This is a genomic window from Arthrobacter sp. P4_F11 (genome assembly GCF_056401395.1).
In genome coordinates this window covers 393,132-621,241 of record NZ_JBFUJK010000001.1, presented here as the reverse complement: position 1 = coordinate 621,241, position 228,110 = coordinate 393,132, and the positions used below count along the sequence as shown (strand labels likewise).

The window sequence follows — 228,110 nt, the reverse complement described above, 5'->3', positions numbered from 1 at the left end:
GTGTAGCGGGCCTCCAACACGGCGGGTTCCGGGCTGCTGCTCATTGTGCCTCCATCAGATCGGGGACGGTTTCAAGGAATTTGGAGTGGTGGGTGACGGCCGCAAATTCGGGCCGGCTCAGCAGCTTCTTGTGCACCGGGATGGTGGTCTTGACCCCTTCGATGCGGGTCTCATCCAGGGCCGTCAGCATCGCCTCAATGGCCAATTCGCGGGTGTCGGCATGCACAATCAGCTTGGCCATCAGGGAGTCGTAGTACGGAGTGACCGTGGAACCGGCCTCCACCCCTGTGTCCACCCTGATGCCTGCGCCCGCGGGCCAGTCCATGGCCGTGATGAGGCCAGGGCTGGGGAAGAAGTGGTGGTCCGGGTCCTCCGCATTGACACGGCATTCGATGGAGTGGCCATTGAATGCGATGTCGTCCTGGCGGAGGGACATCGCCCCGGTGAACGCGATCTGCAGCTGTTCGCGGATCAGATCGACGCCCGTGATTTGCTCGGTGATCGGGTGCTCAACCTGGATACGGGTGTTCATTTCGATGAACGCCGCTTCATGGTTGACCGGGTCATAGAGGAATTCGACCGTTCCGGCGCCGCTGTAGCCGCACTCGCGGGCCAGTTCCACGGAGGATTCCCGGATCCTCTGGCGGACGTGGTCCGGGAGGTCCGGCGCCGGTGCTTCTTCAATGACCTTCTGGGAGCGCCGCTGCATGGAGCAGTCGCGGTCGCCAAGGTGAATGAAGTTTGTTCCGTCGCCGAGGACCTGTACCTCCACGTGACGGGCATGCTGCACAAAGCGTTCCAGGTAAACGGTGGGATCGCCGAAGACGGCCGCCGCTTCGCCACGCGTCTGCTCGATGGATTCCAGAAGCATGCCCTCGCTGTGCACAAAACGGATGCCCCGGCCGCCGCCGCCGGCGGAGGCCTTGATCACGAGCGGGTAGCCGATGCCGCGGGCGATTTCTACGGCGTCGGCCGCCGGATCGAGGGGGCCGTCCGAGCCGCGGAGCACCGGGACGCCAGCTTTGCGGGCCGATTCCCTCGCCAAGGACTTGTTGCCCATCATCGCGATGGCGTCTGCACGCGGCCCCACCCAGATCAGGCCCGCATCAGCGACCTTTCGGGCGAAGTCCGCATTCTCGGAGAGGAACCCGTAGCCCGGGTGGACGGCATCGCAGCCGTTGTCCACGGCCGCGGCGACGATGGCGTCCTGGTTCAGGTAGCTGGCGGTGGCAGGCGCCGGGCCCACCACGACGACGTGGTCAGCGGACCGGGCAGCCAAGGATTCGACGTCGGCTTCGCTGGCCACCACGAATGTCTCGATGCCCATCTCGCGGGCGGTCCGGGCGATGCGAACGGCGATCTCGCCGCGGTTGGCGATGAGCAGTTTCTTCATGGCTATCCTTCCCGGACGACGACGATTGCGTCGCCTGGGTTGACCATGTCGCCCTCGTTGACCTCAAACGATTCCAGGGTGCCGGCCACATCGGACTGGATTTCGGTGAACTGCTTCATGATTTCGATAATGCCGAGGGTCTGTCCGACCTCGATGGCGTCGCCTTCATTGGCGAAAGGCGGTTTGCCAGGGCCGGGCTTGCGGTAGAAGACGCCGGGGAGCGGGGAAACGATGGTTGCCACGGGATGCTCTCTTTCAGATGGTTTGGATAGATCGGTTCAGCCAAGGACCGCACGCACTGCGGTGGCCACTGCGACAGAATTGGGTGCGTCGGAGTGGACGCAGATGCTTTGGAACCGGATGTCCAGTTCGGTGCCGTCAACGGCGAGGACGGGCTTGCCGGCCAGCGCCCTGCTGACACGCTCGGCGGCGGCGTCGGGGTCGGTGGGCGCCGGGCGGCGCTGGATCAGCAGCTCACCGGCCGGGCCGTAGTTGAGGTCGACATAGAGTTCGGGCACGAAGTCCACCCCCATGGCCCGGCACACGCGTTCGTGGGCGGTCCCCGCGAGCCCGAAAAAGGGAACGCCGAACTGCAAGGCTGTGCCGGCGGCGGCCTGCATTAGTTCCTCGTCGCCGGCCAGCATGCCGTAGAGGGCGCCGTGCGGCTTGATGTGGTTCAGTTCCAGCCCGTGCTTTGCGAGGAACGCCGTCAGGCCCCCGGTCTGGTACAGGATGATCGACTCCACCTCCGCCGGGGTGAGCACCATCCGGCGGCGTCCGAACCCCACAATGTCCGGCAGGCCGGGGTGCGCTCCGACTGCCACGCCGTGCTCTGCAGCCATCGCCACGGTCCGTTCCATGACGTCGGGATCGCCGGCGTGATACCCACAGGCCACGTTGGCGATGTCGATGATGCGCATGAGTTCTTCGTCATTGCCGAACTCGTGAAGGCCGAGGCCTTCGCCCATATCGGAGTTCAAGAGCACCCGCCCTGAAGTGTGGGGAGAGGCCTCGGGAGAGGTGTCGGGGGTCACATTGTTTTGCATGGATGCAACGCTACTCAGCAATTCACGCGCCCGATATTGTGCAGGTCGCTGAATCTGCAGGCATGAATTATGGTTATTGCACTGCGTGGCGGGGAGTTCCGCCATAGTTGGAGGGTTCCGTGCGCATTTCAGACTTAGCCGACGACGCCGATCTCAACATCCGACTCCGTGTTGCCGGCGGCGAGGGCCGCCTGGACCGGCCCATCACCTGGTGCGCCCCCACCGAACACATGGACCCCACGCCCTTCCTCAGCGTGAACGCCTTGGTGCTGACCAACGGCATGGGCCTGAACGTCAAGGACTTCCGGATCTGGGACGCCTATGTGGAACGGCTGGTTTCCGTCCCCGTCTCCGGACTGGCGTTCGGCTTGGGCGCGGCGCACAGCGAGCTGCCGGCCGGCCTGCTCTGTGCCTGCGAGGTGCACGGCCTGCCATTGCTGGAGCTCCCGCCGCAGGTGCCCTTTGTGCTGGTCATGCGGCACGTGGAGCGGGTTATTGCCGCCGAACGTTATGAGGAACTGCGGAAGGGCTGGGAACTGGCGGACCAATGCACCCGGTTGGCGGCCGACGGACATTCCTTGGCGGAGGTGCTGGCGAGGGTTGCGGACGCCATTAATGCGAGGGTGGCCGTGATCGACCAGAATGCCTTCGAACTCGTCTCGGCGGGCGCGGCTCACGGCGGGACCGCGCGGACCGCGCTGCGCCTGCCCAGCGGCGAATCCGAGCAGTTCAGGCTTGCCATCGAGGGGATCGGGAGCAACATTGTGCTGCAGCCCATTCTGGGCCCCGTGGCCGCCGTCATCGCTATGCAGCTTAGCTACACCCTCGGGTCCCATTCGCCCCTGCATTCCCGGGAAGCCGCACGCTTTATGGAAGCCCTCTATGAGGACCGCGGCGAGCCGTCCGTGCCGCTGCGCCGCTACGCCCTCGAATCCGGGTTCGATCCTGACACCGACTGGGGTGCGGTGCTCATCGGCACCTCAGAAGAGGTGGCCCCCGCAAAGTTGCGCGCCATCGCATGGCGCGCCCGGGTGGGGCTGCAGGCCGGGTTCGGCACGGTGAGGTTCATGGAAGAAGCAGGGCTCACGACTCTATTGCTGCAGCAGGGGCACGCGCAGGCCGACCTGCTGGATGCCGCCCGGGCGTTCTTTACGGACGTCCCGGAACTATCCGTTATCGTCTCGGAATCCGCGGGCCTCAGTGAACTGCCGCTCGCGCTTCAGCTCGCCCGCCGTCACTTGGGACAGCCCGGCGTGCACCAGGCGCCAACGGCCGATCTCGCCGGCATTGTGCAGGGATTGCCCAGCCCGGGGCTGGTGGCAATGTGCCAGCGGCTGCTGGCTCCCTTGGCCTCCGACGGCGGCAGTGCGCTGCGGGAGACCTTCGACGCGTACCTGCGCCACAGCGGGAACTCCGCGAAGATCTGCGACGAGCTCTTTATTCATCGGAATACGCTCAGCTACCGGCTGCGGAAAATCGAGGAGCTGCTGAAACTGGACCTGTCCGATGGCGAAGTCCGCGCCACATGCATGCTCGCCCTCGGGATTGTTGCGTCCGCCCGCTAAGGCGAATGTGCAGCTTGCACGAAAAGCAGTCTCAATCTTGGGAGAAATGCCAATGTGACACTGTGAGGCGGATCACTAATCTCAACTCATGGGCTCCTCAACTCGGGGGGGTCCCCACGGTTGGGCTATGGATTGACGGACGGTGCGGGCCGGCCCGTATGGCCTCCCGATTCCACCCACTGAGTCGACTGACTGGAGGACTCTCTTGCAGTGTCACACCGTGGTCCTGAAGGCGCTGCTTTCCCGCACGCACAGTACCGGCTTCAGTCTGACGGATTCGACCTCCCGGCCGTCCAGGACGCCCTTGAGGAGCTGTACCGCAGACCGCCCGATATCCAGCATGGGCGAGCGGACTGAAGAAAGCGGGATGGGCAGTTCCGCGGCGAGCGAGGTGTCATTGAAGCCAACCACCGCCACGTCGCGGCCGACCCCGAGGCCGTGGGACCGCAGGGCTCCCATGGCGCCAATGGCCGCGAAGTCGTTGACGGCGAACAGTGCAGTCGGGTGGGAGTTGCCGTGAGCCAGGATGGCCTCGGCCGCTTCCCGTCCTCCGCCGGTATCGAATCGGGACCACACAACAGCGTTAGGGGGGATCTTCCCGCCCAGCGCACGCCAGCGGTCCACGAAACCGGCCGTCCGGTCGACGGCCGTGCTGGCATAGGGCTCGCCGGCGATCACGGCGACGTCCCGGTGCCCCATGCCCCACAGGTGGTCGGCCACAAGCTCGCCGCCAAGGACGTCGTCGCAGGTGGCCGACGGGAAGCCCGGGACGCGGCGGTTCATGAGAACGAACGGCACCTTCCGGGCGGCCAGCTCCCGCAACAGGCCGCTGTCCAGATGTGCGTCGCCGATGATCAGCCCGTCCACGCGTCGGGCCAGCATGGAGTCCGTCTTGCGGCGCTGTTCCTCAGGGTCGTCGCGCGAGTTCATGACAAACGTGGAATAGCCGAGCTCCGCCGCGGCCTCGTCGATGCCCTCGTACATAATCGCCAGGACGAGGTCCGAAAGCCGGGGAACTATCACGCCCATGAGATGCGTACGCCGTGTCCGCAGGCCGGCGGCCTGCGGGTCGGGGGAGTAGCCGCGCTTCCGCGCCAGCTCGCGCACGCGTTCGGCGGTAGCTACGGAAGCTGCCCCCCGTGCCACCTCGGAGCCCGAGTGCAGGATCCTGGACACGGTCGAGGGGTGGATGCCGAGCTCGCTCGCGAGATCCTTCAGCGTGACTGTGCGGCCACCGGCCGTGCTCTCTTCCATTCATTCCCCTGCCTCAGCTCAAAAGGTCGTCATCACCAAGGGTGCCTGATGATGCGCGGATCTCTCGTCCAGGCTCCCTTGACGTGTCGCACCTCACATTCTATAGTCAATCGCATGGCCTACCCAATCGATTGGGTAGACGGAATCCCGGGAGCCGGCGGCGAAGTATTTTCCCCCCTGAAACTTCCGGGAGCATCTGCAGGAAACATGGCAGGGATAACTTTTAGCCAGCAACCCAATCGATTGGGTACGCATCAGGAAACAGATGCAGAACAGACGGAGTGGAAATGACAGTCACAGATTTGGTCGGCCCCCACGTGGTGCTGCTGGCCACGGGAGGAACCATTTCCTCCCGTGCGGCCGGGGACGGGGGAGCCGCCGTGGCGTCCGACACGGGGGAGCAGGTGTTCGCCAGCATGGGCGTGCCGGCGGCCCATCCGGTCCGCGTGGTCGACGTTTTCCGGAAAGGTTCGTACCTGCTGACGGTCGAGGACATGATCGCCATCTCTGCGACGATCCGGGAAGCCCTGGCCGACCCACAGGTGCTGGGCGTCGTGGTCACCCACGGGACGGACACGATGGAGGAAACCGCCTATCTCGTTGACCTCACCCACGATGATCCCCGCCCGGTCGTGTTCACCGGAGCGCAGCAGGCGGCCGACGCCGACTCTCCGGACGGACCCGGCAATCTGTCCCGCGCGATCGCCGTCGCCGGTTCGCCGCGGGCGCGGGGAACAGGCGTGGTGCTGGCTTTTGCCGGGACCATCTTCCCTGCGGCCGGCGTCCGCAAGCGCCACACAACCAGCCTCGATGCCTTCGCCAACCCGGACTTTGGAACCGTGGGATCGGTGTCCGACTCCGGCGAGGTCGAAATCCAGGCGGTACGGCCCGGCCTTTCCCCGTTGCCGCTGCCGGGCGCGGGCGCCGGTTCGCCGCGCGTGGACCTCGTTGCTGCCTACCCCGGAGCAGACGCCACCCTCCTGCGGGCCGCGCTCCAGGCTGGGGCGGCCGGGATCGTGCTTCAGGGGACGGGAACGGGCAACGCCAACCGTGTGCTGTGCCAGGAAGTCGCCGACGCCACCGCGGCCGGCGTCGTGGTGGTGACGAGCACCCGCGTGGAAGCCGGTGCCGTAGTGCCCCGGTACGGCGACGGCGGCGGCGAGGATCTGCGCGCTGCCGGGGCCATCCCCGCCGGGCTGCTCAGGCCATCCCAGTCGCTGGTCCTGCTGAGCCTTCTGCTCAGGCTCGGCACTCCCGCCGCCGGGATCGCGGAGACCTTCGCCCTGCGGGGCACGCTTCCTGACTAGTTCATCCCGCCCAAAGCCAGGCCTCACCAACAAACCACAGCCCAAAGACAAACCTCAACAAGAAGCCAAACCTCAACAAAAGCGCAGTGAAAGGTTGATCTCATGACTAAGGACATCCAAGTCGCGTTCGGCGTGGACGTGGACGCAGTTGCCGGAATGCTCGGCTCCTACGGGGGCGAGGACTCGCCCTGCGATATCTCCCGCGGCTTGTTCAGCGGCGAGGTCGGCGGCCCGCGCCTCATCCGGCTTTTCGAGAAGTACAGCCTGCCCGCCACCTGGTTCGTGCCGGGCCACTCGATCGAGACCTTCCCGGACCTGACGCGGATGATCGTCGACGCCGGGCACGAAATCGGCGTGCACGGGTACTCCCATGAAAACCCCATCGCCATGACCCGCGAGCAGGAGACGGCCATCCTGGACCGGTCAATCGAACTCATCGAGAAAGTCTCCGGCCGACGGCCCACGGGCTACGTTGCTCCCTGGTGGGAATTTTCCCCGGTCACCAACGAGATCCTGCTCGAACGCGGGATCAAATACGACCACTCCCTGATGCACAAGGACTTCGAGCCCTACTACGTCCGGGTCGGCGACAGCTGGAAGAAGATCGACTACACCAAGGCTGCCGAAACCTGGATGGAGCCGCTGGTCAGGGGCACGGAAACCGACCTCGTCGAGATCCCGGCCAACTGGTACCTGGACGACCTACCTCCCATGATGTTCATCAAGGCGGCCCCGAACTCCCACGGATTCGTCAGTCCCCGGGATATCGAACAAATGTGGCGCGACCAGTTCGACTGGGTGTACCGGGAAATGGATCAGGCCGTCTTCACTATGACCATCCATCCGGATGTCTCGGGCCGCCCCCAAGTGCTGCTCATGCTTGAGCGCCTCATCGAACACATCAATTCCCACGAAGGCGTCAGCTGGCTGAAGTTCGACCAGATAGCGGACTCCTTCCTCGCACGCAGTCCCCGAAAGGAAAACCAGTAATGACCATCCAGCAGCCCGCCGTCGATCTGACGCAACCCGGACCGGACGAAAAACGCCGCTTCCCGGTTTTCTCCAAGCACCACACAACCGTCGCCACCGTCTTGGCGCTCTGTGCCTGGACGGTCGCCGTATTCGACTTCGGACTTTTCGGCACCCTCCTGCCGGCCATGCAGCAGGAGTTCGGCTGGACCGCCACTGAAGCGTACGCAATCAACACCTGGATCGCCGTCGGCACCGCGATCGTCTGCTTCGGAATCGGCCCGGTCATTGACCGGCTCGGCCGCCGCAAGGGCATGATGACCACGATCGGCGGGACCGCCATTGTCTCGGGCCTGACGGCCCTGATTCCGACCGGGATCCCGTTCCTCAGCAACGGCCTGCTGGTGCTGGTCCGTTCCTTCGGCGGGCTCGGGTTCTCGGAGCAGGCCGTCAACGCCACCTACATGAACGAGGTCTACCAGGTCACCGAAGTCGCGGATAAGCGCAAGCGCCCCGGCTTCCACTACTCCTTCATCCAGGGTGGCTGGCCGCTGGGCTTCCTGCTTGCCAGCGCCCTCGCCCTCGTCTTCCTCCCGTCCCTCGGCTGGCGTGCCCTATACCTGATGGCGACCGTTCCGGCCGCGATCATCGTGTGGGTCATCGCCAAGAAACTGAAGGAGACGCCGCAGTTCGAACTGCACCACAAACTGACCCAACTCGAGAAGAGCGGCAAGACCGAGGAAGCCCATTCCCTGGCCCACGCCTTTGGCGTCGAGCACTCCTCCGCAGCCCCGCTCAAGCGCATCTGGGAGCCGCACCTGCGCCGGAATACGATCGTCCTGTCGCTGGCCTGGATCTTCAACTTCTTCGGCATCCTTATTTTCAGCATTCTCGGCAGTTCTGTTCTGAAGAACGCCAAGGGTGTGGAACTTTCTGACGCCTTCTGGATGCTGATCGTCATCAACGGGCTGGCGTACTTCGGCTATGTCTTCCATGGGTGGCTCGGTGACAAGATCGGCCGCAAGCGGACCATCATCGGAGGCTGGATTATCTCCGGCATCTCCTTCGCCATCATGCTCAGCCCCCTTGCCACGGACCCCTTCATGATCATCGTCACCTACGGCGCCGGACTGTTCTTCCTGGTCGGACCGTACGCCGCGATCCAGTACTTCATGGCGGAGTGCTACCCCGTCAGCTGCCGTGCCACCGGCACAGCCTTTATCGGCGCAATGAGCCAGCCCGGCACGATTCTCGGTGGTTTCCTGTTCACGCTAGCGGCCGCCAGCGTAGGAACCGGTGCTGCAGCCTTGTGGGTCGGCGCGGCCGGAACCCTTTTCTCCGGCCTGCTGATGATCGCCGCGAAGCCGCCGGTCGAAGCCCTGCTCGAGGACCACCCCCATGACGCCTGAGAACAGGGTCGCCGCGATCACCGGAGCGGCCAGCGGCATTGGACGGGCCCTCGCGGTCCACTACGCCCACCGCGGCGTGCATTCTGTCATCGGAACCTTTCCCGGCGACCCGCACGACCCGGAGGAAACCCTTCGCCTGGTGAAGGACGCCGGCGGCCAGGGGGTCATCCACGAAGTGGACGTCCGCAGTACCCCGTCAGTCGATGCCTTCGCCGACCGCGCCGTCGAGGAATACGGCCGCCTGGACTACGCGGTGGCCAACGCCGGAATCCTGCGCAACTCACCGCTGGAGGAAATGACCGATCAGCGCTGGCACGACATGCTCGACGTCGACCTCACCGGCGTGATGCGGACCCTGCGCGCCGGTTCCGCGAAGATGACCGACGGCGGAGCGCTGGTTGCCGTGTCCTCCATTGCCGGCGCAGTCTACGGGTGGGAGGAACATGCCCACTACGCAGCCGCCAAGGCCGGCGTGCTCGGGCTGATCCGCAGTGTGGCCGCTGAGTTGGGACCGCGCGGCATCCGCGCCAACGCCGTTATCCCCGGACTGATCGAAACCCCGCAGTCCCTGGATCCGGTGAACTCCCTCGGGCCCGCGGGCCTGCAGCGCGCCGGTCTGGAAATCCCCTGGGGCCGCGTCGGACGGCCCGAAGAGGTGGCCAGCGTGATCGGCTTCCTGACCTCCGATGACGCTGTCTACGTCACGGGCCAGTCCGTAATTGTCGACGGCGGCCTCACCATCAAGATGCGCGCCTGAAAAGCCCCGGAAGGACAAGCATGAACAACCCTGACGCCTCCCGCACTACGGAGGGCCGCGCTGTAGTGATCACGGGCGGAGCCAGCGGCATCGGCAAGGCCATCGCCGAGGCCTTCACCGCCAACGGCGACAGAGTCGCCGTTCTGGACCGGTCGGGCGCGGCGGGAAGCATCGCCGTCGACGTCTCAGACGAAGCGAGCGTGAAGGCGGCCTTTGCCGCCGCACGCTCCCAGCTCGGAAGCATCGACATTCTCGTGAACAGCGCCGGCCTGCTGACGGAATCGCCGCTGGAGGACATGACGCTTGCCATGTGGAACGAGACGATTGCCGTGGACCTGACCGGTGTCTTCCTCTGCTGCCGGGAGGTGGTGGGGGAGATGCGGCGGCGGAAGTGGGGCCGCATCATCAACATCGCCTCCCAGCTGGCCATCAAGGGCGGCACCGGGCTCAGCCACTACAGCGCCGCCAAAGCCGGAGTCGTGGGGCTGACCAAGGCCCTGGCCCTGGAAACCGCCGCCGACAACGTGCTGGTCAACAGCATCGCGCCGGGACCCATCGAAACGCCCCTGGTTGACGGCATCTCGGAGGAGTGGAAAGCCGCGAAGCGTGCCGGGCTGCCGCTGCTGCGCTTCGGACTGGCGGCCGAAGTGGCGCCGACGGCGCTGCTTCTGGCCAGCGATCCGGGCGGCAACCTGTATGTCGGGCAGACACTCGGGCCCAATTCCGGCGACGTCATGCCCTAGGAGGGACGCTCACATGTGCGGTGCCTGCGGACGAAGTGTGGTGAGCGATCCCGTCCTGGGCCCGACCAGGACGCTGCGGCAGCACCTGATCGTCGCACAAACGATCAACGAGGCCTGCCAATCCTGGCCGGGAGCCCCGAAAGTGGCCGCGACCAGCAGCGGCTGGCTGGTCGCGGGACCGAAGGGAGCCATACAAGCCGTGTCGACGGTGGAAGCGCTGTGGTCGACTGTCCTATGGGGCAGGCCGGGGCTGCAGCGGCAGGACCTGCGTGCCGCCGGGGACCTGGGAGCGGGTGAACCGGGCACGGGTGAACTGGGCACGGGGGCGCTGGGCGCCGGGGAACCGGACCCGGGGGAGTTGGCGCGCCGGGTGATGAACCTCGGCCACGAGATGGCACAGGATTCAGCTACGGAAACGGACACGTGACACGCCACAGGTCAGGCGCTAGGGGTATCCCCGTAGCGCCTGACCTTTTCCGCGGCGCCGGCCCGAATTCGTAGCGAAAACCTACAGAAACGGCCGGGCATTGAGAGTGTGTTCCGGCGGTCCCCGGCCGGCCCGGGCCCAGGTGGCTGGGTCAGCCTTCAACCATCAGGATGCAGGCGTAGCCGGGGGCCCGGCCGGGGAGTCGGAGTGCGGGCAGCGGATCTGCTCGCGGCCCTGTCGTGCGTTCTCGACGTCCGCGGCGCTTTCCAGGTCACCGCGGGCCCGCAGCCCGGCCACCACACCGTCAACATCGGCACCGGGCCGGTTCTGGCTGAGTTTGTGCTTCGCCTCAATCCTCGTGATGAGAAGCTCGACGCCGACGATCGCGCGCAGCTGGCCGGCAATGTAGCGCTCCGGGGCATCCTCGACAGTCCAGGGCTGCTCGGAGCCGGCCTCGTTGTGGTTGCTCAGCCGCCTCACATGGCTGGCGAGCCAGGCGGGATCGTCGTGGATGACCAGGGTGCCGTACACGTGGGCCGTGGAGTAGTTCCACGTGGGAACCACGCGTCCGTGCTCCGCCTTGGACGCGTACCACCGCGGCGAGATGTAGGCGTCCGCGCCCTGGATAATGGCGAGCGATTCGCCGAGGGCGGGTTCAGACCATTGGGGGTTGTTGCGGGCCAGATGCGCGTGCAGGGCACCGTGCTCACCGGCCGCGGGGTCGAAGACGAAGGGCAGCAGCGTGGCAAGCATGCCCTTCGCGGTGGCGGTGACCAGGTTGGCCGCGGACGGGCGCGTCAGCAGATGCCGGACTGCATCGGGGCCGGCGGCGAAATGTGCGGGGATGTACACGGAACTTCCATTCGGATTGCGGGTCGGTCTGGGGCTGGGCGGTTTCGGGGGCGGGGCAGGTGATCAGATCAGCCGGATTGTTTCACTGTCACGGTGTCCTTCGCGTTGTTCCTCGGGCTGTCCTGGGGGCTGGGGCTGTCCAGCACGTCCGCATTGCTTCCCGCCGCCCTCGCCGCACGTGGCCGGGAGCGGACGGCCAGGCCGGCGCAGAGGATGACCGCCGTGCCGCCGATGATGGTCGCCCAGGTCAAGTCTTCGCCCAGTATGAGCCCGGCCCAGCAGATGCTCAAGACCGGCTGGACGAGTTGGATCTGGCTGACCTGCGCCATGGGTCCGATGGCCAGGCCGCGGTACCAGGCGAAGAAGCCGAAAAACATGCTCACGACGCCCAGGTATGCGAAGGCCGCCCACTGCACGGGAGTAGCGGAGGGAGGCTGGCTGGCCATAGAAAAGGCCGCGATGCCGGCCATGAGCGGCGAGGACAGAACGAGGGCCCAGGAGACGGTCTGCCACGAGCCGAGTTCGCGGGCCAGCAGGCCGCCTTCGGCGTAGCCGATTGCCGCCGACAGGACGGCGCCGAACAGCAGCAGGTCGGCCAACTGCAGTTGCCCGATGCCGCCGGACTGCGCAGAGGCGAAACCAATCGCCGCCACTGCGCCCGCGCCGGTGATCATCCAGAAAGACCTGGGCGGCCGTTCGTGGCCGCGGATCACCGCCATCGTTGCGGTCGCCGCGGGGAGTAGCGCAATAACAACCGCGCCGTGGCTGGCGGGAACCGAGGTGAGGGCGAAGGAGGTCAGCAGCGGGAATCCGACCACCACGCCGCCGGCGACCACCGCAATACGCGCCCACTGGGCGCCCCGGGGCAGGCGCTGCCGGGTCAAAGTGAGGGCGAACGCGGCGAGAACGGTCGCAACAACAGCCCGGCCCGATCCGATGAACAACGGAGACAACCCCGCAACCGCCACCCGTGTGAACGGCAGTGTGAAGGAAAATGCGGCGACGCCGACGAACCCCCACCACAGTCCGGCTGCCGGCCGGGACGATAACGGTTGTTTGATTCCCTGAGTAGCGCTACTATTGTCTTTCATGTCTTACGATAGCACCACGCGGATGGCGGCGCGGCTCCGGGAATGGATTGCGGCCGCCGCGCCGGGCGCCCGGCTGCCTTCCACGCGTTCCCTGGTCGCCGAGTACCAGGCCAGCCCCGTGACCGTGCAAAAGGTGCTGCGGACCCTCTCCGCGCAGGGCCTGATCGAGAGCCGCCCCGGCGTCGGGACGTTCGTGCGGGCCGTTCGAACAGCGCGGCCGGCGGACTACGGCTGGCAGACGACGGCGCTGGGATCGCCCCGGGCGCCGCTCCGCCCTGTCTCCACTGCGATGCGCAGCGCCCCAAACGACGTTATCGCCTTCCATTCAGGCTATCCGGACCGGGAACTGCTGCCCGAGCGGCTGGTCAGGGCAGCCCTGACCCGGGCTGCCCGGGGTGAGGCTGCCCTGTCACGTCCGCCTGCCGCGGGCCTGCCCGACCTGCAATCCTGGTTCGCGCACGAGCTCCGGGGTGCTACCGGGGCCGGCGTTGCCCCGCCAACGCCGCGCGACGTGATCGTACTCCCGGGGAGCCAGGGCGGGCTCAGTTCCGTGTTCCGGGCGCTGGTCGGCCGTGGGCAGCCGCTGCTGGTGGAATCCCCGACATACTGGGGGGCGCTCCAGGCCGCGGCGCAGTCCGGTGTCCGGGTTGTTCCGGTACCCAGCGGTCCCGAAGGGCCGGACCCCGAGGACCTGGCCCGCGCCTTTGACGAGACCGGCGCGCGGCTGTTCTACGCGCAGCCGAACTATGCGAATCCCACCGGGGCGCAATGGCCCGCCCGCCTGCGCGAGCAGGTGCTCGACGTGGTGCGCGAACACGGTGCATTCCTGGTGGAGGATGACTGGGCCCATGACTTCGGCATCACCACGGATTCGGCGCCCGTCGCCAGCCTCGACGATTCCGGCCATGTCGTTTATCTCCGTTCGCTGACCAAGAGCGTGTCCCCGGCCATACGCATTGCCGCGGTGATTGCGCGCGGCCCGGCACGTGATCGCATCCTGGCCGACCGGGGCGCCGAGTCCATGTATGTCAGCGGCGTTCTCCAGGCGGCCGCCCTCGACGTCGTAACGCAGCCGGGATGGCAGACGCACCTGCGCGGACTGCGGCTGCAGCTCCAGTCCCGCCGTGATCTCATGCTCAGCAGCCTGCGGGAACTGGCCCCGCTGGCCCATGTGGAGCACGTGCCCACGGGCGGGCTCAACCTCTGGGCCCGCCTTCCCGACGGGACCGACGTCGACCAGTTCGTGGGGGACTGCGAGGCCGCGGGGGTCATCATCGCGGCCGGTACCGAGTGGTTCCCGGCCGAACCGGCCGGACCGTTCATCCGGCTGAACTTCGCCGGACCCAATCCGGGCGCTTTCCGGGAAGGCGCGCGGATCCTCGGCCAGGTGCTCGAGCGCACCGCCGGGCGGTAGTCGGCCGCCGCCGCGCTACGCCGGCGTGAGCAGCGCCTCAGGTGCCGCGAGCGTCACGAGGCCCTGCACGGAGCGGGCGAGCCCGGCGTTGAGCGTCACAAAGGCGTCTGCCTGAAGCCGGGCCAGGGCCACGTATTCGGCGTCGAGGGTGTCATCCCAGCCAAGTTCCTCGGCGAGGCTCCACGCAGTGCGTTGCAGGACGCGGTCGCCGAGGAGCCGGATGCGAAGGCCCCGGATGTAGTCGAGCTGACGATTGGCATCGGCCCGCGTCACGTCGCCGCGCCGGACTGACTGGTACAGGAGCGAGAGCACCTGCGAGCGGAGGAGCGTCGGCGCCACCAGCTGGTGACCGTCTGAAACCGCCGGCCTTTCGAGGGCAAGATGAAGGGCAACGTCCGGGCCAATCACGAATCGGGTCATGGTTACTGGATCCTTCCTGGATACAGCGGCGGTCATCCGGCCTCGCGGGGCGCGAACATGATGACGGCGACCCCGAACAGGCAGATCACCGAACCCAGGACGTCCCACCGGTCGGGCTGGAAGCCGTCGAAGATCATGCCCCAGGCCAGTGAGCCGGCCACGAACACGCCGCCGTACGCGGCGAGGATACGCCCGAAGTGTGCGTCCGGCTGCAATGTCGCGGCAAAGCCGTAGATGCCCAGCGCCACGACACCCAGCCCGGCCCACCACCAGGCCCGGCCCTCACGGACGGACTGCCAGACGAGCCAGGCCCCACCTATTTCGGCAACGGCGGCGAGGACGAACAACAGGATGGTTTTCGGGATAGTCACGCCCTCATGATGGCACCGGCTGGTTGCCTATCCGGGCCGGTGCGCGCCGACGCGCCCGCCCGGCCGTCATGCGGGGTCATCGCTTGCATCACCGGCCACCCGGGCCTATAACTTTAAGGTTCAAGTAAACTTGGCCGGAAAGGCTGTGCCGCTCGAAGCCGACTGGCTTGACGGCTCCGCCCCCGCCGACGTCAGTACCTGTTGCCCCATACCTGAGGACCCGAGATGACCCTTGCGCCAGAAACCCCTGCAACGCCGAAGGCCGCAGCACCTTCGGCCGCCGTGCGCAGCCGGGTCTTCGTGCCGCTGCGCTTCCCCGACGGGTTCGAAGCCGTTGCCGAAGTGCTGAGCTTCAGCGGGCTCACCGACGGCAAGGAGCACCTGCTGCTGGCCCTCGGCGAGTGGGAGGCTGCACTGCAGGGCGCGGCGCAAGGCGGTGCCGGACCGCTGGTGCGGCTGCACAGCGAGTGCCTTACCGGGGACGTATTCGGGAGCCAGAGGTGCGATTGTGGCCCGCAGCTGCGGGAGGCCGTGGAGCGGATTGCCGCCGAGGGAGGCTTCCTGCTCTACCTCCGCCAGGAAGGCCGTGGCATCGGCCTGTATTCGAAGCTTGACGCCTACGCACTGCAGGATGGCGGCCTGGACACCTACGCCGCGAATCTGGCCCTGGGCCACGGCGAAGACGAGCGGGATTACACGGCGGCGGCCCAGATGCTGGAGGCAATGGGTGCCGGCACGCTGCGGCTGCTCAGCAACAACCCGGACAAGGCAGCCCAGCTGACCGGCCTCGGCCTCGAAGTGTCCGGGCAGGTCGCCACCGGCGTCCATGCCTCGGCGGCCAATCTTCGGTACCTGGCCGCAAAACGCGACCATACCGGCCACACGCTCGTGCTCCCGTCCGACGCCGGACCCGTCGCCGGTGCGCCCGGCGCTGCCCCTGGCGGTGCCCCCGGCGGTGCCCCTGGCGACGTCGGGGCTGCGTCCCGGGCCGGGGCCCGGGCGGCGGCGGCCGTCCCGACCCATGACGACATGCTCGCCCGGGTCCAGGGGCTCGTGCCCGGCCTGCGCGAGCGGGCCGCGGAAACCGAGGAGCTCCGGCGCATTCCGGACGCCACCATGGAGGAGCTGCACGCGGCCGAAGTCTTCCACTTGCTCTCGCCGAAGGGGGTGGGCGGATTCGGCATGGGGCTGGAAACCTATGGGGAGGTGGTGCGCCGGCTTGCCCGGGGGTGCGCCTCCACGGCGTGGAGCGCCGGCCATCTGATCGAACATGTCTGGATGCTCGCGCGGTGGCCGCGGGAGGCGCAGGACGAGGTCTTCGCGAACGGGCCGGCTCCCTTGGCGGCCGCTACCGGGGCGCCGGCAGGAGTGGCCAGGAAAGTGCCCGGAGGCTACTGCATCTCGGGCCGGTGGACCTTTGCCTCCGGGGTCATGCATGCCCGGTGGGCGCTGCTCGCCGCGCAGCACGGCGACGTGCGCCTGCAGTGCCTGGTGCCGCTGGCCGACGTCGAGCTCCTCGACGTGTGGCAGACGGCCGGCCTGCGGGGTACCGGGAGCAACGACATTCGGGCGGGGGACGTGTTCGTCCCGGAGCATCGGAGTCTGGACTGGGAACTCCTGGGCGCGGAAACCAATCCGGGGAGCCTGCTCCACGCGGATCCGCTGATCCACACCCCCATGGGCGCGCTGCTGAACATGGTGGCCCCGGCCGCTGCCCTGGGGTCTGCCGAATACGCGCTCGACCTGTTCCGCGAGCTGATCATGGTCCGGAAGGTCAAGCACACCGTGGAGAACCGCCAGGCGGACTCCCCGCTCGCGCAAGTCCGGTATGCGCACGCCTTCGGGCTGGTGGCCACCGCGCGGCTGCACTGGCAGGAGGCGGTCCGGGTGGTCTCTGCCGCCCATGCGCGCGGGCCTTCGACCATGACGGAGCCGGACCGCGGGCAGTACCGGCTGTCCCTCGCCCTGAGCGGCGAGGCGTCGGCCGAGGCGGTTCGGGTGATCATGCTGGGATCCGGCGGGAGTGTGCACCGGCTGTCGCATCCGCTCCAGCGGATCCAGCGCGACGTCAATGTCCTGATGAACCATGCGGCGCTGACGAGGGATCCGGTTCTCGAGCAGGCGGGCCGGGGCCTCCTGGGTCTTGGGTTCAGTGTGCCCTCGTTCTAGCTGAAAGCTTGAAGCTTCAATCAAAATGGATTAGGATGATCCCATGACTCAGACCACTGACCGCCCCCCGGTTCTCTTCCTCAGCCATGGCGCACCGCCGCTGGCCGACGACTCCACGTGGACCCGCGAACTCCACGACTGGTCCGGCACCTTCGGCAAGCCCCGGGACATCCTCATGGTCTCCGCCCACTGGGAAAACGCCCCCGTGACGCTCAGTGCAACCGGGCGGGATCCGGGCCTGGTCTACGACTTCGGCGGCTTCCCGCAGAAGTACTACGAGGTGGCCTATGACGCCCCGCAGGCACCCGAGTTGGCTGCCGAAGTCGAGAAGCTCGTCGCCGGCCACGGCCACCACGTGGAGCGCGATGAAAGCCGCGGGCTGGACCACGGCGCCTACGTTCCGCTGAAGGAGATGTACCCCGACGCCGACGTGCCGGTCGTGCAGATGTCCATGCCGACGCTTGATCCGCAGGGGTTGTTCGACCTCGGAATGTCGCTGGGGCCCTTGCGGGAGCGGGGCACGCTGATTGTCGGATCGGGATTCACGACGCACAACCTGCGCTGGTTCAATCCCGCCGGGGGACCGGACTCCGCCCCTCCCGCGGCCTCCAGTGAATTCGACCACTGGGCGGAGGAGGCCATGGCCCGCGGCGATGTCGACTCCATCCTCGACTTCCTGAACAAGGCGCCCGCCGCCCGGGAAGCGCACCCCCGCAGTGAGCACTGGGCTCCGCTCTATGTTGCCCTCGGGGCTGCGTACGGCTCGGGAGACATCCAGGCCAGGACAGCAATCGACGGGTTCTGGTTCGGGTTGTCCAAACGGTCGTGGACCCTGACGTAGCAGTCGCACAACGTAACACGGGGAATGAACCGGACCAGGGTCCGGTTATGCCCGCCAGCGCCGGATCGCCGGCGAACCAGAACGTGACGTGGCTTGACCACTGATGAGGAGCGCAACATGACGATTGCAGTAACGGGTGCGACAGGACAGCTGGGCAGGCTCGTCCTCGATGAACTGCTCACCAGCCAGGAACCGGATTCGCTGGTGGCCATCGTGCGCGACGCCGCGAAAGCCGCGGAGCTGGTTGCACGTGGCGTCCAGGTGCGCGTCGCTGACTACTCCGATCCCGCGGCTCTCGAGGCTGCGCTCACGGGCGTTGACAGGCTCCTGCTGGTCTCCGGAAGCGAGGTGGGTTCCCGGGTGGCGCAGCACGGCAACGTCATCGACGCGGCCAGGGCCGCCGGCGTCGGGTTCATCGCCTACACATCCGTCCTGGCCGCGGACACCACCGAACTGATCCTGGCGCCCGAGCACAAGGCAACAGAGGAGCTCATCCGCGCGTCGGGACTCGACAACACCATCCTGCGCAACGGCTGGTACACCGAAAACTACGCCCAGACCGTGGCAACGGCCAAGCAGGCGGGCGCCGTCGTGGCCGCTGCCGGTGACGGCCGGGTGGCCAGCGCGACGCGGGCTGACTACGCCGCGGCGGCCGCGGCGGTGCTCAGCTCCACCGGGCACGAGGGCCGCACGTACGAACTCTCCGGCGACTACGCCTGGGACTTCAAGGAACTGGCGACGGCGATCACCCGGATCACGGGCCGGGAAGTTGTCTACCAGCCCGTCTCCGCCCCGGAACTGGTTGAGGTCCTGACCGCGGCCGGCCTCGACGCGGGCACCGCGGGATTCCTCGCCGCCCTGGACGCGGACACCGAGGCGGGCCTGCTGGCCACCGTCACTGGCGAGCTGTCCCGGCTGATCGGTCGGCCGACGACGCCGCTGTTGCAGGCTCTGACGTCGGCGGCCGCGAGCTAATCCGCACTGCCCAAGGAGGCAGCGAGACCGGGAGGCCGGGAGTGGGCATAATGAAGGCGTGGATTCCCGCTGCGCCCGCAGGGCATAGACACCCTGCGGGTGCGCGCCTCGACTGACAGGACCCATGGAAACTCCCGGTGATTTTCAGCAGGCCGGGGCCGGTGAATGGTCGGACGGCCCGCTGGTTCTCGGTGTGCCGTGGGAATTCGACGAGCGCCTGGTACGGGCCGCCGCCGGGCTCGCCGCGATCATGGGAGTGCACCTGATTTGCGCGTTCGTGGACCCGGCGAGCTACCTCACCGAGTGGGAGCCCGCCGGAGTCCTGGATGGCACCTCACTTGATCCTGCCCCGAATGTCGAAGCCGAATACCCGGCCTCACAGCTGCTCAGCTGCCTTGAGGGCATTCTCGGTCCTCCCGGCGGGGCATGGTCCTTCCGGGTGCTGAACGGCGAAGTTGCCCACGCCCTGGACCGGCTGGCGCAGAGCGCGGACGCGGCTGCGCTGATTGTCGGCGGGCAGCGGCCTGGGCGGATTGCCCAGATGGGCCGGCTCCTGGAGGGCTCGGTCAGCGTTTCCCTGACCCGTCTGCAGGGCAGGCCAGTACTGGTCATTCCGCACGCGGGTCAGTGACGCACGCGCCGGCCGTGCGTTCCGTCCACCGACGGCGGCCCAACAGCGGGCCAGCAGCGCGCCAACAAACCTGAGGCCGGCGGGGCGGGTTCATCCGTTCCGGGTGACGGCCCCGGGCCGCCGCGGCCATAGCGTTGGAGTACCGCCGGTGTGCGAGCGCCCGGGATGCGAAAGATTGCTGGAGCACAAGGGGCTGACGCTGACGGCGGAACTGCACGAGCCGTCAACGCCAGCGAATCGAAGTGAGTGATGGTAGACCCGAACAAGCCAGCAGCCGTCACGTCAGAGGCGCGGGCGCTCTTCGTCGGCAGCGCCGCCTTCCTCGTGCTGGGCGGCATCGCTTTTCTGCTGATCGGGCGGGAACCGGTCCCGTTGTCCGGACGGGGTTCAGTCGGTGACATTGCCTCGATCGGCACGGCAGTGCTTGGCGCCGGGGCGGTGGTGGCCGGTTGCCTGCAACGTCGTCCGGCTGTGGCACCGGAGGCCCGCGGGGGAGGCCGGATCCGCACGTCCATCGATATCGCCGCACTCGCGCTGGCGCACGCCTGCATCTTCCTGCTCGGCTGGCTGGCGCTCTTTTCGCTGTTCCAGCAGGCGTTCATCGGTGCGGTCGTCTACCCGTTCGCGGCCGCTGTCCTGGTCGGGACCACGGGAGCCATCAGCGCCTATATCGCCTACCTGTCCGCGCTTAGCATGACCGCCTACCGGCTCGCGGCCCTCCTCGCCGGCTTCCTGGTCACCGGCCTGCTCACGAGCATGCTCACCGCACAGGATCCACTGTGGTGGCAGGAGAACCTCAGTGCCCTCGGCATGAGCTCCGACGTCTCCGGAGTGGCGTTCAACTTCACCCTGATCGTCGCCGGCGTGGTCATCTCCACGCTGGCGGGATATGCGACGGCGACCCTCGCGGCGACCGCGAAGTCCCCGTCCGCGCTGCATCGGGTGAGGCTGCTCGAAGGCGGGATCGCCCTGATCGGCGTCTTCCTCGCCTGCGTGGGATTGTTCCCCGTCGATGAGCGCTTCGGGCTCCACACCCTGGTCGCGTCCGGCATGGTGGTGGTCTTCGCGTCCCTTATTGTCCGCATCCGCACGCTGGTTCCGTCCGTCTCGGCCACCTTCGCTGCGCTTGGGTGGCTATTCCTGGCGGTCATCGTCGTCGCCGCGGTGCTGTGGTTCCCGGTGGGCTACTACAACCTGACCGCGGTGGAGCTGATCGCCGCGTCGCTGATCTTCGCCTGGCTCATCATCCTGATCCGTAACCTCGCAGCCGTCAATGCCGACCAGCTTGAGGCGAACCTGCCTGCCCGGCCGCCGCCATCGCCGGCTGAGCCTGCGAACCGGCCAGTTTCCGCAACAGACAGCGCGGTGCCCGACCAGTAATTGCCGCAGGGGCCTGCCGACGACGGAAGTGCCGACGCCGGGGGTGCCGTCGGGAAGGGCCGCTCCTAGGCTCGCCTAGGAGTGCGTCGGTTCTTCGACCAGCGCGGTGGCGATGCTGTCGGCGTCCTCGAGCGCGGACAGGAAGCGTTCGGCGTCCAGGGCCGCGGCGCAGCCGGTGCCGGCGGCGGTGATGGCCTGGCGGTAGCGGTGGTCCACGGCGTCGCCGCAGGCGAAGACGCCAGTCAGGTTGGTGACCGTCGTAGGGGACTCGACCTGGATGTAGCCGTCGGCATCGAGGTCTATCTGGCCGGCCAAAAGCTCGGTCCGGGGCACGTGCCCGATCGCGACGAAGATGCCCGTGGCGGCCTGCTGCCGGGTGTCGCCGGTGCGGGTGTCGGTCAGGGTCACTCCGGTGACCTTGCCGTTGCCGTGGATCGCGGTGACGGCGGAGTTCCAGGCGAACCTGATCTTGGGGTTGTCCTTGGCCCGCTGGGCCATGATCCGGGAGGCGCGCAGTTCGCCCTTGCGGACCACCACGGTCACCGATTTGCCGAAGCGGGTCAGGAACGTGGCCTCCTCCATCGCCGAGTCGCCGCCGCCGACCACGATGATGTCCTGGTCGCGGAAGAAGAATCCGTCGCAAGTGGCGCACCAGGACAGTCCGTGGCCGCTGAACTTCTTCTCCTCCGGCAGGCCCAGTTCCTTATACGCCGAGCCCGTGGCGAGGATGACGGCGGGCGCTTCATGTCTCGCCCCGGCGGCGGTGACCACACGCTTCAGGTGCCCGGCGAGCCGCACCTCGGTGACGTCGTCGAACACCACCTGCGCGCCAAACTTTTCGGCCTGCTGCTGCAGCCCGTCCATCAGTTCGGGGCCCTGGATGCCGCCCGGGAAACCGGGGAAGTTTTCCACCTCGGTGGTGTTCATCAGAGCGCCCCCGGCAGTGACCGCACCGGCGATGACGAGCGGCTTGAGCCCGGCCCGGGCGGCGTAGATCGCCGCGGTGTACCCCGCGGGACCGGACCCGATGATGATCAGCTTCTCGGTTGTCGTGATTGCGGCGCTCACGGTCGGGCTCCTTCGGTGACGGTTGCCGGCATGTGCTGATCATCCCGCCCGGGGGGGCGCTTATCAACGCCCCCGGGGTTGATCCGGAGTTCAGACACCCGGGAACGCTGCGCGGGAGCTGCCCGGGCAGCTAGGCGGAGGCCAGCGTCTGAGTCAGGATGGTGCCGCCAACCCCGACCAGGACCGCGCCTGAACCCCCGACAACGATCCGGCCGGTCCGGGGCCGGGCGAGGACTCCGGTCACTTTCTTGAGCGCGCTGAGCAGCAGCACGTACCAGGCCAACGCGATCAGCAGGAAGATGCCCGCCATCAATGCGTGCTGGGCGAGGGGCGGCAACGGGGCGACAGTGAACTGCGGGAACAGCGACAAGTAGAAGACGGCGACTTTCGGGTTGAGCAAGTTGCTCACCATTCCTTGCACGAAAGGCGAGCTCCCGCCGCGTTGGCGTTCTGCTGCCGGTGCCGGGGGTTGGCTGGGTTTGGGTGTTCTGGCGAACGCCTCAGCGAAGGCGCGCAGGCCCAGGTAGAGCAGGTAGGCGGCCCCGGCAATTCTGATCCCGGTCCCGACGACTTCCGAGGCCCCCAGCAGCGCCGTGACACCGAGCACCGCCAGCACGGCAAGGATCGTGTTGCCAACCATGATGCCGGCGGCGGCTGTGGTTGCCGCCCGTGTGCCGCGGGGCGCATTCCTGAGGACAAGTGCAAAGTCAGGTCCGGGCACCACCACTACGACCAGGCAGGTCAGCACGAAGGCTGCCAGTTGTTCCAGCATCGGGGATTTCCTCCGGGCGTCAGTCTGTGGCGGTGGGTGGTGAATTTCTGTCCGGGAACGAAACCCGGGCAGCCTTCTACGTTAGGCCAATACGGGCACACTGGAGCGCAGCCCCGCTCGTCGCCGGCGGAAGGGGGCAGCAACCTCACCCGCTGGGCATGATTCGGTCTCGAGGCCGGACAGCTAGCTTTGCATCAGCATCGCATTGCGGTGGGCGCTGATGGGATGTGCCTGCAGGACCATGCTCATGCGTGAACTGCCCGGTCTGCTCCAGAGGAGGCAACATGTCCGGTTGTGTGGTGGACCCGAGCGAGCCAACGAGTGTGGGAGGCGGACCGCGATGAACCCTCCGAAGGACGCCGGGACCCCGCCGGTGGAGTTCAACCAAAGGCTGGCGCTGCTGCTGGCCATGGCGATGTTCGTGCTGGTTGTCGACACGTCGATCATGAACGTCTCGATCTCCGCCGTGGTGGACGACATAGGCGCGACCGTCAGCGGCCTCCAGTCGACAATCGCCCTCGAGGCGCTGGTATCCGCGGCCTTTATCCTGATCGGCGGCAAGATCGGCGACCTGATCGGGCGCAAGCGCGCCTACGTCATTGGGCTTTCCTGCTACGCCGTCGGCGCCGTGGCGATGACGCTCGCCCAGACTCTCCTCCCGGTGATCATCTGCTGGGCCCTGATCGGCGGCCTTGGCGCCTCGCTGCTCCTTCCCGCCATGCAGTCGCTCATCCACGGAAATTTCGAGGGAGATGCCCAGCACCGGGTCTACGCCCTGGTCGGCGCGTCGGCCGCGATCGCCGCCGCCGTCGGGCCTCTGCTCGGGGGCTTCCTCACCACGTTCCTGTCCTGGCGCGTCGCCTTCCTGCTCGAGGCCCTCATCATCGCGGTCGTCCTGTCCGGAATCAAGCTCGTCAAAGACGTGCCGTACACCGGGCCCCGGGAACTGGATATCTTCGGATCACTTCTGTCCATCGTCGGCATGGGCGGCGTCGTGCTCGGAATCCTGGTCTGGCAGGAAGGCGGCGAGGCAGTGGGCGCACTCCTGGCCGTGGGTGCCGTCGGACTGGGCGGCCTGGTCTACTGGCTCCTTCAGCGCAAACGCCGCAACAAGCCGACGCTGCTGGACCCGGACCTGTTCCAAGCAAAAGCCTTCCGCTTTGGTGCCACGGGACAAATGCTCCAGCAGATCGCACTGGGCGGCACCATGATCGTGCTGCCCATCTACCTTCAGATGGTGCTCGGATACAACGCGATGCAGTCAGGTCTGTCCATCGCCCCGCTCTCGCTGACCATGTTCGCTGTCGCCATGATCGTCGGGAAGAGGTCCGGGAGGCGGCGCCCGGCCAGCCTCATACGTTGGGGCTTTCTGTTTCTGATCGCGGGTTTGCTGGTGCTGGTCCCAATCGTGCCGCGAGCTGACTCCGGCTGGTGGCTGCTGATCCCGCTGATCATTTCAGGCTTTGGCCTGGGCCTGCTGGTATCCCAGCTCAACAACTACACCTTGTCCCCGATTTCGGACGAGCGGGTCAGCGAGGCCGCCAGCGTGAACTCGGCCGCGGGATCGTTCGGCTTGTCCTTCGGACTTGCGTTCGCCGGCGGCATCATGCTGGCATCGCTCTCGACCATCTTCATCGGCTTGTCCGATGCCAGCACGGTCCTCCCGCCCGACGACAAGCAGCAGGTCGCGACGGTACTGGAAGACGACGCCCAGGTGATGAGCGACGCGCAACTCCAGGAACAGATCGCCGGCCAGCCGGAGGACATCCAGAACGAAATCATCCGCATCAACACGGAGGCACGGCCCTTGGCCCTCCAGATTGCACTGTTCGTCCCGATCCTTGCCGGCCTTGCCGGGCTGGGTACTTCGTTCCGCATGATTCGGATCCCTGACCCCAAGCCCGCCGGCACCGGCGAGGGGAGCGTCCTGGGCTGAAGTCCACAGCGGCGAGCGTCCAGGTGCACCCCTGACAGCGAAGTTCCCCGGGATCCGTGAGGCGCGTGGTTTCGGGGTAGTCCGATCAGAGCTGGAGAAGGCTGTAGCCCACGAGGAAGATCCCAATCGTCAGCGTCGCGATCGCTGCGATCCTGCGGCCATTGCGCTGCAGCCAGTTGAACAGGGCGGTCAAAGGCACTTGGGCCCGTTCGGGGGAGCGCAGCCACACAGCGACCGGAATGATGACGGCTGACTGGACCACGGCGGCGTAGGCGAGGACAAGCAGGCTGCTTGGCAGCGGCGGCAGTTCCTGGACACCGATCACGGCACCGGCGGTGACGGCCAGCAGGAGTGCCTTCGGGCGAAGGTTAAAGCCCAGGCCCAGGACGACGAATTCCCAGGGCCGGGCCGAGCGGAACCGCGACTTCATCTTGCCAAGCATGGCGTTGTCCCGGCCGCCCTTGCTCACGAGGAGGTACACGGCGTACGCAACCAGAAGCGCACCGATCACAATGGCAAACTGTGCCACCCATTCGTCCTTACGCAGGCGCGGCGGCTTGACGGGCAGGAATTGCAGGCCGACCGCCGCCAGGCCCACGACCACGATCGAACCCGCGAGGCTGCCGATCAGGAAGGGAAGGGCGCCGCGGCGCGGACTTGGCGAGAGCAGAATCATGATCGTCACGCTGACAGGCACTGTGCTGAGAGCCCCGGCCAGGGCGAAGAGAGCCAGGCTGCTGAGAGTGCTCAGCATGCTCCCCTCACCTTCCCCCGGCAGCACCCCGACGGCATGTCATGCCTTCGGCCCGCTTCCGGTGTCCGGGCGGCCCGTCTTCAGTCGTCCGCGGCGTGCCCGGATCGCCTTGTCTTCTTCCTTGATGAGCAGTTCGAGGTCCTTATTGTCGCCCGTTAACGGCCGCCACCATGAAAGTGTCGGGTCGGAATCGAGCAGGATGGTTCGGAACAAGAGCGTCAGGGGGACGGCGAGGACGGCGCCGACAGGACCCAGGACCACTGCCCAGAAGAGGACGGAGAAGAAGGTCAACGTCTCACTCAGCGACACCGCGTTGCCCACATATTTCGGCTGGATGATCGACTGGATGATGCTGTTGATTCCGCCATAGATGATGATGACTGCCACGACGGTCGGCCAGCCCCCGGTGAGGTAGCCGAAGAACAACGGCGGGATGATGGCGATGAAATACCCGATGTTGGGGATGAAGCTGCAGATGAAAGACAGCAGCCCCCAGAGCAGGGCGCCGGGGATCTGCAGGATGACCAGAACCAGCCAGTTGAACAACCCCTGCGCGATTCCGAGGACCGTGGTGGCGACCATGTAGCGGCGCACACCGGTTCCGAAGCCGTTGAGCGCTGAAACCAGTGCCGGCCGGTGATAGTTCAGATGAATCAAGAGCGCCGGCACGCGCGAGCCGTCAATCGCCATAAGAATGAGCATCGTCAGGATTATCACGAGGCTGGTCACCAGGCTTGCGACGTTTCCCAGGAGGCCGCCGAGGAACCCGACGATGCGGCCCGGCGTAAACCCGTTCAGGACTGCCTGGGTTTGCTCCGGGCCAAATCCTACAGATTCCAGCATCGCGGAGATCCTTGCGCCGAACTCGGCCATTTGGGGGGCGTATTGCGGCAGCAGCGCGGAGAACTGGGCGAGTGAGGCAATCAGGACTGCGGCGAAGGCGGTCAGCAATCCGAAGACAGCCGCGATGGTGGTCCCGGTGGCGATGCCCCGGGAAATTCCCCGTGCCTGCATCCAGCGGCGCAGCGGGTGGACACAAAGCGTCAGCACGAAGGCAAAAAAGACGGGGGTGACTATTCCCTGGATCGCGCCGAGGCCGAACGCTGCAATCGTCGCGCTGGCCAGGGCGAGCAGGATTATTACGGTGCGGGGGAGGGCCGAACGTGGATTGGATTCCGATGGTTCCGGCTCCATGAGCCCTCCTTGGTTCAGCCTAGCCATATCTTAGAAGCCTCACGGCCTCATGAATAGCGAGTTGGCCAGGCCTGCTCCTCGCGCCTCAACCCGGAGTCAGACGACGATCTTGCTCTTGATCTGGGCAAACTCCTCTGCACTGATGGTTCCCGCGTCCATGAGTGCTTTGGCTTTGGCGATCTCCTCGGTGGGGCTGGCCGTGGCGACACTGCGGATGTAGGCATCGGTTTCCTGCTGGGATTTGCGGGCCCGCGCCATTGACCGCTCCGCCATGCCCTTGCCCCGGGCAATCATGTATGCCAGCACGGTCAGGAACGGTATGAAGACCAGAAGGACGATCCAGACGGCTTTCCACCAGCCACTGAGTTCGTCGTCGCGGAAGAGGTCGCCGATCACCATGAACACTGCATACAGGAAGGCGATAATCGCATAGAAGATGAACAACCACCAGAGAATATCCCAAAAGTTCTCGAAGAAATTCATTTTGGCTTCCCTACTTTCGCTTGGTGCGGCGTCGCCTACGAACGCAGCCTTGGATGGGAATGGGTTTCACCGCGGATATCCCGGAAGATTCGGGCTAGCACTTGGCGTCATTCGAGAGATCGCTGATGGCGGCCTGCACGTTCGCGGCTTCGTCCTTGAGCGAGTTGGCCGCCTGCGTCAGGGTGGCGTCGTCGGGAACGGAGTTCACAGCGGAGGTGAACTTCTGTTGGGCAGCTTTAACGGCATCAACCCGATCTTTGGCCGCGTCGCTGGCAGCGTTGACCAGATCGTCGTAGCTCTTCCGAACCTGATCCCGGGCCGCCTGGATCTGGCCGATCGTGGCCCCTGGCTTGAGGGAGTCCTTGAAATTCGTCAGGGCTGTTGAAAAGCCAGTGGCCGCAGCGCAAACCGGTGAAACGCTCGGCGTCGGGCTCGCGCTGGGGCTGCTGCTGGGTCCCGAGGTGGCGCAGCCGGCGAGCAGCGCAACCGCCGCCCCGAGCGCAGACATTCGCGCGAGGACTGGTCTTGGTGTCGACATTGGACTCACCTCTCCATGGGCTTTCGCCTGGCAGCCCAATCACTGGCAGGTACCACCAGTGTTGGGTGAGGGGCCCGCTTGCGCGTCACCCGCCGCGGGTGATCCTTTCACGCCGCTCCCCATGCCAGGCACGCCGCTGACCAGCGGGGACGCGACGCCGGAACTATCGAACACGGGTGGGACCCCATTACCTCCCACCCCGCGGCCCGAATCACCCCGGGGTGATGATGTGCCCGCTCCGTCGCCGTGATGGACTGCAGTCCACAACTGAGGGAGGATGCCATGTGTCGTTGGCTAGCGTATTCGGGTTCGCCGGTGCAACTGGAGGAGCTGTTGTACAAACCGACCAACTCGCTCGTGATGCAGAGCAAGCACGCTCGAATGGGCGTTGAAACCACCAACGGGGACGGCTTCGGCGTGGGCTGGTACGGATCCGCGCCGTATCCCGGGTTGTTCCACAGCACGGAGCCCGCGTGGAATGACCGCAACCTCCGCGAGTTGTCGGCCCAGGCGTCGGCCGGCCGGGTCTTCGCGCACATTCGGGCCTCGACCGGATCGGCGGTCCAACAGACCAACTGCCATCCATTCCGCCACGGCAGCTGGCTGTGGATGCACAACGGACTCATCCGGGAGTTCCCGACGGTGAAGCGCGACTTGGCCATGGCCGTTGAGCCATCGCTCTTTCCGCTGATCGAGGGAGCCACGGACTCAGAGCTCTTCTTCTTCCTCGCCCTGACCTTCGGGCTGGAGCAGGACCCGAGGGCGGCCGTAGCTGCCGCGGTTGGACTGATTGAAGACGTCGGCCGGCGCCACGGGATCGAGCAGCCAATCCAGATGACAGTGGCCACGACCGACGGCGACACCACCTGGGCGTTCCGCTACTCGAGTGAACGGCAGTCCCGGTCGCTGTTCCACAGCACCGACGTCGCGACCCTTCGCGTCCAGTACCCGGAGAACCCGTTGCTTCATGACCTGGCGGACAACGCGCGCCTGGTCGTCTCCGAACCGCTGGGGGATCTCCGCGGGGCGTGGCGGGAAGTACCCGAAGCCACCTGCGTGGTGGTGCACGGCGCCGGCGAGGACCTGTTCCCGTTCACGCCGACCGCCCCCTAGTGCCGGCGGCTGCGGCCCCCTCAGGGTCTGCGGCGGGTGCCGCTGCCGCGCAGCACCGGCTGGCGCGGCGCTAACTGGTGGTCCGGTCCCGCCGGTCCTTCACGCGCCGGTTCCTCCGGCGTCGGGCGCCCGGGGGATGGGAGTCGTGGGATACGTGTCATCGGGAGGGCCGCCCGCCGTGACCGGCTCACCGGCTGGCTCGCCGCCGGACTCACCGCCGGGCTCGACGCCCGGCTCGACTCCGGGCTCGGCGCCCGGCACGCCGGCTACGGCCGGCCGGCACAGCAGTTCGACCACGAGAATGACCAGCACGGCCAGGACGGCCGTCCAGATGGCGACGGCCGCCGTCGGGTCCTGCCAAAAGATCAGCACCAGCACAGCGATGCCGACGACGGTGGCTTCGATGATCCGCCGGTAGCGGGCCAACCAGAGCTGCCATGGCTTGGCCTGGCCACCGCCGATCTTGCCGGTGATGTAGTCGCCCGTCGTCGCCAGGCCGTGCCGGACATACTCCGCGGGACGCGAGTGGCCGCCCAGAAAAGCTGCCAGGGCGATCAGAAGTCCTACGACGAAGACAAGGCGCAGGCTGGTGCGCAGCGGTACCAAGAGTGCCTCGACCAGGCTTTCGGCCGCCGCAGGGGAGACAGCACTCGTCGGAATCGAGTTCAGGACGTAGCTTCGCCCGATCACAAGGGACAGCGCCAGCACCGCCATCGACACCGCCACGGCCAACCCCACGCCGCTCGTCGTGCTCCGTCTCCGGCCCCGGGGGGCAACGGCAATGGCGCCCACGGCGCTGAGCACCGTCAACCACGCCAGTATTGGGCCGAGCCGGTCCAGGGTCCGGATGGTTTCCGTGGCACGGACCAGTTCAGGCGACTGGAACAGGGCGATCTGCGCGTCAACTTCCGGGATCCTCGAGGCGATATCCACCCCTTGCTGGACAAGGAGAGTCTTGACCCGGGCGATGATCTCTTTCGTGGAAATCGACACCGTGCCGTTCTCATCAATACTGACCGTGCCTCCCGTACTTCCCGTGGCAAGGTTGACCAGCCCCTGGTGCGCGACCCGGTTCACCTGGATCCAAAGGTCCTGGAACTGCGGTGTCGCCACGAATCTGGCAACGGCGGTATGGATGAGCGTTTTAGTCTGCTCCGCAAGCATCGGGGCCAGCCCGGTGAGCACTGCCGCCACGCGGGGCGCCGTTTTAGCGAGCTCGTTCAGGGCATCGCGCGTGATGGTTTGGAAATCCACTGCGTCGGTGATCTGTTGGGTGACTTTGTCGGCGATTTCGGCCTGGATCGCAGGGTCCGAGGCCAACGGTGCGACGGTGGCGACGTAGCGATCGGTGTCGATGACTTCGCTGCGCAGGTAAAGGGCCGGAACTGTCGCGAAGGCCAACAGGCCAGTGATAACCACCAGCACGATTGCCACAATGCGCCGGGCCAGCCCCGTATGCCGCACGGCCGGCCTGGGCGGGGCCTTGCGGGCAGTGTCCCGTTCCTGCTGGAGACGGGCGACTTCGGCCCGTAACCGCAGAATTTCTTCCTGTTCCGGGCTAGCGGGGCCAGCGGGCTGATCGTTCAGCGACATGAGGGGATCCGCCTTAGCTTGTGTTCCGCGGCTGGGCATTTCACGGCTATTTTCATTGTTCACTCGGCGTGCCGGTCCAGCCCCACCCACACAGGGTGATCTGTCACGCCGGGGAAGGGCCCGCCACGGCCGTCCCTACGGGCTGGACGCCGCGCGTCGGACGTGCAGAGTGGCGCACCGAATCCCGGCACTGCCCGCGAAATTTCAGCCAGCCGGCCCGCTGTCATCCGTTTTGGGTGATGACGGCGGCGGATTCAGGATTCGCCGCCCAGACGCCGCCCGGCCGCGAAGAACGCAACTTTTGCGATCAATAGGAGTGCACCTAAATCGGCAATCATTTGGACGGACACGACACCCCTCGCCAGCTGGCTTACCGGCGTGATATCCCCGAACCCGACGGTGGCAAACGTGGAAGTGGTGAAGTAAAGGGCATCGGTTCGGCTCAGGGGCTCGCTAAACGCCGCCGCAGATGTGATCGACATTGATGTGTAAAGGAGCGCGAAGAGACACAAAAACATCAACAGGGTTTCGGCGACAGCCGCGGCCGCCCGAACCCTCGGAATATGCGCCACGAGTATCAGCCGCAATTGAATTGCCAAGACTGCGAAAAAGACCAGCACGACACCCGCCAGACGGATCCAGGCGGCCGCGGGATCGGCGTCATTGAATCCCCCGACGGGAATAAAGAAATACAGGGCGAGGACCACAACCGAAAATGCGATGAGACGTGCAATCGCGAAAATAATGACCCGCCTGCGGTCGGCCTTGTCGAGGTCATGAAGGAAAATCGGGTCTGTCGGGCTGCCGTGCTTCATAGGCATGACTGATGATACAGCCGGGCACCCAATTTGTGCCGTGCCGCAATCGGGTCGTCCAAATCGCCGTATTGTCGCGCTATGGAGCGGCGCACAAGGGGTCTTTGCGCCCTGTTGGTGCCCTTTTGCCCCCACCTAGCATGTGGAATGTGAGAGATAGGCTAGAAGCCGAATGGGTACCGGGCCCACAGTTCAAGATCCGCCCGCCTGTGCGCGGTCTCGGAGCGCTGGAGCGTCCACGTCTGGAAAGCGCCCTGTCCGCGGCCGCAGATTCGCACCGCCTGACCCTCGTTGCGGCCCCGGCCGGCTACGGCAAGTCCACGTTCCTGGGTGATTGGGTCCGCAAGTGCGCTCTGCCGTGCGCATGGCTGTCCCTTGACCGGTTCGACACGCAGCCCGCGCGGCTGTTTCACGGTGTCGTTGGGGCGATCCAGTCCGCGGCGAGCAAACTGCCGTTGCCCGGAACCGACGCCCTCCTGGCTCTTGACCCGAGCCTTGCCCATGACCGGGCGGCTTCCTACGACCTTCTCCTCGGAGCACTCGAGCACCTCACCGAACCGATTGTCCTGGTGATCGATGACGTCCATTTGGCCGGACCTGGGCTGGCGAACGGAATCGTCGGGGTGCTCGCAGCATCGGCACCCCCCTCACTGCGGCTGGTCCTCTCGGGACGCGGCCATACGTCCATCCAGCTCGAAAGATTCCGGTACGGCGAGGGACTGGGTGAACTTCGCGCCGCCGAACTGGCCTTCACGCGGGAGGAAGTTGCCCAGTTCGCCAGTGCGCTGGGACAGGATCAAACGTTCGACGCCGGGTCGCTCTGGAAGATGACTGCCGGCTGGCCTGTGGCAGTCCACGCCAGCCTGGTCACGTTGGCGCAGGCGCGCAACGTGCCGCTTGCAACGCCAGGCTCCGCGCCGACGCACGTCCCGCTCGCCGACTACGTCGCAGAAGAGATCCTCGACCAGATCGAACCGTCGCTGGCCGAATTCATTCTCAGGGCCACTACCAGTGACTGGCTCGGCCGCCGGCTCGCCGTCGAACTCGAAGGCCGTCCCCGCGGCGGCGTGCTGCTTGAGGAATGCCTCCGTAACGGGCTCTTCATCGAGGAGCACGAATACCGTGCGGGCGAATCGATGTTCCGGTGGCATTCCCTCTTCGCGGCGCAGTGCCGGCGCATCCTGCAGCGGCGCGACCCTCTGCTCGCCGAGCGTCTGCACCGCGTGGCGGCGAGGTACTACCAGGACGTCGACGTCGTCGAAGGCGTCGCCCAGGCGCTGCAAGGAAGCGCACCCCGGCAAGCCGTGATTTCCCTCGGCGCCCATTGGCTCGAATTCCTGCTCGGAAACGACGTGCAGACCCTTGAACGGCTGTGCCTGGATCTCCCCGCACCGTGGGGCGAGGATCCGGAGATCCTGATGATCCGTTCGGTCTGCCGTGCCCTTTCCGGCGACGGCACCGCCGCAGCCGAGCTCACCGACCGGGCGCTGTCGCGGACCTTCGCGCTGGACGCAATTCGACGCCGGAGACTGGAGAGTTACCGGGCGCTCTACGAGCCGCTGCCTGCCGACGGCCGCCTGGACCCGCACACCGAGACGGACGACGGCCAGTCGACGACGGACATTTCAGGAGACGGCCGCTCCAGCTCCTTCTCGACAGGACTCTTCCTGCTGGCCCAGGCAGAGTTCCGGCTGCACCGCACCGGCGAACTTGCGACGGCGCTGCTCCAGGCAACGGCGGCCACCGGCAACCCGGAACAGCTGGAAGCCGTGGAAATCTGCGCCCAGGCCGAGCTCGCATTGGCTCACGCCATCGCCGGTAACCTCGTGAGCGCCGACGAACTTGGCACGGCGGCGTTGGAACGGGGAGAGGCCCTGGGTTGGAATTCGCGGCAACGGATGGCTCCGGCCTGGCTGGCCCGGGGCATCGCGTGCTACTGGAATGATGATCTGAAGGCTGCGCGGACCTGCCTTACCAAAGCACAGCGATTGGGCAGCGAGCTGTTACCGACGGGTCCGCTCAGCGCCATCTATCGGGTCCTGGTTGATTGCGCCGCCGGCGACCTGCCCCGCCTGGCCGACTCCGGTGCGGCGCTGGAATCCTTTCACGGGCGGGGACGGTACGCCGTGTCATGGAATGCCCTGGAGACCATCGCGGTGGCGAAAATTGCCGAAGCCAGGGGCGACCGGGACGGAGCTTTGCGGACCGTCCAACCACTGGGTGCCGGGGGGCACGGCGCATTGGCGGATACGCTGCTGGCGGAGTTGCTGCGCCGCGAAGGTGACACCGCCGCTTCGCAACGCTGTGCCGAGTCACTGGCCGAACGCCGCGGCAGCTCATATATTGACACCTGCCTGAGCCTGACCGAGGCGATCATGGCCCATGGAGCCGGCGATGCCGCGGCGGCACACGAGCGGATTGAACATGCTGTCCTCCGTGCCGGGCCTGAAACCGTCCTGCGTCCTTTCGCCGAACGGAGAGAGGAATTGGCGGATCTGCTCGTGGAGCACGCTGTGTGGGGCACAGCGCACGAGTCGTTCATCGCAGCGCTGATGGCACGCGAGGCACAGGGTGAGACCCGCCTTCGGGCGCAGTCCTACTGGAACCTGACCGAGCGCGAACGCGAAGTCCTTTCCTACATGCGCTCCATCATGACCGCTGCTGAAATTGCCGAGGCGTTGTACATTTCCGTGAACACGGTCAAGACCCACGAACGGTCCATTTACCGCAAACTCGGGGCGGTAAGCAGGCGCGACGCGCTCAAGACGGCCGCCAAGCGTGGCATCGTCTGAACCCCGCGGCAGCCTTGATGGTCTTCGCGGTGAGGCACCGGTCCCGGATGGGGTCAGAGGCCCCTAGCCGCCTCAAACCGGCAGTGAAAGTCTGGAACCATGAAAAAAGTTGATCCCTTTGTGATCGTGATCGGATTTGACGGCTCGAAGCAATCACATGAGGCCCTGGCGTGGGGTGTTGAAGAGGCCCGGTACCGCAATGCGGAGCTCCGGGTCCTGACCGTCTGGAACAAGGCGCCAATGGCGTGGTATCCGGCGATGCTGGAAACGGCGGCAGGCGAAATCGTGGCGGAGGACTCACCGGAGCAGCAGGCTGAAGCGCTGGGCGCCGAGGCGGCGAAATCCGCAGTGGGTGTCAATGTCGTGACGCGGTCCATCAAAAACGACTCAGCGGCCTCGGCAATACTTGAGGCCGCACGGGAAGCCGACCTGGTGATCGTCGGCTCCCGCGGCCACGGCGGTTTCGCCGGGCTGCACATCGGGTCGGTCTCCGCCCAGGTGGCCAGCCACTCTCCGTGCCCTGTCCTGGTGATCCGGCCGAAGGCTTCCTGAGCGTCCGGGCCGCTGGCACGGACATCCGGCGGCAGTGCCGCGTGCCTGCTCGGTGGTGAGCACCCGATGCCAGCGAGCCGGGAGGGCTACCGTCGGCGTATGACCGTCCTGGACTGGCTGATGGATTCAGATCCTTCACTTCGGTGGCAGGTGTTGCAGGATCTCAGCAACGCCGCGCCCGAGGCCGTTACCGCAGAGCGCGCGCGGTAGCGACCGAAGGCTGGGGTGCCCGCCTGTTGGCATTGCGGGACGAGGACGGCTGTGTGGGTTACGTGCTGCTAGGGCAGAACCTTGTAAAGGTCGATCACCGTCTCTTCGGGCGGAGCGGCGAAGCCGCCCTCAATACCCGCCTGCATCCGGGGCAGGAGGATCGTGTCCCGGAATTTTTCCCAGCTTTCTTTCGATTCGTGGACTGCCATGACCGTCCAGCCACCCTCGGATGCCCCGCCGGCGTGGAAGATCTGACCCTCGGGCAGGAGCCCCGCGCCCGGATGGACGGCTGCAAGCGACGCCTCTTATTGTTCCTTGGTGCCTCCCGGGAAGAAGTGCACGATTCCGTAGGGCGTGGTGGCCATAACAACTCCTAGGCTGGTGGATTGGACGGGACAAGGCCAGTCCTAGACGCCGCCACCGGGTGTGTCAAGGGCTCGCGGAAGCAGGCGGGGGTCCGGGGACCCGCGTGCCCCGCAGGCTCAACATGATGAGCCTTGATCCCAACGCCGCGGCGGCCTTTCCGCTGGTTGGCAGGGCCGGCGGTTGGCAGGTCCGCGGTCAGCCGTCCGACAGGGTCCGGACGTCCTCGGCCAGGGCAGCCCGGTAGCCAAGGCTTCGTGAGACTGCCCTCGCGGTGGCCATCACCGCCGGAGCCAGGACGTTGGGCGGGGTGGTCCCGTCCGGTACCACGATCGACAGTGCGGCCACCACCGTGCCCTGGGCATCAAAGACGGGCGCCGCCACGGAAACAGTCAGGGACGGCGCGGACCGGCGGATCATGGCAATCCCCGTCCGGTGGACGTCGGACAGGGTGCGCCGCAGCTGGCCCTCCGGCATGGGAGCCACGCCCGGTTCAGTTTCCGCGGGTTCCCTGAGGATCTTTTCCTGGAATGCCGCGTCCGAGCCGGCCATCAGGACCAGGCCGACGGCCGTGGAGCGCAGGGGGAGCCGGCCGCCCACCCGGTAGGCGACTTCCGTGGCCTGCTTGGAGGAAAGCCGTTCGATCAGGACGGCCTGGTCTTTATCCCGCACGGCCAACAACACGTGATGGCGCGTCACCTCGAAGAGATCCTCAAGGTAGGGCAACGCGATTTCGCGGATCCCGTGGCCCCTCGGGGAGAGGGACGCTATTTCCCACAGCCGGACGCCCACAACGTAGCGTCCGTCGTCGAGCCGTTCCAGAGCGCCCCAGGCGACCAGCCGGGCAATGAGGCGCAACGCCGTCGGGGCGGGCATTTGCGCAAAACGGGCCATCTCTGACAGGGTCAGCGCCCGGCGGCGGTCCGTGAAGACGGCGAGCAGGCTCAGGGCCCGGTCTATCACCGGTTCGCCCTGTTTGGGCCGCTTGCCGCGCGCGGGAGCGGGGGTTCCGGGCCCGGCGCTGTCCGGATCCCTTTCCTGGGCTGCTGTCATTTCAAACCGTTCCTAGTTCGTCGCCAGTGACCCCCACCACAGTAGTGTTTCGCCCAATGAAACTCCTAGCCGGTACTCCATGGCTGCGGCACTGTTGGGGTGGGGCGTCGACTGCGCCGGCGCTGGTTCAAACGGACGCAGTCACCCTCGTCCCGGCAAGGCTGCCGAGGAACTTGGCACTCTCCTTCGGGGTCCGTTCCTGCGTGGCCCGGTCCACCGCGATGAGTCCAAACTTCGGACCGTAGCCAAAGATCCACTCGAAGTTGTCGAAGGCTGTCCAGGCGATGTAGCCGCGGACATCGATGCCGTCGGCCAGGCAGGACGCCACGCCGGCGACCGCCGTGCGGAGGTAGGCCAGTCGCTGAGAGTCGTCGTCGGTCGCCAGGCCGTTCTCCGTGACGATGACAGGGATGCCGGCGACGCTGGCTGCCTCCCGAATGGTCGCTTCGAGGGCCTCGGGGTAAATTTCCTCGCCCATCTGGTTCGTCGCGGCTCCCTCGGGGGCCAGCATCACCCCGTCCGGACCGAAGACCGTCCGGCCGTACGTCTGGATCCCCACGAAGTCGTCGTCGCGGGACGCCACGAGGAAGCGTTCGTTGACCTCTCGACGGATCCTGTCCGCCCGGTCCTGGCCGCCTTCGGCTGCCTGGATGTCGGTGTTGGCCAGGGTCCACCCGACCGGGAGCTCCGGCCGGATCGCCTTGATGGCAGCCCGGCCCTGCCGGTGTGCAGCAAGCTTGATGTCGAAGCCAGCCTCGGAGACCGTGAACTGGAAGGGTGCCACGCGGCTTGCGTCGATCCCGAGCCGGTCTGCCGCGGCCGCCCATAGCGGCACCTCTGCCCTGCGTTCGGGGGCCTCGCCGCCCAGGCCAAGTTCCTTGAGGAGCCACGGGAGGTTGGGCTCGTTGAGGGTGCAGGCGACGCCGATGAGATCGCCGAGGTGCCTCATGGCCCGGTCGCAGTAGCGGGCGAACCGTTCGGGGGTCTGCGGGTCCTCCCAGCCGCCGGCCGCCAGGAGCCACCTGGGTGACGTGAAGTGATGGAAGGTGACTACCGGGATGAGCCCGTGCTCATGGCAGGCCTCCAGCACGCGGCGGTAATGGTTGAGTTCCGCCACCGAGAAGTAGCCTTCCTCGGGCTCGATGCGGGCCCACTCCAAGGAGAAGCGGTAACTCGTGAACCCCAGGCCGGCGATCAGGGCAATGTCCTCGCGGTACCGGTGGTAGTGGTCGACGGCGTCCCCGGACGGTTCGGCGAAGATCGTTCCGGGGAGCCTCTCCAGGAACCAGCAGTCACTGTTGACATTGTTTCCCTCGACCTGGTGGGCTGCCGTGGCGAGGCCCCACAGGAAATCGTGCGGGAAGGCAAAAGAGTCGGTCATCTGGTTCCTTTCGATCTGAGCGCCAAGCGACTGTGCATGGGCTGACTGTCCATCCTCCGCGGTCAATGCCAGGGGAGGGCGGCCGTTTTCATTGGTTGAAAGACTCATCGCTGGTCCCGCGGACATTGCGCGTCCATTCGAGACCCGTCCGGAGTGACCCTCACCACAATACTTTTCCAATCAATGACATTCTCGTGTTTCCGTTTGAGGCGTCGCCGTGATCCTTGAGTGAGCCGGTCGCCGAGACCCATCTGACGAGAGGGGCACCGGCGCAACGGCCCGGAAGCTGGTCACGGACGATCGGTATACAGGCCGCCAGGCTCCCCACGGATGTTGACCCCCGTTTGCTGAGAAAGAATGCGAAGGCGCACTACATGAAACTTCTGAACTCCACCGCACGACGGAGCGCGGCCGTTCTGGCCGGGGCGCTTCTCATGAGTTCGCTCACCGCCTGTGGCGGCGGGACCCAGGCGGCAACCGCCGTCAACAAAGACACATTGACCATCGCCGTCGACAGCGACAGCGCTTCCTTCGGCTTCGATCCGCTGCGTGTCGCCGACGCGCAGCGGCAGTTTTTTGAAGGCCTCTACGAAAACCTCATGACCCTGCAACCGGACGGTTCCGTTGGACCGGGCTTGGCCAAGGAGTTCAGCTACAGCGCGGACAACACGGTCCTTACGCTGACCCTCAAGGAAGGCGTCATCTTCACGGACGGCGCTACCCTGGATGCGGCTCTGGTGAAGGCAAACCTGGACCGCCGCAGCGACCCCGCACTCAGTGCCTACTCCGCAATCGCCAAGGGCGGAGCCCAGGAAATCACTTCGGTGAGTGTTGTCAGTCCCACGCAGGTGGCCATCAAGTTCGCTAAGCCGCAGCCAGGGTTCGAAAAGAACCTCGCCTCCACCATGGGCATGGTTGTCGGCAAGAGCGGTGTTGCCGATACGGCCAGCCTCGGCAAAACCCCGGACGGCTCCGGTCCCTACACGCTCGACCCCTCCACGGTTAAGGGCAACAAGTACGTCATGGTGAAGAACGACAAGAACGCCGACGCCGCAGACTACGCCTACAAGAAGATCACCTTCAGCGTCATCCAAGATCCTCAGGCGCGCGCCAACGCTCTCGTCTCCGGCCAGGCCGACGTCGCCATGCTCACTTCCCCCACAGTGGACTTCGCAAAGTCCAAGGGCCTCGGCGTGTCCCAGATCGGTGGAACGCTGCACACCATGGTTTCCTTCGACAAGACCGGAAAGACCGCTCCCGCCTTTGCCAGCGAGAAAGTCCGTCAGGCGTTCCAGTTCGCCATCAACCGCCAGTCACTGGTGGACGCACTGCACAAGGGTGACATCGCGGCCTGGAATGCACTTCCCAAGGATTCCGCGGGCTTCACCCATGAGCTGAACACCAAGTTCGCCTACGACCCGGCGAAGGCCAAGAGCCTGCTGGCCGAGGCCGGCTACGGCAACGGCTTCGAGTTCACCATTGTTGGCAGCGCTGAAACCCAGACGGACCTGCAGGCCGTCCAGAAGGATCTGGCCGCCGTCGGAATCAAGATGAACATTAAGATGGCGTCCTCCACCGATGAAGCCTTCGCGGCAGTCGCGACCACGCCCCTCGGCTACGCCGCACTCGGCTGGGACAACCCGGTGGGGCTGATGTACGGGGTGGTCCTGAACGGTTTCACCAATGTGCAGAAGGCCTCCGATGAGCAGCTGACTGCGGCTACGGGCGAAGCCGCGGCCGCGAAGGACGACGCCGCCAAGAAGACCGCCCTCACCAAGCTCAACACCCGCCTGGTGGAATCCGGCTGGATGATCCCGCTCTATGAGTCACTCACCAACCAGGGTTACAACACCAAGAAGGTTCAGCAGGTGAAGTTCGCAGGTTCGAACGCCTACCCGCTTCTCTCGTCCTACGCACCGGCTAGCTGATCACCGAACCTGCCGGACGGCCACCCCGACTCTGGAACGGGCAGCCGTCCGGCAGGTCCTGACCGATGGAGGTCACCATGGCACTATTCATCACCAAGCGTCTGCTGATGGCGCTGGCCACCGTGCTTGTGGTCGCGGTACTGGCATTCCTGCTGGTGCACGCGATGCCCGGCAGCCCCGGCGCTGTGTCGCTCGGCGCCGGTGCCTCCCAAGAAGCGATTGACGAGGTCAACGGGCGGCTCGGCTGGAACGATCCTCTCCTCGCCCAGTTCTTCCGCTGGCTCGGCGACGCCGTCCAGGGCAACCTCGGCACGTCCCTGATCGATGGCCGCTCGGTTAGCCCGGACCTGGGCAACAGGCTTCCGGTGACGGCATCACTCGCGGCTGGCGCCACCGTCCTGAGCGCGATCCTCGGGATCGGCCTGGGCGTGAGCGCGGCGGTCCGCGGTGGCCTGGTGGACCGGATCGTGGGCGGGATCTGCGGCCTGGCCGTGGCCCTGCCTGCCTTCTGGATCGGCATCATCTTTGTGTACCTGTTCGCCGTGCAGTCCTCGGTCTTTCCCGCCACCGGCTACGTGCCGTTCGAGGTCTCACCGCAGGACTGGGGCATGTCCCTGGCCCTTCCTGTCATCACGCTTGCCGTAGGCGGCGCGGCCTTCATCGCCCGCCAGACCAGGGCCTCGATGCTTGAGGCGTTGCAGCAGGAGCACATCCGGACGCTGCGTGCCACGGCCACACCGACCTGGAAAATCCTCTACATCCACGCCCTGCGCTACGCCAGCCTCCCCATCGTGGCCGGCATCGCGCTGCAGTTCATCGGCCTGTTCGGCGGCTCCGTCATCGCGGAGCAGCTCTTCGCCATGCCCGGCCTGGGCCAGGCCGTCCAGACCTCCGTCAGCACCCACGACGCTCCCGCCGTCCAGGGCGTGGTGGTCATCGCCACCGTCGTGGTGGTGGCCGTGAATCTCGTGCTGGAACTCGCCACCAAGTTCCTCGACCCGAAGTTGCGTGCCTCATGATCCCCAACGTCGCCCCCGCTCCTGCCGACAGTGCGCCAGCCACGGCTGCCGCAGCTGTGCAGCCCAAGTCCGGCCAGCGGGCCGCCTTCAGCAAAATTTCCGCAAGCCGGCTCTTCGCCTCGCCCGGCGGCGTGGCCGGCGTCGTATGGCTGGCAGCCCTGGTGGTTGCCTCGCTGACTGCCCAGTGGTGGCTACCCTACAAAACGGAGGACCAGGACTTCACCGCTGTCCTGTCCGGTCCCACCGCCGCGCACTGGCTCGGCACCGACGAACTCGGCCGGGACCTCCTCAGCCGCATCTTCGCTGCCGCCGCAGGCACCCTGGGAACCTCACTGATCACGGTGATTGTCGGCGTCGTGCTCGGAACCGCCCTGGCCATGGTGGCCGCCGGCAGAGGCCAGACGGAAGGAGGGATCAGCCGCGTCACCGAGGTCATGATGTCGCTGCCCGGCACCGTCATCATCCTGGCAGTTATCGGTGCCGTGGGAACCAACATCCCGCTGATCATGGCCATCTTGGGCGTCCTCATTTCCGCCGGCATCTACCGCGTCATGCTGGGCCAGGCCAAGTCGCTCCAGTCCCAGCTGTACGTGGACGCGGCCAAGGTGGACGGCGTCAGCACCCTGGGGATCAGCCTCCGCCACGTTTTGCCCGGACTGACCAACACCATCGTGGTCCAGTCCGCCCTCATCTTCGCTGTCGGCATGCTGATCCAGGCCGGCCTGGCGTTCATCGGCTTCGGCCCGCCCATCCCGCAACCCAGCTGGGGCGGCATGATCCAGGGCGCTTCCCAGCACGTCTACGATGCCCCGTGGCTGATGGTTCCCACCGGTGCGGTCCTTGCCCTGACCGTCCTGGCCGCCAACGCGATCGGCAACGCCCTGGGGAAGGCGCCGAACACTGGCGTCTCGCACCTGCCGTCGGCAGCGGCGCGCCGCCAGCGTTCTGTTGCAGCGGGCGCCGCGGCCTCGGTGGCCGAGGCGGGAGCCATCCCGGCCAAAGGCCACCTGAGCGTCCGCGGACTCTCTGCAGGGGTCGACGGCGGGACTCCGCTGGTCACGGACGTCTCGTTCGACGTCGGGCCGGGAACCGTGTTGGGCCTGGTGGGGGAATCCGGCTGCGGCAAGACCATGACCGCGCTGTCGCTGCTGGGCCTGCTGCCCGCCGGGGTCTCCGCCACCGGCGGCCAGATCCTGTGGAATGGCAAGAACCTGGCCGCCGCCACGGAGCGCGAGATGGAAGGCATCCGCGGCCGGGACATCGCCCTGATCTCGCAGGAACCCATGCGGGCCCTGGATCCCATGTTCACCGTGGGCTACCAGCTCACCGCGGCCATCCGCCGGCTGCGGAAGGTGGGCAAGGCCGAGGCACATGCCGAAGCCCTCAGCTTGCTCGAAAAGGTGGGCATTGTGGACGCCAAACGCATCCTCAAGACCTACCCGCACCAGATCAGCGGCGGCATGGCCCAGCGCGTCGCCATCGCCCTGGCACTGTCCGGCCGGCCCAGGCTGCTGGTGGCCGACGAACCCACCACAGCGCTGGACGTCACCGTGCAAGCCGAAATCCTCTCGCTGCTGCGCTCCCTGGTGAAGGACACCGGGATGTCCGTGGTGATGGTCACCCACGACCTCGGCGTCGTGGCGGACATCTGCGACAACGTCGCCGTGATGTACGCCGGCCAGGTGGTGGAAAGCGGCCGGACCGCCAATATTCTCGACAACCCCCGCCACCCTTACACCTTGGCGCTTCTGGCCGCCGACCCGCACGCCAACACCGCGGCGGACATGCCTGAACGGCTGGCCACCATCAGCGGCCAGGTTCCGCAGCCAAAGGACTGGCCCACGGGCTGCCGCTTCATGGCGCGCTGCCAGTTCGCCGGCTCCGCGTGCGCCGCCCCGGTGCCGCTGCTGCCTTCCGGCTCCGAAGACGGACTGGTCCGCTGCGTCAAGGCGGACGAACTGGCGGTGGAGGGCCTGGAATGGCTTGCCACCGAAGTGCCCACTCACCGAGTACTGAAAATCGTCGAAAAGGACCTGGCATGAGCATCGAGACGGCAGAACGGCAGGACACGGCGCCAGTTGCGCCGGAGCAGCCCATGCTGGAGGTCAAGGACCTGCTGGTCCGGTACGGCCGCGGCCGGAAAGCTGCAGCAGCCCCGGCAGCGGTGGACGGCGTCAGCTTCTCCATCCGTCCCGGCGAGACCGTAGGCCTGGTGGGGGAATCCGGCTCCGGAAAATCCACCATCGGCAAGGCGATCCTTGGCCTCCAGAAGAGCGCCGGCGGCACCATCAGCTACCAGGGCAAGGACATCACCCATGCCGGTGCTGCAGAGCGCCGCGCCCTCGGCGGTGAACTGCGGGCGGTCTTCCAGGACCCCAACTCCTCGCTGAACCCGCGCCAGAGCATCGGTGCTTCGCTGGCGGAGCCGCTGCGGATCCGCGGGGTTACGGCCGCAGTGGCGCGCGAAAAAGCCGAAGCCATGCTCGAACGCGTGGGGCTGCCCCGTGAGGCCGTGGACCGCTACCCCAGCCAGTTCTCCGGCGGCCAGCGCCAGCGGATCGCCGTCGCCCGTGCCCTGATCTGCGAACCGAAGCTCGTGGTGTGCGATGAGGCGGTCAGTGCCCTGGATCTCTCCACCCAGGCCCAGGTGCTCAACCTCCTGGCCGACCTCCGCGACGAGCTTGGCCTGAGCTACCTGTTCATCGCCCACGACATCTCGGTGGTCCAGTTCCTGGCGCAGCGCGTTGTCGTCCTCTACCGCGGCCAGGTGATGGAAAGCGGGCCGGCGGCAGCCGTCACGGAGTCGCCCAAGCATCCGTTCACCCAGGCCCTCGTGGCTGCTTCGCCCGTGCCGAGGCCCGCGGAACAGGCCGAGCGGAGGATGCTGCGCGAATCCCTTGGCGTCCGCACGGCCGCTGCAGTGGCGGGGTCGCCGGGAGGCTGTCCCTTCAGCCAGCGGTGCCCGCTCGCCACCGAACTCTGCACCGCCGAGCGTCCGGCCCTTCGGCGGGTGGGCGCCGCCGACGTCGCCTGCCACTACGCCTGACCCCGCGCAGCCCAGCGTCAGGTCCGCCTCAAACAAGTTGAGCCCAACTTCAGGGAGCTTCCCCGCATGAACCACCCCACGCACCTTCGGACGGACCACCTCAGCGAATCCTTCGGGATCACCAATACGCTGCCTGGATTCAGCTGGACGCCGCCGCAGGGCACGGTCCGGCAGGTTGCCTACCAGCTGGCAGCCAGCAATGGCTGGGACACCGGCCGGGTGGACGGCGGCACGCACGGCTTCGTGCCGTACGGCGGCCCCGTCCTCGGCTCGCGGGACCGCTTCGACTGGACGGTCCGGACCTGGAACGTGGCCTCTGACGGCACCGAAGTTCTGTCCGCCTGGTCCGAGCCGATGGCCGTGGAACTGGGCCTGCTGCACCCGGAGGATTGGACCGCGCAGTGGATCGGCCCCGACGAACCGGCGGTTCCGGAACCGGGGGAGCGCCCCGGACATGCTCTGTCAAAAACCTTCACGCTGGACGAAGCGCCCGCAAAGGCGCGCGCCTATGCCACAGCCCACGGCATCTACGAGCTCTTCATCAATGGCGTGCGGGTGGGGGACCAACAGCTCACTCCGGGCTCGACGAGTTACCACAGCACGCTCCAGGTCCAGGCCTTTGATATCGCCCGCATGCTCCGGCCCGGTACCAACACCGTCCGGGCCGTCCTCACCGACGGCTGGTACCGCGGCACGTTCGGGTACACGCGCGACGCCGACATGTACGGACCGCAGACGGCCTTCCTGGCTCAGCTGGAGCTGGAGTCCGGCGGACAACGAACAGTCGTCGGCACCGACGGCTCGTGGGACGTTTCCGCGACGGAGATCGTCAGCGCCGATCTCATGGCCGGCCAGCGAGTAGATTTCCGCCGCGGCCATGGGGCAACCGGGCACGCAGTCCTCCGCGACGGCAGCTTCACCACCCTCTCCGGCCCCGTGGCGCCCCCCACGCGCATCGTGGAAAAACTCAGCCCGGTATCCATCACGCGACTGGCCAACGGTAACCAGATCGTGGACCTGGGCCAGAACATCAACGGCTGGATCCGCCTGAGCCGGCTTGGCGCCCCAGGGAAGACTGTCACGCTGGTGTACGGCGAAGCCCTGGGCGCTGACGGCGACGTCACCCAGGAACACCTCCGTCCCCATGATTTCCGAAATCCGGGGCAGTTCCTCGGCGCCGGACAGGTGGATTCCGTGGTGGCATCTGGCGCCCCGGGCGAGGTCTTCGAGCCGCGCCACACCACCCACGGCTTCCAGTACGTCGCCGTGCAGGGCCTGGACGCAGACCTGGAACCGGCGGACATCGTGGGCTGCATGGTCCAGACCCAGCTGGAACGCCTGGGGACTTTCAACTGCAGCGACGACCGGCTCAACAAGCTGCACGACATTGTGGAGTGGAGCTTCCGCGGCAACGCCTGTGAAGTTCCCACCGACTGCCCGCAGCGGGAAAAGGCAGGCTGGACCGGCGACTGGCAGCTGTTTGTACCCACCGCCGCCTACCTCTTCGACGTGGCAGGTTTTACGGCGAAGTGGCTCAGGGACGTGCGGACCGATCAGTGGGACAACGGCGTGGTGGTCAACATCTCTCCCTCGCCGGGACCGGAGGTAACCAGTGCCGAATTCATGGCCTTCACGAATGGGTCCTCAGGGTGGGGGGATGCGGTGGTCATGGTGCCTTGGGAGATCCATCTCGCCACCGGTGACACCGGCATCCTGGAACAGAACTGGGAGGCGATGGAATGCTGGCTCGGCTTCATCCGCAGCGCCGCGGAGGGCAACCGGCACCCGGCCAGGGCAGAGGCCCACGCCACGCCGGCCCCGCATGAGCAGTATCTCTGGGACACCGGCTTCCATTTCGGGGAATGGATGGAACCGGGTGGCCCTGCGCCGGACCTATTCGCCTCCCGGTCCGCCGACAACGGCATCGTGGCCACCGCCTACTACCGGCACTCCTCCGCCATCATGGCCGGGATTGCCGCCGTCCTGGGCAAGGGGGACAAAGCCCGGGAACTCGGGGAGCTCTCCGGTAACGTCCGCCGCGCGTGGCAGCGGGAATACCTGCGGGCCGACGGAACAGTGGACGGTGGCACGCAGGCCAACTGCGTGCGCGCGCTGGCCTTTGACCTGGTTCCGGACGGCGGCCGGCCGGCGGTGGTCAAGCAGTTGGTCACGCTCGTCCGCGACGCCGGCACGCACCTGGGCACCGGGTTCCTGGCCACCCCTTACCTGCTGCCTGTGCTCGCCGATAACGGACAGCCGGACCTCGCCTATGAACTGCTCATGCAGGACTCCGAACCCTCCTGGCTGGTGATGGTGGACCGCGGTGCCACCACCATGTGGGAAGCCTGGGACGGAAGAGGCGCGGACGGAACAACGCGCCAGTCGCTGAACCACTACAGCAAGGGCGCCGTGATCTCGTTCCTGCACCGCTACACCGCCGGCCTGCGCCAGGCACCCGGGAACGCGGCCTACAAACGGATCATCATCGAGCCCCGCCCCGGTGCCGGGATCACCTCCGCGGCCACGTCGCACCGGGGCCCGCAGGGCTCCATCGAGGTCAGCTGGGCAATTGACGACGGCGAGATCACCCTCATTGCGACCGTCCCGCCCGGCACCACAGCGGAAGTCCGCCTCACCGGCCGGCCGAACGCCGTCGTCGGGCCCGGAACCCATACCTTCACCGCCCCTGCCGGCGGCAATGACCACCAGCCCCAACTTGCAAGGAGTGCATCATGACCCCGGACGCCGCCACAGCCACGGAAACCACCCCCATCGAAACAGGTCAGGCGGCACCGGCCGGGCTGCCGGCCCCGGCCTTCCCGGCGTTCCTGCCCCCGGGCGCGGCCGAAGTCGTGTCGGAAAACTCTGCCGTCCACCGCGAAGTCAGCTACGCGATCGCTATCGGCTTCCGCCGGCTCGCCATGGATATCTGGCTGCCCCGCGACGCTGCCGGGACGCCGGTGCCGCTGGTTGTCTGGATCCATGGCGGCGCGTTCCAGCTGGGAGACCGCCGCGAGCTGCCGCCTACCTTCGCCCCGGACTCAGTGTTCCGCCTGCTGAACGAAGCCGGCATCGCGTGCGCCACCGTGGACTACCGCCATGCCCTGGAGGCGCCGTTCCCGGCGCAGCTGCACGACCTCAAGGCCGCCGTCCGGTACCTCCGCGAACACGCAGACATGTTGGGGATCGACGCCGGACGGATCGGCGCGTGGGGCGAGTCGGCCGGCGGGCATCTTGCCGCCCTGCTGGGACTGACCGGCGCCAGGAAGGACCTCGAGGGTGGCCTCGGAGTCCAAGGGCACTCCAGCGCCGTGAGCGCCGTAGTCGACTTCTACGGGGTGTCTTCGCTGCCGGACATGCCGGCCATGAACATTCCCCAGGGCATGATGACCGGGCCGTTGAGCGCGGCGGTGCCGGACGGCATGACCCTCGAGCCCGGCTCCATGCTGGTGGGCGGCACCGCCGACGCCGCCCTGCTGGCCTCAGCGAGTCCGCTGGGATACGTCACCGCGGACGCGCCGTCGTTCCTGCTGGTCCACGGCGACAGCGACGGCCTGGTTCCGCTCTCCCAAAGCGAACTGCTCGCCGCCGCGCTCGTTGACGCGAACGTCCGCAACGAACTCATCACCATCCGGGGCGGTGACCACTGCTTTTTCGGCGCCGAAGGCCAGCTGGACCGGATCCTCGGCTCAGCGGTGGCATATTTCGCCCACGAGCTTTAGCGACAAGCTCAATTTCCGGCGGTAGCATTCCGCTATGGCTATCGCACGCTTCCCAGGTCTCGTCATTGATTGCCCCGATGCCGGGGCCCTCGCGGGCTTTTACGGCGCCCTGCTGGGCTGGCAGGTGAAGGTCGACGGTGACTGGGCCGAAATCCGCCCTGACGACGGCAGCAACTGCATTTCGTTCCAGCAGGTGGACGGCTACTGTGCCCCGGAATGGCCTGGCCAGGAAGTGCCACAGCAAATGCACCTGGACCTGATGGTGCAGGACCTGGATGAGGGCGAGAAGGTGGCCGTCGAGCTAGGGGCCACCAAGGCCGACTCGCAGCCGGGCACGAGCTTCCGGGTATTCCTCGACCCGGCCAGCCACCCCTTTTGCCTCTGCGTGGACTAAACAACTCGCCACGCCCGGCGGCGGCGGCAGCCGGGCAGCCCAACAAGCCGCTCCATGCACAGGGTTTCCAGTCAATGAAACTTCGCTAGCGGGCGCATTGCCGTTCCCGGGACGCTGGGGAGAGCCCTAGAGCTTCCTCCAACTGATGAATCGAGCCGACGTTGACTCCCAACATCCTGCGTTTCCCGTCCCAGGACCACGCCCGCGCGGGGACCGCCGTTCCCTCCGCCGTCCGATTCGAACACCACGAGGAGCCCTTCGGTATCGGCGAAGACCGGCCCAGGCTCTCCTGGCAGGTCACCACCGACCGGACCGGCTGGGTCCAGGCCGCCTACGAACTCCAGCTCGGCCCCGATGAGGCCAGCCTGACAAGCTACGGCCGCACCGAGACCAGGGAGCAGCTCCTGCAGCCCTGGCCCGCACCGCCGCTGGAGAGCCGCCAGCGCGTCGCCGTCCGCGTCCGTGTCTGGGGCAACGGCGGCGGCGCGCCCTCCGAATGGAGCCCCGTTGCCTACGTAGAGGCGGGATTATTGAACGCGTCCGATTGGCAGGCAGCCATGATCCGCCCGGCCTGGGACGAGGCAAGCGACGCCAACGAGCCGGCTGCGCGCCTGAGCCGGACGTTCGAAGTGGCCGGGCCCGTGGCGTCCGCCCGGCTCTACGCCAGCGCCCACGGCGTCTACGTGGCGCACATCAACGGCCGCCGCGTGGGCCGGGACATCCTGACCCCGGGCTGGACCAGCTACCACCACCGCCTGCGCTACCAGAGCTACGACGTCACTGAGTATCTCCGGCCAGGCACTAACGTGATCGGCCTTGAGTTCGCGGATGGCTGGTGGCGCGGCAATCTGGGCTTCCAGGGGAAGCGCAACACGTACGGCAACCGCACCGCCGTGATCGCCCAGCTGGAAATGACCGACGCCGGCGGGGCAGTTTGCGTGATTGGCTCGGATGCGTCGTGGCTGGCGGGGCGGGGGCCGGTGCTGTCGGCAGACCTGTACGATGGCGAAATTTTTGATGCGCGGCTCCGGAGCCGTGGCTGGGCTGAGATCGGAGCGGAAACCGGTGCGGGTACCGACTCGCTGCAGCCCGCCGTCGTAGTTGGCGGCTTCGATCCTGCAGTCCTGGTCGCACCCGACGGCCCGCCCGTCCGGGCCACCGACGAGCTGCCGGTCAAAGCTGTGCTGGGAACGCCGTCCGGAAAGACCATTCTGGACTTTGGCCAGAATCTGGTGGGCCGGGTGCGTTTCAATGTGAGCGGTGCGGCCGGCACCGAGGTGGTGCTGCGGCACGCCGAGGTTCTGGAGCACGGCGAACTCGGCGTCAGGCCGCTGCGCGTCGCCAAGCAGACCGACAGCTACATCCTGCGCGGCGGCGGGGACGAGCAGTGGGAGCCGGAGTTCACCATCCACGGATTCCGCTACGTGGAGGTGAGCGGCTGGCCAGGTGTTGTGGATCCGGACGCGTTCACCGCCGTCGTGATCCACTCGGACCTGCGGCGAACGGGCACGTTCGAATGCTCCGATCCGATGCTGAACCAGCTCCACTCGAACGTGGTGTGGGGGATGCGGGGGAACTTTGTCGACGTGCCCACGGACTGCCCGCAGCGCAACGAGCGCCTCGGCTGGACCGGCGACTTCCAGATCTTCGCCGCCACCGCGTCCTTCCTGTACCGGATCCCCGGCTTCACCACGTCCTGGCTCAAGGACCTCGCCGCAGAGCAGGGGACTGACGGGCCGCCGCCGCTGGTGGTCCCGGAAGTGGTGGCCGAAAAGCCGCCATTCCCGGACCGCCCGGTGATGGCCGCGTGGGGTGATGCAGCCGTGCTTGTTCCCTGGGTGCTGTACCAGTGGACGGGGGACCTCGAGTACCTCCGCCGGCAGCTGCCGGGAATGATCGCCTGGCTGGAAGCCGTGGCCCAGGCCGCCGGCCCGGAGCTGCGCTTTGAGCACGGCTTCCAGTTCGGCGACTGGCTGGACCCGGCCGCACCGCCGGACTCGCCCGGCGACGCCCGCACCCCCTGGCAGCTCGTGGCGCAGGCCTACCTGGCATACTCGGGGTCGGTGGCGGGCGAGGCTGCCGGACTGCTGGGCCACGACACGGAATCGGAACGGTTGCGCGAGCTGTCCGCCCGGTCCCGGGCGGTGTTCCGGGAACGCTACCTTGATGACGACGGCCGGCTCCGGCCATCCACGCAGACGGCCTACGCGGTGGCACTGCGCTTCGGACTCCTCGAACCGGCCGAACACCCTGCCGCGGCCGCCCGGTTGGCCGACATCGTGGAAGCCGACGGCTACCGCATCGCCACCGGGTTCGTGGGAACTCCGCTGGTCTGCGACGCGCTCAGCGATGAAGGCCACACGACGGCGGCATACCGCCTGCTCCTCCAGACCGAGTGCCCGTCCTGGCTCTACCCCGTGACAATGGGCGCCACCACCATTTGGGAACGCTGGGACTCCATGCTCCCTGACGGCAGCATCAATGAGGGCGAAATGACTTCTTTCAACCATTACGCCCTGGGTGCCGTGGCCGATTGGATGCACCGCACTGTGGCCGGCCTGGCACCAGCTGAACCCGGGTACCGGAAACTCGCCATCCGGCCTAGGCCCGGCGGGGGGCTGGCGTGGGCCGCTGCCCGGCACGAGACCCCTTACGGCGAGGCTGTGGTCCGGTGGGAGCTGGACGGCGACGTGTTCTTGCTGTCCGTGTCGGTCCCGGCCGGCTGCACCGCCGCGGTGTACCTGCCCGACGGCGGGACCACCGGCGTCGAGGTCGGTTCCGGGACGCATTCGTTCAGCTGTGCAGTTCCTGAAGCCGCAACCGAGGGCGCCCGCGAGCCGGTGTTTCAGCCATGAGCCTGGATGTGGAGCTGGCCGGCCTCATGCACCACGTGGCTGAAGCCGGCTCCTTCGCCGATCTCCTCGCCGATCCTGCCGGGATGCAGCGGCTGGCGGCGTTCAGCGGCGCGGATCTGCCCTACACGGCCCCTGCCGTACCGATCCGCTCGGTGGAGGCGCCGGGGCCCAACGGACCCGTGCCCGTCCGGATCTACGGCCCCGGCATCCTTCGGCTGGACGGTGACCGGGGTTCCGCGGCGGGGAATGCGTCCGGGGCCGCCCTGCCCGGCCTGGTGTGGCTGCATGGCGGCGGGTTCGCCGGAGGGACGCTGGACATGCGGGAGTCCGACCAGGTCGCCCGGGAACTAGCTGACCGGACCGGCGGCCTGGTGTTCTCCGTCGACTACCGGCTGGCCGGCGACGGCGTCCACTTCCCGGTCCCGCACGAAGACGCGCTCGCGGCGTGGATCTGGGCGGCAGCCCACGCCGAGGGCCTTGGCGTGGCCCCGGGAAACCTGTGCCTTGGCGGGGCCAGCGCCGGCGGGAACCTCGCCGTCGGCGCCGCCATGTATCTCAAGGACGCCGGACTCGCACTGCCCGCCAAGCTGCTGCTGGCGTACCCGTTCCTGCACGCCGCGCTTCCCCCTCTGAAGCCGGCCGCGGTGTCCGACGGCAGGGTGCTTTCCAGCCTGCCGCGGATCCTGCGCTTCACCGAGGACGACTGCCAGGCAATGGTGGAGAACTACATCGGCGGCCCCGCCGGGATGGCGTCCTCGTATGCCCTGCCCGGCCGTGCCGATCCTTCGGGGCTCCCCCCGGTGGCGGTCATCGCCTGCGAATACGATGACCTGCGTCCGTCGGCTGAGCTCTTCCGGGAATCGCTCCGCGCGGCCGGCGTCGAGGTGTCCTTCCGGCTGGAAGCGGGGGCGACGCACGGGTACCTCAACCACTCGGCGGCGCTGGGGATCGTGCAGCAGGGGCTGGCATTCCTTGCGGCGGAACTGGCCTCGGCAAAGCCCTTTCAATGATTGAAATCCGCGGTTTGCGCCGGTCCGGTGATCCGACAGTCTTAGGGGAGACGCCGGGCATCACGGAACCGGTGCACAAGCCAAGCGGCGCAGGAAAACGGATGGAGTCGACGATGACGGAAGGTCGCGTGCTGAGCGGCATCGAATTCGCCCGCGCGGGTGACGACGGTTCCCGCCCGCTGCTGCTGGACCTCTACCTTCCCGGTCCTGAGGGCGGGGCGGCTCCCCGGCCGGCGGTGGTCCATTTCCACGGGGGCGGCTGGCGCATGGGGGAGCGGTCTTCCCTGGGCCCGGTCCTGGACGGATTCGGCAACAGCGCCTTCCAAACGTTCACTGACACAGGATTCGTGGTGGCATCGGCGGACTACCGGCTTAGCCAAGAGGCGCATTTCCCGGCCCAGCTGCACGACGCGAAAGCCGCCGTCCGCTGGCTGCGGAACCATGCCGCCGACTACAACGTGGACCCGGAGCGGATCTACGCGTGGGGCGACTCCGCGGGCGGCCATCTCGCCAGCCTGGTGGGTCTCACCACCAATGCCGACGGCGTCAATGCCGGCGATGCCGTCGCCGCGGTGGCAGCCTGGTACCCGCCCACGGACCTGGGCGGGATGGCCGAACAGAGCCTGCCGGGCGCCGTTGCCAGGGCCGACGATCCCGGATCCAGGGAGGAACTCCTTGTCGGTGCCGTGCTGGCCGACGAGCCGGCGAAGGCGTCTGCGGCGAGCCCCATCAGCTACGCCAGCCGGACGGCACCGCCGTTCTTCCTGGCCCACGGAACCGCCGACCGCTTCGTTCCGCCCGCCCAGTCAGCCTCGCTGGCTGCCGCGCTGGAAGGTGCCGGCGCCGCCGTCGAACTTCTCCTGATTGAGGAAGCGGACCACATGTGGATCCTCCCGGACCACAGCCAGGCCGCGGCCGAAAAGGCGATGGCAGCAACCGTCTCCTTCTTCCTACGGCAATCCCGGCCCCCGGACGCCCAGGCCACCTGACCGGCCACTTCACAACCGCACTCCAGTAGTCGGCCCCCAACACATCTACGCAGGTTCTCCAACTGCGGGGCCTCTAACTGCCGCGCCCACCTACCAAACCCCGCTCTCCGGGCGGCACCAGAAAGGCCCCACTAAATGCAGTACATAGGAATCAATCACGACGGCGGCGCATGGGCGGCGGCCCTTCTCGGCTCAAGGGTGGTTTCGCTGGCCCCCGTTGCGGATTTCTGGGCCGATGCCGCCGGTTGGCAGGAGAAAGCGCACTCCCTTTTAGCCGACTCTCGCAACGTTGACGCGGTGGACCGCGGCGACGTCACCGAGGTGCCGCTCGTGCCCGCGTCGGCGCGGGTGATCTGCGTCGGCCTGAACTACAAGGCCCACGCCGCGGAAGGCAGCTACAAGGACCAGGATCTGCCTCCCCACCCCACGCTGTTCGGCCGGTGGACCGCGTCCCTGTCGGTCGGCAACGTCCCCGCGCCGGTGCCCGCCGGCGAGGCCGGACTGGACTGGGAAGGCGAAGTCGCCGCCTACGTGGGCCGGCGGGTCGAATCCGCGGACGAGGCCACCGCCGCGGAAGCCGTCTTCGGCTACTCCACCTTCAACGACCTCACCGCGCGGCGGGCCCAAAAGCTCACCGCCCAGTGGACCCTGGGCAAGAACGGCGACTTCAGCGGCCCCCTCGGCCCGCTGGTCAGCCGCGACGAGGCCGGGGACCTTCGCGAGGGATTGCAGGTCCGGACCCGGGTCAACGGCACCGAGGTCCAGAACGGCAACACCCGGGACATGATCTTCTCTGTCCCGGCCATCATCGCCCTGATCAGCCAGACGATGACCCTGCATCCCGGTGACGTCATCGCCACGGGAACCCCGGAAGGGGTCGGCTACGTCCGGACCCCGCCGTGGCTCCTGCAGCCCGGCGACACGGTGGAAGTGGAAATCGACACCCTGGGAACGCTCACCACGCCCGTCGGCGGGCCGTCACTGCGGGCCCGGGCCTGATGACCGCCGTCAACAACGCGGCCCTCGGCGACCTCCCGGACCGGGTGCCGGTGCTGATCGCCGGCGGAGGACCCAGCGGGCTCTTCCTGGCCCTGGACCTCGCGCACCGCGGCATCCGCAGCCTCGTCATCGAGCCGAGGACCACCATCGACCCGGACCGGCCGCGCGCCAAGACCACGAACGCCCGCACCATGACGCACCTGCGCCGCCTCGGGCTTGCCGACAAACTCCGCGACGCCGCGCCGCTGCCGGTCGCCTACGCCCAGGACGTCATCTTCTGCTCCGCCCTCACCGGCCACGAAGTCACCCGGTTCCGCCAGGCCTTCCAGCTCGTCCCGGGCCGGTATGGCCCCCAGCCGGAATGCGGGCAGCAGGTCCCGCAGCCCGTCATGGAGGCCGTGCTCCGGGAGGCCGCCGCCGAATCCCCGCTCATCACGCTGCTGACCGGCCTGAGCGTGGAAGACCTGGACATCAACCAGGGCGGCGGCACGCCGGGCCCGGGCCGGCCGCGCTTCGGCTCGCGGGTGGCGGTGTCCGACGCAACCGGGCGGCGCAAGGCCGTGGACTGCAACTTCGTAGCCGCGGCCGACGGCGGGTCCTCCACCGTGCGCCGCCGGCTGAACATCCGCCTCGCCGGGGGCTCCGCCGAGCTCTCCAACATCAGTGTCCTGTTCCGTTCCGACATCCTCGCCGCCGCGATCACCCTGGACCCGGCCGTCCAGTACTGGGTCCTGGGACCCGAGGTTTCGGGCATGGTGGGGCGGCTGGACCTCGGCAGCACCTGGTGGGCCATCATCCAGGGCGTGGACGGCAGCGGATCACCCGACGCCGGACGCCTGGTCCGTTCGCTTGTCGGGGCCGACGTCGACGTCGAGGTCATCGCCACCGACCCCTGGACGGCGCGCATGCTGCTCGCCCCGGGCTACGGGCACGACGGCGTGTTCCTGATCGGGGACGCGGCGCACCTCAATCCGCCCTGGGGCGGGCACGGCTTCAACACGTGCATCGGCGACGCCGCCAACCTGGCCTGGAAGATCGCCGCCGCCCTGGAGGGCTGGGCCGGCCCGGCCCTGCCCGGCAGCTATGAGCTGGAGCGTCGGCCCGTCGCGGCCCGGACCATCCGCGACGCCGCCGCCAACGGCAAGTCGCTGGCCTACCACTTCGCGGACCCGGCCCTGGGCCGGGCGGATGCGGACGGCGAGGCAGCCCGGCGGGCCGCCAGGGATGCGCTGGCCGTCAAACAAAGCGAGTTCGACTCGCTGGGACTGGTGCTGGGCTACACGTACGGCTCCTCGCCTCTGGTGGTCCCGGACGGCCTGCCCGTCCCCGCCGAGGACCCCGTCAGCTACGTCCCCTCCGCCAGCCCGGGATCGCTGCTGCCACACGCCTGGCTCGACGCGACAACGTCGCTCTATGACCTGCTGGGCAGCGGCTTCACCCTCCTGGTGGACCGCGACAGCCTGGGCGGCGCGGCCGCCGGGCAGGCCTACGCGGCGGTCGTGGCCGCCGCCGCGATCCACAAAATCCCGCTGTCCGTCGTCGACGTCGGACCCGACCAGGACGGAACCCCGATGACCACGCACTGGCAGGCCGCCGCGGTGCTGGTCCGCCCGGACCAGCACGTCGCCTGGCGGGGGACCGACCCCGCGGGGGCCGCCGCGGCCATTGGCGTGGCCGCCGGCTGGCCGCTGGCAACACCATCCGAAGACCCCGACAGGAGAACACGTGTCCGTGCCGTCCTTCCGTGACTATCTCTACCCGCCCGACCACCCGCGGGTGGCGCAGATCCGTGGCCTGGATGCCCGCGGCTATGCCGAGGCGGCAAAGACCGATCCCTTCGCGGGTCCCATGATCCAAGGCTGGGCCGCCCAATACCCCGAGCCCTTCACCGGGGTGACCAGCGACGGGGTCCGCCGGGACGGGCTGTACCCCCTCGAGCCGGCGCCGGCGGGGGAGGAGGCGCCGGCGGCCGCCATGACGGCCGCCGCCCGGGACCTGCTGGCACGACTCACGCCGACCCAGGCCGAACAGCTCCGCTACGGTGTGGACGCGCACGAATGGCAGAGCTGGGCCAACCCGGAATTCCTGCAACATGACACGGGCCTGCGCCTGGACGAGCTGGACCCGGAGGTGCGCGAACAGATCCTGGCCGTCCTGGCGGCGAGCCTGAGTCCGGCCGGCTACGGGCTGGTCCGGAACCTGATGCGGATCAATGGATTCCTGGGCGACCTGGTGGAGCTGCCGGAGCTGATGAACGAGTTCAGCTACAACTTCGCCCTCTACGGTGACCCGTCGGAGACGTCCCCGTGGGGCTGGCAACTCTTCGGCCACCACGTGGCGCTCAACGTCCTGGTGGCCGGGACCCGGCTGGTGGTCTCGCCGGTGTTCCTCGGCGCCGAACCGGACGTCATCGACGCCGGCCCGCACCAGGGCGTGGCCGTTTTCAAGGAGCGGATCGCCTTGGCGCGGCGCCTCATGCAAGCCCTGCCCGGGCCGCTGCGGGACGAGACCACGCTTTTCGAGGACATGCAGGACCCGGCCATGCCGGAGGGCAGGCTGCACCCCGGGGACGAACGTCACCTGGCCGGCTGCTTCCAGGACAACCGCGTGATTCCCTACGAGGGAATCCCGGTCAGCGCGATGCCCGCCGCGGCACGCGCGATCCTGGACCAGCTCGTGGCAGACTTCATCGCGTTCCTCCCCGACGGGCCGCGGACCGTCCGCCGACGGGAAATCGCGGCCCACTGGGACGAAACCTGGTTTTGCTGGATCGGCGGATGGGAGGCGCAGGACGCCTTCTACTTCCGATTGCAAAGCCCCGTGCTGGTCATGGAACTGGACCACCACACAGGCGTCTTCCTCAGCAATGACACCCCGGCCCCGTTCCACATGCACACGGTGCTGCGCACCCCGAACGGCAACGACTACGGGCGCGAGCTGGTGCGCCAGGCTCTGCACGGACACGCGTCATGAACCGCTGACAAGCCGTCCACCGACGCGAATGGCCCGGAACCCTCCGCGGGGTTCCGGGCCATTCGTGTGGGACCTGCAGCCGGACCGGAAAACCGGGCCAGATGCCCAGATCCGCCTAGATGTCCAGCGCAGCCCTGCGCTGCGGCGGGGGACCCACCACGGTCAGGTCCATCTCGGCCTGGGCCCGGCCGAAGCCCTCCATGTCCATGTAGGGCTCGCCGCCCTCGGTGTACATGTAATCCTCCGTGGGCTTGTTGAAGTACTCGAAGAAGCCGTTGAAGACCGACGGCGTCAGGAACCCGACCATCTGGGTGTTGTGGGAATCGAAGGCGAAGGAGTGGATGGTCCCGGCCGGGGCGTGGAGGAAGTCGCCCTTGGTCAGCAGCACTTCGCGGCCGTTGGCGTAGATCCACATCCGGCCCTCGGTGCAGAGGAAGTTTTCCGTGTGCTGCTCGTGGAAGTGCAGCGGAATGTAGGGGGACTTGGCGCCCTTGGTGTGGACGGCGAAGTAGTTCGCTCCCGTGTTCGCCGGCCGGGAGAGGTACGTGAACATGGTCTGGTAGCTGACCATCCGCTCGCCCTCGCCCGCACTGAGGAAGTACGGGCTCTGAACCGCCGGCAGCCCGGCGTCCTGCCGGAAAGACGGTGCCACCCGTTCGACGTCGGGGAACGTGATGCCGAATTCGGCGCCCACCGCCGCGCACTCCTGCAGGCTGGGCTTCCTGCCCGGGGTGACAGGCGGGACGTGCGAATCGATGGGTGTGCCGACGCGTTCGTAGTAGGCCTCGGCGCCGCCCGGTGTCATCCAGTTCAGGAACCGGGTGTAGTGGCTTGCCATCCGGTACGCGTGCGGGGTTCCCGGCGGGATCACCACGGAATCCCCGGGAGTCAGGATGCGGCTTTCGCCCAGCAGCCAGACGTGCAGGATGCCGTCGAAGACGTACAGCGTTTTGTGTTCCACCGCGTGGCTCACAAACGGTGATTCGGCCCCCATGCCGCCGGAGATGTACGCGGCGCTGAAAATGCCGCCAGTGTCTGCCGCCCGGGCGATCACCGTGACCAACTGGCCGTTGATCTCATAGCGGGCGCCTTCGCCCGACGCCATGTAGTACGGGACGGCGTCGCCCGGCAGCACATTCGCCAACGGGAGCTCTTTGTTCATTTCCTCAACGCTGAGGGACATCGCATCCTTCTTTCCTGTCTGTGGAGCGCGGGCTGCCCCCAAGACTGCCCCTGATTCTCCGCCGCGGCGACCTCCATTTCCAATGGATGAAACACTTCTGCCCGTCGCTCCGGGCTGTTGGGCGCCGGGAAGCCGTTGGCGGCGGCCCGCGGGGGTCACGGGTAGGCGTCCGCGGCCTTTCGCCGATACGGTCCAAAGTCCCTGTTTTGGTGTCAGTGCTCCCGGCTAGTCTTGCGTGAGGCGCATGGCGGTCCGTAATGCGAGCCGGTGCGCCTCCAGCCAAGAACAATGGGGGGTACGTTGTCCAACGATTCAGTCATGACCTGGCTTCCCGGTGACGCAGGCCGCACCGCGGCAGCCGAGCCTTCAGAGCGGAGCGAGGCCGTCGGCCCCTCCTGGGACCGCGTCATCCCGCAAGGATCTCCCGGCGTCAGCCGCGGTGACTACTGCCGCGACCATTGGCCGCCCCTGTAGGGGTACCGCTGAGGCGGCAGTGTTCCTGCCCGCGGAGGACCCAGACGGCGGTTGCCCGCGCACGGCTGTTGGCTTCTATTTACCTGGGATTTACATGACGTGCCTTGTGGGCGTTCCACGGCCGCAGCGAGACTTTAATGACGGGCTGACGTCATCCGTTCAGCCTCAGGGACAAACCAAACCAGCGGGCAGCAGCGACGCTTTCCCCTTCACCCGGTGGCAATGATGCCCGGACGGGGAGCCCGCGAATCGGGAGGATCGTCATGGCCGGCACATTTGAACTCTTCGTTGACGCTGATGCCTGCTTCAGGTTTCGGCTCAGGGCACCGGACGGGGCAGTACTGGCCGTGTCAAAGGGCTTCGCGGACAAGCCGGCAGCGGTTGCCGGCATCACCGCGGTGCGCGAGTATGCCGGCATGGGGCTGATCAGTGATCTGTGCCCGGAGCCGCCGGCAAGTCCGGCGGCACCGCGGCCGAGAAGCACTCCGACGCCGGTGCCCGGCGTCGACCGGCGGGTGCACGACAACGACCTCCGGATCCGCGCCCGGGCCCTCCGCCGCCCGGCGCACGGGCCGGGCGCGGTAGGCGTCGGCTGATCCGGCAGGGCGCACGGCGACCCGGCCGCGGCAGACCGGCCCAGGCGGACGTTGGGTGGCCAGGGGCGCCGCTACGGGTCCATTCCGGCGTGCACCGGAACGAACTCGATCTTGTTCGCTGGCTGGACCGTTTTCTTGGGGGCCCGCGAGAACCCCTTGGCATCCAGGTGGTTCTGCGCCCGGTACTCCGCCAGGGCCTCGTCGTAGATCCCGTTGAGGCGGTGCCCGGAATAGACGTGTTCTGAGCCGTCCGTGAACGTGATGCTGATGAGCGACTTTTCCGGGAAGTGCCGGTTCATGCGGATGAACCCCTCGGCGTCTTGCTTGAGATTGATCATGTGGTTCCCACTTTCGTGATCGAGTTGATCCAGTCTCCCGCCTTCGCTCTGACTAAACCAACCGGCCACGGCCAGCCGGCTTCCTCCATCGGTTCAGGCCACCCTGCTCGATCGGGATGGGGGCGTACCCCTATTCGGGGGCATACGCGTCCACCGCCTGCTGCAGCACGGGGCTGAAGCGGTCCCAGGAATCGGCCGGCGTGGCCACAACCAGGACGCTGCTTCCCCGGGTTCCTGCAACGAGGCAGGCTATTTCACGGTATTTGTGGGCACCGATCCGCGTTACATAGGTGTCTTCCACGCAGGAACCGGTGCCTCCCCGGAACCCCATTCCGGCGCGGTACTGCAGCCGGCTCGCGGATGCGGCGTTCTCGCCTCTGAGATGGGCCAGCCGGAATTCGGGCCAGTTGGCCAGCGACTCGTCGCCCTGTTGCGGCGTGGCATTGAGATAGATATGGAGGTCCCCGTCGGGTGCGGTGACGGTCGCGGACACGCTGCCGGGGTCGCCCGGTACGGGAGCGGCATCAGGTGGGATGGCCAGCACGGCTGTCGTGTCCGGAAGCTCCAGCGGCTGCCATCCTGCCGGGGCCGGTCCGGAACGGAACCACGCGAACGGGGTGGGGCCGGAGGCAGGCGCCGCCGTCTGGTTCCCGGCCGGACTGCCGCACGCGCTGAGGGCCAAGGCCGCTAGCGCCGCCGGCACCCCGAACAGGAGCCCCCTGCCGGGGCCCGGCCCAAGCGCCCCGTGGCTGCTACCTGTTGCCGTCACCGTCGTCCGGTCCTCCGTTGTTGTCGGCATCATGATCGTTTCCGGCAGGCACCCTGGCGGGCGGCGGCGGAACCATGGGCCGCGGCGCCGGTGGAGCGACGCGCCGCGGGGCGGGCGCCGGCGGCCGGATCATGGGCGCCGGCGCAATGGGCGGGGCAGCGTACCGTGGTGGGGCCGGCGCAATGGGCGGGGCAGCGTACCGTGGTGGGGCCGGCGCAATGGGCGGGGCAGCGTACCGTGGCGGGGCCGGCGCAACGGGCGGGGCAACGGTCGACGGCGGAGCCGCGTTGCTGGCGGGGTCCTTGGGCGACGGCGGGGGGTTCCCCGTCGCAGGAACTGACGGGACTGTGTAGGGGGCCGGTGCCGGCGTCGCTGTGTGCCCGCCGAAGCAGGCCCCCAGCAGCAGGATGGCGCCCAACGCCGCGGCGGCAGTCGCCGGGCGAAGAATCCTCATTGTGCTCTCCTTAGGGATGGCCGGCCAGGGGCGGCCGGACCTGTCCCTACAACGGTTCCGGCAGCCTGCAGGTTCAACACGGGCTGCGGCCATTGACCGCGCCGGGCGCAAGTGAACTGTTTGCCGCCCGGCGTCGTCCTACCTCCAAGGAGGCGGAAATGTCCGATCAGGAGGCCGAATTACTGCGATCGCTGCAGGAGGCTTACGGCCCGGCGCTCTGGCGGTTCGTCATGGGAATGACGCGTGACAGCGCCCTGGCGGACGACGTCGTGCAGGAGACGCTGATCCGCGCGTGGAAACACCCGGCGATTCTGCAGCGCCCGGAGACGGCGGTGCGGGCCTGGCTTTACACGGTCGCCCGCAACCTCGTCATCGATGACCGGCGCAGCGCCCGCCGCCGGCACGAAACGGCAACCGACCAGCTGCCAGAGATTCCGGAGGCGGACCGGGTCGACAGGATCCTGGACGGGTGGCTTGTCTCGGATGCGCTCGCTGGGCTGTCCGCCGAGCACCGGGCCGTCGTCATTCATTCGTACTATTTGCGGGAGACGACCGCCGAGATCGCGCAAAATCTTCAACTGGCCGAGGGAACAGTGAAGTCGCGCCTGCACTACGCGCTAAGGGCGATGAGGCTGGCCCTGCAGGAGGGAGGCGTGACGCCATGAACCGGAACGGAACCGATGAGTACCGGCGCTGGGATGCTGCGTACGTGCTGGGATCCCTCGTCTCTTCTGAGCGGCACGAGTTCGAGGAGCACCTGTCCGGCTGCGCTGGCTGCAGGGCCGCCGTCGCCGAACTTGCCGGACTGCCGTCGCTGCTGGCAGCACTCTCACCCGAGGAAGCCCAGTCCCTCGGGCGGACTGACGGCGAACGGCGGACACCGACGTTGCAGCCCGGACTGGCGCGCAAGGTCCAGCGCGGCCGCCGGCGCACCCGCCTGGCTGTCGCCGGGATCATGCTGGGCGCCGCTGCCGCCGCGGGCGCGGTTTACGTTGAGGTCACGGCCTCCCCGCCCCCGGCTGCCCAGATCCAGGCCGCATCCGCGACGGCCCTGAACTTCACCCCGGTCGCCGACAGTGCCATGGTGGCCACCGGATCCGTGACCACGCAGCCGTGGGGAACGCAGATCGACTGGCAGTGCACGTACACGCCGTCCCCGGCCGACTACGCTCTGCCGGGTGGTCTCCGCGCGCCGGAGGAGTACGGATTGGTGGTTGTCGACTCCCGCGGCGCCACGACCCAGGTGGCCACCTGGACGGCAACGCCGGGGACAGTGGCGACACCGACGGCCACCACAGTTGTCCCGAGAGCCGGTATCCGCAGCATTGAAATCCGTGCCGTCGCGAGCGGCAAGACGCTCCTGGCCGCGCACCCGTAGCGCCGGCACACCCGCGTGCACGAACGCGGTCGCACCCGTGCCCGGGCCGGCAGGGCGCCGGCGGGCGGATCGGCGGCGCGGCGCCGGATGGATGGCCAGGACTCCATTGCAGGGACAATGGAGGCGTGACTTCCGCGACCGCACCCCTGGACCCAGCCTGCCCGAAGGGGCTCTTCGACCTCGGCGCCATCGGGGCGGGCCTGGTTTTTGCGGAATCGCTGGGAGCCCTCACGGCGGCATTGCACGCCGGGGGTGCGGGGGCGTCCGCGGTGGTGCAGGCGCCTCCTGGCACAGGCAAGACGACACTGGTGCCGCCGCTGCTGGCCAACCTCGCCGCCGGCGGGAGGGGTGGGCGCCCGCGGATCGTGGTCACCCAGCCGCGCCGCGTCGCTGCCCGCGCGGCCGCCCGGCGCCTGGCCGCCCTGGACGGCACACGGCTCGGCGACCGCCTGGGCTACACGGTCCGCGGGGAACGACAGACGGGCCCGGGTACCGTGATCGAGTTCGTGACCCCCGGCATCCTGCTTCGCCGCCTCCTCGCGGACCCGGGGCTCGAGGGCACGGACGCCGTGATCCTCGATGAGGTCCACGAACGGGGACTGGAGACCGACCTCCTCGTTGGCATGCTCGCCGAAGTCCGACAGTTGCGCGGCGACCTCGCCCTCGTCGCCATGTCCGCCACCCTCGATGCCCCCCGCTTCGCCGCCTTGATCGGAGACGCGCTGATCGGTGGGGCGGCGGACGGAAACGCCGACGGCGGCCGCCCGGCACCGGTCATCGACTGTCCGTCCGCGCTGTTTCCGCTGGACGTGGAGTGGGCACCCGCGTCGGCGCCGCGGCTGGATGAGCGGGGCGTGGCCCGGGCCTTCCTGGACCACGTGGCCGACACGGCAGCGGCCGGCCACACGGCCGCGCTGGCGGGCGGACGGGACCTGGACGCCCTGGTGTTCGTTCCCGGCGCGTGGGAGGTTTCCTACGTGGCCGCGCGGCTCCGCGGCCGGAGCCGCGCCGAGATTCTGGAACTCCACGGCCAGGCCCCGCCGGCGGAGCAGGACCGCGCCGTCTCCGGGCGTGAGCCGGGCGGGACTGCCCGGATCATCGTTTCCACCGCACTCGCCGAGTCCTCCCTCACTGTTCCGGGCGTCCGGCTGGTCATCGATTCCGGGCTGTCCCGCGAGCCGCGGCGCGATTCCGGCCGCGGAATGTCCGGCCTCGTGACGGTGTCCTGCTCCCGGGCGTCCGCGGACCAGCGTGCCGGCCGTGCCGCACGCCAGGGCCCGGGCACGGTGATCCGCTGCTATGACCAGAGGGCCTTTGGTGCCGCCCCGGCGCACCCGACGCCGGAGATCGCAGCAGCTGACCTGACCGGCGCCGCCCTGGTCCTGGCCTGCTGGGGAGCCCCCGGCGGCCGGGGACTGGCACTGCCGGACGCGCCGCCCCGGGCCGCGATGGACGAAGCCGTCGAAGTGCTGCGGGAACTCGGCGCCGTCACCGCGGACGGTCACGCAACCGGGGTGGGCAAGACCCTGGCCCGGGTCCCGACTGACCCCCGGCTGGCCCGCGCCCTGCTGGACGGCGCCGCCACGGTGGGCTACCGCACGGCGGCCGAGGCCGTCGCCCTGGTCTCGGGGGACCAGCGCGCACCGGGCGCAGACCTCACCAGGCTGCTTGCCGCGCTGCGGACGGGCCGTGATCCCGGATCCCGGCGCTGGGCGGAGGACGTCCGGCGGATGGAGTCAATCGCCCGCCAGGAATCCACTGGTGTCGGCCACCAGGAGCCATCCGGCGCCGCGCCGGTTGCGTCTGCTAGGGCCGTTGGTGCCGCGGAGGCCGTCGGGTTCGTCGTCGCCCTGGCTTTTCCGGACCGGGTGGCGCGCCGCGTTCCGGGCCAGGGGCCGGCACAATACCTGCTGACCTCCGGAACCCGGGCCGGGTTGCCGGCCGGCAGCCCGCTGTTCGGGCACGAATGGCTGGGAGTGGCCGAAGTGTCCCGCGCACAAGGGCGCGACGCCGCGGGGACCGGTGCCGTCATCCGCTCGGCGGCGCCGCTGACCGCGGACAGCGCAGAGGCCGCCGCCGGCAATCTCCTGAGTGACACGCTGCAGGCGCGCTTTAGCCAGGGCCGGGTCTCGGCCCGGCGGGAGCGCCGCCTGGGCGCGATCGTGCTCTCGTCCACCCCGGTACGGCCTCCCGCGGAAGAGGGCCGCGCCGCTGTGGCCCGCGCCCTGGCCAGTGAGGGGCTGGCCACTATCGGATGGTCGAACGCGGCGGACGGCCTGCGCCGCCGTCTTGCCCTGCTGCACCGGGAGCTGGGCGGGGCATGGCCCGACGTTTCCGAGCCGGCGCTGCTCGCCCGGCTCCAGGACTGGCTGGCCCCGGAGCTCGCGGCGTTGGCGGGCGGGGCATCCACGGGCGGGATCGACCTCGCCGGCCCGCTGAGCCGGCTCCTGCCGTGGCCCGAGGCGGCCCGGCTGGGCGAACTGGCACCCGAGTCGCTGGCGGTCCCCAGCGGATCCCGGATCCGGATCGACTACCCGGACGCGGCAGACGCCACCGGCCGGCCCGTAGTGGCCGTCAAGCTGCAGGAGTGCTTTGGCTGGGCCGAGACGCCGCGGCTGGCCGACGGGCGGGTGCCGGTGCTGTTCCACCTGCTCTCGCCGGCCCGCCGGCCCCTGGCCGTGACAGACGATCTCGCATCCTTCTGGTCTGGGCCCTACGCCCAGGTCCGGGCCGAAATGCGCGGCCGCTATCCGCGGCATCCGTGGCCTGAAGACCCGTGGACCGCGCCCGCGACCGCCCGGACCAAGCCGCGGAACTGACGCCGGACCAGCAGCCCGGCGCTGCCAACTGACCACTCGCGCCGCCCGGGCAACAGGGGCATGATGAAGGAGCACGACGCCGCCGGGCCTCCTGGCCCGCGGGGCGCCGGTCAACCGGGCCGGTCAAACCTGCCCGTCAAATAAAAAATCAGCCACGCGATGAAGAGTGATGGCCATGCACCTTGCGTTCGTCTCCATTCCCGCCTACGGACACGTGAACCCGACCCTGCCGCTGGTGGCGGAGCTCGTGGCCCGGGGGCACAGGGTCACATACTTCACGTCCGCCGACTTCGGACCGCTGATCCGCAAGGCCGGCGCGGACTTTCACGCGTCCGGCGGGAACTGGATGGCATCGATGCCCGCACTGGGGCCCGGGCAGAGGGCGCAGGCGCACCTCATGCTGCCGATCATGCACCGCGTCTTCGAGGACCTCAGAACCAGCTTTCCGGCGCTGGTGGATCAACTCCGCCAGGACCCGCCGGACGCTATCTGCTTTGACGCGATGACGCTCAGCGGCAGCATGGCGGCGGAAAAGATCGGCGCCCCGGCCATTGCCCTCATGCCCACCTATGCCACCAACGAGCACTTCTCGCTGAGATCGCTGATGCCTGCCCCGCCACCGGACGGCGCCGATGAGATGGCCAAGGTTGCGCTGGCCATGGGCCGATTGCTGGCGGAGTTCGCGGCCGGGCAGGGCGTGCGGACACCGCGGATGTTCGATGGTCCGCCTGCGCCGTTCAACATCGTGTTCCTACCCCGCGAATTCCAGCCCATGGGGGCGACCTTCGATGACCGGTTCCGGTTTGTGGGTCCCAGCGTCGGCGGCCGGGACAGCGACGGCGAATGGGAGCGTGAGGGAACGGGACCGCTGTTGTTCATTTCGCTGGGCACCACCCCGCTGAACCGCCGGCCGGACTTCTTCCGGATGTGCCTTGATGCCTTCGGCGGAAGCGAGTGGGACGTCGCGATGGCCGTCGGGGACCAGACCAGCCTGGCCGATCTCGGAACGATTGCGCCGAACGTCCGGGTCCGGCCGTTCTTCCCGCAGGTGCAGGTACTGCGCCAGACCGCCGTCTTCATCACCCACGCCGGCATGAATTCGACCATGGAAGCGCTGTATTACGCCGTCCCGATGGTGGCCGTGCCGCAGCAGCCGGAACAGGCGGCCACCGCCCGCCGGCTGGAAGAACTGGGTCTCGGCATGCGCCTTGCGCCGGAGGACGTCGGGTCCGACGAGCTCCGGGCCGCGGTCACCGCGGTCCATACGGATGCGCAGGTCCGGCACAACCTGGCCGCGATGCGCGACATAGTCCGCAACGCGGGAGGAGCCGTGGCTGCCGCCGACGCCATCGAGGCGCGTGTGCAGCACGGGGCGGGCCGGTTCGGCGACGTCGGTTAGGCCGGGCCGTGACGCCAGACCGGTCAGGGGAGCGCGGCCGCGGGATTATCGCCGTGTGTCTTCAGGAAGTCGGCGACCGTCGCCGCCAGTGACGCCCCCGCCTCGTCGGCACTGCGCTTCGCGCCGGCAACGGCAAAGGAGTGGTCCCCGCCCTCGCGCCACTCCACGGTCGCGGACGGGCCGATTTTGGCCGCCACGGCCTCCAGCAGTTCCGGGGTGGCGAACGTGTCGCGCGTACCCTGCAGGAAGAGCATCGGCAGTGTCAGCCCGTAGAGGTGCTCGTCGCGGAGCTTTTCCGGTTTCCCCGGCGGGTGCAGCGGGTAGCCCAGATAGACCAACCCGGCGGCAGGCATGCCTTCTGCGACGGCCATTGAGGCCATCCGTCCGCCGAACGACTTCCCGGCGGCCCACACCGGCCGGCCGGCGGAACGGGATGCGGCGGCGTCCATGGCCGCCCGCCACGTAGCGATGGCGGCCGGCGGCCGGTCCGGGAATTTTCGTCCTGCCTCGCGGTAGGGGAAGTTGAAGCGCAGGGTGGCCACGCCGAGCTCGTTCAGGGCGCGGGTGAAGCCCACAAGGAACGGATGGTCCATTCCCGCCCCGGCGCCGTGGGCAACAACCAGGGTCGCGGAGGAGTCCTCGGGGCCGGCGAAGACGCCCGACACTGCGGCGTCGCCGACTTCAAGGGTGATCGGGAACTCGGGCGTTGTCATGTGTCCATCATGCCGGGTAGAACGGCTGTTCCGCTCTTCAACTGTTCACGCCGCCGGGGTAGGTTGTCCCCATGGCCAAGGAAGAAGTCCACCTCACCGTCAGCGGTCCGCACGGCGACCGGGAGTTGCGGGTGTCGAGCCCGGCGAGGGTCGTCTGGCCCGGCCCGGGACTGACCAAGCTGGACCTGGCCCGGTACATGGTGGACGTCGGGGACGCCTTCCTGGCCGCGAACGGGGACCGGCCGGTAACGCTCCAGCGGTTCAAGGACACGGTGGACGGCGAGCAGTTCTTCTCCAAGAACCCGCCCAGGGGGGCCCCGGACTTCATCCGCGCGGTCGACGTCGTCTATCCCAGCGGACGCACGCACCCCCAGCTGGTCATTGACGAAATCGCCGCCGCGGTGTGGGCGGTGCAGATGAATACGGTGGTCTTCCACCCCTGGGCCTCCCGGGCCGGCAAACCGGATTATCCGGACGAGTTGCGGATCGACCTCGACCCGCAGCCCGGTACCGGCTTCGCCGAGGCCGTTCCGGTTGCACGGGAGCTGCGGCGCGTACTCGCGGAGGCCGGGCTGGAGGCCTTCATCAAGACCTCGGGGAACCGGGGACTTCACGTCTTTGCCCCCATCGAGCCGACCCGGGAGTTCCTGGACGTGCGGCACGCCGTCATCGCGGCAGCCCGCGAACTCGAACGTCGCATGCCCGCGCAGGTCACCACCGCGTGGTGGAAAGAGGAACGCGGCGCCCGCATCTTCGTCGACTTCAACCAGGCGAACCGCGACCGCACGATCGCGGGGGCCTACAGCCCGCGCGCACTCGCCAACGCGACAGTGTCGTGCCCGGTTCGCTGGGAGGAGCTCGGATCCGTCGATCCGGCTGACTTTACGATCGCCACCGTTCCGGAGCGGCTCAAAGCCTCCGGCGATCCCTGGGAGGACATGCACGCCGGCGGCGCGGGCTCCGTCGATCTTCTGCTGGAATGGTGGAACAGGGACCTCGAGGCCGGGTTGGGGGAGCTGCCGTTCCCGCCGGACTTCCCGAAGATGCCGGGGGAACCGCCGCGGGTGCAGCCCAGCCGGGCGCGCAACAGCGGCTGAAGCTGATAGCGCGGACGGGCAACCGCCGCAGGCCCATCCGTGGCCGCGCCCGCCTCGAATTACGTGCATGAGCAAGGCGGAGAAGAAGAAACTGCGGTATTGCGACTACTACTGCTTCATGTCGCTGAAGGACTTCGCGGCCTGGGTCGACGCCGACGACGACCGCGAACCCGCCATGTCCTACGCCGCGCCCCCTACCAGGTAAGCTCCTGGGCCTTTATTTCGTAGTGGCCGTCCCGCTCGGTGAACGTCGCCCGGTACCCGCGTTTGACCCCGTTAACCACCATCTGGCAATCCGTATGCGTGTTGACCCTGATGTCCGGGAAGTTTTTGCACTCCACTTCGGAAATCGTGACCCCGGGGTCCGTGGGTTTGGCGCGGGCCTTGATCCGTTCTGCCAGAACCTTGCCGCTGGTCTGCGGATCGAAGACCACTACCGACGGCGGGGCCGTCGCCGTCACCGTGGTTGTGGGGCCCGGTATGGCCGGGGGAGCGCCGCAACCCGTCATCAGGAGCGCCGCACCCAAGCTTGCTGCACATGCAGTTCTGAATAAGTTCATCGTCGATCACGTCCGTCCGACGCACGAGCACAGGGCTGCCCGAGACCCAGGCTGCCAGAGACAACGATGCCCGGACGGGCTTGGGGAATCCTTGGCCCTGCGGCCGCGGGTCTAGCGGTGGGAACGGACGGCGCGAAGTATGCCGCGGATCGACACGCCAACGGCGCACACCAGAGGGGCCAGCGCCACCAGAACGACGACGGTGTTGGGCCGGAACGTCATGCGGCCCGAGGAGCCCTTGGCGTAGACGCCCAGGGGCAAGACGAAGCCGCCGCCCCCGCCTCCACTTCCGCCGCTGCCGGGCTGGGCGTCTTCCGGGCTGCTGCCTCCGCCGAAGCCGAAGGACACCACCGCTACCGGGACGATCTCTTCTCCTGCGATGTTCACGGCGGGCCCGTAGGCCCGGGACACACCGACATTCTTGAACGTGTCCACGAGGGACGAGAAAGACTCAGACATAGGACACACCATAGGCAACAGCACCGCCACGCGCCAGAGCCGTTCGCCGCTGATGCTTTGGGAAGGCGTGGTGTGCAGGGAGGAGGGGAGGGGACGGGGAAAGGAATCGGAACCAAAGCTCTGGTTGCCGGGCGTGTCATGCCCTTAGATTTGGAACTGGCGCGGCTCAGCCCGCACCACCGGAGACGAGGCACTGGAATTGAGGCACTGGACATGACGGCATCCACGAATGCGGCTTCACGGCTGGCCGACGCGCTGGCGATCATCCTTGGCACCGACGCCATCCCCCTGCGGCTGAAAGCCTGGGACGGCTCGGAAGCGGGACCGGAAGACGCTCCAGTCGTCGTTTTCCGCTCCCGGCGGGCACTTCGACGGATGCTGTGGTCCCCAGGGCAGCTTGGACTGAGCCGCGCGTACGTGGCCGGCGATATCGAGGCACCCGGCGACATCTTCGCCGCCTTCGCGGCCATCAGCGCGGCGGGAAAGTTCGCCGAGCCCGGCCCGTTCCGGCCGCCGACACCCGGCGAGGTGTTCGCGCTGGTCAAAACAGCCGTCCGGCTCGGCGCGCTCGGAACGAACCCGGCACCGCCGCCGGAGGAAGCGCGCGTGAGCAGGCACGGGCGGCGGCATTCCAAGGGGCGCGATGCCGCGGCCATTTCCCACCATTACGACGTCGGGAACGACTTTTACGCCCTCGTCCTGGGCCCTTCCCTGGCGTACTCGTGCGCGGTCTGGGAGTCGGAGGAGACCGGGCTTGACGCCGCCCAGAGCGCCAAGCTCGATCTGGTCTGCCGCAAGTTGGGGCTCCGGCCGGGCATGCGGGTTCTGGATGTGGGATGCGGTTGGGGCAGCCTGGCGCTGCATGCCGCGCAACACTATGGGGCCGACGTCGTCGGCGTGACGCTCTCGGTCGAACAGGCGGCCCTGGCCCGCAAGCGGGCGGCGGACGCCGGACTCACGGACCGGGTGGACATCCGGGTGCAGGACTACCGCGACGTGGACGACGGGCCGTTCGACGCGATCAGCTCCATCGGCATGTCAGAGCATGTAGGGCGCGAGCAGATCCAGCACTATTCTTCCCACCTGCAAGGCCTGCTCCGGCCGGGAGGACGGCTGCTCAACCACGCGATTTCCTGGAACGCCGGCGCGACCCCGCCGGACCCTGACTCCTTCATTCCCCGTTATGTATTCCCGGACGGCGAGATGCTCAGCCTCTCTGAGATGGTCGCGGCACTCGAATCGGCGGGCCTGGAGATCATGGACGTCGAGGCGTTGCGGCCCCACTATGCCCTGACGCTCAGGGCGTGGGTGCGGAACCTGGAGGAGCACTGGGACGAGGCCGTGCGCTTGGCCGGGCTGGGAAGGGCCCGGGTGTGGCGGCTCTACATGGCCGCGAGCGCTCTCGGCTTCGAGGCCGGCATCACGGGCGTGAACCAGATCCTGGTCCAGCGCCCGGGCGGCGCGGAACCCCCATTGCGCCGTTCGGCCTGGATGTGAGGCCCGGTCCTGGAAGTTCAGGCCGTGTGCCGAAGGCTGACCCGCGGACCGCGCGAAGCTAGGCTGTCATCATGAGCAATACCGAAGTCGGGCCCCAGGAAATCCTCTGCGAAACGGACGGGACCTTCGCCGGCGTCGAACTCCTGGTTCCGCGGCAGGTCCCGCTGGGCGGCCCGCGCGCGATGGATGTGCGGCGCACCCTTCCGCAGCGCCAGCGCAGCCTCATTGGGGCGTGGTGCTTCCTGGACCACTACGGCCCGGACCAGGTCGGCGATTCCGGCGGCATGAAAGTCCCGCGCCACCCGCACACCGGGCTTCAAACCGTCAGCTGGCTGTTCACAGGCGAGATCGAACACCGGGATTCGGCCGGCTTCCACGCAGCGGTGCGGCCCGGTGAAGTGAACCTCATGACCGCCGGCCGCGGCATCAGCCACTCGGAATTTTCCACCCCGGACACCACCGTCCTGCACGGCGCGCAGCTGTGGGTGGCGCTGCCGGACACGGCACGCCACATGGCCCCCACCTTTGAGCACTACCGTCCGGAGCCGGTCAGCGGAAACGGCTGGACCGTGCGCGTCTTCCTGGGCTCGCTCGCCGGGTCCGTCTCGCCCGTCACCACCCACACACCCCTGCTCGGTGCCGAGCTCCTGCTCGAAGCGGGGACGGAGCTGACGCTCGCAACAGATGCGTCCTTCGAACACGGCCTGCTCGTGGACTCGGGCAACCTTGCCCTGGACGGGCAGCCGGTGCCGAAGGACAACCTCGCGTACCTGCCCGTAGGCCACGGGTCCCTGACCCTGGTCGCGGGCAGCGAGGGAGCCCGCGTTCTCCTGATCGGCGGAGAGCCGCTGGGCGAAAAAATCGTGATGTGGTGGAACTTCGTCGGCCGCAGCCATGAGGAGATCGTTGCGTACAGGACCCAGTGGCAGTCCGAGATCGGCGCGGACGCCGGCACTGGGGACGCCGGCGGCCGAGCATCCGACCTGCGGTTCGGTCCGTTCCCGCCCGGCGGCCCCGCCGCTCTCCCGGCCCCGGCCCTGCCGAATGCCCGCATCCGGCCCCGCGGCTGACCTGTCCATTCCGGCAGGCCCATACTGGCAAGCCCCGCCGGCCCTGCACCCGTAAGCCCGACTGCCGGGCCAATCCGGCCCGCTCAAGGAGACCATATTGACCACGATCACCATCAGTAGCAACCCGCAGCGCAGCCGTTTCGAAGTACTCGACGCCGGCACCGTGATCGGCCAGGCCGCTTACGTGGACGACCTCGGGGCGGGCCAGCGGATTTTCTACCACACGGAGATCAACGAGGAATATGGCGGCCGCGGGCTGGCCGGGGTGCTGGCCACGCAGGCACTCGATGAGACTATCGCCGCGGGCCTCACGATCGTTCCGGTGTGTCCCTACATCAAGAAGTACCTAAGCAAGCACCCCGGCTACGCGGCGCACGTGGTACCGCCGGCCCCGGCGCATCTGCGGTTCCTGAGCGCCTCGCTGGCTCAACGCGTCCGGCAGTAGCCGCCCCGGGACACATGCGCCTATGGACTCACGTGTGCGCGATGAACCGCTCCACACGCCGGTCCGGGATGAGCCAGATCGCGGCGACCACCGAATAGGCGGCGATCCCCAAGAGCGGGTTCACCAGGCTGAGCCCCATCCCGGCGATGTAGAGCGCGGGCGATCCCTTGCCCTTCCAGTCCTGCCCCATGGCCCGGTCCAGCGCGCCGCCGCGTCCCTGCTGGCGGATCAGGGTTGTTTTCAGGATGTAGTAGGCAATGGCGGCGAACAGCAGGTCCAGCCCATAGACGAGGACGGGTACCTCCGCCAGGCCCGTGTCATTTATCCACCGGGTAGTGAAGGGAATGAGGGAGAGCCAGAACAGCAGATGCAGGTTTGCCCAGAGCACCCCACCGTTGATCCGCCCGGCCAGATGCAGCATGTGGTGGTGGTTGTTCCAGTAGATCCCGACATAGATGAAGCTCAGCAGGTAGCTGAGCAGCGTCGGAAGCTCGTGAAGCAGGGCCGGCCAGGTCGGTTCGGCGGGGACGTGAAGCTCCAGCACCATGATGGTGATGACGATCGCCAGCACCCCGTCGCTGAAGGCCTCCAGCCGGTTCTTGTTCATGGGCCGCCTTTAATCAGGGCATCGTGGCAGATGCAACGAGGAACTGCCGACGCCGTGACGTGCGGTTCGTAAGTAAGGGTACTAGTCCCGGGTCCCTGCTTCGAGTTCTTCCTCCGCCATTTCGAGGGCAAAGCCCAGCGCCTGGACGAGATTGGTGGTCGCCGCCACGATCCGGGGAGTGCCGACGATGGGTGCAACGGCGATCAGGACGCCGCGGACATCCTCCAAGGTGATGCCTACGTCCACGGCGGTACCGGCGTTGAACAGGTAGGAGGCGCCCGGGGCGTCGACCGCCGCGAGCGCCGCAATCCGGGCCAGCATCAGTTCGCGAGGCTCAAGGGTGGAGCGTTCGAGCGAAACGGCGGTGATGTCGGCGAGGACGGCGAGAACAGGTGCTTCTTCTTCGGCCATGGTTATGTCTCCATCTGGTTTCAGTGTTGTGCGCCGAGTGACGCGACGTGAGCGGATCGGCCCGACTCGTCATGAACGTAACCCGCCACGACCAGGGGTGGCATCACCCGAACCGCATGAATCGATTGGTCAGTCGCCCGGCTGCGGAACAGATGGCGTTTTAAGCCTGCGCTGCGGGATCCATCAGCGATGCGTTGACGATGGGCCGGTTCGGGGCCAGAATCGCAGTAGCTTGAGCCGGGACGCATTGGCGCGCTCGGCGGGGACTGACCCAGGCAAGCAGTGCCGGTGGCGGTTCCGGACCTAATAGGGAGGTCGCCGATCATGGCCGAGACCAAAAAAGTCAAGCATCCGAGCGTCGAGGAGCGTGCTGCGAAGGGAAAGGGGCGCCGGGAAAAGACGCCCGTCTCCAGCCACACAGGCTGGGTTCCCGCGTCCGACCGCCCGGATCCGGTCGCGCTGCTCGAGGAACAGAACCTCACCCGCGAACAGGACCTCGTTCCGGTGAGGCACGGCCGGATGCTGGTCTCACCTTTCACGTTCTACCGGGGGGCCGCCAAGATCATGGCAACCGATCTGAAAGACACTCCCCGGGCCGGCCTGGTGTCCCAACTGTGCGGGGACGCCCATCTATCCAACTTTGGCGTCTTCGCCTCACCAGAGCGAACCCTGTTGTTCGATCTCAACGATTTCGACGAAACTCTGCCGGGCCCATTCGAGTACGACGTCAAACGCATGGCCGCGAGCTTCACCATCGCGGCGCGGAACAACGCGTTCACCAAGGAAGAAACGCGCGACGCGACACTCACCGCCGTTCGGGCTTACCGCGAGGCGATGGCAGAGTTCGCACAGATGGGCACCCTGGACATCTGGTACGCCCGTCTGTCCGAGGAACAGCTGATGGAAACCATTGAGCTGGCCGTGGCAACTCAAAAGGGCAAGGCCCTCAAGAAGGCAGCCCACGGCATGGAAAAGACGGCGAAACAGAACGTCGCCAAGGCCCACACCCGCGACAGCCTGCAGGCACTCTCCAAGCTCGCCGAGCGGGTGGACGGGGAGTACCGGATCGTCAGCCAGCCGCCGATCGTCATTCCCTCACGGGAGCTGGGTGAATCATTCGGCATGTCTGCGGATGGGATCCAGAAAGCGGTTCGTGAGCAGCTCCGTTCCTACCGGGCCACGCTGCCAGACGACCGACGGATCTTGCTGGAGCGCTTCGAAGTCATCGACGTTGCACGCAAGGTGGTGGGCGTCGGCAGTGTCGGCACGCGGGCGTTCATCGCCTTGCTCCAGGGCCGCGATGAGCAGGATCCGCTGTTTCTGCAGGTCAAGGAGGCGACGAGGTCGGTGCTCGAGGACCATTTGCCGAAGAGCAAGTTCAAGCAGCCGGGCGAGCGCGTGGTGCAGGGGCAGCGGATGATGCAGGCCGCGAGTGACATCTTCCTGGGATGGACCAAGGGGGTACAGGACAACCGGTACCTGTATTGGCGCCAACTGCGTGACATGAAGGGCTCAGCCATTGTGGAAGGGATGAAGCCGCTCGGCATGACCTTCTATGCCGACGCCTGCGGCTGGACGCTGGCGCGGGCCCACGCCCGGTCCGGCGACCCCATCGCGATCGCGTCCTACCTCGGTAAGAGTGACAAGTTCGAACGCTCCATCACCGACTTCTCCGAGCGGTACGCGGACCAGAACGAAAAGGACTACGAGGCCTTCGCCGATGCGGTTCGCTCGGGGCGGCTGGAAGCTACTGAGGGCCTCTGAGTCCGAATGCTCATCGGATGGCTGCGCCGTGGGTGAACGGCTCGAAGGACGGCAGGTTTCGCTCTGGATCGCCACATCCGGTACCACCCGCTATCCCTCCCTGGACACGGATCTTGAGGTCGACGTCGCCGTCGTCGGGGGAGGGATCGCCGGCCTGACGGCGGCGCTGGCCCTCAAGCGCGCCGGCAGCACCGTCGCGGTCCTGGAGGCAGCCCGGATTGGCACCGGCGTCACGGGGCACACCACCGGCAAGGTCACCTCCCTGCACCGGCTGGCTTACACCGAACTCGCGGACCGGCACGGACCGGACGTCGCGGGCACGTACGGCCAGGCCAACCAGGCCGCCATCGAGCACATTGCGCGTGTCGTCGCGGAGGAGGGCATCGACTGCGACTTCCGCAGGGTATCCAATTACACCTACGCCGAATCCGACGACGCCCTCGGCCGGGTCCGCGGCGAGGCGGCCCTGGCCGGGCGGCTCGGCCTGCCAGCGGTCTTTACCTCCGAGGTGCCGCTGCCGTTCGGTGCCCGGGGCGCAGTCCGGTTCGACGGCCAGGCGCAACTTCACGCGGTCAAGTACCTCCAAGGACTCGCCCGCGCCGTGGACGGGAGCGGAAGCCATGTGCTGGAGGACTCGCGCGTCACCTCGGTCCGCGACGGGGTGCCCGCCGTCGTCGGGACCGGGAGCGGCACCGTCCGGGCCCGCGAGGTGATCATTGCCACCAACGTCCCCGTTGGCGACGCCGGCCTGTTTGCCGAGCGCTGCTACCTGCACCGTTCCTACGTCGTTGCCAGCCGGGCACCTGCCGTGCCCCTGGACGGGACCTTCATCAGCGTCGACGAGCCGATGCGCTCCATCCTGGCGATCGACATTGAGGGCTCCCGGTTCGTTCTCACCGGCGGCGAGGGGCACCGTGCCGCCGAGGCCAGCGATGCCGCCGAGCGGTACCGCCGGCTCGCGGTTTTCTCCCGGGAACGCCTCGGCGCCGGGGAGACCATCTTCCGCTGGTCCACGCAGGACAACATGCCCGTCGACGGGTTGCCCTACGCCGGGACTTTGACTCCGACGGCGGCGCACCTTCATGTGATCACCGGCCTGCGAAAATGGGGCCTGACCAACGGCACCGCTGCGGCCTTGATCCTGGCCGACACCCTGTCGGGCCGGCACAACCCCTGGGCCGCGGTTTTCGATACCAACCGCCCTTCCGCCGGCCAGGCAGGCGGGGTGCGGCAGCAACCGGACCAGCCGCCCCCACACCGGCTGCCGGATCAACCGGCCGTCGCCGGGCTGCGACCCGGCGAAGGCACCGTCGTGGAGATCGACGGCGAAATGACCGCCGTCTACGCTGGCGCTGCCGGGGACCTCCTCGCCGTCTCGGCCATCTGCACGCATCTGGGCTGCACGGTCGCGTTCAACGCGGACGATTCGACGTGGGACTGCCCCTGTCACGGCTCGCGGTTTGCCGCCGACGGCGCCGTCATCCAGGGCCCGGCGACGATGGACCTGGCACCGAGACCCGCACCGCGTTAGGTTCCTGCGGGTGAACCGGCCCGTGTGGCGGGGGAGTCGGCGGCCGAAGCGCGGCTGGCCCGGAGCCGTTCCAGCTTGACCACGTCCCGCCCGAATGAAAAGTCCAGCAACCCAAGCGCCAGCCCGAGCACCATGGCTCCCAGCGCCGGAGGCACCCCCGGCAACAGGGCGAACAGCAGGGCCGCCGGCTGGGTGGCTCCGATGACCCTGCGGACGGTGCTGGACGGCAGCGGGTTCTTCAGGGACGGCCGGAACCAGGCCGCTGCGAGGAACGCGTAGTACATCAGGCCGATGCCCAGGGGCCACAGGCCGAACTTTCCCGCCGCCGCGCAGGACAGCACCAGGACCAGCGCGGCGTCCGTATCCGAATCCAGGCGCGAACCCTCGGCCGTGGCACAGCCCGTGAACCTGGCCACCCGTCCGTCCACGGCATCGAGCAGGAACGCGGCCGTGCCCAGGACCACCACCAGAAGGCTCGGTCCGGCTCCGGCGACCAACCCCACCACCGTTTCGGCGGCACAGCAGGCCACGATGCCGGCCCTGCCGAGGGTGACGCGGTCCGCTGGGGTGGAAAAACGGGGTTTCCGTCGCAGAACGGAGCCGGCGGCCCGGGTGATCACCGCGGCCCCCGCCGCCAGGGCCAGGAGCCAGGGAACAGGATCCGTGAGGACCGCCGCGGCGAGCCAGGCCCAGACCACAAGATAGGCGCCGACGGCGGTGCCGGCATCCGCCACGGCACGGCGGGCGGCTGCCGATCCCGGCCCGGTCTGCCCTGCCGCCGGGGCGGCGGTGCCCGTCGTCGGTTCTGCAGGCCGGTTTCCGGGCACGTTTGCTGATCCCGTGCCTGTAGACGCGGTGTCCTCTTGTTTCGTGCCTTCTGCAAACGACTTCAGCCTGAACCACCCCGCCCACATGCTAGCAAGTCCGCGGCCCGGGGTTGGTCAGTGCTTGGACTGGGCGCCCTGCCCGTTCGTCCGCCGTCCGGCCCGGACGAAACCGATGGCTGCCAGGACGGCGCCGGCGCCTTCGGCCACGGCGCTGACGGACTTCTCGAAGAACCAGATGGGCTCGTACATGGCCGGGAAAGGCCCGAACGCGGGAATATTCACATAACGGTATGCCACCGCGGCCACGAAGGCGCTCAGCGCGACGACGAATGCGACGGCGAAGGCCGCCCTGCTGCCGCGCAGCAGCACATACAACCCGGCCAGCACAGCGGCAGCCGATTCCAGCAGGAACAGGTTCCCTTGGCCGATTCCCGCGGAGTTCCCCGCCTGGTAGCCCGGGGCCAGGTGGATGTGGACGGCGGCGTCAATGAACAGGGCAACGGCGGTGAGGATTCGCAGTGTCATGCCGGCCGTATGGACCCGCACGGTCCGTCCGGGGCTCTGGGCGCTCATTTGACCACCAGCGTCCCGTGCATGCCCGGATGGTAGGTGCAGTGATACGCGTAGGATCCGGGTTTCGTCGGCGCGGTGAAAGTGGCCGTGCCGCCGCCATTGACCTGTACATCGAACGCTGAGCCTTCGTCAGCCGTGACCGTGTGCGCCGCGGCATCCATGTTGGTTACGGTGACCGCCGCGCCGGGGGCCACGGTGAGCGGGTCGCCGTAGGCGAAGTCCTTGATGGTGATGGCGGTGGCGGCGGCGGTGCCCGCCGTCGGGCCGGCTCCGTAGGCAGGGCCGGGTGGGGGCGCCGACGTCGACGCCGGCGATCCGCTGCCGCCGGCGCACCCGCCGGTGCCCAGCAAGATCAGGAGCACCAACAGCGCCGACAGCTTCCGACGAGCATTCATTGCGCACCACCCCGAGCGGCTTGAGGAAACGAGCGGATGAACGTACTAGCTATATTGTGCGCCTGACCGGCACGAATGGAACCAGTCGGCGTCGAACGCCGGTCCGGGAGAGCCCGGGGAGATAGCGTAGTCACTGGCATGCATCCTGCAGCCGAGGGAGGGAAAATTGCGTGAAGCGTAAGAAGTCCTGGTCAGCATCGCTCACAGTGCTGATTGCCTTTGCAGCGAACGTCCTCGTCGCGGCAGCCAAAACAGTGGCCGCACTCATCTCTGGCTCGGCGTCCATGACTGCCGAGGCGGCCCACTCCTGGGCCGATACCGGCAACCAGGTCTTCCTGCTCATCGCCGAACGGAAAGCCGCGCGGAAACGCGACAAAGCCCACCCCATGGGTTACGGGCGCGAGGCCTACGTATGGTCAATGATCGCCGCCTTTGGCCTGTTTACGGCCGGCGCGGTGGTGTCGGTGATGCACGGCATCCAGCAGCTGATCACCCCGGAACCGCCAGGTGACTATGGGATCGCCTACCTGGTGCTGACCATCGCGTTCGTCCTTGAAGGCGTGTCCTTCATCCAGGCGTTCCGGCAAAACCGGAAGGCGGCGCGAGAGCTGGACCGGAACACCCTGGAGCAGGTCCTCAAGGGCTCCGACCCCACGCTGCGCGCCGTCTTCGCCGAGGACGGGGCCGCGCTTGTTGGCCTGCTCATCGCCTTCGCCGGGATATTCCTGCACCAGGTCACGGGGTCCTCCGTGCCGGACGCCGTGGGGTCCATTCTGGTGGGCATCCTCCTGGCCGTGGTTGCCGTCGTACTGATCGAGCGGAACCGGCGCTTCCTGGTGGGACAAGCCGTGACCGGCGATATCGAGGGTTCCATGGCCCGCCGCCTCCTCGAACACCCAGAGATCGAACGCATCACGTACCTGCATCTCGAATACGTCGGCCCGCGCAAGCTCTACGTCGTGGCGGCCGTGGACATACAGGGAGATCTCCGGGAACACGACGTCGCCGTGGCCCTACGCCGCGTTGAACGCGAACTTGAGGACCACGACACGGTGGAAGAGGCCGTGCTGACACTCGCCACCGCGGACGAGCCCTCGTTGGACTTCCCCGCCGGTTGAGCACAACGCCGGCCGCCTGTCCGTTCCTTCGGCTGGCTCAGGCGCCGCCCGCCCTCGCGTCCATGCCGGCCGGCGGCTGCAGGCGGGCCCCGGAGGCCAGCAGCGCCTCGAGAACGGGGGACGGGCTGGGACTGGCCAGAAGGAAGCCCTGGCCCATGTCGCAGCCGAGCGAGCGCAGGAGATCCAGCTGCCCGGTGTGCTCGATGCCCTCGGCGATGACGGCCAGGTCCAGTTTCCGGGCCACTTCCAGAATGCCCTCGAGCATCGCCGCGGCCGGGGCGTCCCCAGGCAGCCCGGACAGGAAGGCACGGTCGATCTTGAGAATGTCCGCGGGCAGCGCAGCGAGCGTGCTGAGCGAGGAGAAACCGGTCCCGAAGTCGTCGATTGCGATGCGGACGCCGAAGCTCTTCAGCCGGTTCAGGGCAGCGACCCCGCCGTCGGCGCTCGTGGCCAGGGCCGATTCGGTGACCTCGAGGATCACCTTGTCGGCCTGCGAGGCGGGGTGGGCCAGGATGCGCTCCAGGGCTGCCAGGTTCCGGTCACTCGAAAGCTGAAGAGTGGAAAGATTGACCGAGACCCAGAAGTCTTCGGCTGTGCCCGGGGACCGGCGCCAGCCGGCGACGTGACGGCTTGCGGTGTCCAGTACCCAGCAGCCGATGGGGCCAATCTCGCCGGTTTCCTCGGCCAAGGAGATGAAGTCGGCCGGTCCCAGCCGGCCCAGGGTCGGGTGCTCCCAGCGGACCAGGGCCTCCACCCCGGCGATCTCACCGGTGCCGAGATTCACCACGGGCTGGTAGTCGAGGCGCAACTGCCCGCCCTGCACGGCTGTGGCGAGGTCCGACCGGAGAGCGGCCCGGTAGGTCATTTCGTCATATCCCCGGGCATCGAAGAGCTGGTAGCGGCCTTTGCCGCCGTGCTTGGCCATGTACATGGCGAAGTCCGCCTGCCGCATCAGCTCGGCCGGATCTGCAGTGCCGGCGTTGCGCTGGGCGGCGCCCATGCTGACGGTTACCTTCAGCCGGACGTCGTCGATGCAGAAAGGGTCCCGCAGCGTGTCCTGGATGCGCCGTGCGACGTCGTCCGTCGCCGTGCCGCCCTCATCCGTCACGACGATCGCGAATTCGTCGCCGCCCAGCCGGGCGACGAGGTCATGCCCGCGCACGCAGCCCCGCAGCCGTTGGGCCAGCTGGATGAGCAACGCGTCGCCGCCCTCATGGCCCAGCGAGTCGTTGACGTCTTTGAAGTCGTCGACGTCGATGACCAGCAGGCCTTCCTGCCCGTCGCAGACCTCGGTGCCAGCTGCTTCCGGGTTCTTTGCCCCGGAGTCGAACGCGGCCGTGAGGCGTTCGGTGAGGACTGCCCGGTTGGCCAGTCCCGTGAGCGGGTCGTGGGTGGCGCGGAAGGTCAGTTCCAGGTGGTTGTCGTGCACGGTGGCGGCCATGGAATTGAAGGCCTCGGCCAGCTGGCCAAGTTCGTCATTGCGGACAACGCTGATCCGGTGGCTGTAATCACCGGACTGCAGCTTCACGACCCCGCGGTACAGACCCTCCACGGGGCGCATCAGGTACTTGGTCATCCGCCGGCGGAAAAAGAAAACCCCGCCCGCGGCCAGCGCAAAGAGGGCCGTTCGGACGGTCGATACCATCTGCTGAAGCCCGGCCCCACGGGCGACGCCGTCGTCCAGCGCGTCGAGCGAAGCGCGACGGACGTCGGCGAGCAGGGCGCGGGCCTTGGCGCTGGACGCGGCGAACGCCGGCGCCTCCGCCACCCGGTTGCCGTGGAGAGTGGCCACCTGGCTTCCCCAGAGATTGTGTGCGGACAGTCCCTCCTGCCACGCGGCCCGGGCCTCGCGGACTGTGGCCCGCATGCCGTACGCCTCCGGCAGGATCCGGGCGGTGGCATCGAACTGGGCGGAGATGTCCTTTTGTTGCAGCAAAAAGGCGGCCGGATCTGCGGGTGCGGACAACAGCTGGAGTCCGGCTTGTTCGTGGGTCTCGATGCCGGTCCGGAGCTCGGCGATGGCCTCCGACTCGACGCGGTGCTGTGCGGCGGCGTGCTGGATTTGGTCCGTGACAAAACGGACGCCGACCAGGGTTACCGCGGCCCCGGCGAGCAGGGCAAGGAGCACCAGGATGAAGGCCCTGGACCATTCGCGCTGCAGGCTCCCTGCGCGGGCGGGTTTGCCGGTGCCGGGGGTCCGGGTGGCCGCTGGCCCTTCAGCCGGCATGGCCGGCCCGTCGGATCGTTCGGGTCCATTGGCGTCGTTGGCGTCGGCGGCCGACGGCGGCGCAGCAGCAGCAGGGTCAGCCAAGCTGCTGGTGAATTTACGCATGATCAGCCTCCGGCCGTGTGCCGGCCGTCGCCGCATCGTCAAACAGGAGCGTAGCCGAACGTGCCCCGGCTGGTCATGTCCTGCCGCCTCCCGACACTATTGTGAAGCATGTGACAGAAGTGTATTCGACGGGCGGCCCGGCGGGTAGCGTCCGGTGCCGGAACCACACCTGCCGGGCTGTACGTTTCCGGACCGGCTGAGCCGGTCCTGCCGGGGGCTCTAGCTGAGGCAGTCTGCGCAGTAGGCGTGGCCGGCCTTCTCCTTGGCCAGCTGGGACCGGTGCCGCACCAGGAAACAGGAATAGCACGTGAATTCGTCTTCTTTTTGCGGGATGACCGTGACGGTCAGTTCCTCGCCGGACAGGTCTGCCCCCGGCAGTTCCACGCCTTCGGAGGTATCGGCCTCGTCTAGTTCGCGGACAACGCTTCGCGCGTCAGGCGCATTCGCCGAACGGAGCGCCTCCAGGGAAGCGTTGCGGGATTCCGCGACGTCGGAGCGTACTTCGTCATAATCGGTTGCCACCTGGTGATACTCATTTCAGTTGCTGGGCGTGTGATTCGGAGTCTCTCCGGATCTACGTATCTCTGTATCTCCGGATCTCCGGGATTGAACCGTACAGCATGACGCCGTGTAAATGCTGGGGACCGGGGCAGTCGCGGCAGTGACGCTCATGACACCCGGAGGCGGACGCCCGCGACGCCGGCCTTCCTGCATTGTTCGCCACTGGTCACCGGGGCGTCACGTGCCGTTAATTTGGCTGCCCTAGCCTGATTCTTTAGGCACCATCCACCTTGGGCACCATCCGCACCATCCGCACCATCCGTCGGGAGGATTCACCATGGCCGATATTGCTGCAGTGCTGGGACGGCTCACGCAGGACGAACTCAATGAACTGCGGTCCCTGGGCCCCAGCGGGCACCTGACCCGTCGCCTGACCGACGCCATCGACCGCGCCGCCGGCGGCCCTGGAGCCGGGCGCGGCTACTACGTCCCCAACGGGAGCGTCAGTTCCACCGGCGGACCGCACGTGGTCCTGCGCAGCGACGTTTCGGGGTGGCTGTTCGGTCCTCCCCAACAGGCCTGACCGAACTGCGACGGGCATCCCCTCCCACTGGACCGGCGAGGTTCCTTCCAGCCCGGCCCCGGAAGGGCCATACTGGCCCAAAGGGAGGGGGCTGGATTGCGGATCCTGATGGTGGAGGATGAGGACGCCCTGGCGGAAACAGTCCGCCGCGGGCTGAGGAACGAGGGGTTCGTCGTCGACGTCGCCCACGACGGCGTGCGGGGACTCGCGGCGGCGCTGGAGAACGCGTACGATGCCATCCTGCTGGACCTCATGCTGCCGCGGATGAACGGCTACGACGTCTTGAAGGAATTGCGGCAACGCAAGGTGTGGACTCCGGTGCTGATGCTCACGGCCAAGGACGGCGAATACGACCAGACCGATGCCTTCGACCTGGGCGCTGATGACTACCTCACCAAGCCGTTCAGCTTCCTGGTGCTGGTGGCCCGGATCAGGGCGTTGATCCGGCGCGGAGCGCCAGCCAGGCCTGTCATCATGACGCTTGGCACGCTGTCCCTGGACCCCGTCAGCCACAGTGTGCGCCGCGGCGACACCCTCATCAGCCTCACGGCCAGGGAGTACGGGCTCCTGCATTATCTGATGCGCCGGCATGACCAGATCGTCTCAAAGGCGGAAATCCTGCAAAACGTCTGGGATCCGGCATTCGAGGGCGCGAACAACGTCGTTGAGGTGTACATCGGCTACCTTCGGCGCAAGATTGATGTCCCGTTCGGGATCCACAGCCTGACCACGGTGCGCGGCATGGGCTATCTGCTCAGCGCCGACCCGACCCCTGAACCCCGTGCTGCCGGGAGCCGCGAGGAGTGACGTCGGCCGGCTCCACAGGTTTCGGAAGGGGAAGCGTGATCTCAAAGCGGCAGTGACCCGCCGGTCCGTCCGTCGGACGGATGCTCCCATGATGGGCGGCCACAATTCCCGCCGCGATGGCCAGGCCCAGTCCGCTGCCGCCGCCTTCCCGGGAACGGCTGCCATCGAGCCGGACGAACCGTTCGAAGATCCGTTCCCGGTCCGCCTCCGGGATGGGGTCGCCGTCGTTGTCGACAGTGAGGATGACCCGGTCCCCGGCGGTGTGCAGATCCACGGCGATCCGGGACAGGGCGTGGCGGTCGGCGTTGTCCAGGACGTTCCGGAGGACCTGCGCCAGCCGCCGGGCGTCGCCGCGGATCCGGGTCGGAACGAGCTCCACCGAGATCTGGTTCCGGCTGGTGGACCGCAGCCGGCGGATCTCCTGGTCCAGCACGTCGTCAAGATCGACGTCCTTCTGCTCCACGCGCAGGCCGCCGTCATTGGCTTTGGCCAGTGTCAGCAGGTCCTCCACGAGGAAGCTCATGCGGGCCGTCTCCTCGGAGAGGACGTCCTTCATCTGAAGCCACATCGCCCCGGTCGGGTCCGCTGCCGCGATCTCGATTCCGGCCCTCAGCGTGGCCAGCGGGCTGCGCAGCTCGTGGCTGGCGTCCGAGACGAATCTGCGCTGTTCGGTGTCCGAGGCCTGCAGCCGGTCCAGCATGGTGTTCATCGTCAGCGCCAGGGCGTGGATTTCGTCGTTGGTGGGCGGGACGTCGACGCGCCCGTCCAGCCGCTCGGCGTTGATCCGGGCCACCTGGCCACGGATCCGCTCAACCTGGCGGAGGGAACGCCCCACCAGGAGCCATACGGACACGGCCACGGTCCCGAGCAGCAGCGGCGTGGCTCCCAGCATGAACCACGCGACGGTGGAAATGGTGTCCGCCTGTATCTGTGAGGCCTGGGCCACCACCACGGTGTAGCTCAACGTGCCGGTCCGTGCTCCCACGGTGACGATGTGGTAGTCGTCGGTGTCTCCGATGCTCGGAAGGCTCGAGACGTCCTGGGTCATGGTCTGGCCCTGGCTGGGTCGCTGGGCTGACAGCGGGGCGTTGGCGACCTCGGGGTCCGAGCTGGCCAGGACGTACCCTGCGGCATCCAGCACCTGGACGAACTGGCCCGCATGCGCGGTGTCGATGATGTAGGCGCGGGCATCCTCGATGTCCATGTCCTCCATCTCGGCGATCACGTCCAGGGCCTTCTGCTGGGCTGCTGCGTCGCTCGACCGCGCCAGGGACGCCTGCAGCAGGACCAGAAGGACAAGGCCGCCGAGCAGCAGCGCCACGGCTACGACGCCGACGGCGACCGCCGTCGAGCGCTTCCGCACGCCCCATCGAATCTCGCCCGTGCCGGTGCCGGAGGGGGCCCGTTTGCCCAGTGCCATGCTCCAAGAATGCGTCAATGCGCGGTTCGGGACAACCACCGCGGCCGCATTGCCGACGCCGCCCGCCCGGCCGGCACCCCGACGGTGGCCGGAGCGCTCCTGCATGCGCGCCCGTCCCCACGGAGAGAGACTGCTCTCAGTCTCTTCTCAGCGGGATGGGGGAGAGTGGAAATAGGCCGCAGAAGACCGGCCGCCGGCCGCCAATGGGCCGTTCGTCCACAGATTCCGGCCGCACGCTCTCCTCAACCAGTGTGCGGCCGGACACGGCACCCGGGCGAAGCGGCGCAGCGGGCGCCGACAACAGCCGCTTCCGATACTCCATGCCGATGAGTCGCGGGCCAGCGCCTCAGGGCCGGGGCGTCACCCGGAGCCAGACGAACTGCCGGGCGTCCAGGACCAGTCCCGCGTCGAGGCACACATGGGCGCCGGTCAGGACGTCGACGGCGCCGGCCGCGAAGCCGGAGAGCGTCAACGCCGTTACCTTCTGGGGGCCGTCGCTGAAGTTGGCCAGGGCGAGGATCAGCGTTCCATTTCCGGGACGCTGGTACCCCAGGACTCCCGGGTTGTTCGTGGCGAACCCGACCAGCCTGGTCCCGGCCAGTTCCGGCGTCGCGGACCGTACGGACACCATCCGGCGCAGCCCGGCAAAGACCGCCCCGGCGGGGGTTTCCGGCTCCGCGCGCCGCGCGTACTCTGCGGCCGGGTAGTGCGGCCGGTGCACCCAGCGGCTGTCCGTTCCGTGGCCTTCCTCGGCGACGTACCCGTAGTCGTTGAACTGGCCGACCTCGTCACCGAGATAGAGCAGCGGGATGCCCCCGGTGCTGAAGGCCACCGAGTGGGCCAGCAGGATCCGGTCCACTGCCGCAGCGGTTCCGCCCTCCAGCCCGCAGAGCGACGCCGTGGTGCCGGAAATCCGACAGTCGCCGGTGCGGGGGTTGTCCTGAAAAGGCACGCCGCGGGCGAAGCTGCCAGGGAAACGGTTGACGTAGAAGGAATTGAGGAACCGCCGGTGCTCGAAGGCATTGATGCCAAGCTCGGCAGCGTCCTCATCCGCAAACGTCCAGCCGATGTCGTCATGGCTGCGGACGTAGTTCACCCACGCCGTGCCGTCCGGAATATTGTGGCGCCGCTCCAGGGCCTGGGTGAGCAGGGACACGTCGCGGGTGGCCAGCGCCTCCCAGATCAGCGCCATCTGCAGGGGGTTGTAGGAGAGCTGGCACTCGGCGGGGTCAATGTAGCGGGCCACCTCGTCGGGGTGGACGATCGCCTCGGACTTGAACAGCAGCGACGGCGCCGCCAGCCGGCACACGGCATTGAACGCCTGCAGCAGCGTGTGGGCTTCGGGAAGGTTCTCACAGGGCGTGCCGAGCTGCTTCCAAATGAAGGCGACGGCGTCCATCCGGAGAATGTCCACGCCCTGGTTGGCCAGGAACAGCATCTCGCCCGCCATGGCCCGGAAGACGTCCGGGTTGGAGTAGTTCAGGTCCCACTGGAAGGTGTGGAACGTGGTCCAGACCCACCGTCCGTCCGGCAAGTCGACAAATGAGCCGGGGTGGTCGTCCGGGAAGATTTCGCGCACGGTTTGCTCGAACGCGTCCGGCATGGACCTGTCCGGGAAGATCCAGTAGTAGTCGCTGTAGGCCGGCTCGCCCGCGGCCGCCTTCCGGGCCCATTCGTGCTCGTCGGAGGTGTGGTTGAAGATGAAGTCGACCACGAGGCTGATGCCGTTCGCCCGCAGCTCGGCGGCGAGGTCACGCAGCTGCTCCGTGGCGCCCAGCCTGGGATTGACGTCCCGGTAACTGGAAACGGCGTAGCCGCCGTCGGAGTGCGGTTCGGGGGCCAGGAACAGCGGCATCAGGTGCAGGTAGGTCAGGCCCAGTTCCTTGAAATAGGGGATCCGGGCGCGGACGCCTTCGAGGTCCATGGCGTATCTGTCGACGTAGCATACGCCGCCGAGCATGGTGTTGGACTGGAACCAGCCGCTGTTGTGTTCCCGTTCGGCGTCGAGGCCCTTGAGCGCGGCAGGCCTCTCGGCCCACGAGCGGGCAGACTGCATCACAAGGTCGGTGAGCTGATCCAGCCAATCCGGCCGTGCGCCGTAGAGATCGTGGAACAGCCGGAACAAGGCCGGGAAATGACGGTCGAAGCGCTCTTCGAAGACGGCCCGGTCCGCGCCGTCCCACCCGATGCCCGTGCCCGCCGCCAAGGCCCGGAGCACATGCCGGCGGGCCTCGCTGTCGACACCGTCGGCTACAAGGGCGGGTTCAACCATGGAGCATCTCCTTTGACCAGTTTCAGTCCCCGACGGCGCGAGGACCGTTCACATCCTTGCAGAAGGACGCGCGGGTGCCCAGCACGGCAGCCGTGTCCGGCGAGGAAAGGCAGCCGGCATCCGATGCCGCCAATGGTGCTGCCGGGAAGGTCTATAGGCTGGCGTGATGACCGCTCTGACTGATCTCCTGCCCACGTTGCTGGGCGTCGGGCTCCTGATGCTGGTCACCGTGGGGTTGCTTGCTGTTTTCCGGATCCCGCACCCAACCGCGCCGGCGCTGGCCATCCTGCGCGGGGCTGTGCAACTGGCTGTCATCAGCCTCATACTGGGCACTGTCATCACCAGTCCGGTCTGGGTCGGTGCCGCACTTCTCGTGATGTTTTCGGTGGCCGCAGTGACGGCCGCGCGACGTCTGGGGTGGAGTTGGGGACGCCTGGCGGTAGTGGGCGGCTCGATGGCGGCCGGCATCCTGGTGACCCTGGCGATCGTTTTCGGCACGGGCGCCATAGCCCTGACGCCCCGCTACGCGCTGGCAATTGGCGGGATCGTGATCGGCAATGCGATGACCATCGCCACCCTGGCCGGCCGGCACTTTGCCGAGTCGGTGAATGAGCGTTGGGATGAAGTTGAAGCGTGGCTGGCTTTGGGGGCGACGCGGCGTCAGTCAACGTTGGAGCTGGCCCGTCGCGCCGTCTATTCAGCCCTCATTCCTTCGACCGACCAGACTAAGACGACGGGACTTGTCACCCTGCCCGGGGCGTTTGTGGGTGCGATCTTCGGCGGCCTTTCACCCTTGGAAGCGGGCCGCTTCCAGATCGTCGTGCTCGCCTCGATCATGGCGGCAGGTTCCATGACCGCCGTGGCCCTGATCGGGATCATCGCGCCGGTGAGGGTGCGTCCGGTGCGTCCACGCTAGCGTCCGCGCCGTGGGCCGTCCTGACTAAGCCGGCACCCGGATGACGAGGGGGTCCATCGCCTGGCCGTCGGCGTACTGGCCGTCGAACAGTTCCGAACCGGCCTGGGAGACGGCGACCTCGACGCGCTCCCAGACGAGAAACCCTTCCATGTTGCGGGGCGCGGCAGTGCGCAGGGTGCCGACATCCGAGCGGTCCGTCCCGCCGCCGTCGCCCGTGCTGATGGACAGGACCCCGTGCCCGGCCGCGAACTCGACCCATGGATCCAGCAGACGGACGAACATCATTCCGTGGTGACCGGCGACGCGGACATCGCCGCGGAACCGCAGCACTCCGGTGCCGCTGGCGGGATCGTACTCGGAGCCGGCGGGAGCGAAACAGAACTCTCCGGACGCAGTGACCGTGGCGCCGTCGGCCGCGGAAACAGCGCCGTCCGGGAGTCCCGAAATGTAATCCATAAAGCTGCGTTTGATGCCCCAGGTCAGACCCGGCAGGGGCAGCGGGGCGGGGGAGGCGGACGTTGGTGTCACGTGGGTTCTCCTGGGCTGTCGGGCGGATCTACGTCCGAGCCTAGCCGCGGATCCGCGCCGGGCTGAACTGTTGAACCACCGCCGCTTCATCCTGCGTATTTCTCTGACGGCGTAGGCCCGCCAGGACTACTCCCGGGACGGCGGTGGTTGACTTGGATGAGTACCGTTTAGCAGGAGGTGCACCGTGGCCGCGTCCATCAGCAGGGTTTCCGGATCCGATGTGTCCGAAGACCCGCTGGATTCCTATTCCGCAACGGTCATCCGCGTGGCCGAGGCGGTCACCCAGCACGTCGCCGCGCTCGAGGTGACCGGCAACGGGCGCAACGGCAGGGTGAGGGTCGGTGCGGGCTCGGCCGTGCTGTTCACCACGGACGGATATCTGCTGACGAATGCCCACGTGGTGGGCGGCGCCCAGTCCGGCCGCGCAGTCTTCGCCGACGGCACCAGCACGGCTGTTGACGTGGTGGGCGCCGACCCGCTCTCCGATCTTGCCGTGGTCCACGGCAGGGCACCCACCGCGGCACCGGCTGAACTCGGTGACGCCGAGTCCCTCCGGGTCGGCCAGCTGGTCATCGCCGTGGGCAATCCGCTCGGGCTCGCCGGCTCCGTCACCGCCGGGGTGGTCAGCGGGCTGGGCCGTTCGATCCCCGTCTGGTCCGGACGGAGCCGCCGCGTGATCGAGGACGTCATCCAGACCGACGCGGCCCTCAACCCCGGCAGCTCCGGCGGGGCGCTGGCAGACGCCCGCGGGCGGATCGTCGGCATCAATACGGCCGTGGCCGGTGTTGGGCTCGGGCTGGCCGTTCCCATCAACGCGACGTCCCGGCGGATCATCGCGTCGCTGCTCAAGGACGGCCGCGTCCGCCGGGCCTACCTGGGCCTGGTCAACACACCGATCCAGTTGCAGCCGAGCGCCGTCGTCCGGACGGGCCGCAGGGAGGGCCTGCTCGTGGTCGAAGTCCTCCCGGATTCCCCCGCCGAGCGGGCCGGGCTACGGGCCGGCGACATCCTCCTGAAGGTTGGACACATGTATGTGTCCAACGCCGAGAGCCTGCAGAAACTGCTGTTCGCCGAAGCGATCGGGGAGCCGCTGGACCTTGCCGTGCTCCGGGACGGCGCGGACCTGCTACTGGTGGCTGTGCCCGCCGAGATGACCGATAACCAGTAGGGAACCGGGTCCGGACCGGCGGTTTCAAACCGCTGGAATTTGCCCGCCGGGGCCAAATCCTTGCGCGGCTAAACTACTTGGGTCCGCATGGCGGCGGCCCGCGGAATTACTTGGTTGGCGCCGCAATCACTTGCCCTCCGCTCCGCGCGCTTACTCAGCGGTACTGACCCATGTACGCGTCTTTCTTTGGGCGAAAGATCGGGTAGCGGCATGCCTTGTTGCGCCCCGCCGGGCGTGTCACGGTGTCATTGGAAAGCCGGAGGGAACAGAGCCTCAGTACGGCCTGGTTTCGATGTTGATCCGGCTCTCCATAGACGATTGAGTTCGTTTTACCTGGGGAAATCGGAGAACATCGTGGATAGCCCAAAGGAAACAACACCTTCCATTTCGGTCCGCCTCTTCGGATCATTCGAAGTGCGCCGGGACGGCGTGGCGCTCACCGCCGCCGACATGGGCGGATGCAAGCCCCGGCACATACTGGAAATCCTTCTCCTGAACCTTGGCACGCCCGTGTCCAAGACCCGCCTGATCGATCTTCTCTGGGGCGCAGGAGCCAGTGACGGCTCGGTAGCGACCCTCGAGAGCTATATCAGCGGTATCCGCCGTGCCATCCAGCCGGGGCAGACCAAGACCGGCCCGCTCCGCACGGCCAACAGTGGCTACGTCCTGGACCCTACGCTCGTGGACCTCGATCTGTTCCGGTTCCATGACCTGGTCCGCGACGCGGGTGAGCTGCCCCCGGAGGAGGCCTACCCCCTGATGCTCGAGGCCTTGGTGCTTTCCGCCGAGCCGCTGCTCGGGTTCGAACTTGCCTCCGACTGGGCGGAAGAGGCGCGCGCACGCCATGCAGCCGAGAAGGTGGCGCTGCAGATCCTGGCGGCAGAAACGGCGGCTCTGCTGGGCAAACCAGACGATGCCGTCAACCTGGTCCAGGCTGCCATTCGAGCGGAGCCCCTGAACGAGCGGGCCTGGACGGTGCTGGTGACAGCCTATGAACAGGCAGGCCTGCCGGCGGAGGGCCTCGCGGCGTATGACCGCTGCCGGCGCCTCTTCGACCGCGACCTCGGCTGCAGCCCCGGTCCGGCCCTGCAGGAGGCTCATCTGCGGCTCCTGCGGCAGCGTGCGGAGAGCAACTCAGAACTCTCCGAGGTACTGGCGGCGCTGCTCTATCTGGGCGAGCGGTTGAACGGGCCCAAGAGCCGGCAGCTGCCGGCGGCGGAGTCCCGGCGCATGCATGAGAACGCCGGGCGGGTGCTTGATTCCTTCCTCCAGCGCGTACGGGCCGCGGTCTGACCCCCGCGGGGGCGCCACCGGTGGAGTGGCGGCGCCAAATTGATGACCGGGAGGGCCGCCACCGGGACGCGGGCGTTAGCTTCGTCACGTGGCCGGGATTCGTCGGGAATTCCGCCGCACCGGGCCCCATACTGGGAATATCCCCGGCGGGCAGTCCCACCGCCGGGCGTGAGGAGGGCCCATGGAAACCTTGAAGAAAGTCATCACGAACGAGTACTTCCCCGCAGCCGCTGTGCTGTCCGGAGTCATCCTGTTCTGGGTCCTGGGCCTCTTCGGCGGACTGTCCCTCCTGAGCACCCGCCAAAGCCCGGTGACCACTCTGACGTGGATGATGTTCGTCTACGCCGCAGCGGTGCTCTCGCCCCTGGCCGGACTTCTCGCCGCCATCGACCTCGTGCGCCGGTGGCTGCGGAACCGGCAGGCGGCCACGGCGGAATCCGCCTAGTCCGTCCCGCCTGGTCCGCCCCGGCGCACTGTCAGCCGGCCGGCGCGATGCCGTTGCCGGCGTTCTCTGCTAACCGAAGCGCGACTGTTACTCGAAGCGCGACGGATCACCCATGCCGCGCCGGACGATTTCCGCGACGCCGCTGGAGTAGTCGATCACCGTGGTTGGCTCGGCACCACAGTCGCCGGAATCGATCACGGCGTCCACCACGTGGTCCAGGCGTTCCTTGATCTCCCACCCCTGAGTGAGTGGCTCTTCCTCATCGGGAAGCAGCAAAGTGCTCGACAGCAACGGCTCGCCAAGCTCAGCGAGCAGCGCCTGCACGACGTGGTTGTCCGGAATGCGCACGCCAACAGTCTTTTTCTTCGGGTGCAGCAGCCGTTTCGGGACCTCCCTGGTCGCCGGCAGGATGAAGGTATAGCTGCCGGGCGTGACGGCCTTGATGCTGCGGAACACATCGTTGTCGATCTGGACGAACTGGCCCAACTGGGCGAAGTCCTTGCAGACGAGGGTGAAATGATGTTTGCCGTCCAACTGCCGGATGGTCCGGATCCGGTCCAGGGCCTCCCGGTTACCCAGCTGAGCGCCCAGCGCGTAGCAGGAATCCGTGGGGTAAGCGATCAGGCCCCCTGAGCGCACGATGTCCACCGCCTGGAGGATCGAACGTGGCTGGGGGTTCTCGGGGTGCACATCGAAGTATCTCGCCATGCCAAGAGCATACGCCCGGCGGCCGCCCGGACGGCGACAGCGGAGCCCGTCAGCCGACCCGAATCTCCCGCGGCGGAACGGGGCCGGCCGCTGCTTGTGCACAGACAGTTCTGTCTGATACCTTCGTTCCCGGTATAGACAAACCTGTCTGCACCCCACTCATGCAGCTTTGCGGCAAACGAACACCGAGAGCGAGAACCGAATGCTGTCAATGGCAGGAAAGACAGTTCTGATCACCGGAGGCACCGGCGGGATCGGCAAGGCCACGGCTCTGGGTCTGGCCGCCCTGGGTGCGCGGGTTGCCATCACTGGACGCAATGCTGACAGGGCATCGCGGGCAGCTGAGGAGATCCGGGCTGTGGCGTCGGCCCCCGTAGAGGTGTTCACCGCCGATCTCTCCTCCCAGCGGGAAGTCCGCAGGCTGGCCGACGAGGTGCTGAATACCTTGGACCGCCTCGATGTGCTGGTCAACAATGTGGGCGGATTCTGGAACACCCGCCGTGTCACCGTGGATGGACTTGAGTACACCTTCGCCCTCAACCACCTTGCTCCTTTCCTGCTCACCAACCTTGTCCTTAAGCGGTTGAAGGAGAGCGGACCGGCGCGGATCGTAACGGTCTCGTCCGGCGCCCAAGCCATGGCCCGGATGGACTTCGCGGACCTGCTGGCCGAACGGTCCTACTCGGGGCAGCGGGCGTACAACCAGTCGAAATTGGCCAACGTCTTGTTCACTTACGGACTCGCCGCACGTCTCTCCGGCACCCGCGTCACCGCAAATGTGCTCCACCCCGGAGTCGTGGCGACGGCGTTCGGAGCCGAAGATCCGGGCCGGCTGCAAGAGTTCCTGACACCGCTGGTTCAGCGGTGGATGAAAACCCCGGAGCAGGGCGCCCGGACCTCCATCTACCTTGCCTCGGCGCCGGAGCTCGAAAACGTCACCGGCCAGTACTTTGCCAACAGCACCCCCAAGAAATCATCAAAACGCAGCTACAGCCAGTCCGATATTGACCGCCTCTGGCAGGTCAGCTCGGCTCTGGTCGGCCTCGAATCCGACTCAGAAAGAAGCACGAACCTTCCATGACCCCACAGCGCACGCTCGTCCTTGTTGCCCACCCCGACCTGGAAAGCTCGCGGATCACCGCGCACCTCACCGCAGCCATCATGGACTTGGAGAACGTGACAGTGCATGACCTCTCTGCGGCCCACTCGCACCGGCGGTTCGACACCGCCCGGGAACAGGAGTTGCTGCGCGGGCACGACACCATCGTCTGGCAGTTCCCGTGGCACTGGTACTCCGTCCCGGGGGTCCTGAAGGAGTGGATGGACCAGGTGCTCACGTACGGCTTCGCGTACGGGGCAGGAGGCGACGCCCTCCACGGAAAGCGGCTCCAGCTGGTGCTGTCGACCGGCGGTCCTGAATCGTCCTACGCGCCGGCAGGACACAACCGCTTCACGATGGAGGAGCTCCTGCGCCCCCTCGACGCTACCGCGCACTTGTGCGGCCTGGAGATGGCCCAGCCACTCGTCCTGCATTCGGCACCCCGGGTGGACGCCGACGAACTCGGCCGGCACGCCGCCCGGTACCGCGAACTGCTGGCTCCCGCGTCGGTCTCCGCGCGGTAGCCGGAATCCGGTGCGTCGGATCCGACGCGCCGGGGGGAGCGGCGGTCAGGCGGCCTGGGCAGCGGAGCCGACCCGACCCGCCGGCCCGGCTCCGCGTAAGCTTTGGCCGACCGAGTGGCCCGTTGCCGCCAGCAGCAGCACCGCCAGCGTCCAGCGCAGGGCGCTGCCCGCCGTCATGGCCACACAGTCACAACTGCTCGTCGTGGTGGATCCGTTCGCCGAGCTGCCGCAACGGCTCCCCGCTGCCGCTCCACTGCTGGGCGATGAACTCTGCCGCGATGGACACCGCCGTTTCCTCCGGGGTGCGGGCGCCCAGGTCCAGGCCGACAGGGCTGTGAAGCCTGGACAACTCGGCCTCAGTCAGTCCCGTCTGCCGAAGCCGTGCCATCCTGTCCTCGTGCGTGCGCCGGGATCCCATGGCGCCGACAAAGGCCACGGGGCTGCCGCGCAGGGCCACCTCAAGGACGGGGATGTCGAACTTCGGGTCGTGGGTCAGGACGCAGAGCACAGCCCTGGAATCCAGCAGGCCTTGGGCAAACTGCTCGCTCAGGTACCGGTGTGGCCACGCGTTGACCACCTCGGCGGCGTCGGGGAATCGCGCCGGCGTCGCGAATACGGACCGCGCATCACAGACGGTCACCCGGTAGCCCAGGAACGCGCCCAGCCGCGCCAGCGCCGCGGCGAAGTCAATGGCGCCGAAGACGAGCATGCGCGGCGGCGGCGCATAGCTGGCAAAGAAGACGCGCATGCCGGTGTCCAGCCGCTCGCCGTCCACGCCGTAGTTCAGGATGCCCGTCCGGCCGGCGGCGAGAAGACCCTGGGTGTCGTCGCCGACGGCGCGGTTGGTCCGGTCCGAGCCCAGGTCACCCTCGCAATTTTCCGGCCTGACAACCAGGTGCCGCCCCACGCGGCCGGCATCCGGGTGTTCGATGATCGTGGCGACGCCCACGCGGCGCCCGGCGGTGATGTCCTGCGCGACGGCGTCGAGTTCGGCAAAGCGGCGCCGGGAAACAGGTTCGACGAAGATGTCGATGATTCCACCGCAGGTCAGGCCCACGGCAAAGGCATCGTCATCGCTGATCCCGTAGCGCACCAGGGTCGGCTCGCCGTCGTCCTTGACCTGGGTGGCGAGCTCGTACACGGCCCCCTCGACGCAGCCGCCGGAGACGGATCCCACGGCCTCGCCGCTGGCCGTCACCAGCATCGCCGCCCCCGGGAGCCGGGGCGCAGATCTGAATGTGCTCACGACGGTGGCCAGGCCTGCCGTGGCACCGCTTCGCCAGTCGGGCAACATGGCCGCCAGGACATCACGCATCGGTGCTCTCCTCAGAGCCTGCCGCACAGCCGGAGCAGCCGGAACGCCGAACGCCGGCCGGCCCAGTACGCGATGCACGCCACGATGGCGATAATGCCCAGAACCTTCACCGGACTGGACAATTGCTCCGCCGCGATTGACTTGGCGAGGCTCAGCGCATCCAGGCTGCCGTCCGGCGCAGCCGCCGAGACAGGCACAGGGACCGGTTCCGGCGCGGCCGCCGCCGAGACAGGCACAGGGATCGGTTCCGCCGCCGACGCGGGGACCCGAGCCGGGGTCGGTCCGGCAGGGGCTTCCTGCGCAGGGGGTGCTCCCTCAGTGAGCATGGCCTGCAGATTCTTCGCGAAGAGCGACATCATCTGCTCCGTGACGCTGCCAATCACCCCCTTGCCCATGGCCGCTGCCTTGCCGGACAGCGCCAGGTCTGCGCTGACGGAACCCCGTGTGGCCGCTCCGTCTTCGGCCAGCACCAGGGTGACGGTGGCCTCGGCGGTGCCTTGTCCGCGCGTCTCCTGGGCCTTGCCGCCAAGGACCGCACGATGTTCCGGGGCGTTTCGTTCAATGACGTTCAGCAGGCCCTTGTATTGCATCGTGACCGGGCCGAGCTTTACCGTCATGCCCACTTGGTAGGCGTCGTCCGAGAGCTTGTTCAGGATCCTGGCCCCCGGAAGGCAGCCGGCCACCCGTTCAAAGTCCATCAGCGTGTCCCACACCTGGCTTATCGGTGCGACCACCGAGAACGTGCTGTCAATGTGCATGGGCTGGTTCCTTGCCTCTCGCTCGTTCGTGCGTGTCCCGTGAAGGCGGCCCCTCGCCGCGAATGGCGGCAGCCACCTGCGCCAAGGCCCTGTAGCTGTGGCCGCTGACGAAGGCGTCGCAGTAGGGCAGGGCCGCCGCCATGCCGCCCACGAGGGGCCGGTACTGCGGGGCTGCCTTGCGCGGATTCACCCAGATGATCCGGTGGGCGAGCCGGCGCAGGCGGGCCATCTGCGCCGCGACCTGTTCCGGATCCTCGTAGGCCCAGCCGTCCGAAAACACCACCACCACAGCGCCCCGCGCCAGTCCGCGGCGGCCGTGCTCGTCGACGAAGCGCCGGAGGCATTCGGCGATCCGGGTTCCGCCGGCCCAGTCCGGCGCGGAGACAGCGGCGCGGGCCAGGGCCTGGTCCGGATCACGCAGGGCCAGTTGCCGTGTCAGCCTGGTCAGCCTGGTGGAGAAGACAAAGGCTTCCGCCCCGGCCCGGGTCACGGCGCCCTGCAGGAAGGATACGAAGACCCGGGAGTAGGGTTCCATCGATCCCGAAACATCGCAGAGCAACACCAGTTTGCGGCGCTGCTCGCGCCGGCGGGCATACAGCAGCAGCGGGGCGTCGGTCCCGGACCGGCGGGCGGCACGCACTGTCGCCCGGACGTCCAGGCTCGCCGTGCTGTGGGCCGACGTGCGCGTGCGCCGGCTCAGCCGCAGCGGCGTCGCGGGCTGCAGCGCCGCCGCCAGCCGCCGTACCTCCGCTACTTCCTCGGCGGAAAGCTCGGCAAAGGATGTCACCTGCAGGTGTTCGTCCGCGGAAACCATGGCAAGGACGGCCTCCCGGTCCGTGCGGCCGTCCTCCGCGGAGCCGTCCCGGCCGGGGAAGGCCGGGCGCGGCCGCTGCGGCGTGCCGGGGGCCGGGCCCGGCGTCTGGCTCCCTGGCGCTGCGGGCCTGGTCCGGAGCGCCGGTGCGGGCGGCGCCGCTGCCGCGCCGGGCACGCTGCCCGGATGGGCGGGGGCGGCGTTCCCGCGGAACACGGCCGCAAAGACGGCATCGAACACGGGCACCTGTTCGCGGGCGGACACGAGCACCACGCGGCAGGTCCAGTAGAGCTGCTCAAGCCGGGCCGGGGGGATCAGGTGGAGCGCCTCAGCCAGCCGCGCCGCCCGGTCCGGCGAGGTGGCCAGGCCGGCACTCCGGATGGCCGTGACGAACGCGGCGGACAAGGCGGCCGCCTCGACCAGTGGCGGCTGCGGCGGCTGATCGGTGGCACTGTTGTTTTGCGCGGGGCCGTTGTCTTCAGCCATCGGTGCCGTCCACGAGCCAGGCCGCGCCGCGGGAGCCGACGAGTTCGAGGTCATCGCGGTTCTTGACGATGGAGCCCCACGTCTGCTCGGTGGTGCCGGGGTCGATCCGCTCCACCCCCAGCACAGCCAGGGCCGAGACCCAGTCGATTGCCTCGGAGATCCCGGGCGGCTTGGCGAGGTCCAGGGTGCGCAGCCGGGTGATGACGGCAGCGGCCTGGAGGGCCAGCGGGCCGCTGCTGGCAGGAACCCGGCGGCGCACGATCTCGGCGATCCGGGCGGGTCCCGGGTAGTCGATCCAGTGATACAGGCAGCGGCGGGTCAGGGCGTCGTGAAGGTCCCGGGTCCGGTTGGAGGTCAGGATCACAATGGGGGGATGGGTGGCGCGGATTGTGCCCAGCTCCGGGATGGTGACGGCGGATTCGGCCAGCAGTTCAAAAGTGAAGGCCTCGAATTCGGCGTCGGCGCGGTCGATCTCGTCCAGGAGCAGCACGGCAGGCCGCGGGCCGGGATGTTCCAGCGCCTGCAGGAGCGGGCGCCGCAGCAGGTACTGGGAGGCAAACAGGTCCGTTTCCGTGACCTCGGTGTCGCGGACTTCGGCCAGCCGGATGCCGAGCAGCTGGCGCTGGTGGTTCCACTCATAGAGGGCCTCACCGGCGTCGATTCCCTCGTAGCACTGCAGCCGGTACAGCGGGGTGTCGAGGAGCTCGGCCAGCGCCTTCGCGGCCTCCGTCTTCCCGACCCCCGCCTCGCCCTCGAGCAGGATGGGCTGCGGCAGACGGACAGCCAGGAACAGCGCCGTCGCCAGTCCGACGTCAGCCAGGTAGTTGGTCCGGTCCAGCGCGGCCATCAGCGATCCGACATCCGGGACCCGGCGCCGCACGTCCTCCTCCGCGCCGGCCCGCGCCGCCGCCGTCATAGGGCCCCCAGCAGCCCGGCAAGGAGACGCCGGTAGTCGTCTTCGGTGTCGACGTCCGGGGGGACGGGGCCGGATGTACGGACCTCGACGACGTCGTCCGCCCGCTGTGCCAGGAGCTTCCAAACGGCTTTGTCCCCGTGCAGGGCGGCCAGGTCCGGCAGCAGGCGCCGGGCAAACGCCATCGGGTGGCCCACGCCGTCGTCGTAGCGGCACACCGCGATGCCGGCAGCGCGCGCAGAAGTGGGCTGCAGGGCGCCAAGCACGGCCCGGACGCTCGCGGCCCGGACACCGGGCTGATCGCCGAGCAGCAGGACGACGGCGCTGGTGTCCGGATGGAGGACGGCGAGCGCCGTGGCGATCGAGGACGCGCACCCTTCGCCGAAGTCCGGGTTGAGCACCACATCGCAGCCGCTGGTGTCCACGGTGCGCTCCACCTCGGCCGCTGCGCCGCCCAGGGCCAGCACCGTCTGGCCGAAGGCGCAGTCCCGGGCAGTCGCCAGGACGGCATCGAGCAGCACGCCCCCGCCGTAGGGCAGCAACTGCTTCGGCAGGCCCAGGCGCCGGGAACCGCCCGCGGCCAGGATGATGCCGGCGGTCCGGGGTCCGGGGCTTCCTGCCGCCCGCAACGGGTCAGGTCGTAACGGCATAGCGTTCCGGATCTTTGCGGAAGGCGGCCCGGCAGCCGGGCGAGCAGAAGTAGACGGCGGCCCCTTCGTGAACCAGGTGCAGGGACGATTCGAGGGCCGGGACGGACATGCCGCACACCGGGTCGACCGCGCTCGCCGGCCCCGATGGTGCGGGCTCGGATGGCGCGGGCTCCGATGGTACGGGCTCCGTGCCGAAGCTCGTGGCCGCCGCGGCAGCGGACGATGCAAGGGGCGGGGCGGCGCGCCGCGCCCTGGACCGTTCACCGACCAGCTGGGCGAGGATGGACAAGGCAATCTCCCCGGGGGTCCGGGCGCCCAGCTGCAGCCCGGCCGGTGTGAAAACCCGCCGCCGCAGGGCGTCGTCGACGTCGAGGGATTCCAGGACGGCGGCGCCGCGGGTTCGACTGGCCACGAGGGCAACGTAGGGGACGCCGGCCCGCAGGGCCGCTTCCAGGGCGCGCTCTTCCGCTTTTCCGTGCGAGGCGACAATCAAGGCCGCGTCATCCCCGCGGGGATCGGCGGATTCGCCGTCCGTCAGTTCGACTTCGAGGCCGACGCCGGAGCCGAGCGTTTCCAGGGCCTGCGCCACCGGCGTCGTGCCCACCACCACGACCCGGGGCGCCGGAATCCGCGGCTGGAGGAAGATCTCGATCGCCCCGCCGCTCAGGCACGGGTTGGTGACCTCGACGGCGCCTTCCTCCGCGGTGCGGGACGGTTCTCCGGGCAGCACCCGCAGCAGGAGGGGTTCCTGGGAGGCCAGGACCTGCCGGCTGTACTCGCGCACCGACTCCTCCACGCAGTTTCCGCCCACAAAGCCGTGGATCTCTCCGCTGGGCAGCACCAGGGCGGTGTCCCCGGCGTGGGCGCTCGTCGGATGCTGGGCGCGGACCACCGTGGCATGGACGAACGGCTCGCGGCGGCTGGCAAGTTCATCGGCCCTGGCGGCCAGGGATCCTGCGGTGGAGGCCATCAGATCGGCGGCCGGGCCCGGCCCTGCATGGCAGCCCAGACGCGGGCCGGGGTGCAGGGCATGTCCATATGCGTGACGCCGAACGGCGCCAGGGCATCGACGACGGCGTTGACGATCGCCGGCGGTGAGCCGACTGTGGCGGACTCGCCGATGCCCTTCGCCCCGATCGGGTGGTGCGGGGAGGGCGTGACAGTGAATCCGGTTTCCCAGTCCGGCACCTCCATGGCCGTGGGGATCAGGTAGTCCATGAAGGACCCGGCGAGGCAGTTGCCGTCCTCGTCGAACTCGATGATCTCCATCAGGGCCATGCCCACACCGTCCGTCAGCCCGCCATGCACCTGGCCTTCGATGATCATCGGGTTGATCCTCGTGCCGCAGTCATCCACCGCGATGAAGCGCCGCACTTTGACCTGCCCGGTGCCGGGATCGATGTCGACGACGCAGATGTAGGCGCCGAACGGGAAGGTCAGGTTCGGCGGGTCGTAGGTGACCTCGGCGTCGAGGTTTCCGTCCACGCCCTCAGGCAAGGCAATGGTGCCGTGGGCGCCCATGGCGATCTCGGCCATGGTCTTGCCGACGCTCGGGTCGCCTTTGACGAACCAGCGGCCCTTTTCCCATTCGAGGTCCTCGGGGCGGGTCTCCAGCATCGCCCCGGCGATCAGTTTCGCCTTCTCGCGCACCTTCCGGGCTACAAGGGCCACGGCGCCGCCGCTGACCGGCGTCGAACGGCTGCCGTACGTGCCCAACCCGAACGGGGTCTGGTCGGTGTCCCCGTGCACCACCTCGATGTCCTCCGGCGGGATGCCGAGTTCTTCCGCCACGATCTGGGCGAAGGTGGTCTCGTGGCCCTGGCCCTGGCTCTGCACCGAGATGCGCACCACGGCCTTGCCCGTGGGGTGGACGCGCAGTTCGGCGCCGTCGGCCATGCCGAGGCCGACAATGTCGAAGTGTTTCCTGGGCCCGGCTCCGACGACTTCCGTGAAGAAGGAAACCCCGATGCCCATGAGTTCCCCGCGTTCGCGTTTCTCGGCCTGCTCGCGGCGGAGGTCCTCGTATCCGGCGAGCTGCATCGAGAGGCGCATGGCGGCCTCGTAGTTGCCCGAGTCGTAGACCCAGCCGGTCTTGTTGGCATAGGGGAATTGTTCCGGCTTGATGAAGTTCTTGAGCCGCAGCTCCGCCGGGTCCATGTCCAGCTTGCGGGCCAGGATGTCGACCATCCGCTCCACGAGGTACACGGCCTCGGTGACCCGGAACGAGCACGCGTACGCGACCCCGCCGGGCGCCTTGTTGGTATAGACGCCGGTGACGGAGCAGTGGGCGGCCGCGAGGTCGTAGCTGCCGGTGAAGATGGAGAAGAATCCGGCCGGGTTCTTGGTGGGCTGGGCGGTGGCGTTGAACGCGCCGTGGTCGGCCAGCACGTGGGTGCGCAGGGCGAGGATCTTGCCGTCCCTGGTCGCCGCGATTTCGCCCTGCATGATGTAGTCCCGGGCGAACGAGGTCGACATCAGGTTTTCGGAGCGGTCCTCCACCCATTTGACCGGGCGGCCGGAGACGATCGAACCGACGACGGCGAGGATGTAGCCGGGATAGATCCCGACCTTGTTGCCGAAACCGCCGCCAATATCGGGGGAGACGATCCGAATCTTGTGCTCGGGGATGCCGGCGACGATCGCGAACAGGGTCCGGTGCGCGTGCGGTGCCTGGGTGGTCTCGTAGAGCGTCAGCTTGCCGTTGACGGCGTCGAAATCGGCGACGGCGCCGCACGTCTCCATCGGGGCGGGGTGGACCCGCGGGTAGACGACCTCCTGGCTGACCACAACATCCGCGGCGGCGAACACCGCATCCGTTTCGGCCTTGTCGCCCATCTCCCAGTCGAAGATCCGGTTGTCCGTCCGGCCCTCGATCTCATCGCGGATCACCGGGGCGTCCGCGTCCAGTGCCTTGCGGGCGTCCACCAGCGGGGGAAGGACATCGTATTCGACGTCGATCAGCTCCAGGGCGTCCCGGGCGGCGTAACGGTCCTCGGCCACGACAAACGCGACTTCCTGCCCCTGGAACCGGACTTTGTCGGTCACCAGCACGGCCTGGACATCCGCCGACAGCGTCGGCGCCCACGCGAGCTTCAGGCCCAGCAGGTCCTTGCCGGTGATGACTGCGACCACTTTCGGATGCGCGAGGGCGTTAGTGGTGTCGATGGACACGAGCCGGGCGTGCGCCACCGGAGCCCGCAGGATGGCGCCGTGCAGCATTCCCGGCAACACGATGTCATCCAGGTAGTGGCCCTTGCCGCGCACGAAGCGCGGGTCTTCCTTCCGCTGGATGCGGCCATAGCCGATCGGGCGGTCCTCGTCGCCGGCGGCCGGGTTTGACTGCCGGTCATGGATGACGGTCATGCCTTCACCTCCGTGTCTTCTGTCTCCGCCGCGACATCCGGGACGGCGGTGTCGGCGGTGTCCGTGTCGGCCAGGCCGGAGCCGGCCGGATGGGCGGCGGCCCACTGCACCGAGCGGACAATCGTGGCGTAGCCCGTGCACCGGCAGATCTGCCCGGAAATGGCCTGCCGGATCTCGGCGTCGTCCGGGTGCGGATTCCTATCCAGCAGCGCGCGGGCCGTGAGCATCATCCCCGGGGTGCAGAAACCACACTGCAGCCCGTGCTCTTCCATGAAACCCTGCTGGACGGGGTCGAGGGTGCCGCCGCTGGCCAGCCCCTCGACGGTGCGGATGTCGTGCCCCGCGGCCATGGCGGCCAGGACGGTGCAGGACTTCACGGGCTGTCCGTCCATCAGGACCACGCACGTCCCGCAGTTGCTTGTGTCGCACCCCCAGTGCGTACCGGTGAGGCCCAGGACCTCGCGGATGTAGTGGACCAGGAGCACCCGGGGCTCAATCTCGCTCGTGACGTCGGTGCCGTTCACGGTCATGCTGATCTGCATCGGCTTCAGCCTTCCTGCATCTGGGCGGCGCGGGCACAGGCCCGCCGCAGTACCCGTTGGGTGAGCTCATCGGCGAGATGCCGCTTGTAGTCGACCGGGCCGCGCTGGTCAGCCACCGGATCGCAGGCCTCCGCTGCCAGCCTGCCCGCCTCGGCGAACAGCGCCTCGTCCGGATGCCGGCCGCGGAGCACCGCGGCGGGCCCGGTCAGGGGGTGGTCGATGCCCAGGGCGGTGAGCCCGACGGCGGCGTCATCGACAGTGCCGTCCGCGGCGAGGGTGACGGCGGCACCGGCGGCACCGACTGCCCAGTCTCCGACCCGGCGTTCGACCTTTTCATAGGCACTGCCCGACCGGGGACGGATGCCGAACCTGAGTTCGCAGAGCAGTTCATCGTGCCCGACCGCGGTTTCATAGGGGCCGCGGTGGAACTCGGACATGGACAGGATGCGCTCGCCGCCTGGTCCGCGGATCACGGCCTCGGCGCCCAGGACCCCGCAAACCGTGGAGAGGTCCTCGGCCGGGTCGGCCTGGCAGAGCGAGCCGCCAATGGTGCCGCGGTTGCGGACCACGGGGTCGGCGATCACCTGCTCGGCGTCCCGCACGATGGGGAACATCCCGGCCACCTCGTCCGACTCGAGCAGGGTGGTGTGGCGCGTCAGGGCGCCGACCCTTAGTTTGTTGCCGTCACGGAGGATGAAATCGAGCTCGTATAAGTCATTGATGTCGATCAGCCATTCGGGCCGGGAGAGGCGGAGCTTCATCATCGGCAGGAGGCTATGCCCCCCGGCCACCACCCGCGATTCGGGTCCGTACCGGGCAAGGAGTTCCAGGGCGTTCTCCACCGTAGTGGCGCGCACGTAGTCAAATGGAGCCGGAATCTGCATAGTCCCTACCTCACTCCGAAAGGCCGGCGGCGTGGAGCAGCGGCTGCCTGGCGCCGGATTGACGTCAGTCTTGCCGCGGCCTGGCGGGGCTGTCAATATCGTCATAAGCGAAAGGTTATGAAGCCGTGGCGATGACATTGGGACAGTTGCGGACGTTCGCCCTGGTGGCCAAGCTGGGTTCCCTCCATGCGGCCGCCGTCCAACTCGGAGTCAGCGAACCGGCAGTATCGACGGCGCTCGCCGCACTCAGGCAGGATCTGGGCGACCCGCTCTTCGTGCGCGCCCATGGCGGGATTGCGCTGACTCCCGGCGGCCGGGCGCTCGCCGAACATGCCCAGGACATCGTGGGACTGGCGGACCGGGCCCGGTGGGAGGTGGCACATGCCCAGACCGAGACCGGGCGGCTGAAAATCGTGGCGACGGCGCCGTTTGCCGAGCACGCGGCGGGGCGCCTCCTGGACCTTTTCACCCGCCGGGTTCCCGGGGCTTCCGTCGATGTGGTGGTGGAGGAAGCCGAGGACATCGCCTCGCTGATGCTCGAACGCGTCTATGACATCGCTTTGGGGGCCAGGCCCGCCGTCCGCAACGGCTCCCTTGCCAACGGCACTGGCGACGTCGGCATCGACTCCGTCCCGTTCCTGCGGTACCAGCGGATCGTCGTGGCGGCCGCCGGACATCCGGTCGCCGCCCTCCACGGGCCGGTCGCGCCGGCCGAACTGGTGCGCAGACCCTGGTTTGCCGGGCCCGCCGGCATCCAGGCGGCCAGCGAGGAGGGCCGCTGGCTGGCCGCCCAGTCGGTGGCGCCGGAGATCGTCCGGTTGAGCAGCGAAACGGAGGCCCTGGCCGCAGTCAGGGCCGGAGAGGGAACCATGCTGGCGCTGGGGCATATTGTCCGGGCTGAAATCCGCAGCGGTTCCCTGGTCCGTGTGCCGGTAGCCGGAACGCCGATCTCCGGACTCTGGTGGGCCAGTACCCTGGACCGCGGCCGGGCCACCACCATGGCGCGGACCCTCCAACGGTTTGCCGGCACCGCCGACGCCACCGCGGCCATGGTCGCCCCCGGCGGTTCCCGAGGGCTGGAACGGCGGGGATCCAAGTTCCACGTGGCGCTCTGGAGCTGAGGGGCCGCCGACGTGCCGCCTGCCGCCGTGCCGCTGTGTCGCGTTGCGCAAGGCCGGGGGCGGGTGCTACCCCTTGAGGGTTAGACGATCCATCCACCCTGCGAGAAGGAGTAGCAATGACGTTGTCCCGAGACGAAGACAGCTCGCTGCGGCATTGGAGCAGCCGGCTGATCCAGGCGCTGCAGATCCTCGACCTGGAAGTCGACCACGAAAAGATCGTCCAGGTGGCAGAGGAATCGGTCAAAGCCGTCGGGCCGCATGCGGACGCCATCAGTGCGTTCATCGTGGGCTACGCGGCGGGTACTGCGTCCACCAAGGGCCGCAAGGGCACGCAGGAGGCCGTGCACGCCGCGTCGAACAAGGTCATCGAGCTCTGCGAACATGGCGAGTCGGGCGGCCCGGACGAGAAAGGCTGGGCCAAGAGGGCCCAGTAGCACGGCCCGCGAGCACCCTGGAAGCACGCGGGACCTGATGCACAGGGATCACGCCATGCGCGCGGTCCGCAGCCACTGGACATGCTCCGCGGTGGGGCGCAGGGACGGGCATGTTGGTGTTATGTCCACTCGCCGGGGCCGGGGCGGGGCATGTCCGGTGGTGCGGACTGGCCCGGCCCCGGCTGGCGGGTGCCTAGGGTGAGGCCACCCGGGCAGGGGCTGTTGCCGCGCCGACGAGCGTCTGGTCCAGGCTCGGCTCGAGCCGGACGATGACTGCCTTCGAGACTGGCGTGTTGCTGCCTTCGGCCGTGTGGTTCAGCGGCACCAGCACGTTGGCTTCGGGGTAGTAGGCAGCAGCGCAACCGCGTGCCGTGGGGTACGACACCACACGGAACTTGCGCACCACGCGTTCCTCACCGTCGTCGTATACGCCGCGGACGTCCACGTACTGCCCGTCCGCAAGGCCGAGCTCGGCGATGTCGTCAGGGTTCACGAACACCACATGGCGGCCCTTCTTGATGCCACGGTAGCGGTCGTTGTGCGAGTAGATGGTGGTGTTGAACTGGTCGTGGGAGCGCATGCTCTGCAGGATCAGGGTTCCCTCCGGCCGTTCGACAAGTTCAAGATCATTGACTGTCAGCACGGCCTTGCCGGTGGGCGTGGGGAAGGTGCGGGAGTCGCGGGGACCGTGGGCGAGGATAAACCCGCCTTCCTGCCGGATCCGCTGGTTGTAGTCCGTGCAGCCGCCCACCACGCGCGAAATGTGGTCCCGGATGAGGTCGTAGTTCTTCTCATAGCCGTCCCAATCGGCCCTGATCTTGTCGCCCACCAGGAGTTTGCCCAGCCGGCTCACGATGGCCGGCTCAGAGAGCAGATGGTGGGACACCGGCTCGACGCTGCCCCAGGACGGGTGCACGGCGCAGACGGTGTCCTCCACCGACACGAATTGGGGACCGGATTCCTGGATATCGATCTCGGTCCGGCCCATCGTGGGGAGAATCAGGGCCTCTCGGCCCGTCACAGTGTGCGAGCGGTTCAGCTTGGTCGAGATCTGCACCGTCATCTCCGTGTTTTGCATCGCAGCCTCGGCGGCGTTCGTGTCCGAGATGGCACCCACCAGGTTGCCGCCCAGGGCGACGAATACCTTGATCTCGCCCGCGCGCATCTTGTTGATGGTCTCGACGGCGTCCGCGCCGTGTTCGCGGGGCGGCTCGAAGTCGAACTCCTCGCCGAGGGCCTCCATGAAGGACTGCGGCATCTGCTCCCAGATGCCCATGGTCCGGTCGCCCTGCACATTGCTGTGCCCGCGGATGGGGGAGGCGCCGGCGCCCGGCTTGCCGATATTGCCGCGCAGCAGCAGGAGGTTGATGATCTCCTTGATGGTGGCAACACCCTTCTTCTGCTGCGTGATGCCCATGGCCCAGGTGATGATGACTTTCTCGGCCTTGAGATAGCGGGCGGCCAGCTCATCGATGTCCTCGCTGCGCAGGCCCGTGGCCTCAAGCACTGTGCCTTCATCCAGCCCGGCGAGATGTTCCTTGAGCTCATCGAGCCCCTCGCAGTGTTCGGCCAGGAAGGGGTGGTCCAGGACTGTCCCGGGGTTCTTGGCCTCGGCGTCGAGCACGCGCTTGGACACGGCCTGCAGCAGCGCCATGTCGCCGCCGATCCGGATCTGGAGGAACTGGTCTGCAATCTGGACGCCGTGACCGACGACCCCGTTGACCTGCTGCGGGTTCTTGTACCGGCGCAGGCCTGCTTCGGGGAGCGGGTTGACGGCCACGATCTCGCCGCCGTTGCGCTTGCACGCCTCAAGTTCGGTCATCATCCGGGGGTGGTTGGTGCCGGGGTTCTGGCCCATGATGATGATCAGGTCGGCTTTGGCGTAGTCGTCGAAGCTGACCGTCGCCTTGCCGATGCCGATGGTCTGGCCCATGGCCCAGCCGGAGGATTCGTGGCACATATTGGAACAGTCCGGCAGGTTGTTGGTGCCGTAGCCGCGGACCATGAGCTGGTAAAGGAAGGCAGCCTCGTTAGAGGTCCGGCCGCTCGTGTAGAACGCCGCCTGGTCGGGGGAGTCCAGGCCCTTGAGCTTGTCGGCCACGAGCCGGAGCGCCTCGTCCCAGCTGACCGCCTTGTAGTGGTCCTCGCCGGCGGCCTTGTACACCGGTTCGGTCAGGCGGCCCTGCATGCCGAGCCAGTACTCGGTCTGGCTGCGCAGGTCGCTGACGGCATTCTCGGCCCAGAAAGTTTCGGGAACCACCACCGGGGTCGCTTCCCAGGTCACCGCTTTGGCCCCGTTCTCGCAGAACTCGAATGCCTTGCGGTGGTGGGGATCCGGCCACGCGCAACTCGGACAGTCGAAGCCGTCCTTCTGGTTCATCGCCATGACTGTCTTGCGGGTCCGGTTCAGTCCCATCTGTTCGATGGCCGGCTTCATGGAGTGGTACACGCCCGGGACGCCGGCGGCCCAGCTTTTCGGCCCGTCCCCGACGACGAGATCCTTTTCGGACGGTTCCTCGATATGAGGAGTCTTGCGAGTCACGTGAACTTCCCTTCTGCAACCACCACCCGGATTGGCGGCGTGCTGATCTGCCACTCTGCACCTTACCGTCAGGCCTATCAGCTTGATCGGAGCGCCGCAAGCAATTGCCCTGGCCGGGGCAGACTACCGGCCGGCCACGAGTGTGTCCCGGATCTCGCGGCGCAGGACCTTGCCGATCAGCGAACGCGGCAGCTCATCCACCACGGCAACGCGGCGCGGCACCTTGTAGGCGGCCAGGTTCTCCCGGGCAAACGCCAGCAGCGCCTCCGGGTCCAGCCCGGAGCCCGCGGACTGGACGACGGCGGCAACCACGTCTTCGCCGCCGCCCGGGCGGGGCAGTCCCACCACACACACGTCCCGGACACCGGGGCACCCGGAGAGGACATCTTCAACTTCCGTGGGGGAGACGTTGAAGCCCCCCGTGATGATCAGTTCCTTGATCCGGTCCCGGACGGTCACGAAATCATCCTTATCTACCGAGACGATGTCACCGGTCCGGAACCAGCCGCCCTCCAGCAACGCCTCCTCGGTCTCCTTCGGCCGGTTCCAGTAGCCGGCAAAGACCTGCGGGCCGCGGACCAGGAGCTCGCCCTCCTCTCCCGGGGCACGGTCCAGGAGAACGTTCCGCGGGTCCACCACACGAATGTCCGTCAGGGGAAACGGGACCCCCACGGTTCCCGGTTTCCGGCTGGGACCGAAGGGGTTGCCCAGGGCTATCGGCGAGGTTTCCGTCAGCCCGTAGCCCTCGATCAGGTAGCCCCCGGTCGCCTTCTCCCACGTGTCCACCGTCGCCGTCGGTAGGTTCATCGCCCCCGAGATGGAAAAGCGGATGCTGTCCAGCGCGATACCGCGCTCGGCGGCTGCGGCGGCGATGCGGTCGTAGATCGGCGGCACCGCCGGCAGGAATGTGGCAGGCGACTTCCTGTGCGCCTTCAACACAAGGTCGACGTCGAACTTAGGGAACAGCACCAGTTTCGCGCCGATGCTCAGGGCAAACGTCATGCACAGCGTCAGTCCGTAGGCGTGGAACATGGGCAGCACGGCGTACACGGTTTCCCGGCCGTCCTTGAGTCCCGGCACCCAGGCGCGGCCCTGCGCGGCATTGGCCTGCAGATTGGCATGGGTCAGCATGGCGCCTTTGGGCCGGCCCGTGGTGCCGCTGGTGTATTGGATGACGGCCAGGTCAGTGGCGGCCGGGCGCGGATGCTTTTTCTTCAGGTCGCCTGCGCCAAGGAGGTCTTTCCACGCCAGCACGGTCCGGCGCGCTGGCTGCGCCACGGGCCGGGGCGTGTGCTTGCCGGCGGTCAAGGCGGCGCGGGCGGCGCGGGCCGCCGGCACGGGGAGCCGCAGCGCGACCCGTTGCAGCAGCGGCATCGCCGGAATCAGCTCAACGGAGACGATGCTCTGCAGCCCGACGTCGGCCGGCAGTTGGCGGACCTTGTCCACGGCCTTGTCCCAGACAATGGCGACGGTGGCACCATGGTCCTCGAACTGGTGGCGCAGCTCTCGGTCCGTATATAAGGGGTTGTGTTCGACGACCACGGCGCCCAGGCGCAGTGCCGCGTGGAACGCGATGATGTGTTGCGGGCAGTTCGGCAGGACCAGCGCCACCCGGTCACCGGCCCGGACGCCGAGCTTCCTCAGGCCCGCGGCCGCCTTGTTGATGGCGGTGCCGAGGTCCCGGTAGCTGGTACGCGCCCCGAAGAATTCCAGGGCGGTCTTCTTCCCGTAGCGCCGGACGGATGAGTCCATCAGGTCGACGAGGGACCCTTCCGGGAGCTTGAGGCAGGCGGGAACCCCGGGGCTGTAGTGGCGGGTCCAGGGGCGGGCGGGAGGCTTGGGCCCTCCGGATTTGGTGCTCATGGTGTGTCCTTGCCACTGGGCTGCGCTGTGCTGGGCGGTGCCGGGCTGCCGGCCTCGGGCCCGGCCGGGCCCGTCAAGAAATCCTACCGGGGGGCGGCCCCGCCTGGACGCGTGCCGCAGAGGCCCCGGCGGCGGCCGGCGCCGGCCCGGAGGTGACTTTTGGCCCTTGGCACCCGGCAGGCCCGGGCGGAAGCTGGGGCGTACACCGCGAGCCGCGGGTCCGCGCACTTCTCTGGGGTCGTTCAGGACACAGGTTCACGCTGGTCACAGGTTTGCGCAGGTCACAGGTCCGCGCGCCATCAACGCGCAATTTACGCAAGAAGAAGGTCCACGGGGGCGCCATGAAGCACCAGCAGCCGAGCCTGAACTTCCTTGGTGCCACCGACACCGTGACCGGTTCACGCTACCTGATCGACGCCGGCGGCGGGCGCGTGCTGGTGGACTGCGGACTCTTCCAGGGCTATAAGCGCAGCCGCGAGCGCAACCGGGCGCCCTTTCCGGTGCCGCCGCGATCCATCGACGCCGTGGTGCTGACCCACGCGCACCTGGACCACACCGGATATGTCCCTGCTCTGGTCAGAGACGGGTTCGGCGGCCCCGTGTACGCCACGGCCGGCACCACAGACCTATGCAAACTCATCCTGCCGGACAGCGGCCACCTGCAGGAGGAGGAGGCCCGGTACGCCTCGCAGCGGGGGTCATCCGCGCATGATCCCGCCCTGCCCCTCTACACGGCTGCGGACGCCGTCGCGTCCCTCAACAGATTCAAAATCGTCGAGTTTGATGTTCCCCTTGACCTTGGCGGTGGCATGGAGTTGACGTTCGTGCCGGCCGGGCACATCCTGGGGGCCGCCCAGGTGCACGTCCGGGTTGGCTCCCAGTCCGTGCACTTCACCGGGGACCTGGGCCGGGCCGATGACCCGTTCATGTATCCGCCCCGTCCGCTCGGCGAAACCGGCATCCTGGTGACCGAATCAACCTACGGCAACCGGAAACACTCCACGGAGGATCCGGAGAAGCTGCTGGGAGAGATCATCAACCGCGTCGCGAAACGCGGAGGGGTCATCATGTTTGCCGCGTTCGCCGTCGGCCGGGCCGAAACGCTGATGCTGTACATCTCCCGGCTCGTGCGCAAGGGCGCGATTCCTCGCATCCCGGTCTACCTCAACAGCCCCATGGCCATCGACGCCTCCGAAATGTACCAGCGCCACCCCGAAGAACACCGGCTCAAGCGGGAGGAGTACGTGGACATGTACAAACTGGCCAAACTCACCCGCACCGTGGACGAATCCAAGTTGCTGAACCTGCGTGGCGGCCCCATGATCATCATCTCGGCCAGCGGCATGCTGACGGGCGGACGGATCCTGCACCACGTCGCGGCGTACGGCCCCGACCCGAAAAACGCCATCATCCTCAGCGGCTACCAGGCCAGCGGCACGCGGGGGGCCACCCTTGCTGCCGGCGAACGCGAGTTGCGCATCTACGGGGAGGACGTCAAGGTGCGGGCCGAGGTTATCCAGATGGAAAGCCTGTCCGCGCACGCCGACGGCGACGCTATCATCGCGTGGATGAGGACGGCAGAAGCAGCGCCCCGCATGACCTACATCACGCACGGTGACCCGGACGCGTCGGACGCCCTGCGTGTCAGGATCAAACGCGAACTCGGCTGGCGGGCCAGGGTGCCCGAATACCTGGAGACGATCGACATCGAGGATCCGCGATGAACCCCGAGGCCGTCACACGGTCCACCGTGTTGAAAGAGGTCCACGATCTCGCCCGGCCGCTGAAAACCGATCGGGACCTCAGCGGCCTCGTGAGGCGCGCGGCCGACTGCCGTTTTGTAGCCATCGGCGAGGCCTCCCACGGCACCCACGAGTTCTACACCTGGCGCGACACCCTCAGCAGGCGGCTCATCGCGGAGGAAGGCTACAACTGGATTGGGGTGGAAGGGGACTGGCCCGACTGCTGGCGCATCAACCGCTGGGTCCGCGGCCAGGAGGGGAAGGACCAGGGCGTCCACGCACTGCTGGCCGGCTTCGAACGCTGGCCAACCTGGATGTGGGCCAACGAGGAAGTCGCGGCGTTCCTGGACTGGCTGCGCAGCTGGAACCTGGCCAGGCCGCTGGACAAACGTGTCGGCTTCTACGGACTGGATGTCTACTCGCTCTGGGATTCGCTGCGCGAAATCATCGGCTGGCTGCAGGCCAACGTTCCCGACGCCGTCCCCGCGGCGGAGCGCGCCTGGCAGTGCTTCCTGCCCCACCACGAGGACCCGCACCAGTACGCCTGGAGCACGCGGCTGGTGCCGCAGTCCTGCGAGCCCGACGTCGTGGCCCTCCTGACCGAGGTCAGGAACCGGGCCTTCAGCCCCGGCCGGCATGAGGAGGACGCCTTCGACGCCGTCCAGAACGCTGAAGTCGCGGCCAACGCCGAGCACTACTACCGCATCATGGTCCGCGGCGACAGGCAGTCCTGGAACGTCCGCGACCACCATATGGCCGACACCATCGACCGGGTCAGCAGGCACCTCGGGCCGGCGTCGAAGGGACTGATCTGGGAACACAACACACACATCGGCGATGCCCGGGCCACCGACATGGCACAGGACGGCCTGGTCAACGTCGGGCAGCTGCTGCGCGAACGCCACGCGGGCGAAGGCGTGCTGCTGGTCGGCTTCGCAGCCCACCGCGGCTCCGTGCTCGCCTCCGACGGGTGGGGCCGCCCCGAACGCATCCTGACGGTGCCGGAAGCGCGCCCGGGCAGCCACGAAGACTTCCTGCATCAGGCCCTGGGGGTGCCCTCAGTGCTGGTCTTCGGCGATGACCGGACCGGGCCGTGGCTCTCGACACGGCTCGGACACCGGGCGATCGGCGTCGTCTACCACCCGGAACGGGACGCCGGAAACTACGTTCCGACCCGGATGGGGGAACGCTACGACGCACTCATCTGGCTGGAACACACCGCAGCGCTGCGTCCGGTGCACCATGAAGGCCCGCCCCGCGAACCGGAGTTCGAGACCGAGCCCACCGGATTCTAGGCCGGTGTGCATTCCAGGAAAGCAGGAATCAGCATGAGCAAAGCAATCATCGTCGGCATCAACGGGTCCGCAGGCAGCAACGCCGCCCTGGCCTGGGCCCTTGACCGGGCCGCCCGGGACAAGCTCCCGGTCACGGTCGTCCACGCGGTGGACGACCGCTGGATGTCACCGGACTTTCAGTACCACGAGATCATCCGGGAATCGGGGATGGAACTGCTTCGGGACGCTGAGACGGCCGCCCGTGAACAGGCCCCGGACGTCACTGTGGACATCCAGCTCCGTCATGGCAGCGGCGGCTCGGTGCTCCGGGAAGTCTCCAAGGAGGCAGCCATGATCGTGGTTGGCGGCCATGACAAACATTGGATGGGCGGCGGTCCCATGACGGACCGGGCCCTGCAGATTGTCTCGGCCTCGGAATGCCCGGTAGCCGTCGTGCCGGCGAAACCGGCCACCGGGGCAAAGGGCGTCGTGGTCGGCGTGGACGGCTCCGAGGAGTCGCTGCAGGCCGTCGCCTTCGCGGCCGCCGAAGCTGATCGGGGTGGAGACGAGCTCACCGTGGTCCTCGCGTTCAAGAGCCCTGCCCGGTGGGTCGAGAAGCAGCTGCCGACCAGTGGTCTCGCCGAGAGCATCGTCGAAGAGGACCGGATTGTTCTCGCCGAGTCGGTCGCCGGGCTCGGCGACAAATACCCCGACCTGGTGGTCCATCAGCGCCTTGAGACGAACACCGAACCGGCCAAGGCCCTCGTGGATATCGCCGCCGACGCCAGGGAGTTGGTGATCGGAAGTCGCGGACGTGGCGGGTTCTCCCGGACAGTGCTCGGCTCCACGGCGCACGCTGTGCTCCTGAACGTGCCGTGCCCCACCATCGTCACGAAGGTGCATAAGGTCAAGCACGGGGACTGACCGCCCGGCAAGCACCCCGTTGCCGGCAAGGTCCCGGAACGGGCCGGAGAGGCCCCTTTTGGAGGGGGCTTTCCGGCGCCGCCAACGGATGGGAGGATGATGCCGTGGACCCCTTCTTCAATTTCATCACGCACTTTTGGTGGCTCGTCTTTCCCCTGAGCGGACTGGCCGGCGGGTGGGCGCGGTCCTGGTCCAAAGCCGCCGAACGCCGGCACCGCCGCCGCGTGGAGCTTTACACGCTCAAGAACCAGGCGGCGCAGGCAGAGCAGGCCAGCCAGACCGATGTGCTGGCCCTCATGAAGGCGCACGACACTGTCAACAAGCGCTGGCTGGATTACGAACTCGACGTGGGGAAGCTGATCGACTACCCGGTCATGACGGATGTCCGGGAGCCCCTCACCGTGGCCTTCCTCCGGGCCAAACGCGAGGCCGACGGGCTGCGCCCCGCCGCCCCGGCGGAAGTCAGGACCGCCGCGCGGCTCGCGGAGTACCGGGCGGCCGTGACCAGCTTTGAGCTCGCATTCGACGTCGCCGAACGGGAAGCCAAACGGATCAGGGACAGCAAGTTCACCGGTCCCGAACGCCAGCGGCTCGAGACAGCCCGGAAACTTCTGCGGATCGCATCGGACGCGGCCGCAACTCCCGCCGAGCGGCAGACGGCCTACCGCCGCGCCCGCCGGGAACTCGACGGGCTCATCGTGCTGCCCGAGGCGACGCTCGCGGCGCTGGAGGACAGGATCGCTTCGATGCTTGGCGCGGGCCCGGCGCCTGACGTCCGCCGGGCCGTCTGAGCTGGGCCTTTTCCAGTGGAGCCGGGCGGTGCCAGCTGTGACCGGCATCGCACCGCCGCGGTGAAGGCCCGTGCCGCACAGGAGGACTAAATTTAGGGACTTCTGGCATGTTTTGCCCAGCCGTCTTTCCCACGTACCATCGATAAGGTTTCAAATCGCGTTAGCGCCACCGAATTCATCTGATCAGGCATCGAATGGACGTGGTGGCCATGCAGCAACGGGGATGTGGAACTGCCGACCGTGAACACTTCAGATTGGGCAACAGGTGGAAATCACCGTAATGGTGGCGCTAGTGATATCGCTGGCGCTGTTCTTCGACTTCACCAACGGATTTCATGACACCGCGAACGCCATGGCTACCCCCATCGCAACCGGCGCCATCAAACCGAAAACAGCAGTTGCCCTCGCGGCGGTGCTGAACCTCGTGGGAGCGTTCCTCTCCACGGAAGTCGCCAAGACCGTCTCGGGCGGCATCATCAAGGAAGGCTCGGACGGGGTCCAGATCACCCCGGACATCATCTTCGCCGGGCTGATGGGCGCCATTCTCTGGAACATGATCACCTGGCTCAAGGGCCTGCCGTCCAGTTCCTCCCACGCGCTCTTCGGCGGCCTGATCGGGGCTGCGATTGCCGGTATCGGCATCCACGCGATCAACTTTGAGTCAATCCTCCAAAAGATCATTCTTCCCGCGGTGTTCGCCCCCGTCATCGCGGGCGGCGTAGCCTACTTGTGCACGCGGCTGGCGTACGCCCTGACCGCCCGCCATGACCCCGAAACCGGGGACAAGCTCACGCAGAAGCGCGGCGGATTCCGGACTGGTCAAGTCTTCACGTCCAGCCTCGTGGCGTTGGCCCACGGCACCAACGACGCCCAGAAGACGATGGGCATCATCACCCTGGTCCTGATCTCCGCCGGCCTCCAGCCTGCCGGCTCCGGTCCGGAGTGGTGGGTTATCACCGCCTGTGCCTTCGCCATCGCGATCGGCACGTATTCCGGCGGGTGGCGGATCATCCGCACCATGGGCTCGGGACTCACCGAAGTGAAGCCCGCCCAAGGCTTTGCCGCCGAGACCAGCACCGCCACAGCCATTCTGGCGTCCTCGCACCTGGGCTTCGCCCTGTCCACCACGCAGGTGGCCTCCGGCTCCGTCGTGGGCTCCGGCATGGGACGCCGCGGCACTACGGTGCGGTGGGGAACCGCCGGCCGGATTGCCATCGGCTGGCTGTTCACGCTGCCGGCCGCTGGAATCATGGGCGCGCTGACGGCTCTGCTCGTGCAGACCGGGGTCGTAGGCGTGATCATCGCGGCAACTGCCGGCACCGCCGCAGTGGCCTATATGTTTGTGCGCTCACGGAAGTCGCCTGTGGGCAGCAACAACGCCGTCGAGATCGAGGAAGTCGGCCAGGCCGTGCAGTTCCGCAAGAAAAAGTCCGCCACCAAGTCGATCAAGAACGGCGGTGCCCAGCGATGAAATGGCTGGAACTGTTCAGCGTGGCGAGTGCCACGCTTGTGTCCGCTGTCACCGTGGTAGTTCTCTACTCCCTCGGCGTCCGCCTCACGGCCATCGCGGGGGACACCCGGACCTCCCCGGCGGCCTGGACCCGACCACTCGCTTACACGTGCTTCGCTTTGTGCGGCGCCGCCATTCTCTTCGGGCTCTACCTGATCATTCCTTACTTCCACAAGTAAGCCGCTGCCCGCATCCGGGTCCGGTTGCCCGTGAGTTTCCGGCTGCCGCGTGGGGGTCGGCTGACCGTGCCTTCGGGGGATGGGACACCGGCCACCGCAGTGGCTAGGCTGGGGCCATGGTTAGCTTCCAGTACTTCGTGGCGTCCTCACTCGACGGGTTCATCGCCACTGCCGGCGACAATCTGGCCTGGCTGCTGCAGTTCGACGGCTTTGAGGGCGGACAAGACAGCTATGACGCGTTCATAGCCGACGTCGGCTGCATCGTCATGGGCGGCGAGACCTACGCGTGGCTTCGGGAGCATGAACCGGACACCTGGCCGTATCCGGGCACACCCTCCTGGGTCTTCACCCGCCACGAGCACGCCGCCCCGAAGGGCGCGGATGTGACGTTTGTGCGCGGGGCCGTAGGCGCGTTCGTGGACGACTTCAAAGAAGCGGCCGGCGGCCGGAACGTCTGGGTTGTGGGTGGAGGCGTGCTCGCAGCGCAGTTCGCTGACGCCGGGCTGCTGGACGAACTGATTGTCTCGGTCATTCCGGTGGTCCTGGGCCGCGGCAAGCAGTTGCTGCCCATGGCGGGCCCGACGCCGCCGCTCGAGTTGACATCTTCCCGCACCTTGGGCCGGGGCATCGTGGAACTGCGCTACCGCTTCCCGGCCCGGCCCTAGCCGGATCCGGCGCCGCCGGGCCGGTCGCCCAGCGCGATATCGCGGATCTAGGGCGCGATATCGCGGATAAGGTTCGTGATCCGGGCGGTGGAGAGCCGGCGGCCATGCTCGTCGGTCATCACGATCTCGTGGGTGGTGAGAGTCCGGCCGAGGTGGATGGCCGTGCACGTGCCGGTGACGGTGCCCTCCGAGATCGCCCGGTGGTGCGTCGCGCCGACCTCGATCCCCAGCGCCTGACGGTTGGGCCCGGCATGCATGCCCGCCGCGAAAGAACCCAGGGTTTCGGCCAGGACCACGTGGGCCCCGCCGTGCAGGATGCCTGCCACCTGGGTGTTCCCCGCCACCGGCATGGTGGCCACAGTGCGTTCCGGGCTCATCTCGAGGAAGCGGATCCCCATCTTCACCACAAGGGCTCCGACGCCGTACTGGCCCAGCCAATCGTGCATCTCCTCGGGAACACCGGCCGCCGCGAGCTCGGCCGCGTAGGGGCCGGGCGTGAAATTGTCCATCATGGGAACTAGGCTGGCACCTGTGAGTGAAACTACCAAACCGGCCCTTGTCCTCGAGAATGCAGCCCCCCTTTCCGCGGACGCCGCGGCAGACCAACTCCTGGCAACTGAGCCGGATTCAGGGGTTGCGGCCAAGCGTGCCGGAAAATCCAGCCGGGCCGCGGCGTCGGTTTCCGCCACCGAGGCCCCCGTGATTCCGATCACCGACCAGCCGCGGCTACTCGTGCTCGATGGGCACTCCATGGCGTTCCGGGCATTCTTCGCCCTGCCCGCGGACAAGTTCTCCACCGCCACGGGCCAGCACACGAACGCCGTCCACGGCTTCACGTCCATGCTGATCAACCTGATCAAGGAGCAAAAGCCCACTCACGTGGCGGTCGCCTTCGACGTCTCCGATGACACGACGCACCGCAAGGCCGAATACAGCGAGTACAAGGGCGGACGCAACGAGACCCCCCGGGAAATGAGCGGCCAGATCGACCTCATCGACAAGGTCATGGGCGCCTGGGGCATCAAGACCATCAAAATGCCCGGTTGGGAAGCTGACGACATCCTGGCCACCCTCGCCGCAATGGGGGAAAAGGCCGGTTACGAAGTGCTGCTGGTCTCAGGCGACCGAGACGCCTTCCAGCTCATCACCGACAACGTCTTCGTCCTGTACCCCAAGAAGGGTGTCAGCGATATTCCCCGCATGGACGCGGACGCCATCCAGGAGAAGTACTTCGTCAGCCCGGCCCAGTACTCGGACCTCGCCGCCCTGGTGGGGGAATCCGCGGACAACCTCCCCGGCGTTCCCGGCGTCGGCCCCAAGACGGCAGCGAAATGGATCAACCTTTACGGCGGTCTGGAGGGGGTCCTGGAGAACCTCGACGCGATTGGCGGGAAGGTGGGGGACTCGCTGCGCGAATACGTTGACGACGTCAAGCGCAACCGGCGCCTCAACAGGCTGCACACCGACCTGGACCTGCCAGTGACGCTGGAGGAACTCGCTGACCCGCGGCCGGACCAGGCCGCCCTCGAGGAGTTGTTCGACGCCTTGGAATTCAAGACCATCCGGACCCGGCTCTTTGCCCTCTACGGCAGTGAAGTTGCGGAAGCCGAGCGGGAAAGCCTTGAAACGCCCGGCTTCATGGTCCCGTCGGACGCAGCAGAGCTCGGTGCGTTCCTCACGGCCGGCGCCGGCAAGCGCTCCGCAGTGGCGGTCGATCTCGTGCCCGGCCGGATCGGCGAGGACGCCGCCGCGGTGGCGATCGTCCGCGACGACTCCGCCGTCTATATCGACCTGGCCAGCCAGGACGCTGCCGCCGAAAACGTCCTGGCGGCGTGGCTGCGGGACGCCCAGGCGCCCAAGGTGATGCACGGGTTCAAGGCTGCCCTGAAGGCCCTTCACGCCCGCGGATTGCAGCTGGAGGGCGTGGTGGATGACACCTCCATCTCCGGCTACCTCATCCAGCCCGACCGCCGCAGCTATGAACTCGCCGAGCTGGCGCAGCACCACCTGAACATCTCGGTGTCCACCGAGGCGGCCAAGGCAGGCCAGCTTGAGCTGGCGTTCGACGGCGACGACGCCGCCACCGCCGGCGCGCTGGTCCACGTGGCCGCCGTCGTCCAGGCCCTGAGCCGCTTCTTCGAATCAGAACTGACGGAACGCAAAGCCCAGGACCTGCTCACGACGCTGGAACTGCCCGTCAGCCGCGTCCTCGCCGATATGGAACTCGCGGGAATCGCCATCGACATGCCCCGCATGGACGAGCAGCTGTCGGATCTCGCCAAGGTGATCGACAACGCCCAGGAGCTGGCGTTCGCCGCGATCGGCCACGAGGTCAACCTTGGTTCGCCGAAGCAGCTCCAGACCGTGCTGTTCGACGAACTCCAGTTGCCGAAGACCAAGAAAATCAAGTCCGGCTACACCACCGACGCCGCGTCACTCAAAAACCTGCTGGAAAAGACCGGGCACGAATTCCTGGTCCAGCTCATGGCGCACCGGGAGTCGTCGAAGCTGCGCCAGATGCTGGAGTCGCTGAAGAAGTCCGTCACGGAAGACGGCCGGATCCACACCACCTACGCGCAGAACGTCGCAGCTACGGGCCGGATCTCGTCCAACAACCCCAACCTGCAGAACATCCCGATCCGCAGCGAGGAAGGCCGGCGCGTCCGTGGCATCTTTGTGGTCAGCGACGGCTACGAGTGCCTGCTCTCCGCGGACTACTCGCAGATCGAAATGCGCATCATGGCGCACCTCTCGGGCGACGCCGGCCTGATCCAGGCCTACAAAGACGGCGAAGACCTCCACCGGTTCGTGGGCTCGAACATCTTCCATGTGCCCACCGATGAGGTGACCAGCGCCATGCGGTCCAAGGTCAAGGCGATGTCCTATGGCCTCGCGTACGGGCTGACCTCGTTCGGTTTGTCCAAGCAGCTGGAGATCTCCGTTGACGAGGCGCGGACCCTCATGAAGGACTACTTCGACCGGTTCGGCGCCGTCCGCGACTACCTCCGCGGCGTGGTGGACCAGGCCCGGATCGACGGCTACACCGCCACCATCGAGGGGCGCCGGCGCTACCTCCCGGACCTGACCAGCACCGACCGCCAGCTGCGTGAGAATGCGGAGCGCATCGCGCTGAACTCGCCCATCCAGGGATCGGCGGCTGACATCATCAAGCGCGCCATGCTGGGTGTGCACGCGGAACTGGCGGCACGGGGCCTTAAATCGCGCATGCTCCTGCAGGTCCATGATGAACTTGTCCTCGAAGTCGCCGCGGGTGAGCGCGAGGCCGTGGAGAAGCTGGTGACCGAGCAAATGGGCTCGGCCGCGGACCTCAGCGTTCCGCTGGACGTCCAGATCGGCATCGGCTCCAGCTGGTACGAGGCGGGGCACTAACGCTGGACCGGTATCGGCAAGGTTTCGGTCCGGCAAGTATTATTCGGTCCGGCAGTTTTCGTTCCGGCTATGCCGGGACCCGAAATTCTCAGGGGGAGAAGTACGTGGCAGATAAGTACGAGCTCAGGCGGTTCCGGGCGGTCGCGAACGACGAGGGGGACTACGCGCAAGGCACGGCGTGGCTGCGCGGGGTCGGGATCGGCTTCTACGAGGAGCCGCGCAAAGACGACTTCGTGGACAAGATCATGGCCATGTATCTCGTGGACAACCGTGAAATGACCGGCGTTTACCAGGCCGACGGCGTCGCGGCCCACTCGCTGGCGGCCGACGTCCCGGTGGCGACCTTCGCCACCCTGCGCAAGGACCTGAACATCGGCTACGGCCGTCAGCTCGAAGCCCAGCTGGTCACAGCCGTCACCGTGCGCGGGACCCACCGCCGGCAGGGACTGCTGCGGCGGATGATGACCGAGGACCTCGCCGCGGCGAAGGCGGACGGCGTCGCGCTGGCGGCACTGACCGCCTCGGAAGCCTCGATCTACGGGCGGTTCGGTTACGGCGTGGCCACCTTCGAGCGCAGCATCAAGGTCGACACCGGGCCGCGCTTCCGGCTGCGCCATGCGCCCGCCGGCACCGTGGAGATTGCGGACCGCAAGGTCCTGCTGGAACTGGCACCCAAGGTTTTTGGCCAGGTCCACGCTTCCATGCCCGGATCCATCTCGCGGCAGGAAGCGTACCGGCTGCGGTCCTCGGGCATGCTCGGCCGGGACGGCGGCGAGGACGAGGCAATCCGCTGCGCCCTGCACTACGACGCCGCCGGAACCGTGGACGGCTACGTGTCCTACAAGTTCGCCGGGTGGGACGCCAAGCCGTACACCATGGAGGTCGTGGACCTCGTGGCCGCGAATGACGCCGCGTACCTGGGACTCTGGCAGTTCCTGGGCAGCATCGACCTCGTGGACCGGATCAGCTGCCAGGATGCACCGGTGGACGACCCCCTGACCTGGGCGCTTGAGGACCCGCGATGCGTCGAGGCATCGGACCACCGCGACATGCTGTGGCTGCGGGTCCTGGACCCAGCCCGGGTGCTGGGGGCCCGGCGCTATTCGGCCGACGGGACGGTCGTTCTCGCGGTCAGGGACAGTCTCGGCTTCGCGGCCGGCACCTTCGCGCTCACGGTCTGCGGGGGAGAGGCCACGGTGAGGCCGGCTCCGGAGGCTGAGCCGGACCTGTCCCTTGATGTCGCGGACCTCGGCTCCATCTATCTGGGCGCCGTTTGTCCGGTGACGCTGAAAGCTGCCGGCCGGATCACCGAGCACACGGCCGGGGCGGCGCTGACAGCGCGGCTCATGTTCGCCGTCGAACGTTCACCGCACTGCCTCACGCACTTCTAGGCCTCCGGTCTGATTCCGGCGCCGAAGGCGACACGGACGGCCCCGTGCGCTTTGACCGGCGTTCGCGTAAACGACTAGACTAAACAGGCGCGTACTACGTGCGCGCATCTACAATCCACAAAATCAGGATGACCCGGCGGAACGCTTGCTGTGACGCCGTGCTCTTGGCCTGCATTCCATAATGCCGGCGAAGCGGTTTGCCTGACCGACTCACTATCCACAACGGAGCCCCTACTACATGACCATCACCTCCACCGAGAAGCCCGGTACCCCCGTAGTCGCCATTAACGACATCGGTACCGCTGAGGACTTCCTCGCAGCTGTCGACGCCACCATCAAGTACTTCAACGACGGAGACCTCGTCGAAGGTACCGTCGTCAAGGTCGACCGCGACGAAGTCCTGCTCGACATCGGTTACAAGACCGAAGGTGTCATTCCCTCCCGCGAGCTTTCCATCAAGCACGACGTTGACCCCGGAGACGTCGTCTCCGTTGGCGATCAGGTCGAAGCCCTGGTGCTCACCAAGGAAGACAAAGAAGGCCGCCTGATCCTCTCCAAGAAGCGTGCTCAGTACGAGCGTGCCTGGGGCGACATCGAGAAGGTCAAGGAAGAAGACGGTGTTGTCACCGGTACCGTCATCGAGGTTGTCAAGGGTGGTCTTATCCTCGACATCGGTCTGCGCGGCTTCCTGCCCGCATCCCTCGTCGAGATGCGCCGTGTGCGCGACCTCGCTCCGTACATCGGTCAGCAGATCGAAGCCAAGATCATCGAGCTGGACAAGAACCGCAACAACGTTGTGCTGTCCCGCCGTGCATGGCTCGAGCAGACCCAGTCCGAGGTCCGCTCCACGTTCCTCAACAAGCTGGAAAAGGGCCAGGTCCGTCCCGGCGTCGTTTCCTCCATCGTCAACTTCGGTGCCTTCGTGGACCTGGGCGGCGTAGACGGCCTGGTTCACGTTTCCGAGCTGTCCTGGAAGCACATCGACCACCCGTCCGAAGTTGTCGAAGTTGGCCAGGAAGTCACCGTCGAGGTTCTCGAGGTCGACCTGGACCGCGAGCGCGTCTCCCTGTCGCTCAAGGCTACGCAGGAAGATCCGTGGCAGACCTTCGCCCGCACCCACGCCCTCGGCCAGGTCGTTCCGGGTAAGGTCACCAAGCTCGTTCCGTTCGGCGCGTTCGTTCGCGTTGAAGACGGCATCGAAGGCCTGGTCCACATCTCCGAGCTCGCCGTACGCCACGTTGAGCTGGCCGAGCAGGTTGTCTCCGTTGGTGACGAGCTGTTCGTCAAGGTCATCGACATCGACCTCGAGCGCCGCCGCATCTCGCTCTCCCTCAAGCAGGCCAACGAGGGCGTCGACGCCGACAGCACCGAATTCGATCCGGCTCTCTACGGCATGGCCGCAGAGTACGACGAAGAGGGCAACTACAAGTACCCGGAGGGCTTCGACCCGGAGTCCAACGAGTGGCTTGAAGGCTACGAGAACCAGCGCGCAGCCTGGGAGCAGCAGTACGCTGACGCCCAGACCCGCTGGGAAGCACACAAGAAGCAGGTTGCCCAGCACGCTGCCGACGACGCTGCAGCTGCGACGTCCGGCGAGAGCGATTCCGGCACCACCAGCTACTCCTCCGAGCCGGCCGCAACCGAGACCGGTGCAGGCACGCTTGCTTCGGACGAGGCTCTTGCCGCTCTGCGCGAGAAGCTGACCGGCAACTAATTGCCCGTGTTCCTCAAGGAGTCCGCTCCCTGAGGCCAGGCAGTTTGTAGCTTGAAGGTGGCCGTCCCCTCGGGGGCGGCCACCTTTCTTTGTGCCCCGGGGGGACATGCCCATTTTTGAAGCCTTCCCCTCCGGGGACATGCCCATTTTTCGAGCCGGGCCGTGGACATGTGTGGATTGTGCCCAGTCCTGGCCGTGGACGCGGGACATGTCCAGCGCCGGGCGCCCGCATCGTGCGCTGGTCGCCGGACATGAGCCGCGGTTGCCCGGTCCACCGGACATGCCCATTTTTGAAGCCCTCCCTCCGGGGACATGTCCCTTTTGAAACCCTCCCTCCAGGGACATGCCCATTTTTCGAGCCGGGCCGTGGACATTTATGGATTGTGCCCAGTCCTGGCCCTGGGCGCGGGACATGTCCGGTGCGGGGGAGGCCGGCGCCATGCCCGGTCCACCGGACATGAGCTGCGGTTGCCCGGTCCACCGGACATGAGCTGCGGTTGCCCGGTCCACCGGACATGAGCTGCGGTTGCCCGGTCCACCGGACATGAGCTGCGGTTGCCCGGTCCACCGGACATGAGCTGCGGTTGCCCGGTCCACCGGACATGAGCTGCGGTTGCCCGGTCCTCTGGACATGCCCACTTTTGAAGCCCTCCCTCCAGGGACATGCCCATTTTTCGAGCCGGGCCGTGGACATTTATGGATTGTGCCCAGTCCTGGCCCTGGGCGCGGGACATGTCCAGCGCCGGCTGCCAGCATCGTGCCTTGGCCGCCGGACATGCCCATTCCTGGCCCTGGGCACCGGGCTGCCGTTGCACGCGCTTCCTGCTTGTCAGGACAGGCACTGGGTCGCGCCATGGAATGTAGGCTCCATGACGGCAGCCAGGCCCTGACAACGGAGGGCATGTCCAATGGTGGGAGGGAGCCCGGAACCGGCCCCGGATGCCATGCCGTCAGCGCAGCGGGATCTTCGCGATGACCGGCACTGTCTGCGTCTGCGAGGCGGCACCGGTCACCAGTTCGGCGCCCGCGTACTTCAGCAACGCGAGGGCTCCCACGTTGCCGGCCGTCGTCTCGGCCACCAGGACGGCTGCCCCGGTTGACGCGGCGCGAGCCTTTACGAGGCGCAGCGCCTCGCGGCCCACACCCCGGCCGCGGAAGCTCCGGGCGAGCCAGATGCCGGTTTCCAGCGCCCGGCCGCCACCTGGCCCAGCCCCGCCGCCACCCCCCGGCCCGGCCCCGGCAGCACCAACAGCCCCGGCGCCACCACCGGCCCAGCCCTCACGCGCTGCTGCCGGCTCCGTGTCCATCCGCCTGAGCCGCACGGACCCTGCCATCTGCCCGTCGCAGCTGATGGCCCACGTCTTCTGCCCCGCGGGACCGTCCAGGCCGGCTGCGGCGGCGCGGTGGAATTCGCGGAACCAGCTGATCCGGTCGGTGTTCCAGCCGGCGGTCGTGCCCAGCGGCGGGGTGACCTCGTCGGCGTCGGCGTCCCGGAGCGCAAGTTCCAGGAGCTGTTCCAGCACGTCCTCGCTGACGTCAAGCAGCGCGACCGCCGGCACGGGCTCAGCTGATGGGCACATCGATCCACTCCGTTTCTCCGGGCAGCAGCGACACGCTGCCGGCCGACATGGCGGCCACGCGGTCCGCGGCCCGGGCCAGTTCGTCCGGATCATCCGGCAGCGCCAGCCTCAGGACAGTAGTCTGCGCCTCGTAACGGGTTTCGGCCATGACATACCCCGCGGCGCGCAGATCGTTCTCGAGCCGCCCGGCGACGGCGTGCTGGACGGGCACCGAGCAAATGCGCAGCCGGCGGCGCCGCACGAGGGGAGCGAGCTCCAGCGCTCCGGACACCGATTCGGAATAGGCCCGCACCAGGCCGCCGGCACCCAGGAGAATGCCGCCGAAATAGCGCACGACGACGGCGGCGACGTCGCTGAGATCGGCGACGCCGGGTGCGGTCTCCCGCTTCAGCAGCGCCTCGAGCATGGGGATGCCCGCGGTGCCGGACGGCTCGCCGTCGTCGTTGGACCGCTGGATGTCCCGGTCGGGGCCGAGCACAAAGGCGAAGCAGTGATGCCGGGCGTCATGGAATTCCCGGCGCAACCTGCCCAGGACCGCCCGGGCGGCGTCCTCGTCCGCCGTGCGGGCCAGCACAGTGATGAAACGGGACCGCTTGACCTCGATTTCGTGCCGAAACCCGGGCCCCGCGGCGAGGGTGGTGTAGACGGCCGTCCTGCTCTCGGGGGTTTCCGCCGCATCTGCCACCGGTTCAGTTTAGTCTGGTGAGGTGTTGAAGATCGGGTTGACCGGCGGAATCGCCTCAGGGAAGTCCATGGTTGCCGCGCGCCTGCGCGACCTCGGAGCAGTGCTTGTCGACGCCGACGCGCTGGCCAGGGAGGTCGTGGAACCGGGTGCGCCCGGGCTGGCCAGTGTGGTGGAGACGTTCGGTGCTGCCGTCCTGACCCCGGAAGGACGGCTGGACCGGGCCCGGCTCGGTGCCCTTGTCTTCGGCGATCCGGAGCGCCTGGCCGCGCTGAACGGCATCGTCCACCCCTTGGTGCGGGAGCGCGCCGCGGCGATGGTCGCCGCCGCCCCGGCCGGCGCCGTCGTGGTCCAGGACATCCCGCTCCTGGTCGAAACCGGGCAGGGGAAGAACTTCCATCTGGTGGTCGTGGTGGATGCCCCCGACGACGTCCGGGTCCGCCGCATGGCTGAACACCGCAACATGACCGCCGACGAGGCGCGCGCCCGGATGGCAGCCCAGGCGGGCCGCGATGACCGGCTGGCCGCCGCGGACGTCGTGCTGGATAACTCGGGCACCCCGGAGGACCTCCGGCACGCGGTCGACGCGTTGTGGGAGGAGCGGGTCAGGCCGTTCGCACTGAACCTCAAGGAGCAAAGGATCGCCCCGCGGACGGCGGGGCCGGTCCTCGCCCCGGCCGATCCGGCTTGGGCCGCGCAGGCCGCCCGGCTGATCGCCCGGCTACGGGCAGCGGTCCCGCAGGATGTCCTGGCCGTCGAGCACCTCGGGTCCACGGCCGTCCCTGGCCTCGACGCCAAAGATGTGATCGACCTCCAGCTCAGCGTCCGGGATCTCGACGCCGCGGAACGGATGGCGCCGCTGTTGGCCGATGCAGGATTCCCGCGCTGGCCCGGCATCATCGCCGACAACCCGAAGCCCTCGCACCCGGACCCTGCCGACTGGGGCAAGCGGCTGCACGGCAACGCCGACCCCGGCCGGCCGGTGAATCTCCACCTCCGTGCGGCCGGCTCGCCGGGCTGGCGGTACGCGCTGTGCTTCCGCGACTGGCTGCGCGCCGATCCCAAAGCCCGGACTGACTATGTCGCCGAAAAGCGGCGGGTCGCCGGGCTGCACGGCGTCGACAAGTCCACCGCCGGCTACGCGGCCGACAAGGAGGGCTGGTTCACCGAGTATGCGTGGCCCCGAATGGAAGCGTGGGTGCAGCGCACGGGATGGCAACCGCCGTCGTACGCGGACGACGCCGGAGCAGACGACACCGGTGCCGGCACCGCCGGCGGCGCCACCGCAACGGCACCTGCCGCCGGCCCCGGTACTGCCCAAAGCTGAATCAGGGCATCCTGTCACAGCCCGGCGGTAGATTAGGTACATGAGTCTTGCCCAGGAAATCAACCGCGTCGTGGCGCCCTTCGAGGTCATCAGTGAGTTCCAGCCGGCGGGTGACCAGCCGGCCGCCATAGCAGAGCTGACCGAGCGCATCAAGAACGGCGAAAAAGACGTCGTGCTGCTTGGAGCCACCGGTACCGGTAAGAGCGCGACCACGGCCTGGCTGATCGAGCAGGTCCAGCGGCCCACCCTGGTGATGGTGCAGAACAAAACCCTCGCCGCTCAGCTGGCCAACGAATTCCGCGAACTGCTGCCGAACAATGCGGTGGAATACTTCGTGTCCTACTACGACTATTACCAGCCGGAGGCCTACGTCGCCCAGACGGACACCTTCATCGAGAAGGACTCCTCCGTCAACGAGGAAGTCGAACGGCTCCGCCACTCCGCGACCAACGCGCTGCTGACCCGCCGCGACGTGATCGTGGTTGCCACCGTCTCCTGCATCTATGGCCTGGGCACCCCGGAAGAATACATCGCCGGGATGGTGACCCTCCGCAAGGGGGCTGAGATGAACCGTGACGACCTGCTCCGGAAGTTCGTCTCCATGCAATACACCCGCAACGACATGGACTTCCACCGCGGCACGTTCCGGGTCCGCGGGGACACTGTGGAAATCATCCCGATGTACGAGGAACTGGCGATCCGGATCGAGTTTTTCGGTGACGAGATCGAAAATATCCAGACCCTGCACCCGCTGACCGGCGAAGTGCTCCGGGACGAGAACGAAATGTACGTCTTCCCTGCCTCGCACTACGTCGCCGGTCCGGAACGGATGGGCCGGGCGATCAAGCGGATCGAAGACGAACTGGCCGAGCGCCTCGCCGTGCTGGAAAGCCAGAACAAGCTGGTCGAGGCCCAACGGCTCCGGATGCGGACCACCTATGACCTGGAAATGATGCAGCAGATGGGGTTCTGCAACGGCATCGAGAACTATTCCTCGCACATCGACGGCCGGGCCCGCGGGACCGCGCCGCACTGCCTGATCGACTACTTCCCGGATGACTTCCTCCTGGTGATCGATGAGTCCCACGTCACAGTGCCGCAGATCGGCGCCATGTACGAGGGCGACATGTCCCGCAAACGGAACCTCGTGGACCACGGCTTCCGGCTGCCCTCGGCGATGGACAACCGCCCGCTCAAATGGGACGAGTTCCAGGACCGCGTGGGCCAGACCGTCTACCTCTCCGCGACGCCGGGCAAGTACGAGCTCGGCAAGTCCGACGGCTTCGTCCAACAGATCATCCGCCCCACCGGCCTGATCGACCCCGAGGTCGTCGTCAAGCCCACGAAGGGGCAGATCGATGACCTGCTGGGCGAAATCCGGACCCGCACCGCGAAGAACGAGCGGGTCCTGGTCACCACCCTGACCAAGCGGATGGCCGAAGACCTCACGGACTACCTGCTGGGCCACGGCGTGAAGGTGGAATACCTGCACTCCGACGTCGACACCCTCCGCCGCGTGGAACTCCTGCGCGAACTGCGGATGGGTGTCTTCGACGTCCTCGTCGGCATCAACCTGCTCCGTGAAGGCCTGGACCTCCCGGAGGTGTCGCTGGTCAGCATCCTGGACGCGGACAAGGAAGGCTTCCTGCGCTCCTCGACGTCCCTGATCCAGACCATCGGGCGTGCCGCCCGAAACGTCTCCGGCCAGGTGCACATGTACGCGGACCGGATCACCGACTCGATGGCCCATGCCATCGACGAGACCAACCGCCGCCGCGCCATCCAAGTGGCGTACAACACGGAGAACGGGATCGATCCCCAGCCGCTCCGGAAGAAGATCGCGGACATCACCGACCAGCTGGCCAAGGAAGATGCGGACACCCGCGAGCTGCTGGCCTCGGCCGGGAAGAACCGCGGCAAGGGCAAGGGCACCTCGCTCATCCGTGCGGACGGGCTCGCCGCCGCGCCGGCCGAGGACCTCGTCGGGCTGATCGAACAGCTGACCGAACAGATGCACGCCGCAGCCGGGGAGCTGCAGTTCGAACTGGCCGCCCGGCTGCGCGACGAGGTGGGGGAGCTGAAGAAGGAATTGCGGCAAATGCAATCCGCGGGGCACGCCTAGGGTAAACTCGGTCAAACGTAGGGGAGTATCCCAAACGCTACGATCGTCAACACGCACGGCTACGATGCCGCGCCGGGCGTAGCGGGCAGCCAGGCAGCGTCATGCGCCGGCGGTCGGAGAGACTTACACCGCTGAGCTGTACCCTACGAAAGGTATTTCCCCCGTGCCCGAGCTTCCCCTGTGGTTCGAGATCGGCTCGTTTGTCGTCCTCGGCGTCATTCTGGCCATCGACCTGCTGATGGTCCTCAAACGCCCGCATGAGCCCTCCATGAAAGAAGCCGGACTGTGGGTCGCGTTCTACGTGGCCCTGGCCCTGGTCTTCGCCGGCGCCATGTTCGCCTTCACCGGCCCGGAATTCGGCGGCCAGTTCATCGCCGGCTGGGTGACCGAATACAGCCTGAGCATCGACAACCTGTTCGTCTTCATCATCATCATGGCGCGCTTCTCGGTACCGAGAAAGTATCAGCAGGAAGTGCTGATGGTGGGCATCATCATCGCCCTGATCCTCCGCGGCATCTTCATCATGCTCGGCGCGATCGTGATCGAGCAGTTCAGCTGGGTCTTCTACATCTTCGGCGCCTTCCTGCTCTGGACCGCCTGGAAGCAGGCCCAGGACGAGGGCGAGGACGAGGAAGACAAGGAAAACCCGCTGATCGCCCGGATCCGCCGGGTCCTGCCGATGTCCGAGAAGTTCGACGGCGGCAAGCTCCGCACCGTCGTCGACGGCAAGAAGGTGTTCACCCCGATGCTGATCGTCTTCGTGACCATCGGCATGACGGACCTGCTCTTCGCGGTCGACTCCATTCCGGCCATCTTCGGCCTCACCCAGAGCGCCTTCATCGTCTTCACCGCCAACATCTTTGCCCTCATGGGGCTGCGCCAGCTGTACTTCCTGCTCGGCGGCCTCATGAACCGGCTCATCTACCTCAAGCACGCCCTGTCCGTGATCCTGGCATTCATCGGTGTGAAGCTGGTCCTGCACGCCATGCACGTCAACGAGTTGCCGTTTATCAACGGCGGCCAGCACATCGAATGGGCCCCCGAGATCCCCACCTACGTCTCGCTCGGTGTGATCATCGGCACCATCGTTGTCGCGGTGGTCGCCAGCCTGATGAGCTCCAAGGCGTCCAAGTCGAAGCTGGATGCCCGGCTGGAAGAGGACTCCCGCAAGAGCCTGAGCGACGTCGATTAGTATCAAACCGCCGGGGTGAGAGTGCAGGACACACCCCGCGGCGCATAGCAGTACGGCGCCGGACCCTCATGGGTCCGGCGCCGTACCTGTTTAAGCCGTACCTGCCAAGCCGGGCGCCCGGGCCCTTTGCCTGGCCGCGGCCGGGTCACCGTCTGGCGGAACGGGCCATCCCCAGCAGGCGCCCGAAGATCGCCTCGCCGTCGTCCGCGATGCCGTCGTGGTGGAAGTCGCCGGTTTCCCACACCTGCAGGCCCCGGACCGCGGCCGCCGTCTCCAAGGACAGCTCCCGGTCCACGTAGATGTCGTCGGTGTAGACGGCCGCGGCGACAGGCACGGTGTTCAGCGCCAGTCGCTCCGGATCGTAGAGGGGTGCCCAGTCGTCCTTTTCGGCCAGGAGCCGGGCCACGTCCCGCAGCGGGTGCAGGGCCGGGTCCTGCTCGAAATACCAGGGGTACACCATTTCCCCGGTCAGAAGCGGTTCGCCGGCGTCGGGGCGGAACGCGGGGAAATCGTCCAGCACGCGCCAGGCGGCCCAGTTGGTGGGACCGTCCTGGGCGTAAATGGATTCGTGCATCAACGCGTACAACGGGTTCGCGGCCCGGGACACGAGGCCCCGGACCTGCTCCAGGAAGGCGTCCGAGAGACGGTCGCCGCCCGGTGTGGCCACGAAGGCATCCTCGAGCAGGTGGTGCAGCGCGTCCACCCGGGTGTTGCCGCCCAGGAACGAGCCCACCATCTGGAACCGCTCCACCGTGAGCCGGCCGCCGTCGGGCAGGACCTCCTCCGTTTCCCGCAGGTGCCTGGCGATCCGGGTGACGATGGCCCGGTCCTCGGGATACCAGTCAAAGTATTCAGCGTTCCGGGCCGCGACCCGCTGGAACGTGGCCCGGTACACACGGTCGGCGGAGCCGCCCAGCGGGGCCAGCCCGCCCGTCACGAGGACCTCGCGCAGCCCCTCGGGGGCGAAGGAAAGGTAGCTGAGCGCGCAGAATCCGCCGTAGCTCTGGCCGTAGATGGTCCAGGGGGCGGAGTCCAGGGCTGCCCTGATCGCCTCGGCGTCGGCGACGATCGAGTCGGCGCGGAAGTGCGTCAGGTAGTCAGCCTGCTCCGCGTCGGTGCCGCGCAGCGGCAGCGTGTTGCGGTCGACGGGCGAGGACAGGCCGGTGCCGCGCTGGTCCAGCATGAGGATCCGGAAGTCCTTCGCGGCGGCCTTGCTCCACCCACCCAGCGACGGGAACCGGTTTCCACGCCCGCCGGGACCGCCCTGCAGGAAAAGCAGCCAAGGAAGCCCGGCGGCCTCAGCCTCGCTGTGTTCGGTGGACACGTATTCGCGGGCGAACACGGAGATGGTTTCGCCGCGGCGCCCCGCCTCGCTGAAGTGGTCCAGGGGGACCTGGAAGTAGTGTTCCGCGGTCCGCATTCCCCGATAGGTGTGACGCGCCCGGACGCTGTGCGGAACTTTGCGCCCGTCGTTGGAGGCAGTCTCCAGCAGGGAGGCTCCCATGAGCCCCGTCATTGGGAGATCAGCCACGGGTTGCCGCCTCGCGGGAACGCGAGCTGGAGCCGGCAGGGGAGCCGGCGCCGGCAACTGCCGGGCGGCTGCCGAAGGCCGTCAGCGCCGCTCCGGTGAGACGGAAGGTGGACCATTCCTCCATCGGCAGGGCGCCGAGCTTCTTGTAGAAGTTGATGGAGGGCTCGTTCCAGTCCAGGACACTCCATTCGACGCGCGCGTAGCCCCGGTCAACGGCGGTCGCCGCCAGGTGCTGCAGCAGTGCCTTCCCGTGGCCCTCGCCGCGGGCCTCCGGCCGGACGTAGAGGTCCTCGAGGTAGATCCCGTGGACACCCTCCCACGTGGAGTAGTTCAGGAACCAGAGGGCGAAGCCGCGGACCTCGCCCGCGGAGTTCTCCGCCATGGTGGCGAAGACCTTGGGATGCTCACCAAAGAGGACCTCGATGAGCATCTCGGGGGTGTTCCGGACGGCGTCCGGTTCCTTCTCGTAGAGGGCGAGGTCGTGGATCATCTGCAGGATGGCAGGGACGTCATGCGCCGTGGCAGGCCGGATTACACTCATTGTCCGAGTTTACCCGCGGCGCGATGGCCCAGGCTTGGGTACCGGCGCCGGCGCCGGCGCCGGCGACGGCCGCCCCCGTGCCGTCCCGCCCCCGTGCCGTCCCGCCCCCGTGCCGTCCCGCTTAGAGCCGGTTGACGTCCGTGACGCGGACGACGGCGGTCCCGGACTCGTCCGAGGCCGCCAGGTCCACGTCGGCGGAGATGCCCCAGTCGTGGTTGCGGGCGGGGTCATCGAAGATCTGCCGCACCTTCCACACCCCGGGTTCCTCGGTGATGATCAGCAGCCCGGGACCGCGGGCATCCGGTCCGGTGCCGATGTCGTTGTGCTCATCAAAGTAGTCATCGAGGGCATCTTCCCAGCGCTCGGCGTCCCAGCCGGAGCCGGCGTCGAGCTCGCCCAGGGCGGTGGCGGCCTCATCGGCGAACAGCTCCACGCGGCGGAACATCTCGTTGCGCACCATCACCCGGAAGGCCCGGATGTTGGAGGTCAGCGACGGCGGCGGGGGCGGGGGAGCGTCATGCGGTGTCGGCGCCGCGCCGGAAGTGAGCTCTTCCCATTCGTCCAGCAGGCTGGAGTCCACCTGCCGGACCAGTTCGCCCAGCCAGGCGATGAGGTCCTCTAGGTCCTCGCGGAGGGCATCCTGCGGGACCGTCTGGCGGAGCGCCTTGAAACCGTCGGCGAGGTAGCGCAGCACGATCCCCTCCGAGCGGGCGAGGCCGTAGAACTGGACGAACTCGCCGAAGTTCATGGCGCGCTCGTACATGTCCCGGACCACGGACTTGGGCGCGAGCTCGAAGTCGCCGACCCACGGCGCGGCCTTGCGGTAGACGTCGAAGGCCTCGCCGAGGATCTCGGCGAGCGGCTGCGGGTAGGTGACCTCCTCGAGCATCGCCATCCGCTGGTCGTACTCGATGCCGTCGGCCTTCATCGCCGCGATCGCCTCGCCGCGCGCCTTCTTCTGCTGTGCCGAGAGGATCTGCCGCGGCTTCTCCAGGGTGGCCTCGATCACCGACACCACGTCCAGGGCGTACGACGGCGACTCCGGGTCCAGCAGCTCCAGCGCCGCCAGCGCGAACGGGGACAGCGGCTGGTTGAGGGCAAAGTTTGCCTGCAGATGGACCGTGAGCCGGACCGTGCGGCCGTCGGCACCCTGATCCGCGGCCGGGATCCGCTCCACGACGCCGGCCGCGAGCAGCTCGCGGTAGATTCCCAGAGCCTTCTTCATGAGCCGCAGCTGGGCCGGACGGGTCTCGTGGTTTTCGGTGAGCAGGCGGCGGGCGGCCTGGAACGGGTCGCCGGGGCGTTCCATCAGGTTCATCAGCATCGCATGCGTCACGGTGAAACTCGACGTCAGCGGATCGGGAACGGACTCGACCAGCCGCTTGTACGTCGGTTCGCCCCAGGACACGAAGCCTTCCGGGGGCTTCTTCTTGACCACCTGGCGCAGCTTCTTCTGGTCGTCGCCGAACTTGGCCGTGGCTTTGGCCATCGCCTTCACGTTTTCCGTCACGTGCTCCGGGGCCTGGACCACCACGGTTCCGGCGGTGTCATAGCCGGCGCGGCCGGCGCGGCCGGCGATCTGGTGGAACTCACGGGAGTTCAGCAGCCGGGTGCGGACGCCGTCGTATTTGCTCAGGGCCGTGAGCAGCACGGTGCGGATGGGCACGTTGATGCCCACCCCGAGCGTATCCGTGCCGCAGATGACCTTCAGCAGGCCGGCCTGGGCAAGCTGTTCGACCAGCCGGCGGTACTTCGGCAGCATGCCGGCGTGGTGAACGCCGATCCCGTGCCGGACCAGGCGGTTGAGGGTCTTGCCGAAGCCTGCGGCGAAGCGGAACCCGGCAATGAGCTCGGCGATCTTGTCTTTTTCCTCGCGGGTGCAGACGTTGATGCTCATCAGGTTCTGGGCCCGGTCGATCGCCTCGACCTGGCTGAAGTGGACCACGTAGACCGGGACCTGCTTGGTGGCGAGCAGCTCCTCGAGGGTCTCGTGCACCGGGGTCTGTTCGTAGTAGTAGTGCAGCGGGATGGGGCGTTCCGCGGAACTGACGGTCGTCGTCGTGCGGCCGGTCAGGTCGCTGAGGCCGTCCTCGAACCGGCTGACGTCGCCGAGCGTCGCCGACATCAGCAGGAACTGCGCCTGGGGCAGTTCAAGCAGCGGCACCTGCCACGCCCAGCCGCGCTGCGGGTCCGAGTAGAAGTGGAACTCGTCCATGATCACGGCACCGAGCTGCGCCGCAGAACCTTCACGCAGGGCGATGTTGGCCAGGATCTCGGCCGTGCAGCAGATGATTGGGGCGTCCTGGTTCACGCCGGAGTCGCCGGTGATCATGCCGACGTTGTCGGCGCCGAAGATCTCACAGAGGGCGAAGAACTTTTCCGAGACGAGGGCCTTGATCGGGGCGGTGTAGTAGCTCCGCTGCCCGCGGGCCATGGCCTGGAAGTGCGCGGCAATGGCCACGAGGGATTTCCCGGACCCGGTCGGGGTGGCCAGGATGACGTTTGAGCCGGCGGCCAGCTCCATGATGGCCTCGTCCTGGGCGGTGTACAGGGCCAGGCCGCGGGTCTCGGTCCACTCGACAAACCGGGTGTAGAGCTCGTCCGGGTCCAGGCCCGTCCTGCCGGGGATACGGGCGGCCGGGGCGGGGAGCTGATCAACGAGTTTCATTGCTGTCCAGCTTAGTGCCCGTGTGGTAGCCGCGGCACCGCACGCAGTGCAGGCGCGCGCCGTGAGCCGCCCGCAAGCGCAGGCGTGCTTCCTTGGCTGGCCCACGGGCCGGGACTAGGCTTCGGTTAGGACGATGTGCCGGGAACTGGAGGCAGCCATGAAGTGGGATCCGGAGAAATATGTGCAGTTCGGGGACTACCGGGACAGACCATTTTTTGATCTGACCGGGCGGGTTCACGCCGAAGCCCCGCGGCATGTGGTGGACCTCGGCTGCGGTCCCGGCAACCTGACCGCGACGCTCGCGGACCGCTGGCCGGGCGCGCAGGTGGTGGGTCTGGATTCGTCGCCGGAAATGCTGGCCACTTCCAAGGACCACGCAGCCGCGGCGGCCAATCTTTCCTACGAGCTGGCCGACATTGAGCACTGGATGCCGTCTGGGGACACGGACGTCGTGGTCACCAACGCGGCCCTGCAGTGGGTGCCAGGCCACCGAAAGCTCCTGCCACTATGGCTCGATGCCCTCAAACCGGGCGCCTGGTTTGCGCTGCAGGTGCCGGGGAACTTCAATGCCCCGTCGCACACCCTGATGCGGGAGCTGGCCGACTCTCCGGCCTGGGCGGGGCGGCTCGCCGGGGTGCTCCGCCACGACGACGTGGTGGGGGAGGCAGCGGAATATCTGGAGATCATGCTCGACGCCGGTTGTGCCGCCGACGCCTGGGAGACCATGTACCTTCAGCTGCTCCCGGGCGCCAACCCCGTTTTGGAGTGGGTCCGCGGCACCGGACTCAGGCCGGTCCTCGCGGCTCTCCCCGACGACGAGGCGAGGGAGTTCGAGGCCGAGTATTCGGCACGGCTGGACGACGCGTATCCGGCAGGCCGGCACGGGACGGTCTTCCCGTTCCGTCGCACGTTCGCGGTGGCGCAGAAAACCGGGTAGGCGGCGTGTCTGCCGGTTGACACGAAGCACTCCGGAATGGGGCTTACAATGACGTGGCGGTGTGGGGCGGCCGTTAGGCTGATCACCATTCCGGGCCCTGGGCTAGTAATGGAGGTTCAGTGCTAATAAGCCTGATGTCGCGGCTGTTGTCCGCGCATAAGGGGACCGTGCTGGCCATCGTCGTGCTGCAGCTCGTGCAAGCCACCGCCAACCTGCTCCTGCCCACCCTGAATGCCGCGATCATTGACGACGGCATCATCGGCGGGGACACCGGGGAGATCCTCCACCTCGGGGCCTGGATGGCCGGAATCGCTGCCGTTCAGGTGGTCACGGCCGTCGCGGCCGGATATCTGGGCGCCGTGGTCGCCATGGAGATTGGCGGCCAGCTGCGCGGGGAGCTCTTCGCGAAGGTCCAGTCCTTCTCCTCCCAGGAGGTAGGCCGTTTCGGTGCGCCCAGTCTCGTAACCCGGGCCACCAACGACGTCGCCCAGATCCAAAACCTCGCCGTCCTAATATTCATCATGTTGATTGCCGCACCGGCGATCTTCATCGGCGGCATCGTGCTGGCCGTGCACCAGGACGTGGTGCTGTCCTGGATTGTGGTCGTGGTGATCCCGGTCCTGACGGTGATCATGACGGTGATCGTCCGCCGCCTGATTCCCCTGTACCGCCAGGGCCAGGGTCTTCTGGACCGGATCGGCCGGGTGCTGCGGGAGCAGATCATCGGCGCGAATGTCATCCGCGGCTTTGTCCGGCAGGACCACGAGGTCCGCCGGTTCGATGAAGCCAACAGGGACCTCACCCGGAACAATCTGCAATCCGCTCTCCTTGTGGCGGCGATGATGCCGATGATCATGTTCGTGGTCAACATCTCGTCCGTGTTCGTGGTGTGGTTCGGCGGCCATCGCATCGACGCCGGCGAGATGCGGCTGGGGGCGCTGACGGCGTTCATCGCCTACATCCTGCAGATCCTGATTGCCATCATGATGGCGATGTACGTCTTCATGACCGCCCCCCGGGCGGCGGCCTGCGCGGAACGGATCCGCGAGGTGCTGGACACGGAACCGGCCATCGCGGATCCGGCCGTTCCCGCCGGGGCCGCCCCTGCCACCATTCCAGCCGGTGGGGCCGGTGTGGCGGGCACCGCCGGTGCGGCCGCCGTCGCCGGCGCCCCAGGCCGCTCCGGCGCTGTCGAGTTCCGGAACGTGTCCTTCGCCTACCCCGGCGCCGAAGCACCCGTGCTGGACGGCGTTTCCTTCACCGCCGGGGCCGGTACCACGACGGCGATCATCGGCGCGACCGGCAGCGGCAAGACGACACTCCTGAACCTGCTGCCCCGTTTCCTCGACGCGACGGCCGGAGAGATCAGCATCGGCGGGGAGAACGTGCGGGCGATGCCCCTGGACGCCCTGCGCGGCCTGATCGCAATAGTCCCGCAGCAGTCCTACCTGTTCGCGGACACGGTGGCGGGGAACCTCCGGTTCGGGGCACCCGCCGCGAACGAGCCCGAAATATGGCAGGCGCTCGAAGCTGCCCAGGCCGCCGACTTTGTCCGGGCCCTGCCGCTCGGGCTCGACACGCCCGTAAGCCAGGGGGGCACCAACTTTTCCGGCGGCGAACGGCAGCGCCTGTGCATCGCGCGGGCCCTGCTCAAGCGGGCCCCCGCCTACCTCTTCGATGACAGTTTCTCGGCTCTGGACTACGGCACCGACGTCAGGCTCCGGGCGGCGATCGAGCCGCTGCTGCGCTCGGCGACCGTGCTGATCGTGGCAGAGCGGGTGTCAACAATCGTGGACGCCGGGCTGATCCTCGTACTGGAGGGCGGCCGGGTGGTTGCGCAGGGCACGCACAGCGAACTCATGGAGTCCTCGCCCAGCTACCAGGAAATTGCCGCGTCCCAGCTGGTGCTGGAGGAAGCCCCGTGAGCCGCGCGCGGGCACACCGCGCCGGGGCCGTTGCGGGACCCGGCGTGCCGGAGCGCATCAAATGGCACACCGCCGCCCGGCTGCTGGGCCTGCTGCTGCCGCTGAAGTGGCGGATGGCCGGCGTCATCGCCGCGACCTGCGCGTTCGTGACACTCAACGTGGCGGCGCCCAAGGTGCTGGGCGACGCCACCGACGTCGTCGTCGATGGCTTCCTGGGCGGCTCCCTCGACGAGCAACAGCTGGCCGAGCGGCTGCTGGCCGTTTCGGCCATGTACGTCGGGGCGTCGCTGTTCAGCTGGATCCAGGGCAGCCTGACCGCCACCGCGGTGCAGCGCCTCAGCTACGGCCTCCGCGGCTCCGTGGAACAAAAACTCCATGTGCTGCCGTCCAGCCATTTCGAGGAACAGCGCCGCGGCGACGTGCTCAGCCGGGCCACGAACGACGTCGACAATATCTCCCAGGCGCTCAACCAGCTCCTCAACCAGCTGATCATGGCCGTCCTGATGCTCTCGGCCGCTCTCGCCATGATGCTGTGGCTCTCGCCGCTGCTGGCGCTGATCGCGATCCTCTCGGTGCCGGTGTCCACGATGATCACCGTGCTCGTGGCCCGGCACTCCCAGGCGCACTTCAAGGAGCAGTGGAGCAGCACGGGGGCACTGCACGCCCAACTCGAGGAATTCTTCACCGGGCATGAAGTGGTCAAGGCCTTTGGCCGGCAGGAAGAGTCGGCGGCGAGCTTCCGGGAGCGCAACGAGAAGCTCACGCGATCGAGCACCCGCGCCCAGTATTTGTCCGGCATCGTGCAGCCGCTGCTGGTGTTTGTCGCCAACCTCAACTACATCGCAATTGCTGTTGTGGGGGCGCTGCAGGTCACCGCGGGGCTCTTGACGATCGGCGGCATCCAGGCCTTTGTCCAGTTCTCCCGTCTCTTTAGCCAGCCGGTGAGCCAGATCGGCGGCATGCTGACGCTCGTGCAGTCCTGCCTGGCCTCGGCGGAGCGGGTGTTTGAGCTGCTGGACGCCCCGGAGATCCCTGCGGACAGCGCCGTGCCGGCCGTTTCCGCCAACGGCGCCGGCAAGCTGCAAGGCGCCACGGCCGCGCGAAAGCTCCATGTCCCGCGCAAATCCTCCAACGGACGCAAAGCCCCTGCCCCGGGCACGCCCGGCGACCTGCTGGATCCCGGCGCAGTGGCTGGTCGGGTCACGTTCGAGCACGTCAGCTTCAGCTACAGCCCCGGCACGCCCGTGGTGAAGGACCTCTCCTTCACGGTGGACCCGGGACAGACCGTGGCGATCGTGGGACACACCGGTGCCGGCAAGACCACCGTGGTCAACCTCCTGATGCGCTTCTACGAACTCGACTCCGGCCGGATCCTGGTGGACTCGACGGACATCGCCACCATCCCGCGGGACGACCTGCGGCGCGCCTTCGGCATCGTCCTGCAGGATGCCTGGCTGTTTACCGGCAGCATCCGGGAGAACATCGAATACGGCCGGCCCGGCGCCACCGAAACCGATATCGTCGCGGCGGCCCGCGCCAGCCACGTGGACCAGTTTGTCCGGTCCCTGCCGGCCGGCTACGCCACGATGCTCGGCAACGACGGCGACTCCCTGAGCCGGGGCCAGCGCCAGCTCGTCTCGATCGCACGGGCGCAGCTCGCCGGGCGCAGCATCATGGTGCTGGATGAGGCGACGAGCTCCGTCGACAGCCGCACTGAAGTGCAGATCCGGCATGCCATGGAGCGGCTGCGGCACGGTCACACGAGCTTCGTGATCGCGCACCGTTTGTCCACGGTCCGGGACGCTGATCTAATTCTCGTCATGGACCACGGACGAATCGTTGAACACGGCACCCACCAGCAGCTGGTGGCCCGGCAGGGGCTCTACAAGGATTTGTACGAGGCCCAGTTCGCCGGCCGCGAACAGGTCCCGGCCGTCCAGGAGGCCGAACAGTGAGCCCCGCGGACGCCGCGGGGGAGCGTTTTCCCGGATCCTGGCGGACCAATCCGGCCAGCTCCGTCCCGCTCTTCGAACAGCTGCGGCTCTACGTGATCGAACGCGCCGACAACGGCACACTCGCGCCGGGCACCAGGCTTCCGGCCGTGCGGAGCCTCGCAGGCGAACTGGGCGTCGCCCCGCACACTGTGGCGCGGGCCTACAAGGAACTCGAGGCCGCCGGCGTCGTAGTGACGAAGGGCCGCAATGGGACCGTGGTGTGTGCCCGCGATGCCGCGTGGAGTTCGCTGTCCGCCGCCGCCGCCGAGTTCGCCGCGGCCGCCAAAGCCCAGGGCGCCAGTTTCGCCGAGGCCGTGCAGTTGCTGGCCGCCGCCTACGACCGCCAGTAGCACATCCCGCGCCGCCCGTGGCGCGCGGAATAGTTTTTCGAAGAAGTTTTCGATTAGCATTAGAGTCGTGCCTAAAGCTGTAGCTGAAGATCCAGCCGTTGAAGTCCATTCCGCCGCCGAGCCGCTGGCAGTCCGGGATGCGGCCCCGTCCCGCCCCGTCCTGAAGCGTCCGGACATGACCCGCCTCGTCGTCAAGGGCGCCCGCGAGCACAACCTGCGCAACGTGGACCTGGACCTGCCGCGCGATGCCATGATCGTGTTCACCGGCCTGTCCGGCTCCGGAAAGTCCTCCCTCGCGTTCGACACCATCTTCGCCGAGGGCCAGCGCCGCTACGTCGAATCCCTCTCCGCCTACGCCCGGCAGTTCCTGGGCCAGGTGGACAAGCCCGACGTCGACTTCATCGAGGGCCTCTCGCCGGCGGTGTCCATCGACCAGAAGTCCACGTCCAAGAACCCGCGCTCGACCGTGGGCACCATCACCGAGATTTACGACTACATGCGCCTGCTCTGGGCCCGTGTGGGCCGGCCGCACTGCCCCGTCTGCGGGGAGCCCGTGACCAAGCAGACCCCGCAGCAGATCGTCGACCAGCTGCTCGAACTCCCGGACGGCACCCGCTTCCAGGTGCTGGCACCCGTGGTCCGCGGCCGCAAGGGCGAATTCGTGGACCTCTTCAAGGAACTCACAGCCAAGGGCTACTCGCGGGCCCGGGTGGACGGCGAGCTCGTCCACCTGAGTGATCCGCCGAAGCTGGGCAAGCAGTTCAAGCACACCATCGAAGTGGTGGTGGACCGCCTCGTGGTCAAGGAAGGCATCAGCCAGCGCCTGACCGACTCGGTTGAAACCGCCCTCGGACTGGCGGAGGGCCGCATATTGGCCGAATTCGTCGACCTCGAAGCAGACGATCCCGAGCGGATCAGGGCGTTCTCAGAACACCTGGCCTGCCCCAACGAGCACCCTCTGGCGATCGACGAGATCGAGCCCCGTTCCTTCTCATTCAACAACCCTTTCGGCGCCTGCAGCGCGTGCAGCGGCATCGGCACCAAGCTGGAGGTCGACGAGGAACTCCTCATCCCCAACCCGGAGCTCTCGCTCTCCGAAGGGGCCATTGCGCCGTGGTCCCTGGGAACCGCCACCACGGAGTACTGGAACCGGCTGCTGGCCGGCCTCGCCGAGGAACTCGGCTTCTCCATGACGACGGCGTGGGAGAAGCTCGACACCGACGTCCGGCAGACCGTCCTGCACGGCAAGGACCACAAGGTGGTGGTGCAATACCGCAACCGCTTCGGCCGTGAACGCAAGTACAGCACCGGCTTTGAGGGCGTCGTGCAGTACGTCCACCGCAAGCATGGCGAGACCGATTCCGACTATGCGCGCGACCGCTACGAGGAATACATGCGCCAGGTCCCGTGCCCGGCCTGCAACGGTGCCCGGCTGAACCCTGCGTCGCTCTCGGTGCTGATCAACGGCAAGTCAATCGCCGAGGTCGCCGCACTGCCCATGCGGGAATGCGCCGGCTTCCTCGAAAACCTCGTCCTCACCGGCCGCGAGGCCCAGATCGCCCACCAGGTCCTCAAGGAAATCCAGGCCCGCCTGACCTTCCTCCTCGACGTCGGACTCGAGTACCTGAACCTGGAGCGGCCCTCCGGCACCCTGTCCGGCGGCGAAGCCCAGCGCATCCGTTTGGCCACCCAGATCGGCTCCGGCCTCGTGGGCGTCCTTTACGTCCTCGACGAGCCCTCGATCGGCCTGCACCAGCGGGACAACCGCCGCCTGATCGAGACACTCACCCGGCTCCGGGACCTCGGCAACACCCTGATCGTCGTGGAGCATGACGAGGACACCATCCACGAGGCCGACTGGGTGGTTGACATCGGACCGGGCGCCGGCGAGCACGGCGGCATGGTGGTCCATTCCGGGTCCTACCAGGAGCTGCTGGAAAACACGGATTCGCTCACCGGCGACTACCTCTCCGGCCGGCGGAAAATCGAGATTCCGAAGAAGCGGCGCAAATACGACAAGAAGCGCGAGCTCAAGGTGGTCGGGGCGAAGGAGAACAACCTCCTGAACATCGACGCCAGTTTCCCGCTGGGCCTCTTCACCGCCGTCACCGGCGTCAGCGGCTCGGGCAAGTCCACCCTGGTCAACGAGATCCTCTACAAGGTGCTGGCCAACAAGCTCAACGGCGCCAAGCAGGTGGCCGGCAGGCACAAGTCCGTCCAGGGCCTCGAACACCTGGACAAGGTGGTGCACGTCGACCAGAGCCCGATCGGCCGCACCCCGCGCTCGAACCCGGCCACGTACACCGGCGTGTTCGACAACATCCGAAAGCTCTTCGCCGAGACCACCGAGGCCAAGGTCCGCGGCTACCTGCCCGGCCGGTTCTCCTTCAACGTCAAGGGCGGCCGCTGCGAGGCCTGCTCCGGCGACGGCACCCTGAAGATCGAGATGAACTTCCTGCCGGACGTCTACGTCCCCTGCGAGGTCTGCCACGGCGCACGGTACAACCGCGAAACTCTGGAGGTCCACTACAAGGGCAAGACCATCGCGGACGTGCTGAACATGCCTATCGAGGAAGGGGCCGAGTTCTTTGCGGCCTTCTCGCCGATCGCACGGCACCTCAACACGCTCGTCGACGTCGGCCTTGGCTACGTCCGGCTGGGCCAGCCCGCCACCACGCTCTCCGGCGGCGAGGCCCAGCGCGTGAAGCTCGCAGCCGAGCTCCAGAAACGCTCCAACGGCCGCAGCGTCTACGTCCTGGACGAGCCCACCACGGGCCTGCACTTCGAGGACATCCGCAAGCTCCTCATGGTGCTCCAGGGCCTCGTGGAGAAGGGCAACACGGTGATCACGATCGAACACAACCTCGACGTCATCAAGAGCGCCGACTGGATCGTGGACCTTGGCCCCGACGGCGGGTCCGGTGGCGGCCGTGTGGTTGCCTCCGGCACCCCTGAGCAGGTGGCCAAGTCGAGCGAGAGCCACACGGCCGCGTTCCTCGCCGAGCTTCTCGCCTGAACACCGGCCGCCATGGACCGTGCGGAGGGGCAGGTAAGCCTCCGCCGCACGCGTCCCCGCCCCGCAGGGACGTTTCCACCTGATGTATCTGCTGATGTATTTCCGATATATTCCCGATGTATTCCCTGATGTATTCCTGAAGGAGTATGCGAATTTCTGGCAACCGCACACTCGTGAGAAACTAAGCCGGTGACGCATACAACAGTGCCCGTGATCTTCGACCTTGACGGCACTCTTGTCGATCCCGCCGGGGGTATTACCGACGGTATCGCCGCGGCCCTCATCGAGCTTGGCCTGCCGGTTCCGGACAAGTCCCGGATGGACGCCATGATTGGGCCCAAGCTCAGCCATTCCCTGACGGAAATCGCCGGCGTTCCGGCCGCACAGCTGGAAGACGCCATCCGCATCTACCGCGCGCACTACGCATCCACAGGAATAGCGCAAAGCAGGCTGTACCCGGGAATCCGCGGCCTCCTCGAGGACTTCGTCGCCGCGGGGCGGCCCATCGCAGTCGCGACCCAGAAGCCGGAAGGGCTTGCCCGCACTGTCCTGGCGCACCACGGCATCGCCGGTCTCTTCCACAGCATCCGGGGCTCCGCCGCCGACGAGGCCGCCAGCCCGGGAGCGGGCTCGGTGCCCGACGGCTCCGTTCCCGAAGGCTCTGTTCCCGGAGGCAAGGCCGGCATCGTCGCCGCCGCGCTCTCGGACCTCGCTTCCGCGGACCCTGCGGCCGCAGGCCGGGCCGTGATGGTGGGGGACCGGGCGCAGGACGTCGCCGGGGCCGCTGCGAACGGACTGGACTGCATCGGCGTAGGCTGGGGGTTTGCGCCCGACGGCGAACTGCACGCGGCCGGTGCCGTCGAGATCGTGCACAACACCACGGCGCTTCACGCGACGATCAACCGGCTCTCCGAACGCCCGGGGACCACAGCCCTGAACGAGGTGCACACCGATGGCAATGTTTGACGCAATCCGCTGGACCACTCGGGGGCTGGTAACCACCACGTGCCGTCCCACGGTCATCGGCCTGGAAAACGTGCCCAAGGACGGACCGTTCATCGTGGCACCGAACCACCTCTCGTTCCTGGACAGCGTGATCGTCCAGGCGCTCATGCCGCGGCCCGTGGCCTTCTTCGCGAAGGCTGAGTACTTCACCACCGGCGGCATCAAAGGCAAAGCCATGAAGTCCTTTTTCGAGGCTGTGGGCTCCATCCCGGTGGAACGCGGCGAGCAGGCGGCGAGCGTCCAGGCGCTGAAAACGCTGCTGGACATCCTCGACTCCGGCAAGGGCGTGGGCATCTATCCAGAAGGCACCCGCTCCCGCGACGGCATCCTGTACCGCGGCCGCACCGGCGTCGGCTGGCTGGCCCTGACCACCGGCGCGCCCGTAATCCCGGTGGGCCTGATCGGCACCGAACACCTGCAGCCCGCGGACAGCAAGTCCGTCAAACCGCAGCACTTCACCATGAAGGTCGGCGAGCCGCTGTACTTCGAGAAAACCGGGCCGGACCATTCCCTGCCGGCCCGCCGCCAGGTCACGGACCGCATCATGGACGCAATCGCGGACCTGAGCGGCCAGGAACGCTCCACCAGCTACAACCAGAGCAAGTCGGCCGAATAGCGCGCGGCTTCCTGCTCCCGGCCCCCGCCGGGCATGCGCCGGTGCACGTGCAGCGGCACCGCCTTCGGCTCAGTAGACTTGATGTGTGGCAGATCCAGCGAGTTACCGACCCCAGACGGGTGAAATTCCGACCAATCCGGGCGTGTACCGCTTCCGCGATCCGCACGGCCGGGTCATCTACGTCGGCAAGGCAAAGAACCTCCGTGCCCGGCTGAACACCTATTTCGCCAACCCCGCCGGGCTCATGCCCAAAACCTATGCGATGGTCCACACTGCCAGCAGCGTCGAATGGACCGTGGTGGGCAGCGAACTCGAGTCGCTGCAGCTGGAATACACCTGGATCAAAGAATTCACGCCCCGCTTCAACGTGATGTTCAGGGACGACAAAAGCTACCCGTACCTCGCCGTGACGATGGGGGAGAAGTACCCGCGCGTCCAGGTGCTGCGCGGCGACCGGCGCAAGGGGACCCGGTACTTCGGCCCGTACACCGCCGGCGCGATCCGGGACACCATGGACACCCTGCTGCGCGTGTTCCCGGTCCGCAGCTGCAGCGCCGGGGTGCTGAAGCGCGCCGAAGCCAGCGGCCGGCCCTGCCTGCTCGGCTACATCGACAAATGTTCCGCGCCGTGCGTCGGCCGGATCTCCGCCGCCGACCACCGCGCCCTGGCCGAGGATTTCTGCACGTTCATGGGCGGCGAAGCCAAGCCCTTCGTCAACCGGCTGGAACGGGAGATGGCCGCGGCAGTCGCCGAGCTCGACTATGAACGCGCGGCCCGGCTCCGGGACGACATCGTGGCGCTGAAGAAGGTCTTCGAACGTAACGCCGTCGTCCTGGCCGAGGGCACGGACGCCGACGTCTTCGCCCTGCACGAAGACGAGCTCGAGGCCGCCGTGCAGGTCTTCCACGTCCGGGGCGGACGGATCCGCGGCCAGCGCGGCTGGGTGGTGGAAAAAGTCGAGGACTCCACCACCCCGGAACTGGTCGAACACCTGCTCCAGCAGGTCTACGGCGAGGAAGCCGGGCTCCAGGGCAGGTTGCCCCGGGAAGTGCTGGTGCCTGCCGAGCCCAGCAACGCCCCGGAGCTCGCGCAATGGCTCAGCGGCCTGCGCGGGGCGCGGGTGGACATCCGCGTTCCCCAGCGCGGAGACAAGGCCGCCCTCCTGTCCACGGTCCGTGAAAACGCCGAGCACGCCCTCAAGCTCCATAAGTCCCGGCGCGCCGGCGACCTCACCATGCGCTCCCAGGCCCTGCAGGAAATCCAGGAAGCGCTCGAGCTTCCCGTGGCGCTGCTGCGGATCGAGTGCTTCGACATCTCGCACGTCCAGGGCACCAACGTGGTCGGCTCCATGGTGGTGGTCGAGGACGGCCTGCCGAAAAAGTCCGACTACCGGAAGTTCGCCGTGACCGGGGCCGCGGCCACCGACGACACCGCGGCCATGCATGATGTGCTGACCCGGCGGTTCCGGCACTATCTTCAAGAAAAAGACGAGCAGGCGGCGGCTGCGGCCAAACCGGCGCACCAGGCCGCCCTGGACGCGGCGGTCGCGGACTCCACGACGCCAACACCGCGGAGCAAATTCGCCTACCCGCCCAACCTCGTCGTCGTCGACGGCGGCAAACCGCAGGTCAATGCGGCCGCACGGGCGCTGGAAGAGCTCGGCATCGAGGACGTGTATGTGGTCGGCCTGGCCAAACGGCTCGAAGAGGTGTGGCTGCCGGACAGCGATTTCCCGGTGATCCTGCCGCGCGCCTCGGCCGGCCTGTATCTGCTGCAGCGGATCCGCGATGAGGCCCACCGCTTCGCCATCACCTTCCACCGGCAAAAGCGCGGCAAGGCCATGACGGCCTCCGCCCTGGACAGCGTGCCCGGGCTGGGCGAATCCAAGCGCAAGGCCCTCCTGGCGGAGTTCGGCTCCGTCAAGGGGATCAAAGCCGCGACGCAGGACGAACTCACCGGCGCCAAGGGGATCGGCCCCTCCCTCGCCGCCGCGATCGTCCGGCACTTCGCTGGCGGCGGCGTCGAGGAAGCCGCCACGGTTCCTGCCGTCAACATGACCACCGGCGAAATCCTCGACGCTTAGCTAGTGCCGCCAAACTTAGCTAGGGTAAAGACTTGGGCACGGCAGCGGCATCACCGCGGCCCGCGCGCAAACCTGACAAACAGCAAATCGTACAGGCAGAGATGGGGCTTCAGTGATGGCAGAGTCGACGGCAGGATCCGAGACGGATGCGGACGGCATGACACCCGTCAAACCCGTCGAGGCTGAACTGCTCGTGGTGACCGGAATGTCGGGAGCCGGCCGCAGCACCGCCTCGGACGCCCTTGAGGACCATGGCTGGTACGTCGTGGAAAATTTGCCGCCGCAGATGCTCGGCACGCTCGCGGAACTGGTGTCCCGGACGCCGCACTCCATGTCCAAGCTCGCCGTCGTGATGGACGTCCGGAGCAAGGAACTGTTCGTCGACATGCGCGCGGCGCTCCGCGCCCTGGAAGCCACCGGCGTGAGCTTCCGCGTGCTGTTCCTCGACGCCAGCGACGACGTCCTGGTGCGCCGCTTCGAGCAGGGCCGCAGGCCCCACCCGCTCCAGGGCGGCGGCCGGATCCTCGACGGCATCGCCGCCGAACGCGAGCTGGTCCGTGAATTGAGGGACACCGCCGACATCGTCCTGGACACGTCCTCCCTCAACGTCCATGGCCTCGCCACCGCCATCACCGAACTCTTCAGCGAGACCGGGCCGGTGGCGCTGCGGCTGAACGTCATGAGCTTCGGCTTTAAGTATGGGCTGCCGGTGGATGCCAACTTCGTGGCCGATGCCCGCTTCATCCCCAACCCGCACTGGGTGCCGCAGTTGCGCCCGCACACCGGACTGGACAAGGACGTCAGCGACTACGTGCTGGAGGCCCAGGGCGTCAGCGACTTCGTGGAACGCTACGTCCTGGCCCTTGAACCCGTCCTGGACGGATACCGCCGGGAGAACAAGCACTACGCCACCATCGCCGTGGGCTGCACCGGCGGCAAGCACCGCTCCGTGGCGGTCGCCGTCGAGCTCTCACGGAGGCTGGCGCAGTATCCGCGCGTCACGGTGACCACGACGCACCGGGACCTGGGCCGCGAGTAATGGCGCTGCTGACCGGCCCGCTGCCCCTTGTCCCGCCCGCCAGCGCGGCCTTCGCCAGCCAGCAGGACAAAGGCCCCTCCGTCGTGGCGCTCGGCGGCGGCCACGGCCTCTCCGCCTCGCTGTCGGCCCTGCGCCTGCTGACCTCCGAACTCACCGCGGTCGTCACGGTCGCGGACGACGGCGGATCCTCCGGCCGGCTCCGCGAAGAGTACGGCGTCCTGCCGCCCGGTGATCTCCGGATGGCCCTGTCCGCCCTGTGCGACGACACCGACTGGGGCCGCACGTGGCGCGACGTCATGCAGCACCGCTTCGCCCCCGGCAAAGGCCGCGGCGGCTCCCTCGATGAGCACGCGATGGGCAACCTCCTGATCGTCACGCTCTGGGAGCTCCTGGGCGACACCGTCGCAGGCCTGAAGTGGGCCGGCGCCCTGCTCGGCGCGCGCGGAGAAGTCCTGCCGATGTCCAGCGTCCCGCTGACCATCGAGGGCCAGGTCCGGGTCACCGCCCCGGACGGGGCCACGGCACTGCAGACCCTCACCGGCCAGGCCAAGTGCGCAGTGGCAGGATCCCTGGAGCACGTCCGGCTCTTGCCTGAGAACGCTCCGGCCTGCACCGAGGCACTGACGGCGATCGAGCTGGCCGACTGGGTGATCCTCGGGCCGGGCTCCTGGTACACGTCCGTGCTGCCGCACCTGTTGCTGCCCGAAATGCGCGAGGCCCTCGCCAACACGGCTGCCCGCCGGTGCCTGACCATGAACCTGGCCACGGATACCAAGGAGACGGCCGGCATGTCCGCCGCCGACCACCTCCGGGTGCTGCGCGAATACGCGCCGGAGTTCACGATCGACGTCATCCTGGCCGACCCGGCGTCGGTGCAGAACCTGCCCGACTTCGAGGCGGCGGCAGGAATGCTCGGTGCCGAGGTGGTCTTGGGTAAAGTGGGGGCGTCTGGTCGCCGTCCGGTCCACGATCCGTTGCGGCTGGCGACGGCGTATCACGATATTTTCGGGAATAGTTAGGAAAGGTGCCATGGCACTGACAGCATCAGTCAAGGAAGAACTTTCCCGTCTGGATATCAAGAAGTCCTCAGTCCGCAAGGCCGAGGTATCGGCGATGCTCCGCTTCGCCGGCGGGCTGCACATCATCTCGGGCCGGATTGTGATCGAGGCCGAAGTCGACCTCGCATCGACCGCCCGGCGGCTGCGCGCCGCCATCGCCGAGGTGTACGGCCACCAGAGCGAGATCATCGTCGTCTCCGGCGGCGGCCTGCGCCGCGGCAGCCGCTACGTGGTGCGGGTGGTGCGCGACGGTGAGGCCCTCGCCCGCCAGACCGGACTCCTGGACGCGCGGGGGCGGCCCGTGCGCGGCCTTCCGTCGGTAGTGGTGAACGGCTCCGCCGCGGACGCCGAAGCTGTCTGGCGCGGCGCGTTCCTGGTCCACGGCTCGCTCACCGAGCCCGGCCGCTCCTCGGCCATGGAAGTCACCTGCCCCGGCCCCGAATCGGCCCTGGCCCTCGTCGGCGCCGCCCGCCGCCTGGGCATCCAGGCCAAGGCCCGCGAGGTCAGGGGAGTGGACCGTGTGGTGATCCGCGACGGCGACACGATCGCCGCGCTGCTGACGCGCATGGGCGCCCACGACGCGCTGATGGTCTGGGAAGAACGCCGCATGCGCAAGGAAGTCCGCGCCACGGCCAACCGGCTCGCCAACTTCGATGACGCGAACCTGCGCCGTTCCGCGCAGGCCGCCGTGGCCGCCGGTGCCCGGGTGGACCGCGCCCTGGAAATCCTGGGCGACGACGTCCCGGACCACCTGAAGTATGCCGGTGAGCTCCGGGTCGCGCACAAGCAGGCCAGCCTGGACGAGCTGGGCCGGCTCGCCGACCCCGTCATGACCAAGGACGCCATCGCCGGCCGGATCCGCCGGCTGCTGGCCATGGCGGACAAACGGGCCCAGGACCTCGGCATCCCGGGCACGGAAGCCAATGTGACGCCGGAAATGCTCGACGACTAGCCCGCCCCTAGAATCAACAGCAGGAATATCCCGGGGAATGAAATATCCGGGAGCCGCGGCTGGTTGTCGCCGTTGGATTCCACCGCAATTTTCCGGATGCCCCGCATCCGGATGCACGATCGAAAGAGTTACCGAACCGGACAACCCGTCCACGACATTGGAGGAATTTGTGACCGAGTACGTACTGCCCGAGCTCGACTATGACTACGCAGCGCTGGAACCGCACATCTCCGCGAAGATCATGGAGCTGCACCACAGCAAGCACCACGCCGCCTATGTGGCCGGCGCCAACAACGCCCTGACCCAGCTGGCCGAGGCGCGCGAAAAGGGCGACTTCGCCAACATCAACCGCCTCTCCAAGGACCTCGCGTTCCACACCGGCGGGCACATCAACCACTCCGTCTTCTGGAAGAACCTCTCACCGGACGGTGGCGACAAGCCCGAGGGCGAGCTCGCGGCGGCCATTGACGACGCCTTCGGCTCGTTCGACGCGTTCCGTGCGCAATTCAGCGCCGCGGCACTGGGCCTGCAGGGCTCCGGCTGGGGCTTCCTGGCCTACGAGCCCATCGGCGGCAACCTGGTCATCGAGCAGCTCTACGATCAGCAGGGCAACGTCGCACTCGGCACCACCCCGCTGCTGATGCTGGACATGTGGGAGCACGCCTTCTACCTGGACTACGTCAACGTCAAGGCTGACTACGTCAAGGCCTTCTGGAACATCGTGAACTGGGCCGACGTCGCCAAGCGCTTCGACGCCGCGCGCAAGAACGCGACGGGTCTCATCACCCTCTAGGCAGGTCCCTATACCCTGCACAGGGTGACGGAATCGACTTCCGTTTGTAACAAACCTCACATTACGGGCCCTTCGGCCCGAATTGTGGACGGACTGCCCCTGCACTTGCGGGGGCAGTCCCGGTTAAACGTAAGATGGATCACGGAAGGCGGTTAGCCTTCAGCAATGTGGCTGGTCGCCCTCCGATCTGGTAATTATCTCTGCCCAATGGCGTGCGGGATCTGTTAGTTGGCTTGAACGCCTTCTCAACTAGTCGTGCTCGCAAGAGCACCAAGGAGACTGAAAACGTGACGACCCGTATTGGCATCAACGGCTTTGGCCGTATCGGCCGCAACTACTTCCGCGCCGCCCTCGCACAGGGCGCAGACCTCGAGATCGTTGCGGTCAACGACCTCACCAGCCCGGAAGCCCTCGCTCACCTCTTCAAGTACGACTCCGTGGGAGGCCGCCTGGCCGAAACCATCGAGGTCAAGGACGGCAACATCGTCGTCGACGGCAACATCATCAAGGTCCTCGCCGAACGTGACCCCGCGAAGCTGCCCTGGGGCGAGCTCGGCGTCGACATCGTCATCGAGTCCACCGGCTTCTTCACGAAGGCCGCCGATGCACAGAAGCACATCGACGCCGGCGCCAAGAAGGTCCTGATCTCCGCCCCCGCGTCGGATGAGGACATCACGATCGTTATGGGCGTCAATGACGGCCTGTACGACAACGCCACGCACCACATCATCTCCAACGCCTCCTGCACCACCAACTGCCTCGGCCCGCTGGCCAAGGTCATCAATGAGGCCTTCGGCATCGAGCGTGGCCTGATGACCACCATTCACGCCTACACCGCCGACCAGAACCTGCAGGACGGCCCGCACAAGGACCTCCGCCGCGCCCGCGCCGCCGCCATCAACATGGTGCCCACCTCCACCGGTGCCGCCAAGGCAATCGGTCTGGTCCTGCCGGAGCTCAAGGGCAAGCTCGACGGCTACGCCATCCGCGTGCCCGTTCCCACCGGCTCCGCCACGGACCTGACCGTCACGGTTTCCCGCGAGACCACGGTCGCCGAAGTCAACGCCGCCCTCAAGGCAGCATCGGAGACCGAGGAGCTCAGGGGCCTGCTGACCTACACCGACGAGCCGATCGTCTCCTCCGACATCGTCGGCGACCCGGCATCGTCCATCTTCGACTCCGGCCTGACCAAGGTGATCGGCGACCAGGTCAAGGTTGTGTCCTGGTATGACAACGAGTGGGGTTACTCCAACCGCCTCGTGGACCTCACGGAGCTTGTAGCGTCCAAGCTGGGCTAGGGTAAGACTCATGACATTTCACACCCTCAACGAACTGATCGCTGATGGTGTCCGCGGGCGGTACGTTCTGGTCAGAAGTGACCTGAACGTACCGCTCGACGGCTCTACAGTGACTGACGACGGCCGCATCAAGGCCTCCCTCCCAGTGCTGGCGAAGCTCACGGACGCCGGTGCCCGCGTGCTGGTCACAGCACACCTCGGCCGCCCCAAGGGCGCCCCGGAGGAGAAGTACTCCCTCAAGCCCGCAGCCGCACGGCTGGCCGAGCTTGCCGGGTTCAAGGTCTCACTTGCCACCGACACCGTCGGCGAGTCGGCCAAGGAGCTCTCCGCGGCGCTGCAGGACGGCGAAGTGCTGGTCCTGGAAAACGTGCGCTTCGACGCGCGGGAGACCTCCAAGGACGACGCCGAGCGCGGCGCCTTCGCGGACGAGTTGGTCGCCCTCACCGGCGACAACGGCGCCTTCGTCGATGATGCCTTCGGTGCGGTGCACCGCAAGCACGCCAGCGTGTACGACGTCGCCACGCGGCTGCCGTCCTACCAGGGCGACCTTGTCCGCACGGAGGTCGAGGTGCTGCGCAAGCTCACCACGGATACCCAGCGGCCCTACGTCGTTGTCCTCGGCGGCTCCAAGGTCTCCGACAAGCTCGCTGTGATCGACAACCTCCTGGGCAAGGCGGACACGATCCTGGTGGGCGGCGGCATGCTGTTCACCTTCCTCGCCGCCGCGGGTCACAAGGTCGCGGGCAGCCTGCTCGAAGAGGACCAGATCCCGGTCGTCCAGGACTACCTGAAGCGCGCCGCCGACGCCGGTACCGAGTTCGTTGTGCCCACCGATGTTGTGGTGGCGGGCAAGTTCGCCGCCGACGCCGAGCACGAGACCGTTGCCGCCGACGCCATCGAGTCGGGCAGCTTCGGAGCCCAGGGCATCGGGCTGGACATCGGGCCGGTCTCGGCAGCGGCGTTCGCGGAACGGATCAAGGGCGCCCGGACGGTGTTCTGGAACGGGCCCATGGGCGTGTTCGAATTCGCGGCCTTCGCCGGCGGTACCCGGGCCGTCGCCCAGGCCCTGACCGAGACGGACGCATTCACCGTGGTTGGCGGCGGCGACTCGGCGGCAGCGGTCCGGACACTCGGCTTCGCCGATGAGGCGTTCGGCCACATTTCCACCGGCGGCGGCGCAAGCCTGGAGTACCTTGAAGGCAAGGAACTCCCCGGCCTGAGCGTCCTGGACCGTTAGAAGCACTGACCGCTAAAAGCACCGGCATTTGAGCCGGCAGGGTGCCCTCCGCAGGGAACCGGGCGCCCTGCCGGCTGCTCCCACACACCAAGAACTCCTGGAGATCACGTGACCACGTCAACCAACGGTAAATTCGACCGCAAGCCCTTCATCGCCGGCAACTGGAAGATGAACATGGACCACGTCCAGGGCATCACCCTCCTGCAGAAGCTCGCGTGGACCCTGTCCGACGCCAAGCACGACTACAGCCGGGTGGAGGTCGCCGTCTTCCCGCCGTTCACGGATCTCCGCGGCGTCCAGACCCTGGTACAGGGCGACGAGCTCGCCGTCGTCTATGGCGGCCAGGACCTTTCCCAGTTCGACTCCGGCGCCTACACGGGCGACATTTCCGGCCAGTTCCTCGCCAAGCTTGCCTGCAGCTACGTCCTGGTCGGCCACAGCGAACGCCGCACCATCCACAACGAGTCCGACGCCGTGCTCAACGCCAAGACCAAAGCCGCCTTCCGGCACGGCATCACCCCGGTCCTCTGCGTCGGTGAAGGCCTGGAGATCCGGCAGGCCGGCACCCACGTGGACCACACCCTCGCCCAGCTGCGCGCCGGCGTCGAAGGCCTCACCCCGGAGCAGGCTGCCGAACTCGTAGTTGCCTACGAACCCGTGTGGGCCATCGGCACCGGTGAGGTCGCTGGCCCGGAGGACGCGCAGGAAATGTGCGCCGCCATCCGTGCCGAACTGTCCACCCTCTTCGGAGCAGACGTCGCCGCCAAGACCCGCCTGCTGTACGGCGGCTCGGTCAAGGCCAACAACGCGGCCTCGATCCTGAAGGAGCGCGACGTCGACGGCTTGCTGGTCGGCGGTGCCAGCCTGGACGCTGCCGAGTTTGCTAATATTGTCAGGTTCGAGAGTCACCTGTTGACGGATTAGTCCGGACACAGCCTGACCCCCGCAATCCAATCCTTCTGAAAGGCCGTCGTGGACGTTCTTCATGTCATTCTGCAGGTCCTCCTAGGCATCACCAGCCTCCTGCTGACGTTGCTCATCCTGCTCCATAAGGGACGCGGAGGCGGCCTGTCCGACATGTTCGGCGGCGGCATGAGCTCGGGCCTGAGCTCCTCCGGCGTCGCGGAACGGAACCTCAACCGGTTCACGGTTATCCTGGGAATCACCTGGGGCGTGGTGATCATCGCCCTCGGCCTGCTCATGCGGTTCAGCACAGGCGCCGATTCCTAGGACGCCCGTTTCGAAAACTTCATATGGGGTCCTTATGGCCCTCCCGGCATCGGGAACTCACGAACTACACTGTGGCTGTCGTCTTGCACTTCCACCAGCTAAGTAGCCAGGAGTTCCCGATGCTGCATTCTGCTTCCGGATTCAAAGGAATCCGTGTGGGCGCCACCGAGGGGGCCACTCCCCGCCATGAACCACTGAACGGGGCCGGCGTACGCCAGCCCCGTATTCGTGTGTCTTTCCGGTGCGCCAAGGGCCATGAAACCTCGCTCGTGTTCGCACAGCTTCCGGAGGAACAGATCCCCGGAGTTTGGGACTGCCGGCGCTGCGGCGGCACCGCAACCCGCGACGAATCAAAGTTTGCCCTGGAGGAGACGCCAACAGAGGGCTTCAAGACGCATCTGGAATACGTTAAAGAGCGGCGCTCCAGCCAGGACGCCGAAGACGTGCTGGCTGGAGCGCTGGAACGTCTACGCTCCGGACGGACCCTTCCGGACGAGCTGCTCCGGGACCCGTGAGGCCGCGTCCTCGTCAATCAGCCACAGCGTTTCCCGGCGGCCGCGCGGCCCCGCGGCGGGCACCTGCACGGGATTAGCGCCGGCCAGGGCGAGCCCTACGGCGCCGGCCTTGTCATCACCGGCCACCACCATCCACACCTCGGATGCCGTGTTGATCGCCGGCAACGTCAGCGACACCCGCGCCGGCGGCGGCTTGGGGGAGTTGTGGACGCCCACGACAGTCAGTTCCTTCTCCCGGATGCCGGCCTGCTCCGGGAAGAGCGAGGCGACGTGCGCGTCCGGCCCCACGCCGAGGAGGACGATGTCCAGGCGGGGGAGCCGCGCCGGCTGTTCCGGCCTGTCGTCGGACATGTCCGCGGCGTGCTCGGCGCCCGCCGCCTCGGCGAGCCGGCGGGCATAATCGGCCGCGGCGTCGTCCGGGCTGTCGAAGTCATCGGTGGAACCGGGCACATGGACGCGCTCCGGATCAACATCGATGTGGGCCAGGAGGGCGTCCTGGGCCTGGCGGGCGTTGCGCTCGGCGTCGCCGGCCGCCACGAAGCGCTCGTCACCCCACCAGAAGTTCACCTTGGACCAGTCGACGGCCCGCGCCGCGGGCGATTCGGCCACGGCCTTGAGCGAGCCGATGCCCATCGTTCCCCCGGTAAGCACCACCGTGGCCTCGCCGTGCCGGTCCTGGATATCCACCAGCTTGGTAATCAGGCGGGCTGCGATCGCCGCCATCAGAACGGTCGAGTCAGGATGGATGCTTACTCTCGGGTCAGCGCTCACTGGGACGGACACTCCTTAGATTGGTACGCGGCAGTCCCATAGTAATCACTTCACCGAAGACTTCGTCCGGATCCAGGCGGCGGAGCTCTTCGGCAAGGCAGTCCTTGAGGCTGCGGCGGGGCAGTGAGATCCGCTGGGCGGGCTGGCCGGGCTGGGTCAGTTCGGCGATGGTGAGCCCGGGCCGGAAGAGCTGGATGTCGCCGCCGGGCCGGGTCAGCCGGACGCGACGGATGCCGGTTCCGGCCGGATCCGCCACGATCGTCACGGGAACGTCCAGGGCCAGGGTGAGCCAGGCTGCGAGAAGCACGGTACTGGGGGAGTCCGAGGCGCCCTCGACGGCGACGGCCGTGACCGGCGAGTCGTCCACCTGGTCCAGGACCGCGGCCAGCTGGATGCGCCAGTTGGTCAGCCGGGTCCAAGCCAGGTCCGTGTCGCCGGCCTTGTACGTGCGGCGGATGTTCTCCAGCGCCGCGACCGGGTCCGCTTCATTGGCCGAGTCGGTGATCCGGCGGTGCGCGATGCCCCCGACCGAGGTCTGGCACGCGTTCCTGGGCGCGCCGTGCGGCCACCAGGCCACGATCGGGGCGTCCGGGAGCAGCAAGGCCGCGACGAGGGATTCGCTTTCCTCTGCCAGTTCGCCGTAGCCGCGCAGCAGGATCACCTCGGAGGCGCCGGCGTCGCCGCCGACGCGGATCTGGGCGTCCAGCCGGGTCGGGGCCGAGGCCCCGGCGTCGGCGAGGACGATGATCCGGCACGGGTGTTCCCGGCTGGCCTCGTTGGCGGCCTCGATGGCCTCCTCTTCCAGCCCGGAGCGGGTGACGACCACGAGGGTCAGGACCCGGCCCAGGGCGATCACGCCGCCCTGCTCGCGCAGGGCCATGATCTTCTTGGAAATCTTGGAGGTGGTGGTGTCGGGAAGATCTACGATCATGGCCTTCTCCAGGTTCGTCCGTCGCGGGCAAGGAGCTCATCGGCCGAGGCAGGGCCCCAGCTTCCGGGAGCGTAGGGCTGGGGCTGTTCGTCCAGGCCGGCCCAGTATTCCTCGAAGGGATCCAGGATCTTCCAGGACAGCTCAACTTCCTGGTGCCGGGGGAACAGCGGCGGCTCACCCAGGAGCACATCCAGGATCAGCCGTTCATAGGCTTCGGGGCTGGACTCGGTGAAGGAGTGGCCGTAGCCGAAGTCCATGGTGACGTCGCGGACCTCCATCTGGGTGCCAGGAACCTTGGAACCGAACCGGATCGTGGCGCCCTCGTCAGGCTGGACCCGGATCACCACGGCGTTCTGGCCGAAGTCGTCCTCGCCGTGGTCAGTGAAGAGCAGGTTTGGTGCGCGCTTGAACACGACGGCGATCTCCGTCACCCGGCGCCCCAGCCGCTTGCCGGCGCGCAGGTAGAACGGCGCGCCGGACCAGCGGCGGGTGTTGATGTCCACCCGGATCGCGGCGAACGTCTCGGTCTTGGAATCGGCCGGGATGCCCTCCTCCTCCAGGTACCCGAGGACTTCCTCGCCGCCCTGCCAGCCGCCGGTGAACTGCCCGCGGGCGGAGTGGGAGGAGAGATCCTCGGGGAGCCGGACGGCGGCGAGGACCTTTTCCTTCTCGGCACGCAGGTCGTCCGCGTTGAAGGAGATCGGTTCTTCCATCGCCGTCAGGGCCAGCAGCTGCAGCAGGTGGTTCTGGATGACGTCGCGGGCCGCGCCCACGCCGTCGTAGTAGCCTGCCCGGCCTCCGGTCCCGATGTCCTCGGCCATGGTGATCTGGACGTGGTCCACATAGTTGGCGTTCCAGAGCGGCTCGAAGAGCTGGTTGGCGAAGCGCAGTGCCAGGATGTTCTGCACCGTCTCCTTGCCCAGGTAGTGGTCGATCCGGAACACCGCGTCCGGCGGGAACACCGACTCGACGATGTCGTTGAGCTGCCGGGCCGACTCGAGGTCGTGTCCGAACGGCTTTTCGATCACCACGCGGCGCCAGTTGTCGCCCGCGGCCTGGGCCAGGCCGTGCTTGGAGAGCTGACGGCAGACCTGCTCGAAGGCCTTCGGCGGGATCGAGAGGTAGAAGGCGTGGTTTCCCCGCGTCCCGCGCTGTTCGTCGAGCTCATCGATTGTGTCGGAGAGCCGCTTGAACGCCTCGTCGTCGTCGAACTCGCCCTGCACGAAGCGGATGCCCTCGGAGAGCTGCTTCCAGACCGTTTCGTCGAACGGGGTGCGGGCGTACGCCTTGACGGACTCCTTGACCTCCGCGGCGAAGTCCTCGTTCTCCCACTCGCGGCGGGCAAAGCCCACCAGCGCGAAGCTCGGCGGCAGCAGCCCGCGGTTGGCGAGGTCATACACGGCGGGCATGAGCTTCTTGCGGGCGAGGTCCCCGGTCACCCCGAACAGGACCAGCGACGCCGGTCCGGCAATACGGTTCAGACGGCGGTCACGGGGGTCCCGGAGCGGATTGCGCCCCCGGCCGGCCGTGTTCCTGCCGCCGATGTAGGTTTCTGGCATGGTTGCGTGGGTGCCTTAGCTTTCAGTGGAGGATGCTGCCTGGCCGGCAAGGGAGGTGACGAGCTCCTGGAGCTGCTTCACACCCGCGGCGCGGTCGGCCAGGTGCAGCCGAAGGACCGGACGGCCGTGCTCGGACAGGACCTGGGCATCGCCCGCGGCCTGCGCCGAGATCAGCTCGCCGAACGTGAACGGCCGGTCCGGGATGGCCAGGTCAGCCGCGGATGCGGCCGTGACCTGCAGGAAAACGCCGATCGCGGGTCCGCCCTTGTGGAACTGGCCGGTGGAGTGCAGGAACCGCGGGCCCCAGCCGAAGGTGACCGGGCGTCCGCTGACCGCTGCCAGTTCGTCCCGGACGCCTTCGAAGCTGGCATAGGCCAGCCGGTCGAAATAGGCCTGGACGCTGAGGTAGTTGTCCGGGCCGAGTTCGCCGAGCAGGGCGCTGACAGCCTCAGCCGCGGTGCCGGCGTCGCCGAGCCATTCCCCGCCGCGGACCTCGATCGCGCCGTCGGTGAAATTCGCCGGCGTCGGTGCGGGCTGTGCGTCCAGCAGGCCGCGGGCGGCGATCTTCGCTGCCTCGACGTCCGGCTGGTCGAACGGGTTGATGCCGAGCAGGCGGCCGGCCACGGCGGTGGCGAATTCCCACACCATCATCTGCGTGGCCAGGCCGCCGGCGATGGCGACCTCGTTCTCGCCGAGCTGCACGTCGGCATCCGCCGCGACGAGCCTGATGACCAGGACATCGGGGGCGCCCAGGGTGGCTTCGGGGGAGGCAGGACCGGCGACGACCGGCAGCACGCCGGTGCCGAGCTTGCCCGTGGATTCGGCGATGAGCTGTTCGGCCCAGTCGGCGAAACCCACGATCCCGGATCCGTCCTCCGCGATGACGATCTTGTTGCGCAGCGGGGTGGTGCCGCCCAGGGCGGTGCCGAGAGCGAGGCCGATGTTGTCCTCCGAGTCCTCATTGAGGATCTCGGCGGCTTCTTCGGCCTCATCCAGGAAAGCCTGGATGTCGACGCCGGCCAGCCCGCACGGGACCAGCCCGAAGGCGGTCAGGGCCGAGAAACGGCCGCCGACATTCGGATCTGCATTGAAGACGGCGCGGTAGCCTGCCTCCCGGGAGGCCTTGTCCAGCGGCGACCCCGGGTCGGTGACGATGATGATGCGGCTCTTCGCATCGATCCCGGCATCGGTGAACGCCTGCTCGAAGATCCGGCGCTGGGAATCGGTTTCCACAGTGGAGCCGGACTTGGACGAAACCACGATCGCGGTTTCGTCCAGCCGGTCCGCCACCGCGGCACTGACCTGTTCGGGGTCGGTGCTGTCCAGAACAGTCAGCTCGACGCCAGCGGTGCCCGCAATGACTTCAGGCGCCAGCGAAGAACCGCCCATCCCGCAGAGGACGATCCGCGTTACGCCCTCGGCCTTCAGCGCGTCGCGGAGTTCGAGAATGTCGCCGACCAGCGGCTGGGAGACGGAAGCCGCCTCGACCCAGCCCAGCCGGACAGCCGATTCCTGCTCTGCGTCCGGACCCCACAGGGTGTGGTCCTTCGCGAAGATCCGGGTGGCAATGCGGTCTTCCAGCAATGCCGGGAGGTGCTGCTCATGTGCCTGGCGGGCTGCGCCGGTGGCGTCGTAGCTGAGTGTGCTCATGGTGGGTTAGGAAGCCTTCCGTGCAGAGGCCAGGGCGCCTTCGACGTCGCCCAGCAGTTCCTTCCAGCTGGCAACGAACTTGTCCAGGCCTTCGGATTCGAGCAGGGCGACGACGTCGTTGTAGGAAATCCCCAGCGCGTCGAGGGAGTTCAGAGTGGCGTTGGCGTCGTCGTAGCCGCGGGTGACGGTGTCGCCCGTGACGGTGCCGTGGTCGAACGTCGCGTCGAGCGTCTTCTCCGGCATGGTGTTGACGACGCCGGGGGCGACGAGTTCGGTGACGTAGAGGGTGTCCGGGTAGGCCGGGTCCTTCACGCCGGTGGAGGCCCACAGCGGGCGCTGCGGCAGGGCGCCGGCCTCGGCCAGCAGGGCCCAGCGTTCGGTGGAGAAAAGCTCCTCGTAGACCTGGTAGGCCAGGCGCGCGTTGGCCAGGCCGGCCTTGCCCTTGAGTGCTTTGGCTTCCTCGGTGCCGATGGCGTTGAGGCGCTTGTCGATTTCGGCATCGACGCGGGAGACGAAGAAGGACGCGACCGAGTGGATCGTGGACAGGTCGTGGCCGTTGTCCTTGGCCTGCTCGAGCCCGGACTGGAAAGCGTTGATCACGGCGCGGTAGCGTTCCAGCGAGAAAATCAGGGTCACGTTGACGCTGATGCCCTCGGCCAGGGTGGCGGTGATGGCCTCGAGGCCTTCGAGGGTGGCCGGGATCTTGATCAGGACGTTGTCCTTGTTGACCTTCTTGTACAGGTGCTTCGCTTCGGCGATGGTGCCGGCGGTGTCCCAGGCCAGGCGGGGGTCGACCTCGATGGAGACGCGGCCGTCGACGCCCCTGGTGGCCGCGGCGACCGGGGCGAACAGGTCGCAGGCGTCGGCGACGTCGGTGGTGGTGATTTCGAAGACGGTCTCTTCGACGGTGGCGCCGGCGGCGGCCTGGGCGGCGATCACGGCGTCGTAGTCGTGGCCGGCGGTGATGGCGGCGTGGAAGATCGACGGGTTGGTGGTGACGCCAACGACGTTCTTCTCTTCGATGAGCTTGCGCAGGGTGCCGGTCTGCAGGCGGCCGCGGGAGAGGTCGTCGAGCCAGATCGAGACGCCGGCGTCGGAGAGCTGCTGGGTGGGGGTAGTCATTTCATAACTCCTGGAAATCATGGGTTCCGGGGGCACAGCGTCCCCCGGAACCGTGGTGGTGGATCAGTTGGTGAGGCCGGCGAGGGATTCCTTCGCGGCGGCGGCGACTGCTTCTGCCGTGATGCCGAATTCCTGGAAGAGGCGCTTGTAGTCCGCGGACGCGCCGAAGTGCTCCAGGGAGATGGAACGGCCGGCGTCGCCGACGAATTCCTTCCAGCCCAGGGCCAGTCCGGCTTCGACCGAGACGCGTGCCTTCACGGCCGGGGGCAGCACGGCGTCGCGGTAGGCGGCGTCCTGCTTGTTGAACCATTCCACGCAGGGCATGGACACCACACGGGTGGGGATGCCTTCTGCCTGCAGCGCTTCGCGGGCGTTGACGGCGAGCTGGACCTCGGAGCCGGTGCCGATCAGGATGACCTGCGCTTCGGCGGTGGAGCCGTCCTTCGACGCCTCGGCAAGGACGTAGCCGCCCTTCTCGACGCCGGCGGTGGAGCCGAAGGTGTCGCCGTCGGCGACGCCGGTGCCGCGGGCGTAGGTGGGGATGTTCTGCCGGGTCAGGACGATGCCGGCGGGGTTTTCATGGTTTTCCAGCATGGCCTTCCAGGCCGCGGCGACCTCGTTCGCATCTCCCGGGCGAACGACGTCCAGGCCCGGGATGGCGCGGAGGGAGGCGAGCTGCTCAACGGGCTGGTGCGTGGGGCCGTCCTCGCCCAGGCCGATCGAGTCGTGCGTCCAGACATACAGCGACGGGACTCCCATGAGCGCGCCGAGCCGGATCGCGGGGCGCTGGTAGTCGGAGAAGATCAGGAACGTTCCGGAGAAAGCCCGGGTGCGCCCGTGCAGGGAAATGCCGTTCACGATCGACGCCGCGGCGTGCTCGCGGATGCCGAAGTGCAGGACCCGGCCGTAGGGGTTGCCCTTCCACGCCGCGGTGGACCGGGACGTGGGGATGAATGAGGGCGAGCCCTCGATCGTGGTGTTGTTCGACTCCGCGAGGTCGGCGGAGCCGCCCCAGAGTTCGGGCATGACCGGGCCGATCGCGTTCAGGACCTTCCCGGAGGCGGCCCGGGTGGAGACGTCCTTGCCGGATTCGAAGACCGGCAGGGCGGCTTCGAAGTCGCCCGGGAGCTTCTTCGCTTCGACGCGTTCCAGCAGTGCAGCGGACTCGGGGTTGCCGGCCTGCCACGCCTCGAACGAGGCCTGCCAGTCGGCGCGGGCGGCCGCGCCGCGGTCCTGGACGGCACGGGCGTGGGCCAGAACGTCCTCGTCGACCTGGAAGGCGCGTTCGGGGTCAAAGCCCAGGACCTTCTTCAGGGCTGCGACTTCCTCAGCGCCGAGGGCGGAGCCGTGGATCTTGCCGGTGTTCTGCTTCTTCGGCGCCGGGTACCCGATGATGGTCCGCAGGGAGATGATGGAGGGCTTGCCGGTTTCGGCCTTCGCGGCGAGCAGTGCGGCGTGCAGTTCCTGGATGTCTTCGACGTATTCGCCGGTCCGGGTCCAGTCGACCCGCTGGGTGTGCCAGCCGTAGGCCTCGTAGCGGGCCAGGACGTCCTCGGTGAACGCCACATCGGTGTCGTCCTCGATCGAGATGTGGTTCTCGTCGTAGATCACCACGAGGTTGCCCAGTTCCTGGTGACCGGCGAGCGAGGACGCCTCGGAGGTGACGCCTTCCTGCAGGTCGCCGTCGGAGGCGATCACCCAGACGGTGTGGTCGAACGGGCTCGTGCCGGCGGGAGCGTCGGCGTCGAACAGGCCGCGCATCCGGCGCTGGGAATAGGCGAAGCCGACCGCGGACGCCAGGCCCTGGCCCAACGGGCCGGTGGTGATTTCCACGCCCTTGGTGTGCTTGTATTCCGGGTGGCCGGGGGTCAGCGAGCCCCAGGTCCGCAGCGCCTCCAGGTCCTTCAGTTCCAGGCCATAGCCGGAGAGGAACAGCTGGATGTACAGGGTCAGGGACGTGTGCCCGGGGGACAGGACGAACCGGTCGCGGCCCAGCCAGTCCGGATTCGCCGGGTCGTGGCGCATCAGCTTCTGGAACAACAAATACGCGGCCGGAGCCAGGCTCATCGCCGTCCCCGGGTGGCCGTTTCCGACCTTCTCCACCGCATCCGCGGCCAGCACCCGGACGGTGTCAACCGCGCGCTGGTCCAAGTCAGTCCATGACAGTTCTTGCTCTTCCAAATGTGGCACGAAAACCGGGCCCCTCTCTGTGCTGACGGCCGGCGGTACGCTCTTTTCCCGCCCGGGCACAGTTCGGTGCCCGCTGCGGTTCGTACCAGCCGTTCACCATCGAAACGTTGATCTATCATTCAGACGCAGATGCAGAGCCGCGTGTTCCGGCAAGTGCCTAAATGCGTGCCCGTGTGCGCTGATCTAATGACAGCCTAGTCCCATTCCACTTTGTGGTCAGCGTATATCTCACCAATTGGACCTGATTTCGCTTATATGAATCACCGTCCGCCGCGGGGCCGGTGAACCGGCGTTAACGCGCCGGAATCATGGCGCGGCATTCGGCGGCCGTCCGGCCCGGAGCTCCACGGTATGATGGGTGGTGGCCTTCGACTGGGGCAAGGACACGGGTGTGCGCCGAGCGCGGAGCCCGGTCTGCAGCACAGTGCGTTGCGAAATCCACCCGGGGCTGCCCAGCCAGACAGAACTGCACAGCCAGACAGAACAGAGTGACTGCCACCGTGAGCACAACTAATACGCCGCTGAACGCCTCCCCGGCCTCGGGAAGAATGGGCTTCGGCCGCAAAGCCAAGGCCTACCTGGCGCTCACGAAACCCCGCGTGATCGAGCTGCTGCTCGTCAGCACGCTGCCCACCATGATCTATGCCGAACGCGGCTTCCCGTCGATCGGCCTCATCCTGGCGACGCTGGTGGGCGGCGCGTTCGCAGCAGGTTCCGCCGGCGCCTTCAACTGTTACATCGACCGCGACATCGACAAGCTCATGCACCGCACGGAGAACCGGCCCTTGGTCACCGGTGAGGTAACACCCCGCGAAGCCCTCACCTTCTCCTGGCTGCTGGGCGCGGCGGCGATCGCCATCCTCTGGTTCGGGGCCAACCCGCTCGCCGCGTGGCTCGGGCTCGGCGCCATCGTCTTCTACGTGGTCATCTACACCATGATCCTGAAGCGGCGCACGGCCCAGAACATTGTCTGGGGCGGCGCCGCCGGGTGTTTCCCGGTCCTGATTGCCTGGGCCGCCGTCACCAACACCGTCGAGTGGCCCGCCGTCGTGCTGTTCATGGTGATTTTCCTCTGGACCCCGCCGCACTACTGGCCGCTGTCGATGCGCTACGGCGAGGACTACCGCAACGCCAACGTGCCGATGCTGGGTGCCATCGCCGGTGCGAAGGTGGTGTCGGTGCAGGTGGTCCTCTACGCCTGGGCCATGGTGGCGTGTTCGCTGCTGATGATCCCGGCCGGCGGTGCCGGCTGGGTCTACACGGTGACCGCCGTCGGCGCCGGCGCCTGGTTCCTGTACGAGTCGCACGCCCTGTACAACCGGGCCCAGGCCGGCGACGTTTCCAACAAGGGAGCCATGAAGGTCTTCCACGGCTCCATCAGCTACCTGACCCTGCTCTTCATAGCCCTGGCCGTCGACCCGTTCGTCGGCTCGGCCGTCATGGGCGGCTGATCCTCCCCGTTCATCTGCCCGACGCTCCCTCACCACTGGTGGGGGAGCGTCAGCTGTATCAGGGGGACGGTCCTTTTCGGTCCCGGGGTATCCTTACGAACCGGCCAGGCGACACAACCCCAGGGGGAGCCCGTGATCAACCGCAGCGACGTACTTCAGGCGCAGAACCGCATCAGTGGCCACGTGCGGCGCACACCGTTGCTCCGCGGGGGTACCGCTGCCGCCCCGCTCTGGTTCAAATGTGAGTTCCTGCAGCACACGGGCGTCTTCAAGGCACGCGGCGCCTTCAACCGCCAGCTCGCCGCCCGGGAGCGCGGGGAGCTGGACCCGGCCATCGGCGTGGTGGCGGCGTCGGGCGGCAACGCGGGTTTGGCGAACGCGTACGCCGCCGCGGTCCTCGGTGTGCCGGCGACGGTGTTCGTCCCGGAGAACGCCCCGCGGGTAAAGGTCGAGCGTCTCCTCGCGTACAACGCCACGGTCCGGCAGGTCGGCGTCGAGTACGCGGAGGCGTTCGCGGCCGCAATGCACTACGTGGAAGATACCGGCGCCCTGTTCTGCCATGCGTACGACCAGCTGGAAATCGCGGCAGGCGCGGGCACTCTGGCCGAGGAAATCCTTGAGGACGAGCCCGGCATCGACACGATCGTCGTCGCCGTCGGCGGTGGCGGACTCTATGCGGGCGTGGCGGCAGCTGCCGAGGGCCGGGCCCGCGTCGTCGCGGTCGAGCCCTTCACCATCCCCACGCTGCACGCGGCCCTCGACGCCGGCCGCCCGGTCGATGTGGCCGTTTCGGGCGTCGCCGCGGATTCCCTCGGGGCCAGACGTGTGGGTGGGATCGCCTTCAGCATCGCCTCACGCGTCCCGCCGGCCTCTGTGCTGGTGGACGACGCCGCCATCGTCGCCGCACGGTCACAGTTGTGGAGCGATTACCGGATCCCCGCCGAATACGGGGCTGCGGCTGCGTTCGCGGCGCTCACGTCAGGGGCTTACACACCCGCCGAAGGGGAACGTGTCGCAGTGATCGTCTGCGGGGCGAACACCGATGCCTGCACGCTGGAGAACGACGCGGGCAGCGACTGAATAGCCGACTGAAGGGTGCCGACTAACCGTGCCGGGAAGCGGCGCTGCCGGCCGGCTGCCGGTCCGGATGGTAGCGGGCCGAATAGTGCTGGTCGAAGCGGGTCCGCGCGATCCGCCCGAGCCGTTCGACGGTGTGCCAGCTGATGAGCGCAATGAGCAGGGTCACCACGATGGCGGACACCGCGATGAGCGGTGGCAGATCGGCCGTGGAGCCGCCGTTGAGCCAGAGAATGACGGCGTAGTTCCAGAGGTACGCGGCGTACGAGACGGTGCCCAGCAGCTGCACCGGGGCCGTCCACTTCGGCATCACTGCGGTTCGGGAGGCGGCCAGTGCGACCAGGACAGCCGCGGCGGCCATGGCCAGCGGGCCGCCAATGAACATGAAGGCCGGCGTTTCGTTGGCCTTCGGGAAGTAGATCAGCGCGGTTAGGACGGCGACGGAACCGAGCAGGGCCGCACGCCGGAGCCAACGGCCGGTGAACCAGTTGAACACATGGACCCTGTACAACCGCAGGGCCGAACCGATGATTAGTCCCAGCCCCCACGTGGTCGGCAGCGCGTAGACCAGCGCGTGAAGTTGCGGGGCCAGGGACACCATTGCCAGCACACTGGCCGACATGAGGAACAGCGCGACGGCGGCGGACCAGCCAATCAGCCGTCCCTGGCGGTTGCGCCGCAGGGCGAGCACCAGCAGCGCGGGCCAGATCAGGTAGAACTGTTCTTCCACCGCCAGCGTCCAGAGCGGTCCGATCGCCATGCTGACGTCGAACGGCAGGGGGAGGTCTTTGAGGTAGCCAAGACCGGCGAGGACCGTGTAGCCCACGATTCCCTTGGACCGGTCACCGAGGACGTCGGTGGCCAATTCGACGATCGCGTATACGCCCAGGAGAGAGACCAGTGCCGGCACCAGCCGGAAGGCCCTGTGCGCGTAGAAGCGTCCGTAACGAATTTTTCGGTGCCGTTCGATATCGCCGACCAGCACGTTGGTGATCAGGTAACCGCTCAACACGAAGAAGGCAATGACACCCACGATGCCGGCGCCCTGGAATATGCCGGGCCAGGAATGTCCGAGCAGGACCGCGCCCACGGCGGCACCGCGAAGAACGTCCAGGCCGTCCAGCCGCGGGCGCTTTGCAGTATGTTGGACCGTCTGTGCGGGCCTTTCGCGGACTAGTAACGCCACATATCCTCCGGTGCCTCAGTCTGGCCGGTTCCGATTCCAGCTGCATCAAGGCAAAACCGCGCCGTCCGTCTATCCATGGATGCGATTGCGGCGCCAGTTCTGCGCCCTATCCAAGTATTCCCGCCCTGGCTGGACGAAACCTGACGCCAGCTCTGTGGCTGCCCGGCTCTGCGGTTGCCCAGCTAAAGGGCGGGCCCGAAAAGGGGCCACAGCATCCAGTATTCCGAAATCTTTCCCGTTTGGACAAGTGACTGGCCAGTAACCGGGCGTCGAGGGGGGACGCCTTAAGGCTTCTTTAGAGATTGTGGGCCACCAGCTCCAGCCCGATTACCAGCAGGCTCAACACGACTTCGGCGAACATGATGGCAGCCTTGTGACGGAGCGGGATCTCGAGGCGGCGGATCGCGAGGAACCCGACGATGCCGAGCGAGACAACCAGAACAGCGACTGCCCACCCGAGGGCAACGGCCGTCGACCACAGACCAAGGCCGGCTGCCGTGAGGAGGAGCAGCGGGGTGACCAGGACGCCGAGGCCGCCCGCGCTGACCGTGATCATGTGGTGCAGTTCCTCACCGGTGGGAAGCTTCGAATGAACAGTCAGGTGGCTCAGGAGGTCGGCGACGAAAATCCCCAGCAGGGAGCCGATCACCACGATGCTGAGCGTCGCCGCCGCTGCCAGCGGCGTGGTCTCGTCCGCGTGGCTCCGAAGCGCCAACACCACGGCCAGGCTCGTGAAGATGATGTAGACGCGTTCTTTGAGGCTCGCCGCGCGTTGGCGGGCTGAGGGTGAAGGAGGCACGGTCGGTTCTGTCGCTTGCATCAGAGAAGGCCTTCCGGTCAGCGTCACGGGAACGAACGAGGAAAGCCCACGGCCGCGACGATCCATGTCCATGCCATCCCATAGTCCACCCGGAAATCCCGTCAAGGCCAGCCCCCGGGAGGTGAAAGCGGTACTGGTCATTGTTGCCGCAGCGCCCGTACGAGTGCCCAGACAGCGACAGACAGCAAACGCGGGGCCACTTACGGCCCGTCCTGGCGTGCCGGAAGGGCGGTAAGCGACCCCGCGATGCTTTTGTTCAGGGTGCTTCGGCTGGTTAGTCCACCGGGCTGTAGCGGGCGAGGTCTGCGGCGTTGGTCGCCGCGCTCATCAGAAGCGCCGCCGCCAGCATGTGAGCGCCGACGAGCAGCGCCGGGATGCCGTTGTAGTACTGCGTGAAGCCGATTGCGGCCTGCAGCACCGTGACGCCCAGGAGCATGAACACCGCGGAGCGGAACGGCCCCTGAATCAGGCCGCGGACCACCAGGACCAACGCGAACAGCGCGCCGGCGGTCACCAGGTAGGCGGGCACGGCGTGGATGTGCGCGAACAGGTCCCAGTCGAGGTCGTTGCGCGGGGCGTTCGCGTCCCCGGCATGCGGACCGGCGCCGGTCACCACCACACCGAGGCAGACCGCGACGGCGGAGAGGACCGCGACGGCGGTCATCACCGGGCGGGCAACGCCCGGCAGGGCGGGAAGCTGCACGGTCCGGGCCTTGCCCGTACGGTCGTAGGCCCGGTTCACCAGAAGGGTCGCGAGGACCACGAGGGCCATGGACACGAGGAAGTGCAGGCCAACGACCCACGGGTTCAGCTGGGTCAGCACCGTGATGCCGCCGATGACGGCCTGGGCCGGGATACTTGCGAGCAGGCCGAGGGCCAGCAGGAAGAGGTCGCGGCGCTCCTTGCGGAGGTTCCACAGATAGACCAGCATCATCACGGCGACGGCCGCCAGCGCAAACGTCAGGAGCCGGTTGCCGAATTCGATGATTCCGTGGATCCCCATTTCCGGGGTGGTCGCCAGGGATCCCTCCGTGCAGCGCGGCCACGTGGGGCAGCCAAGGCCCGAGGCCGTCAGGCGGACGGCGCCGCCGGTCACCACCAGGACGATCTGGCCAATGAGGGACAGCACGGCCAGCCGCCTGACCGTCTTATCGACGCGGACTGGCAGCCGGGAGGTGATTCCGGAGACAATCCGGGGAGTTCGTGACGCCGTGCTCACAGTATTCTCAATTCCACTTAAACCAACGGGTTGCTGCGCCGCCGGCGATCGCCGTCCAGAGCAGCAGGACAAGAACGGCGGCACCATTGACGCTGCCGTACAGGAAAACATCCCTCAGCGCCTGGCCCAGCGCGCCGGAGGGGAGGAAATGCACCACGGCCTGGGCCAGCGCCGGGAGCCGTTCGGCCGGAATCACGATTCCGCCCAGCGCGCCGAGCAGGATCCAGAGCAGGTTGGTGATGGCCAGGGTCGCCTCCGGCCGGACCGTCCCGGCGACCAGCAGCCCGAGTGCCGTGAAGGCGGCGGCGCCGAGGACCAGGATGGCCAGCCCGGGCAGCCAGCCCGCGGGATTGGGCTGCCAGCCCAGCAGCAGGGCCACCGCGGTCACGATGAGCACCTGCAGGAACAGCACCGCCAGGACGGCCAGGATCTTCCCCGCAATCAGGCCGGTGCGGCCCAGGGGTGTCGTGGAAAGAAAGCGCAGGACGCCGTAGCGGCGGTCGAAGCCGGTGGAGATGCCCTGCCCGGTGAAGGCCGTGGACATGGCGCACAGGGCCAGGATGCCGGGGACGGCGACATTGATGCGGCTCGAACCGAGTCCGTCCAGCAGGGGAGTCACGGTCAGGCCGACCATGGCCAGCAGCGGCAGCACGATCGCGAGGATCAGCTGCTCGCCGTTCCTGAGCATGGTGACTGTCTCGTACTGCCCCTGCAGCAAGATGCGGCGCAGCAGGGAAGCGGGGGCGCTGCCATGCGCGGCAGGGGGCTCGCCGGCACGGCGTGCGCTCTCCAGCGGGGCGCCACCTGTTACGCGGGTCATCGGATCTCCCTTCCGGAGATGTCCAGGAAGACGTCCTCGAGGCTGCGCGCTTCAAGGCTCAGGGAGCTGGGCATGATCCCGCGCTGGGCCCACCACGCGGTGATCGCGGCGAGGTCGGCGGGGGTCAGGGCTCCGGTCACGGCGTAACTGCCCGCCCGCGCCTCGGTGACGTCGACGCCGTCGGGCAGCACGCCGGCGAAGTCCAGGCCGGGTTCGGTTTCGAACAACAAGGTGCGGATGTGCTGCGACGCGTCGCCGGCCGGGAGCTGGTGGCGCAGGAGCTGGGCGACGGTGCCCTCGGCGACGTTGCGGCCGGCGTCGATGATGTAGACGTAGTCCGCCAGCCGCTGGGCGTCGTCCATCAGGTGCGTCGTCAGGATGATGCCCATGCCGCTGTTCCGCAGTTCGGAGATGAGATCGAAGACCATTTGGCGGGACTGCGGGTCGAGGCCCGCGCTGGGCTCGTCGAGGAACAGGACCTCCGGATTGCCGACCAGCGCCGCGGCCAGGGCGAGGCGCTGTTTCTGCCCGCCGGACAGGCGCCGCACGTTGGTGCGGCTGAAGGAGTCGATGCCCAGGCGGCCGATGAGTTCATCCACCGGCCACGGGTCCTGGTACATGCCGGCGATGTGCCGCAGCAGGGGGATAGGCCGGGCCGACGGCGGCAGGCCGCCGTCCTGCAGCATCACGCCCACCCGGGCACGGAGGCCCGCGCCGGCCGAATCCGGATCGTGGCCGAGTAGGCTGATGGCGCCGGCGGTGCGCTTTTGCAGCCCCTGGGCGCATTCGATGGTGGTGGTCTTGCCCGCGCCATTGGCGCCGAGCAGGGCCGTGACTTGGCCGCGTTCGGCGATGAGGGAAAGGCCGCTGACCACGCGCAGCATCTTGCCGTCGAGGGTGGGCAGTGGACCAACATCCTTGACAAGCCCGCTGATGGTCAAAACGGGGGATTCGGGAGATCGCACCACAGCATTCTACGCGATGTAGTACGTCGGCCCCTCGGAGGGGCGGTCCCGCAGGCAAGCCATGCCTTACTGGAATGCCGGACTAAATTACGACATGATTGTGTTGTGTATTCCATGAGCGCCCCTGTGTCCGGAACTACGGTGTCCGGAGCCGCTGTGTCCGGATCCGCTGCGTCCGCAGTCCCGTCCGGGCGCGGCGCCGCGCGCGTCAGGCCTGCCCGGGCACACGTGGCGGCCGTTCCGGACGCCGTTCCCGCGGCCGCCGGCACCCACACGCACGACGCCGAAGAGCGCACGCGTGACCGCGTCCTGAACGCGGTGCTGGAACACGGACCCATCAGCGCAGCCGAACTCGGCGACCTCCTGGGCTTCACTCCGGCCGCCGTGCGCCGCCACCTGGACCACCTCGCGCGCACCGGAGTGATTGAGGTCAAGCGGGTTGCCCGCGCCGGTGCCGGCGCCGGACGGCCCGCCCGCCGCTACGTCCTGAGCTCCCAGGGCCAGTCGAACCTGGGCAACGACTACCTCGACATCGCCTCCGTGGCGCTGCGCCGGCTCGGCGAGGCGGCCGGCCCCGAGGCCGTGCGGCAGTTCGCCGTCGAGCGGTTCGCCGACATGGAGCGCCGCTACGCGCCGGAGATCGAGCAGGCAGGACCGGACATCACGGCCCGCGCCCAGGCTCTCTCCGCGGCGCTGAGCCGCGACGGGTTCGTCGCCTCGGCGCAGTCGATCGAAGCCAAGGCCCCGCTCCCGGCGGCGCTCTCCAGCGTCCAGCTCTGCCAGGGGCACTGCCCCATCCAACACCTGGCTGCCCAGTTCCCCGTGTTCTGCGACGTGGAGACCGACGTGTTCTCCCGGCTGGTCGGCGTCGATGTGCGCCGGCTGTCCACCCTGGCACGCGGCGGGCACGTCTGCACCACCCACATACCTACGGGCCGTCCGGCCGCCGTCGGGACTCCCGGTCCCGCTGCACCGGTCAACCCGGACGAAGTATCCAACCATCTCCAAGAAAGGCCGTGATGACGGACCAACTATCAGAGAAGAAGGTTGCTGGCTCTACTGTGATTTCGGAGATTCTGGAAAAGAATCCCGAGCTCCACGGAATTGGCACCTATGAGTACGGCTGGGCCGACAAGAACGACGTCGGGGCCAACGCCCGCCGCGGCATCGACGAAGACGTTGTTCGCGATATTTCGGCCAAGAAGAACGAGCCGGAATGGATGCTCGATCTCCGGCTCAAGGGCCTGAAGTACTTCGACCGCAAGCCCATGCCCACCTGGGGCGCGGACCTGTCCGGCATCGACTTCGACAACATCAAGTACTTCGTGCGCTCCACCGAGAAGCAGGCCGCCACCTGGGAAGACCTGCCCGAGGACATCCGGAACACCTACGAGAAGCTGGGGATCCCGGAAGCCGAGCGCAGCCGCCTCGTCTCCGGCGTCGCCGCCCAGTACGAGTCTGAAGTGGTCTACCACCAGATCCGCGAGGACCTGGAAGCCCAGGGCGTCATCTTCCTGGACACCGACACCGCGCTGCGCGAACACCCGGAGATCTTCCAGGAGTACTTCGGCACCATCATCCCGGTGGGCGATAACAAGTTCGCGTCGCTGAACACTGCCGTCTGGTCCGGCGGTTCCTTCGTGTACGTGCCCAAGGGCGTCCACGTGGACATCCCGCTGCAGGCCTACTTCCGCATCAACACGGAAAACATGGGCCAGTTCGAGCGCACGCTGATCATCGCCGACGAGGACTCCTACGTCCACTACATCGAAGGCTGCACCGCGCCGATCTACACCTCGGACTCGCTGCATTCCGCCGTCGTGGAAATCATCGTGAAGAAGGGCGCCCGCGTCCGCTACACGACCATCCAGAACTGGTCCACCAACGTGTACAACCTGGTCACCAAGCGCGCCATCTGCGAAGAGAACGCCACCATGGAGTGGATCGATGGCAACATCGGCTCCAAGGTCACCATGAAGTACCCGGCCGTCTACCTCGTGGGCGAAGGCGCCAAGGGCGAGACGCTGTCCATCGCGTTCGCCGGCGAAGGCCAGCACCAGGACACCGGCTCCAAGATGGTCCACATCGCGCCCAACACCAAGAGCTCGATCATCTCCAAGTCCGTGGCCCGCGGCGGCGGCCGTGCTGCCTACCGCGGCCTGGTCCAGGTCCGCGAAGGCGCCAAGCACTCGGCCAACACGGTCCGCTGCGACGCGCTCCTGGTGGACACCATCAGCCGGTCGGATACCTACCCGTACATCGACATCCGCGAGGACGACGTCACGATGGGCCACGAGGCCACGGTCTCGCGGGTCAGCGAAGAGCAGTTGTTCTACCTGATGTCCCGCGGCATGCGCGAAGACGAGGCCATGGCGATGATCGTCCGCGGCTTCATCGAGCCGATTGCCCGCGAACTGCCGATGGAATACGCCCTCGAGCTGAACCGACTGATTGAACTGCAGATGGAAGGATCGGTCGGTTAATGACTGACATCACTACTGAAAAGGCCCGCGTCGGCGCGCCCTCAGCCCAGCCGTTCATCAACGGCTTCACCGAGGAAGGCGAAAGCCTCTCACCGCTGAACGCCGCGGAGTCCAAGGCTCCGCTGGCCGGCGAAGCCGTCAAGCGCCACTCGCACGGCGGCGGCGTCGGCGTACCGGACAGCTCACGCGCCGGCCGCCTGACCTCCTACAAGCTGGCGGACTTCAAACCGCTGACCGGCATGGAGGAGGACTGGCGCTTCACCCCGCTCAAGCGCCTCCGCGGCCTGCACACCGAGGTCCTCACCGGTGCGGCGCCGGCCGTGCGCGTCACCGCTCCGGACAGCGTCAGGGTCGAGACCGTCGGCCGTGACGACCGCCGGATCGGCTCCGCCGCCATCCCCGAGGACCGCGTCTCCGCGAACGCCTGGGAGAACTTCACCGAGGCCACCGTCATCACGGTCCCGTCCGAGGTCGAGGTGGAGGGCGAGGTCAGCGTGCTGCTGACCGGCCAGGGCACCGAAGCTTCCGCGCAGCACGTCGTGATCGTCGCGGAAAAGTTCTCCAAGTCCGTCGTCGTCCTGGACCACCAGGGCACCGCCGTCGTCTCGGAAAACATCGAAATCCTCGTTGAGGAGGGCGCGCAGCTGACCGTCATCTCGCTCCAGGAATGGAACGACGACGCCGTCCACGCCTCCTCCCAGCAGGCGAAGCTCGGCCGCGACGCGAAGTTCAAGCACATCGTGGTCAGCCTCGGCGGCGACCTCGTGCGCGTCACACCCTCGGCACGCTTCACCGCCCCGGGCGGCGAAGTGGAACTGTTCGGCCTGTACTTCGCCGACGCCGGCCAGCACCTCGAGCAGCGCCTGTTCGTGGACCACGCCGTGGCCAACTGCAAGTCCAACGTCCTGTACAAGGGCGCCCTGCAGGGCCGCAACGCGCACACCGTGTGGGTCGGTGACGTTCTGATCCGCAAGGAAGCAGAAGGCACCGACACCTACGAGGCCAACCGCAACCTGGTCCTGACCGACGGTGCCCGCGCCGATTCCGTGCCGAACCTTGAGATTGAGACCGGCCTGATCGCCGGCGCCGGCCACGCCAGCGCCACCGGACGATTCGATGATCAGCACCTGTTCTACCTCATGGCCCGTGGTATCCCGGAAGAGGTGGCCCGCCGCCTGGTGGTCCGCGGGTTCCTGAACGAAATCATCCAGAAGATCAACGTTCCCGCCATCGAAGAGCGCCTCACGGAAGCCGTCGAGCGCGAACTCGCGGCGACCAACCACTAGTGCGCAGCACGAGAGAACACGGACGACATCAATGACTGAACAGCCAAAGGGCGAGCTAGTCTGCAACGCCAGCGAGATCCAACTCAAGCAGGCGCTGCGGATCCTGATCGACGACTACCCGGTAGCGATCGTGAAGGACTCGATGGGGGAGATCCACGCCATCGGCGACACCTGCTCGCACGCGGACATCTCCCTCTCCGAAGGAGAAGTCGAAGGCTGCAAGATCGAATGCTGGGGCCACGGCTCCCAGTTCGACCTGCGCAGCGGCGAGCCGCTCCAGCTGCCGGCCTATGATCCCGTTCCCGTGTTTGCCGTGACCGTCCTGGATGACGAGGTCTACGTGGACTTCACCAACGTCCTGAACGGCGCCGAGGCTCCAAACTTCAGCTAGCTGCCTGCAGCCGGCATCCCGCACAAGAAAACTTATCGCCAAGAAAACGCACAGTGCCGAGGGCACGGTGCAGAGGAGAACAAGACACATGTCGACTCTTGAGATCAAGGACCTGCACGTCAGCATTGACACCGAGCAGGGCACCAAGGAAATCCTGAAGGGCGTCAGCCTGACCATCAGGACCGGCGAGACGCACGCCATCATGGGCCCCAACGGCTCCGGCAAGTCCACGCTGGCGTCCACCATCGCCGGGCACCCGCGCTACAACGTCACCTCCGGCACGATCACCCTCGACGGTGAAGACGTCCTCGCCATGAGCGTCGACGAGCGCGCCCGCGCCGGCCTGTTCCTCGCCATGCAGTACCCCGTCGAGGTCCCGGGCGTGAGCATGACCAACTTCCTGCGCACCGCCAAGACCGCGATCGACGGCGAAGCCCCCAAGCTGCGCACGTGGACCAAGGACGTCAAGGCCGCCATGGCGCAGCTGCGCATCGACGCCGACTTCACCCAGCGCAACGTCAACGAAGGCTTTTCCGGCGGCGAGAAGAAGCGCGTCGAGATCCTCCAGCTCGAGCTCTTCAAGCCGAAGTTCGCCATCCTCGACGAGACCGACTCCGGCCTGGACGTCGACGCGCTCAAGGTTGTCTCCGAGGGCGTCAACCGCGCCCACGGCGAAGGCAACATGGGCACCCTGCTCATCACGCACTACACCCGGATCCTGCGCTACATCAAGCCGGACTTCGTGCACGTGTTCGTCGATGGCCAGGTTGTGGAAGAGGGCGGCCCGGAGCTCGCCGACCGCCTCGAAGACGAAGGCTACGACCGCTACGCCACCGGCGCAGGGGCGGCCACCATCGCTGCCGCCTCGGCTGCAGCCCAGGCGTAGTTAGGACTCCGCAATGACCGAACTCAATGTGGCCCGCACGGGCCTCGAGGATGTCGAAGAGGCGCTCAAGGATGTGATCGACCCGGAACTCGGGGTGAACATCGTTGATCTGGGCCTGCTGTACGGTCTGAAATACTCCGACGACGACGGCGCCCTGCTGATCGACATGACGCTCACCACCGCCGCATGCCCGCTCACCGACGTGATCGAGGAGCAGGTCGGCAAGGCCCTGGACGGGATCGTCGACGATTGGCGGCTCAACTGGGTGTGGATGCCGCCATGGGGTCCGGAACGGATCACCGAGGACGGCCGCGACCAGATGCGCGCCCTGGGCTTCAACATCTAGATCCGCACCCACAGCTTTACCGCACGTCCGGGCCGGCATGGCCCGGGCGTGAACGACGGCGGCCCCACCTCATTGAGGCGGGGCCGCCGTCGTTATTTCTCTCCGTCATTTCCTTCCGGCATTCCCGCCGCCGTTCCCATATCGTCCCGGCGGTGGTCTGATAAAGACAACGGGTCCACGCGCTTCGGGCCGGGCACGCCGTCGAACAGGAGGCACACGCGAATGGATGCCACGTCACCGCCGCGGCCCTCCGATGCCGGCAAGGACTTCGTGGTTGTCGAGGACAGCGGCGACTTCTCCTACTACCGGTCCAGGGAAGCCCTGCTGGCCGACTTCGAATATGTCGGCGAAGCTCCGTGCATCATGGACCGCAGCGCCGCTACGTACCGCCTGGAGCTGGACGAGAACCGCCACCTGCGCATGGGACCGCCCCTGGGATCGGTGGAGTTCCACTGGCTGCGCCAGGCCCTCGCCGAGGCGCGTGACGTGCATCCCGAGTCCCACCGGCTGCAGCGGGTGGACCCCGCCGGGCTCGCCGGGCTCGTGGCCGGACTGTTCGAGACGCTGCAGCTGGAACGCGGAACCGATGCTGAGCTGGGGCTTTGGAGCCTGGACATTGACGGTCTGGCGACGCGGCGCAATGCGCTGGCCGACGTCGACCGCCTCCTGGCCGGAAACGACCGCCTGGACTCGGTCCTGGTGACCGACCCCTTCGGGCACCAGTACCGGCCCGTGTGGCACGCGAAGCACCGGCACCTGGGCCACGCCGGATTCCTCAGCTATGTCGAGGTCCCGGTCCGGCGCCGGCCGCGCGGGTGAGGCCTCGGGTGTAGGCCGGAGAGCTGGGACCAGAGGGCTGGGACCAGGGGGGTGGGGCTAAGGCGTTGCCACCGCGAACGTGTCGCACTTGTTGATGTCCCCGGTGGTGTACCCCTGGTAGAACCACTTTTGCCGCTGGGCACTTGACCCGTGGGTCCATGCCTCCGGTGAGACGCGGCCCGTGGCGGCCTTCTGGATACGGTCGTCACCGACGGCCGAGGCCGCCGACAGGGCGTCCTTCACGTCCTGGTCAGTGAAGGGGTCGAGATAGGGCTGGCCGGTCTTGGGATCCGCCTGCGTTGTTGCATAGTGAGCCCACAGCCCTGCGTAGCAGTCGGCCTGGAGCTCAACCCGGACACCCCCGGAACCGGGTCCCTGCGGATCCTGTTGCGCCCGGTCGAGGTCGCCAAGCAGGTTCTGGACGTGGTGGCCGAATTCGTGGGCCACCACATATTCCTGCGCCAGGGGGCCGCCGGAGGAGCCAAACCGGTCCACCAGCTCCTGGAAGAAGCCGGGATCGAAGTACGCCGTGGTGTCGACAGGGCAGTAGAACGGCCCCACGTCCGAGGTGGCGGCGCCGCAGCCGGTGTTGGTTCCGCCGGTGAAGATCACCGCCTTCGGCCGCGGGTACTTGGTGTTGTACTGGGCCAGGTAGGCCGGCCAGAAGGCGTTCAGGCTGTTGACCGTGCCGGTGATCCTGCAGTCGAGGCGGGCGTCGGCGTCGGCGCCGGTCTGGCACGCGGGGGCAGAGCCCTGGCTCTGCGTCTGCGGCTCCTGGACGGTGCCGGCCAGACCCTCGAGAAGCTGGGGATTGATGCCAAAGAGGGCTGCCAGCAGCAGGATGATGCCGCCGCCGATCCCGCCGCCGATCATCGGGCCGCGGCCCATCCCGCGTCGGTCCTGGACTTGTGACGGGTCCAGCGGGGCATTGTCGTTAAAGCTCATGGAGTCACAATATCCCGCACACGCAGCCGCGGCGCCCGGCAACGCTAAAGTTGGTTCGATGCCTTTTCTCGACAGACTCCAGCGCTGGGCCGATGACCGTCCCGACGAGACAGCCGTCGTCGTGGCCGGAGAGCACCTCAGCTGGTCCGGCCTGCGGGACAAAGCGGCGGCCCTGGTGCCCTCGGCGCCGGCCATCACCGTGCTGTCCGAACAAAATTCAACCCACTTCGCCGTAGCGTTCGCCGCGGCCGTCGCTGGTGAGCGGCAGTGCGCCGTGTTGGACCCGGCCTGGCCCCAGCAACTCCAGGACGGCATCACCGCCCGCATCGCCGGGTCGGAAACGCGTCCGGCGCGCGCAGTTCCCGGGCCGGGGACCGGGCTGGCCGACGGGCCGCCGGAGACCTCGTTCCTGGTCGGCCTGACGTCCGGCACCACCTCGGTGCCCAAGGCGTTCACCCGCTCGCGGCGGTCCTGGCAGGAATCCTTCGAGGCCTCCATTGAATTCTTCGCACTGACGCAGGACGACAAGTCCCTGGCTCCCGGGCCGCTCGCGGCAAGCCTGAACCTCTACGCCCTCGCCGAATGCCTGTACGCCGGCGCCGAGTTCCACAGCCTGGACCACTTCGATGTCGGCGCCGCCCACGCGGCCGTCAGCCACGACGGCATCACCCGACTGGTCCTGGTGCCCACCATGCTCCGGCTGCTCAGCGAGCGGGGCCTGGCCGGCGGTGTCGATGCCTCCGGCATCCGCAGCATCATCTGCGCCGGTTCCAAGCTGGACGCCCGGACGCTGGAGGCGGCCCGGCGCTGGGCCCCCAACGCGACCATTTTCGAGTACTACGGCGCCTCCGAGCTCAGCTTCGTCTCGGGCGCCGGGTTGCGTCCGGGCGAGCCCGTCGAGCCGGGCGGGACCGGCATCGGAAAGCCCTTTCCCGGCGTCGAAATCCGCATCCTCGACGACGACGGCGCCGAACTCCCGGACGGCAGCGACGGCAACATCTGCGTCCGCAGCGGCATGGTCAGCAACGGCTACCTGTGGGGTGACGACGGCCAGGCGCTGCGCTGTTTCGACGGCTGGTACACCGTGGGGGACCAGGGCTACCTCTCCGACGGGACCCTGCACATGCTGGGCCGCCGCTCCGACATGATCATCACCGCCGGCACCAACGTCTACCCGCATGAGGTTGAGATGGCGCTGGCCTCCGTCCCGGGCGTCGCGGCGGCCGTGGCGGCCGGCATGCTTGACGATCTTCGCGGCCAGCGCGTCGTGGCCGGCGTCGTGCCCTCGCACGGAGCGGTCACCGCCACCCAGCTGCGGTCCGGGATCGACGATGTGCTGGCCCGGAACAAGCGCCCCCTGGAGTACTTCGTGCTGACGGAGCTGCCCCTGACGGACCGCGGCAAAATCAGCCGGCAACTGCTGCTGGACTGGCTGGCCCGGAACGATCCCAGGATCCGGCGTCTTGGCTGAGCCGCGCGCGGGCAGCGGGCCGGCAGCACCCGGGCGGCCGATCCGCGCAACGTCGTTCCCCGGGCTGTCTTTCCCGGGACTGCTGCCTGAGGACAGGCAGCCGGTGATCATCGCCGCGCGCCGGACGCCGCTGTGCCGCGCCAACGGGGCACTGAAGAGGCTCCGCGCCCACGAACTCCTGGCCCCGGTGCTCCGCAGCCTGCTCGCCGATGCCGGCGACGGCACCGGGGAATCCGTGACCGACGTCGTGATCGGCAACGCCGTGGGCGGCGGCGGAAACGTGGCCCGGCTCGCCGCGCTGGAGGCAGGCCTGCCGGTCACCGTCCCCGGCGTCACCGTGGACCGGCAATGCGGCTCCGGTCTGGACGCGATCGTCCTGGCCTCCCGGCTGGTCGCGGCGGGCGGCGGCGGCCTGTACCTCGCGGGCGGCGTCGAGAGCATCAGCACGGCTCCGCTCCGCGCCCACCGCAACGACGACGGCAGCCCCGACTTTTACAGCCGGGCCCAGTTCGCGCCGCTCAGCTTCGGCGATCCCGACATGGGGGTGGCGGCCGAGAACGTCGCCGCCCGCTTCGGCATCAGCCGGGAACGCCAGGACGCTTTCGCGCTCCGCAGCCACCAACGCGCCCTGGCAGCCGCGGCCGCCGGGACGTTCGACGCCGAAATCGTGCCCCTCGCCGCCGGCTCCGGCGCGTCCGCGGCAGTCGACGACGGGCCGCGGCCGAGTCTTGGCCCGGCCCTGATGGCCCGTTTCCCGCCCGTTTTTGCCAGCGGCGGCACGGTCACGGCCGGTAACTCCTGCTTCGACGCCGACGGTGCCGCCGCCGTCGTTGTCACGTCCATGGAGCGGGCCCGGCAGCTGGGCGCCGCCGACGGGCTGCTGGTCCTGGGAACCGACACTGCCGGAGTGGCGCCGCAGCTGCTGGGCATCGGCGCGGCCGCGGCGGCCGAACGGCTCCTGGCGGCGCACGGACTGAGTGCCGCGGACGTGGGCCTGGTGGAATTCAACGAGGCCTTCGCGGCCCAGACGCTCGCGTGCTTTGACCAGCTGGGAATCGACCCGGAACGGGCCAACCTCGACGGCGGCGCCCTGGCCCTCGGTCACGCCTATGGAGCCTCGGGCGCGGTACTGGTCACCCGGCTGCGCGCACAGGCCCGCAGGTCCCCGGAGCCGGGGCAGCTTGCCCTGGCGATGATCAGCATCGCAGGCGGCATGGGCACGGCCGCGCTGCTGGGGTACGCGCGCCTCGACTAGCCCCTCGGCGGACATGCCCATTCTTCACCGCGCAGGGTGGACATATGGGCTACATGTCCACTGGCGGCGGGCAGGGGAGGGCATGCCCCCGTGCCCGGTGCGGGCATGCTCTGCCGTGGCCTCGGGGAAGGGTCATGCCCATTTTTGGGCACGAGGAGCGGGCACGGCCGCGGCGTGGCGGCGGTGAAGCCGTGCCTAGTAGACGGAACCTTCCAAGAGTTCTGAGAGTCGGCTGGCGGCGCGCCGGAGTTCAGGAACGCCGGCCTCGAGGCCGGCTTCGGTGGCTGACTCAACGGGGCTGGTTAGTGCCATGGACTCACTGGGGCGTCGGGTTCCGTTCGGCACAGCGACGGCGACGGACAGCACGCCGGTGGCACGCTCATCGGCCGAATACGCGTAATCGACGCCGGGTTCGGGCAGGCGTGCGCGGAGCTCGTCGGCGGTAAACGTACTCTCCTCATGGCCGGATGCGACGGCCGCGGCTACCACTTGCCCGAGCTCCGCATCGGTAACGGTGGCCAGCAGGATCTTCCCGGCCGCTCCGACGGTGAGGGGGAGCCGCTTACCCAGCGGCAGGTCGTAGCGGAGGGGCGAGTCGCCGTCGACACGTGCGACGAGGATCCTTTCAAAGCCGAGCCTGGTGTACAGCGAGGCCGTGAGTCCCGTCTGGGAGGCCACCTGTTGGAGGATCGGCCGCGCGGCAACCACGAGGGGGTCGTTCTCCAGGTAGCTCCGGGCCGCGGGCAGGACCGCGGGGCCGATCCGGTAGGACTTGTCCGTCTGGCTGACCATGCCGAAATCCTGAAGGACCCGCAGGATCCGCAACGTCGTCGGCAGGCTCATGCCGCAGGTCCTGGCCAGGTCACTGAGGCGCTGGGGCCGCTCCGCACGCTGGAGTTCGGCGAAAACCTCCATCGACCTGGACAGGGAGCGCATGTTCCCGGCCTTGGGGCCGCCCTCATCAGCGGAGCCGGCCGAATGAGTCGAAGTCACTGTCATTGTTTCATTCTATGTAACTGCACTGCGCTTGACAGCATTTGTGTCTCCTGTCACTATTTCTTCAGACGAAAGATTCTTTCATTCTATGAAATGAAGCATTGCGAAACGTAAGAAGGAAAACGATGACAACGGAGTCACTACTGACTAAACCCGAGCGCGCCATCCGCGTCGCTCCGTCGGTGCTTGCAGGCATCGGCACGTTCACCGCCGTCGGCGTCTATGTTCTGGCCAGTTCGGTCGGCCTCGGCCTGTGGACGTCGTTGGGGCCAGGTCCCGGCCTGTTCCCGTTCGCCATGGGAGGGGTCCTGGTCGCGATGTCGGCGCTCTGGCTGGTCCAGGAGCTGCGCCGGCCGAGCGAGAGGGCCGAGGGGATCGACAGGGGTCTGGTGATCGCGGTCGTGGTCAGCCTTGTGCTCCTGGCGTCCGTCATGGATTTGCTGGGCTTTCAGCTGAGCATGTTCCTGTTCCTGCTCTATCACCTGAAACTGCGGGGCCGCCGGACCTGGGTGTCCTCGCTGATCATCGCCCTTGCCGGAAGCGTCGGTGCGTTCTATGCCTTCAACTACGGGTTGAACGTCGCACTCCCCGTCTCGGCATTCGCTCCGCTGAACCTGATCGGACTCTAGACGTGGACACACTCAACGAACTGCTCGGCGGCTTCGCAGCCGCCCTGACCTGGCAAAATCTGATCTTCGCCTTCCTGGGCTGCCTGCTGGGCACCATCATTGGGGTCCTTCCCGGAGTTGGCCCGGTGGCCGGTGTAGCCCTGCTCATCCCGCTCACGTTGAACCTGGACCCCACCGGTTCGATCATCATGCTGTGTGCCATTTTCTACGGCACCCAGTACGGCGGAACCATCACCAGCGTCCTTTTGAACACTCCGGGTGAGGCGTCGTCGGCGATCACCACCATCGACGGCTACGCGATGACCAAACTCGGCAGGGCCGGTGCGGCGCTGACCCTGGCCGCCGTGGGATCCTTCGTCGGCGGAACCATCGCCACGATCGGCCTGGTCGCCGCCGCCAAACCCTTGGGCGAACTGGGCCTGCTCGTCGGGCCGCCGGAGTTCTTCGCGCTCATGGTCGTCGGGATCTCCCTGCTGGTTGCCCTGGCCGGCAAGTCCATGATCAAGGCCATCATCTCCGGCGCCCTGGGCCTGCTGATCTCCATGGTCGGCATCGACCCGGTCGCCGGCGCCCCGCGCTTCACCTTCGGGATGGACCGGCTCCTGGACGGCGTCAGTTTCGTCGCCGTCATCGTCGGCGTCTTCGGGCTCTCCGAAATCCTCTCCTACCGCAAGGGCGCCGAGACTCCCTTGGTTCATGCCCCCGGCATGCGCTCACTGCTCCCGACCCGGACGGAATGGCGCCGCAGTGCCCCCGCCATGGCCCGGGGCACCGGCGTCGGCTTCGGACTCGGCCTCATTCCCGGCATGACCGGATCAGTCTCATCCCTGCTGTCCTACGCCGCGGAAAAGAAGTTCTCCCGCTTCCGCCACCAGCTCGGCAAGGGCGCAGTCGAAGGCGTCGCCGGTCCCGAAACGGCCAACAACGCCCACGCCAATGCCGCCCTGATCCCGCTTTTCACCCTCGGCATCCCCGCATCCCCGACCATCGCCGTGCTGATGGGCGCGTTCCTCCAGCAGGGCCTGACGCCCGGGCCCGCCCTGTTCACCGATCACTCCGAGATCGCCTGGGCCATCATCGCCAGCCTCTTCATCGGCAACGTGCTGCTGCTGTTGCTCAACGTACCGCTGGTCGGTCTCTGGACCTCCATCCTGCGCGTCCCCACGCCGATTCTGACCGCCCTGATCCTGCTCTTCATGGTCATCGGCGCCTACACCATCAACTTCAGCGTCTTCGACGTGTTCGTGATGATCGGCTTCGGCCTCCTGGGCCTTGCCCTGAGGAACCTGGACATCCCGCTGGCACCGATGGTCCTCACCCTGGTGCTCGGCCCGCTGATGGAACGGTCACTCCGCGAATCCCTGGAAATCTCCCAGGGTGACTTCAGCGTCTTCACCAGCCGCCCCATCTCCGCGGTGCTGATCGGCCTTGGCGTGCTGATCATCTGCAGTCCGCTGCTCAAGTTCCGCAAACCCAAGGCCCTCACCGAGGACCCCGAAGCCTGACCCTCCTAATCCACCGTCCGACTACCCACCAGCCACCAATGCATTTCTTCAAAGGAGAAGACCCTTGTCACCCAAGAAAATCACCGCAGCCCTCGCAGCAGCAGCCCTTATCGCCCTCACCGGCTGCGGCGCCAACGCCAGCGCCAACAACGCCGCCTCCGGGGACGACTTTCCGAAGAAGGGCAAGTCCATCGACCTCATCGTGGCCTTCGGCTCCGGCGGAGCCGTGGACACCGCAGCCCGCCTCGTTCAGCCGATCCTGGAAAAGGAACTCGGCACCAACGTCGAGGTCATCAACAAGCCCGGCGCCGGCGGACAGATCGGCTACACCGCACTGACCAGCGCCAAGCCCGACGGCTACACCATCGGTGCAACCGGCTCCCCCTCCGTCGTGGTTTCACCACTGGATCCCAGCCGCGGCGCCAAATACACCCGCGCCAGCTTCCAGCCCCTCGGCCGGCAGGTCATCGACCCCGCCGTCATTGCCGTCCAGCCCGACAGCCCCTACAAGACCTTGAAGGACCTCCTCGACGCGGTTAAAGCCAACCCGAAGTCCATGACCGCGAGCACCACCGGCCTGCAGACCGGCGAACACTTCGCGCTGGCCCAGATCCAGGAGGCCACCGGCTCCGAGTTCGCCCCGGTGCACTTCTCCGAAGGCGCATCCCAGGCCACCACCGCATTCCTTGGCAAGCACGTCGACGTCCTCGTCGCCAACGTCAGCGACGTAACCGACCTGACCAAACAGGGCAAGGCCCGCGTCCTGGGCATCATGACCGCCGAACGCTCACCCTCGCTGCCGGACGTTCCCACCTTCAAGGAATCCGGCTACGAAGTGGAAGCCGGCACCGTCCGCGGCTACTCCGCCCCGGCCGGCCTGCCTGAGGCCGTCGCCAAGAAGCTCGAAGCCGCCCTGCAGAAGGCCATCGAGGATCCTGCCGTCAAGGAAAAGATGAGCGCCCTCGGCCTGCAGACCAGCTACCTCTCCGGCACCGACTACGAGAAGTTCTGGGCCGGACAGGAAGAGGACTTCAAGAAGGTCCTCCCCCTGGTCCAGAAAAAAGACTAGCCCTCCCACCAGCCGCCAACCACGGAAGAATCCACCATGACAACTCCTGTCCTTGAGGACATCGACGCCGACTTCGTCCGCCCCGACCGCGACCTGATCGGCCGCCTCGCCGAACTGCCCGCCGCCAACATCGGCGACGCCATGGACCGCCTCGGCATCGCGGACTCAGCCATCCAGGCCATCTGGCCCGGCGCCCGCCTCGCCGGACCGGCCTTCACCGTCTGGACACGCCCCGGGGACAACCAGGGAATCCACCGCGCCCTGCAGCACGCCCGCCCCGGGGACGTGATCGTCGTCGCCGGCGGCGGAGACGAATCCCGGGCACTGCTGGGCGAACTCATCGGCGAACGCGCCATCAACCTCGGCCTCGCCGGGTTCGCCCTGGACGGCGCCGCCCGCGACGCCGAAGCCCTCCGCGAGATCGGCATGCCCGTCTTCGCCCGCGCCATCACCCCGGCCGGACCATATAAGAACGGACCCTCCCGTCTCGGCACCCCGATTTCCTTCGGCGGGGTCCCAGTACTCCCAGGTGATGTCATCATCGGCGATTCCGACGGCGTCGTCGTCATACCCCGGGAACAGGCGGCGGCCGTGGCGGAAGCCGCCGAAGCCGTCTTCGCTGACGAAACCAGCCGCCGCGCCGCGATCATCGCCGACCGCCACTAGACAGAAAAGACAGAAAACTATGACCGCGTGCACCATCATCGGCCTCGGCGAAGCCGGAGCCACCTACGCGACTGCACTCATTGCGGCAGGCCACAGCGTCACAGGATTTGATCCCGTCGCACCATCCACCCCGGCCGGCGTCACCAGGGCAGCAACCGCGGCCGAGGCGTGCCTTGGCGCAGACGTTGTCCTGGTCCTCACCGGAGCGGCCGCAGCCCGCAGTGTGGCCCAGGAATGCCTGCCCGTTTTGCCGGAGGGCAGCTGCTATGCCGACTTCACCTCGTCCTCACCGCACGTCATGCGGGAACTTGGGCAGTTGCCCAGTCCGGCACTCTTCGTTGACGTCGCCATCCTTGGGCCCGTAGCCGCGCTGGGCGAGAAGACCCCGCTGATGGTCAGTGGCCCGGGGTCCCGGGCCGTTGCCGATCTCCTGGCGCCGCTCGGTGCCGAGATCGAAATCGCCGACGGCGAGCCCGGGGCCGCGATGGCCCACAAACTGCTCCGCAGCGTCTTGATGAAAGGCCTGGCCTCCGTGGTGGTCGAAGCCGTCACGGCGGGACGGGCCGCGGGACTGGAAGATTGGATCCGGAGTCAGATCGCCAGGCAGCTGGCGGGGGACGGCCAGGCAGTCATCGACAGGTTCCTCACCGGCACAGCCAAGCACGCCCTGCGCCGTTCCAAGGAGATGCAGGACACTGCCGGCTACCTCACCGACCTCGGAGTCCCCGCCGAAATGACTACAGCCTCCGCTGCGGCACTTACGCGCATCGCCGAGGAATCAGCACAGCCGGCGCCGGCCTTGCGCTGACCCCGACCTCAGGCAGAATCGTTTACAGGAATCAATGATGAACCATCCGCAAACCAGCACTACCCCGTCAGGAGCAGCAGCATGATCGGCATCTGGGCCCTGGCAGCCTATCTGGCCGTCATCCTGCTGTGGACGACCCTTCTCAAGCGCAGCGTTGGAGAGGCCATGATCCTCGGATTCCTGGTCGTCCTGCCTTTCACGGGGGTCACAGCGGCGCAGATCGGCTGGTCCTCCCTTTACACGGCGGTGACTGATGAAATCGTCTACGCCACCATGGCGTTCGTCTTCATGGGGTACCTGCTGGACAAGACCGGAGTGCTGGACCGGCTCATCGACCTGTTGAACTCACTGATCGGCGGTACCAGGGGAGGCCCCGCCTGGGTGTCCACCGTGGCGTCGGCAGGCCTCGGCGGGGTGGTCCACAACCAGGCGGCGATCGCCGCGACCGTGGGTTCCGTGACCATCCCGTGGATGGAAAAGTCCCGGCTCGACAAGCCCGCGGCCGCGACCCTCGTGGCGGGAAACGCCGGAATGGGCATCACTTTCCCGTTCAGCGCCTCGATGTTCGTCCTGGTCGGCTCCGCCACAGTCGGGCCCCTGCTGAACGTCAATGAACTCGTGCTTCCGCTGTTCATCGGCGGGCTGTGGTGCTTCCTGCACCGGCTGATCGTCACCTGGCTGCTGATCCGCATGAGCGGGATGACACCCTTGGATGCCGCGCACCGGTTGCCGGTCCGGGCGGCGTTCGGCCGCGGCTGGGCCACCCTGCTTTTGTTCGTCGTGGTGGCCATCCCACTGATCATCACCTCCGCCTTCATCGCCACCGCGCTGTCGGACTGGACCGGCGGAGACATCACCAAGTCCCTGAGCGTCATCGTCTGGATCCCGGTGGTCCTGATCATCACCGGCGCCGTCCTCGGCCGAAAAAACCTCCCACGCAGCGGCCGGGGCTGGTGGACCCTGCTGCAGGAGTCCGCCCCGAGGTTCGGGATCGTCGGCATCACTGTCGTCTTTGCCTTCGCCGGCGCCAACGCCCTCGCCGCCACCGGCCTGCCCCAGCAAATGACGGCACTGCTCAACCGGATGAACCTGCCCCTGTGGCTCCTCGCCATCCTCATCGGGCTGATCGTCATCGCCGTCGCCGCGCCCCTCTCCGCCACGGCCACCATGGCCGCCGTCGGAACCGTCGGTGTCGCCACACTCGTTAGCGCCGGTGTTCCGGCGACCACCGCCGCAGTCGCCGTGCTCGTCTTCTCATCCTGCGAAGCCGCCGTTCCCCCCGGAGGCGCGCCCCTGTATGTCGCCTGCGGCATCGCGGACGTGGACCCGATCAAAACCTTCGCCCGACTGCTCACCCACTACGCCCTGCCCCTGCTGGGCATCGGCGTGCTCATCATCCTCGGCATTCTGCCGATCTAAAGGAACCGCGACATGCACAAGATCAGACGAGCCATCGAAGTCATCTTCGTCCTGAGCCTCGCCGCCCTCCTCGCCGGCGGAGTCCTGTTCGTGACGGGCCAGGCCATCGCCCTTGCCGCCGGCCAGAGCGAATGGCTCGTATTCTTCAACGAATCCGTCAAGCCCCCGATGTGCCTTGCGGCATCGATCTGTGCGATCGCCGGGTTCTTCCTCAACTACAAGCGCTACGAGAACAAAGAACAGACTCCCCAGAAGGCAGCGACGCGATGACCGACACCAGGGAATCCGGAACCTACCCGTCCTTTACCGAACTTCTCGAACGGGAGGGCGCGCTATCCGGGACGTCGTGGGGGCTGTTTCCCCAACCTGACCGCGGAACGCCGTCCTTCATCACGCAGGACACCACCCTGGAGGCCAGGAACTGCATCAGGACCGGCGTGGTCTTCGGCCTGGACTACCCGGCCGATGCCTTCGATCCCGGAATGTCACTCAAGCGCAGCGCCCCTCGTCACACCATCTACTCCTCCCACCCGGCCCACCGGGACGACTACCTGGACGGGTATTACCTCCAGGGATCCACGCAGGTCGACGGGCTCCGGCACCGCCGGGCAGACGACATCGGCTTCTACAACGGCACCCCCGATGACCGGATTACGGAAGGCACCCCGGACCTCGGCATCCAGGAATGGGCTGACAAACCCATCGTCGGCAGGGGAGTGCTCGTCGACCTCGATGGCTACTGCACCGGCGAAGGCACTCCCATTGACCACACAGCAGGTGAGCCCCTCGGGCTTGACCTGATCCAGGCAGCCATCCAGGCCCAATCCCTCACCATCCAGCCCGGCGACATCCTCATGCTCCACACCGGATGGTGTGAATGGTTCCTGGCCCTGGCCATGGCGGACAAGCATCAGACCCGGGAGAGCCGCCGCGCCACCGGCATCGCCCAATCACAGGAATTCGTCGCCTGGGCATGGGACCACCGCCTCGCGCTGATTGCCGCCGACAACTTCGCCCTCGAATGCCTGCCCGTCATTCCCGAAAGCCCCTTTCTGCAATCGGCGCCCAACGACCACGGCATGATGCACCAACAGCTCCTGGCCAAACTCGGCATGCCGCTCGGCGAACTCTGGAAGCTGGGACCCCTCAGCCGACACATGAAGAAGGCCGGAACCTGGGACGCCTTCGTCAGCATCAAACCGCTGAACATCACCGGCGGCACCGGGTCACCTGCGAACGCCACGGCAGTGACGTGACCCAGCGCGACGGTGCGGGCCGGCGCAGCACCGGGCCTGCCCGCCGCACACTGAACCACGAGCGAACGAGCCGTCAGGGCGGCCTTGGGCCTGCCCCGACAGCGGCCATGCAATTTCGTGGATGGAACGGTAGAATAGTAGTTAGCAATGCTAATTAGCGCAGCTAACTATTGCTGCCGTGCAGGTCTTGGAGGCGCCATGACCACCACCCGCGATTCCCGTCACGCAGGAGACAGCATCCGGCCGGACATTTTGGCGATCGAGCTTCGGACCGCCGTTATGCGCACGTCCCGCCGGCTCCGCATCGAGGCAAGCGGTGATGTTCTTACGCCGGGGCAGTACACAGTCCTGGCACATCTTCGCAGCGGCTCCCAAACCCTTCGCGAGCTGGCCGAACGGGAGCATGTTCAGGCGCCGTCGATGACCCGGATAGTCAACGCGCTGACCGATCAGGGCTTCGTGTCGCGGTCAGCCCATCCCGAGGACGGCCGTCAGGTGCTCGTCTGGATTACTCCGGCCGGTGAGGCCGTCCTGAATGAGGCCCGCAGCCAGCGGACAGCGTGGCTGGCGCAGCGCGTCGCGACTCTGAGTGACGAGGACCGTCTGACGCTGAGCCGCGCCGCCCGCATCATGCAGGAGTTGAGCGCCAGATGAGTGTCATGTTCCGGGCCCTGGGGAACCGCAACTACCGGATGTGGGCGGGCGGGGCCCTGGTATCCAACATCGGCACATGGATGCAGAGGGTGGCGCAGGACTGGCTGGTACTGACAGTATTGACCGACCATTCCGGTACCGCCGTCGGCATCACAACGGGACTGCAGTTCCTTCCGATGCTGCTCCTTGGCCCGTACGCGGGCGTGCTTGCGGACAGGTACCGCAAGCTCGCGATCCTCAAGTGGACGCAGACGGCCATGGGCCTGTGCGGACTGCTGGTCGGGCTCCTGGTCCTGACCGGTTCGGCGCAGTTGTGGCAGGTATATGTGGCGGCCCTCTGCCTTGGGGTGGCCAGCGCCATAGACGGGCCTGCGCGCCAGGCCTTCGTCTCCGAACTTGTGGGGCAGAACAACATTTCAAATGCCGTGGCGCTCAACTCCGCCTCCTTCAACACCGCCCGGCTCACTGGACCCGCCATTGCCGGTGTGCTCATTGCCTGGGTGGGCACGGGACCCGTTTTCCTGCTCAACGCAGCCAGCTTCGCCGCGGTCATCGTCTCCCTGTGGCGCATACGTCCGTCCGGGTTGTTCGCGGCGGTGCCGGCAGGCAATGGCAAGCATCCGGTCGCGGAGGGCTTGGGGTACGTAAGGCGGCGCCCGGATCTGGTGCTCATTCTCGTCATGGTCGGGATCCTGGGAGCATTCGGCATGAATTTCGCCATCACCAACGCATTGATGTCCACCGCGGAATTCGGGATGGGGCCGGGGGAGTTCGGGCTCCTGGGCTCCATCATGGCTGTGGGGACTTTGGCTGGCGCGTTGCTGGCAGCCCGCAGGTCCGGGCCGCGGCTGCGCTTCCTGCTCGGCGGCGCCCTTGGCCTGGGGTTCTTCACGCTAGTGGGCAGCGTGACCCCTTCGTTTTGGCTCTACGCAGCCGTCCTGGTTCCGGTTGGCCTTGCATCAATGACCTTCCTGAACAGCTGCAATACAAGTATCCAGCTCTCGGTGGAACCGCAGTTCCGGGGGCGTGTGCTGGCGCTGTATCTGGCGGTCCTGCAGGGCGGGACCGCCGTCGGGGCGCCCCTCATGGGGTGGATCGGCACTGAATTCGGCGCGCGCTGGTCGGTGGCCGCCGGCGGCTCCATCGTGCTGCTCACCGGCTTGTGCTCGGTGATCGTGGTCAGCCGGAGCAGCACTTTGACGCTGCGGGAACAACTGCGGACTGTGTCCGTCAGGAAGCGCCCAGGCTACGGGAGGACAAGGCGCCGCGAGGCCGCCCGCCAAATCGGGGGCGTCTGAAGCGGCCAATTGCTGGCCTGCGGACTGCCAGGGGAGGCATGTCCATTTTCCGAACCTGCGGGCGGCCACTCCGCGGGCCACCTAAGCGGGACATGTCCATTCTTGGGCACCACGTGTGGGCATAGGGGCCATATGTCCACTGGCCGCGGCTTGGGGAGGGCATGTCCATTGACCAGCTGAACAGGGGAGCCCGGCCCGGCCATCCCGGGCTAATCCTCCGGGTCCTCCGGCTCGCCCAGCCCACGGGCGGCGAGGGCTTCGCCGGTCTGCCGGGCGAAGGCCACCGTGCCGATGAAGACGGGCAACACCAGGGCCCGCGGGTTGCGTTCGAGTCCGCGGGCCCGGGCCGAGTCGCGCACGTCCGTGTAGGCCCCGGCAACGAACGGGATGCTGCGGAGCATGATGGCGATGGTCAGGGCGAAGCGTTCCGGGTCCGCACCGAAGCGCCGGAACGGCCGGGCAAGCGACGCCACGCCGTCGAGCAGTGCCTGCACAGGAGTGGTGGCGGTCAGGATGGACGCAGCGACGACGCAGACCAGGACGTTGAGCACGATCCGGGCGGCGGTCGGTGCGCCCAGCTGCCACCACTGGAAAAGCCCGATCGCCACGAGTACCGGAAGAACCGGACGCACCGCGCGGAACAGCCGGGCCGGGCCGGCCCCGCTGAGCAGGAAGAGTCCGCAGAGCAGCACCAACATGGCGGCCGACACGGCCCAGTCCGCGATCAGGAACGACGTCATTCCGCACCCCACGACCAGCAGGAACTTCAGCCACAGCGGCGCACGATGTACCAGGGACGAGCCCGGCACATATGCCGCCAGCAGGAAGCCGTGGCCGCTCACGCCTGCTCCCGCCGGGCCTGGTCGGGCAGGGCCCGCTCCAGCCGGCCGCCGGCTACGCCGCCGAGCCCACCGCCGGCTACGCCGCCGAGCCCACCGCCGGCTGGGACGCCGTCAGCTGCTGGCAGGCCCGCCGCGCTCAGGGCGCGGTAACGGGCGACGGCGGCCGCCGGCTTGCCGTCGAACACCACCTTCCCGGCGTCCACCACCAGGACGCGGTCCATGTCCAGGGCCAGCTCGAGGTCGTGGGTGGACAGGATCACCTGTTGGCGGAGCCCGGCGAGCGTGCGCCGCAGGAGTTCGCGGTTGCGCAGGTCCAGCAGCGTGGACGGCTCGTCCAGGACCAGCACCTCCGGATTAACGGCCAGGACCGCGGCCAGCGCCAGGAGCTGGCGTTCGCCGCCGGAGAGCTCGTAGATGCTCTGGTCCGCCAGCGGGAGGAGGCCGAACCGCTCCAGCACCGACTCCGCGTGCGCCCGGCGCTCAGGGGCGTTACGGATGGAGCGGCGCAGGGACAGTTCCACATCCTCGCGTCCGGTGGGCATGACGAGCTGGGAGAGCGGATCGGTGAAGACAAAGCCCACCCGGCGGCGGACCTCCCGGACGGCCCGGACCGTATCGGCACCGTCGACCCGCACGGTGCCGTCGCTGGGTGCCACGAGCCCGTTCAGGAGCCGCAGGAGGGTGGACTTGCCCGAGCCGTTGGCCCCGATAACCCCGATCCGCCGTTCCGTGAGGTCGAGCGAAAGCTCCTGGAGCAGCGTCTTGGGAGCGGGGCGGCCATCAACCGGCACCCGTACCGAAACACGGTCCAGGACGATGATGCTCACGGGCGGGTGTCCACCGTCCGGACGCGGCGCAGCAGCAGGTCCGGGAAGGCCTTGTGCAGGGCCAACGCGATGCTGACGGCCAGGACGTTCTTGATGATGTCGCCCGGGTAGAACGCGAGATCGGCCAGGAAGGCTTTGGAGAAGTCCAGCTTGGCGTTGACCATCATGCCCAGGATGCCCAGGCCGTGGATGAAGATGATGCTGCTCACCATGGCGGCGGCGAACAGGAGGATGGCGCGCAGCTTGCCGGTGCGGTTGGCGGTCCGCATGAGCACGACGACGGTCAGCCAGCCGACGGCCGTGGCGGCCAGGAGGAATCCGATGATGTAGCCGGCGGAGGGGCCGGCGAGCACGCCCAGGCCGCTGCGGCCGCCGCTGAAGATCGGCAGGCCCGCGAAGCCCAAAAGCAGGTAGAGTCCGACGGCGGCGAAGGCCCGGCCCGGGCCGAGAGCCAGCCCCGTGAGCATGACGGCAAGGGTCTGCAGCGTGATGGGCACGCCGAGCCCGCCGACGGGGATGGCGGCGATCAGGGCAGAAGCGGCCACAAGGGCGGCGAAGACGGCGATGAGGCCAAGGTCGGTGGCATTCCAGCGGTCCCGGCGGCGCGGGGTCCTGGCTGCGGCGGGACGGTGGGTTTGCGTCATGATGTTCCTGTCGGGGTGCTGCGGCGGAAATATGGATTGTGATATCGACTGTACGGTCGCGGCGGGGGCTGTATTTTGTAGGCGCCCCACTAACCGGCGGCCCGGAAGCTGGAGGGCGCCGCCAACGAACACCGCCAGCAGGCGGGACCAGCATGGCGACGGCGGCCGGCCACTGCCATAGGTGCCCATGTCATGGAGCCGGGGCAGTGCCGGTAGACTTGAGCAGGCCGTGCTCTCGCATCGCCCTGCCCCGGCCCCGTCCAGACTCCACCCGTCGTGCCGCGGCATTCCCTGTTGTGAAAGGCCTTAGCTGCATTGATTACCGTCCAGGATCTCGAACTGCGCGCCGGCGCCCGCCTCCTCATGGACCAGGTGAGCTTCCGGATCGACAAGGGAGACAAGATCGGTCTGGTCGGCCGTAACGGTGCAGGCAAGACAACGCTGACCCGGGTGCTCGCGGGCGAGGGCCTGCCCGCCGCTGGCAAGGTAACCCGCACCGGCGAAATCGGCTACCTGCCGCAGGATCCGCGCACCCCGGACATGGAGCAGCTCGCGCGGGACCGGATCCTGTCCGTCCGCGGCCTGGACATTGCCGTGGGCAAGCTCCGCCTGGCGCACGAAGAGATGGCCAGCGAGGACCCCGCGGTCCAGCGCAAGGCGATGAACCGCTATGACCGGCTGGAATCCGAATTCCTGGCCGCCGGCGGCTATGCCGCCGAAGCCGAGGCGGCAGCGATCTGCTCGAACCTCGCCCTGCCGGACCGGCTGCTGAACCAGCCGCTCAAGACCCTGTCCGGTGGACAGCGGCGCCGCGTGGAGCTTGCGCGCATCCTGTACTCGGACGCCGAAACCATGCTCCTCGATGAGCCCACCAACCACCTCGACGCCGATTCCATCTCCTGGCTCCGTGAGTTCCTCAAGAACCACCAGGGCGGGCTGATTGTCATCAGCCACGACACCGAACTGCTCGAAGCGACCGTCAACAAGGTCTTCCTCCTCGATCCCAACCGCGCCCAGATCGACTTCTACAACATGGACTGGAAGCGCTACCTCAACCAGCGCGAAACGGACGAGCGCGCCCGCAAGCGTGAGCGGGCCAACGCGGAGAAGAAGGCCCAGGTCCTCATCGACCAGGCCAACAAGATGCGCGCCAAGGCCACCAAGGCCGTCGCCGCCCAGAACATGGCCAAGCGTGCCGAGCGCCTGCTCGGCGGCCTCGAGGCAGTGCGCGCGCACGACAAGGTGGCAGCCCTGCGCTTCCCGGACCCGTCGCCCTGTGGCAAGACCCCGCTCACCGCGGACGGCCTCAGCAAGTCCTACGGCTCGCTGGAGATCTTCACCGATGTCGACCTTGCCATTGACCGCGGGTCCAAGGTGGTCATCCTGGGCCTCAACGGCGCGGGCAAGACCACGCTGTTGCGGATGCTGGCCGGCGTCGACAAGCCGGACACCGGCGAAGTCGTTGCGGGCCACGGCCTGAAGGTGGGCTACTACGCGCAGGAGCACGAGACGCTCGACGTGGACCGCAGCGTCCTGCAGAACATGCGCTCCTCCGCCCCGGACATGAACGACGCGGAAGTCCGCAACATCCTGGGCTCGTTCCTGTTCTCCGGCGACGACGTCGACAAGCCCGCCGGTGTGCTCTCCGGCGGCGAGAAGACCCGGCTGGCGCTGGCCACCATCGTGGCCTCGAGCGCGAACGTGCTGCTCCTCGACGAGCCCACCAACAACCTGGACCCCGCCAGCCGCGCCGAAATCCTCGGGGCCCTGAGCAACTACACCGGCGCCGTCGTCCTCGTGAGCCACGATGAGGGCGCCGTCGAGGCGCTCAACCCGGAGCGTGTCGTCCTGCTTCCCGACGGCATCGAGGACCACTGGAACGAAGACTACCTGGACCTCATCACGCTGGCGTAAGTCACCCAACCGACCCGCAGCCGGATCAGCGGACCGGCATCTCTTCCGCGCCCGTGATCCGGTGCAGATCCGCGTAACTGATGGAGAACATCGAGTTGTGGTCCCCTGCCCCCGCCCAGAGCACGCGGTGGGCCGACAACGACTCATCCAGCAGGGTCCGGATCTTCTCCGGGTGGCCTACCGGGGCGACGCCGCCCACCTCCTGGCCGGTGTGGGCCAGGACGAACTCGGGGGAGGCGCGGCGGATCTTGCCCGTGCCCAGCCGGTCCGCGACCTTGCGGACGTCCACCTTGGCCGCGCCGCTGGCCAGGATGAGCAGCGGGGTGCCCTCGAGCTCGAACACCAGGCTGTTGGTGATCGCCGCGACATCGCAGCCCAGCGCGGCGGCGGCCGCTGCCGCCGTCGGCACCTTCGCATCGAACACCGTCACGGTGTCCTGGGCGCCCAGGGCGGTGAGGGCACGCTTGACGTTGGCCACCGGGCCGGGAAAGGCGTCAGGGCTCATCGCTCAGAACCCCTGGGCGTCGAGGATGGCGTCTTCCTCTTCTTCCGCCGTCGCGTTCTTGCGCTTCCGCGGGGCAGGACGACGGCGGGCCACCGGGCCGCTGGAGTGCAGGAACACGCCCTCGGCGGCCTCGGCTTCGGCGTCCTCCGCGTCGATCGCGGCGTTGCGGGCCTGCTGCCTGGCCGCGTAGCCGAACCCGACGAACATCAGCACGCCGAACGCGAACCACTGCAGGGAGTAGGACAGGTGGGTGCCTTCATCAGTGGTCGGCTTGGGGAACGGGAACGGCATGTCCTGCACCGACGGCGACTCGGAGGCCAGCTGTCCGTAGGCGCCAGTCAGCAGCGGATAGCCCAGCTGCGCGGAATAGGCGGAGAGGTCGATCGAAGCCAGCTGTCCGTCAGGGGCGCCGCGCTGCAGATCGGGCTCGGCCGGCTTGAGGCGGGCAACCACTGTCACCGGCCCCTGCGGCGGGGCAGGCACTGAGTCGGGCCGTCCCGGGGTGTTGTTGCCGATGGGCAGCCAGCCACGGTCGATCACCACGGTTTCGCCGGACTGGAGCTTGAAGGGAACCACCACCTCGTAGCCGGGTTGGCCGTTGAGCGGGCGGTTGCGGACGATGCGCTGTCCGGCGGCGTCGTAGCTGCCCTTCAGTTCCACCTGGGTCCACTCCCGTTCCGCATTCAGCCGGCTGAACTGGTCCCGGACATCGGCGAACGGCACGGGGGTGGCCGAGTAGTTGGAGACCACCCGGTTGATTTCGGCCAGGGTCTCGGCGCGGCGGTCCATCTGCCACCGGCCCAGCCCAACGCAGCCGGCAGCAAAGATCGCGGCCAGCAACAAGTACCCCAGCCATTTACTGGAGAAGAGAAAGCGGTACATTCAGCCGATCCTGCCTGACGGGTCGAGAGGGGCGGTCACTCCCGGGAGGGGGACGGTCGCTGCGCCGAGGACCACAGTCTCTTTCCACAGTCCGCGCGTCTGGAGGTAGTCCTCAAGCCAGGCGCGATGCTCCCCGCACGCCAGCCAGATCTTGCGCCGTTCCGGGGTGTGGATCTTGGGATTGTTCCACAGCAGCTGCCATTCCGCCGCCGCGCGGCAGGCTTTCCGCGAGCAGACAGTGCCCGGGGCCGCGGCCGTGTCCCCACCGGTCCCGGCCAGGTCAAAGAGATTCATGAAGCTGCCCGTCCGTGGTCGTCGTCGTTCTCATCTTCGATCAGCTCACCCTGCAGTAGCGTCCCTGAACCGTCTGCGCCGTCGCTCAGATCCTGCCCGTTTGGATCCTGTCCGGCGGGGCCCGCGGTGTCCGGTGCGTCCAGCTCTGCGAGCGGAGCATAGTCCAGGAGCGAGTCACTGTGGATTTCCGCCTTGTCGCTCCCGTTGGCGATCACCACCGCCACCCAGGGCAGGAAGACGGCGCCGGCAATCGGAATGAGCTTGAACCAGCCATCCACGACAAAAATCAGGATCAGGCAGACCATGCGGATGCCCATGGCGATGGCATACTTCACCATCCGCTGGTGCATCTCGTCCGAGTGCGCAGCAGCGGCGTCGGTGATGCTGTGCACCTCGGTACCGCCGGACTCGGAGTCCGGCCTCCCGGGCACATGCGCACCGGGTCGGTTTTTGAGTGTCACGGCTGTCAGATCACGCTCCCAAGGCTTACTTCGATTCTCTCACCATCGGCGGAGCCGCCCAAACGGAAGCGCACCGGGCGCTAAGATCGGAGGCAGGAAAATTCCAGCCCCCAGCGCGGCCCTCCCTGCCGCAGAATCCCGGAGCCCCATATGACTGACACATCCACCACTGGCCGCAGCGTTCTGATCACCGGCGGAAACCGCGGGATCGGCCTGGCCATCGCCGAGTCCTTCCTGGCCAACGGCGACAAGGTGGCCGTGACCTTCCGCAGCGAATCGTCGCTGCCCGAGGGCATCCTCGGCGTCAAGGCGGACGTCACGGACGAAGCGTCGGTGGACGCCGCGTTCGCGGAAGTCGAAGCCGCCCACGGCCCGGTGGAAGTCCTTGTGGCCAATGCCGGCATCACCAAGGACACGCTGCTGATGCGGATGAGCGAAGACGACTTCACCTCGGTGATCGACACGAACCTCACGGGCGCCTTCCGGGTGATCAAGCGCGCATCCAAGGGCATGATCCGGGCGCGCAAGGGCCGCGTGGTGCTGATTTCCTCCGTCTCCGGCCTCTACGGCGCGCCGGGCCAGATCAACTACTCTGCCTCCAAGGCAGGCCTGGTGGGCATCGCCCGGTCGCTCACCCGCGAGCTCGGCGCGCGCGGGATCACCGCGAATGTGGTCGCGCCCGGCTTCATCAACACCGACATGACGGCCGAGCTGCCCGAGGCCACGCAGAAGGACTACCTGACCAAGGTTCCCGCCGGCCGCTTCGCCGAGGCCTCCGAGGTCGCCAACGTCGTGCGCTGGATCGCCAGCGACGAGGCGTCCTACATTTCCGGTGCGGTCATTCCTGTCGACGGCGGCCTCGGAATGGGCCACTAGCCCCTACCCAGCAGGACGACGCAGGACACCTGCGGAGCACAGCGGACGACGGCGGATTCCGCCGTCGTCCGCTGTGCTGTGTCCGCTTGTCTCGTGTCCGCTTGTCTTGTGTCCGCTGTCTGCTGCAACCCGGACCGGGCCGCTGGAGACGCACAGTTTTCCGCGCCGGGTTCCGTGCCGGGTTCCGCGCCGGGCCTTTTTGCCCTTGGCTCCGGGGCTCCTGGAGCGTGTAATGGGCTCACAGCCCCTGACCATGCCGCGGCAGGGGCGTGGACTCAGGAGGAAATCATGAGTGATCTCAGCAAATGGACGCCCTCGGACATGCTGGAACCGGTCCGCCGCTTCCTTGACGGTGATCTGTCCATAGCGCCAGGGATCAAGATCGAACAGTTCCAGGAGGGCACCACCCTGGTGGTGCGGGCGGAAGCACCGGGGATCGACCCGGACCGGGACGTCGACGTCTCGGTCGGCGAGGGCGTGCTGAATATTGCGGTGGAGCGGCGGGAGTCGTCCGAGCACAAGAGCAAGGACGGTTACCGCTCGGAGTTCCGCTACGGCCGGGCCGCCCGGAGCATTGCGCTGCCCGCGGGGGTGAGGGAAGAAGACATCACCGCCACGTACAAGGACGGCGTCCTGGAAGTCCGCGCACCGGCGCCCAAGGTTGTGACCGGTGAAGCGACGACGAAGATCCGGATCGACCGGGGCTGACCAACCCCAGGCACGTCCAGGCCACGTGACGACGGAACTACGCCGCCGGGGCTTCTTTGTGGATGCTGAACAACTGTAATGGCGCGGTCCGCTGGCATGATGGATTGCAGACCCACAGTATTTGGACGTTTGGAACAAAGGAGCTCGTATGGGACTGCTGGAGAACAAGACTGCGATCGTGACCGGTTCGTCGCGCGGAATCGGCGCCGAAGTGGCCAAAATCCTCGCCGCCGAGGGTGCGGCCGTCGTCGTCAACTACCGCCAGAAGGCGCCGCGCGCCAACAAAGTTGTCGCCGAGATCGAAGCCGACGGCGGCCGTGCCGCGGCCATCGGGGCGGACCTCACCACCCAGGAAGGCGTCCAGGCCCTCGCCAGCGCCGCGATGGAGAACTTCGGCTCGCTCGACCTCCTGGTCCTCAACGCCTCCGGCGGCATGGAGACCGGCATGGAAGAGGGCTACGCGCTGAAGCTGAACCGCGACGCCCAGGTGAACATGCTCAATGCCGCCGTCGCGCTCATGCCCCACGGCTCGCGCGTGGTCTTCGTGACCAGCCACCAGGCCCACTTCATCGACACGGTGCCCACCATGCCCGAGTACGAGCCCGTGGCCCGCAGCAAGCGTGCCGGCGAGGACGCACTCCGGGCACTGCTCCCGAACCTGGCCGAGAAGGGGATCACGCTCGTGGTCGTCTCCGGCGACATGATCGAGGGTACCGTCACGGCCACCCTGCTTGACCGGTCCAACCCCGGCGCCATCGAGGCCCGCCGCGCAGAAGCCGGCAAGCTGTACTCGGTCAAGGAGTTTGCCGCGGAGGTCGCCAAGATGGCCTCGGCCGACGTCGAAACCGGCCACACCGAATACGTCGGCGGTGCGGATTATTTCGGTAAGACCGCAGACCAGGCAGCGGATACGAGCTCCAGCTAGGCGCAGGCCGCCACGCGCGCCGGGATGGCGCGTCGAGAAGGCACGTGCCGGCAATGTTTAGTCAAACATTGCCGGCACGTGCCTTCCCGGTTAATGCATCAGACTCCGGCGATGTACCGCACGGCGTCGAGATAGGGAAGGTTGACGGCGGCGTCCGCGGCAGCGCGGACGGTCGGCTTCGCGTTGAAGGCGATGCCGATCCCGGCGGCGCCCAGCATGTCGAGGTCGTTCGCGCCGTCACCCACGGCGATCGTGTGTTCCATCGGGATGCCCTCGGCCGCAGCCCATTCGCGCAGGTACTTCTCCTTGGCCGCCCGGTCGATCACGTCCCCGAGCACCTTGCCGGTCAAGGCGCCGTCGACGATTTCGAGTTCGTTCGCGATCCAATAGTGCAGCCCAAGGTCTTCGGCGATCGGCCGGAGGATCTGGTTGAAGCCGCCGGACACGACGGCCACGGCATGGCCGGCGGCCTGGAACGCCGCCACCAGCTCGGCAGCGCCCTCGGTCAGCCTGACCTCGGCGCGGACCAACTCGACGACGTCCGCGGGCAGCCCCGCGAGGACCGCCACCCGGGCGTGCAGGCTCTGGGCGAAGTCCAGCTCGCCGCGCATGGCCGCCTCGGTCACCGCCGTCACTTCCTCGCGCTGGCCGGCGTAGGCGGCCAGGAGCTCGATCACTTCCTGCTGGATGAGGGTGGAGTCCACGTCCATGATGAGGAACTTCCGGGGCGCGCTGCGCAGTGCTGCCGGAACCAGCGCCGTGTCGACGCCCTCGATGCCGGCGGCCGCCAGCGCACGGCGCGCACCGTCCAGGCGGGCTTCCGCAACCGCGGCGGCTGTGGCGGCGTCGGCAGTCCGCCCGTCCCGTGCGGTGTCCGGGCGGCTGTCCGTTCCGCCGCCCCGGGAGGCGTCCCGGGAGGCGTCCAGTGAGGCGCCCTGCACGCTGTCCAGGGCGCAGTCGACGGCGTACACCTCGAAGCGGGCGTCGCCGGTCCGGGTTTCCGTCCCGATGCCCAGCCCGGCGGCCGTCAGGAGCGAACGCAGCCGCTGGATGTCGGGAAGGGACAGTTTCAGGCCATAGCTCACTGCGGTCACGTTCGAACTCATGGCCTCAATCCTAGCGAGCGGACCATGGGCGGCCCGAATTCGTTGCGCCCGGGCAGGCGCCGCGTGACGCTCCACGGCAGGGCGCGGCGCCGGTTATCAGTCGCCCGCTTTTTTGTCCTAGTGTCTACTCCTATGAGTGATGTTCTTGAAATGGCCGGGGTCAGTGTTGTACGTGGGGCGAAGACGCTCCTGGACAAGGTCGACTGGCAGGTCAAAGAGGGCGAACGCTGGGTGATCCTGGGCCCCAACGGCGCCGGCAAGACCACACTCCTCCAGCTGGCCGCGGCCCGCATCCACCCGACCTCCGGAATGGCCGGCATCCTCGAGGAAGTCCTCGGCGCCGTCGACGTCTTCGAGCTCCGCCCCCGGATCGGGCTGTCCTCCGCTGCGCTGGCCAGCCAGATCCCCGAGCACGAGAAGGTCCTCAACGTGGTGGTCACCGCCGCGTACGGCGTGACCGGCCGCTGGCGCGAGGGCTACGAGAAGGACGACGAGCGGCGCGCCTTCGGGCTGCTGAACGAGTGGGGGATGGGCCCGCTGCTCAACCGCCCCTTCGCCTCGCTTTCCGAGGGGGAGCGCAAGCGCGTCCAGATTGCCCGCGCCCTCATGACCGATCCCGAGCTCCTGCTCCTGGACGAGCCGGCCGCGGGGCTCGACCTCGGCGGCCGCGAGGACCTGGTCCAGCGCCTGAGCGAACTCGCCCGCGACGACGCCGCCCCGGCGATCGTCCTGGTCACCCACCACCTCGAAGAAGTGCCGCCGGGCTTCACGCACGCGATGCTCATGCGCGACGGCGGCGTCGTGGCTTCCGGCCCGCTGCCGGAGGTCCTCACGGCGGAAAACCTCAGCGAAACGTTCGGCCTGCCGCTGGACGTCAGCGTCAACGCGGGCCGGTACACCGCGACCGCCAGCCGCTGACGGGGCCGCTGACCGCGCGTGGAGCTCTTCAATAGCGCCCTCATATTCTTCGCCGGGCTGTGGGCGGGCACCATCAACAGCGTCGTCGGATCCGGCACCCTGGTCACGTTCCCGGTGCTGATCGCCCTGGGCTACGCCCCCGTCACGGCCTCCATCAGCAACGCCATGGGGCTCGTGGCCGGCAACGCCACCGGCGCCTGGGGCTACCGGAAAGAACTCGAGGGCCGCGGCAAGCAGCTGCTCCGGCTCCTGCCGGCCTCGCTGCTGGGTGCCGTCACCGGCGCCTATCTGCTGTTGCACCTGCCCGAGAAAGTCTTCTACTACGCCGCCCCCGTCCTGATCGTGCTGGCCCTGCTGATGGTGGTCTTCCAGCCGCGGCTGCAACGGTGGGTGAGGAACCGCGAGGAGAACCCCGAGCACGCGATCCGGGACCGCCGCCACGGTGTCCTGCTCGTTGTCCTGGTGTACCTCGCCGGCGTCTACGGCGGCTACTTCGTCGCGGCCCAGGGCATCCTGTTAGTCGGCATCCTGGGCGTGTTCATGACCGGGACCATCCAGAACGCCAACGCGATGAAGAACTTCCTGGTCCTGGGCGTGAACGTGGTGGCCGCAGCTTCCTACCTCCTGTTCGCCTTCGACCGGATCGACTGGGGTGTGGTCGGGCTGATCGCCGTGAGCTCCCTGATCGGCGGCGTGATTGGCTCCAGGGTGGGGCGCCGGCTCTCCCCGGCGGTCCTGCGCGGGGTCATCTTCACCCTGGGCCTGGTGGCGCTGGGGTTCATGATCGCCAACCTGTTCAAATAGCCTTTCCAACAGCCTCCCAGGAATGACCTGCCCGTGACCTTTCACCTTCTTGAATCCGCCGACGACCCCCGGGTTGCGGACTACACCCAGCTCACGGACGTGCACCTGCGCAAAATCAGGGAACCCGCGGAGGGCCTGTACATCGCCGAGTCCTCCCGCGTCCTGCGCCGGGCTCTGGCCGCAGGGCACCGGCCGCGGTCCTTCTTCCTGGCCGAGAAGTGGGCCGGGGACCTCGCCGATGTCTTTGAGCAGTACCCGGAGGTGCCGGCCTACATCGGCCCCGCGGCTCTGCTGGAGCAAATCACCGGCTTCCACCTGCACCGCGGCGCCATGGCCGCCATGCACCGGCCCGCCCCGGTGCCGCTGGCTGACCTGCTCGCCGGAGCCCGCCGGGTTGCGGTACTGGAGGACATCGTGGACCACACGAACGTCGGAGCCATTTTCCGCTCGGCCGCGGCCCTGGGCGTGGACGCCGTGCTGGTCTCGCCGCGCTGCGGGGACCCGCTCTACCGCCGCAGCGTGCGGGTCAGCATGGGCACCGTGTTCCAGGTGCCGTGGGCCCGGCTGGAGGACTGGGCGGAAGGCCTGGCCGCGCTGCAGGAGCAAGGCTTCACCGTGGCGGCCATGGAGCTCACGGAGGACGCGGTGGACCTCGACGTGCTCGCGGCGCGCCGCCCGGAGCGGCTGGCCCTGGTGCTGGGGACGGAAGGCGCGGGCATGAGCGAAGGAACCCTGGCCGCCGTCGACCTCGCCGTGAAAATCCCGATGCGCCCGGGCGTCGATTCGCTCAACGTCGCCGCGGCGTCGGCGGTGGCGTTCTGGGAGCTCCGCCCGAAGGACTGAGGCGCCCTGCATCGTGCGGCGGCCGCGCCGCGCTGACGTGCGCCAATGCTGTTCGTCAGCCGTCCGGGGATCGGCTATCATTGATAGCTGGCCGTCCGGTGCTTTCCGCCGGCCATCCCATTCATACCTGGCAACTGGCAAAATCCAGTTGTGCGAACAAAGGTCCAATTATGAAGTCTAATACTCACCCGAAGTACGAAGCTGTTGTTTTCAACGACCTGGCTTCCGGCGTCAAGTTCCTGACCAAGTCCACCGTGTCTTCTTCGAAGACCATCGAGTGGGAAGACGGCAACACCTACCCGGTCATCGACGTCGAAATCTCCTCTGAGTCCCACCCGTTCTACACGGGCAAGCAGCGCATCATGGACTCCGCAGGCCGCGTCGAGCGCTTCAACGCTCGCTTCAAGGGCTTCGGCGGCAAGAAGTAACTTTCTTCCCCAAGGTCTTATGGAAAGCCCGCACCGGCAACGGTGCGGGCTTTCTGCATCTCTGCTGCCCTTCCGGCTGACCGGGTGACCCGGGTTCCCGGGTGCATGCGGCAGGATGGAGGTCATGACATCCCATCCTGCGGCCACCGCTCCCAGCCCCGACGACGACGGCGGCGGCCGTCACCACGGCGAGTACAAGGTCCCGGGCGGCAAGCTCGTGGTCGCCGACTTCGACGTCGTCGACGGCGTCCTGGCCCACGTCTCACTGAGCGGGGACTTCTTCCTCGAACCCGACGAGGCGCTGCCGGAGATCAACCGGGCGCTCACCGGGCTGCCCGTCGAGACGAGCGCCGCGGACATCGCGGACGCCGTGACGGCGGCGCTGCCCGAAGGCACCGTGCTGTTCGGTTTTTCCGCCGACGCCGTCGCCGTCACCGTCCGCCGCGCCCTGACGAAGGCCACCGGCTGGGCGGACCACCACTGGAACATCATCGCCCCGTCCGTCCTCCCCACCCACGTCAACGTCGCCCTGGATGAGGTCCTCACCGAGGAAGTCGGCGCCGGGCGGCGCAATCCCACCCTGCGGTTCTGGGACTGGGAGGAGCCCTCCGTGGTGATCGGCAGCTTCCAGTCCGTCCGCAACGAACTCCATCCCGAGGGCGTGGCCCGGCACGGCATCAGCGTGGTCCGGCGGATCAGCGGCGGGGGAGCGATGTTCATGGAGGCCGGGAACTGCATCACCTACTCGCTGTACCTCCCGCAGACCCTCGTGGACGGCATCAGCTTTGCGGACTCCTACCGTTTCCTCGACGCCTGGGTGATGGCGGCCCTGGAAAAGGTCGGCATCAGCGCCTTCTACGTGCCGCTCAATGACATTGCCACCGAGCACGGCAAGATCGGCGGTGCCGCGCAGAAGCGGCTCGCCAACGGCGGCATGCTGCACCACGTCACCATGAGCTACGACATTGACGCCGACAAGATGGTGGAGGTCCTGCGGATCGGCAAGGAGAAACTGTCCGACAAGGGCACCAGGAGCGCCAAGAAGCGCGTGGACCCGCTCCGCCGCCAGACCGGCCTGGCCCGCGCCGAAATCGTTGCAGCGATGATGGACGTCTTCGCCGAACGCTACGGCGCGACACCGTCCGTCCTCACCGACGCCGAGCTGGAGGCCGCCCGCCGCCGCGTGGAGACCAAGTTTGGCACCGCGGAGTGGCTGCACCGGGTCCCCTAGCGACGTGGGTTCGTCGCCTGGGCCGGTGCCGTCAGAGCCTGCGCCCTGAGGGAACGGTGCAGCTGGCTGCGCTGTTCGATGATGATCCGGCGCAGGGCACGCGGCGCATCAGGGTGGGCGGCCAGCCACTGGTCGGTGCGGACGATCACGGCGTGGGTTTCGGGCGTTCCGCCGTCCAGGTCCTGTGCCGCGGGGTAGAAGCCGCGGACAATCCGGCTGGCGATCTCGATGCTCCGGTCCGCCCAGACGTCCTCGAGGGATTCGAAGTACGGGTCGATGAACCCGGCCAGCAGGGAGGCCGCGCCGGTGTTGAACCCGGCAATCGTGGCGCCGAGGAGCTGGTTGGACAGGCCGGTGCCGTGGACGGCGGCCTCCCAGGCGGCCGCCTTGACGGATGCCTCGGGGCGCGCGGCGAGGGCCGTGGCGTGCCCGGACTTGCCTGCCGCCGTGTTGTCCCGGGCGAGCTCCTGGTCGAGCTGCTCCTGCGAGGCCTGGCCGTTGGCCGCCAGGGCATGCCAGAGATTCCAGCGCAGTTCGGCGTCCACCGCGAGGCCTTCGGTCACCATGCTGCCGTCCAGGATGCCCCGGAGCAGGTCCAGCCGGCCGGCGTCGTCGCGGCTGGTTGCGGCAAGGGTCCGGGCCCAGGCCAATTGCTGGTCGGAACCCGGGGCTGCCGCCTGCAGCTGTTCGGCGGCCGTGGTGAGGAAGCCGTGACGCACGGCATCGCGCTGGCCCCGGGGCACGTAGCGTTCCACCGCCGTCGAGGCATTGCCCAGCACGTTGAGGAGGACGCCGATGCCGGGCTCCGCGGGCCCGAAGCGCCCGACGGCGTCGACATAGAGGGCGGCCGGTGCGACGGCATCCCGGGCCGAGTCCCACAGCGCCGTCCAGCACAGCGCCCGCGCCATGGGGTCCTCCAGCTTGTCCAGGGAGCCGCGGACAGTGGCCTCGGAATGCGGGTCCAGCCGGACCTTGGCGTAGCTGAGGTCCTCGTCATTGACCAGCAGCAGCGCGGGCCGCGGTTTGCCGACCAGCGCGGTCACGTCGGTCCGGGCGCCGCGGACATCGGTCTCGACGCTGTCCGTGCGGACCAGGGCGCCGGCGTCGTCGAAATCGTAGAGGCCGATCCGCAGCCGGTGGGGACGGGGCTCCTGCCGGCCGGTGGTGGGATCCACGGCGTCCTGCAGGACGGCGACGGAGCTGAGCGCGCTGCTGTCTTCGGTGGATTCGGTGGATTCGGTGATCTCGCTGGACAGGGTGGAGATGCCGGAGGTCTGGAGCCATTGGCGGGCCCATTCGCTGAGGTCGCGGCCGGACGCCGCGCTCAGGGCGGCCAGCAGTTCGGCGAGGGTGGTGTTGCCGTAGGCGTGGTCCCGGAAGTACTGGCGGGACCCGGCGATGAAGGCCTCGAACCCGACGTAGGCCACCAGCTGCTTAAGCACCGAAGCGCCCTTGGCGTAGGTGATGCCGTCGAAGTTCTGCTTCGCGGCTTCCAGGTCCGGGATGTCGGCGACGATCGGGTGTGTGGTGGGCAGCTGGTCCTGGACGTACGCCCACGCCTTGCGGTTGTTGGCGAAGTTCACCCAGGCCGTGTCCCAGTCCGTGGTCCGGTCCACGCCGAGGGTGCCCATGTAATCCGCGAAGGATTCCTTGAGCCACAAATCATCCCACCACTTCATGGTGACGAGGTCCCCGAACCACATGTGCGCCATCTCGTGCAGGAGCGTGTTGGCGCGGGCCTGGTACTGCGAATCGGCGGCCCGGGAGGTGAAGACGTAGCTTTCGGTGAAGGTCACCAGGCCCGGGTTTTCCATGGCGCCGAGGTTGTACTCGGGGACGAACGCCTGTTCGTATTTGCCCCACGGGTAGGGGAAATCAAAGAGCTCGTTGAAGAAGGACAGTCCGTTCCTGGTGAGGCGGAACAGGGCGTCGGTGTCGAAGGATGCGGCCATGGAGGCGCGGCAGTAGAGCGCCAGCGGTACGTCCAGCACGGTGCCGTCGGCGAGCGTGCCGCGCCAGGCGTCCTCGGCCTTGAAGTACGGTCCGGCGAGGACGGTGGTGATGTAGGTGGACATCGCCTTGGTGGGCGCGAAGTCCCAGCGGCTCGTGGCGGGATCACTCGTCAGTTGGGTGCGCAGCACCTCGGCGCCGTTGGAGGACACCTGCCAGTCGGAGGGGGCCATGACGTGGAAGGTGAACTCGGCCTTCAGGTCGGGCTGTTCGAAGTTCGCGAACACCCGGCGGGCGTCGGCGGGTTCATACTGCGTGTAGAGGTAGCACTGGCCGTCGGCGGGATCGACGAAGCGGTGCATGCCTTCACCGGAGGTGCTGTACAGGGCGGTTCCCGTGATGGTGACCTGGTTCTCCGGCTGCAGGTTCTCGAGCCGGATCCGGGAACCGTCCACGACGTCGGCGACGGCGAGTCCCTTGCCGTTGAGGAAGACGCTGTGCACGCTGCCGGCGATGAAATCCACGAAGGTCGTCGCCCCGGGTTCGCTGGCCGAGAAGGAGATGATGCTGCGGCTCGTGTAGCCGGCGACGCTCGGGTCGGCCGCCTGCCGGACGTCAAGGGAGACATCGTAGCTGTGAGTGGTGATGAGGGCGGCGCGGTCCGCGGCCTCGTCGCGGCTCAGATTCTGGTTTGACACCCCGCTATCTAATCACGGGAGCGTGTGTGCCCGGTCACGCCGGCGGGAACATCAGGAAGGCGGCCGCCAGCCCGAGCAGGGCGATCAGCAGCCAGGACGCCAGCGCGGCCAGCAGCGCGCGTGCGCCGGTGTGCAGCAGCTGGCCCACCCGGACGGCGGAGCCCAGCCCGAAGAGCGCCATGCCGAGCAGGAGGTCCTGGACGGTGGCGGCCGCGTCCAGGGCCGCGGGGGAGAGCCACCCGGTGGTGCGCAGGCCCGCCAGGGCCACGAATCCGATGACGAACAGCGGGACCACCGGGGGGCGCTTGGCGCCGTCGGCTGCGGTGCCCAGCCGGTGATGGAAGCCCGCGGCGGCGACCATCGGCGCCAGCAGGATCACCCGGGTGAGTTTGACGACGACGGCGACGGCCAGCGCCGCGGTACCGGCGGTCTGGGCGGTGGCGACCACCTGCCCGACGTCGTGCACGGAGGCGCCGGTCCACGCCCCGAAGATCTCCGGACCCAGGCCCAGCGGCCGCGCGAGCAACGGCAGCACACCGATCGCCAGCGTGCCGCACAGGGTCACGAGCGCCACCGGCAGCACGGTTTCCTCCTGCCGGATTCTGCGCACGGCGGCCATCGCCCCGATCGCGGACGCCCCGCAGATGGCGAATCCCGTGGCCACCAGCAGCGCCACGCGGGGCGGCAGCCGGAAGAGCCTGCTGATCCCGTATGTCCCGGCGAAAGCGGCCAGCACCACGGCGGTCACGAGCAGCAGCGCGGCCCAGCCCAGGCCCAGCACATCGCCGAGGCTGACTTTCAGGCCCAGCAGCACGATCCCGGCCCGCATGAGGTGCTTGCCGGCGAAGTCCAGCCCGGGCCGCGCCGGCCCGGCGGTCCAGCCAGACACGCCCGGCAGGTTGGCCGCCAGCAGCCCGAGGAGCACGGCCATTGTCATCGCCGGCAGCGCGGGAAGGAGCAGGTGGGCGGCGACGGCGACGGCGACGGCCGCTGCGGCGCCGGCCAGGCCTGGCGCGGCCTCTCTCAGGGCGGAGGCGGTGGCGGATCTCTTGGGGGGCACGCCCCTACATTGCCGTACCCGGCCGGAAAAGCCGTAACCGCGGCCGTCCTGCCGGGCGGCCCGGACTGCGAGGCCAGCGCCGAGCGCCGCGCCGCGGGCCGCCGAAATGATTTCGGAACAAAAAAGTGGTTGGCTAGTGACCATGTCTGACCTATTCCAGGAATACTCCGAGGCCGCCGGCCGCACCGGCGCCTACGACGAGATGTTTGCCCCCGGCCAGCAGGCCCGGAGATCCTACGGGCAGGTGGCCCTGGCCCTGCGCGAACTCTCGTTGGCTGACGTCAGCGCCCGCGCCGATTCCATGGCCCGGACCTTCCTGGACCGCGGCGTGACCTTCGACTTCGCGGGTGAGGAACGGCCCTTCCCCCTGGACATCGTCCCCCGCGTGATCCCCGCCGATGAGTGGAGCGTCCTGGAACGCGGTGTGGCCCAGCGCGTCCGCGCCCTTGAAGCCTTCCTCAATGACGTCTACGACAAGATGACCGTGGTCTCCGACGGCGTCATCCCGCGCCAGCTCGTCACGACGAGCGCGCACTTCCACCGCCAGGTGCACGGCTTTGAGCCGGCCGGCGGCGTCCGGGTCCACATTTCCGGAATCGACGTCGTCCGAGACGCCGAGGGCACGTTCCGGGTCTTGGAGGACAACGTGCGCGTGCCCTCGGGCGTCAGCTACGTCCTCGAGAACCGCCGGGCCATGGCCAAGGGCCTGCCGGAGGCTTTCGGCCAGCAGCTTATCCGTCCGGTCGAGGAGTACCCCCGCCGACTCCTGTCAGCCCTGCGGAAGACGGCGCCCTCCGGCGTCGACGATCCCACCGTGGTGGTCCTGACCCCCGGCGTGTTCAACAGCGCCTACTTCGAGCACACCCTGCTCGCCGGACTCATGGGTGTCGAACTCGTCGAGGGCCGCGACCTCATCTGCCGCGGCAACCGGGTCTACATGCGCACCACGGCGGGTGAGCAGCGCGTGGATGTCATCTACAAACGCATCGACGACGAATTCCTGGACCCGCTGCAGTTCCGTGCCGATTCCATGCTCGGCTGCCCCGGCCTGGTCAACGCCGCCCGCGCCGGCGGCGTCACGATCGCCAATGCCGTGGGTAACGGCGTCGCCGATGACAAGCTGGTCTACAGCTACGTGCCCGACCTCATCCGGTACTACCTCAACGAGGAGCCCGTGATCGCCAACGTGGACACGTTCCGGCTCGAAGAAAAGGAGGCCCGGGAACACGTCCTGGACCGCCTGGATGAGCTCGTGGTCAAACCGGTGGACGGCTCGGGCGGCAAGGGCCTCGTGATCGGCCCGGACGCGTCCAGGGATGAACTCGACGCCCTGCGCAAGCGGATCATCGCCGACCCCCGCGGATGGATCGCCCAGCCGGTCCTGCAGCTGTCCACTGTGCCGACGCTCAGCGGCGACAAGTTCGGCCCCCGGCACGTGGACCTGCGCCCCTTCGCCGTCAATGATGGCGAGGACGTCTGGGTTCTCCCCGGCGGACTAACCCGTGTGGCGCTCAAGGAGGGCTCGCTGATCGTCAATTCCAGCCAGGGCGGCGGTTCCAAGGACACCTGGGTCCTGGCCGATTCCCCGCAGGTCCCCGTCGAAGTGATCCCGAGGCCCACCATCGCAGTTCGCGAGCGGGTTTCGGTCTGGCCGGTGGAGAGCAACTGGCGCGACAGCCAGAAAGAGCAGCAACAGCAGCAGCAGATTTCTGACGCGCAGGAGGTAACCGCGAATGCTTAGCCGTATTGCCGAGTCACTGTTTTGGATCGGCCGCTACGTGGAACGGGCCGACGGCACCGCCCGGATCCTCGATGTCCACCTCGAACGGCTCAACCATCTGCCTATGGAGGAACAGCGCAGCGTGGCACAGGAGCTCCTCGCCGTCATGGGTGCGCGCGCACAAAGTGACGATTTCGGCCTGCCCGAACTGCTCAACGCCCTCGCCTACGACAAGCAGAGTGCCACCTCCATTGCCGGTTCCCTCGGTGCCGCCCGCGAAAACGCCCGCCGCGCCCGCGAGACCGTCTCCTCCGGGCTCTGGGAAAGCCTCAACACGACCTACTACGGGCTCAACCAGCACCGCAAGGACGTGGTGGGCACCTACCGGTTCTGCAACTGGGTCCTGGAGCGCACCGCCATGGTCAGCGGCCTGGCCGACACCACCGTCAGCCATGACGAGAGCTGGCAGTTCCTGGTCCTGGGCCGGTCGCTGGAGCGTGCGGACATGACCGCGCGCATGCTCTCCACCCGGGATGTCCTCTCGGCCGGCATGTCTTGGGTGAACATGCTCCGCTGCGCCGGGGCCTACGAATCCTTCCTGCGGACCCGCCGGGCGGCGTTCGGGGACCAGCACGCGGCCGAATTCCTGCTGCTGGACCGGCTGTTCCCGCGGTCCATCGTCTACGCGCTGCGCGACGCCGACGAGTGCCTGGCGAAGCTCGACCCCTCGGCCCAGCGCGTCGGCTTCATCAACGACGCCCGCCGGATCGTCGGGCAGGCCCGCACCTTCCTGGAGTTCCACCGCACCGATGACCTCATGTCGGAGCTGCCGGAGCACATGGAGCGTGTGCAAAAGGCCGTGTCGCAGGCCTCGGACGCCATTTCCCGTAAGTACTTCAATCAGGCGGACGAACTGGCCTGGGTGGGAGAAGTTTCATGACCCGGCTGAACATCGTCCACAAGACGGCCTACAAGTACAACAAACGCGTCACCCTGTCCTACAACGAGGCCCGGATGACCCCGCTGACCGACCCGCAGCAGGTGGTACTTGAGTCTTCCATGAAGGTTTCGCCCTCGCAGGCGGCCCTGAGCAGCTACCGCGACTACTGGGGCACCCGGGTGACCGCCTTCGACATGCAGATGCCGCACGAGCACCTCGAGGTGCTCTCTACCACCACCGTTGAGGTGCACCGGGTCGAGAAGATCGCAACCGAGGCCGACATCGTCGGCTGGGACGTCCTGGCCGCACCGGAAACCCTGAACCAGTTCAGCGACTGGATTCCCCAGTCCCAGCTCACAGGTCCCGGCTCCGAGGTGCTCGCCATCATTCCCGGCGTCGTCGAGGGGAAATCGCCGCACGAGGCCGCCATGGCGGTCTTTGCCTGGATGCGCGGTGAAATGACGTACATGAAGGGCTCCACCGGCGTCACCACCAACGCCGAACAGGCCTGGAACCAGCGGCAGGGCGTCTGCCAGGACCTGGCGCACCTCGCCATCGGGTCACTGCGCAGCTGCGGTATCCCGGCCCGCTACGTGTCCGGTTACCTTCACCCGCGTTCGACGGCGGACCTCGGCGAGACAGTCGCCGGCCAGTCGCATGCGTGGCTCGAGTGGTGGGACGGCGAATGGCGCAGCTGGGACCCGACCAACCACAAACCCGCGGGGGACTTCCACGTCACCGTGGCCCGGGGCCGCGACTACCGCGACGTGCCGCCGCTCAAGGGTATCCTGTCCGGCGGCGGGGGATCGGCCCTCAGCGTCAGCGTGGAGATCACCCGTGTCGCCTGACCGCACGCTGCGCCCCACGTTGCACTGTCAAATCGGGCTGCCCTGAAGCCCTCAGGGCAGCCCGATCTGAAAGCCCAAGATGTTTTTTTGGGGGATGCGGGTTATTCGAGGCCGGAGCGCGTGGCGTCGTCCAACGGGGTCCACCAGGTCTGGGGCGGCACCACCTTGAACCGCCGGCCCGTGACGGTCTCCGGCGTAATCCGGACGAAATGTTCCTTCTTTCCGGCCTGCCACGGGAACAGCAACAGACCAACGGTGTCCATGACTTCCTGGGGGTTCTGCACCGGCGCGGCCTGGCCCTTGATGACGACGCTCCAGGCGACTCCGGTGTCCGCGTTGATGCCGTCGGCCTCCAGCGCCACCGGCGTGCCGCCGGTGGCCGCCTGCAGCTTGGTGCCCTCCGCGGTCCGGAACACCAGCGTGCCGTGGTCCACTTTGTAGTTGATCGGGAAGATATCGGGGTGGTCGTCCACCCAGACCGCCAGCCTGCCGACGGAGACGCTGCGCAACAGCCGCCAGCATTCGTGGTGGTCGAGGTCTTCGACAGCGTGGGTCTGGTCCTTTGGCTCGTGACGGCCCGGGCTCGATTCAGTGCTCATGCCGGCGAGCGTACGCGGCCGGGCTGACGGCGGCTAGGGCAAATGGACCCAGCCGCCGGGTTAATCTCCGAATTCTGAGGCTTTCCTGAGTCGTTCGCGCTATTCTGGCAGAGGGCCGTCAGCGTCTACATTGGCCGGAACGAACTGGGGGCAATGACATGCATTCAACGGGTGAGGGCTCAGGCCATACCGTGTCCGAGCCAAATCCCGTAGTTGAGGAGCTACTGACGGGGTTCGGCGCACGGGCGGAAGAGCTGCTTCAATCCAAGGAACGCATGGCCGGCCTGCTGGAAGCCGTTGTCGCCCTGGCCGAGGACCTGAGTCTGGATGCCGTCCTGGAGCGCGTGGTCGAATCAGCGTGCCGGCTGTTGCATGCCCGGTTCGGCGCCCTTGGTGTCATCGGTGATGACCACGCGTTAAGCCACTTCATCACTGTGGGCATCGATGGCCAGCTGGCACGGCAAATCGGTCCGCTGCCGACCGGCCACGGCGTCCTTGGCCTCCTCATTACGGACCCGTTGCCGCTCCGGCTGCATGAACTGAGCAAGCACCCCGAGGCCTACGGATTCCCCGCGCACCATCCTCCCATGCAGTCCTTCCTGGGGGTCCCGGTCCGGGTCCGGGACGTGGTGTTCGGCAACCTCTACCTCACGGAAAAAGAAGGCGGGGAGGACTTTTCCGCCGAAGACGAGGCCCTGGCCGTCGCCTTGGCGGCGGCGGCCGGCGTCGCCATCGAAAATGCCCGGCTCTACGACGACGCCCGCCGCCGGGCACGCTGGCTGGAGGCCTGCATGGACGTCTCCGGGCTGATGCTGAGCACGGACCGCGACTACACCTCGGGCGGCCTGGACCCGATAGCGGGCCGGGCGCTCCAGGAGTCCGCGTCCTCACTCGCCCTGCTGGTGGCACCCGCCGCCAATGGCGTGGCCCACGTGGTGATCGGCGTTGCCGGTGAGCGTGGCACCGCGTTTTCGGGACGGTCACTGCATCTGGACTCAGAGCTCCTGGAAGGTGTCCTCGAAGGCGGCGAGCCGGTGCTGTTCGACGACGCATCCGAAGTGTTGGGGGAGGTCGACGGCGCAGTCACCGGCCCGCTGCTGGCAGTGGCGCTGAGTACCCAGGGTGCCCACCATGGCCTCCTGCTGCTGGCACGGGACAAGGAGTCGGTGCGCTACGCCCGGACCGACATCGAAATGGGGGCCGTCTTCGGCTCCCACGTGGCCCTCGCCTTGGAACTGGCCCGGGTGCACCGGCTGCGCGAGGAGCTTCTGGTCTTCACCGACCGCGACAGGATCGCCCGGGACCTGCATGACCTCGTCATTCAACGGCTGTTCGCCGCCGGGCTGAGCGTGCAGAGCCTGACCCGTTTCACTAAGGAGGATCTGGCGCTGGAGCGCATCCGCAACATCACCGGCGAACTCGACGAGGCGATCCGCAGCCTGCGGGACACCATCTACTCGCTCAAGAGCAACACCGGCGAGATCGAACTGCTGAGCGGCCGGATCCGTCGTGTCACGCGCAGTTCGTCGAAGTCCATGCCGTTCCCGCCGCGCCTGACCATTACGGGACCCGTGGATGCTGTGACACCGGACAAGGCCGACAACGTCGTGGCCGTGGTTTCCGAGGGGCTCAGCAACGCCATCCGGCACTCCGGGGCGGATATAATCTCGGTCTCGGTTGCGGTCGTCAGGGGCCGGGTGACGGTGGTGATCAACGACAACGGCGCCGGATTCGCCCAACCCGCAAAACGCAACGGGCTAAGCAACCTCGAGGACCGGGCGCGCATGCTCGACGGCGAATGCACCATCACGAGCGCGCCCGACTCCGGTACCAGCCTGGAATGGTCGGTGCCGCTGTAGCCGGCACGCCCGAAGGTCCGGTTTCCGCAGAGCCTACCCGACGCTGCGGGGCCGGATTACTTCGCCGGTTCTCCCGACGGCGGCCGCCGGAAATGCCGGGCTGGCGATGAAGACGGCGGCCTGCGTGCGGCGTTCGAATCCGAGCTTGGCCAGCAGGGACGACACATAGTTCTTGACGGTCTTTTCCGCCAGGAACATTTCGGCGGCAATCTGCCGGTTGGTCAGTCCGCCGCCCACCAGCTCCAGGACCTTGCGTTCCTGGGGCGTGAGGGAGGACGTGCGCGGGTCGACCTCTTCGGCCTCCACCAGGCTGTCCACGACGCCGGCGGCCACGCCTTCCTCGAAGAGGGACTCGCCCGCTGCTGCCCGCCGCAGGGCGCCGATCAGGTCCGTGCCGCCGATCTCCTTCAGCACGTATCCGCTTGCCCCGGCCAGGACGGCGCCGCGCAAGGCCTGTTCGTCGTCGAAGCTCGTCAGGATGATGCAGTTCAAGGACGGGTCCACCGACCTCACGTCCCGGCAGACCTCGATGCCGGTCCCGTCCGGCAGGCGGGCGTCCAGCACACAGACATCAGGATGCAGTGCGGGAATCCGCCGGGTCGCCTCCACCGCGGATCCGGAACTGCCGACGACGGCAAACCCCTCGCCTTCGAGAAGTTCCTGCAGCCCGCGCCTGACAAGTTCGTGGTCATCAAGGATAAAGACTCGGATCACCGCCTGCCCGCCATCAGGTGCAGTGAGACCTGCGTCTGCCCAGGCAATCATGATTCTCCCGTCCGGCCGCTTGCGGGGCCGCTCGATGCTCTTAGTAACACGCTGATTCTTGTAACGAGATGCTGTCTTTCATCTGTTGACCCCAGCCTCTGCCATTCTTGTGCACCGGGGCGGCGCGGACAAGGGTCATAGTGCCCAACGGGCCGCCTCCGGCCCGTTGCCCGGAAGGCTTCCGGGCCGCCCGCCGGCCGGGGTGCGTGCATGCCTTTTGGCCCTAGGCGTCTGGCCGGGCGAAGGAAATCATGGGAGCGTCGCCATCTGGCGCGGGAGGCTCGGCCGGTACGAGGGCAAAGGATGGCAATGAACGAAGTCAGGGACGTCCGCACGATCGTGGTAGGCGTTGACGGCTCGGACGCTTCGGTGTCCGCGCTGCGGCATGCGCAGGGCCTCGCGGTGCCCCTGGCCGCCAAGGTCGTCGCGCTGGCGTGCTGGGACTACCCGCCGGTGTACGACGGCTATGTCGCCGTCGGCATCGACGACTTCGATGTCCGGGCCGGCGAAATCCTGGCCGAGGCGGTGGCGAAGGCTTTCGGCCCGGACACCCCGGACAACGTCGAGGCCCGCCTCATCCAGGGGCACCCCCGCCGCGTGCTGATCGAGGAGAGCAAAGCCGCGGACATGCTCGTGCTGGGCCGCCGCGGCCACGGCGGATTCGGTGGGCTGTTGCTTGGATCGGTGAGTTCCGCCTGTGTGGCACATGCGCATTGCCCGGTGCTGGTGGTCCACTCGCCAGAACACGGCTGACGCCGCAATCCTGCCGGAGGATTCTATTCGAACGTGGCCCGGCGCGGATCCGAGAGCCGGGTGCTCCACACATCGGGCCGGTTGACCTTGAAGCGTCGTCCGGTCAGGGCTTTGGGAGCCACCCGCACGTAGTAGGCCTTCTCGCCGGGCTGCCAGGGCTCCAGGAGCAGGGAGTCAATTTCGTCCTTCTCCTCCTGGCTCTCGATGACCTCGGCTTCCCCGCGCGCCATCACGCTCCAGGCCGTCTCGTCGCGGGCGTCGTAGCCGTCGATCTCGAATGCAACCGGCTTGCCTGTGATCGCGCCCCACAGCTTCGTGCCGCCGGCGGTGCGGAAGGCTATCGCCCGCCGTTCGAGGACGAAATTTACCGGGAAGATCTCCGGATGGTTGTCTACGATCAGCGCCACGCGCCCCACGACTTCGGTGTCGAGCAGCGCCCAGCACTGGTCCATGGTCAGCGAGTATTCCGGCGAGGGCGTGGTTGAGTCCATGTCGAGCCACGATACGGGCCGCCCCGGACCCCGATTAGGGCCATAGGTCCCGCGGCGGACACGTATGTGACGGATGCCGCGGCCCGTCGGCGCCGGTCACCAAGGACTGGGGGTCACCAGGGACTGGGCTTGTAGTCCTTGAGGAACACTCCGTACTGGTCCTCGCCGGATTCGCCCATCACGATGGGGTCGTACACGCGGGCGGCGCCGTCAACGAGGTCCAGGGGCGCGTGGAAGCCCTCTTCCATGAGGCGGACTTTGGTGTAGTGCGGGCGCTCGTCCGTGATCCAGCCGGTGTCCACGGCCGTCATGAGGATGCCGTCGGCGTCGAGCATTTCCTGGGCGCTCGTTCGCGTCATCATGTTCAGCGCAGCCTTGGCCATGTTCGTGTGCGGGTGTCCGGGGCCCTTGTAGGCGCGGGAGAACTGGCCTTCCATGGCGCTGACATTGACGATGTACTTCCGCCGCGCGGTGGAGCGTTTCATGGCGCCCCGCAGCCGGCTGACCAGCAGGAACGGAGCCGTCACGTTGCACAGCTGCACTTCGAGCATCTCCAGCGGGTCCACCTCGTCCAGCACCTGGGTCCAGCTGTTGATGCTGGCGAGGTCCGGGACCAGTCCGCCCGCATCGATCGCGGTGCCGGAGGCAATCCGCTCCAGCGACGCCGACCCGGTGGACAGGGCCAGGGACGTGATCGCGTCACCGGCCAGCACTGGATGGTCGAGCACGCTGCTGGCGAGGGCAAGCGGGTGCTTGTCGTGGGCGTGTCCGAAGGTGACGAGCTCCGGGCCCCCGTTGGCAGCCTGGAGGGCGGCGGGCAGCGGCTCGTCCTCGGCGTCGACGAGCGGCTTGTAGGCGTTGCCGGAGCGCCGCACTGTCTGGGCCGCGTTGTTGATGATGATGTCCAGCGGTCCTGCGGCATCCAGGGAATCCGTCAGGGCCATCACCTGGGACGGGTCGCGGAGGTCGATGCCCACGATCCGGAGCCGGTGCAGCCAGTCGGCGCTGTCCTCCATGGCAGCGAAGCGGCGGGCGGCGTCCTTCGGGAACCGGGTGGTGATGGTGGTGTGTGCGCCGTCCCGCAGGAGCCGGAGCGCGATGTACATGCCGATCTTCGCCCGGCCGCCGGTCAGCAAGGCCCTGCGGCCGGTCAGATCGGTGCGGGCGTCACGCTTGCTGTGGCTGAACAGGGCGCACTCGGGGCACAACTGGTGGTAGAAGGCATCCACCTGGGTGTAGTGCTGCTTGCAGATGTAGCACGGCCGGGACCTGATCAGGTGGCCGGCGATTTCCCCGGTGGCGGACGTGGCGAGCTTGTTGCCGCGCGTTTCGTCGTCGATCCTGTCGGGGGCCGCCGTCGCCGTCTGTGCGATCACGGCGCGGTCCGCCTCGGCGATCTCATCGCGCTTGCTGACCCGCCGGTGGCGCTTGACGGCCTTGAACATTTTCCCGGTGGCGCGGCGCACTGAGACGTAGTCCGGGTGCTCCTCGTCATAGGCGTGGATCGTGTTCAGGACCTTCAGGCAGGCCTGGATTTCCTCCGGGGTCAACTCGGCAAGACCAAGATCGGCTAGACCAAGCTCGGCGGAGGGAAAGTCGGAGGACAGATCGGGGGAGCTCATTGCCCTAATTTTACAGGGTGCGGGGAGCCCGGCCGGACGTACCTGCCGGGCCCCCGCCTGCCTATGCCGTGGGGGATTGCTTGACCGGTGCGTCTGCGCCGACCGCGGCGGCCTGCACGTCGGCCACCTTGTCCACGGAGTCCCGCAGTTCGGGCCAGTTCTCGGTGGCCGTGCGGACGGCGTCGGGCACCAGGCGCAGGTTGGCCGCGGAGAGCGCCCGTTCCGCATCGCTCGGGTCCGGGACGTGCTGGCCCTTGGACAGGACCGTGATTCCGGAGTCCGTGACCTTGAAGCCGCGGGCGCGGTCCAGTTCGGGGTCGAGTCCGATCGCGGCCCCGGCCGGCACCTTGACGTTCTTGTCGATGATGGCGCGTTTGATCACCGCGCCTTCGCCGACGTTGACCTTGTCCATCAGGACCGAGTCCAGGACCCGGCTCGAGGTGCCGACGTAGACGTCGTTTGAGAGGACGGAGCCTTCCACGATGCCGCCGGAGACGACGACGCCGCTGGCCACGATGGAATCCAGTGCCGTGCCCACGGTGTTGGACTTCCCGCGGACAAACTTGGCCGGCGGGGAGATGGTCTGGCGGGTGTAGATCGGCCACTCGGAGTTGTAGAGGTTGAAGACCGGAACAGGGGAGATCAGGTCCATGTGGGCGTCGTAGAAAGAATCGATGGTGCCGACGTCGCGCCAGTAGGTGCGGTCCCGTTCGGTGGAGCCCGGAATGTCGTTAAGGGTGAAGTCGTAGACGCCGGCCTCGCCCTGGTTGACGAAGTACGGGATGATGTCCCCGCCCATGTCGTGCTTGGTATCGAGGCGCTCGGCGTCAACGTGGAGGGCTTCGATAAGGGCATCGGCGTCGAAGACGTAGTTGCCCATGGAGGCCAGGAACTGGCTGGGGTCGGCCGCGAGGCCCGGTGTTGACGACGGCTTCTCCACGAACGCGGCAATCTTCTCCGGGTTGTCCGCATCAGTTTCGATCACGCCGAACTGGTCCGCCATGTGCAGCGGCTGGCGGACCGCGGCGACCGTGGCCTTGGCCCCGCTCGCGACGTGCTGCTCCACCATCTGGGAGAAGTCCATCCGGTAGACGTGGTCTGCGCCGACCACGACCACGATGTCTGGGTTGGCGTCGTGAATGAGATTCAGCGACTGATAAATGGCGTTGGCGCTGCCGAGGAACCAGCTCTTGCCGACGCGCTGCTGAGCCGGAACCGAGGCCACATAGTTGCCCAGTTGCGTGGACATCCGCCACGTTTCGGAAATGTGCCGGTCAAGGCTGTGGGACTTGTATTGCGTCAACACCACAATTTGCAGATAGCGGGAATTCACAAGATTTGAAAGGGCAAAGTCAATGAGCCGGTAGCTTCCGGCAAACGGGACACCAGGCTTGGCCCGGTCCGCCGTCAACGGCATGAGCCGGTTTCCCTCGCCACCTGCGAGGACAATTGCCAAAACTCTCTTTTGATGCGGCATGGTGATAGCTCCTGAACGCCTTCGTTACTCCCCAATACAGTCCGGCATGCCCGAACGTCTTCACACTAGATCAGTTCCACCGTAACGACTACCTTGGTGCATGTGCGAATAGATATTGTGACCAAAGAATTCCCGCCGGAAATTTATGGCGGCGCCGGTGTCCATGTGGCCGAGCTCAGCCGAGTGCTGGCCCAACGCGTGGACCTTCAGGTGCGTGCCTTCGGCGCGCCCCGCGAGCCCGGGTACCACGGAGCGACTGTCACGTCGTATTCCGTGCCTGAAGACCTGGGCTCCGCAAACGCCGCCATCCAGACCCTCGGGGTGGACCTGAGGATCGTTCCGGACGTCGCCGGCGCGGACCTGGTCCACTCCCACACCTGGTACGCCAACATGGCCGGACACATCGCGTCGTTGCTTCACGGCATCCCGCATGTACTGAGCGCCCACAGCCTGGAGCCGCTGCGCCCGTGGAAGGCCGAGCAGCTTGGTGGCGGCTACGCGGTGTCCTCCTGGGTGGAAAAGACCGCCTACGAGGCCGCCGCCGCCATCATCGCCGTCTCGGAAGGCATGCGCCAGGACATCCTGCGCAGCTATCCGGACGTTGACCCGGCCAAGGTCAAGGTGGTCCACAACGGCATTGACGTCAGCCAGTGGAACCGGGACGAGGCTGATGACATCATCCGTCCGCTCGGAATCGATCCGGAGCGCCCCAGCGTTGTTTTTGTGGGCCGGAACACCCGGCAGAAGGGCGTGCCGTACCTGTTGCGGGCCGCCGCCAAGCTCCCGGCCGACGTCCAGCTGGTGCTGTGCCTCGGTGCCGCGGACACCCCGGAACTGGCGGCCGAGACGGCACGCCTGATCGAGGAGCTGCAGAGCCAGCGCAGCGGCGTGATCCTGATCGAGCGGATGCTGCCCCGCAACGAGGTCATCCAGGTGCTCAGCCACGCGACGGCGTTCGCGTGCCCGTCCATCTACGAACCGCTGGGCATCGTCAACCTTGAGGCGATGGCGTGCGGTGCCGCCGTGGTGGCCAGCGCCACCGGCGGTATCCCGGAGGTCGTCGACCACGGCAAGACCGGACTGCTTGTTCCGATCGAGCAGGTCACGGACGGCACGGGAATCCCTCTGGACCCGGAGAAATTCGTCACCGACTTTGCCGAGGCCCTCATCGAAGTGGTGTCTGATCCTGCCCGGGCGCGCGCCATGGGCGAAGCCGGCCGGCGCAGGGCCGAGGAGCACTTCTCCTGGGAATCCATCACGGAGACCACGCTCGAGGTCTACCGCTCGGTGCTCCAGCAGGGCTCCTGACCCCGCGACGGAACAGCACCACAGCGTCACTGCAGTACCGAGTCATTGCACTTCGACGACGGCGCCGCCCCGGCTGAGGGGGCGGCGCCGTCGTCGCATTTCGGCTGGGTCAGCCGCGGGCTTTGGTGCCGTGAGCTTTTGTGCCGTCAGCTTTGGTGCCGTGAGCTTTTGTGCCGTGAACGGCGCGGGCAAGCAGGATCTTTTCGTCCAGGGGCGCCTGGCCGCTGGCCCGCTGCTTGCGGAAGTAGTCCCGGGCCTCGTCCTGGCGGACCTTCTCCGCGCCGGTGGAGATCTCAGCGCGGAGATGCTCCGGGCCATACCCGAACGCGTCCACCAGGTCCAGGGCATGCGGACGGATCTTCACGAGCAGGCGGTTGATGTATTCGCCCACAGTGCGTCCGCGCTGCATCGACAGCCTGCCGTTCATGAGGTACCAGGACAGGTTCTTCTCGATCAGGGACAGGCCGAAGAGATCGCGCAGCCACGTCAGGACTTTGTGCGTGCCCGGGTCTGTCACCTTGCCGAGGGCCTCGGTAAAGGCCTCCCACTGCAGCAGCTCCGCATGGGCCTGGGCGGCTTCGATGAGTTCGTGCTGGTGGGCGTTGAACAAGGCGGCGCCCTGCTGCTGCGGGAGCTTGTTCGCGCCCTTGAGGGCCGTGGCCACCTCCGCGACCATGGTTTGGACACGGTCCGTGAGCAGGGTCCGCTGGCTTGCTTCGTCCTTGATCGCCAGCGCAGCTTTCTGCACTGATCCGGTGTCGGCCACGAACTGGGCGACGCCGCGCAGTCCGGTGCGGTGGATCGCCGCGCCGGTGGCCTGGCCCACGACATAGCGGGCCAGCACGCCGACGTTGACGGTGCGGAATTCCTTGGCGTAGTCCGCCAGCAGGCGCTTGGCGACCAGCTGCAGCAGGACCGTGTTGTCGCCTTCGAACGTGGCGTAGACGTCGAGGTCGGCGCGGAGGGAGGCGAACCGGTTCTCGATCAGGAATCCCGCACCACCGCAGGCCTCGCGGCATTCCTGCAGCGTATCCAGGGCGTGCCAGGTGCTCAGCGGCTTCAGGGCCGCGGCCAGGGTTTCGAGGTCCTGGCGGTCCTGGTCGGTGTCATGGCGGCCGGAGAAGACGTCGTCGAATTTCTGCAGCAGTTGCTCGCTGGCGAAGCTGGCGGCGTACGTGGTGGCCAGCCGGGTGAAGAGCCGGCGCTGGTGCCGCTGGTAGTCCAGCAGCACTTCCTCGTCGGTCTGGGAGGAGGCATTGAACTGCCGGCGTTCGGTGGCGTACTGGATGGCGGTTTTCAGGGCCAGCTTCGACGCCGTCACGGCGGCGCCGTCGAGGGAAACCCGGCCCTGGACCAGCGTGCCGAGCATGGTGAAGAAGCGGCGGCCCGGGCTGGCGATGGGGGACGTGTAGTTGCCCTCGGGGTCGACGTCGCCGTAGCGGTTCAGGAGGTTGGTGCGCGGGATCCGGACGTTCGTGAAGTGCAGCCGGCCGTTGTCGATGCCGTTCAGGCCGCCCTTGACCCCATCGTCCTCGCCCCCGATGCCCGGCAGGAACTCCTTGGTCCCGGGGTCCCGGAGGTCCATGTAGAACGCGTGCACGCCGTGGTTGACGCCCTTTGTCACCAGTTGGGCGAACACGACGGCGGCCAGGCCATCTGTGGCGGCGTTGCCGATGTAGTCCTTCCACGCGGCCCGGAACGGTGTGTGGACCACGAACTCTCCGGCGGCTGGGTCGTAGGTGGCGGTGGTGGCAATGCTGGCCACGTCCGAGCCGTGCCCGGTCTCGGTCATGGCGAAGCAGCCTGGGATCTCCAGGCTCATGATGCCGGGCAGCCATTTCTCGTGGTGTTCCGCGGTGCCGAGGTGGTTCACTGCGGAGCCGAACAGGCCCCACTGCACGCCGGCCTTGATCTGCAGCGACGGGTCGGCGATGACCAGTTCCTGGAAGCCGGCCACGTTGCCGCCGTGGTCATCGGAGCCGCCCACGGACTCCGGAAATGCGCGGTGGACGGCGCCATTGTCCACCAGGATCCTGAGCTGCCCGAAGACGCGTTGGCGGTGTTCTGTGTGGGTCTGGCCCTCGATCTTGTGCAGTTCCGGGCGGCCGGCGAGGCCCCTGGACTTCAGCCGGATGTCGGCCCACTTGCCGAGCAGCTGTTCGCCAAGGGCCGCTACGTCGACGGCGGGCGCCCCAGGGGAACCGGGCTGGCCGGAACGGCCGGCTGCCATGGTTGCCGCCGTCTGTTGTGGTTGCGGCCGGCGGCGGGGTGCGTTGCGGGTGGTGCGGTCGGCTAGTTCAGTCATGTCGTTTCCTTCTGTGGTTCTGACAATCTTTAGTGCTGACAGTTCAGGTCGCGGGCGGGGGCCGGCGTGCCGCTGCTACGGCGCGCCCTGGCCTGCCGGGTCCGTTCGTTCCGTTTGTGCTGCTTCGTCGGGACGAGGTGCCTGCAGCTCGGGGGCGATGCCGAAGCAGAGCCAATCCGTGATCTGCCGCGCCATGGCCTCCTGGCCGGGCTTGGCCGGTCCGGGCGGGCTGGCGAGCCACTGTTCGCCGGCATTCCGGACCAGGCCGATCGCGGCGTTGGGCCAGTAGCCGATCACGGCTTCCTTGTCCTGGCCGCCGCCCAGATGGCTGCGCATCGGCCGGGCAATCATGTCGCTGATGGCGGCGAAGAAGTGGCTCAAGGCTCCCGCCGTGGAGATGGACGGGCCGGCCGTTTCGGCCTCGCCGGAAGCATGGCGTGTCACGAACGTATAGACATTCGGGCTGGTCTCGGCCATTTGCAGGTACGCGGACACCATGGCGAACAGGCCTTCGCGGGGCGTCTGGGCGCTCTGGGCCGCCTCCTGGATGCGCCGCTGCATCTGGCTCAGGACCACCTCGCCCACGGCCTGCTGGAGTCCGGCTTTGTCGCCGAAATAGCGGTAGAACACGGACTTCGACGTTCCCGCGGCAGCGGCAATGTCCTCCATGGACGCGTCGCTCCCGAGGGCATGCACCGCCTTCCGGGCGGACTTGATCAGCTCCCGCCGCCGTTCCTCGCGGTGGGACTGCCAGCGGGAAGCGCGGCCGTCGACGGCGGCCTGCCCGGCGGGCACGGTGGCTTTGGGAATGTTCACGATACCCAGCGTATCAGGTACGCTGGGTATCGGTAATTGCTTTGATCGAAGGAGACAGCCCATGTCCGTCAACGGACAGTCAGTGCCCCGCCCCCAGCCAGCCGCCGCATCCGCCGCCGGGAAGACACAGCACGCCGGCGCAGGCCCGGCACAACTCCGCAAGGCCGTGGTCGTGGGCGGCAACCGCATCCCGTTCGCCCGGACCGGAGGCGCGTACACGAAGTCCTCCAACCAGGACATGCTCACGGCCGCCCTTGATGGCCTGATCGCCCGCTTCGGCCTGCAGGACGAACGGATCGGGGAAGTGGCTGCGGGGGCGGTCCTCAAGCACTCCCGGGATTTCAACCTCACCCGGGAAGCGGTGCTCGGCTCGGCCCTCTCCGCCGAGACCCCGGCGTATGACCTCCAGCAGGCCTGCGCCACCGGCCTGGAAACGGTGCTCGGCCTGGCGAACAAGATCAAGCTGGGCCAGATCGATTCCGCGATCGCCGGCGGCGTGGACTCGGCCTCTGACGCCCCCATTGCCGTCAGCGAAGGACTCCGCGAGGTGCTCCTTGACCTCAACCGCGCCAAGACAATGTCCCGGAAACTGCAGGTCCTCAGCCGGCTCCGTCCCAAGGATCTGGCTCCCGATGCGCCGAACACGGGGGAGCCGCGCACCGGTCTGTCGATGGGCGAGCACCAGGCGCTGACCACGGCGCAGTGGAAGATCACCCGCGAGGCCCAGGACGAACTGGCCTTCAACAGCCACCGGAACCTGGCCGCGGCCTACGACGCAGGCTTCTTCGATGACCTCCTGACCCCCTACCGGGGACTGAGCCGCGACTCCAACCTGCGCGCCGACACGAGCCCGGAGAAACTGGCCACCCTCAAGCCCGTTTTCGGCAAGAACCTGGGCGCCGAGGCGACCATGACGGCCGGCAATTCCACCCCGCTGACCGATGGCGCCTCCACCGTTCTACTGGCGTCCGAGGAATGGGCCGACGCCCACGACCTCCCCAAGCTCGCCGCGGTGATCGACGGCGAGGCTGCCGCCGTCGACTTTGTCCACGGCAAGGACGGGCTGCTCATGGCCCCCGCCTTCGCGGTGCCCCGGCTGCTCGCACGCCACAATCTCAGCCTCGCGGACATCGACTTCTTCGAGATCCACGAGGCTTTCGCCGGCACGGTGCTGAGCACCCTCGCGGCATGGGAGGACGACGAATTCGGCCGCACCCGACTGGGCCTGGACGGCGCCTTCGGCAGCATCGACCGGGCCAAGCTGAACGTCAACGGCTCCTCGCTGGCCGCCGGACACCCGTTTGCGGCCACGGGTGGCAGGATCGTGGCCTCGCTGGCCAAAATGCTGCACGAAAAGGGCGACGTCAACGGGCGTCCGGCCCGCGGCCTCGTGTCCATTTGCGCCGCCGGCGGCCAGGGCGTCGTCGCAATCCTCGAAGCACTCTAGGGAGAACCGGATGAGCGACAAGTACACCCGGCTGGTCAGCCACGGACTCGGCAAGGACCTCGCCAAGCGGCTCGGCCTCCCGCAGCCAGTGGTCCTCCGGCGGCACGAGCGCGGCCGCCCCCTCATCGACGGACCGGTCCTGGTCCAGGGATCAACCGGCGGCGCCGACGAGCTCGCCGCCACCCTGCTGGACTGGAACCTCGATGTCCGTCGCCACGCGATACCCAAGGAGAAGCTCGGCGCCATCATCCTGGTGCTGGACGAGTTGGCCCACCCCGGCGATCTTGAGAAGCCGGTCCTCACCGCCGCCGCGTCGCTGCGTGACCTCGCCCCGAACGCCCGCGTCATCACTATGTCCCGCACGGCGGGCTCGGCCACGGAACCGGCAACGGCGGCTGCCAGGCAGGGCGTGGACGGTCTCCTGCGGTCTTTGGCGAAGGAACTCCGTGCCGGCGCCACCGGCAACGGCATCCTGCTCGCCGACGGCACCCGGACCACGAGCCCGGCAGCACTGGGGGCGCTGAGGTTCTTCCTCTCGGGCCGCTCGGCGTTCGTGGACGGGCAGTTCCTGGCCGTCAGCTCCGGCGCCGGCCAGCTGCCCGACGACGTCGAGAAGCCGCTGGCCGGCAAGGTGGCTGTGGTGACCGGCGCAGCGCGCGGCATCGGGGCCGCAATTGCCCGCACCCTGTACCGCGACGGCGCCACGCTCATCCTCGTCGACATTCCGGCGGCGGGAGAGCATCTGGCGGCAGTGGCCAACGAGGTCCATGGGACGGCCCTGCAGCTGGACATCAGCCGCGACGACGCCGGCCAGCGGATCATCGACCACGCCGCGGCACGGCATGGCCGGCTGGACATCATGATCCACAACGCAGGGATCACCCGGGACAAGCTCCTGGCCAACATGGACGCCGGCCGCTGGAACGCCGTGCTCGCGGTCAACATCGCCGCGCAGCTGCGGATCAATGAAGCCCTGCTGGCCTCGGAGCACTTCCGCGACTCGCCGCGGATCGTGTCCGTGGCCTCCACCAGCGGGATCGCCGGAAACCGCGGCCAGACCAACTATGCCGCGTCCAAGGCCGGCGTGATCGGCATGGTCCGCGCCACGGCGGCGCTGATCGGCGAACGCGGCGGGTCCATCAACGCCGTCGCGCCCGGCTTCATTGAAACGGAGATGACCGCCAGGATCCCTTTCGCCACCCGCGAAGTGGCGCGCCGGCTCAACTCCCTGCAGCAGGGCGGCCGGCCGGGCGACGTCGCCGAGGCCATCGCGTTCCTGGCCAGCGACGCCGCGGGTGGGATTTCCGGGGAGGTGCTGCGCGTCTGCGGGCAGAACCTGGTCGGCGCATGAGCGGATCCCAGACCGTCATCCTGGGCGAGATGCCCGCACTGTCCAAGCTCTACGTCAACGCGGCGGCCGCCGCGGCACGGCGCCGGGTCCTGGGCACCCATGGCGGCACCGAACTGCCGGCCTACACCCACGAGGTCCGTGGCGTGAAGGCCGACGTCGCCAACCTGACCGCCTTCCAGCACCTGATCGGCGAGAGCGCGAGCGATGTCCTCCCCGCCGGCTTCATCCATGCCCTGGCGTTTCCGCTGGCCATGAGCGTGATGAACCGGGACGATTTTCCGCTGCCCCTGCTGGGCATGATCCATCTGACGAACACCGTGGTGCAGTCCGCGCCGGTCCTGTTCACCCAGGCCCTGGATATCCGGGCCCGGGTGGAGAACCTGCGCGGACACCGCGCCGGCACGCAGCTCGATGTCGTCGCCGAGGTCCGCGCCGCCGGGCAGGAAGAGGTCCGCTGGCGCGGGGTGTCGACCTACCTGGCCAAGGGGGTGTTCCTTCCGGGGATCGACAAGGCCTCGGTGGCCGTGCCGCCGCCGCCATTCTCCGTGCCGGATCCCACGGCCCTGTGGCAGCTGGGCGTCGATACCGGGCGTGCCTACGCGGCTGTGTCCGGGGACTTCAACCCCATCCACCTGAGCGTCCTGACCGCCAAGGCCCTCGGGCAGCGGCGGTCCCTTGCCCACGGCATGTACCTGGCGTCGCGGGCGCTGGCCGACGTCGGTGCCGTCCGGGGGGATTCGTTCACCTGGGAGGTGGCCTTCGAGGCCCCCGTGTTCCTGCCGGCCCGCGTGGCGCTCGACATCAGCACCGTGCAGGCGGACGGCGGCGGGTGGGAGCGCTCGGACTACGTGGCATGGAACCCGCTGTCCGGGCGCCGGCACTTCAGCGGCTCTGTCGCGGCGCTGCCACAGCCGGCGCTGCCATAGCCGGCGCTGCCACAGCCGGGCAGGACAGACAGACCCACCGGGTCAGACCGGGCCGCCCCGCCGGCAGACGGAGAGTATTTCCTAGTCTGCCGGCGCCGTGGCCGGTTTGGCCTCCGGCCGCCCGGGCGTGGCCACGCGCAGCATGCGGTGCAGGCTCAAGAGGATGGATTCGACCGCGCTCGGGGCGTCCGTGCTGGGCTGCTCGGAGCCAATCCGGGCGGTCAGTTCGCTGATCGCCGCATCGGCGGCAGCCGCCAGCTCGGTCTGGCGTTCGGGCTGTTCCTCTTCCAGAGCCCGCAGCACGTCGCCGACGGAAGCCATGGCGTCCCCGAGGGGCACTGCGTATTCGTCGGGCACCACAAAGGGGGTATCCTCGGCCCAGATGACATCCGAGAGCACTTGGGTCACGTCCTGGACGTGGAAGGTCAGGCG

Annotated in this window: 208 protein-coding genes (2 of these 208 cut by a window edge); 123 read left to right on the top strand and 85 right to left on the bottom strand. The window is 67.6% G+C overall.

Annotated features, from left to right (window positions below):
• The 4 genes in view from AC1DRO_RS02960 to pxpA are tightly spaced (at most 36 nt apart) and all read right to left on the bottom strand, a layout consistent with a single transcriptional unit that may run on beyond the window.
• Positions 1-44, bottom strand: the start of a protein-coding gene (locus tag AC1DRO_RS02960) for a 5-oxoprolinase subunit B family protein (protein WP_476949744.1). The gene continues 865 nt to the left of window position 1, outside the view; 44 of the gene's 909 nt are visible here — the first part of the coding sequence; the start codon lies at positions 42-44; its stop codon lies beyond the left edge, outside the window.
• Positions 41-1,393, bottom strand: a complete 1,353-nt coding sequence (locus AC1DRO_RS02955) for an acetyl-CoA carboxylase biotin carboxylase subunit (RefSeq protein ID WP_476949743.1) — start codon at positions 1,391-1,393, stop codon at positions 41-43. Before AC1DRO_RS02955 ends, AC1DRO_RS02960 begins: the two co-directional genes overlap by 4 nt.
• Positions 1,394-1,395: 2 nt before the next feature.
• Positions 1,396-1,635, bottom strand: a complete 240-nt coding sequence (locus tag AC1DRO_RS02950) for an acetyl-CoA carboxylase (RefSeq protein WP_028276237.1) — start codon at positions 1,633-1,635, stop codon at positions 1,396-1,398.
• 36 nt (positions 1,636-1,671) lie between these two features.
• Positions 1,672-2,439, bottom strand: coding sequence for a 5-oxoprolinase subunit PxpA (gene pxpA / locus AC1DRO_RS02945; RefSeq protein WP_476949742.1), 768 nt, complete (start codon positions 2,437-2,439; stop codon positions 1,672-1,674).
• A gap of 119 nt (positions 2,440-2,558) precedes the next feature.
• On the opposite strand from pxpA, the gene AC1DRO_RS02940 reads away from it, so the two are divergent.
• The gene (locus AC1DRO_RS02940; protein WP_476949741.1) at positions 2,559-4,004 is read left to right on the top strand and encodes a PucR family transcriptional regulator; all 1,446 of its coding nucleotides are present in this window, start codon (positions 2,559-2,561) and stop codon (positions 4,002-4,004) included.
• Between the two features lie 213 nt (positions 4,005-4,217).
• On the opposite strand, the gene AC1DRO_RS02935 is transcribed toward AC1DRO_RS02940, so the two are convergent.
• Positions 4,218-5,258, bottom strand: coding sequence for a LacI family DNA-binding transcriptional regulator (locus AC1DRO_RS02935; RefSeq protein WP_476949740.1), 1,041 nt, complete (start codon positions 5,256-5,258; stop codon positions 4,218-4,220).
• A 287-nt stretch (positions 5,259-5,545) separates the two neighbouring features.
• Here AC1DRO_RS02935 and AC1DRO_RS02930 point away from each other — a divergent pair, with 287 nt between their 5' ends.
• From AC1DRO_RS02930 to AC1DRO_RS02905, 6 genes are all read left to right on the top strand, one after another.
• Entirely contained in the window at positions 5,546-6,565 is a 1,020-nt protein-coding gene (locus tag AC1DRO_RS02930; RefSeq protein WP_476949739.1) for an asparaginase, read from the top strand.
• A 102-nt stretch (positions 6,566-6,667) separates the two neighbouring features.
• Positions 6,668-7,555 carry a polysaccharide deacetylase family protein gene (locus AC1DRO_RS02925; RefSeq protein ID WP_277523964.1) on the top strand — a complete coding sequence of 296 codons (888 nt, stop codon included), beginning with the start codon at positions 6,668-6,670 and terminating at the stop codon, positions 7,553-7,555.
• The gene (locus AC1DRO_RS02920) at positions 7,555-8,943 is read left to right on the top strand and encodes an MFS transporter (protein ID WP_243177850.1); all 1,389 of its coding nucleotides are present in this window, start codon (positions 7,555-7,557) and stop codon (positions 8,941-8,943) included. The genes AC1DRO_RS02925 and AC1DRO_RS02920 overlap by 1 nt, the downstream gene beginning before the upstream one ends.
• Entirely contained in the window at positions 8,933-9,700 is a 768-nt protein-coding gene (locus tag AC1DRO_RS02915) for an SDR family NAD(P)-dependent oxidoreductase (protein ID WP_476949738.1), read from the top strand. Before AC1DRO_RS02920 ends, AC1DRO_RS02915 begins: the two co-directional genes overlap by 11 nt.
• Before the next feature lie 20 nt (positions 9,701-9,720).
• Positions 9,721-10,443: an SDR family NAD(P)-dependent oxidoreductase gene (locus AC1DRO_RS02910; protein ID WP_476949737.1), complete on the top strand. Its 723-nt coding sequence runs from the start codon at positions 9,721-9,723 to the stop codon at positions 10,441-10,443.
• A 40-nt stretch (positions 10,444-10,483) separates the two neighbouring features.
• Positions 10,484-10,870 carry a hypothetical protein gene (locus AC1DRO_RS02905; RefSeq protein ID WP_476949736.1) on the top strand — a complete coding sequence of 129 codons (387 nt, stop codon included), beginning with the start codon at positions 10,484-10,486 and terminating at the stop codon, positions 10,868-10,870.
• A gap of 165 nt (positions 10,871-11,035) precedes the next feature.
• Here AC1DRO_RS02905 and AC1DRO_RS02900 read toward each other — a convergent pair whose 3' ends face one another.
• Positions 11,036-11,722, bottom strand: coding sequence for an FMN-binding negative transcriptional regulator (locus tag AC1DRO_RS02900; RefSeq protein WP_476949735.1), 687 nt, complete (start codon positions 11,720-11,722; stop codon positions 11,036-11,038).
• 68 nt (positions 11,723-11,790) lie between these two features.
• Positions 11,791-12,813 carry a DMT family transporter gene (locus tag AC1DRO_RS02895; protein ID WP_476949734.1) on the bottom strand — a complete coding sequence of 341 codons (1,023 nt, stop codon included), beginning with the start codon at positions 12,811-12,813 and terminating at the stop codon, positions 11,791-11,793.
• Here AC1DRO_RS02895 and AC1DRO_RS02890 point away from each other — a divergent pair.
• Positions 12,812-14,227, top strand: a complete 1,416-nt coding sequence (locus AC1DRO_RS02890) for an aminotransferase-like domain-containing protein (protein ID WP_476949733.1) — start codon at positions 12,812-12,814, stop codon at positions 14,225-14,227. The two genes, AC1DRO_RS02895 and AC1DRO_RS02890, sit on opposite strands and share 2 nt — an antisense overlap.
• A gap of 15 nt (positions 14,228-14,242) precedes the next feature.
• On the opposite strand, the gene AC1DRO_RS02885 is transcribed toward AC1DRO_RS02890, so the two are convergent.
• Entirely contained in the window at positions 14,243-14,647 is a 405-nt protein-coding gene (locus AC1DRO_RS02885) for a type II toxin-antitoxin system VapC family toxin (RefSeq protein WP_476949732.1), read from the bottom strand.
• Positions 14,648-14,679: 32 nt separating this feature from the next.
• On the bottom strand, positions 14,680-15,018 hold the full coding sequence (locus AC1DRO_RS02880) for a YnfA family protein (protein WP_476949731.1): 339 nt from the start codon (positions 15,016-15,018) through the stop codon (positions 14,680-14,682).
• Between the two features lie 225 nt (positions 15,019-15,243).
• Between AC1DRO_RS02880 and ribA the strand changes: the two genes are divergently transcribed.
• The 5 genes from ribA to AC1DRO_RS02855 all read left to right on the top strand — a co-directional run bounded on the left by ribA (position 15,244) and on the right by AC1DRO_RS02855 (position 21,014).
• Positions 15,244-17,187 (top strand): GTP cyclohydrolase II RibA, encoded by a 1,944-nt coding sequence (gene ribA / locus AC1DRO_RS02875; protein ID WP_476949730.1) that lies wholly within the window; start codon positions 15,244-15,246, stop codon positions 17,185-17,187.
• Positions 17,188-17,230: 43 nt separating this feature from the next.
• Complete coding sequence (locus tag AC1DRO_RS02870) at positions 17,231-18,028, top strand: dioxygenase family protein (RefSeq protein ID WP_028276744.1); 798 nt, start codon at positions 17,231-17,233, stop codon at positions 18,026-18,028.
• A gap of 117 nt (positions 18,029-18,145) precedes the next feature.
• The gene (locus AC1DRO_RS02865) at positions 18,146-19,003 is read left to right on the top strand and encodes an SDR family oxidoreductase (RefSeq protein WP_476949729.1); all 858 of its coding nucleotides are present in this window, start codon (positions 18,146-18,148) and stop codon (positions 19,001-19,003) included.
• A gap of 124 nt (positions 19,004-19,127) precedes the next feature.
• Entirely contained in the window at positions 19,128-19,634 is a 507-nt protein-coding gene (locus AC1DRO_RS02860; protein ID WP_476949728.1) for a universal stress protein, read from the top strand.
• Between the two features lie 246 nt (positions 19,635-19,880).
• Complete coding sequence (locus AC1DRO_RS02855) at positions 19,881-21,014, top strand: hypothetical protein (protein WP_476949727.1); 1,134 nt, start codon at positions 19,881-19,883, stop codon at positions 21,012-21,014.
• Positions 21,015-21,089: 75 nt separating this feature from the next.
• On the opposite strand, the gene trxB is transcribed toward AC1DRO_RS02855, so the two are convergent.
• Together trxB and AC1DRO_RS02845 are read right to left on the bottom strand one after the other, a co-directional pair.
• A complete protein-coding gene (gene trxB, locus AC1DRO_RS02850) occupies positions 21,090-22,082 on the bottom strand; it encodes a thioredoxin-disulfide reductase (protein ID WP_476949726.1) in 993 nt (330 codons plus the stop codon).
• A gap of 130 nt (positions 22,083-22,212) precedes the next feature.
• Positions 22,213-22,854 carry a LysE family translocator gene (locus AC1DRO_RS02845; RefSeq protein WP_043436044.1) on the bottom strand — a complete coding sequence of 214 codons (642 nt, stop codon included), beginning with the start codon at positions 22,852-22,854 and terminating at the stop codon, positions 22,213-22,215.
• A 340-nt stretch (positions 22,855-23,194) separates the two neighbouring features.
• Between AC1DRO_RS02845 and AC1DRO_RS02840 the strand changes: the two genes are divergently transcribed.
• A complete protein-coding gene (locus AC1DRO_RS02840; RefSeq protein ID WP_476949725.1) occupies positions 23,195-24,790 on the top strand; it encodes an MFS transporter in 1,596 nt (531 codons plus the stop codon).
• An 85-nt stretch (positions 24,791-24,875) separates the two neighbouring features.
• On the opposite strand, the gene AC1DRO_RS02835 is transcribed toward AC1DRO_RS02840, so the two are convergent.
• From AC1DRO_RS02835 to AC1DRO_RS02820, 4 genes are all read right to left on the bottom strand, one after another.
• Positions 24,876-25,544, bottom strand: coding sequence for a GAP family protein (locus AC1DRO_RS02835; protein WP_243177835.1), 669 nt, complete (start codon positions 25,542-25,544; stop codon positions 24,876-24,878).
• A gap of 39 nt (positions 25,545-25,583) precedes the next feature.
• On the bottom strand, positions 25,584-26,738 hold the full coding sequence (locus AC1DRO_RS02830) for an AI-2E family transporter (protein ID WP_476949724.1): 1,155 nt from the start codon (positions 26,736-26,738) through the stop codon (positions 25,584-25,586).
• 96 nt (positions 26,739-26,834) lie between these two features.
• A complete protein-coding gene (locus AC1DRO_RS02825) occupies positions 26,835-27,221 on the bottom strand; it encodes an SHOCT domain-containing protein (RefSeq protein WP_230010772.1) in 387 nt (128 codons plus the stop codon).
• A gap of 94 nt (positions 27,222-27,315) precedes the next feature.
• Positions 27,316-27,729: a hypothetical protein gene (locus AC1DRO_RS02820; RefSeq protein WP_476949723.1), complete on the bottom strand. Its 414-nt coding sequence runs from the start codon at positions 27,727-27,729 to the stop codon at positions 27,316-27,318.
• Positions 27,730-28,041: 312 nt separating this feature from the next.
• Between AC1DRO_RS02820 and AC1DRO_RS02815 the strand changes: the two genes are divergently transcribed.
• The gene (locus tag AC1DRO_RS02815; RefSeq protein ID WP_028276753.1) at positions 28,042-28,872 is read left to right on the top strand and encodes a class II glutamine amidotransferase; all 831 of its coding nucleotides are present in this window, start codon (positions 28,042-28,044) and stop codon (positions 28,870-28,872) included.
• Between the two features lie 99 nt (positions 28,873-28,971).
• On the opposite strand, the gene AC1DRO_RS02810 is transcribed toward AC1DRO_RS02815, so the two are convergent.
• Together AC1DRO_RS02810 and AC1DRO_RS02805 are read right to left on the bottom strand one after the other, a co-directional pair.
• Positions 28,972-30,465 carry a transposase gene (locus AC1DRO_RS02810; RefSeq protein ID WP_476949722.1) on the bottom strand — a complete coding sequence of 498 codons (1,494 nt, stop codon included), beginning with the start codon at positions 30,463-30,465 and terminating at the stop codon, positions 28,972-28,974.
• 254 nt (positions 30,466-30,719) lie between these two features.
• The gene (locus AC1DRO_RS02805; RefSeq protein WP_223916964.1) at positions 30,720-31,286 is read right to left on the bottom strand and encodes a potassium channel family protein; all 567 of its coding nucleotides are present in this window, start codon (positions 31,284-31,286) and stop codon (positions 30,720-30,722) included.
• A gap of 143 nt (positions 31,287-31,429) precedes the next feature.
• On the opposite strand from AC1DRO_RS02805, the gene AC1DRO_RS02800 reads away from it, so the two are divergent.
• A complete protein-coding gene (locus tag AC1DRO_RS02800) occupies positions 31,430-34,072 on the top strand; it encodes a helix-turn-helix transcriptional regulator (RefSeq protein ID WP_476949721.1) in 2,643 nt (880 codons plus the stop codon).
• 99 nt (positions 34,073-34,171) lie between these two features.
• A complete protein-coding gene (locus AC1DRO_RS02795) occupies positions 34,172-34,624 on the top strand; it encodes a universal stress protein (RefSeq protein WP_028276757.1) in 453 nt (150 codons plus the stop codon).
• A 278-nt stretch (positions 34,625-34,902) separates the two neighbouring features.
• On the opposite strand, the gene AC1DRO_RS02790 is transcribed toward AC1DRO_RS02795, so the two are convergent.
• From AC1DRO_RS02790 to AC1DRO_RS02780, 3 genes are all read right to left on the bottom strand, one after another.
• Complete coding sequence (locus AC1DRO_RS02790) at positions 34,903-35,043, bottom strand: hypothetical protein (RefSeq protein WP_476949720.1); 141 nt, start codon at positions 35,041-35,043, stop codon at positions 34,903-34,905.
• A gap of 352 nt (positions 35,044-35,395) precedes the next feature.
• Positions 35,396-36,250, bottom strand: coding sequence for an IclR family transcriptional regulator (locus tag AC1DRO_RS02785; protein ID WP_476949719.1), 855 nt, complete (start codon positions 36,248-36,250; stop codon positions 35,396-35,398).
• A 127-nt stretch (positions 36,251-36,377) separates the two neighbouring features.
• On the bottom strand, positions 36,378-37,631 hold the full coding sequence (locus AC1DRO_RS02780; protein WP_476949718.1) for a glycoside hydrolase family 1 protein: 1,254 nt from the start codon (positions 37,629-37,631) through the stop codon (positions 36,378-36,380).
• A gap of 374 nt (positions 37,632-38,005) precedes the next feature.
• On the opposite strand from AC1DRO_RS02780, the gene AC1DRO_RS02775 reads away from it, so the two are divergent.
• From AC1DRO_RS02775 to AC1DRO_RS02715, 13 genes are all read left to right on the top strand, one after another.
• Positions 38,006-39,559 carry an ABC transporter substrate-binding protein gene (locus tag AC1DRO_RS02775; protein ID WP_476949717.1) on the top strand — a complete coding sequence of 518 codons (1,554 nt, stop codon included), beginning with the start codon at positions 38,006-38,008 and terminating at the stop codon, positions 39,557-39,559.
• Between the two features lie 65 nt (positions 39,560-39,624).
• Complete coding sequence (locus AC1DRO_RS02770) at positions 39,625-40,578, top strand: ABC transporter permease (RefSeq protein ID WP_476949716.1); 954 nt, start codon at positions 39,625-39,627, stop codon at positions 40,576-40,578.
• Entirely contained in the window at positions 40,575-42,620 is a 2,046-nt protein-coding gene (locus AC1DRO_RS02765; RefSeq protein WP_476949715.1) for a dipeptide/oligopeptide/nickel ABC transporter permease/ATP-binding protein, read from the top strand. The genes AC1DRO_RS02770 and AC1DRO_RS02765 overlap by 4 nt, the downstream gene beginning before the upstream one ends.
• A complete protein-coding gene (locus AC1DRO_RS02760) occupies positions 42,617-43,624 on the top strand; it encodes an oligopeptide/dipeptide ABC transporter ATP-binding protein (RefSeq protein ID WP_476949714.1) in 1,008 nt (335 codons plus the stop codon). Before AC1DRO_RS02765 ends, AC1DRO_RS02760 begins: the two co-directional genes overlap by 4 nt.
• Positions 43,625-43,690: 66 nt before the next feature.
• Entirely contained in the window at positions 43,691-46,360 is a 2,670-nt protein-coding gene (locus AC1DRO_RS02755) for an alpha-L-rhamnosidase (RefSeq protein ID WP_476949713.1), read from the top strand.
• On the top strand, positions 46,357-47,346 hold the full coding sequence (locus tag AC1DRO_RS02750) for an alpha/beta hydrolase fold domain-containing protein (RefSeq protein WP_476949712.1): 990 nt from the start codon (positions 46,357-46,359) through the stop codon (positions 47,344-47,346). The genes AC1DRO_RS02755 and AC1DRO_RS02750 overlap by 4 nt, the downstream gene beginning before the upstream one ends.
• A gap of 34 nt (positions 47,347-47,380) precedes the next feature.
• Entirely contained in the window at positions 47,381-47,740 is a 360-nt protein-coding gene (locus AC1DRO_RS02745; protein WP_476949711.1) for a VOC family protein, read from the top strand.
• Positions 47,741-47,901: 161 nt separating this feature from the next.
• Positions 47,902-50,595 carry a glycoside hydrolase family 78 protein gene (locus AC1DRO_RS02740; RefSeq protein ID WP_476949710.1) on the top strand — a complete coding sequence of 898 codons (2,694 nt, stop codon included), beginning with the start codon at positions 47,902-47,904 and terminating at the stop codon, positions 50,593-50,595.
• The gene (locus AC1DRO_RS02735; RefSeq protein ID WP_476949709.1) at positions 50,592-51,605 is read left to right on the top strand and encodes an alpha/beta hydrolase fold domain-containing protein; all 1,014 of its coding nucleotides are present in this window, start codon (positions 50,592-50,594) and stop codon (positions 51,603-51,605) included. The genes AC1DRO_RS02740 and AC1DRO_RS02735 overlap by 4 nt, the downstream gene beginning before the upstream one ends.
• A gap of 113 nt (positions 51,606-51,718) precedes the next feature.
• Complete coding sequence (locus tag AC1DRO_RS02730; protein ID WP_476949708.1) at positions 51,719-52,594, top strand: alpha/beta hydrolase fold domain-containing protein; 876 nt, start codon at positions 51,719-51,721, stop codon at positions 52,592-52,594.
• Between the two features lie 135 nt (positions 52,595-52,729).
• On the top strand, positions 52,730-53,593 hold the full coding sequence (locus AC1DRO_RS02725) for a fumarylacetoacetate hydrolase family protein (protein WP_476949707.1): 864 nt from the start codon (positions 52,730-52,732) through the stop codon (positions 53,591-53,593).
• A complete protein-coding gene (locus AC1DRO_RS02720; protein ID WP_476949706.1) occupies positions 53,593-55,341 on the top strand; it encodes an FAD-dependent monooxygenase in 1,749 nt (582 codons plus the stop codon). Before AC1DRO_RS02725 ends, AC1DRO_RS02720 begins: the two co-directional genes overlap by 1 nt.
• Positions 55,319-56,566 carry a DUF3500 domain-containing protein gene (locus AC1DRO_RS02715; RefSeq protein WP_476949705.1) on the top strand — a complete coding sequence of 416 codons (1,248 nt, stop codon included), beginning with the start codon at positions 55,319-55,321 and terminating at the stop codon, positions 56,564-56,566. Before AC1DRO_RS02720 ends, AC1DRO_RS02715 begins: the two co-directional genes overlap by 23 nt.
• Positions 56,567-56,681: 115 nt before the next feature.
• On the opposite strand, the gene AC1DRO_RS02710 is transcribed toward AC1DRO_RS02715, so the two are convergent.
• On the bottom strand, positions 56,682-57,749 hold the full coding sequence (locus tag AC1DRO_RS02710) for a quercetin 2,3-dioxygenase (RefSeq protein ID WP_476949704.1): 1,068 nt from the start codon (positions 57,747-57,749) through the stop codon (positions 56,682-56,684).
• Between the two features lie 318 nt (positions 57,750-58,067).
• Between AC1DRO_RS02710 and AC1DRO_RS02705 the strand changes: the two genes are divergently transcribed.
• Positions 58,068-58,223: a hypothetical protein gene (locus AC1DRO_RS02705; RefSeq protein ID WP_243177811.1), complete on the top strand. Its 156-nt coding sequence runs from the start codon at positions 58,068-58,070 to the stop codon at positions 58,221-58,223.
• 263 nt (positions 58,224-58,486) lie between these two features.
• A complete protein-coding gene (locus tag AC1DRO_RS02700) occupies positions 58,487-58,819 on the top strand; it encodes a YegP family protein (protein ID WP_028276773.1) in 333 nt (110 codons plus the stop codon).
• Between the two features lie 71 nt (positions 58,820-58,890).
• Here the strand turns inward: AC1DRO_RS02700 and AC1DRO_RS02695 are convergent, their stop codons facing one another.
• Together AC1DRO_RS02695 and AC1DRO_RS02690 are read right to left on the bottom strand one after the other, a co-directional pair.
• Positions 58,891-59,157, bottom strand: a complete 267-nt coding sequence (locus AC1DRO_RS02695; RefSeq protein WP_018772760.1) for a hypothetical protein — start codon at positions 59,155-59,157, stop codon at positions 58,891-58,893.
• 130 nt (positions 59,158-59,287) lie between these two features.
• On the bottom strand, positions 59,288-59,959 hold the full coding sequence (locus tag AC1DRO_RS02690; RefSeq protein ID WP_476949703.1) for a hypothetical protein: 672 nt from the start codon (positions 59,957-59,959) through the stop codon (positions 59,288-59,290).
• 579 nt (positions 59,960-60,538) lie between these two features.
• On the opposite strand from AC1DRO_RS02690, the gene AC1DRO_RS02685 reads away from it, so the two are divergent.
• From AC1DRO_RS02685 to AC1DRO_RS02670, 4 genes are all read left to right on the top strand, one after another.
• On the top strand, positions 60,539-61,045 hold the full coding sequence (locus AC1DRO_RS02685; protein WP_476949702.1) for a sigma-70 family RNA polymerase sigma factor: 507 nt from the start codon (positions 60,539-60,541) through the stop codon (positions 61,043-61,045).
• Positions 61,042-61,758: an anti-sigma factor family protein gene (locus tag AC1DRO_RS02680; RefSeq protein ID WP_476949701.1), complete on the top strand. Its 717-nt coding sequence runs from the start codon at positions 61,042-61,044 to the stop codon at positions 61,756-61,758. The genes AC1DRO_RS02685 and AC1DRO_RS02680 overlap by 4 nt, the downstream gene beginning before the upstream one ends.
• A gap of 125 nt (positions 61,759-61,883) precedes the next feature.
• Positions 61,884-64,577: an ATP-dependent helicase HrpB gene (hrpB, locus tag AC1DRO_RS02675; RefSeq protein WP_476949700.1), complete on the top strand. Its 2,694-nt coding sequence runs from the start codon at positions 61,884-61,886 to the stop codon at positions 64,575-64,577.
• A 175-nt stretch (positions 64,578-64,752) separates the two neighbouring features.
• Positions 64,753-65,976 carry a macrolide family glycosyltransferase gene (locus tag AC1DRO_RS02670; protein WP_476949699.1) on the top strand — a complete coding sequence of 408 codons (1,224 nt, stop codon included), beginning with the start codon at positions 64,753-64,755 and terminating at the stop codon, positions 65,974-65,976.
• Between the two features lie 23 nt (positions 65,977-65,999).
• Here the strand turns inward: AC1DRO_RS02670 and AC1DRO_RS02665 are convergent, their stop codons facing one another.
• Complete coding sequence (locus tag AC1DRO_RS02665) at positions 66,000-66,689, bottom strand: alpha/beta hydrolase family protein (RefSeq protein ID WP_476949698.1); 690 nt, start codon at positions 66,687-66,689, stop codon at positions 66,000-66,002.
• A 71-nt stretch (positions 66,690-66,760) separates the two neighbouring features.
• On the opposite strand from AC1DRO_RS02665, the gene ligD reads away from it, so the two are divergent.
• On the top strand, positions 66,761-67,786 hold the full coding sequence (ligD, locus tag AC1DRO_RS02660) for a non-homologous end-joining DNA ligase (RefSeq protein ID WP_476949697.1): 1,026 nt from the start codon (positions 66,761-66,763) through the stop codon (positions 67,784-67,786).
• 67 nt (positions 67,787-67,853) lie between these two features.
• Positions 67,854-67,991 (top strand): hypothetical protein, encoded by a 138-nt coding sequence (locus AC1DRO_RS02655; protein ID WP_476949696.1) that lies wholly within the window; start codon positions 67,854-67,856, stop codon positions 67,989-67,991.
• Here the strand turns inward: AC1DRO_RS02655 and AC1DRO_RS02650 are convergent.
• Both AC1DRO_RS02650 and AC1DRO_RS02645 read right to left on the bottom strand, forming a co-directional pair.
• Positions 67,981-68,247 carry a hypothetical protein gene (locus AC1DRO_RS02650; protein WP_079549757.1) on the bottom strand — a complete coding sequence of 89 codons (267 nt, stop codon included), beginning with the start codon at positions 68,245-68,247 and terminating at the stop codon, positions 67,981-67,983. The genes AC1DRO_RS02655 and AC1DRO_RS02650 overlap by 11 nt on opposite strands.
• A 210-nt stretch (positions 68,248-68,457) precedes the next feature.
• Complete coding sequence (locus AC1DRO_RS02645) at positions 68,458-68,805, bottom strand: hypothetical protein (RefSeq protein WP_476949695.1); 348 nt, start codon at positions 68,803-68,805, stop codon at positions 68,458-68,460.
• A gap of 213 nt (positions 68,806-69,018) precedes the next feature.
• Here AC1DRO_RS02645 and AC1DRO_RS02640 point away from each other — a divergent pair, with 213 nt between their 5' ends.
• The 3 genes from AC1DRO_RS02640 to AC1DRO_RS02630 all read left to right on the top strand — a co-directional run bounded on the left by AC1DRO_RS02640 (position 69,019) and on the right by AC1DRO_RS02630 (position 71,817).
• Positions 69,019-70,302 (top strand): class I SAM-dependent methyltransferase, encoded by a 1,284-nt coding sequence (locus tag AC1DRO_RS02640; RefSeq protein ID WP_476949694.1) that lies wholly within the window; start codon positions 69,019-69,021, stop codon positions 70,300-70,302.
• 71 nt (positions 70,303-70,373) lie between these two features.
• On the top strand, positions 70,374-71,372 hold the full coding sequence (locus tag AC1DRO_RS02635) for a pirin family protein (RefSeq protein ID WP_476949693.1): 999 nt from the start codon (positions 70,374-70,376) through the stop codon (positions 71,370-71,372).
• Positions 71,373-71,469: 97 nt separating this feature from the next.
• Positions 71,470-71,817: a GNAT family N-acetyltransferase gene (locus AC1DRO_RS02630; RefSeq protein WP_476949692.1), complete on the top strand. Its 348-nt coding sequence runs from the start codon at positions 71,470-71,472 to the stop codon at positions 71,815-71,817.
• A gap of 28 nt (positions 71,818-71,845) precedes the next feature.
• Here AC1DRO_RS02630 and AC1DRO_RS02625 read toward each other — a convergent pair whose 3' ends face one another.
• Both AC1DRO_RS02625 and AC1DRO_RS02620 read right to left on the bottom strand, forming a co-directional pair.
• On the bottom strand, positions 71,846-72,424 hold the full coding sequence (locus AC1DRO_RS02625; RefSeq protein ID WP_028276784.1) for a TMEM175 family protein: 579 nt from the start codon (positions 72,422-72,424) through the stop codon (positions 71,846-71,848).
• An 81-nt stretch (positions 72,425-72,505) separates the two neighbouring features.
• Positions 72,506-72,835, bottom strand: a complete 330-nt coding sequence (locus tag AC1DRO_RS02620; protein WP_028276785.1) for a carboxymuconolactone decarboxylase family protein — start codon at positions 72,833-72,835, stop codon at positions 72,506-72,508.
• Positions 72,836-73,159: 324 nt separating this feature from the next.
• Here AC1DRO_RS02620 and AC1DRO_RS02615 point away from each other — a divergent pair, with 324 nt between their 5' ends.
• Positions 73,160-74,599: a DUF2252 domain-containing protein gene (locus tag AC1DRO_RS02615; protein WP_476949691.1), complete on the top strand. Its 1,440-nt coding sequence runs from the start codon at positions 73,160-73,162 to the stop codon at positions 74,597-74,599.
• Positions 74,600-74,627: 28 nt separating this feature from the next.
• A complete protein-coding gene (locus tag AC1DRO_RS02610) occupies positions 74,628-76,130 on the top strand; it encodes an FAD-dependent oxidoreductase (RefSeq protein WP_476949690.1) in 1,503 nt (500 codons plus the stop codon).
• Here AC1DRO_RS02610 and AC1DRO_RS02605 read toward each other — a convergent pair.
• From AC1DRO_RS02605 to AC1DRO_RS02595, 3 genes are all read right to left on the bottom strand, one after another.
• On the bottom strand, positions 76,127-76,957 hold the full coding sequence (locus tag AC1DRO_RS02605) for a CDP-alcohol phosphatidyltransferase family protein (RefSeq protein WP_476949689.1): 831 nt from the start codon (positions 76,955-76,957) through the stop codon (positions 76,127-76,129). The two genes, AC1DRO_RS02610 and AC1DRO_RS02605, sit on opposite strands and share 4 nt — an antisense overlap.
• 114 nt (positions 76,958-77,071) lie before the next feature.
• Positions 77,072-77,530, bottom strand: a complete 459-nt coding sequence (locus tag AC1DRO_RS02600; RefSeq protein WP_476949688.1) for a hypothetical protein — start codon at positions 77,528-77,530, stop codon at positions 77,072-77,074.
• Positions 77,527-77,925 carry a cupredoxin domain-containing protein gene (locus AC1DRO_RS02595; RefSeq protein ID WP_476949687.1) on the bottom strand — a complete coding sequence of 133 codons (399 nt, stop codon included), beginning with the start codon at positions 77,923-77,925 and terminating at the stop codon, positions 77,527-77,529. Before AC1DRO_RS02595 ends, AC1DRO_RS02600 begins: the two co-directional genes overlap by 4 nt.
• A 170-nt stretch (positions 77,926-78,095) precedes the next feature.
• Between AC1DRO_RS02595 and AC1DRO_RS02590 the strand changes: the two genes are divergently transcribed.
• The gene (locus tag AC1DRO_RS02590; RefSeq protein WP_476949686.1) at positions 78,096-79,043 is read left to right on the top strand and encodes a cation diffusion facilitator family transporter; all 948 of its coding nucleotides are present in this window, start codon (positions 78,096-78,098) and stop codon (positions 79,041-79,043) included.
• Positions 79,044-79,080: 37 nt separating this feature from the next.
• Here the strand turns inward: AC1DRO_RS02590 and AC1DRO_RS02585 are convergent, their stop codons facing one another.
• On the bottom strand, positions 79,081-81,375 hold the full coding sequence (locus tag AC1DRO_RS02585) for a putative bifunctional diguanylate cyclase/phosphodiesterase (RefSeq protein WP_476949685.1): 2,295 nt from the start codon (positions 81,373-81,375) through the stop codon (positions 79,081-79,083).
• A gap of 219 nt (positions 81,376-81,594) precedes the next feature.
• A complete protein-coding gene (locus AC1DRO_RS02580; RefSeq protein WP_028276793.1) occupies positions 81,595-81,897 on the bottom strand; it encodes a DUF4193 domain-containing protein in 303 nt (100 codons plus the stop codon).
• Between the two features lie 316 nt (positions 81,898-82,213).
• Here AC1DRO_RS02580 and AC1DRO_RS02575 point away from each other — a divergent pair, with 316 nt between their 5' ends.
• The gene (locus AC1DRO_RS02575; RefSeq protein ID WP_230008878.1) at positions 82,214-82,459 is read left to right on the top strand and encodes a hypothetical protein; all 246 of its coding nucleotides are present in this window, start codon (positions 82,214-82,216) and stop codon (positions 82,457-82,459) included.
• Between the two features lie 96 nt (positions 82,460-82,555).
• Complete coding sequence (locus AC1DRO_RS02570) at positions 82,556-83,266, top strand: response regulator transcription factor (RefSeq protein WP_028276795.1); 711 nt, start codon at positions 82,556-82,558, stop codon at positions 83,264-83,266.
• On the opposite strand, the gene AC1DRO_RS02565 is transcribed toward AC1DRO_RS02570, so the two are convergent.
• Positions 83,214-84,686, bottom strand: a complete 1,473-nt coding sequence (locus tag AC1DRO_RS02565) for a sensor histidine kinase (RefSeq protein ID WP_476949684.1) — start codon at positions 84,684-84,686, stop codon at positions 83,214-83,216. The genes AC1DRO_RS02570 and AC1DRO_RS02565 overlap by 53 nt on opposite strands.
• 346 nt (positions 84,687-85,032) lie before the next feature.
• Positions 85,033-86,958 (bottom strand): alpha-amylase family protein, encoded by a 1,926-nt coding sequence (locus AC1DRO_RS02560; protein ID WP_476949683.1) that lies wholly within the window; start codon positions 86,956-86,958, stop codon positions 85,033-85,035.
• Positions 86,959-87,124: 166 nt separating this feature from the next.
• On the opposite strand from AC1DRO_RS02560, the gene AC1DRO_RS02555 reads away from it, so the two are divergent.
• Positions 87,125-87,874, top strand: coding sequence for an ABC transporter permease (locus AC1DRO_RS02555; RefSeq protein ID WP_476949682.1), 750 nt, complete (start codon positions 87,125-87,127; stop codon positions 87,872-87,874).
• A gap of 24 nt (positions 87,875-87,898) precedes the next feature.
• Here the strand turns inward: AC1DRO_RS02555 and AC1DRO_RS02550 are convergent, their stop codons facing one another.
• Entirely contained in the window at positions 87,899-88,402 is a 504-nt protein-coding gene (locus tag AC1DRO_RS02550) for an HtaA domain-containing protein (RefSeq protein ID WP_476949681.1), read from the bottom strand.
• Positions 88,403-88,586: 184 nt separating this feature from the next.
• Between AC1DRO_RS02550 and AC1DRO_RS02545 the strand changes: the two genes are divergently transcribed.
• From AC1DRO_RS02545 to AC1DRO_RS02535, 3 genes are all read left to right on the top strand, one after another.
• Positions 88,587-89,570: a S1C family serine protease gene (locus AC1DRO_RS02545; RefSeq protein WP_476949680.1), complete on the top strand. Its 984-nt coding sequence runs from the start codon at positions 88,587-88,589 to the stop codon at positions 89,568-89,570.
• Between the two features lie 354 nt (positions 89,571-89,924).
• Positions 89,925-90,863: an AfsR/SARP family transcriptional regulator gene (locus AC1DRO_RS02540; RefSeq protein ID WP_476949679.1), complete on the top strand. Its 939-nt coding sequence runs from the start codon at positions 89,925-89,927 to the stop codon at positions 90,861-90,863.
• A 181-nt stretch (positions 90,864-91,044) separates the two neighbouring features.
• Positions 91,045-91,308, top strand: a complete 264-nt coding sequence (locus AC1DRO_RS02535) for a hypothetical protein (RefSeq protein WP_476949678.1) — start codon at positions 91,045-91,047, stop codon at positions 91,306-91,308.
• A gap of 87 nt (positions 91,309-91,395) precedes the next feature.
• Here AC1DRO_RS02535 and AC1DRO_RS02530 read toward each other — a convergent pair whose 3' ends face one another.
• A complete protein-coding gene (locus AC1DRO_RS02530; RefSeq protein WP_028276802.1) occupies positions 91,396-92,016 on the bottom strand; it encodes an L-threonylcarbamoyladenylate synthase in 621 nt (206 codons plus the stop codon).
• Positions 92,017-92,227: 211 nt separating this feature from the next.
• Here AC1DRO_RS02530 and AC1DRO_RS02525 point away from each other — a divergent pair, with 211 nt between their 5' ends.
• Both AC1DRO_RS02525 and AC1DRO_RS02520 read left to right on the top strand, forming a co-directional pair.
• On the top strand, positions 92,228-93,097 hold the full coding sequence (locus tag AC1DRO_RS02525) for an SDR family oxidoreductase (RefSeq protein ID WP_476949677.1): 870 nt from the start codon (positions 92,228-92,230) through the stop codon (positions 93,095-93,097).
• Positions 93,094-93,639, top strand: coding sequence for an NAD(P)H-dependent oxidoreductase (locus AC1DRO_RS02520; protein WP_476949676.1), 546 nt, complete (start codon positions 93,094-93,096; stop codon positions 93,637-93,639). The genes AC1DRO_RS02525 and AC1DRO_RS02520 overlap by 4 nt, the downstream gene beginning before the upstream one ends.
• Positions 93,640-93,826: 187 nt before the next feature.
• Here the strand turns inward: AC1DRO_RS02520 and AC1DRO_RS02515 are convergent, their stop codons facing one another.
• From AC1DRO_RS02515 to AC1DRO_RS02475, 9 genes are read right to left on the bottom strand one after another with little or no spacing between them, the layout of a single operon-like run.
• Positions 93,827-94,954 (bottom strand): XdhC family protein, encoded by a 1,128-nt coding sequence (locus AC1DRO_RS02515; protein WP_476949675.1) that lies wholly within the window; start codon positions 94,952-94,954, stop codon positions 93,827-93,829.
• Positions 94,955-94,965: 11 nt separating this feature from the next.
• The gene (locus AC1DRO_RS02510; RefSeq protein WP_476949674.1) at positions 94,966-95,712 is read right to left on the bottom strand and encodes an SRPBCC family protein; all 747 of its coding nucleotides are present in this window, start codon (positions 95,710-95,712) and stop codon (positions 94,966-94,968) included.
• On the bottom strand, positions 95,702-97,009 hold the full coding sequence (locus AC1DRO_RS02505; RefSeq protein WP_476949673.1) for a vWA domain-containing protein: 1,308 nt from the start codon (positions 97,007-97,009) through the stop codon (positions 95,702-95,704). Before AC1DRO_RS02505 ends, AC1DRO_RS02510 begins: the two co-directional genes overlap by 11 nt.
• Positions 97,002-97,925: an AAA family ATPase gene (locus AC1DRO_RS02500; RefSeq protein WP_476949672.1), complete on the bottom strand. Its 924-nt coding sequence runs from the start codon at positions 97,923-97,925 to the stop codon at positions 97,002-97,004. Before AC1DRO_RS02500 ends, AC1DRO_RS02505 begins: the two co-directional genes overlap by 8 nt.
• The gene (locus AC1DRO_RS02495) at positions 97,922-98,572 is read right to left on the bottom strand and encodes a nucleotidyltransferase family protein (protein WP_476949671.1); all 651 of its coding nucleotides are present in this window, start codon (positions 98,570-98,572) and stop codon (positions 97,922-97,924) included. The genes AC1DRO_RS02500 and AC1DRO_RS02495 overlap by 4 nt, the downstream gene beginning before the upstream one ends.
• Positions 98,556-99,542 carry an XdhC family protein gene (locus AC1DRO_RS02490; RefSeq protein WP_476949670.1) on the bottom strand — a complete coding sequence of 329 codons (987 nt, stop codon included), beginning with the start codon at positions 99,540-99,542 and terminating at the stop codon, positions 98,556-98,558. The genes AC1DRO_RS02495 and AC1DRO_RS02490 overlap by 17 nt, the downstream gene beginning before the upstream one ends.
• Complete coding sequence (locus tag AC1DRO_RS02485) at positions 99,542-101,935, bottom strand: aerobic carbon-monoxide dehydrogenase large subunit (RefSeq protein WP_459384834.1); 2,394 nt, start codon at positions 101,933-101,935, stop codon at positions 99,542-99,544. Before AC1DRO_RS02485 ends, AC1DRO_RS02490 begins: the two co-directional genes overlap by 1 nt.
• On the bottom strand, positions 101,932-102,477 hold the full coding sequence (locus tag AC1DRO_RS02480) for a (2Fe-2S)-binding protein (RefSeq protein WP_476949669.1): 546 nt from the start codon (positions 102,475-102,477) through the stop codon (positions 101,932-101,934). The genes AC1DRO_RS02485 and AC1DRO_RS02480 overlap by 4 nt, the downstream gene beginning before the upstream one ends.
• Positions 102,478-102,482: 5 nt before the next feature.
• On the bottom strand, positions 102,483-103,361 hold the full coding sequence (locus AC1DRO_RS02475) for an FAD binding domain-containing protein (protein ID WP_476949668.1): 879 nt from the start codon (positions 103,359-103,361) through the stop codon (positions 102,483-102,485).
• A 131-nt stretch (positions 103,362-103,492) separates the two neighbouring features.
• Here AC1DRO_RS02475 and AC1DRO_RS02470 point away from each other — a divergent pair, with 131 nt between their 5' ends.
• The gene (locus AC1DRO_RS02470; protein ID WP_476949771.1) at positions 103,493-104,482 is read left to right on the top strand and encodes a LysR family transcriptional regulator; all 990 of its coding nucleotides are present in this window, start codon (positions 103,493-103,495) and stop codon (positions 104,480-104,482) included.
• A gap of 116 nt (positions 104,483-104,598) precedes the next feature.
• Positions 104,599-104,916 (top strand): DUF6457 domain-containing protein, encoded by a 318-nt coding sequence (locus tag AC1DRO_RS02465; RefSeq protein WP_028276814.1) that lies wholly within the window; start codon positions 104,599-104,601, stop codon positions 104,914-104,916.
• A gap of 193 nt (positions 104,917-105,109) precedes the next feature.
• Here AC1DRO_RS02465 and AC1DRO_RS02460 read toward each other — a convergent pair whose 3' ends face one another.
• Both AC1DRO_RS02460 and AC1DRO_RS02455 read right to left on the bottom strand, forming a co-directional pair.
• Positions 105,110-107,458: an FdhF/YdeP family oxidoreductase gene (locus tag AC1DRO_RS02460; RefSeq protein ID WP_476949667.1), complete on the bottom strand. Its 2,349-nt coding sequence runs from the start codon at positions 107,456-107,458 to the stop codon at positions 105,110-105,112.
• Between the two features lie 123 nt (positions 107,459-107,581).
• A complete protein-coding gene (locus tag AC1DRO_RS02455; RefSeq protein WP_476949666.1) occupies positions 107,582-109,321 on the bottom strand; it encodes a long-chain-fatty-acid--CoA ligase in 1,740 nt (579 codons plus the stop codon).
• A 341-nt stretch (positions 109,322-109,662) separates the two neighbouring features.
• Between AC1DRO_RS02455 and AC1DRO_RS02450 the strand changes: the two genes are divergently transcribed.
• The 7 genes from AC1DRO_RS02450 to AC1DRO_RS02420 all read left to right on the top strand — a co-directional run bounded on the left by AC1DRO_RS02450 (position 109,663) and on the right by AC1DRO_RS02420 (position 116,406).
• Positions 109,663-111,045, top strand: a complete 1,383-nt coding sequence (locus AC1DRO_RS02450) for an MBL fold metallo-hydrolase (RefSeq protein ID WP_476949665.1) — start codon at positions 109,663-109,665, stop codon at positions 111,043-111,045.
• On the top strand, positions 111,042-112,358 hold the full coding sequence (locus tag AC1DRO_RS02445) for an erythromycin esterase family protein (RefSeq protein WP_476949664.1): 1,317 nt from the start codon (positions 111,042-111,044) through the stop codon (positions 112,356-112,358). The genes AC1DRO_RS02450 and AC1DRO_RS02445 overlap by 4 nt, the downstream gene beginning before the upstream one ends.
• Before the next feature lie 33 nt (positions 112,359-112,391).
• Positions 112,392-113,261 (top strand): universal stress protein, encoded by an 870-nt coding sequence (locus tag AC1DRO_RS02440; protein WP_476949663.1) that lies wholly within the window; start codon positions 112,392-112,394, stop codon positions 113,259-113,261.
• A gap of 104 nt (positions 113,262-113,365) precedes the next feature.
• A complete protein-coding gene (locus tag AC1DRO_RS02435; RefSeq protein WP_476949662.1) occupies positions 113,366-114,052 on the top strand; it encodes a hypothetical protein in 687 nt (228 codons plus the stop codon).
• Positions 114,053-114,317: 265 nt separating this feature from the next.
• Positions 114,318-115,523: an inorganic phosphate transporter gene (locus AC1DRO_RS02430; protein ID WP_243177754.1), complete on the top strand. Its 1,206-nt coding sequence runs from the start codon at positions 114,318-114,320 to the stop codon at positions 115,521-115,523.
• On the top strand, positions 115,520-115,741 hold the full coding sequence (locus AC1DRO_RS02425) for a hypothetical protein (RefSeq protein WP_028276822.1): 222 nt from the start codon (positions 115,520-115,522) through the stop codon (positions 115,739-115,741). The genes AC1DRO_RS02430 and AC1DRO_RS02425 overlap by 4 nt, the downstream gene beginning before the upstream one ends.
• A 116-nt stretch (positions 115,742-115,857) precedes the next feature.
• Entirely contained in the window at positions 115,858-116,406 is a 549-nt protein-coding gene (locus AC1DRO_RS02420; RefSeq protein ID WP_476949661.1) for a dihydrofolate reductase family protein, read from the top strand.
• 47 nt (positions 116,407-116,453) lie between these two features.
• On the opposite strand, the gene AC1DRO_RS02415 is transcribed toward AC1DRO_RS02420, so the two are convergent.
• Complete coding sequence (locus tag AC1DRO_RS02415; RefSeq protein ID WP_476949660.1) at positions 116,454-116,918, bottom strand: hotdog fold thioesterase; 465 nt, start codon at positions 116,916-116,918, stop codon at positions 116,454-116,456.
• Between AC1DRO_RS02415 and polA the strand changes: the two genes are divergently transcribed.
• The 3 genes from polA to rpsA all read left to right on the top strand — a co-directional run bounded on the left by polA (position 116,917) and on the right by rpsA (position 122,901).
• Positions 116,917-119,796 (top strand): DNA polymerase I, encoded by a 2,880-nt coding sequence (polA, locus tag AC1DRO_RS02410; protein WP_476949659.1) that lies wholly within the window; start codon positions 116,917-116,919, stop codon positions 119,794-119,796. The genes AC1DRO_RS02415 and polA overlap by 2 nt on opposite strands.
• Positions 119,797-119,900: 104 nt before the next feature.
• Positions 119,901-121,187, top strand: coding sequence for a GNAT family N-acetyltransferase (locus AC1DRO_RS02405; RefSeq protein WP_476949658.1), 1,287 nt, complete (start codon positions 119,901-119,903; stop codon positions 121,185-121,187).
• A gap of 238 nt (positions 121,188-121,425) precedes the next feature.
• On the top strand, positions 121,426-122,901 hold the full coding sequence (rpsA, locus tag AC1DRO_RS02400) for a 30S ribosomal protein S1 (protein WP_026537355.1): 1,476 nt from the start codon (positions 121,426-121,428) through the stop codon (positions 122,899-122,901).
• Between the two features lie 950 nt (positions 122,902-123,851).
• Here the strand turns inward: rpsA and AC1DRO_RS02395 are convergent.
• Together AC1DRO_RS02395 and AC1DRO_RS02390 are read right to left on the bottom strand one after the other, a co-directional pair.
• Positions 123,852-124,481, bottom strand: coding sequence for a GNAT family N-acetyltransferase (locus AC1DRO_RS02395; RefSeq protein WP_476949657.1), 630 nt, complete (start codon positions 124,479-124,481; stop codon positions 123,852-123,854).
• On the bottom strand, positions 124,465-125,166 hold the full coding sequence (locus tag AC1DRO_RS02390) for an IMPACT family protein (protein ID WP_476949656.1): 702 nt from the start codon (positions 125,164-125,166) through the stop codon (positions 124,465-124,467). Before AC1DRO_RS02390 ends, AC1DRO_RS02395 begins: the two co-directional genes overlap by 17 nt.
• Before the next feature lie 22 nt (positions 125,167-125,188).
• Here AC1DRO_RS02390 and coaE point away from each other — a divergent pair, with 22 nt between their 5' ends.
• The 3 genes from coaE to AC1DRO_RS02375 all read left to right on the top strand — a co-directional run bounded on the left by coaE (position 125,189) and on the right by AC1DRO_RS02375 (position 129,804).
• On the top strand, positions 125,189-126,490 hold the full coding sequence (coaE, locus tag AC1DRO_RS02385; RefSeq protein ID WP_476949655.1) for a dephospho-CoA kinase: 1,302 nt from the start codon (positions 125,189-125,191) through the stop codon (positions 126,488-126,490).
• A gap of 40 nt (positions 126,491-126,530) precedes the next feature.
• Positions 126,531-128,612 (top strand): excinuclease ABC subunit UvrB, encoded by a 2,082-nt coding sequence (uvrB, locus tag AC1DRO_RS02380; RefSeq protein ID WP_476949654.1) that lies wholly within the window; start codon positions 126,531-126,533, stop codon positions 128,610-128,612.
• Positions 128,613-128,775: 163 nt separating this feature from the next.
• A complete protein-coding gene (locus tag AC1DRO_RS02375; RefSeq protein WP_028276830.1) occupies positions 128,776-129,804 on the top strand; it encodes a TerC family protein in 1,029 nt (342 codons plus the stop codon).
• 145 nt (positions 129,805-129,949) lie between these two features.
• On the opposite strand, the gene AC1DRO_RS02370 is transcribed toward AC1DRO_RS02375, so the two are convergent.
• From AC1DRO_RS02370 to AC1DRO_RS02360, 3 genes are all read right to left on the bottom strand, one after another.
• On the bottom strand, positions 129,950-131,308 hold the full coding sequence (locus AC1DRO_RS02370; RefSeq protein WP_476949770.1) for an alpha/beta fold hydrolase: 1,359 nt from the start codon (positions 131,306-131,308) through the stop codon (positions 129,950-129,952).
• 19 nt (positions 131,309-131,327) lie between these two features.
• Positions 131,328-131,876: an N-acetyltransferase family protein gene (locus AC1DRO_RS02365; protein ID WP_476949653.1), complete on the bottom strand. Its 549-nt coding sequence runs from the start codon at positions 131,874-131,876 to the stop codon at positions 131,328-131,330.
• 121 nt (positions 131,877-131,997) lie between these two features.
• Positions 131,998-134,544 carry a DEAD/DEAH box helicase gene (locus AC1DRO_RS02360; RefSeq protein WP_476949652.1) on the bottom strand — a complete coding sequence of 849 codons (2,547 nt, stop codon included), beginning with the start codon at positions 134,542-134,544 and terminating at the stop codon, positions 131,998-132,000.
• 157 nt (positions 134,545-134,701) lie between these two features.
• Between AC1DRO_RS02360 and AC1DRO_RS02355 the strand changes: the two genes are divergently transcribed.
• The 17 genes from AC1DRO_RS02355 to AC1DRO_RS02275 all read left to right on the top strand — a co-directional run bounded on the left by AC1DRO_RS02355 (position 134,702) and on the right by AC1DRO_RS02275 (position 154,592).
• Positions 134,702-135,481, top strand: a complete 780-nt coding sequence (locus AC1DRO_RS02355; protein WP_476949651.1) for a trans-aconitate 2-methyltransferase — start codon at positions 134,702-134,704, stop codon at positions 135,479-135,481.
• 134 nt (positions 135,482-135,615) lie between these two features.
• Positions 135,616-137,406 (top strand): ABC transporter ATP-binding protein, encoded by a 1,791-nt coding sequence (locus tag AC1DRO_RS02350; protein WP_476949769.1) that lies wholly within the window; start codon positions 135,616-135,618, stop codon positions 137,404-137,406.
• A gap of 113 nt (positions 137,407-137,519) precedes the next feature.
• Positions 137,520-139,361 carry an ABC transporter ATP-binding protein gene (locus tag AC1DRO_RS02345; protein ID WP_476949768.1) on the top strand — a complete coding sequence of 614 codons (1,842 nt, stop codon included), beginning with the start codon at positions 137,520-137,522 and terminating at the stop codon, positions 139,359-139,361.
• A complete protein-coding gene (locus tag AC1DRO_RS02340) occupies positions 139,358-139,750 on the top strand; it encodes a GntR family transcriptional regulator (protein WP_028276835.1) in 393 nt (130 codons plus the stop codon). Before AC1DRO_RS02345 ends, AC1DRO_RS02340 begins: the two co-directional genes overlap by 4 nt.
• A 67-nt stretch (positions 139,751-139,817) precedes the next feature.
• The gene (uvrA, locus tag AC1DRO_RS02335) at positions 139,818-142,766 is read left to right on the top strand and encodes an excinuclease ABC subunit UvrA (RefSeq protein WP_476949650.1); all 2,949 of its coding nucleotides are present in this window, start codon (positions 139,818-139,820) and stop codon (positions 142,764-142,766) included.
• A gap of 189 nt (positions 142,767-142,955) precedes the next feature.
• Positions 142,956-143,732 carry an HAD hydrolase-like protein gene (locus tag AC1DRO_RS02330; RefSeq protein ID WP_476949649.1) on the top strand — a complete coding sequence of 259 codons (777 nt, stop codon included), beginning with the start codon at positions 142,956-142,958 and terminating at the stop codon, positions 143,730-143,732.
• Entirely contained in the window at positions 143,719-144,387 is a 669-nt protein-coding gene (locus tag AC1DRO_RS02325; protein WP_026266350.1) for a lysophospholipid acyltransferase family protein, read from the top strand. The genes AC1DRO_RS02330 and AC1DRO_RS02325 overlap by 14 nt, the downstream gene beginning before the upstream one ends.
• Before the next feature lie 85 nt (positions 144,388-144,472).
• On the top strand, positions 144,473-146,470 hold the full coding sequence (uvrC, locus tag AC1DRO_RS02320; RefSeq protein ID WP_476949648.1) for an excinuclease ABC subunit UvrC: 1,998 nt from the start codon (positions 144,473-144,475) through the stop codon (positions 146,468-146,470).
• A gap of 115 nt (positions 146,471-146,585) precedes the next feature.
• Complete coding sequence (gene rapZ / locus AC1DRO_RS02315) at positions 146,586-147,509, top strand: RNase adapter RapZ (RefSeq protein WP_476949647.1); 924 nt, start codon at positions 146,586-146,588, stop codon at positions 147,507-147,509.
• A complete protein-coding gene (locus AC1DRO_RS02310; RefSeq protein WP_028276839.1) occupies positions 147,509-148,528 on the top strand; it encodes a gluconeogenesis factor YvcK family protein in 1,020 nt (339 codons plus the stop codon). The genes rapZ and AC1DRO_RS02310 overlap by 1 nt, the downstream gene beginning before the upstream one ends.
• A gap of 10 nt (positions 148,529-148,538) precedes the next feature.
• Positions 148,539-149,519: a DNA-binding protein WhiA gene (whiA, locus tag AC1DRO_RS02305; RefSeq protein WP_018772999.1), complete on the top strand. Its 981-nt coding sequence runs from the start codon at positions 148,539-148,541 to the stop codon at positions 149,517-149,519.
• Positions 149,520-149,688: 169 nt separating this feature from the next.
• Positions 149,689-150,312: a superoxide dismutase gene (locus tag AC1DRO_RS02300; protein WP_476949646.1), complete on the top strand. Its 624-nt coding sequence runs from the start codon at positions 149,689-149,691 to the stop codon at positions 150,310-150,312.
• Positions 150,313-150,599: 287 nt separating this feature from the next.
• A complete protein-coding gene (gap, locus tag AC1DRO_RS02295; protein WP_476944056.1) occupies positions 150,600-151,610 on the top strand; it encodes a type I glyceraldehyde-3-phosphate dehydrogenase in 1,011 nt (336 codons plus the stop codon).
• A 10-nt stretch (positions 151,611-151,620) separates the two neighbouring features.
• Positions 151,621-152,847 carry a phosphoglycerate kinase gene (locus tag AC1DRO_RS02290; RefSeq protein ID WP_476949645.1) on the top strand — a complete coding sequence of 409 codons (1,227 nt, stop codon included), beginning with the start codon at positions 151,621-151,623 and terminating at the stop codon, positions 152,845-152,847.
• 108 nt (positions 152,848-152,955) lie between these two features.
• Positions 152,956-153,771: a triose-phosphate isomerase gene (gene tpiA, locus AC1DRO_RS02285; protein ID WP_018772995.1), complete on the top strand. Its 816-nt coding sequence runs from the start codon at positions 152,956-152,958 to the stop codon at positions 153,769-153,771.
• Positions 153,772-153,819: 48 nt separating this feature from the next.
• A complete protein-coding gene (secG, locus tag AC1DRO_RS02280) occupies positions 153,820-154,077 on the top strand; it encodes a preprotein translocase subunit SecG (RefSeq protein ID WP_018772994.1) in 258 nt (85 codons plus the stop codon).
• A 155-nt stretch (positions 154,078-154,232) separates the two neighbouring features.
• Positions 154,233-154,592: an RNA polymerase-binding protein RbpA gene (locus AC1DRO_RS02275; protein WP_306292809.1), complete on the top strand. Its 360-nt coding sequence runs from the start codon at positions 154,233-154,235 to the stop codon at positions 154,590-154,592.
• Here the strand turns inward: AC1DRO_RS02275 and pgl are convergent.
• The 6 genes from pgl to tkt form a co-directional block, all read right to left on the bottom strand.
• Positions 154,545-155,363 carry a 6-phosphogluconolactonase gene (pgl, locus tag AC1DRO_RS02270; RefSeq protein WP_476949644.1) on the bottom strand — a complete coding sequence of 273 codons (819 nt, stop codon included), beginning with the start codon at positions 155,361-155,363 and terminating at the stop codon, positions 154,545-154,547. The genes AC1DRO_RS02275 and pgl overlap by 48 nt on opposite strands.
• The gene (locus AC1DRO_RS02265; RefSeq protein WP_028275501.1) at positions 155,353-156,294 is read right to left on the bottom strand and encodes a glucose-6-phosphate dehydrogenase assembly protein OpcA; all 942 of its coding nucleotides are present in this window, start codon (positions 156,292-156,294) and stop codon (positions 155,353-155,355) included. Before AC1DRO_RS02265 ends, pgl begins: the two co-directional genes overlap by 11 nt.
• Positions 156,291-157,853 carry a glucose-6-phosphate dehydrogenase gene (zwf, locus tag AC1DRO_RS02260; protein ID WP_028275502.1) on the bottom strand — a complete coding sequence of 521 codons (1,563 nt, stop codon included), beginning with the start codon at positions 157,851-157,853 and terminating at the stop codon, positions 156,291-156,293. The genes AC1DRO_RS02265 and zwf overlap by 4 nt, the downstream gene beginning before the upstream one ends.
• A 15-nt stretch (positions 157,854-157,868) precedes the next feature.
• Positions 157,869-159,503 (bottom strand): glucose-6-phosphate isomerase, encoded by a 1,635-nt coding sequence (locus AC1DRO_RS02255; protein WP_476949643.1) that lies wholly within the window; start codon positions 159,501-159,503, stop codon positions 157,869-157,871.
• Positions 159,504-159,509: 6 nt separating this feature from the next.
• Positions 159,510-160,625: a transaldolase gene (tal, locus tag AC1DRO_RS02250; RefSeq protein ID WP_476949642.1), complete on the bottom strand. Its 1,116-nt coding sequence runs from the start codon at positions 160,623-160,625 to the stop codon at positions 159,510-159,512.
• Positions 160,626-160,688: 63 nt separating this feature from the next.
• Positions 160,689-162,806 (bottom strand): transketolase, encoded by a 2,118-nt coding sequence (gene tkt / locus AC1DRO_RS02245; protein WP_476949641.1) that lies wholly within the window; start codon positions 162,804-162,806, stop codon positions 160,689-160,691.
• A 497-nt stretch (positions 162,807-163,303) separates the two neighbouring features.
• Here tkt and AC1DRO_RS02240 point away from each other — a divergent pair, with 497 nt between their 5' ends.
• Both AC1DRO_RS02240 and AC1DRO_RS02235 read left to right on the top strand, forming a co-directional pair.
• Complete coding sequence (locus AC1DRO_RS02240) at positions 163,304-164,266, top strand: heme o synthase (RefSeq protein ID WP_476949640.1); 963 nt, start codon at positions 163,304-163,306, stop codon at positions 164,264-164,266.
• Between the two features lie 132 nt (positions 164,267-164,398).
• Positions 164,399-165,346: a threonine/serine dehydratase gene (locus tag AC1DRO_RS02235; protein ID WP_476949639.1), complete on the top strand. Its 948-nt coding sequence runs from the start codon at positions 164,399-164,401 to the stop codon at positions 165,344-165,346.
• A 22-nt stretch (positions 165,347-165,368) separates the two neighbouring features.
• Here AC1DRO_RS02235 and AC1DRO_RS02230 read toward each other — a convergent pair whose 3' ends face one another.
• From AC1DRO_RS02230 to AC1DRO_RS02210, 5 genes are all read right to left on the bottom strand, one after another.
• Positions 165,369-166,529 carry an acyltransferase family protein gene (locus AC1DRO_RS02230; protein WP_476949638.1) on the bottom strand — a complete coding sequence of 387 codons (1,161 nt, stop codon included), beginning with the start codon at positions 166,527-166,529 and terminating at the stop codon, positions 165,369-165,371.
• Between the two features lie 295 nt (positions 166,530-166,824).
• On the bottom strand, positions 166,825-167,349 hold the full coding sequence (locus AC1DRO_RS02225) for a hypothetical protein (RefSeq protein WP_459384805.1): 525 nt from the start codon (positions 167,347-167,349) through the stop codon (positions 166,825-166,827).
• Between the two features lie 274 nt (positions 167,350-167,623).
• Positions 167,624-168,568, bottom strand: coding sequence for a COX15/CtaA family protein (locus AC1DRO_RS02220; protein WP_476949637.1), 945 nt, complete (start codon positions 168,566-168,568; stop codon positions 167,624-167,626).
• A gap of 7 nt (positions 168,569-168,575) precedes the next feature.
• On the bottom strand, positions 168,576-169,388 hold the full coding sequence (locus tag AC1DRO_RS02215; protein WP_476949636.1) for an ABC transporter permease: 813 nt from the start codon (positions 169,386-169,388) through the stop codon (positions 168,576-168,578).
• Complete coding sequence (locus AC1DRO_RS02210) at positions 169,385-170,353, bottom strand: ABC transporter ATP-binding protein (protein ID WP_028275511.1); 969 nt, start codon at positions 170,351-170,353, stop codon at positions 169,385-169,387. The genes AC1DRO_RS02215 and AC1DRO_RS02210 overlap by 4 nt, the downstream gene beginning before the upstream one ends.
• 114 nt (positions 170,354-170,467) lie before the next feature.
• Between AC1DRO_RS02210 and AC1DRO_RS02205 the strand changes: the two genes are divergently transcribed.
• The 7 genes from AC1DRO_RS02205 to AC1DRO_RS02175 all read left to right on the top strand — a co-directional run bounded on the left by AC1DRO_RS02205 (position 170,468) and on the right by AC1DRO_RS02175 (position 176,564).
• The gene (locus AC1DRO_RS02205) at positions 170,468-171,373 is read left to right on the top strand and encodes a helix-turn-helix transcriptional regulator (RefSeq protein ID WP_476949635.1); all 906 of its coding nucleotides are present in this window, start codon (positions 170,468-170,470) and stop codon (positions 171,371-171,373) included.
• Positions 171,373-172,836 carry a Fe-S cluster assembly protein SufB gene (gene sufB / locus AC1DRO_RS02200; RefSeq protein ID WP_243177703.1) on the top strand — a complete coding sequence of 488 codons (1,464 nt, stop codon included), beginning with the start codon at positions 171,373-171,375 and terminating at the stop codon, positions 172,834-172,836. The genes AC1DRO_RS02205 and sufB overlap by 1 nt, the downstream gene beginning before the upstream one ends.
• Complete coding sequence (sufD, locus tag AC1DRO_RS02195) at positions 172,836-174,122, top strand: Fe-S cluster assembly protein SufD (RefSeq protein WP_476949634.1); 1,287 nt, start codon at positions 172,836-172,838, stop codon at positions 174,120-174,122. The genes sufB and sufD overlap by 1 nt, the downstream gene beginning before the upstream one ends.
• Before the next feature lie 31 nt (positions 174,123-174,153).
• Positions 174,154-174,513, top strand: a complete 360-nt coding sequence (locus tag AC1DRO_RS02190) for a non-heme iron oxygenase ferredoxin subunit (protein WP_223917407.1) — start codon at positions 174,154-174,156, stop codon at positions 174,511-174,513.
• An 88-nt stretch (positions 174,514-174,601) separates the two neighbouring features.
• Positions 174,602-175,399 carry a Fe-S cluster assembly ATPase SufC gene (gene sufC, locus AC1DRO_RS02185; RefSeq protein WP_026537381.1) on the top strand — a complete coding sequence of 266 codons (798 nt, stop codon included), beginning with the start codon at positions 174,602-174,604 and terminating at the stop codon, positions 175,397-175,399.
• Between the two features lie 13 nt (positions 175,400-175,412).
• Positions 175,413-175,745: a metal-sulfur cluster assembly factor gene (locus tag AC1DRO_RS02180; RefSeq protein ID WP_018772973.1), complete on the top strand. Its 333-nt coding sequence runs from the start codon at positions 175,413-175,415 to the stop codon at positions 175,743-175,745.
• Positions 175,746-175,967: 222 nt separating this feature from the next.
• The gene (locus AC1DRO_RS02175) at positions 175,968-176,564 is read left to right on the top strand and encodes a hypothetical protein (RefSeq protein WP_476949633.1); all 597 of its coding nucleotides are present in this window, start codon (positions 175,968-175,970) and stop codon (positions 176,562-176,564) included.
• A 57-nt stretch (positions 176,565-176,621) separates the two neighbouring features.
• Here AC1DRO_RS02175 and ypfJ read toward each other — a convergent pair whose 3' ends face one another.
• Positions 176,622-177,509 carry a KPN_02809 family neutral zinc metallopeptidase gene (ypfJ, locus tag AC1DRO_RS02170; protein WP_459384799.1) on the bottom strand — a complete coding sequence of 296 codons (888 nt, stop codon included), beginning with the start codon at positions 177,507-177,509 and terminating at the stop codon, positions 176,622-176,624.
• A 58-nt stretch (positions 177,510-177,567) separates the two neighbouring features.
• On the opposite strand from ypfJ, the gene AC1DRO_RS02165 reads away from it, so the two are divergent.
• Positions 177,568-178,980, top strand: coding sequence for a class I adenylate-forming enzyme family protein (locus AC1DRO_RS02165; RefSeq protein WP_476949632.1), 1,413 nt, complete (start codon positions 177,568-177,570; stop codon positions 178,978-178,980).
• 40 nt (positions 178,981-179,020) lie between these two features.
• On the top strand, positions 179,021-180,235 hold the full coding sequence (locus AC1DRO_RS02160; RefSeq protein ID WP_476949767.1) for a thiolase family protein: 1,215 nt from the start codon (positions 179,021-179,023) through the stop codon (positions 180,233-180,235).
• Positions 180,236-180,430: 195 nt separating this feature from the next.
• On the opposite strand, the gene AC1DRO_RS02155 is transcribed toward AC1DRO_RS02160, so the two are convergent.
• Positions 180,431-181,234 (bottom strand): IclR family transcriptional regulator, encoded by an 804-nt coding sequence (locus AC1DRO_RS02155; RefSeq protein WP_476949631.1) that lies wholly within the window; start codon positions 181,232-181,234, stop codon positions 180,431-180,433.
• Between the two features lie 122 nt (positions 181,235-181,356).
• On the opposite strand from AC1DRO_RS02155, the gene AC1DRO_RS02150 reads away from it, so the two are divergent.
• From AC1DRO_RS02150 to AC1DRO_RS02105, 10 genes are all read left to right on the top strand, one after another.
• A complete protein-coding gene (locus tag AC1DRO_RS02150) occupies positions 181,357-181,860 on the top strand; it encodes a tripartite tricarboxylate transporter TctB family protein (RefSeq protein ID WP_476949630.1) in 504 nt (167 codons plus the stop codon).
• 2 nt (positions 181,861-181,862) lie between these two features.
• Complete coding sequence (locus tag AC1DRO_RS02145) at positions 181,863-183,365, top strand: tripartite tricarboxylate transporter permease (RefSeq protein WP_476949629.1); 1,503 nt, start codon at positions 181,863-181,865, stop codon at positions 183,363-183,365.
• A gap of 64 nt (positions 183,366-183,429) precedes the next feature.
• Positions 183,430-184,434, top strand: a complete 1,005-nt coding sequence (locus AC1DRO_RS02140; protein ID WP_476949628.1) for a tripartite tricarboxylate transporter substrate binding protein — start codon at positions 183,430-183,432, stop codon at positions 184,432-184,434.
• 36 nt (positions 184,435-184,470) lie between these two features.
• A complete protein-coding gene (locus AC1DRO_RS02135) occupies positions 184,471-185,100 on the top strand; it encodes an RraA family protein (protein ID WP_476949627.1) in 630 nt (209 codons plus the stop codon).
• Between the two features lie 19 nt (positions 185,101-185,119).
• On the top strand, positions 185,120-185,908 hold the full coding sequence (locus AC1DRO_RS02130) for an NAD(P)-dependent oxidoreductase (RefSeq protein ID WP_476949626.1): 789 nt from the start codon (positions 185,120-185,122) through the stop codon (positions 185,906-185,908).
• An 81-nt stretch (positions 185,909-185,989) separates the two neighbouring features.
• Positions 185,990-187,327, top strand: coding sequence for a TRAP transporter large permease subunit (locus AC1DRO_RS02125; protein ID WP_476949625.1), 1,338 nt, complete (start codon positions 185,990-185,992; stop codon positions 187,325-187,327).
• Positions 187,328-187,339: 12 nt separating this feature from the next.
• Positions 187,340-187,597 carry a hypothetical protein gene (locus AC1DRO_RS02120; RefSeq protein WP_028275526.1) on the top strand — a complete coding sequence of 86 codons (258 nt, stop codon included), beginning with the start codon at positions 187,340-187,342 and terminating at the stop codon, positions 187,595-187,597.
• On the top strand, positions 187,594-188,583 hold the full coding sequence (locus tag AC1DRO_RS02115) for a cyclase family protein (protein WP_476949624.1): 990 nt from the start codon (positions 187,594-187,596) through the stop codon (positions 188,581-188,583). Before AC1DRO_RS02120 ends, AC1DRO_RS02115 begins: the two co-directional genes overlap by 4 nt.
• A 198-nt stretch (positions 188,584-188,781) precedes the next feature.
• Positions 188,782-189,237 carry a MarR family winged helix-turn-helix transcriptional regulator gene (locus tag AC1DRO_RS02110; protein ID WP_028275528.1) on the top strand — a complete coding sequence of 152 codons (456 nt, stop codon included), beginning with the start codon at positions 188,782-188,784 and terminating at the stop codon, positions 189,235-189,237.
• On the top strand, positions 189,234-190,535 hold the full coding sequence (locus AC1DRO_RS02105) for an MFS transporter (protein ID WP_476949623.1): 1,302 nt from the start codon (positions 189,234-189,236) through the stop codon (positions 190,533-190,535). The genes AC1DRO_RS02110 and AC1DRO_RS02105 overlap by 4 nt, the downstream gene beginning before the upstream one ends.
• 209 nt (positions 190,536-190,744) lie before the next feature.
• On the opposite strand, the gene AC1DRO_RS02100 is transcribed toward AC1DRO_RS02105, so the two are convergent.
• Genes AC1DRO_RS02100 through AC1DRO_RS02090 form a run of 3 tightly spaced genes read right to left on the bottom strand, consistent with a single transcriptional unit; the run spans position 190,745 to position 192,848 of the window.
• Positions 190,745-191,377, bottom strand: a complete 633-nt coding sequence (locus tag AC1DRO_RS02100; RefSeq protein ID WP_476949622.1) for an energy-coupling factor transporter transmembrane component T family protein — start codon at positions 191,375-191,377, stop codon at positions 190,745-190,747.
• Positions 191,374-192,204: an energy-coupling factor ABC transporter ATP-binding protein gene (locus AC1DRO_RS02095; protein ID WP_476949621.1), complete on the bottom strand. Its 831-nt coding sequence runs from the start codon at positions 192,202-192,204 to the stop codon at positions 191,374-191,376. The genes AC1DRO_RS02100 and AC1DRO_RS02095 overlap by 4 nt, the downstream gene beginning before the upstream one ends.
• Positions 192,201-192,848 (bottom strand): biotin transporter BioY, encoded by a 648-nt coding sequence (locus AC1DRO_RS02090; RefSeq protein ID WP_476949620.1) that lies wholly within the window; start codon positions 192,846-192,848, stop codon positions 192,201-192,203. The genes AC1DRO_RS02095 and AC1DRO_RS02090 overlap by 4 nt, the downstream gene beginning before the upstream one ends.
• A 315-nt stretch (positions 192,849-193,163) precedes the next feature.
• Here AC1DRO_RS02090 and AC1DRO_RS02085 point away from each other — a divergent pair, with 315 nt between their 5' ends.
• Positions 193,164-194,762, top strand: a complete 1,599-nt coding sequence (locus AC1DRO_RS02085) for an ABC-F family ATP-binding cassette domain-containing protein (RefSeq protein WP_028275532.1) — start codon at positions 193,164-193,166, stop codon at positions 194,760-194,762.
• A gap of 25 nt (positions 194,763-194,787) precedes the next feature.
• On the opposite strand, the gene AC1DRO_RS02080 is transcribed toward AC1DRO_RS02085, so the two are convergent.
• From AC1DRO_RS02080 to AC1DRO_RS02065, 4 genes are read right to left on the bottom strand one after another with little or no spacing between them, the layout of a single operon-like run.
• On the bottom strand, positions 194,788-195,267 hold the full coding sequence (locus tag AC1DRO_RS02080; protein ID WP_230011473.1) for a YbaK/EbsC family protein: 480 nt from the start codon (positions 195,265-195,267) through the stop codon (positions 194,788-194,790).
• Positions 195,268-195,270: 3 nt separating this feature from the next.
• Entirely contained in the window at positions 195,271-196,149 is an 879-nt protein-coding gene (locus AC1DRO_RS02075; protein WP_476949619.1) for an SURF1 family cytochrome oxidase biogenesis protein, read from the bottom strand.
• Entirely contained in the window at positions 196,150-196,443 is a 294-nt protein-coding gene (locus AC1DRO_RS02070; protein WP_476949618.1) for a hypothetical protein, read from the bottom strand. It lies immediately after the preceding gene.
• On the bottom strand, positions 196,440-196,904 hold the full coding sequence (locus AC1DRO_RS02065) for a DUF3099 domain-containing protein (RefSeq protein WP_476949617.1): 465 nt from the start codon (positions 196,902-196,904) through the stop codon (positions 196,440-196,442). Before AC1DRO_RS02065 ends, AC1DRO_RS02070 begins: the two co-directional genes overlap by 4 nt.
• Before the next feature lie 150 nt (positions 196,905-197,054).
• On the opposite strand from AC1DRO_RS02065, the gene AC1DRO_RS02060 reads away from it, so the two are divergent.
• From AC1DRO_RS02060 to AC1DRO_RS02050, 3 genes are all read left to right on the top strand, one after another.
• Positions 197,055-197,780 (top strand): beta-ketoacyl-ACP reductase, encoded by a 726-nt coding sequence (locus AC1DRO_RS02060; protein ID WP_230008961.1) that lies wholly within the window; start codon positions 197,055-197,057, stop codon positions 197,778-197,780.
• Positions 197,781-198,068: 288 nt separating this feature from the next.
• Positions 198,069-198,488 (top strand): Hsp20/alpha crystallin family protein, encoded by a 420-nt coding sequence (locus AC1DRO_RS02055; RefSeq protein WP_028275538.1) that lies wholly within the window; start codon positions 198,069-198,071, stop codon positions 198,486-198,488.
• Between the two features lie 148 nt (positions 198,489-198,636).
• Positions 198,637-199,413, top strand: a complete 777-nt coding sequence (locus AC1DRO_RS02050; protein WP_476949616.1) for an SDR family oxidoreductase — start codon at positions 198,637-198,639, stop codon at positions 199,411-199,413.
• Positions 199,414-199,511: 98 nt separating this feature from the next.
• On the opposite strand, the gene serB is transcribed toward AC1DRO_RS02050, so the two are convergent.
• Entirely contained in the window at positions 199,512-200,519 is a 1,008-nt protein-coding gene (gene serB / locus AC1DRO_RS02045) for a phosphoserine phosphatase SerB (RefSeq protein ID WP_476949615.1), read from the bottom strand.
• Positions 200,520-200,651: 132 nt separating this feature from the next.
• Between serB and AC1DRO_RS02040 the strand changes: the two genes are divergently transcribed.
• The 5 genes from AC1DRO_RS02040 (at position 200,652) to AC1DRO_RS02020 (ending at position 204,743) form a co-directional block, all read left to right on the top strand.
• Positions 200,652-201,437, top strand: coding sequence for an ABC transporter ATP-binding protein (locus tag AC1DRO_RS02040; RefSeq protein ID WP_026266341.1), 786 nt, complete (start codon positions 200,652-200,654; stop codon positions 201,435-201,437).
• An 18-nt stretch (positions 201,438-201,455) separates the two neighbouring features.
• Entirely contained in the window at positions 201,456-202,241 is a 786-nt protein-coding gene (locus AC1DRO_RS02035; protein WP_243177666.1) for a sulfite exporter TauE/SafE family protein, read from the top strand.
• A 33-nt stretch (positions 202,242-202,274) separates the two neighbouring features.
• Positions 202,275-203,084, top strand: a complete 810-nt coding sequence (locus AC1DRO_RS02030; protein ID WP_476949614.1) for a TrmH family RNA methyltransferase — start codon at positions 202,275-202,277, stop codon at positions 203,082-203,084.
• A 170-nt stretch (positions 203,085-203,254) separates the two neighbouring features.
• On the top strand, positions 203,255-203,512 hold the full coding sequence (locus tag AC1DRO_RS02025) for a type B 50S ribosomal protein L31 (protein ID WP_018772953.1): 258 nt from the start codon (positions 203,255-203,257) through the stop codon (positions 203,510-203,512).
• Between the two features lie 124 nt (positions 203,513-203,636).
• Positions 203,637-204,743, top strand: a complete 1,107-nt coding sequence (locus AC1DRO_RS02020) for a lipoate--protein ligase family protein (protein WP_476949613.1) — start codon at positions 203,637-203,639, stop codon at positions 204,741-204,743.
• On the opposite strand, the gene pepN is transcribed toward AC1DRO_RS02020, so the two are convergent.
• Together pepN and AC1DRO_RS02010 are read right to left on the bottom strand one after the other, a co-directional pair.
• Positions 204,740-207,391 (bottom strand): aminopeptidase N, encoded by a 2,652-nt coding sequence (gene pepN, locus AC1DRO_RS02015; RefSeq protein ID WP_476949612.1) that lies wholly within the window; start codon positions 207,389-207,391, stop codon positions 204,740-204,742. The genes AC1DRO_RS02020 and pepN overlap by 4 nt on opposite strands.
• Positions 207,392-207,425: 34 nt before the next feature.
• A complete protein-coding gene (locus AC1DRO_RS02010) occupies positions 207,426-208,451 on the bottom strand; it encodes a YeiH family protein (protein ID WP_476943905.1) in 1,026 nt (341 codons plus the stop codon).
• A 142-nt stretch (positions 208,452-208,593) separates the two neighbouring features.
• Between AC1DRO_RS02010 and AC1DRO_RS02005 the strand changes: the two genes are divergently transcribed.
• The 3 genes from AC1DRO_RS02005 to AC1DRO_RS01995 are packed head-to-tail and all read left to right on the top strand — an operon-like array spanning position 208,594 to position 211,959.
• Complete coding sequence (locus AC1DRO_RS02005) at positions 208,594-210,192, top strand: circularly permuted type 2 ATP-grasp protein (protein WP_243177658.1); 1,599 nt, start codon at positions 208,594-208,596, stop codon at positions 210,190-210,192.
• Positions 210,185-211,111 (top strand): alpha-E domain-containing protein, encoded by a 927-nt coding sequence (locus AC1DRO_RS02000; protein ID WP_026266338.1) that lies wholly within the window; start codon positions 210,185-210,187, stop codon positions 211,109-211,111. The genes AC1DRO_RS02005 and AC1DRO_RS02000 overlap by 8 nt, the downstream gene beginning before the upstream one ends.
• Positions 211,108-211,959 (top strand): transglutaminase family protein, encoded by an 852-nt coding sequence (locus AC1DRO_RS01995; protein WP_476949611.1) that lies wholly within the window; start codon positions 211,108-211,110, stop codon positions 211,957-211,959. Before AC1DRO_RS02000 ends, AC1DRO_RS01995 begins: the two co-directional genes overlap by 4 nt.
• Before the next feature lie 101 nt (positions 211,960-212,060).
• Here AC1DRO_RS01995 and AC1DRO_RS01990 read toward each other — a convergent pair whose 3' ends face one another.
• On the bottom strand, positions 212,061-212,558 hold the full coding sequence (locus AC1DRO_RS01990) for a pyridoxamine 5'-phosphate oxidase family protein (protein ID WP_028275547.1): 498 nt from the start codon (positions 212,556-212,558) through the stop codon (positions 212,061-212,063).
• A gap of 158 nt (positions 212,559-212,716) precedes the next feature.
• Between AC1DRO_RS01990 and AC1DRO_RS01985 the strand changes: the two genes are divergently transcribed.
• Positions 212,717-214,417: a GAF domain-containing sensor histidine kinase gene (locus AC1DRO_RS01985; RefSeq protein ID WP_476949610.1), complete on the top strand. Its 1,701-nt coding sequence runs from the start codon at positions 212,717-212,719 to the stop codon at positions 214,415-214,417.
• A 33-nt stretch (positions 214,418-214,450) separates the two neighbouring features.
• Here AC1DRO_RS01985 and AC1DRO_RS01980 read toward each other — a convergent pair whose 3' ends face one another.
• Complete coding sequence (locus tag AC1DRO_RS01980) at positions 214,451-215,182, bottom strand: response regulator (RefSeq protein ID WP_028275549.1); 732 nt, start codon at positions 215,180-215,182, stop codon at positions 214,451-214,453.
• Positions 215,183-215,485: 303 nt separating this feature from the next.
• Here AC1DRO_RS01980 and AC1DRO_RS01975 point away from each other — a divergent pair, with 303 nt between their 5' ends.
• Positions 215,486-215,935, top strand: a complete 450-nt coding sequence (locus tag AC1DRO_RS01975) for a universal stress protein (RefSeq protein ID WP_243177654.1) — start codon at positions 215,486-215,488, stop codon at positions 215,933-215,935.
• A 23-nt stretch (positions 215,936-215,958) separates the two neighbouring features.
• On the opposite strand, the gene AC1DRO_RS01970 is transcribed toward AC1DRO_RS01975, so the two are convergent.
• From AC1DRO_RS01970 to glgC, 3 genes are all read right to left on the bottom strand, one after another.
• A complete protein-coding gene (locus AC1DRO_RS01970) occupies positions 215,959-216,426 on the bottom strand; it encodes a pyridoxamine 5'-phosphate oxidase family protein (RefSeq protein ID WP_459384781.1) in 468 nt (155 codons plus the stop codon).
• A 113-nt stretch (positions 216,427-216,539) separates the two neighbouring features.
• Complete coding sequence (locus AC1DRO_RS01965; RefSeq protein WP_243177652.1) at positions 216,540-218,048, bottom strand: SDR family NAD(P)-dependent oxidoreductase; 1,509 nt, start codon at positions 218,046-218,048, stop codon at positions 216,540-216,542.
• A gap of 61 nt (positions 218,049-218,109) precedes the next feature.
• Positions 218,110-219,525: a glucose-1-phosphate adenylyltransferase gene (gene glgC, locus AC1DRO_RS01960; RefSeq protein WP_476943686.1), complete on the bottom strand. Its 1,416-nt coding sequence runs from the start codon at positions 219,523-219,525 to the stop codon at positions 218,110-218,112.
• 102 nt (positions 219,526-219,627) lie between these two features.
• Here glgC and glgA point away from each other — a divergent pair, with 102 nt between their 5' ends.
• On the top strand, positions 219,628-220,833 hold the full coding sequence (gene glgA / locus AC1DRO_RS01955; protein ID WP_476949609.1) for a glycogen synthase: 1,206 nt from the start codon (positions 219,628-219,630) through the stop codon (positions 220,831-220,833).
• Between the two features lie 109 nt (positions 220,834-220,942).
• On the opposite strand, the gene AC1DRO_RS01950 is transcribed toward glgA, so the two are convergent.
• Both AC1DRO_RS01950 and AC1DRO_RS01945 read right to left on the bottom strand, forming a co-directional pair.
• On the bottom strand, positions 220,943-223,138 hold the full coding sequence (locus AC1DRO_RS01950; RefSeq protein ID WP_476949608.1) for an acyl-CoA dehydrogenase family protein: 2,196 nt from the start codon (positions 223,136-223,138) through the stop codon (positions 220,943-220,945).
• A 75-nt stretch (positions 223,139-223,213) separates the two neighbouring features.
• Positions 223,214-223,954, bottom strand: a complete 741-nt coding sequence (locus AC1DRO_RS01945; protein ID WP_476949607.1) for a TetR family transcriptional regulator — start codon at positions 223,952-223,954, stop codon at positions 223,214-223,216.
• 61 nt (positions 223,955-224,015) lie between these two features.
• On the opposite strand from AC1DRO_RS01945, the gene AC1DRO_RS01940 reads away from it, so the two are divergent.
• The 3 genes from AC1DRO_RS01940 to AC1DRO_RS01930 are packed head-to-tail and all read left to right on the top strand — an operon-like array spanning position 224,016 to position 227,678.
• Positions 224,016-225,401, top strand: a complete 1,386-nt coding sequence (locus AC1DRO_RS01940) for an acetyl-CoA C-acetyltransferase (protein WP_028275556.1) — start codon at positions 224,016-224,018, stop codon at positions 225,399-225,401.
• Between the two features lie 10 nt (positions 225,402-225,411).
• Positions 225,412-226,752: a 3-oxoacyl-ACP reductase gene (locus tag AC1DRO_RS01935; protein WP_476949606.1), complete on the top strand. Its 1,341-nt coding sequence runs from the start codon at positions 225,412-225,414 to the stop codon at positions 226,750-226,752.
• The gene (locus tag AC1DRO_RS01930) at positions 226,749-227,678 is read left to right on the top strand and encodes a MaoC/PaaZ C-terminal domain-containing protein (protein ID WP_476949605.1); all 930 of its coding nucleotides are present in this window, start codon (positions 226,749-226,751) and stop codon (positions 227,676-227,678) included. Before AC1DRO_RS01935 ends, AC1DRO_RS01930 begins: the two co-directional genes overlap by 4 nt.
• Positions 227,679-227,759: 81 nt before the next feature.
• On the opposite strand, the gene AC1DRO_RS01925 is transcribed toward AC1DRO_RS01930, so the two are convergent.
• On the bottom strand, positions 227,760-228,110 hold the final stretch of the coding sequence (locus AC1DRO_RS01925) for an FUSC family protein (protein WP_476949604.1). It continues 801 nt past the right edge of the window; the window shows 351 of its 1,152 coding nt (coding positions 802-1,152); the start codon falls outside the window, past its right edge; the stop codon is at positions 227,760-227,762.

Excerpts from the sequence above, each read along its gene's own strand:
- zwf (WP_028275502.1), bottom strand. The coding sequence starts at position 157,853 with ATGCCAGAAACCTACATCGGCGGCAGGAACACGGCCGGCCGGGGGCGC.
- AC1DRO_RS02350 (WP_476949769.1), top strand. The coding sequence starts at position 135,616 with ATGTCGCGGCTGTTGTCCGCGCATAAGGGGACCGTGCTGGCCATCGTC.
- AC1DRO_RS02505 (WP_476949673.1), bottom strand. The coding sequence starts at position 97,009 with ATGGCTGAAGACAACGGCCCCGCGCAAAACAACAGTGCCACCGATCAG.
- AC1DRO_RS01975 (WP_243177654.1), top strand. The coding sequence starts at position 215,486 with ATGGCAATGAACGAAGTCAGGGACGTCCGCACGATCGTGGTAGGCGTT.
- AC1DRO_RS02895 (WP_476949734.1), bottom strand. The coding sequence starts at position 12,813 with ATGAAAGACAATAGTAGCGCTACTCAGGGAATCAAACAACCGTTATCG.
- AC1DRO_RS02595 (WP_476949687.1), bottom strand. The coding sequence starts at position 77,925 with ATGAATGCTCGTCGGAAGCTGTCGGCGCTGTTGGTGCTCCTGATCTTG.
- AC1DRO_RS02415 (WP_476949660.1), bottom strand. The coding sequence starts at position 116,918 with ATGATGGACAATTTCACGCCCGGCCCCTACGCGGCCGAGCTCGCGGCG.
- AC1DRO_RS02125 (WP_476949625.1), top strand. The coding sequence starts at position 185,990 with ATGATCGGCATCTGGGCCCTGGCAGCCTATCTGGCCGTCATCCTGCTG.
- AC1DRO_RS02520 (WP_476949676.1), top strand. The coding sequence starts at position 93,094 with ATGACCCCACAGCGCACGCTCGTCCTTGTTGCCCACCCCGACCTGGAA.
- AC1DRO_RS02575 (WP_230008878.1), top strand. The coding sequence starts at position 82,214 with ATGGCCGATATTGCTGCAGTGCTGGGACGGCTCACGCAGGACGAACTC.
- AC1DRO_RS02425 (WP_028276822.1), top strand. The coding sequence starts at position 115,520 with ATGAAATGGCTGGAACTGTTCAGCGTGGCGAGTGCCACGCTTGTGTCC.
- AC1DRO_RS02620 (WP_028276785.1), bottom strand. The coding sequence starts at position 72,835 with ATGGCCGAAGAAGAAGCACCTGTTCTCGCCGTCCTCGCCGACATCACC.
- AC1DRO_RS02795 (WP_028276757.1), top strand. The coding sequence starts at position 34,172 with ATGAAAAAAGTTGATCCCTTTGTGATCGTGATCGGATTTGACGGCTCG.
- AC1DRO_RS02050 (WP_476949616.1), top strand. The coding sequence starts at position 198,637 with ATGGGACTGCTGGAGAACAAGACTGCGATCGTGACCGGTTCGTCGCGC.
- AC1DRO_RS02135 (WP_476949627.1), top strand. The coding sequence starts at position 184,471 with ATGACAACTCCTGTCCTTGAGGACATCGACGCCGACTTCGTCCGCCCC.
- AC1DRO_RS02690 (WP_476949703.1), bottom strand. The coding sequence starts at position 59,959 with ATGATGCCGACAACAACGGAGGACCGGACGACGGTGACGGCAACAGGT.
- AC1DRO_RS01935 (WP_476949606.1), top strand. The coding sequence starts at position 225,412 with ATGAGCGACAAGTACACCCGGCTGGTCAGCCACGGACTCGGCAAGGAC.
- AC1DRO_RS02310 (WP_028276839.1), top strand. The coding sequence starts at position 147,509 with ATGGCGCTGCTGACCGGCCCGCTGCCCCTTGTCCCGCCCGCCAGCGCG.
- AC1DRO_RS02585 (WP_476949685.1), bottom strand. The coding sequence starts at position 81,375 with ATGCGTAAATTCACCAGCAGCTTGGCTGACCCTGCTGCTGCTGCGCCG.
- AC1DRO_RS02055 (WP_028275538.1), top strand. The coding sequence starts at position 198,069 with ATGAGTGATCTCAGCAAATGGACGCCCTCGGACATGCTGGAACCGGTC.
- AC1DRO_RS02155 (WP_476949631.1), bottom strand. The coding sequence starts at position 181,234 with ATGACAGTGACTTCGACTCATTCGGCCGGCTCCGCTGATGAGGGCGGC.
- AC1DRO_RS02420 (WP_476949661.1), top strand. The coding sequence starts at position 115,858 with ATGGTTAGCTTCCAGTACTTCGTGGCGTCCTCACTCGACGGGTTCATC.
- AC1DRO_RS02485 (WP_459384834.1), bottom strand. The coding sequence starts at position 101,935 with ATGACCGTCATCCATGACCGGCAGTCAAACCCGGCCGCCGGCGACGAG.
- AC1DRO_RS02775 (WP_476949717.1), top strand. The coding sequence starts at position 38,006 with ATGAAACTTCTGAACTCCACCGCACGACGGAGCGCGGCCGTTCTGGCC.
- uvrB (WP_476949654.1), top strand. The coding sequence starts at position 126,531 with ATGAGTCTTGCCCAGGAAATCAACCGCGTCGTGGCGCCCTTCGAGGTC.
- AC1DRO_RS02685 (WP_476949702.1), top strand. The coding sequence starts at position 60,539 with ATGTCCGATCAGGAGGCCGAATTACTGCGATCGCTGCAGGAGGCTTAC.
- AC1DRO_RS01970 (WP_459384781.1), bottom strand. The coding sequence starts at position 216,426 with ATGGACTCAACCACGCCCTCGCCGGAATACTCGCTGACCATGGACCAG.
- ypfJ (WP_459384799.1), bottom strand. The coding sequence starts at position 177,509 with ATGAGCTTTAACGACAATGCCCCGCTGGACCCGTCACAAGTCCAGGAC.
- AC1DRO_RS02480 (WP_476949669.1), bottom strand. The coding sequence starts at position 102,477 with ATGCAGATCAGCATGACCGTGAACGGCACCGACGTCACGAGCGAGATT.
- AC1DRO_RS02870 (WP_028276744.1), top strand. The coding sequence starts at position 17,231 with ATGACTCAGACCACTGACCGCCCCCCGGTTCTCTTCCTCAGCCATGGC.
- AC1DRO_RS02130 (WP_476949626.1), top strand. The coding sequence starts at position 185,120 with ATGACCGCGTGCACCATCATCGGCCTCGGCGAAGCCGGAGCCACCTAC.
- AC1DRO_RS02265 (WP_028275501.1), bottom strand. The coding sequence starts at position 156,294 with ATGATCGTAGATCTTCCCGACACCACCACCTCCAAGATTTCCAAGAAG.
- AC1DRO_RS02510 (WP_476949674.1), bottom strand. The coding sequence starts at position 95,712 with ATGCACATTGACAGCACGTTCTCGGTGGTCGCACCGATAAGCCAGGTG.
- AC1DRO_RS02810 (WP_476949722.1), bottom strand. The coding sequence starts at position 30,465 with ATGTCGCTGAACGATCAGCCCGCTGGCCCCGCTAGCCCGGAACAGGAA.
- serB (WP_476949615.1), bottom strand. The coding sequence starts at position 200,519 with ATGAGTTCGAACGTGACCGCAGTGAGCTATGGCCTGAAACTGTCCCTT.
- AC1DRO_RS02560 (WP_476949683.1), bottom strand. The coding sequence starts at position 86,958 with ATGGTTGAACCCGCCCTTGTAGCCGACGGTGTCGACAGCGAGGCCCGC.
- AC1DRO_RS01985 (WP_476949610.1), top strand. The coding sequence starts at position 212,717 with ATGCATTCAACGGGTGAGGGCTCAGGCCATACCGTGTCCGAGCCAAAT.
- AC1DRO_RS02910 (WP_476949737.1), top strand. The coding sequence starts at position 9,721 with ATGAACAACCCTGACGCCTCCCGCACTACGGAGGGCCGCGCTGTAGTG.
- AC1DRO_RS02825 (WP_230010772.1), bottom strand. The coding sequence starts at position 27,221 with ATGAATTTCTTCGAGAACTTTTGGGATATTCTCTGGTGGTTGTTCATC.
- AC1DRO_RS02355 (WP_476949651.1), top strand. The coding sequence starts at position 134,702 with ATGAAGTGGGATCCGGAGAAATATGTGCAGTTCGGGGACTACCGGGAC.
- AC1DRO_RS02025 (WP_018772953.1), top strand. The coding sequence starts at position 203,255 with ATGAAGTCTAATACTCACCCGAAGTACGAAGCTGTTGTTTTCAACGAC.
- AC1DRO_RS02370 (WP_476949770.1), bottom strand. The coding sequence starts at position 131,308 with ATGGGAGCCTCCCTGCTGGAGACTGCCTCCAACGACGGGCGCAAAGTT.
- AC1DRO_RS02565 (WP_476949684.1), bottom strand. The coding sequence starts at position 84,686 with ATGGCACTGGGCAAACGGGCCCCCTCCGGCACCGGCACGGGCGAGATT.
- AC1DRO_RS02115 (WP_476949624.1), top strand. The coding sequence starts at position 187,594 with ATGACCGACACCAGGGAATCCGGAACCTACCCGTCCTTTACCGAACTT.
- AC1DRO_RS02760 (WP_476949714.1), top strand. The coding sequence starts at position 42,617 with ATGAGCATCGAGACGGCAGAACGGCAGGACACGGCGCCAGTTGCGCCG.
- AC1DRO_RS02770 (WP_476949716.1), top strand. The coding sequence starts at position 39,625 with ATGGAGGTCACCATGGCACTATTCATCACCAAGCGTCTGCTGATGGCG.
- AC1DRO_RS02490 (WP_476949670.1), bottom strand. The coding sequence starts at position 99,542 with ATGGCCTCCACCGCAGGATCCCTGGCCGCCAGGGCCGATGAACTTGCC.
- AC1DRO_RS02060 (WP_230008961.1), top strand. The coding sequence starts at position 197,055 with ATGACTGACACATCCACCACTGGCCGCAGCGTTCTGATCACCGGCGGA.
- AC1DRO_RS02625 (WP_028276784.1), bottom strand. The coding sequence starts at position 72,424 with ATGAACAAGAACCGGCTGGAGGCCTTCAGCGACGGGGTGCTGGCGATC.
- AC1DRO_RS02005 (WP_243177658.1), top strand. The coding sequence starts at position 208,594 with ATGTCTGACCTATTCCAGGAATACTCCGAGGCCGCCGGCCGCACCGGC.
- AC1DRO_RS02360 (WP_476949652.1), bottom strand. The coding sequence starts at position 134,544 with ATGAAACTCGTTGATCAGCTCCCCGCCCCGGCCGCCCGTATCCCCGGC.
- AC1DRO_RS02465 (WP_028276814.1), top strand. The coding sequence starts at position 104,599 with ATGACGTTGTCCCGAGACGAAGACAGCTCGCTGCGGCATTGGAGCAGC.
- AC1DRO_RS02165 (WP_476949632.1), top strand. The coding sequence starts at position 177,568 with ATGCCTTTTCTCGACAGACTCCAGCGCTGGGCCGATGACCGTCCCGAC.
- AC1DRO_RS02780 (WP_476949718.1), bottom strand. The coding sequence starts at position 37,631 with ATGACCGACTCTTTTGCCTTCCCGCACGATTTCCTGTGGGGCCTCGCC.
- sufD (WP_476949634.1), top strand. The coding sequence starts at position 172,836 with ATGACTGACATCACTACTGAAAAGGCCCGCGTCGGCGCGCCCTCAGCC.
- sufC (WP_026537381.1), top strand. The coding sequence starts at position 174,602 with ATGTCGACTCTTGAGATCAAGGACCTGCACGTCAGCATTGACACCGAG.
- AC1DRO_RS02935 (WP_476949740.1), bottom strand. The coding sequence starts at position 5,258 with ATGGAAGAGAGCACGGCCGGTGGCCGCACAGTCACGCTGAAGGATCTC.
- AC1DRO_RS01940 (WP_028275556.1), top strand. The coding sequence starts at position 224,016 with ATGTCCGTCAACGGACAGTCAGTGCCCCGCCCCCAGCCAGCCGCCGCA.
- AC1DRO_RS02865 (WP_476949729.1), top strand. The coding sequence starts at position 18,146 with ATGACGATTGCAGTAACGGGTGCGACAGGACAGCTGGGCAGGCTCGTC.
- AC1DRO_RS02885 (WP_476949732.1), bottom strand. The coding sequence starts at position 14,647 with ATGACCCGATTCGTGATTGGCCCGGACGTTGCCCTTCATCTTGCCCTC.
- AC1DRO_RS02655 (WP_476949696.1), top strand. The coding sequence starts at position 67,854 with ATGAGCAAGGCGGAGAAGAAGAAACTGCGGTATTGCGACTACTACTGC.
- AC1DRO_RS02455 (WP_476949666.1), bottom strand. The coding sequence starts at position 109,321 with ATGAGCACCAAATCCGGAGGGCCCAAGCCTCCCGCCCGCCCCTGGACC.
- AC1DRO_RS02730 (WP_476949708.1), top strand. The coding sequence starts at position 51,719 with ATGACGGAAGGTCGCGTGCTGAGCGGCATCGAATTCGCCCGCGCGGGT.
- AC1DRO_RS02890 (WP_476949733.1), top strand. The coding sequence starts at position 12,812 with ATGTCTTACGATAGCACCACGCGGATGGCGGCGCGGCTCCGGGAATGG.
- AC1DRO_RS01980 (WP_028275549.1), bottom strand. The coding sequence starts at position 215,182 with ATGATTGCCTGGGCAGACGCAGGTCTCACTGCACCTGATGGCGGGCAG.
- AC1DRO_RS02925 (WP_277523964.1), top strand. The coding sequence starts at position 6,668 with ATGACTAAGGACATCCAAGTCGCGTTCGGCGTGGACGTGGACGCAGTT.
- AC1DRO_RS02640 (WP_476949694.1), top strand. The coding sequence starts at position 69,019 with ATGACGGCATCCACGAATGCGGCTTCACGGCTGGCCGACGCGCTGGCG.
- rpsA (WP_026537355.1), top strand. The coding sequence starts at position 121,426 with ATGACCATCACCTCCACCGAGAAGCCCGGTACCCCCGTAGTCGCCATT.
- AC1DRO_RS02860 (WP_476949728.1), top strand. The coding sequence starts at position 19,128 with ATGGAAACTCCCGGTGATTTTCAGCAGGCCGGGGCCGGTGAATGGTCG.
- AC1DRO_RS02920 (WP_243177850.1), top strand. The coding sequence starts at position 7,555 with ATGACCATCCAGCAGCCCGCCGTCGATCTGACGCAACCCGGACCGGAC.
- AC1DRO_RS02450 (WP_476949665.1), top strand. The coding sequence starts at position 109,663 with ATGAAGCACCAGCAGCCGAGCCTGAACTTCCTTGGTGCCACCGACACC.
- AC1DRO_RS02785 (WP_476949719.1), bottom strand. The coding sequence starts at position 36,250 with ATGACAGCAGCCCAGGAAAGGGATCCGGACAGCGCCGGGCCCGGAACC.
- AC1DRO_RS02500 (WP_476949672.1), bottom strand. The coding sequence starts at position 97,925 with ATGACGGCGGCGGCGCGGGCCGGCGCGGAGGAGGACGTGCGGCGCCGG.
- AC1DRO_RS01950 (WP_476949608.1), bottom strand. The coding sequence starts at position 223,138 with ATGACTGAACTAGCCGACCGCACCACCCGCAACGCACCCCGCCGCCGG.
- AC1DRO_RS02705 (WP_243177811.1), top strand. The coding sequence starts at position 58,068 with ATGACCTGGCTTCCCGGTGACGCAGGCCGCACCGCGGCAGCCGAGCCT.
- AC1DRO_RS01965 (WP_243177652.1), bottom strand. The coding sequence starts at position 218,048 with ATGAGCTCCCCCGATCTGTCCTCCGACTTTCCCTCCGCCGAGCTTGGT.
- AC1DRO_RS02645 (WP_476949695.1), bottom strand. The coding sequence starts at position 68,805 with ATGTCTGAGTCTTTCTCGTCCCTCGTGGACACGTTCAAGAATGTCGGT.
- AC1DRO_RS02440 (WP_476949663.1), top strand. The coding sequence starts at position 112,392 with ATGAGCAAAGCAATCATCGTCGGCATCAACGGGTCCGCAGGCAGCAAC.
- AC1DRO_RS02525 (WP_476949677.1), top strand. The coding sequence starts at position 92,228 with ATGGCAGGAAAGACAGTTCTGATCACCGGAGGCACCGGCGGGATCGGC.
- pxpA (WP_476949742.1), bottom strand. The coding sequence starts at position 2,439 with ATGCAAAACAATGTGACCCCCGACACCTCTCCCGAGGCCTCTCCCCAC.
- AC1DRO_RS02110 (WP_028275528.1), top strand. The coding sequence starts at position 188,782 with ATGACCACCACCCGCGATTCCCGTCACGCAGGAGACAGCATCCGGCCG.
- AC1DRO_RS02745 (WP_476949711.1), top strand. The coding sequence starts at position 47,381 with ATGGCTATCGCACGCTTCCCAGGTCTCGTCATTGATTGCCCCGATGCC.
- glgC (WP_476943686.1), bottom strand. The coding sequence starts at position 219,525 with ATGCCGCATCAAAAGAGAGTTTTGGCAATTGTCCTCGCAGGTGGCGAG.
- AC1DRO_RS02845 (WP_043436044.1), bottom strand. The coding sequence starts at position 22,854 with ATGCTGGAACAACTGGCAGCCTTCGTGCTGACCTGCCTGGTCGTAGTG.
- AC1DRO_RS02075 (WP_476949619.1), bottom strand. The coding sequence starts at position 196,149 with ATGTACCGCTTTCTCTTCTCCAGTAAATGGCTGGGGTACTTGTTGCTG.
- AC1DRO_RS02725 (WP_476949707.1), top strand. The coding sequence starts at position 52,730 with ATGCAGTACATAGGAATCAATCACGACGGCGGCGCATGGGCGGCGGCC.
- AC1DRO_RS02105 (WP_476949623.1), top strand. The coding sequence starts at position 189,234 with ATGAGTGTCATGTTCCGGGCCCTGGGGAACCGCAACTACCGGATGTGG.
- AC1DRO_RS02700 (WP_028276773.1), top strand. The coding sequence starts at position 58,487 with ATGGCCGGCACATTTGAACTCTTCGTTGACGCTGATGCCTGCTTCAGG.
- AC1DRO_RS02665 (WP_476949698.1), bottom strand. The coding sequence starts at position 66,689 with ATGACAACGCCCGAGTTCCCGATCACCCTTGAAGTCGGCGACGCCGCA.
- AC1DRO_RS02555 (WP_476949682.1), top strand. The coding sequence starts at position 87,125 with ATGACCGCTCTGACTGATCTCCTGCCCACGTTGCTGGGCGTCGGGCTC.
- AC1DRO_RS02535 (WP_476949678.1), top strand. The coding sequence starts at position 91,045 with ATGGAAACCTTGAAGAAAGTCATCACGAACGAGTACTTCCCCGCAGCC.
- AC1DRO_RS02695 (WP_018772760.1), bottom strand. The coding sequence starts at position 59,157 with ATGATCAATCTCAAGCAAGACGCCGAGGGGTTCATCCGCATGAACCGG.
- AC1DRO_RS02365 (WP_476949653.1), bottom strand. The coding sequence starts at position 131,876 with ATGAGTGTAATCCGGCCTGCCACGGCGCATGACGTCCCTGCCATCCTG.
- AC1DRO_RS02530 (WP_028276802.1), bottom strand. The coding sequence starts at position 92,016 with ATGGCGAGATACTTCGATGTGCACCCCGAGAACCCCCAGCCACGTTCG.
- AC1DRO_RS02040 (WP_026266341.1), top strand. The coding sequence starts at position 200,652 with ATGAGTGATGTTCTTGAAATGGCCGGGGTCAGTGTTGTACGTGGGGCG.
- AC1DRO_RS02225 (WP_459384805.1), bottom strand. The coding sequence starts at position 167,349 with ATGCAAGCGACAGAACCGACCGTGCCTCCTTCACCCTCAGCCCGCCAA.
- AC1DRO_RS02750 (WP_476949712.1), top strand. The coding sequence starts at position 46,357 with ATGACCCCGGACGCCGCCACAGCCACGGAAACCACCCCCATCGAAACA.
- AC1DRO_RS02000 (WP_026266338.1), top strand. The coding sequence starts at position 210,185 with ATGCTTAGCCGTATTGCCGAGTCACTGTTTTGGATCGGCCGCTACGTG.
- AC1DRO_RS02765 (WP_476949715.1), top strand. The coding sequence starts at position 40,575 with ATGATCCCCAACGTCGCCCCCGCTCCTGCCGACAGTGCGCCAGCCACG.
- AC1DRO_RS02635 (WP_476949693.1), top strand. The coding sequence starts at position 70,374 with ATGAGCAATACCGAAGTCGGGCCCCAGGAAATCCTCTGCGAAACGGAC.
- AC1DRO_RS02175 (WP_476949633.1), top strand. The coding sequence starts at position 175,968 with ATGGATGCCACGTCACCGCCGCGGCCCTCCGATGCCGGCAAGGACTTC.
- AC1DRO_RS02790 (WP_476949720.1), bottom strand. The coding sequence starts at position 35,043 with ATGGCAGTCCACGAATCGAAAGAAAGCTGGGAAAAATTCCGGGACACG.
- AC1DRO_RS02830 (WP_476949724.1), bottom strand. The coding sequence starts at position 26,738 with ATGGAGCCGGAACCATCGGAATCCAATCCACGTTCGGCCCTCCCCCGC.
- tal (WP_476949642.1), bottom strand. The coding sequence starts at position 160,625 with ATGACTACCCCCACCCAGCAGCTCTCCGACGCCGGCGTCTCGATCTGG.
- ribA (WP_476949730.1), top strand. The coding sequence starts at position 15,244 with ATGACCCTTGCGCCAGAAACCCCTGCAACGCCGAAGGCCGCAGCACCT.
- AC1DRO_RS02395 (WP_476949657.1), bottom strand. The coding sequence starts at position 124,481 with ATGTGCCCATCAGCTGAGCCCGTGCCGGCGGTCGCGCTGCTTGACGTC.
- AC1DRO_RS02120 (WP_028275526.1), top strand. The coding sequence starts at position 187,340 with ATGCACAAGATCAGACGAGCCATCGAAGTCATCTTCGTCCTGAGCCTC.
- AC1DRO_RS02255 (WP_476949643.1), bottom strand. The coding sequence starts at position 159,503 with ATGAGCACACTCAGCTACGACGCCACCGGCGCAGCCCGCCAGGCACAT.
- AC1DRO_RS02070 (WP_476949618.1), bottom strand. The coding sequence starts at position 196,443 with ATGAATCTCTTTGACCTGGCCGGGACCGGTGGGGACACGGCCGCGGCC.
- AC1DRO_RS02805 (WP_223916964.1), bottom strand. The coding sequence starts at position 31,286 with ATGCCTATGAAGCACGGCAGCCCGACAGACCCGATTTTCCTTCATGAC.
- AC1DRO_RS02150 (WP_476949630.1), top strand. The coding sequence starts at position 181,357 with ATGACAACGGAGTCACTACTGACTAAACCCGAGCGCGCCATCCGCGTC.
- AC1DRO_RS02180 (WP_018772973.1), top strand. The coding sequence starts at position 175,413 with ATGACCGAACTCAATGTGGCCCGCACGGGCCTCGAGGATGTCGAAGAG.
- AC1DRO_RS02205 (WP_476949635.1), top strand. The coding sequence starts at position 170,468 with ATGAGCGCCCCTGTGTCCGGAACTACGGTGTCCGGAGCCGCTGTGTCC.
- AC1DRO_RS02495 (WP_476949671.1), bottom strand. The coding sequence starts at position 98,572 with ATGCCGTTACGACCTGACCCGTTGCGGGCGGCAGGAAGCCCCGGACCC.
- AC1DRO_RS02325 (WP_026266350.1), top strand. The coding sequence starts at position 143,719 with ATGGCAATGTTTGACGCAATCCGCTGGACCACTCGGGGGCTGGTAACC.
- AC1DRO_RS02600 (WP_476949688.1), bottom strand. The coding sequence starts at position 77,530 with ATGAGCGCCCAGAGCCCCGGACGGACCGTGCGGGTCCATACGGCCGGC.
- rapZ (WP_476949647.1), top strand. The coding sequence starts at position 146,586 with ATGGCAGAGTCGACGGCAGGATCCGAGACGGATGCGGACGGCATGACA.
- whiA (WP_018772999.1), top strand. The coding sequence starts at position 148,539 with ATGGCACTGACAGCATCAGTCAAGGAAGAACTTTCCCGTCTGGATATC.
- AC1DRO_RS02290 (WP_476949645.1), top strand. The coding sequence starts at position 151,621 with ATGACATTTCACACCCTCAACGAACTGATCGCTGATGGTGTCCGCGGG.
- AC1DRO_RS02710 (WP_476949704.1), bottom strand. The coding sequence starts at position 57,749 with ATGTCCCTCAGCGTTGAGGAAATGAACAAAGAGCTCCCGTTGGCGAAT.
- AC1DRO_RS02615 (WP_476949691.1), top strand. The coding sequence starts at position 73,160 with ATGGCCGAGACCAAAAAAGTCAAGCATCCGAGCGTCGAGGAGCGTGCT.
- AC1DRO_RS02080 (WP_230011473.1), bottom strand. The coding sequence starts at position 195,267 with ATGAGCCCTGACGCCTTTCCCGGCCCGGTGGCCAACGTCAAGCGTGCC.
- sufB (WP_243177703.1), top strand. The coding sequence starts at position 171,373 with ATGACGGACCAACTATCAGAGAAGAAGGTTGCTGGCTCTACTGTGATT.
- AC1DRO_RS02515 (WP_476949675.1), bottom strand. The coding sequence starts at position 94,954 with ATGCGTGATGTCCTGGCGGCCATGTTGCCCGACTGGCGAAGCGGTGCC.
- AC1DRO_RS02720 (WP_476949706.1), top strand. The coding sequence starts at position 53,593 with ATGACCGCCGTCAACAACGCGGCCCTCGGCGACCTCCCGGACCGGGTG.
- AC1DRO_RS02020 (WP_476949613.1), top strand. The coding sequence starts at position 203,637 with ATGACATCCCATCCTGCGGCCACCGCTCCCAGCCCCGACGACGACGGC.
- AC1DRO_RS02475 (WP_476949668.1), bottom strand. The coding sequence starts at position 103,361 with ATGCAGATTCCGGCTCCATTTGACTACGTGCGCGCCACTACGGTGGAG.
- AC1DRO_RS02820 (WP_476949723.1), bottom strand. The coding sequence starts at position 27,729 with ATGTCTGCGCTCGGGGCGGCGGTTGCGCTGCTCGCCGGCTGCGCCACC.
- AC1DRO_RS02835 (WP_243177835.1), bottom strand. The coding sequence starts at position 25,544 with ATGCTGAGCACTCTCAGCAGCCTGGCTCTCTTCGCCCTGGCCGGGGCT.
- AC1DRO_RS02680 (WP_476949701.1), top strand. The coding sequence starts at position 61,042 with ATGAACCGGAACGGAACCGATGAGTACCGGCGCTGGGATGCTGCGTAC.
- AC1DRO_RS02345 (WP_476949768.1), top strand. The coding sequence starts at position 137,520 with ATGGCCGGCGTCATCGCCGCGACCTGCGCGTTCGTGACACTCAACGTG.
- AC1DRO_RS02735 (WP_476949709.1), top strand. The coding sequence starts at position 50,592 with ATGAGCCTGGATGTGGAGCTGGCCGGCCTCATGCACCACGTGGCTGAA.
- AC1DRO_RS01995 (WP_476949611.1), top strand. The coding sequence starts at position 211,108 with ATGACCCGGCTGAACATCGTCCACAAGACGGCCTACAAGTACAACAAA.
- AC1DRO_RS02445 (WP_476949664.1), top strand. The coding sequence starts at position 111,042 with ATGAACCCCGAGGCCGTCACACGGTCCACCGTGTTGAAAGAGGTCCAC.
- AC1DRO_RS02930 (WP_476949739.1), top strand. The coding sequence starts at position 5,546 with ATGACAGTCACAGATTTGGTCGGCCCCCACGTGGTGCTGCTGGCCACG.
- polA (WP_476949659.1), top strand. The coding sequence starts at position 116,917 with ATGGGAACTAGGCTGGCACCTGTGAGTGAAACTACCAAACCGGCCCTT.
- AC1DRO_RS02755 (WP_476949713.1), top strand. The coding sequence starts at position 43,691 with ATGAACCACCCCACGCACCTTCGGACGGACCACCTCAGCGAATCCTTC.
- AC1DRO_RS02955 (WP_476949743.1), bottom strand. The coding sequence starts at position 1,393 with ATGAAGAAACTGCTCATCGCCAACCGCGGCGAGATCGCCGTTCGCATC.
- AC1DRO_RS02670 (WP_476949699.1), top strand. The coding sequence starts at position 64,753 with ATGCACCTTGCGTTCGTCTCCATTCCCGCCTACGGACACGTGAACCCG.
- AC1DRO_RS01990 (WP_028275547.1), bottom strand. The coding sequence starts at position 212,558 with ATGAGCACTGAATCGAGCCCGGGCCGTCACGAGCCAAAGGACCAGACC.
- AC1DRO_RS02190 (WP_223917407.1), top strand. The coding sequence starts at position 174,154 with ATGACTGAACAGCCAAAGGGCGAGCTAGTCTGCAACGCCAGCGAGATC.
- AC1DRO_RS02215 (WP_476949636.1), bottom strand. The coding sequence starts at position 169,388 with ATGACCCGCGTAACAGGTGGCGCCCCGCTGGAGAGCGCACGCCGTGCC.
- AC1DRO_RS02815 (WP_028276753.1), top strand. The coding sequence starts at position 28,042 with ATGTGTCGTTGGCTAGCGTATTCGGGTTCGCCGGTGCAACTGGAGGAG.
- AC1DRO_RS02840 (WP_476949725.1), top strand. The coding sequence starts at position 23,195 with ATGAACCCTCCGAAGGACGCCGGGACCCCGCCGGTGGAGTTCAACCAA.
- ligD (WP_476949697.1), top strand. The coding sequence starts at position 66,761 with ATGGCCAAGGAAGAAGTCCACCTCACCGTCAGCGGTCCGCACGGCGAC.
- AC1DRO_RS01930 (WP_476949605.1), top strand. The coding sequence starts at position 226,749 with ATGAGCGGATCCCAGACCGTCATCCTGGGCGAGATGCCCGCACTGTCC.
- AC1DRO_RS02470 (WP_476949771.1), top strand. The coding sequence starts at position 103,493 with ATGACATTGGGACAGTTGCGGACGTTCGCCCTGGTGGCCAAGCTGGGT.
- AC1DRO_RS02915 (WP_476949738.1), top strand. The coding sequence starts at position 8,933 with ATGACGCCTGAGAACAGGGTCGCCGCGATCACCGGAGCGGCCAGCGGC.
- AC1DRO_RS02090 (WP_476949620.1), bottom strand. The coding sequence starts at position 192,848 with ATGACGCAAACCCACCGTCCCGCCGCAGCCAGGACCCCGCGCCGCCGG.